The organism is Sphingomonas bisphenolicum (assembly GCF_024349785.1).
Classification (GTDB): domain Bacteria; phylum Pseudomonadota; class Alphaproteobacteria; order Sphingomonadales; family Sphingomonadaceae; genus Sphingobium; species Sphingobium bisphenolicum.
Genome location: NZ_AP018817.1, coordinates 1,764,161 through 1,994,846 on the forward strand (window position 1 = coordinate 1,764,161; position 230,686 = coordinate 1,994,846).

At 62.6% G+C, this 230,686-nt stretch carries 207 protein-coding genes and 3 pseudogenes (2 of these 210 cut by a window edge); 117 read left to right on the forward strand and 93 right to left on the reverse strand.

Annotated elements, in window-relative coordinates; translation table 11 throughout:
• From tpiA to SBA_RS08825, 3 genes are all read left to right on the forward strand, one after another.
• Positions 1-298, forward strand: the 3' end of a protein-coding gene (tpiA, locus tag SBA_RS08815; protein ID WP_261936581.1) for a triose-phosphate isomerase. Its footprint begins 464 nt before the window's first position; the window shows 298 of its 762 coding nt (coding positions 465-762); its start codon lies off the left edge, out of view; the stop codon is at positions 296-298.
• Positions 299-544: 246 nt separating this feature from the next.
• A complete protein-coding gene (secG, locus tag SBA_RS08820; RefSeq protein WP_261936582.1) occupies positions 545-934 on the forward strand; it encodes a preprotein translocase subunit SecG in 390 nt (129 codons plus the stop codon).
• 89 nt (positions 935-1,023) lie between these two features.
• Entirely contained in the window at positions 1,024-2,655 is a 1,632-nt protein-coding gene (locus SBA_RS08825; protein ID WP_224547502.1) for a CTP synthase, read from the forward strand.
• A gap of 50 nt (positions 2,656-2,705) precedes the next feature.
• Here the strand turns inward: SBA_RS08825 and SBA_RS08830 are convergent, their stop codons facing one another.
• From SBA_RS08830 to SBA_RS08840, 3 genes are read right to left on the reverse strand one after another with little or no spacing between them, the layout of a single operon-like run.
• A complete protein-coding gene (locus SBA_RS08830; protein WP_261936583.1) occupies positions 2,706-3,089 on the reverse strand; it encodes a type II toxin-antitoxin system VapC family toxin in 384 nt (127 codons plus the stop codon).
• Positions 3,086-3,343, reverse strand: a complete 258-nt coding sequence (locus SBA_RS08835; protein WP_261936584.1) for a type II toxin-antitoxin system Phd/YefM family antitoxin — start codon at positions 3,341-3,343, stop codon at positions 3,086-3,088. Before SBA_RS08835 ends, SBA_RS08830 begins: the two co-directional genes overlap by 4 nt.
• 53 nt (positions 3,344-3,396) lie before the next feature.
• Positions 3,397-4,536, reverse strand: coding sequence for a PQQ-dependent sugar dehydrogenase (locus SBA_RS08840; RefSeq protein ID WP_261936585.1), 1,140 nt, complete (start codon positions 4,534-4,536; stop codon positions 3,397-3,399).
• Between the two features lie 266 nt (positions 4,537-4,802).
• Here SBA_RS08840 and rimP point away from each other — a divergent pair, with 266 nt between their 5' ends.
• The 9 genes from rimP (at position 4,803) to SBA_RS08880 (ending at position 13,275) form a co-directional block, all read left to right on the forward strand.
• Positions 4,803-5,327: a ribosome maturation protein RimP gene (rimP, locus tag SBA_RS08845; RefSeq protein WP_224547494.1), complete on the forward strand. Its 525-nt coding sequence runs from the start codon at positions 4,803-4,805 to the stop codon at positions 5,325-5,327.
• Positions 5,328-5,341: 14 nt separating this feature from the next.
• Complete coding sequence (gene nusA / locus SBA_RS08850) at positions 5,342-6,916, forward strand: transcription termination factor NusA (RefSeq protein WP_224547492.1); 1,575 nt, start codon at positions 5,342-5,344, stop codon at positions 6,914-6,916.
• Positions 6,917-7,132: 216 nt separating this feature from the next.
• A complete protein-coding gene (locus SBA_RS08855) occupies positions 7,133-7,795 on the forward strand; it encodes a DUF448 domain-containing protein (RefSeq protein ID WP_224547489.1) in 663 nt (220 codons plus the stop codon).
• 81 nt (positions 7,796-7,876) lie between these two features.
• Complete coding sequence (infB, locus tag SBA_RS08860; RefSeq protein WP_261936586.1) at positions 7,877-10,459, forward strand: translation initiation factor IF-2; 2,583 nt, start codon at positions 7,877-7,879, stop codon at positions 10,457-10,459.
• Positions 10,460-10,585: 126 nt separating this feature from the next.
• Positions 10,586-10,984 (forward strand): 30S ribosome-binding factor RbfA, encoded by a 399-nt coding sequence (gene rbfA / locus SBA_RS08865; RefSeq protein ID WP_261936587.1) that lies wholly within the window; start codon positions 10,586-10,588, stop codon positions 10,982-10,984.
• Positions 10,985-11,019: 35 nt separating this feature from the next.
• Entirely contained in the window at positions 11,020-11,199 is a 180-nt protein-coding gene (locus SBA_RS25275; protein WP_390902412.1) for an AbrB/MazE/SpoVT family DNA-binding domain-containing protein, read from the forward strand.
• 25 nt (positions 11,200-11,224) lie between these two features.
• Positions 11,225-12,139: an alpha/beta hydrolase gene (locus SBA_RS08870; RefSeq protein ID WP_390902413.1), complete on the forward strand. Its 915-nt coding sequence runs from the start codon at positions 11,225-11,227 to the stop codon at positions 12,137-12,139.
• Between the two features lie 9 nt (positions 12,140-12,148).
• A complete protein-coding gene (locus SBA_RS08875; protein WP_224547484.1) occupies positions 12,149-12,727 on the forward strand; it encodes a thymidine kinase in 579 nt (192 codons plus the stop codon).
• Complete coding sequence (locus SBA_RS08880) at positions 12,724-13,275, forward strand: GNAT family N-acetyltransferase (RefSeq protein ID WP_261936589.1); 552 nt, start codon at positions 12,724-12,726, stop codon at positions 13,273-13,275. Before SBA_RS08875 ends, SBA_RS08880 begins: the two co-directional genes overlap by 4 nt.
• Here SBA_RS08880 and SBA_RS08885 read toward each other — a convergent pair.
• Positions 13,268-13,963 (reverse strand): annotated as a pseudogene (locus SBA_RS08885) (HAD family hydrolase). The gene SBA_RS08880 and the pseudogene SBA_RS08885 overlap by 8 nt on opposite strands.
• 99 nt (positions 13,964-14,062) lie before the next feature.
• On the opposite strand from SBA_RS08885, the gene truB reads away from it, so the two are divergent.
• From truB to ligA, 8 genes are all read left to right on the forward strand, one after another.
• Positions 14,063-15,109: a tRNA pseudouridine(55) synthase TruB gene (truB, locus tag SBA_RS08890; RefSeq protein ID WP_261936590.1), complete on the forward strand. Its 1,047-nt coding sequence runs from the start codon at positions 14,063-14,065 to the stop codon at positions 15,107-15,109.
• Entirely contained in the window at positions 15,110-15,379 is a 270-nt protein-coding gene (rpsO, locus tag SBA_RS08895; RefSeq protein ID WP_119745455.1) for a 30S ribosomal protein S15, read from the forward strand. It abuts the gene before it with no gap.
• Between the two features lie 297 nt (positions 15,380-15,676).
• Positions 15,677-18,013 (forward strand): polyribonucleotide nucleotidyltransferase, encoded by a 2,337-nt coding sequence (gene pnp, locus SBA_RS08900; RefSeq protein WP_224547479.1) that lies wholly within the window; start codon positions 15,677-15,679, stop codon positions 18,011-18,013.
• A gap of 157 nt (positions 18,014-18,170) precedes the next feature.
• A complete protein-coding gene (locus tag SBA_RS08905; RefSeq protein ID WP_261936591.1) occupies positions 18,171-19,190 on the forward strand; it encodes a sensor histidine kinase in 1,020 nt (339 codons plus the stop codon).
• 54 nt (positions 19,191-19,244) lie between these two features.
• Complete coding sequence (locus SBA_RS08910) at positions 19,245-20,033, forward strand: outer membrane protein assembly factor BamD (protein ID WP_224547476.1); 789 nt, start codon at positions 19,245-19,247, stop codon at positions 20,031-20,033.
• A 50-nt stretch (positions 20,034-20,083) separates the two neighbouring features.
• A complete protein-coding gene (gene recN, locus SBA_RS08915) occupies positions 20,084-21,748 on the forward strand; it encodes a DNA repair protein RecN (protein ID WP_261936592.1) in 1,665 nt (554 codons plus the stop codon).
• A gap of 78 nt (positions 21,749-21,826) precedes the next feature.
• Positions 21,827-22,201 carry a putative quinol monooxygenase gene (locus SBA_RS08920; RefSeq protein WP_261936593.1) on the forward strand — a complete coding sequence of 125 codons (375 nt, stop codon included), beginning with the start codon at positions 21,827-21,829 and terminating at the stop codon, positions 22,199-22,201.
• A gap of 246 nt (positions 22,202-22,447) precedes the next feature.
• Positions 22,448-24,565 carry an NAD-dependent DNA ligase LigA gene (gene ligA, locus SBA_RS08925; protein ID WP_261936594.1) on the forward strand — a complete coding sequence of 706 codons (2,118 nt, stop codon included), beginning with the start codon at positions 22,448-22,450 and terminating at the stop codon, positions 24,563-24,565.
• Positions 24,566-24,623: 58 nt separating this feature from the next.
• Here ligA and SBA_RS08930 read toward each other — a convergent pair whose 3' ends face one another.
• Positions 24,624-25,019 (reverse strand): winged helix-turn-helix transcriptional regulator, encoded by a 396-nt coding sequence (locus SBA_RS08930; RefSeq protein ID WP_261936595.1) that lies wholly within the window; start codon positions 25,017-25,019, stop codon positions 24,624-24,626.
• A 109-nt stretch (positions 25,020-25,128) separates the two neighbouring features.
• Between SBA_RS08930 and SBA_RS08935 the strand changes: the two genes are divergently transcribed.
• Complete coding sequence (locus SBA_RS08935) at positions 25,129-25,740, forward strand: NAD(P)-dependent oxidoreductase (protein WP_261936596.1); 612 nt, start codon at positions 25,129-25,131, stop codon at positions 25,738-25,740.
• Positions 25,741-25,819: 79 nt separating this feature from the next.
• Here the strand turns inward: SBA_RS08935 and yghU are convergent, their stop codons facing one another.
• Positions 25,820-26,689, reverse strand: a complete 870-nt coding sequence (gene yghU / locus SBA_RS08940; RefSeq protein ID WP_261936597.1) for a glutathione-dependent disulfide-bond oxidoreductase — start codon at positions 26,687-26,689, stop codon at positions 25,820-25,822.
• 89 nt (positions 26,690-26,778) lie between these two features.
• Positions 26,779-27,213 (reverse strand): universal stress protein, encoded by a 435-nt coding sequence (locus SBA_RS08945; RefSeq protein WP_261936598.1) that lies wholly within the window; start codon positions 27,211-27,213, stop codon positions 26,779-26,781.
• A 384-nt stretch (positions 27,214-27,597) separates the two neighbouring features.
• Here SBA_RS08945 and groES point away from each other — a divergent pair, with 384 nt between their 5' ends.
• The 3 genes from groES (at position 27,598) to SBA_RS08960 (ending at position 30,194) form a co-directional block, all read left to right on the forward strand.
• Positions 27,598-27,885 carry a co-chaperone GroES gene (groES, locus tag SBA_RS08950; RefSeq protein ID WP_007704439.1) on the forward strand — a complete coding sequence of 96 codons (288 nt, stop codon included), beginning with the start codon at positions 27,598-27,600 and terminating at the stop codon, positions 27,883-27,885.
• 101 nt (positions 27,886-27,986) lie between these two features.
• The gene (gene groL, locus SBA_RS08955; RefSeq protein WP_261936599.1) at positions 27,987-29,633 is read left to right on the forward strand and encodes a chaperonin GroEL; all 1,647 of its coding nucleotides are present in this window, start codon (positions 27,987-27,989) and stop codon (positions 29,631-29,633) included.
• A gap of 168 nt (positions 29,634-29,801) precedes the next feature.
• Positions 29,802-30,194: an excalibur calcium-binding domain-containing protein gene (locus SBA_RS08960; protein ID WP_224547466.1), complete on the forward strand. Its 393-nt coding sequence runs from the start codon at positions 29,802-29,804 to the stop codon at positions 30,192-30,194.
• 3 nt (positions 30,195-30,197) lie between these two features.
• Here SBA_RS08960 and SBA_RS08965 read toward each other — a convergent pair whose 3' ends face one another.
• Positions 30,198-30,890 (reverse strand): GNAT family N-acetyltransferase, encoded by a 693-nt coding sequence (locus SBA_RS08965; RefSeq protein ID WP_261936600.1) that lies wholly within the window; start codon positions 30,888-30,890, stop codon positions 30,198-30,200.
• 58 nt (positions 30,891-30,948) lie between these two features.
• Between SBA_RS08965 and SBA_RS08970 the strand changes: the two genes are divergently transcribed.
• Entirely contained in the window at positions 30,949-31,905 is a 957-nt protein-coding gene (locus tag SBA_RS08970; RefSeq protein ID WP_261936601.1) for a bifunctional helix-turn-helix transcriptional regulator/GNAT family N-acetyltransferase, read from the forward strand.
• A gap of 55 nt (positions 31,906-31,960) precedes the next feature.
• Entirely contained in the window at positions 31,961-33,940 is a 1,980-nt protein-coding gene (locus tag SBA_RS08975) for a putative bifunctional diguanylate cyclase/phosphodiesterase (protein WP_390902419.1), read from the forward strand.
• A gap of 23 nt (positions 33,941-33,963) precedes the next feature.
• Here the strand turns inward: SBA_RS08975 and SBA_RS08980 are convergent, their stop codons facing one another.
• On the reverse strand, positions 33,964-34,932 hold the full coding sequence (locus SBA_RS08980) for a crotonase/enoyl-CoA hydratase family protein (RefSeq protein ID WP_261936603.1): 969 nt from the start codon (positions 34,930-34,932) through the stop codon (positions 33,964-33,966).
• Between the two features lie 238 nt (positions 34,933-35,170).
• Between SBA_RS08980 and SBA_RS08985 the strand changes: the two genes are divergently transcribed.
• Together SBA_RS08985 and tgt are read left to right on the forward strand one after the other, a co-directional pair.
• A complete protein-coding gene (locus tag SBA_RS08985) occupies positions 35,171-35,350 on the forward strand; it encodes a hypothetical protein (protein ID WP_261936604.1) in 180 nt (59 codons plus the stop codon).
• A 78-nt stretch (positions 35,351-35,428) separates the two neighbouring features.
• Complete coding sequence (gene tgt / locus SBA_RS08990; protein ID WP_261936605.1) at positions 35,429-36,559, forward strand: tRNA guanosine(34) transglycosylase Tgt; 1,131 nt, start codon at positions 35,429-35,431, stop codon at positions 36,557-36,559.
• Positions 36,560-36,593: 34 nt separating this feature from the next.
• Here tgt and SBA_RS08995 read toward each other — a convergent pair whose 3' ends face one another.
• Together SBA_RS08995 and SBA_RS09000 are read right to left on the reverse strand one after the other, a co-directional pair.
• Positions 36,594-38,096, reverse strand: coding sequence for a sensor histidine kinase (locus SBA_RS08995; protein WP_261936706.1), 1,503 nt, complete (start codon positions 38,094-38,096; stop codon positions 36,594-36,596).
• Between the two features lie 88 nt (positions 38,097-38,184).
• The gene (locus SBA_RS09000; protein WP_261936606.1) at positions 38,185-38,439 is read right to left on the reverse strand and encodes a NepR family anti-sigma factor; all 255 of its coding nucleotides are present in this window, start codon (positions 38,437-38,439) and stop codon (positions 38,185-38,187) included.
• A gap of 276 nt (positions 38,440-38,715) precedes the next feature.
• Between SBA_RS09000 and SBA_RS09005 the strand changes: the two genes are divergently transcribed.
• The 8 genes from SBA_RS09005 (at position 38,716) to SBA_RS09040 (ending at position 47,931) form a co-directional block, all read left to right on the forward strand.
• Entirely contained in the window at positions 38,716-39,507 is a 792-nt protein-coding gene (locus SBA_RS09005; protein ID WP_224547764.1) for a response regulator, read from the forward strand.
• Between the two features lie 84 nt (positions 39,508-39,591).
• Positions 39,592-39,723 (forward strand): hypothetical protein, encoded by a 132-nt coding sequence (locus tag SBA_RS09010; protein ID WP_261936607.1) that lies wholly within the window; start codon positions 39,592-39,594, stop codon positions 39,721-39,723.
• A gap of 116 nt (positions 39,724-39,839) precedes the next feature.
• Positions 39,840-40,484, forward strand: coding sequence for a sigma-70 family RNA polymerase sigma factor (locus SBA_RS09015; protein WP_261936608.1), 645 nt, complete (start codon positions 39,840-39,842; stop codon positions 40,482-40,484).
• Positions 40,485-40,535: 51 nt separating this feature from the next.
• The gene (locus tag SBA_RS09020; RefSeq protein ID WP_224547451.1) at positions 40,536-40,799 is read left to right on the forward strand and encodes a hypothetical protein; all 264 of its coding nucleotides are present in this window, start codon (positions 40,536-40,538) and stop codon (positions 40,797-40,799) included.
• Positions 40,800-41,049: 250 nt separating this feature from the next.
• Positions 41,050-42,438, forward strand: a complete 1,389-nt coding sequence (locus SBA_RS09025; protein ID WP_261936609.1) for a TIGR03013 family XrtA/PEP-CTERM system glycosyltransferase — start codon at positions 41,050-41,052, stop codon at positions 42,436-42,438.
• A 13-nt stretch (positions 42,439-42,451) separates the two neighbouring features.
• Entirely contained in the window at positions 42,452-44,524 is a 2,073-nt protein-coding gene (gene prsK / locus SBA_RS09030; protein ID WP_261936610.1) for an XrtA/PEP-CTERM system histidine kinase PrsK, read from the forward strand.
• Complete coding sequence (gene prsR / locus SBA_RS09035; protein WP_261936611.1) at positions 44,524-45,888, forward strand: PEP-CTERM-box response regulator transcription factor; 1,365 nt, start codon at positions 44,524-44,526, stop codon at positions 45,886-45,888. Before prsK ends, prsR begins: the two co-directional genes overlap by 1 nt.
• 3 nt (positions 45,889-45,891) lie before the next feature.
• Positions 45,892-47,931, forward strand: coding sequence for a tetratricopeptide repeat protein (locus SBA_RS09040; RefSeq protein WP_261936612.1), 2,040 nt, complete (start codon positions 45,892-45,894; stop codon positions 47,929-47,931).
• A gap of 34 nt (positions 47,932-47,965) precedes the next feature.
• On the opposite strand, the gene SBA_RS09045 is transcribed toward SBA_RS09040, so the two are convergent.
• Together SBA_RS09045 and SBA_RS09050 are read right to left on the reverse strand one after the other, a co-directional pair.
• Positions 47,966-48,310, reverse strand: a complete 345-nt coding sequence (locus SBA_RS09045) for a GntR family transcriptional regulator (protein WP_261936613.1) — start codon at positions 48,308-48,310, stop codon at positions 47,966-47,968.
• 71 nt (positions 48,311-48,381) lie between these two features.
• Entirely contained in the window at positions 48,382-48,960 is a 579-nt protein-coding gene (locus SBA_RS09050) for a nitroreductase family protein (protein WP_261936614.1), read from the reverse strand.
• 141 nt (positions 48,961-49,101) lie between these two features.
• Here SBA_RS09050 and SBA_RS09055 point away from each other — a divergent pair, with 141 nt between their 5' ends.
• The 3 genes from SBA_RS09055 (at position 49,102) to SBA_RS09065 (ending at position 53,413) form a co-directional block, all read left to right on the forward strand.
• Entirely contained in the window at positions 49,102-50,625 is a 1,524-nt protein-coding gene (locus SBA_RS09055) for a peptide MFS transporter (protein ID WP_261936615.1), read from the forward strand.
• A complete protein-coding gene (locus SBA_RS09060) occupies positions 50,622-52,022 on the forward strand; it encodes an amidohydrolase (RefSeq protein WP_261936616.1) in 1,401 nt (466 codons plus the stop codon). The genes SBA_RS09055 and SBA_RS09060 overlap by 4 nt, the downstream gene beginning before the upstream one ends.
• 119 nt (positions 52,023-52,141) lie before the next feature.
• Positions 52,142-53,413, forward strand: a complete 1,272-nt coding sequence (locus tag SBA_RS09065; RefSeq protein ID WP_261936617.1) for an amidohydrolase family protein — start codon at positions 52,142-52,144, stop codon at positions 53,411-53,413.
• Between the two features lie 1,108 nt (positions 53,414-54,521).
• Here the strand turns inward: SBA_RS09065 and SBA_RS09070 are convergent.
• Positions 54,522-54,992, reverse strand: coding sequence for an SH3 domain-containing protein (locus tag SBA_RS09070; RefSeq protein WP_390902421.1), 471 nt, complete (start codon positions 54,990-54,992; stop codon positions 54,522-54,524).
• Between the two features lie 140 nt (positions 54,993-55,132).
• Between SBA_RS09070 and SBA_RS09075 the strand changes: the two genes are divergently transcribed.
• Positions 55,133-56,131 (forward strand): 2-hydroxyacid dehydrogenase, encoded by a 999-nt coding sequence (locus tag SBA_RS09075; protein ID WP_261936619.1) that lies wholly within the window; start codon positions 55,133-55,135, stop codon positions 56,129-56,131.
• 3 nt (positions 56,132-56,134) lie between these two features.
• Here the strand turns inward: SBA_RS09075 and SBA_RS09080 are convergent, their stop codons facing one another.
• The gene (locus SBA_RS09080) at positions 56,135-56,584 is read right to left on the reverse strand and encodes a ferritin-like domain-containing protein (RefSeq protein WP_261936620.1); all 450 of its coding nucleotides are present in this window, start codon (positions 56,582-56,584) and stop codon (positions 56,135-56,137) included.
• Positions 56,585-56,759: 175 nt separating this feature from the next.
• Between SBA_RS09080 and SBA_RS09085 the strand changes: the two genes are divergently transcribed.
• The 4 genes from SBA_RS09085 to SBA_RS09100 all read left to right on the forward strand — a co-directional run bounded on the left by SBA_RS09085 (position 56,760) and on the right by SBA_RS09100 (position 61,948).
• Positions 56,760-56,945 carry a DUF1328 domain-containing protein gene (locus SBA_RS09085; RefSeq protein ID WP_261936621.1) on the forward strand — a complete coding sequence of 62 codons (186 nt, stop codon included), beginning with the start codon at positions 56,760-56,762 and terminating at the stop codon, positions 56,943-56,945.
• A gap of 5 nt (positions 56,946-56,950) precedes the next feature.
• Entirely contained in the window at positions 56,951-57,154 is a 204-nt protein-coding gene (locus SBA_RS09090; RefSeq protein WP_224551271.1) for a DUF5818 domain-containing protein, read from the forward strand.
• A 53-nt stretch (positions 57,155-57,207) separates the two neighbouring features.
• Complete coding sequence (locus tag SBA_RS09095; protein ID WP_261936622.1) at positions 57,208-58,965, forward strand: DUF885 domain-containing protein; 1,758 nt, start codon at positions 57,208-57,210, stop codon at positions 58,963-58,965.
• A gap of 217 nt (positions 58,966-59,182) precedes the next feature.
• Positions 59,183-61,948 carry a bifunctional aconitate hydratase 2/2-methylisocitrate dehydratase gene (locus SBA_RS09100; protein ID WP_224551273.1) on the forward strand — a complete coding sequence of 922 codons (2,766 nt, stop codon included), beginning with the start codon at positions 59,183-59,185 and terminating at the stop codon, positions 61,946-61,948.
• Positions 61,949-62,138: 190 nt separating this feature from the next.
• On the opposite strand, the gene SBA_RS09105 is transcribed toward SBA_RS09100, so the two are convergent.
• Positions 62,139-62,339: a YgzB family protein gene (locus SBA_RS09105; RefSeq protein WP_261936623.1), complete on the reverse strand. Its 201-nt coding sequence runs from the start codon at positions 62,337-62,339 to the stop codon at positions 62,139-62,141.
• Between the two features lie 257 nt (positions 62,340-62,596).
• Between SBA_RS09105 and acnA the strand changes: the two genes are divergently transcribed.
• The 3 genes from acnA (at position 62,597) to SBA_RS09120 (ending at position 66,252) form a co-directional block, all read left to right on the forward strand.
• Entirely contained in the window at positions 62,597-65,266 is a 2,670-nt protein-coding gene (gene acnA / locus SBA_RS09110; protein ID WP_261936624.1) for an aconitate hydratase AcnA, read from the forward strand.
• Positions 65,267-65,338: 72 nt separating this feature from the next.
• A complete protein-coding gene (locus SBA_RS09115) occupies positions 65,339-65,593 on the forward strand; it encodes a CBU_0592 family membrane protein (protein ID WP_224551275.1) in 255 nt (84 codons plus the stop codon).
• Entirely contained in the window at positions 65,590-66,252 is a 663-nt protein-coding gene (locus tag SBA_RS09120; RefSeq protein ID WP_261936625.1) for a cyclase family protein, read from the forward strand. Before SBA_RS09115 ends, SBA_RS09120 begins: the two co-directional genes overlap by 4 nt.
• A 328-nt stretch (positions 66,253-66,580) precedes the next feature.
• Here SBA_RS09120 and SBA_RS09130 read toward each other — a convergent pair whose 3' ends face one another.
• On the reverse strand, positions 66,581-68,908 hold the full coding sequence (locus tag SBA_RS09130; RefSeq protein ID WP_261936626.1) for a GH92 family glycosyl hydrolase: 2,328 nt from the start codon (positions 68,906-68,908) through the stop codon (positions 66,581-66,583).
• 112 nt (positions 68,909-69,020) lie between these two features.
• On the opposite strand from SBA_RS09130, the gene SBA_RS09135 reads away from it, so the two are divergent.
• Positions 69,021-69,722 carry a glutamine amidotransferase gene (locus SBA_RS09135; protein WP_224551279.1) on the forward strand — a complete coding sequence of 234 codons (702 nt, stop codon included), beginning with the start codon at positions 69,021-69,023 and terminating at the stop codon, positions 69,720-69,722.
• 43 nt (positions 69,723-69,765) lie between these two features.
• Positions 69,766-71,124 (forward strand): glycoside hydrolase family 27 protein, encoded by a 1,359-nt coding sequence (locus tag SBA_RS09140; protein WP_261936627.1) that lies wholly within the window; start codon positions 69,766-69,768, stop codon positions 71,122-71,124.
• 44 nt (positions 71,125-71,168) lie between these two features.
• On the opposite strand, the gene SBA_RS09145 is transcribed toward SBA_RS09140, so the two are convergent.
• Both SBA_RS09145 and SBA_RS09150 read right to left on the reverse strand, forming a co-directional pair.
• Complete coding sequence (locus tag SBA_RS09145) at positions 71,169-72,821, reverse strand: M28 family metallopeptidase (RefSeq protein WP_261936628.1); 1,653 nt, start codon at positions 72,819-72,821, stop codon at positions 71,169-71,171.
• A gap of 41 nt (positions 72,822-72,862) precedes the next feature.
• A complete protein-coding gene (locus SBA_RS09150) occupies positions 72,863-73,519 on the reverse strand; it encodes a glutathione S-transferase (protein WP_261936629.1) in 657 nt (218 codons plus the stop codon).
• A 127-nt stretch (positions 73,520-73,646) separates the two neighbouring features.
• Here SBA_RS09150 and SBA_RS09155 point away from each other — a divergent pair, with 127 nt between their 5' ends.
• Positions 73,647-74,870: a polyhydroxyalkanoate depolymerase gene (locus SBA_RS09155; protein ID WP_224551283.1), complete on the forward strand. Its 1,224-nt coding sequence runs from the start codon at positions 73,647-73,649 to the stop codon at positions 74,868-74,870.
• A 302-nt stretch (positions 74,871-75,172) separates the two neighbouring features.
• On the opposite strand, the gene SBA_RS09160 is transcribed toward SBA_RS09155, so the two are convergent.
• The 7 genes from SBA_RS09160 to SBA_RS09190 all read right to left on the reverse strand — a co-directional run bounded on the left by SBA_RS09160 (position 75,173) and on the right by SBA_RS09190 (position 80,147).
• Positions 75,173-75,481: a YdeI/OmpD-associated family protein gene (locus tag SBA_RS09160; RefSeq protein WP_224551284.1), complete on the reverse strand. Its 309-nt coding sequence runs from the start codon at positions 75,479-75,481 to the stop codon at positions 75,173-75,175.
• Positions 75,482-75,551: 70 nt separating this feature from the next.
• Positions 75,552-75,905, reverse strand: coding sequence for a YbaN family protein (locus tag SBA_RS09165; protein ID WP_224551285.1), 354 nt, complete (start codon positions 75,903-75,905; stop codon positions 75,552-75,554).
• A 168-nt stretch (positions 75,906-76,073) separates the two neighbouring features.
• Positions 76,074-76,553: a hypothetical protein gene (locus tag SBA_RS09170; RefSeq protein WP_261936630.1), complete on the reverse strand. Its 480-nt coding sequence runs from the start codon at positions 76,551-76,553 to the stop codon at positions 76,074-76,076.
• Positions 76,554-76,683: 130 nt separating this feature from the next.
• A complete protein-coding gene (locus SBA_RS09175; protein WP_224550757.1) occupies positions 76,684-77,991 on the reverse strand; it encodes a sensor histidine kinase in 1,308 nt (435 codons plus the stop codon).
• 206 nt (positions 77,992-78,197) lie between these two features.
• Positions 78,198-78,863, reverse strand: a complete 666-nt coding sequence (locus tag SBA_RS09180; protein ID WP_224550746.1) for a response regulator transcription factor — start codon at positions 78,861-78,863, stop codon at positions 78,198-78,200.
• A gap of 48 nt (positions 78,864-78,911) precedes the next feature.
• Positions 78,912-79,262: a hypothetical protein gene (locus SBA_RS09185; RefSeq protein WP_224550745.1), complete on the reverse strand. Its 351-nt coding sequence runs from the start codon at positions 79,260-79,262 to the stop codon at positions 78,912-78,914.
• Positions 79,263-79,415: 153 nt separating this feature from the next.
• Entirely contained in the window at positions 79,416-80,147 is a 732-nt protein-coding gene (locus tag SBA_RS09190) for an SIMPL domain-containing protein (protein ID WP_261936631.1), read from the reverse strand.
• 138 nt (positions 80,148-80,285) lie between these two features.
• Here SBA_RS09190 and SBA_RS09195 point away from each other — a divergent pair, with 138 nt between their 5' ends.
• The 5 genes from SBA_RS09195 (at position 80,286) to SBA_RS09215 (ending at position 85,554) form a co-directional block, all read left to right on the forward strand.
• Positions 80,286-82,067, forward strand: a complete 1,782-nt coding sequence (locus SBA_RS09195; RefSeq protein WP_261936632.1) for an ABC-F family ATP-binding cassette domain-containing protein — start codon at positions 80,286-80,288, stop codon at positions 82,065-82,067.
• Between the two features lie 58 nt (positions 82,068-82,125).
• On the forward strand, positions 82,126-82,860 hold the full coding sequence (locus SBA_RS09200) for a VIT1/CCC1 transporter family protein (RefSeq protein WP_261936633.1): 735 nt from the start codon (positions 82,126-82,128) through the stop codon (positions 82,858-82,860).
• Between the two features lie 38 nt (positions 82,861-82,898).
• Entirely contained in the window at positions 82,899-83,444 is a 546-nt protein-coding gene (locus SBA_RS09205) for a glutathione peroxidase (protein ID WP_261936634.1), read from the forward strand.
• Positions 83,445-83,458: 14 nt separating this feature from the next.
• Positions 83,459-84,751: a M20/M25/M40 family metallo-hydrolase gene (locus tag SBA_RS09210; RefSeq protein ID WP_261936707.1), complete on the forward strand. Its 1,293-nt coding sequence runs from the start codon at positions 83,459-83,461 to the stop codon at positions 84,749-84,751.
• Positions 84,752-84,909: 158 nt separating this feature from the next.
• On the forward strand, positions 84,910-85,554 hold the full coding sequence (locus SBA_RS09215; RefSeq protein ID WP_224550740.1) for a trimeric intracellular cation channel family protein: 645 nt from the start codon (positions 84,910-84,912) through the stop codon (positions 85,552-85,554).
• A 25-nt stretch (positions 85,555-85,579) separates the two neighbouring features.
• Here the strand turns inward: SBA_RS09215 and SBA_RS09220 are convergent, their stop codons facing one another.
• Both SBA_RS09220 and sppA read right to left on the reverse strand, forming a co-directional pair.
• A complete protein-coding gene (locus SBA_RS09220; protein ID WP_261936635.1) occupies positions 85,580-86,044 on the reverse strand; it encodes a hypothetical protein in 465 nt (154 codons plus the stop codon).
• 46 nt (positions 86,045-86,090) lie between these two features.
• Positions 86,091-87,974, reverse strand: a complete 1,884-nt coding sequence (gene sppA, locus SBA_RS09225; RefSeq protein ID WP_261936636.1) for a signal peptide peptidase SppA — start codon at positions 87,972-87,974, stop codon at positions 86,091-86,093.
• A gap of 152 nt (positions 87,975-88,126) precedes the next feature.
• Here sppA and gpmA point away from each other — a divergent pair, with 152 nt between their 5' ends.
• The 9 genes and pseudogenes from gpmA to SBA_RS09270 all read left to right on the forward strand — a co-directional run bounded on the left by gpmA (position 88,127) and on the right by SBA_RS09270 (position 96,941).
• Positions 88,127-88,813 carry a 2,3-diphosphoglycerate-dependent phosphoglycerate mutase gene (gene gpmA, locus SBA_RS09230; protein WP_224550737.1) on the forward strand — a complete coding sequence of 229 codons (687 nt, stop codon included), beginning with the start codon at positions 88,127-88,129 and terminating at the stop codon, positions 88,811-88,813.
• A gap of 127 nt (positions 88,814-88,940) precedes the next feature.
• Positions 88,941-89,429: a 5-(carboxyamino)imidazole ribonucleotide mutase gene (purE, locus tag SBA_RS09235; protein ID WP_224550736.1), complete on the forward strand. Its 489-nt coding sequence runs from the start codon at positions 88,941-88,943 to the stop codon at positions 89,427-89,429.
• A gap of 10 nt (positions 89,430-89,439) precedes the next feature.
• Positions 89,440-90,510, forward strand: coding sequence for a 5-(carboxyamino)imidazole ribonucleotide synthase (locus tag SBA_RS09240; protein ID WP_261936637.1), 1,071 nt, complete (start codon positions 89,440-89,442; stop codon positions 90,508-90,510).
• A gap of 100 nt (positions 90,511-90,610) precedes the next feature.
• Positions 90,611-91,102 carry a dihydrofolate reductase gene (locus SBA_RS09245; protein WP_261936638.1) on the forward strand — a complete coding sequence of 164 codons (492 nt, stop codon included), beginning with the start codon at positions 90,611-90,613 and terminating at the stop codon, positions 91,100-91,102.
• Positions 91,103-91,210: 108 nt separating this feature from the next.
• Positions 91,211-92,152: a bifunctional riboflavin kinase/FAD synthetase gene (locus SBA_RS09250; protein WP_224550732.1), complete on the forward strand. Its 942-nt coding sequence runs from the start codon at positions 91,211-91,213 to the stop codon at positions 92,150-92,152.
• Between the two features lie 64 nt (positions 92,153-92,216).
• Positions 92,217-95,150: an isoleucine--tRNA ligase gene (ileS, locus tag SBA_RS09255; protein WP_261936639.1), complete on the forward strand. Its 2,934-nt coding sequence runs from the start codon at positions 92,217-92,219 to the stop codon at positions 95,148-95,150.
• Positions 95,147-95,656 carry a signal peptidase II gene (gene lspA, locus SBA_RS09260; RefSeq protein ID WP_261936640.1) on the forward strand — a complete coding sequence of 170 codons (510 nt, stop codon included), beginning with the start codon at positions 95,147-95,149 and terminating at the stop codon, positions 95,654-95,656. Before ileS ends, lspA begins: the two co-directional genes overlap by 4 nt.
• Positions 95,656-96,069: a DUF3035 domain-containing protein gene (locus SBA_RS09265; protein WP_261936641.1), complete on the forward strand. Its 414-nt coding sequence runs from the start codon at positions 95,656-95,658 to the stop codon at positions 96,067-96,069. The genes lspA and SBA_RS09265 overlap by 1 nt, the downstream gene beginning before the upstream one ends.
• A 159-nt stretch (positions 96,070-96,228) precedes the next feature.
• Positions 96,229-96,941 (forward strand): annotated as a pseudogene (locus SBA_RS09270) (IS5 family transposase).
• 116 nt (positions 96,942-97,057) lie between these two features.
• Here the strand turns inward: SBA_RS09270 and SBA_RS09275 are convergent.
• The 7 genes from SBA_RS09275 to SBA_RS09305 form a co-directional block, all read right to left on the reverse strand.
• The gene (locus SBA_RS09275; protein ID WP_261936642.1) at positions 97,058-97,378 is read right to left on the reverse strand and encodes an ArsR/SmtB family transcription factor; all 321 of its coding nucleotides are present in this window, start codon (positions 97,376-97,378) and stop codon (positions 97,058-97,060) included.
• Positions 97,365-97,814 carry an SRPBCC family protein gene (locus SBA_RS09280; RefSeq protein WP_261936643.1) on the reverse strand — a complete coding sequence of 150 codons (450 nt, stop codon included), beginning with the start codon at positions 97,812-97,814 and terminating at the stop codon, positions 97,365-97,367. Before SBA_RS09280 ends, SBA_RS09275 begins: the two co-directional genes overlap by 14 nt.
• 65 nt (positions 97,815-97,879) lie before the next feature.
• On the reverse strand, positions 97,880-99,799 hold the full coding sequence (gene dxs, locus SBA_RS09285) for a 1-deoxy-D-xylulose-5-phosphate synthase (RefSeq protein ID WP_390902422.1): 1,920 nt from the start codon (positions 99,797-99,799) through the stop codon (positions 97,880-97,882).
• An 87-nt stretch (positions 99,800-99,886) separates the two neighbouring features.
• Positions 99,887-100,351, reverse strand: coding sequence for a Fur family transcriptional regulator (locus SBA_RS09290; RefSeq protein ID WP_224550721.1), 465 nt, complete (start codon positions 100,349-100,351; stop codon positions 99,887-99,889).
• Positions 100,352-100,402: 51 nt separating this feature from the next.
• On the reverse strand, positions 100,403-100,729 hold the full coding sequence (locus tag SBA_RS09295; protein WP_224550719.1) for a DUF423 domain-containing protein: 327 nt from the start codon (positions 100,727-100,729) through the stop codon (positions 100,403-100,405).
• A complete protein-coding gene (locus SBA_RS09300) occupies positions 100,726-102,522 on the reverse strand; it encodes a cation:proton antiporter domain-containing protein (RefSeq protein WP_261936644.1) in 1,797 nt (598 codons plus the stop codon). The genes SBA_RS09295 and SBA_RS09300 overlap by 4 nt, the downstream gene beginning before the upstream one ends.
• A complete protein-coding gene (locus SBA_RS09305) occupies positions 102,522-102,956 on the reverse strand; it encodes an iron-sulfur cluster assembly scaffold protein (RefSeq protein WP_261934193.1) in 435 nt (144 codons plus the stop codon). The genes SBA_RS09300 and SBA_RS09305 overlap by 1 nt, the downstream gene beginning before the upstream one ends.
• Before the next feature lie 179 nt (positions 102,957-103,135).
• On the opposite strand from SBA_RS09305, the gene SBA_RS09310 reads away from it, so the two are divergent.
• Both SBA_RS09310 and SBA_RS09315 read left to right on the forward strand, forming a co-directional pair.
• Positions 103,136-103,585 carry a YaiI/YqxD family protein gene (locus SBA_RS09310; protein ID WP_261934194.1) on the forward strand — a complete coding sequence of 150 codons (450 nt, stop codon included), beginning with the start codon at positions 103,136-103,138 and terminating at the stop codon, positions 103,583-103,585.
• Positions 103,585-104,772 (forward strand): BaiN/RdsA family NAD(P)/FAD-dependent oxidoreductase, encoded by a 1,188-nt coding sequence (locus SBA_RS09315; RefSeq protein WP_261934195.1) that lies wholly within the window; start codon positions 103,585-103,587, stop codon positions 104,770-104,772. Before SBA_RS09310 ends, SBA_RS09315 begins: the two co-directional genes overlap by 1 nt.
• Positions 104,773-104,891: 119 nt before the next feature.
• Here the strand turns inward: SBA_RS09315 and SBA_RS09320 are convergent, their stop codons facing one another.
• Positions 104,892-105,638, reverse strand: coding sequence for a LytR/AlgR family response regulator transcription factor (locus tag SBA_RS09320; protein WP_224550712.1), 747 nt, complete (start codon positions 105,636-105,638; stop codon positions 104,892-104,894).
• A gap of 5 nt (positions 105,639-105,643) precedes the next feature.
• Positions 105,644-106,756: a sensor histidine kinase gene (locus SBA_RS09325; protein WP_261934196.1), complete on the reverse strand. Its 1,113-nt coding sequence runs from the start codon at positions 106,754-106,756 to the stop codon at positions 105,644-105,646.
• Between the two features lie 154 nt (positions 106,757-106,910).
• Between SBA_RS09325 and SBA_RS09330 the strand changes: the two genes are divergently transcribed.
• From SBA_RS09330 to SBA_RS09380, 11 genes are all read left to right on the forward strand, one after another.
• Positions 106,911-107,132, forward strand: a complete 222-nt coding sequence (locus tag SBA_RS09330; RefSeq protein WP_224550709.1) for a hypothetical protein — start codon at positions 106,911-106,913, stop codon at positions 107,130-107,132.
• Positions 107,133-107,209: 77 nt separating this feature from the next.
• Positions 107,210-107,464: a hypothetical protein gene (locus SBA_RS09335; RefSeq protein ID WP_224550708.1), complete on the forward strand. Its 255-nt coding sequence runs from the start codon at positions 107,210-107,212 to the stop codon at positions 107,462-107,464.
• A 75-nt stretch (positions 107,465-107,539) separates the two neighbouring features.
• Positions 107,540-107,890 carry a winged helix-turn-helix domain-containing protein gene (locus SBA_RS09340; protein WP_261934197.1) on the forward strand — a complete coding sequence of 117 codons (351 nt, stop codon included), beginning with the start codon at positions 107,540-107,542 and terminating at the stop codon, positions 107,888-107,890.
• Positions 107,891-107,937: 47 nt separating this feature from the next.
• Positions 107,938-108,312 carry an STAS/SEC14 domain-containing protein gene (locus SBA_RS09345; protein ID WP_261934198.1) on the forward strand — a complete coding sequence of 125 codons (375 nt, stop codon included), beginning with the start codon at positions 107,938-107,940 and terminating at the stop codon, positions 108,310-108,312.
• Between the two features lie 119 nt (positions 108,313-108,431).
• Positions 108,432-110,807 carry a TonB-dependent receptor gene (locus SBA_RS09350; RefSeq protein WP_315975762.1) on the forward strand — a complete coding sequence of 792 codons (2,376 nt, stop codon included), beginning with the start codon at positions 108,432-108,434 and terminating at the stop codon, positions 110,805-110,807.
• 207 nt (positions 110,808-111,014) lie between these two features.
• Positions 111,015-111,563, forward strand: a complete 549-nt coding sequence (locus tag SBA_RS09355; RefSeq protein ID WP_224550704.1) for a hypothetical protein — start codon at positions 111,015-111,017, stop codon at positions 111,561-111,563.
• 129 nt (positions 111,564-111,692) lie between these two features.
• Positions 111,693-112,103: a hypothetical protein gene (locus SBA_RS09360; RefSeq protein ID WP_261934199.1), complete on the forward strand. Its 411-nt coding sequence runs from the start codon at positions 111,693-111,695 to the stop codon at positions 112,101-112,103.
• A gap of 687 nt (positions 112,104-112,790) precedes the next feature.
• Positions 112,791-115,766: a TonB-dependent receptor domain-containing protein gene (locus SBA_RS09365; RefSeq protein ID WP_261934200.1), complete on the forward strand. Its 2,976-nt coding sequence runs from the start codon at positions 112,791-112,793 to the stop codon at positions 115,764-115,766.
• Positions 115,767-115,883: 117 nt separating this feature from the next.
• Positions 115,884-117,470 (forward strand): carboxylesterase/lipase family protein, encoded by a 1,587-nt coding sequence (locus SBA_RS09370; protein WP_261934201.1) that lies wholly within the window; start codon positions 115,884-115,886, stop codon positions 117,468-117,470.
• A 197-nt stretch (positions 117,471-117,667) separates the two neighbouring features.
• A complete protein-coding gene (locus tag SBA_RS09375) occupies positions 117,668-120,364 on the forward strand; it encodes a glycoside hydrolase family 2 TIM barrel-domain containing protein (protein ID WP_261934202.1) in 2,697 nt (898 codons plus the stop codon).
• A complete protein-coding gene (locus tag SBA_RS09380) occupies positions 120,361-121,641 on the forward strand; it encodes an MFS transporter (RefSeq protein ID WP_261934203.1) in 1,281 nt (426 codons plus the stop codon). The genes SBA_RS09375 and SBA_RS09380 overlap by 4 nt, the downstream gene beginning before the upstream one ends.
• A gap of 48 nt (positions 121,642-121,689) precedes the next feature.
• Here SBA_RS09380 and SBA_RS09385 read toward each other — a convergent pair whose 3' ends face one another.
• Both SBA_RS09385 and uxaC read right to left on the reverse strand, forming a co-directional pair.
• A complete protein-coding gene (locus SBA_RS09385; protein ID WP_261934204.1) occupies positions 121,690-123,084 on the reverse strand; it encodes a mannitol dehydrogenase family protein in 1,395 nt (464 codons plus the stop codon).
• Positions 123,081-124,499 (reverse strand): glucuronate isomerase, encoded by a 1,419-nt coding sequence (gene uxaC / locus SBA_RS09390; protein WP_261934205.1) that lies wholly within the window; start codon positions 124,497-124,499, stop codon positions 123,081-123,083. Before uxaC ends, SBA_RS09385 begins: the two co-directional genes overlap by 4 nt.
• Before the next feature lie 151 nt (positions 124,500-124,650).
• On the opposite strand from uxaC, the gene manD reads away from it, so the two are divergent.
• A complete protein-coding gene (manD, locus tag SBA_RS09395; protein WP_261934206.1) occupies positions 124,651-125,859 on the forward strand; it encodes a D-mannonate dehydratase ManD in 1,209 nt (402 codons plus the stop codon).
• A 64-nt stretch (positions 125,860-125,923) separates the two neighbouring features.
• On the forward strand, positions 125,924-126,676 hold the full coding sequence (locus SBA_RS09400) for a FadR/GntR family transcriptional regulator (protein WP_224550694.1): 753 nt from the start codon (positions 125,924-125,926) through the stop codon (positions 126,674-126,676).
• A gap of 428 nt (positions 126,677-127,104) precedes the next feature.
• Here the strand turns inward: SBA_RS09400 and SBA_RS09405 are convergent, their stop codons facing one another.
• Positions 127,105-129,420, reverse strand: coding sequence for a TonB-dependent receptor (locus tag SBA_RS09405; RefSeq protein WP_390902323.1), 2,316 nt, complete (start codon positions 129,418-129,420; stop codon positions 127,105-127,107).
• 563 nt (positions 129,421-129,983) lie between these two features.
• On the opposite strand from SBA_RS09405, the gene SBA_RS09410 reads away from it, so the two are divergent.
• Positions 129,984-130,172, forward strand: coding sequence for a hypothetical protein (locus SBA_RS09410; RefSeq protein WP_261934208.1), 189 nt, complete (start codon positions 129,984-129,986; stop codon positions 130,170-130,172).
• A 261-nt stretch (positions 130,173-130,433) separates the two neighbouring features.
• Positions 130,434-130,661: a hypothetical protein gene (locus SBA_RS25280; RefSeq protein ID WP_390902438.1), complete on the forward strand. Its 228-nt coding sequence runs from the start codon at positions 130,434-130,436 to the stop codon at positions 130,659-130,661.
• Here SBA_RS25280 and SBA_RS09415 read toward each other — a convergent pair.
• Both SBA_RS09415 and SBA_RS09420 read right to left on the reverse strand, forming a co-directional pair.
• Entirely contained in the window at positions 130,609-130,926 is a 318-nt protein-coding gene (locus SBA_RS09415; protein ID WP_261934209.1) for a hypothetical protein, read from the reverse strand. The two genes, SBA_RS25280 and SBA_RS09415, sit on opposite strands and share 53 nt — an antisense overlap.
• Before the next feature lie 62 nt (positions 130,927-130,988).
• Positions 130,989-131,639, reverse strand: coding sequence for a TetR/AcrR family transcriptional regulator (locus SBA_RS09420; RefSeq protein WP_224550687.1), 651 nt, complete (start codon positions 131,637-131,639; stop codon positions 130,989-130,991).
• Positions 131,640-131,820: 181 nt separating this feature from the next.
• On the opposite strand from SBA_RS09420, the gene SBA_RS09425 reads away from it, so the two are divergent.
• The 4 genes from SBA_RS09425 to SBA_RS09440 all read left to right on the forward strand — a co-directional run bounded on the left by SBA_RS09425 (position 131,821) and on the right by SBA_RS09440 (position 140,516).
• Positions 131,821-134,028, forward strand: coding sequence for a beta-glucosidase family protein (locus tag SBA_RS09425; protein ID WP_261934210.1), 2,208 nt, complete (start codon positions 131,821-131,823; stop codon positions 134,026-134,028).
• A 340-nt stretch (positions 134,029-134,368) separates the two neighbouring features.
• Positions 134,369-137,080, forward strand: coding sequence for a glycosyl hydrolase (locus SBA_RS09430; RefSeq protein WP_390902324.1), 2,712 nt, complete (start codon positions 134,369-134,371; stop codon positions 137,078-137,080).
• A complete protein-coding gene (locus tag SBA_RS09435) occupies positions 137,077-138,078 on the forward strand; it encodes an alpha/beta hydrolase (RefSeq protein WP_261934211.1) in 1,002 nt (333 codons plus the stop codon). Before SBA_RS09430 ends, SBA_RS09435 begins: the two co-directional genes overlap by 4 nt.
• The gene (locus SBA_RS09440) at positions 138,075-140,516 is read left to right on the forward strand and encodes an alpha-L-rhamnosidase-related protein (protein ID WP_261934212.1); all 2,442 of its coding nucleotides are present in this window, start codon (positions 138,075-138,077) and stop codon (positions 140,514-140,516) included. Before SBA_RS09435 ends, SBA_RS09440 begins: the two co-directional genes overlap by 4 nt.
• A gap of 64 nt (positions 140,517-140,580) precedes the next feature.
• Here the strand turns inward: SBA_RS09440 and SBA_RS09445 are convergent, their stop codons facing one another.
• A complete protein-coding gene (locus SBA_RS09445; RefSeq protein ID WP_261934213.1) occupies positions 140,581-142,002 on the reverse strand; it encodes an NAD-dependent epimerase/dehydratase family protein in 1,422 nt (473 codons plus the stop codon).
• A 218-nt stretch (positions 142,003-142,220) separates the two neighbouring features.
• Between SBA_RS09445 and SBA_RS09450 the strand changes: the two genes are divergently transcribed.
• Together SBA_RS09450 and SBA_RS09455 are read left to right on the forward strand one after the other, a co-directional pair.
• Positions 142,221-144,635 (forward strand): TonB-dependent receptor, encoded by a 2,415-nt coding sequence (locus tag SBA_RS09450; protein WP_261934214.1) that lies wholly within the window; start codon positions 142,221-142,223, stop codon positions 144,633-144,635.
• A 120-nt stretch (positions 144,636-144,755) separates the two neighbouring features.
• Complete coding sequence (locus SBA_RS09455) at positions 144,756-145,436, forward strand: hypothetical protein (protein WP_261934215.1); 681 nt, start codon at positions 144,756-144,758, stop codon at positions 145,434-145,436.
• Between the two features lie 2 nt (positions 145,437-145,438).
• Here the strand turns inward: SBA_RS09455 and SBA_RS09460 are convergent, their stop codons facing one another.
• Positions 145,439-146,110: a TetR/AcrR family transcriptional regulator gene (locus tag SBA_RS09460; protein WP_261934216.1), complete on the reverse strand. Its 672-nt coding sequence runs from the start codon at positions 146,108-146,110 to the stop codon at positions 145,439-145,441.
• Positions 146,111-146,315: 205 nt separating this feature from the next.
• On the opposite strand from SBA_RS09460, the gene SBA_RS09465 reads away from it, so the two are divergent.
• Positions 146,316-146,717 (forward strand): VOC family protein, encoded by a 402-nt coding sequence (locus tag SBA_RS09465; protein WP_261934217.1) that lies wholly within the window; start codon positions 146,316-146,318, stop codon positions 146,715-146,717.
• A gap of 47 nt (positions 146,718-146,764) precedes the next feature.
• On the opposite strand, the gene SBA_RS09470 is transcribed toward SBA_RS09465, so the two are convergent.
• Both SBA_RS09470 and SBA_RS09475 read right to left on the reverse strand, forming a co-directional pair.
• A complete protein-coding gene (locus SBA_RS09470; protein WP_261934218.1) occupies positions 146,765-147,619 on the reverse strand; it encodes an SDR family NAD(P)-dependent oxidoreductase in 855 nt (284 codons plus the stop codon).
• A gap of 250 nt (positions 147,620-147,869) precedes the next feature.
• Entirely contained in the window at positions 147,870-149,471 is a 1,602-nt protein-coding gene (locus tag SBA_RS09475) for a GMC family oxidoreductase (protein WP_261934219.1), read from the reverse strand.
• Positions 149,472-149,850: 379 nt separating this feature from the next.
• Between SBA_RS09475 and SBA_RS09480 the strand changes: the two genes are divergently transcribed.
• The 3 genes from SBA_RS09480 (at position 149,851) to SBA_RS09490 (ending at position 153,444) form a co-directional block, all read left to right on the forward strand.
• Positions 149,851-150,057 (forward strand): ferredoxin, encoded by a 207-nt coding sequence (locus SBA_RS09480; RefSeq protein WP_261934220.1) that lies wholly within the window; start codon positions 149,851-149,853, stop codon positions 150,055-150,057.
• A 44-nt stretch (positions 150,058-150,101) separates the two neighbouring features.
• Positions 150,102-151,151 (forward strand): cytochrome P450, encoded by a 1,050-nt coding sequence (locus SBA_RS09485; protein ID WP_261934221.1) that lies wholly within the window; start codon positions 150,102-150,104, stop codon positions 151,149-151,151.
• Between the two features lie 337 nt (positions 151,152-151,488).
• Positions 151,489-153,444 (forward strand): flavin-containing monooxygenase, encoded by a 1,956-nt coding sequence (locus SBA_RS09490; RefSeq protein WP_261934222.1) that lies wholly within the window; start codon positions 151,489-151,491, stop codon positions 153,442-153,444.
• Positions 153,445-153,741: 297 nt separating this feature from the next.
• On the opposite strand, the gene SBA_RS09495 is transcribed toward SBA_RS09490, so the two are convergent.
• From SBA_RS09495 to SBA_RS09530, 8 genes are all read right to left on the reverse strand, one after another.
• Positions 153,742-154,059, reverse strand: coding sequence for a hypothetical protein (locus tag SBA_RS09495; protein ID WP_261934223.1), 318 nt, complete (start codon positions 154,057-154,059; stop codon positions 153,742-153,744).
• 182 nt (positions 154,060-154,241) lie between these two features.
• Complete coding sequence (locus SBA_RS09500) at positions 154,242-155,189, reverse strand: alpha/beta hydrolase (RefSeq protein ID WP_261934224.1); 948 nt, start codon at positions 155,187-155,189, stop codon at positions 154,242-154,244.
• A 40-nt stretch (positions 155,190-155,229) separates the two neighbouring features.
• Positions 155,230-156,198: an aldo/keto reductase gene (locus SBA_RS09505; protein ID WP_261934225.1), complete on the reverse strand. Its 969-nt coding sequence runs from the start codon at positions 156,196-156,198 to the stop codon at positions 155,230-155,232.
• Between the two features lie 150 nt (positions 156,199-156,348).
• A complete protein-coding gene (locus SBA_RS09510) occupies positions 156,349-157,287 on the reverse strand; it encodes an AEC family transporter (RefSeq protein WP_315975764.1) in 939 nt (312 codons plus the stop codon).
• A 74-nt stretch (positions 157,288-157,361) separates the two neighbouring features.
• Positions 157,362-158,123, reverse strand: a complete 762-nt coding sequence (locus SBA_RS09515; protein ID WP_261934226.1) for an SDR family NAD(P)-dependent oxidoreductase — start codon at positions 158,121-158,123, stop codon at positions 157,362-157,364.
• Positions 158,124-158,134: 11 nt separating this feature from the next.
• On the reverse strand, positions 158,135-159,034 hold the full coding sequence (locus SBA_RS09520) for an NAD(P)-dependent oxidoreductase (protein ID WP_261934227.1): 900 nt from the start codon (positions 159,032-159,034) through the stop codon (positions 158,135-158,137).
• A 27-nt stretch (positions 159,035-159,061) separates the two neighbouring features.
• Positions 159,062-160,261, reverse strand: coding sequence for a CaiB/BaiF CoA transferase family protein (locus SBA_RS09525; RefSeq protein WP_390902325.1), 1,200 nt, complete (start codon positions 160,259-160,261; stop codon positions 159,062-159,064).
• Positions 160,262-160,305: 44 nt separating this feature from the next.
• On the reverse strand, positions 160,306-161,106 hold the full coding sequence (locus SBA_RS09530; protein ID WP_261934229.1) for a crotonase/enoyl-CoA hydratase family protein: 801 nt from the start codon (positions 161,104-161,106) through the stop codon (positions 160,306-160,308).
• Between the two features lie 107 nt (positions 161,107-161,213).
• Between SBA_RS09530 and SBA_RS09535 the strand changes: the two genes are divergently transcribed.
• The 5 genes from SBA_RS09535 to SBA_RS09555 all read left to right on the forward strand — a co-directional run bounded on the left by SBA_RS09535 (position 161,214) and on the right by SBA_RS09555 (position 166,873).
• On the forward strand, positions 161,214-162,098 hold the full coding sequence (locus SBA_RS09535; protein ID WP_261934230.1) for a LysR family transcriptional regulator: 885 nt from the start codon (positions 161,214-161,216) through the stop codon (positions 162,096-162,098).
• Positions 162,099-162,169: 71 nt separating this feature from the next.
• Entirely contained in the window at positions 162,170-163,324 is a 1,155-nt protein-coding gene (locus tag SBA_RS09540) for an acyl-CoA dehydrogenase family protein (RefSeq protein WP_261934231.1), read from the forward strand.
• Positions 163,325-163,340: 16 nt separating this feature from the next.
• Positions 163,341-164,225, forward strand: coding sequence for an acyl-CoA dehydrogenase family protein (locus SBA_RS09545; protein WP_261934232.1), 885 nt, complete (start codon positions 163,341-163,343; stop codon positions 164,223-164,225).
• 19 nt (positions 164,226-164,244) lie between these two features.
• On the forward strand, positions 164,245-165,675 hold the full coding sequence (locus tag SBA_RS09550; protein WP_261934233.1) for an NAD-dependent succinate-semialdehyde dehydrogenase: 1,431 nt from the start codon (positions 164,245-164,247) through the stop codon (positions 165,673-165,675).
• A gap of 118 nt (positions 165,676-165,793) precedes the next feature.
• On the forward strand, positions 165,794-166,873 hold the full coding sequence (locus SBA_RS09555) for a hypothetical protein (protein WP_261934234.1): 1,080 nt from the start codon (positions 165,794-165,796) through the stop codon (positions 166,871-166,873).
• A gap of 73 nt (positions 166,874-166,946) precedes the next feature.
• Here SBA_RS09555 and SBA_RS09560 read toward each other — a convergent pair whose 3' ends face one another.
• The 9 genes from SBA_RS09560 to SBA_RS09600 all read right to left on the reverse strand — a co-directional run bounded on the left by SBA_RS09560 (position 166,947) and on the right by SBA_RS09600 (position 177,192).
• Positions 166,947-167,666: an HAD family hydrolase gene (locus SBA_RS09560; protein WP_261934235.1), complete on the reverse strand. Its 720-nt coding sequence runs from the start codon at positions 167,664-167,666 to the stop codon at positions 166,947-166,949.
• Positions 167,667-167,763: 97 nt separating this feature from the next.
• Positions 167,764-169,086, reverse strand: a complete 1,323-nt coding sequence (locus SBA_RS09565; protein WP_261934236.1) for an NAD(P)/FAD-dependent oxidoreductase — start codon at positions 169,084-169,086, stop codon at positions 167,764-167,766.
• Between the two features lie 49 nt (positions 169,087-169,135).
• Complete coding sequence (locus tag SBA_RS09570) at positions 169,136-170,707, reverse strand: ABC transporter substrate-binding protein (RefSeq protein WP_261934237.1); 1,572 nt, start codon at positions 170,705-170,707, stop codon at positions 169,136-169,138.
• A complete protein-coding gene (locus SBA_RS09575; RefSeq protein WP_261936711.1) occupies positions 170,704-172,068 on the reverse strand; it encodes an aldehyde dehydrogenase family protein in 1,365 nt (454 codons plus the stop codon). The genes SBA_RS09570 and SBA_RS09575 overlap by 4 nt, the downstream gene beginning before the upstream one ends.
• A gap of 121 nt (positions 172,069-172,189) precedes the next feature.
• Positions 172,190-173,467 (reverse strand): NAD(P)/FAD-dependent oxidoreductase, encoded by a 1,278-nt coding sequence (locus tag SBA_RS09580; protein WP_261934238.1) that lies wholly within the window; start codon positions 173,465-173,467, stop codon positions 172,190-172,192.
• 10 nt (positions 173,468-173,477) lie between these two features.
• A complete protein-coding gene (locus tag SBA_RS09585; RefSeq protein ID WP_261934239.1) occupies positions 173,478-174,299 on the reverse strand; it encodes a GNAT family N-acetyltransferase in 822 nt (273 codons plus the stop codon).
• Between the two features lie 65 nt (positions 174,300-174,364).
• The gene (locus SBA_RS09590) at positions 174,365-175,453 is read right to left on the reverse strand and encodes a DUF1624 domain-containing protein (RefSeq protein WP_390902326.1); all 1,089 of its coding nucleotides are present in this window, start codon (positions 175,451-175,453) and stop codon (positions 174,365-174,367) included.
• Positions 175,454-175,606: 153 nt separating this feature from the next.
• Complete coding sequence (locus SBA_RS09595; protein WP_261934240.1) at positions 175,607-176,023, reverse strand: RidA family protein; 417 nt, start codon at positions 176,021-176,023, stop codon at positions 175,607-175,609.
• Complete coding sequence (locus tag SBA_RS09600; protein ID WP_261934241.1) at positions 176,017-177,192, reverse strand: DSD1 family PLP-dependent enzyme; 1,176 nt, start codon at positions 177,190-177,192, stop codon at positions 176,017-176,019. Before SBA_RS09600 ends, SBA_RS09595 begins: the two co-directional genes overlap by 7 nt.
• 107 nt (positions 177,193-177,299) lie before the next feature.
• Here SBA_RS09600 and SBA_RS09605 point away from each other — a divergent pair, with 107 nt between their 5' ends.
• A complete protein-coding gene (locus SBA_RS09605; RefSeq protein ID WP_261934242.1) occupies positions 177,300-178,217 on the forward strand; it encodes a LysR family transcriptional regulator in 918 nt (305 codons plus the stop codon).
• 128 nt (positions 178,218-178,345) lie between these two features.
• On the opposite strand, the gene SBA_RS09610 is transcribed toward SBA_RS09605, so the two are convergent.
• The 9 genes from SBA_RS09610 to SBA_RS09650 form a co-directional block, all read right to left on the reverse strand.
• Entirely contained in the window at positions 178,346-179,545 is a 1,200-nt protein-coding gene (locus SBA_RS09610; RefSeq protein ID WP_261934243.1) for an MFS transporter, read from the reverse strand.
• A gap of 12 nt (positions 179,546-179,557) precedes the next feature.
• Positions 179,558-180,088 (reverse strand): DUF3237 domain-containing protein, encoded by a 531-nt coding sequence (locus SBA_RS09615; RefSeq protein ID WP_261934244.1) that lies wholly within the window; start codon positions 180,086-180,088, stop codon positions 179,558-179,560.
• A gap of 66 nt (positions 180,089-180,154) precedes the next feature.
• On the reverse strand, positions 180,155-182,515 hold the full coding sequence (locus SBA_RS09620; RefSeq protein ID WP_261934245.1) for a TonB-dependent receptor: 2,361 nt from the start codon (positions 182,513-182,515) through the stop codon (positions 180,155-180,157).
• A 69-nt stretch (positions 182,516-182,584) separates the two neighbouring features.
• Positions 182,585-183,835, reverse strand: a complete 1,251-nt coding sequence (locus SBA_RS09625) for an SGNH/GDSL hydrolase family protein (protein ID WP_261934246.1) — start codon at positions 183,833-183,835, stop codon at positions 182,585-182,587.
• A complete protein-coding gene (locus SBA_RS09630; RefSeq protein ID WP_261934247.1) occupies positions 183,823-185,583 on the reverse strand; it encodes a tannase/feruloyl esterase family alpha/beta hydrolase in 1,761 nt (586 codons plus the stop codon). The genes SBA_RS09625 and SBA_RS09630 overlap by 13 nt, the downstream gene beginning before the upstream one ends.
• Positions 185,580-186,494 carry an ROK family protein gene (locus SBA_RS09635; protein ID WP_261934248.1) on the reverse strand — a complete coding sequence of 305 codons (915 nt, stop codon included), beginning with the start codon at positions 186,492-186,494 and terminating at the stop codon, positions 185,580-185,582. Before SBA_RS09635 ends, SBA_RS09630 begins: the two co-directional genes overlap by 4 nt.
• Complete coding sequence (locus tag SBA_RS09640) at positions 186,482-187,606, reverse strand: glycoside hydrolase family 68 protein (protein WP_261934249.1); 1,125 nt, start codon at positions 187,604-187,606, stop codon at positions 186,482-186,484. The genes SBA_RS09635 and SBA_RS09640 overlap by 13 nt, the downstream gene beginning before the upstream one ends.
• A 349-nt stretch (positions 187,607-187,955) precedes the next feature.
• Complete coding sequence (locus SBA_RS09645) at positions 187,956-188,960, reverse strand: LacI family DNA-binding transcriptional regulator (RefSeq protein WP_261934250.1); 1,005 nt, start codon at positions 188,958-188,960, stop codon at positions 187,956-187,958.
• Positions 188,961-189,476: 516 nt separating this feature from the next.
• Positions 189,477-190,100, reverse strand: coding sequence for a TetR/AcrR family transcriptional regulator (locus SBA_RS09650; protein WP_261934251.1), 624 nt, complete (start codon positions 190,098-190,100; stop codon positions 189,477-189,479).
• Between the two features lie 131 nt (positions 190,101-190,231).
• Here SBA_RS09650 and SBA_RS09655 point away from each other — a divergent pair, with 131 nt between their 5' ends.
• Genes SBA_RS09655 through SBA_RS09690 form a run of 8 tightly spaced genes read left to right on the forward strand, consistent with a single transcriptional unit; the run spans position 190,232 to position 197,866 of the window.
• A complete protein-coding gene (locus SBA_RS09655; RefSeq protein WP_261934252.1) occupies positions 190,232-192,226 on the forward strand; it encodes a flavin-containing monooxygenase in 1,995 nt (664 codons plus the stop codon).
• Positions 192,227-192,281: 55 nt separating this feature from the next.
• A complete protein-coding gene (locus SBA_RS09660) occupies positions 192,282-192,704 on the forward strand; it encodes a VOC family protein (protein ID WP_261934253.1) in 423 nt (140 codons plus the stop codon).
• A 26-nt stretch (positions 192,705-192,730) separates the two neighbouring features.
• Entirely contained in the window at positions 192,731-193,789 is a 1,059-nt protein-coding gene (locus SBA_RS09665; RefSeq protein ID WP_261934254.1) for a hypothetical protein, read from the forward strand.
• A gap of 43 nt (positions 193,790-193,832) precedes the next feature.
• Positions 193,833-194,813 (forward strand): thiamine pyrophosphate-dependent dehydrogenase E1 component subunit alpha, encoded by a 981-nt coding sequence (locus SBA_RS09670; RefSeq protein ID WP_261934255.1) that lies wholly within the window; start codon positions 193,833-193,835, stop codon positions 194,811-194,813.
• An 11-nt stretch (positions 194,814-194,824) separates the two neighbouring features.
• On the forward strand, positions 194,825-195,796 hold the full coding sequence (locus tag SBA_RS09675) for an alpha-ketoacid dehydrogenase subunit beta (protein ID WP_261934256.1): 972 nt from the start codon (positions 194,825-194,827) through the stop codon (positions 195,794-195,796).
• A gap of 18 nt (positions 195,797-195,814) precedes the next feature.
• Positions 195,815-196,054 carry a lipoyl domain-containing protein gene (locus tag SBA_RS09680; protein ID WP_261934257.1) on the forward strand — a complete coding sequence of 80 codons (240 nt, stop codon included), beginning with the start codon at positions 195,815-195,817 and terminating at the stop codon, positions 196,052-196,054.
• A gap of 35 nt (positions 196,055-196,089) precedes the next feature.
• A complete protein-coding gene (locus SBA_RS09685; RefSeq protein ID WP_261934258.1) occupies positions 196,090-196,989 on the forward strand; it encodes an SDR family NAD(P)-dependent oxidoreductase in 900 nt (299 codons plus the stop codon).
• Between the two features lie 22 nt (positions 196,990-197,011).
• Entirely contained in the window at positions 197,012-197,866 is an 855-nt protein-coding gene (locus SBA_RS09690; protein WP_224550684.1) for an SDR family NAD(P)-dependent oxidoreductase, read from the forward strand.
• A gap of 384 nt (positions 197,867-198,250) precedes the next feature.
• On the opposite strand, the gene SBA_RS09695 is transcribed toward SBA_RS09690, so the two are convergent.
• The 12 genes and pseudogenes from SBA_RS09695 to SBA_RS09750 all read right to left on the reverse strand — a co-directional run bounded on the left by SBA_RS09695 (position 198,251) and on the right by SBA_RS09750 (position 209,109).
• Positions 198,251-198,484: a hypothetical protein gene (locus tag SBA_RS09695; RefSeq protein ID WP_261934259.1), complete on the reverse strand. Its 234-nt coding sequence runs from the start codon at positions 198,482-198,484 to the stop codon at positions 198,251-198,253.
• A 217-nt stretch (positions 198,485-198,701) separates the two neighbouring features.
• Positions 198,702-199,430 carry an IS21-like element helper ATPase IstB gene (gene istB / locus SBA_RS09700; RefSeq protein ID WP_261934260.1) on the reverse strand — a complete coding sequence of 243 codons (729 nt, stop codon included), beginning with the start codon at positions 199,428-199,430 and terminating at the stop codon, positions 198,702-198,704.
• Positions 199,417-200,220, reverse strand: a pseudogene (locus tag SBA_RS09705) (Mu transposase domain-containing protein); the annotation flags it as partial. The gene istB and the pseudogene SBA_RS09705, both read right to left, overlap by 14 nt.
• A complete protein-coding gene (locus tag SBA_RS09710; protein WP_261934261.1) occupies positions 200,123-200,374 on the reverse strand; it encodes an SDR family NAD(P)-dependent oxidoreductase in 252 nt (83 codons plus the stop codon). The pseudogene SBA_RS09705 and the gene SBA_RS09710, both read right to left, overlap by 98 nt.
• A 69-nt stretch (positions 200,375-200,443) precedes the next feature.
• Complete coding sequence (locus SBA_RS09715; protein ID WP_261934262.1) at positions 200,444-200,941, reverse strand: VOC family protein; 498 nt, start codon at positions 200,939-200,941, stop codon at positions 200,444-200,446.
• Between the two features lie 36 nt (positions 200,942-200,977).
• Positions 200,978-202,099: an aldo/keto reductase gene (locus SBA_RS09720; RefSeq protein WP_261934263.1), complete on the reverse strand. Its 1,122-nt coding sequence runs from the start codon at positions 202,097-202,099 to the stop codon at positions 200,978-200,980.
• 7 nt (positions 202,100-202,106) lie between these two features.
• A complete protein-coding gene (locus SBA_RS09725; RefSeq protein ID WP_261934264.1) occupies positions 202,107-202,658 on the reverse strand; it encodes a nuclear transport factor 2 family protein in 552 nt (183 codons plus the stop codon).
• Positions 202,655-203,674: an NADPH:quinone oxidoreductase family protein gene (locus tag SBA_RS09730; RefSeq protein ID WP_261934265.1), complete on the reverse strand. Its 1,020-nt coding sequence runs from the start codon at positions 203,672-203,674 to the stop codon at positions 202,655-202,657. Before SBA_RS09730 ends, SBA_RS09725 begins: the two co-directional genes overlap by 4 nt.
• The gene (locus SBA_RS09735; protein WP_261934266.1) at positions 203,671-204,912 is read right to left on the reverse strand and encodes a cytochrome P450; all 1,242 of its coding nucleotides are present in this window, start codon (positions 204,910-204,912) and stop codon (positions 203,671-203,673) included. Before SBA_RS09735 ends, SBA_RS09730 begins: the two co-directional genes overlap by 4 nt.
• Before the next feature lie 67 nt (positions 204,913-204,979).
• Positions 204,980-206,065: an LLM class flavin-dependent oxidoreductase gene (locus SBA_RS09740; protein WP_261934267.1), complete on the reverse strand. Its 1,086-nt coding sequence runs from the start codon at positions 206,063-206,065 to the stop codon at positions 204,980-204,982.
• Positions 206,066-206,111: 46 nt separating this feature from the next.
• Positions 206,112-206,936, reverse strand: a complete 825-nt coding sequence (locus tag SBA_RS09745; RefSeq protein ID WP_148648348.1) for an SDR family NAD(P)-dependent oxidoreductase — start codon at positions 206,934-206,936, stop codon at positions 206,112-206,114.
• A 28-nt stretch (positions 206,937-206,964) separates the two neighbouring features.
• A complete protein-coding gene (locus SBA_RS09750; protein WP_261934268.1) occupies positions 206,965-209,109 on the reverse strand; it encodes a TonB-dependent receptor in 2,145 nt (714 codons plus the stop codon).
• Between the two features lie 664 nt (positions 209,110-209,773).
• Here SBA_RS09750 and SBA_RS09755 point away from each other — a divergent pair.
• The gene (locus SBA_RS09755; RefSeq protein WP_261934269.1) at positions 209,774-210,406 is read left to right on the forward strand and encodes a hypothetical protein; all 633 of its coding nucleotides are present in this window, start codon (positions 209,774-209,776) and stop codon (positions 210,404-210,406) included.
• 118 nt (positions 210,407-210,524) lie between these two features.
• Here SBA_RS09755 and SBA_RS09760 read toward each other — a convergent pair whose 3' ends face one another.
• From SBA_RS09760 to SBA_RS09775, 4 genes are all read right to left on the reverse strand, one after another.
• On the reverse strand, positions 210,525-211,301 hold the full coding sequence (locus SBA_RS09760; protein ID WP_261934270.1) for an SDR family NAD(P)-dependent oxidoreductase: 777 nt from the start codon (positions 211,299-211,301) through the stop codon (positions 210,525-210,527).
• A gap of 244 nt (positions 211,302-211,545) precedes the next feature.
• Positions 211,546-212,643 (reverse strand): LLM class flavin-dependent oxidoreductase, encoded by a 1,098-nt coding sequence (locus SBA_RS09765; protein ID WP_261936713.1) that lies wholly within the window; start codon positions 212,641-212,643, stop codon positions 211,546-211,548.
• Between the two features lie 147 nt (positions 212,644-212,790).
• On the reverse strand, positions 212,791-213,369 hold the full coding sequence (locus SBA_RS09770; protein WP_009821818.1) for a TetR/AcrR family transcriptional regulator: 579 nt from the start codon (positions 213,367-213,369) through the stop codon (positions 212,791-212,793).
• Between the two features lie 136 nt (positions 213,370-213,505).
• On the reverse strand, positions 213,506-214,210 hold the full coding sequence (locus SBA_RS09775; protein ID WP_261934271.1) for a MerR family transcriptional regulator: 705 nt from the start codon (positions 214,208-214,210) through the stop codon (positions 213,506-213,508).
• A 156-nt stretch (positions 214,211-214,366) separates the two neighbouring features.
• Between SBA_RS09775 and SBA_RS09780 the strand changes: the two genes are divergently transcribed.
• Together SBA_RS09780 and SBA_RS09785 are read left to right on the forward strand one after the other, a co-directional pair.
• A complete protein-coding gene (locus tag SBA_RS09780) occupies positions 214,367-215,620 on the forward strand; it encodes a cytochrome P450 (protein ID WP_066602705.1) in 1,254 nt (417 codons plus the stop codon).
• Between the two features lie 4 nt (positions 215,621-215,624).
• A complete protein-coding gene (locus SBA_RS09785) occupies positions 215,625-215,942 on the forward strand; it encodes a 2Fe-2S iron-sulfur cluster-binding protein (protein ID WP_009821815.1) in 318 nt (105 codons plus the stop codon).
• A gap of 159 nt (positions 215,943-216,101) precedes the next feature.
• Here the strand turns inward: SBA_RS09785 and ribB are convergent, their stop codons facing one another.
• Entirely contained in the window at positions 216,102-217,235 is a 1,134-nt protein-coding gene (gene ribB, locus SBA_RS09790) for a 3,4-dihydroxy-2-butanone-4-phosphate synthase (RefSeq protein ID WP_261934272.1), read from the reverse strand.
• The gene (locus tag SBA_RS09795) at positions 217,232-218,029 is read right to left on the reverse strand and encodes a DUF2889 domain-containing protein (RefSeq protein WP_261934273.1); all 798 of its coding nucleotides are present in this window, start codon (positions 218,027-218,029) and stop codon (positions 217,232-217,234) included. The genes ribB and SBA_RS09795 overlap by 4 nt, the downstream gene beginning before the upstream one ends.
• A gap of 110 nt (positions 218,030-218,139) precedes the next feature.
• On the opposite strand from SBA_RS09795, the gene SBA_RS09800 reads away from it, so the two are divergent.
• Entirely contained in the window at positions 218,140-218,847 is a 708-nt protein-coding gene (locus tag SBA_RS09800; RefSeq protein WP_261934274.1) for a TetR/AcrR family transcriptional regulator, read from the forward strand.
• On the opposite strand, the gene SBA_RS09805 is transcribed toward SBA_RS09800, so the two are convergent.
• Both SBA_RS09805 and SBA_RS09810 read right to left on the reverse strand, forming a co-directional pair.
• Entirely contained in the window at positions 218,837-219,142 is a 306-nt protein-coding gene (locus SBA_RS09805; protein ID WP_261934275.1) for a nuclear transport factor 2 family protein, read from the reverse strand. The two genes, SBA_RS09800 and SBA_RS09805, sit on opposite strands and share 11 nt — an antisense overlap.
• Before the next feature lie 119 nt (positions 219,143-219,261).
• Positions 219,262-220,911, reverse strand: a complete 1,650-nt coding sequence (locus tag SBA_RS09810; protein WP_315975765.1) for a class I adenylate-forming enzyme family protein — start codon at positions 220,909-220,911, stop codon at positions 219,262-219,264.
• A gap of 148 nt (positions 220,912-221,059) precedes the next feature.
• On the opposite strand from SBA_RS09810, the gene SBA_RS09815 reads away from it, so the two are divergent.
• From SBA_RS09815 to SBA_RS09830, 4 genes are all read left to right on the forward strand, one after another.
• A complete protein-coding gene (locus SBA_RS09815) occupies positions 221,060-222,214 on the forward strand; it encodes an LLM class flavin-dependent oxidoreductase (protein ID WP_261934276.1) in 1,155 nt (384 codons plus the stop codon).
• 38 nt (positions 222,215-222,252) lie between these two features.
• Entirely contained in the window at positions 222,253-223,359 is a 1,107-nt protein-coding gene (locus SBA_RS09820) for an LLM class flavin-dependent oxidoreductase (protein ID WP_261934277.1), read from the forward strand.
• Between the two features lie 158 nt (positions 223,360-223,517).
• On the forward strand, positions 223,518-224,609 hold the full coding sequence (locus tag SBA_RS09825) for a zinc-binding dehydrogenase (protein WP_261934278.1): 1,092 nt from the start codon (positions 223,518-223,520) through the stop codon (positions 224,607-224,609).
• A 10-nt stretch (positions 224,610-224,619) separates the two neighbouring features.
• On the forward strand, positions 224,620-225,420 hold the full coding sequence (locus SBA_RS09830) for an SDR family NAD(P)-dependent oxidoreductase (protein WP_261934279.1): 801 nt from the start codon (positions 224,620-224,622) through the stop codon (positions 225,418-225,420).
• Between the two features lie 55 nt (positions 225,421-225,475).
• On the opposite strand, the gene SBA_RS09835 is transcribed toward SBA_RS09830, so the two are convergent.
• Complete coding sequence (locus SBA_RS09835) at positions 225,476-226,135, reverse strand: carboxymuconolactone decarboxylase family protein (RefSeq protein ID WP_261934280.1); 660 nt, start codon at positions 226,133-226,135, stop codon at positions 225,476-225,478.
• A 138-nt stretch (positions 226,136-226,273) separates the two neighbouring features.
• Here SBA_RS09835 and SBA_RS09840 point away from each other — a divergent pair, with 138 nt between their 5' ends.
• From SBA_RS09840 to SBA_RS09855, 4 genes are all read left to right on the forward strand, one after another.
• Positions 226,274-228,664 carry a TonB-dependent receptor gene (locus SBA_RS09840; protein ID WP_261934281.1) on the forward strand — a complete coding sequence of 797 codons (2,391 nt, stop codon included), beginning with the start codon at positions 226,274-226,276 and terminating at the stop codon, positions 228,662-228,664.
• Between the two features lie 70 nt (positions 228,665-228,734).
• Positions 228,735-229,193, forward strand: a complete 459-nt coding sequence (locus tag SBA_RS09845; protein WP_261934282.1) for a nuclear transport factor 2 family protein — start codon at positions 228,735-228,737, stop codon at positions 229,191-229,193.
• Positions 229,194-229,200: 7 nt separating this feature from the next.
• Positions 229,201-230,037, forward strand: coding sequence for an enoyl-CoA hydratase-related protein (locus SBA_RS09850; RefSeq protein WP_261934283.1), 837 nt, complete (start codon positions 229,201-229,203; stop codon positions 230,035-230,037).
• A protein-coding gene (locus SBA_RS09855) for an enoyl-CoA hydratase-related protein (protein WP_009821808.1) crosses the window boundary here: on the forward strand, positions 230,038-230,686 show its 5' portion. The gene runs 122 nt beyond the window's last position; 649 of the gene's 771 nt are visible here — the first part of the coding sequence; the start codon lies at positions 230,038-230,040; the stop codon falls past the right edge of the window.

Consider the following 230,686-nt stretch of genomic DNA (forward strand, 5'->3'; position numbering starts at 1 on the left):
GGACTGGCTGGCGGTCGCCTATGAACCCATCTGGGCGATCGGCACCGGCCGTATCCCGACGATGGAGGCTGTGGAAACCATGCACGCCGCGCTGCGCGCCGCGCTCGCCACTCGTATCGGCGCGGAGGCGGACAAGATGCGCATTCTCTATGGCGGGTCGATGAATGGCGCGAATGCGGCCGAATTGCTGGCGATCGCCGATGTCGACGGCGGCCTGATCGGCGGCGCGAGCCTGACGGCCGAGAAATTCGCGCCGATCATCGAGGCGGCCGATGCCAGGGTGACGGCGTCGGTTTGATCCGCTGCAATCTTCGATAAACATCCGTTCGTCCTGAGTAGCCACTGAGCTTGTCGAAGTGGCATATCGAAGGAGCGGGCGTGGTTTGGATGCTTCGATATGAGGCTTCGACTTCGCTCAGCCTCTACTCAGCACGAACGGGATGTTGGAAGCCAATAGAGTCGGGCGTATCCCTCACAGGTTGCCCCCAACGCCCATCGTCGCTATGTGCGCGCCAACGCATTCTAAAGTACCGGACCCCGTCGCATGTTCACCTTCCTTCTCGTCGTGCAGGCCATCATCGCTGCTCTGCTGGTCGCCGTCATCCTGATGCAGAAGTCGGAAGGCGGCGGTCTGGGCGTGGGCGGCAGCCCGGCGGGCCTGATGTCGGCGCGCGGCGCGGCGGATTTCCTGACCCGGTCGACCACGGTGCTGGCGACGATTTTCGTTACCCTGTCGATCGTCATGGCGGTGATCGCATCGGTGCGTCATGCGCCCAGCGACATCGACACCTCGCTGGTGAAGCAGGCTCCGGCCACGCAGAACGCTCCAGCCCCGGCCGGTAATGCCGATCCGCTGGCGGGTGCGGCCAGCAATGCGGCGTCCGCGACGCCCTCGGCTCCGGCGGCCAATGGCGCGGTTCCGTTCGCCAACTAAACCTTTCACCGATCTTTCGATCTTTTTTTAGCGTGCGTGGATTCGCGCGCTTGCCCTTTGTTGTTCCGAAAGGCTAAGCCTCTCCTCCCATGACGCGGTATATTTTCATCACCGGCGGCGTGGTCTCCTCGCTTGGCAAAGGCCTGATGGCCGCTTCGCTTGCAGCGCTGCTGCAGGCGCGAGGTTTCCGTGTGCGAATCCGGAAATTCGACCCCTATCTCAACGTCGATCCGGGCACGATGAGCCCGTATCAGCATGGCGAAGTCTATGTGACCGACGACGGGGCGGAAACCGACCTCGACCTGGGCCATTATGAGCGCTTTACCGGCGTATCGGCGCGCCAGAGCGACAATGTGACGCAGGGCCGCGTCTATCAGACGATCATCCAGCGCGAACGGCGCGGCGACTATCTGGGCGCGACGGTGCAGGTGATCCCGCACGTCACCGACGAGATCAAGGCGTTCGCGCTGGCCGACACCGACGATATCGATTTCGTCCTCTGCGAAATCGGCGGCACGGTGGGCGACATCGAATCGCTGCCCTTCATGGAAGCGATTCGCCAACTACATAACGACCTGGATCGCGGCCAGTCGATCTTCGTCCATGTGACGCTGGTGCCCTATATCGCGGCGGCGGGCGAGCTGAAGACCAAGCCGACCCAGCGCAGCGTGCGCGACCTGACCTCGCTGGGCATCCAGCCCGACATCCTCCTGTGCCGTTGCGAGCATCCGCTGCCCGACAGCGAGCGTCAGAAGATTGCACTGTTCTGCAACGTGCGTCCCGAAGCGGTCATCCCCGCGCTTGACGCCAGCAGCATCTACGCCGTGCCGCATCAATATCACGCCGAAGGGCTGGACGAGGAAGTGTTGCGCGCCTTCGGCATCAAGGATGCGCCCGTGCCCCAGCTTGCCCGCTGGGACGACATCATGGATCGCCAGCAGAACCCCGAAGGCGAAGTGACGATCGGCGTGGTAGGCAAATATGTCGGCCTGCTCGACGCCTACAAGTCGCTGTACGAAGCGCTGAACCATGGCGGCCTGGCCAACCGGGTGAAGGTCAAGGTCAAGTGGATCGACGCCGAATTGTTCGAGAAGGGCGACGACATTGTCGCCAGCCTGGAGCCGATGCACGGCATCCTGGTGCCGGGCGGCTTCGGCGTGCGCGGGTCGGAAGGCAAGATCGCCAGCGTCAAATTCGCGCGCGAACGCAATGTGCCCTTCTTCGGCATTTGCCTGGGGATGCAGATGGCCTGCATCGAGGGCGCGCGGAACACCGCGGGTATCGCCGATGCCTCCACCACCGAATTTGGCGATACGTCCGAGCCGGTCGTCGGCCTCATCACCGAATGGATGAGCGCGGAAGGGTTGCAACAACGCACCGCCGACACCGATCTGGGCGGCACGATGCGGCTGGGCGCCTATCCGGCGAAACTCACCGGCAACAGCGTTGTCGCGGGTATTTACGGCACCGACGACATCAGCGAACGGCATCGCCATCGCTATGAAGTCAATGCTGGCTATCGCGAGCCGCTGGAAAAGGGCGGCCTGATCTTCTCGGGCATGTCGCCGGATGGCACGCTGCCCGAAATTGTCGAGCGGCCGGACCATCCCTGGTTCGTGGGCGTGCAGTTCCACCCGGAATTGAAGTCCAAGCCGTTCGACCCGCATCCGCTGTTCGCCAGCTTCATCGAAGCGGCGGTCAAGCAGAGCCGGTTGGTGTAAAAGGAAACGGGGCCGGATGGCCCCGTTTTTCGTTCAGGCGATGGTGCGGTTCAAAGGGCGGATATGACATCCGTCTGCGCAAAATCATTGCCCACAAAGAGCAACGGGCAGTTGCGCGTGGTCGCCAGTTCATAGGCGAAGCAATCGCCGTAATTGAGACTGGCGGGATGCATGCTTTTTCCCCATCTGGCGTAGGCGTCCGCCGCGCGCCGGGCGGAATCCGGTGTCAGCGCCACTATGTCGATGTCGAGTTCCCCGATCAGACGCTCGGCCTGCCGACTGTAATTGCGCCGAAGGGCAACGATCAGAGTCTCCGTTAAGGTGCCCGATGACATGATCAGCGCGTCATCGCTTCCCAACACTGCTGCGCAAACATCCGCTTCCGCTTCATTCAACAGGAGAGCCATAATCGCGGACGTATCGATCGCGATCAATCTGGCAGACCTTCATCATCATAGAGAAAGTCCTGGCTTCGCGCCGCACAGGGGCCAGGGGAAGCGATCCTTGCCGCTTCCGCCCGAATGGCCTCGATCAATGCGCGTCGCGACTTCGCATCTACCTGCGCCTTGATGGGAACGAGGCGAACGGCCGCGTGGCCATGACGGGTGAGGATGACTTCGTCACCCGCTTCGGCGCGCCTGACCAGGTCGGTCAGTTGCGCCTTGGCGTCGGACACGGAAATTTTCATCTCGTTCGCCCTATGCAATTAAGGCATGATTATGGACTATCTAATGGTCCAAATCAAGATGCTGCCGGCGTCAGTTTCAGCATCCGCCCCTGCGATCCTTCCTTGCCGTCCTCCAACAGCCACAGCGCGCCGTCTGGCCCTTGCTCCACTTCGCGGATGCGGGCGCCCATGTCCCACTGGTCGGCCTTTTCCGCTTTCTCGCCGTCCAGCTTCACCCGGACGAGGCTCTGGCTGGACAGGCCGCCGATGAACAGCGAGTTCTTCCACTGTGGGAACATGTCGCCCGCATAATAGAGCAGGCCGCCGGGCGAGATGACCGGATTCCACCAGACTTTGGGTGCCTCGAACCCGTCGCCCGCCTTATGATCGGGAATGTCACGGCCGTCATAATGGCTGCCGTTGGACGCCTTGGGCCAGCCATAGTTGAGGCTGGGTTTGATGAGGTTCACCTCATCGCCGCCCTTTGGTCCCATTTCCTGTTCCCACAAGCGGCCATCCTTGTCGAAGGCGATGCCCAGCAGATTGCGATGACCATAGGACCAGATGGCGGGATGGAAGCCCTTGGCGGCGAGCGGATTGTTCGCCGCGGGCGTGCCGTCCAGGTTCAGGCGCAGCACCTTGCCCAGCGTCGCCTTGGGGTCTTGCGCCGGGTCGAACTTCTGCCGCTCGCCATTGGTGAAGAAAAGATATTGGCCATCGGGCGAGAAAGCGATGCGGCCCGAATAATGACCGTTGCCGTCGACATAGGGGCTGGCGCGAAAGAGGACGGTCACGCCATCCAGCTTCGTCGTGCCGTCGCTGGCCTGATTGAACGCGCCCTTGGCCAGCGCCACGCCTTTCACCCCGTCACGTTCCTCCGAAAAGCTGAAATAGACGGCCTTGTCCCTGGCGAAGGTCGGCGACAGCACCACGTCCATCAGGGCGCCCTGGCCCGCGCTGTCGACCGCCGGGATGCCTGCGATCGGGATCTTGGTGCCGTTCCTGGGATCGAACAGGATCATCTCGCCTGCCTTCTCCGTCACCAAGGCGCGTCCGTCGGGCAGGAAGGTCATGGCCCAGGGCGAATCGAAATCGGCGATGACGGAGGTCTTGAAGGGCTTGTCTGCCGCAGCGGCGCTGTTCTGGCCGGTGGCGTTCTCGGCCGAACAGGCGATGAGGATGAGGGGCAGGGCGGTCATAATAGCTCGGGTCATAATTTTCTCCGTTCGCCCTGAGCGAAGTCGAAGGGCTATGCTGAGCATGGCGAAGCACCTCTCTTCGTTCGGTGGAGGGCTTCGACTTCGCTCAGCCCGAACGGTTAGAATACAACAAGACGAATAATGTTGCAGATTGCGTGGCTCACGCCTATATCGCCCTTGCTTCCTTACATCGTCAAACATGTCAGGGTCGCAAGCGGAACGCTTGCGGCGCTTGTTAGGTGTACGGCAGGGGAAGCGCGCATAGAGTTTCTGGAGATTGCATGGCGGACATCGCCCTATTGACCGCGCTGATCGAACCCGAGGTAAAGGCCCTGGGCTTCGACCTCGTGCGGATCAGGCTGTTCGGGTCGGGCGACGAGCATACGTTGCAGATCATGGCCGAAGACCCGAAGACCAAGCAACTGGTCATCGAGGATTGCGCTGCCATCTCGCGGCGTATTTCGGACGTGATGGATGAGGTCGATCCGATCGAGGAGGCCTATCGTCTGGAGGTCAGTTCGCCCGGCATCGACCGGCCGCTGACCCGGCTGCACGACTTCATCGAATGGGCCGGCCATGAGGCCAAGATTTCCGCGACCGAGATCGTCGAGGGACGCAAGAGCTTCCGCGGCGTCCTGAACGGGGTCGAAGGCGACGACATATTGTTTACCGACGCGAAGAGTGGCGACGTCGTCATTCCCTTCGCTTTGGTCAGCGACGCGAAGCTGCTGCTGACCGACGCGCTCCTTTCTGCTACAATGCCGCTTTCCTCCGATGGGGCGGATGATTTTGAAACCGAAGAATAAGGGTTCATAAAGCCATGGCCAACGCCATTTCCGCCAATCGGGCCGAACTGATCGCGATCGCCAACAGCGTCGCCAGCGAAAAGATGATCGACAAGGCGATCGTCATCGAAGCGATGGAAGACGCGATCCAGCGCGCCGCCCGCGCGCGCTACGGCGCTGAAAACGATATCCGAGCCAAGCTGGACCCGGAAACCGGCGACCTGCGTCTGTGGCGCGTCGTCGAAGTGGTCGAGCTGGTCGAGGATTATTTCAAGCAGGTCGACCTCAAGCAGGCGCAGAAGCTGAAGAAGGACGCCGTGATCGGCGACTTCATCGTCGACCCGCTGCCCGCGATCGACTTGGGCCGCATCGACGCCCAGTCGGCCAAGCAGGTGATCTTCCAGAAGGTCCGCGATGCCGAGCGCGAGCGCCAGCATGAGGAATTCAAGGACCGCGTGGGTGAGATCATCACCGGCGTCGTCAAGTCGGTCGAGTTCGGCCATGTCGTCGTCAATCTGGGCCGGGCCGAAGGCGTCATCCGCCGCGACCAGCAGATTCCGCGCGAAGTCGTTCGCGTCGGTGACCGCATTCGCTCGGTCGTGCTGAACGTCCGCCGCGAAAATCGCGGGCCGCAGATTTTCCTGAGCCGCGCGCATCCCGAGTTCATGAAGAAGCTGTTCGCCCAGGAAGTCCCCGAAATCTACGACGGCGTCATCACCATCATGGCCGCCGCCCGCGATCCGGGCAGCCGCGCCAAGATCGGCGTCATCAGCCGCGACAGCAGCATCGACCCGGTCGGCGCCTGCGTCGGCATGAAGGGCAGCCGCGTGCAGGCCGTCGTGCAGGAAATGCAGGGCGAAAAGATCGACATCATCCCTTGGTCGGAAGATACCGCGACCTTCGTCGTCAACGCGTTGCAGCCCGCACAGGTCAGCCGCGTCGTCATCGACGAGGAAGAAGAGCGGATCGAAGTCGTCGTTCCCGACGATCAGCTGTCGCTCGCCATCGGCCGCCGCGGCCAGAATGTCCGCCTCGCCAGCCAGCTGACCGGCAAGGCGATCGACATCATGACCGAGGCCGACGCCAGCGAGAAGCGCCAGAAGGAATTCGTGTCGCGCTCCGAGCTGTTCCAGAACGAACTGGACGTGGACGAGACGCTGTCGCAGTTGCTGGTCGCCGAAGGCTTCGGCGAACTGGAAGAGGTCGCCTATGTCGAGATCGACGAACTGGCGGCGATCGAAGGCTTTGACGACGAACTGGCCGGCGAGTTGCAGAACCGCGCGCTCGAAGCGCTGGAGCGCCGCGAGCAGGCTGCGCGCGAAGAACGCACCAATCTGGGCGTCGAGGACGCGCTGGCCGAGATGCCGCATCTGACCGAAGCGATGCTGGTCACGCTGGGCAAGGCGGGCATCAAGACGCTCGACGACCTGGCCGATCTCGCCACCGACGAACTGGTGCAGAAGAAGCGCGTCGACCAGCGTCGTCGCAAGTCGGACGGCGGCAGCGAGGACAAGGGCGGCATATTGGCCGCCTATGGTCTCTCCGACGAGCAGGGCAATGAGATCATCATGGCCGCCCGCGCCCATTGGTTCGAAGACGAGGAAGCCTGAGCCTCCATGTCTTTTATCGCCCTCCGCCCGACTGGCCACGCGATCATCGCCGACGCCATCCGGTCGCTCACCGAGCGGCCGGAAGGGCTGGCGGCTGTCCTGTCCGGCTCTCCAACAAGGGAGGACGCCTATGTTGCGGACACTCCCCGATGAGAGAATAGCGCCTCTCGACAGCGTCGGACTTGCCCTTTCATCCGTTTTGGCGGAGGGGCGCGCATGACCGAACGCAAATGCATATTGACCGGCGACCGAGCCGACCCCGACACGCTGGTTCGCCTGGCGGTGGGGCCGGAGGGTCAGGTGCTGCCCGATATTCGCGCCAAGGCGCCGGGGCGGGGCGCCTGGATCGGCGTATCGCGCGCCGAGTTGGAAACCGCGCTGGCCAAGGGCAAGCTCAAGGGCGCGCTCGCCCGTGCGTTCAAGGATAGCGCCCTCCAGATATCCGACGACCTGCCGGCGATGATCGAGTCCGGGCTGCGCAAGACGCTGCTGGACCGGCTGGGGCTGGAATCGCGTGCGTCGATGCTGCTGACGGGGTCCGAAAAGATCGACGTCGCGTGCCGCAAGGGGCAGGTGCGGTTGCTGCTCCATGCCGCTGATGCGGCGGCTGACGGCAACCGGAAACTGGACCAGGCGCTGCGCGTCGGGCAGGAGGCCGAAGGTACGGATTTGGCGGGTATCGTCTTGCCTGTGGACCGGGAGGCCCTATCTATGGCAATGGGGCGCGACAATGTCGTCCATATCGCAGTAACCGACTCGCGTGCGGCGTCGCGTCTGCGTGCGGCCATCGGCCGCTTGGAAAGCTATCTGGGTTGCGCTAACGGGGCGCCTGTACAGGGGGAGCCTGACTCCACCGATGTGCCGGGCGTGGTCGTTTAGGTTAAGTTCGGATGTGAATTTGTTAAGGGCGCCGACGGGCCTTTCCGGTCGGAGCGGAAGTGAAGGGTTAAGTTCAGTCGTATGAGTGACAGCAAGGAAGACAAGCCGGTTCTGGGCCGCAAGCCACTGGGCATCAAGCGGACCGTGGAATCCGGTCAGGTGCAGCAGCAGTTCAGCCATGGCCGCAAGAATACGGTCGTGGTTGAAGTGAAGCGGCGCCGCGTCCTGGGCAAGCCGGGTGAGACGACCGGTGCTGCCCCTGCGGCTGCGCCCCAGGCCGATCCCACTCCGGTCGCGCCGCGCCCGGCCGCGCCTGCGCCGCAGCAGACCCGCGCGCCGCAGCCTGCGCCGGTGCGCCAGTCGCCGCCGCAGAGCCTGATGTCGCGTCAGGAATTGCAGGCCAAGCTGCTGCGCGAGGCTGAGGAAGCCCGCATGACCGCGCTGGAAGATGCGCGCCGTCGTGAGGATGCCGCGCGTCTCGCCGCCAGCGAGGAAGAAAAGCGCCGCGCCGAGGAAAATCGCCAGGCGGCCGAAGCGCCGCCGACGCCCGAGCCGGTCGAACGGGCTGCGCCCGAACCGGTCGCCGAGGCCGTCGCGCCTGCGCAACCGGCTACGGAAGAGGCCGCAGCGCCTGCCGCGCCCGCCGAACAGGAGCGGCCCGCCACGCCCGCGGCCGCCGCGCCGCCGCCGCGCCGCTTCACCCCGGTCACGCCGGTCAAGCGCCCCGAGCCGACCAAGCCCGAACGCGCCAAGAAGGGCGAAGATAATCGCCGCCAGGCCGGCAAGCTGACCGTCACCAAGGCGCTGGCCGATGACGACAGCGCCCGCGCCCGCAGCCTTGCAGCGCTCAAGCGCGCCCGTGAAAAGGAGCGTCGCGCCCATTATGCCGGCGGTGCGCAGCAGCGCGACAAGCAGGTCCGCGATGTCGTGGTGCCTGAAATCATCACCGTGCAGGAACTGGCCAACCGTATGGCCGAAAAGGGCGCGGACCTGGTCAAGTCGCTGTTCAAGATGGGGCAGGCGGTTACGCTCAACCAGCCGATCGATCAGGATACGGCGGAGTTGCTGGTCGAGGAATTCGGTCACCGCATTCAGCGCGTGTCCGACGCCGACGTGGAAATCGGCATCACCGGCGATGTCGATGCGCCTGAAACGCTCAAGCCTCGCGCGCCGGTCGTCACCATCATGGGCCATGTCGATCACGGCAAGACTTCGTTGCTAGACGCCTTGCGCGGGACCGACGTGGTCGCGGGCGAAAGCGGCGGCATCACCCAGCATATCGGCGCCTATCAGGTGACGACCAAGGGTGGCGATGTCATCACCTTCCTCGATACGCCGGGCCATGAAGCCTTTTCGGAAATGCGCGCCCGCGGCGCCAACGTCACCGACATCGTCATCCTGGTGGTGGCGGCCGACGACGGGCTGATGCCGCAGACGATCGAGGCGATCAACCATACCAAGGCGGCCGGCGTGCCGATGATCGTGGCGATCAACAAGTGCGACAAGCCCGAAGCGAACCCGCAAAAGGTGCGCGAGCGCCTGTTGAGCGAGGAGATCGTGGTCGAGGATATGGGCGGCGACGTTCAGGACGTGGAGGTTTCCGCGCTCAAGAAGACCGGCCTTGACGAACTGATCGAGAAGATACTGCTCCAGGCCGAAGTCATGGAGCTGTCCGCCAATCCCGATCGCGCCGCCGAAGGCAATGTGATCGAGGCGCAGCTCGACAAGGGCCGCGGTGCGGTCGCTACCGTGCTGGTGCGCAAGGGTACGCTCAAAGTCGGCGACACCTTCGTCATCGGCGCGGAAAGCGGCAAGGTCCGTGCGCTGGTCAACGACAAGGGTCAGCAGGTGAAGTCCGCCGGTCCCTCGACCCCGGTCGAGGTGCTGGGCCTGTCCGGCGTTCCCAAGGCGGGCGACCAGCTCACCGTCGTCGAGAATGAAGCGCGCGCCCGCGAAGTCGCCGCCTATCGTCAGGAGCAGATCACGCTCAAGCGGACGGCGTCTGTGCCGACCAACTTCGAGAGCATGTTCTCGGCGCTCAACACGACCATGATCGAATATCCGGTCGTGATCCGTGGCGACGTGCAGGGGTCCGTCGAAGCGATCGTCACTGCGCTGAACCGCATTTCGACCGACGAGATCAAGGTGCGTATCCTCAGCTCCGGCGTCGGTGCGATCACCGAAAGCGACGTTACGCTGGCCGCTGCCAGCCGCGCGCCGCTGATCGGCTTCAACGTCCGTCCCAATGCCAAGGCGCGTCCGATGGCCGTGCGCGAGAAGATTTCGCTGCGCTATTATGACGTGATCTACGACCTGCTGGAAGAAGTCCGCAACGAAATGGCGGGCCAGCTGGCGCCAGAGCGCATCGAAACGATCGTGGGTCGCGCCGAAGTGCTGCAGGTCTTCCCGGCGGGCAAGAAGGACAAGGCGGCCGGTCTGCTCGTCCTCGACGGCATCATCCGCAAGGGGCTCAATGCGCGCCTCACCCGGTCCGACGTCATCGTGTCCAAGACGGTCATCCACTCGCTGCGCCGGTTCAAGGACGATGTGTCCGAAGTCCGCGCGGGCATGGAGTGCGGCGCGGTCCTGCAGGATACGAACGACATCAAGCCCGGCGACACGCTGGAACTGTTCGAGGTCGAAGAGCGTCAGCGCACGCTGTAAGCCATATCCCCCTTCCGCTTGCGGGAGGGGGATTGGGGGTGGGCTCGCCCTCTCCTGAATTGCTATGGCCGGTGGGATGAGCCCGCCCCCGGCCCCTCCCGAGTAGGGAGGGGGGAGATTTAGGCTATGGCCCAACAACCCGAAGGCCCGTCCGTCCGCCTGCTCCGCGTGGGCGAACAGGTGCGCCATGTCCTGTCCGACATCCTCCAGCGCGGCGACGTGCATGACGACGTGCTGGCCAGACATGTCGTGAGCGTCACCGAAGTGCGCATGTCCCCCGACCTGCGCCACGCCACCATCTTCATCAAGTCGCTGCTGGGGCAGGATGAGGAAGCGGTGCTGAAGGCCCTGCGCACCAATACCGCCTATCTGCAGCGCGCGGTCGCCAGTCGCATCGCGCTCAAATATGCCGCCAAGCTGAAATTCCTGGCGGACGACAGCTTCGACGAGGGCAGTCATATCGACAAGCTGCTGCGTCAGCCCAAAGTGGCGCAGGATCTGGTGAAGGACGAGGGCGAAGAATAATTGCGGTGCCTGTGCTTCTACCGCATAGTCGCCGCATGAAGCTGATCGTCAATCGCGATAACCGGGTCACTTTGCCAGCCGCGCTTCGCAGGCTGTTGGGTCTGCGGCCGGGGGATGCGGTCCAACTGTCAGTTCATGATGGCGGCCTTCTTATGCGCCCGGCGATCGGGATGCCCATGCCGGGGCGGCAAATCGGGACGGTTCCGGTTGCATAGCAGCGTCATTCGGCGAGTCTCGATCATGTGGGGGTTATCGGTGCGGACATTATCGGGGTTTGCAGTTGCGGCCATACTCGCCGCGTCGTCGCCCGCCTTCGCCAAGGAGCCGGCGATCCATCCTGCCGTCATCGCCGATCCCAGACCTGACGCCGCCTATCCTGCCAGCATGAGTGCCTTCGTCATCCCCGCGCAGGACGGGGCGATGAACGCGGTCATGTACACAGCCGCGGGCGCAGGCATCCACCCGACGCTGCTGCTGCTCCACGGCTTTCCCGGCAACGAACAGAATCTCGATCTGGCCCAGGCCGTCCGTCGCGCCGGGTGGAATGTGCTGACGCTCCATTATCGCGGCAGTTGGGGCAGCCCCGGCATATTCTCCTTCGCCAACGCATCGGACGACGCCTTCACTGCGCTGCAATATCTCCAGCAACCCTCCATCGTCGCCAGATATCGCATCGACACCAGCGCGATCGTGGTCGCCGGGCACAGCATGGGCGGCTTCATGGCCGCCGATGCCGCCGCGGCCGATCCGCGCGTCGCCGGGCTGTTCCTGATCGATCCCTGGGACCCGGCGCAGACCGTGGCGGCGCTGGCCACGCCGGAAGGCGAGGCGGGGTGGAAGGCGGAAGTGGCGAGCGACCTGCCGCCGCTCCATGGCGCGACCTATGAGGGGCTGACCGGCGAGATCAAGGCCGACGGGCAGAAGTTCGACCTGGGTCGCCGCCTGGCCGGCTATGGTCGCCGTCCGCTGACGCTGTTGGGCGCGGAAAAGGGGATAGGCGCCATGGCGCGCAAGGCGGCTGCCGATGCGCAGGGCGCCAATCCGGACGCGCGGCTGATGGTCTGGCCGACCGATCACAGCTTCTCTGACAAGCGGATCGCGCTGGCCGACGCATTGGTGCGTTTCCTGGCTGGCGTCGCACCGACGATCCGCTAATCGGCGCCGATGGCGAAACTCTATTTCTACTATAGCTCGATGAATGCGGGGAAATCGACCACCCTGCTGCAATCCGACTTCAACTATCGCGAGCGCGGCATGGACACGATGCTGTGGACTGCCGCGCTCGACGATCGCTTTGGCCGTGGGCGGATCGTGTCGCGCATCGGGCTGGAGGCGCTTGCCGCTCTGTTTGATCCGCAGGTCGATATCTTCGCCGCCATTGCTGCCCGGCACGGCGCGACGCCGCTGTCCTGCGTGCTGGTGGACGAGGCGCAATTCCTGACCGAGGCGCAGGTGTGGCAGTTGGGCGGAGTGTGCGACCGGCTCGGCATTCCGGTCCTCTGCTACGGCATCCGTACCGATTTCCAGGGGCAGCTTTTCGCCGGCAGCGCCGCGCTGTTGGGATTGGCCGACACGCTGACAGAGATCAAGACGGTGTGCGATTGCGGCCGCAAGGCGACGATGAACCTGCGCGTCGATGCGGGCGGACGGCCGATCCAGCAAGGCGCGCAGACCGAAATCGGCGGCAATGATCGCTATGTCGCACTATGCCGCCGCCACTTCGTGGAGCAGATGCGGCGATGACCCGCATCGAACGCCTGCTTGCGCCGATCGAAGCGCCCGGCCTGCATCTGGAACAGTTGCGCGAAGCGCATCGCGAGACGCTGCGCCCGCTCTGCCCGGCGGACGATCCGGTGTGGGAGATTTTTCCCAGTAACTGGGCAGGCGCGCATTTCGATGCGATATTCGATGCGACCCTCGCCAATCCCGATCGCTGTCCTTTCCTGATCGTCGCCGACGGCGCCGCTGTCGGCATGTCGGGCTATCTGCACATCCACGCGGCCGACAATTGGCTGGAACTGGGCGGCACCTATATGACGCCATCCGCGCGCGGCACCGGGCTGAACGGCCGGATCAAGCCGCTGCTGATCGGGCGCGCATTGGAATGCGGCTTCACCCGTATCGAATTTCGCATCGACCAGCGCAACGTCCGCTCGCAAAAGGCGGTCGAAAAGCTGGGCGCGGTGCGCGAGGGAGTCCTGCGCAAGCAGCGGGTGACCTGGACCGGCCATGTCCGCGATACGGCGATCTATTCGATCCTGGCCGATGAATGGCGGGCGCGCATTAGCTGATCGTCGCGATCCAGTCGGGCAGGTCGGCCAGCCGCTCCAACTGGATGAAGCGTTCATGGCTGGATGGCGCCGTGGCGCTTTCGTGCGACCAGCCGCCTTCCTGCGGGATGAAGGCAGCCCATGCGCCGGCCTCCAGCGCTGGCAATATGTCCGATCGCATCGAATCGCCCGCCATAACCGCCTCGTCCGGCGCGATGCCCAGGCGGGCGAACAGGGTGCGGAACGTGTCCGCTTTCTTGTCGCTGACGATCTCTATGCCCGAAAACAGGTCGCCCAGGCCCGACGCCGCCAGCTTGCTTTCCTGATGCAGCAGGTCGCCCTTGGTCACCAGCACCAGCGGGCCGACTTTGGCCAGTCGCGCCAGCGTGTCCGCCACGCCGTCGAACAGCTCTACCGGATGGGCGAGCAGCGCACGGCCCGCCGCCAATATCCCCTCGATCATCGACCTGGACAGCTTGTCGCCAGCCAGGTCCACCGCCGTCTAGATCATCGACAGGGTGAAGCCCTTCGCCCCATAGCCATAGAGCGGCAGGTTGCGCGTCTCGCAGGCGATCAGCCGCTCGCGCGTCATGTCGGCTTCCGCAAAGGGGTGCAGCATGTCGAGCAGCGCGTCTTCGGTCGCGTTGAAATGGCGCATATTGTGCCAGAGCGTATCGTCGGCATCGAGGCAGATGAGCTTGATGGTCATGGGCGCTCCTTATCGCAGGGCGGGGCGCGGGGAAATGCCGATTGGGGGGGACGCATTAAAGGCTGACAGGGCGGGGCAGGCCGGATAAGGCCCGCCGCCATGCATGGCTGGATCATTCTCGACAAACCGCATGGCCTCGGCTCCACCCAGGCGGTCAGCGCGGTCAAGCGCGCGCTGCGCGTGCAGCGGGAGCTGCTGGGCGGGACGGAAAAGTGGAAGGTCGGCCATGGCGGCACCCTCGATCCGCTGGCGACCGGGGTGTTGCCGATCGCGATCGGGGAGGCGACGAAGCTGGCCGGGCGGATGCTCGACAGCGACAAAATCTATGATTTTACCGTCGCGTTCGGTGTCCAGACCGACACGCTCGACCTGGAGGGGACGGCGATTGCGGAGAGCGACGTCCGTCCGACGCTGGCGCAGGTGGAGGCGATCCTGCCCCGCTTCACCGGCCCGATCGAACAGGCGCCGCCCGCCTATAGCGCCATCCTGATCGACGGCCAGCGCGCTTATGACCTCGCCCGCAAGGGGGAAGCGGTGGAGATGAAGCTGCGGTCGGTGACGATCCACGCGCTGCACATATCCTCGCCCCAGGGGGGAGAGGATAGCGCAGCTTGCCCGCAAGGCGGGGTAGCGCAGCTAGGAGAGGGGGAAGCAAACCCCTCTCCAACTTCGGCTAGGCAGCAAGCTGCCAAGCCTCCCTATCCTCTCCCCCACGGGGAGAGGATTTCCCAGATCACCCTGGCCGCCCATGTCTCCAAAGGCACCTATATCCGCTCGCTTGCCCGCGACATCGCGCTGGCGCTCGGCACGGTCGGCCATGTCACCATGCTGCGCCGCGTGAAGGCCGGGCCGTTCACGCTGGAAACCGCGATATCGCTGGACAAATTGGACGAAGCTGCTAAGGGCGGCGGCATCGGTGGGCTCATGCTGCCGTTGACGGCGGGGCTGGACGACATCCCGGCTCTCCCCGTCTCTCCCGATCAGGCCATCGCTCTCCGCCAGGGGAAGATACTGACCGGGATCGCCGCTGCCACTGGCCTTCATCTGGCAACCGACGGGATTATCCCTGTTGCGCTGGTCGAAATGCAGGATGGTGACATCCGTGTGGTGCGCGGTTTCAACCTGATGTCGAGGGAAGACGATTAGATGACGATTACTGCCGAGCGCAAGGAAGCGCTGATCAAGGAATATGCCCGCGCCGAGGGTGACACGGGTTCGCCCGAGGTTCAGGTGTCTATCCTGACCGAGCGGATCACCAACCTGACCGAGCATTTCAAGGGTCACCACAAGGATAATCATAGCCGCCGTGGTCTGCTGATGATGGTCAACAAGCGTCGTTCGCTGCTGGACTATCTCAAGAAGAAGGATCAGGCGCGTTACACCGACCTGATCGCCAAGCTGGGCCTGCGCAAGTAAGCCTGCTAAAAAGGGACGGCCCCATTCGGGGCCGTTTCTGATTCTGACATCCATCGTCTGGCAATTCGGCAAGGCGGCGGAATAATCGGGGGAGCGTCCCCCACACCGTTCGGGCTGAGCGAAGTCGAAGCCCTCCACTGAGCAAAGCGAAGTGTGCTTCGTCTCCGCTCAGCAAAGCCCTTCGACAGGCTCAGGGCGAACGGAGGAGAGTGTAACGCTCTCCATTCATGGAGCCGCACCGGCTCCACCAAAGGCCCCGCCCGGCAATAGGGCCGACGCGGGCGAAGGAAACAATCTATGTTCGACGTCAAGAAAGTATCCATCGAGCTGGCCGGCAAGACGCTGACCCTCGAAACCGGTCGTATCGCGCGCCAGGCTGACGCCGCCGTGCTGGCCACCTATGGCGAAACCGTGGTGCTGTGCGCCGTGACCGCCGCCAAGAGCGTGAAGGAAGGCCAGGACTTTTTCCCGCTGACCGTTCACTATCAGGAAAAATATTCCGCCGCCGGCCGCATTCCCGGCGGCTTTTTCAAGCGTGAGCGCGGCGCGACGGAAAAGGAAACGCTGGTTTCCCGCCTGATCGACCGCCCGATCCGCCCGCTGTTCCCCGAAGGTTTCTATAACGAAATCAACGTGATCGCGCAGGTTCTGTCGTTCGACGGCGAAAGCGAACCCGATATCGTGGCGATGATCGCCGCGTCGGCTGCGCTGACCCTGTCAGGCGTGCCCTTCATGGGTCCGATCGGCGCCGCGCGCGTCGGTTACAAGGACGGCGAATATCAGCTCAACCCGAGCCTTGAAGAAGTGAAGACCGGCGAACTCGACCTGGTCGTCGCCGCCACCGGCAACGCCGTGATGATGGTCGAATCCGAAGCCAAGGAACTGTCGGAAGAGGTCATGCTCGGCGCTGTCCTGTTCGCCCATGAAGCCAGCAAGAAGATCGCCAACGCGATCATCGACCTGGCCGAGAAGGCTGCCAAGGATCCCTGGGACATCGCCAAGGGCGACAATCTCGATGACCTGAAGAAGAAGCTGAAGAAGCTGATCGGCAAGGACATCACCGCCGCCTACAAGCTGACCGACAAGTCGGCCCGCTCCAACGCGCTGAACGAAGCCCGCGCCAAGGCAAAGGCCAGCTTCACCGCCGAAGGTCTGGACGCCCAGACCGTGATGGCCGGCATCAAGCTGACCAAGAAGCTGGAAGCGGAAATCGTGCGCGGCGCCATCCTGAAGGACGGCAAGCGCATCGACGGTCGCACCACCACGCAGATCCGTCCGATCGAAGCGATGGTCGGCTTCCTGCCCCGCACTCATGGTTCGGCGCTGTTCACGCGCGGTGAAACGCAGTCGATCTGCACCACCACGCTGGGCACCAAGGACGCCGAGCAGATGATCGACGGCCTGACCGGCCTGCATTATGAAAACTTCATGCTGCACTATAACTTCCCGCCCTATTCGGTCGGTGAAGTCGGCCGCTTCGGCGCGCCGGGTCGTCGTGAAGTGGGTCATGGCAAGCTCGCATGGCGTGCGCTGCATCCCGTGCTGCCGAGCAAGGACGAGTTCCCCTACACGATCCGCGTTCTCTCGGACATCACCGAGTCGAACGGGTCTTCCTCGATGGCGACCGTCTGCGGCGGTTCGCTTTCGATGATGGACGCCGGTGTGCCCCTGAAGCGCCCCGTGTCCGGCATCGCCATGGGCCTGATCCTGGAAGGCAAGGACTTCGCCGTCCTGTCCGATATCCTGGGTGACGAAGATCACCTCGGCGACATGGACTTCAAGGTCGCCGGCACCGAAGTCGGCATCACCACGATGCAGATGGACATCAAGATTGCGGGCATCACGCGCGAAATCTTCGAAGCCGCGCTGACGCAGGCGAAGGAAGGCCGCGCGCATATCCTTGGCGAAATGAGCAAGGCGCTGTCCTCGACCCGCACCGAGCTGTCGGCGCACGCCCCGCGCATCGAGACGCTGCAGATCGACAAGTCGAAGATCCGCGAAGTCATCGGCACCGGCGGCAAGGTGATCCGCGAGATCGTCGCCGAAACCGGCGCGAAGGTGGACATCGACGACGAAGGCCTGATCAAGATCAGCTCGTCCGATCCGGCGCAGATCGAAGCGGCCCGCAAGTGGATCCTCGGCATCACGCAGGAAGCGGAAGTCGGCAAGATCTATGACGGCAAGGTCGTCAACATCGTCGACTTCGGCGCCTTCGTGAACTTCATGGGTGGCAAGGACGGTCTCGTCCACGTCTCCGAAATGAAGAATGAGCGCGTCGAAAAGCCGACCGACGTCGTGTCGGAAGGTCAAGAGGTGAAGGTCAAGGTTCTCGAAATCGACCCGCGCGGCAAGGTTCGCCTGTCGATGCGCGTCGTCGATCAGGAAACCGGCGCCGAACTGGAAGACACCCGTCCTGCCCGCGAACCGCGCGAGCCGCGCAGCGATCGCGGTCCGCGTCGTGATGGCGGTGGCGATCGTGGCCCGCGTCGCGAAGGCGGCGAAGGCCGTGGCGATCGCGGTCGTGGCCCGCGCCGCGATGGCGGTGACCGTGGTCCCCGTCGTGAACGCAGCGAAGGTGGCAATGATGACGGCCCGGCGCCGGGCGGTCTGCCCGACTTCCTGACCCAGGACTAAGGGGCGCGCCGATCGTCGGATCGGCCTTCCCACAGACAAGACGGGGTGTCCGGTCCGCCGGGCGCCCCGTTTTTGCGTCCGACGGCCGCAGACTGATTTCGATCAAGGCAGGGCGCGGAAGTTCTGCTACTGTAACGATGGATAGTGGGGGTTCATCATGCAGCGGAGCAATGAGCGGTTCGTCGAACGCCTGCCGCTCGTTCTCGACCGGCCGGTCTATGCCTATATCCTGACGAGCTGTTTCTGCGCCGCTGCCCTGCTGTTGCGGATCGCGGCGGAGCCGTTGCTGCCGGTCGGCTATCCCTTCGTCACCTTCTTCCCAGCGGTCATCCTGTCGTCCTTCCTGTTCGGCGTGCGGCCCGGCCTCTTCGCGGGTATCATATGCGGCGCCATCTCCTGGTATGTCTTCATCCCGCCCTATGGCGCGTTGACGCTCAATCCGGCGGTCGCGGTCGCGATGCTCTTCTACACCGGGGTGGTCGCGGTCGACATCGCCCTGATCCACTTCATGCAGCGGGCCAATTTCAATCTGGCGGTGGAGCGGGAGCGCAGCCGCGCCCTCGCGGAAAATCGCGAATTGCTGTTTCACGAACTCCAGCATCGCGTCTCCAACAATCTGCAGGTGGTCGCGGCGATGCTCTCGCTCCAGCGCCGGCATGTCGATCATGAAGTCGCGCGGCAGGCGCTGGACGACGCCTCCGCCCGGCTGTCGCTGGTCGGTCGCATCAGCCGCGCGCTCTACGATCCGTCTGGTGCGGGTCAGGATATGCGCATTTTTCTGACCACCCTGACCACCGACATAGTGGAGGCCAGCGGACGGACCGACATTGGCGTGGTGGTGACCGCGCCGGACGGACTGCGGCTCGACCCCAACATCACCGTGCCTTTGGCGCTGGTGGTGGCGGAATCGGTCAGCAATGCGATGGAGCATGGCCTGCCCGATCGCGGCGGCGCGATCGGCGTGACGCTCGAGATGGTGGACGGCGCCCTGACCCTGCAGATCGCCGACGACGGGCAGGGCGTTGCGCCCGACTTCCAGTTGGAGCGCGGCGAATCCCTGGGTCTGCGTATTGCCCACGCGTTGGCGGCCCAGTTGGGCGGGCATTTCGCGCTGACATCGGCGCCGCAGGGCGGGGCCGTCGCCAGGCTCGACCTGCCCGTCAGGGCGGCCTGTTGACCGACGCGCATTCTGCCGCTTGGCGGCGGCGTGTCCCTCGGCTATGACCCGCCCATGCTGACGAAAACCATGACGCGCATTGGCGCGGCCACCGCCCTGGTCCTGATCGCCTCGCCTGTCCTTACCGGCTGCTCCACGTCGAAGAACAAGGCCGACACCCAATATGTCGCGCGTGACGTGTCGACCCTGTATAATAGCGGCAAGGACCGGCTGGACCGCGGCCAGTACAAGCTCGCCGCCGCCCTGTTCGATGAGGTGGAACGCCAGCATCCCTATTCGCCCTGGGCGCGCCGCGCGCAGCTCATGTCCGCCTTCAGCTATTATATGAACACCGACTATGCCGAATCCATCTCGGCCGCACAGCGTTTCCTGTCGATCCATACCGGCAACAAGGACGCGCCCTACGCCTATTATCTGATCGCGCTCTGCTATTATGAGCAGATTGCCGACGTCACCCGCGACCAGAAGATCACGCAGCAGGCGCTGGATTCACTGGGCGAACTTATCCGCCGCTATCCCGACACTCGCTACGCCGCCGACGCGCGTCTGAAGGTCGATCTGGTCAACGATCATCTGGCCGGCAAGGAAATGGAGGTCGGCCGTTTCTACCAGCGGCGCGGCCAGTGGCTCGCCGCCACGCTGCGCTTCCGATCGGTGGTCGACAAATATCAGACCACGACGCACACGCCCGAAGCGCTGGAGCGGCTGGTCGAATCCTATCTCTCGCTTGGCATCCCCGCCGAAGCGCAGAAGGCCGCCGCCGTGCTGGGCCGCAACTATCCCGGCACCAAATGGTATGAGCGCAGCTACAAGCTGATGCAGGAACATGGCGTCAAGGCCTGACGGCCTTTTTGCCTGTTCCCCTTTTGTGCGGTGATGGGTAGAAGCGCGCCATGCTGATCTCGCTCGCCATCCGCAATGTCGTGCTGATCGAGGCGCTGGACCTGGAGTTCGGCGCGGGCCTTTCCGTGCTGACCGGGGAGACGGGGGCGGGCAAGTCGATCCTGCTGGATTCGCTCGGCTTGGCGCTGGGCGCGCGCGCCGACAGCGGTCTGGTGCGCAATGGCGAGGCGCAGGCGAGTGTCGTCGCCACCTTCGAACCGCCGGCCGCCGCTACCCGCGTTGCACTGCTGCTCGCGGACAATGGCATCGAGATTGAACCGGGCGAGCCGCTGCTGATCCGCCGCTTGGTGAAGGCCGATGGCGGCAGTCGCGCCTTCGTCAACGATCAGCCCTGTTCGGCCGCGCTGCTGCGCGACCTGAGCGGATCGCTGGTCGAGATCCACGGCCAGCATGACGATCGCGGCCTGCTTAATCCGCGGGGCCATCGCGCGCTGCTCGACAGCTATGGCCGCTGCGAGGCCGGAGCGGTGGCGTCTGCCCATGCCGGCTGGCGCACCGCGGCCAAGGCGCTGGCGGAGGCGCATGCCGCTGTGGACAATGCCGCGCGCGACCGTGATTACCTGACCCATGCGGTCGAGGAATTGCGCAAGTTCGCGCCCGAACCGGGTGAGGAGGCGACGCTGGCGGAAGAACGCGCGACCATGCAGAAGGGCGCGCGCCTGACCGACGACCTGTCCGCCGTCGGCGATTGCCTGACCGGATCGGATGGCGGGCTGGCCCAATTGCGACAGGCGGCGCGTCGGCTGGATCGGATTGCGTCGGAAGAGCCGCTGCTGGCCGCCGTGCTCGAAGCGCTGGACCGCGCTGTGGTGGAGGCGGGCGAGGCGGAGGATCGACTGGCCGAAGCGGTCGAGGCGCTGAGCTTTGATCCCGCGCGCCTCGACATGATCGAAACCCGTCTGTTCGACCTGCGCGGTCTGGCGCGCAAGCATCAGGTGCAGCCCGACGATCTGGCCGCGCTGCGCGACGAGATGGACGCGAAGCTGGCCGCGATCGAGGGCGGCGAGGCGCATATCGCGGCGCTGGAAAAGGATGTCGCGGGGAAGGCCGCCGCCTATCGCGCCGCAGCGCAGGCGCTGTCGGGTGAACGGCAGATGGCTGCCGGGCGTCTGGATGCTGCGGTCGCTGCCGAACTTGCGCCGCTGAAACTGGATGCCGCCCGCTTCCGCACCGTGGTTGCGCAACTGGACGAGGGTCAGTGGAGTCCGCAGGGGATGGACCGGGTCGAGTTCGAAATCTCGACGAACCCCGGCGCGCCCTTCGCGCCGCTGGCCAAGATCGCATCGGGCGGCGAATTGTCGCGCTTCATCCTGGCGCTGAAGGTCGCGCTGGCCGAGCGGGGCGGTGCGGATACGCTGATCTTCGACGAGATCGACCGGGGCGTGGGTGGGGCCGTGGCCGACGCGATCGGTGAGCGGCTGTCGCGGCTGGCGCAGAGCAACCAGATCCTCGTCGTCACCCACAGCCCGCAGGTCGCGGCGCGGGGCGCGGGCCATCTGCTGATCGCCAAGTCCAGTGACGGCACCGTCACGCGCACCGGCGTTCATGCGCTGGACGATGCGGAACGCCGCGAGGAAATCGCGCGGATGCTGTCGGGCGCGGAAATCACGGCGGAGGCACGCGCGCAGGCGGAACGGTTGCTGGAGCGGGTTTGACCCTTGTGTTCCCGCCTAGGGGCTACGGTTTGTGGAGGCTTGACACCACCCTCGAACCGAATGGAGACGGTAAATAGCATGACCCATAACCGCAGAGACATGTTGGGCCTCGGCGCAGCCGCCATCGCCGCCAGCGCCATCCCCGCCGCCGCGCAGGAGGCCAAGCCCCGATACGGCCTGATCGGCCAGATGCTGAGCCAGCCGGGCAAGCGCGACGAACTGGTCGGCTATCTGCGGGACGCGACCGGCGCGATGCCCGGTTGCCTGTCCTATATCATCGCGCTGGACAGCGAGAATCCGGACGCCATCTGGATCACCGAAGTCTGGGACAGCCGGGAAAACCACGCCGCCTCGCTCAAGCTGCCCGCGGTCCAGGCCGCCATCGCCAAGGCGCGGCCAATCATCGCGGGTTTCGGCCAGCGGTTCGAGACGGTGCCAGTGGCGGGCGTTTGAGCGCGATACACATCCAGCAAGTCCAGTGGCTTATGGCGACCTTTCAACTGGTTGCCCTCTTTTGTTTGATCCGCAGCATCGATGACTTTCGGAAGAAACGATATGTCTGGGCGGGGCTTGGCCTGTTAGCGACCGCTTTCCTTCTTCTCACGCCGATGCAGACGCACACCGTGAAAATCGACCTTGCGCGGTCGAGCGATCAATAGCGGCCTTTCTGGTCGGGGAGCGGTTCGCTAAGACGGCCCCATGACCGACCCCACAACCCTCACCGAAGCCGAAGCCGCCAACCGCCTGATGCGCCTGGCACGCGAAGTGGCGAAGCATAACCGGCTCTATCATGACCAGGATGCGCCGGAGATTAGCGACGCGGACTATGACGCGCTGATCCGTGAGAACAACGCGCTGGAGGCCGCCTTTCCGCAGCTGATCCGCGCCGATTCGCCCAATGCGCAAGTCGGGGCCACGGCGACGTCGGCGCTCAAGAAGGTGCCGCACGCCGTCCGTATGATGAGCCTCGACAATGGCTTTTCAGACGAGGATATCGGCGAGTTCCTGGCCCGCGTCCGTCGCTTCCTGGCGCTGCCGGACGACGCGCCGCTGGCGCTGACCGCGGAGCCGAAGATCGACGGCCTGTCCTGCTCGCTACGTTATGAACAGGGCGAACTCAAGCTGGCCGCGACCCGTGGCGACGGCACGACCGGGGAGGACGTGACCGCCAACGTCCGCACGATCGCCGACATCCCGCAAACGCTGACCGGCCCGAACATACCCGACCTGTTCGAGGTGCGCGGCGAAGTCTATATGGCCAAGGACGATTTCGTGGCCCTCAACCAGCGCCTGCTGGCCGAAGCCGACGACCCCGAAAAGGCGCGGCAATTCGCCAATCCGCGCAATGCCGCCGCCGGATCTTTGCGCCAGAAGGATGCGGCCGTCACCGCCAGCCGCCCGCTGCGTTTCCTCGCCCATGGCTGGGGCGCGCACAGCGCCGTCCCCGCCGACACGCAACTGGGCGTGATGCAGGCGATCGCGGGATGGGGCCTGCCGGTGTCGGACATGCTGGCCTGCGTCGACAGCCTGGACGCGCTGATCGCCCATTATCGCGGGATCGAAGCGGCGCGCGCGGAACTGCCCTTCGATATCGACGGCGTGGTGTACAAGGTCGACCGGCTCGACTGGCAACAGCGGCTGGGCTTCGTGGCGAAGGCGCCGCGTTGGGCCATCGCCCATAAATTCCCCGCCGAACGCGCGCAGACCACGCTCGAAGCGATCGACATCCAGGTCGGGCGCACCGGCAAGCTGACCCCGGTCGGCCGCCTGACCCCCGTCACCGTGGGCGGCGTGGTCGTGTCCAACGTGACGCTCCACAATGCAGATGAGATCGCCCGCCTCGGCGTCCGCCCCGGTGACCGCATCGTGGTGCAGCGCGCGGGCGACGTCATCCCGCAGGTGGTCGAGAATCTGTCGCGTGAAGAGGCGCGCGATCCCTTTCCCTTCCCGAACCATTGCCCCGTCTGCGGGTCCGAAGCCGTGCGGGAGGAGGAAGAGGTCGATTATCGCTGCACCGGCGGCCTCATTTGCCCCGCCCAGCGCTTCGAACGGCTGCGTCATTTCGTCAGCCGTGGAGCGCTGGACATTGAGGGGCTGGGAGAGAAGTCCATCCAGGAGTTTCTCGACCTCGGCTGGATCGCCGAACCGGCGGACATCTTCCGGCTCAAAAAGCATCGGCCCGACCTGCTCGGCCGGGAAGGGTGGAAGGAAAAGTCGGTCGACAATCTGCTCGCCGCGATCGAGGCGAAGCGCCAGCCCGACGCCGCGCGCCTGCTCTTTGGCCTGGGCATCCGCCATGTCGGTGCGGTGACGGCGCGCGACCTGCTCAAGCGTTACACCACGCTGCCGGGCGTCCGGGCGCTGGCGGAAGAGATCATCGCGCTGCGCGATGCGGCCGACCCGACCGAAACCCAGGCCAAGCGAGACAAGGCGATCGCCGAACATATCGGCGTGGAGAATGTCGGCGCGGCGGTGGGCCATGCGATCGCCGATTTCTTCCACGAACCGCATAATGTGGAGGCTTGGGACGATCTGCTGCGCGCAGTATCGCCGCCCGACTATGTCGTGGAAACCACCGCCAGCGCGGTGACCGGCAAGACGGTCGTCTTCACCGGCAAGCTGGAAACCATGAGCCGCGACGAGGCCAAGGCGCAGGCCGAGCGGCTGGGCGCGAAAGCCGCCGGATCGGTCAGCGCGAAGACCGATCTGGTCGTGGCGGGGCCGGGGGCGGGATCGAAGCTCAAGCAGGCGGCCGCGCTGGGAGTCGCGGTGATTAGCGAGGCCGAGTGGGCGGAGATCGTGCAGGCGGCCGGTTAAGCGATTTCCAATCAAACGAACTCGTTTGATGGTTAAGAAATCGCGTCAATCCAAAAAACTAGGCCGCCATCGCATCGGTCAGCGCCCCGTCATGGGCGCGCCGCGACGCCATGATGGCGCCGACATGGTCTTCGGCCCATTGGGTGACCTGATCCAATATGCCGATCAGCCCGCCCGCCAGCGGGGTCAGCCGATATTCCACCGTTACCGGCACGGTGGGGAAGGCGGCGCGGCTGACCAGCCCGTCGCGCTCCAGGCTCTTCAACGTCTGCGAGAGCATCTTTTGTGAGATGGCGCCGATCCGCCGGCGCAGGTCGTTGAAGCGCACCGGCCCATCCTTCAATGTCAGCAGCACCAGCACCGCCCATTTGTCGCCGATCCGGTCGAGAATGTGGCGGGTCGGACAATCGGGATTATAGGCGTCGCCGGTGCGCAGCGGCTGGGGAGGGGACATGCGGGCGGTATCCTTGGCGTAACCAGGTGAAGGCGAGGTGCCTTCTTGCGGGGATGATATCGCAATCGCTATCTGGTTTCCATCGGTAACCACCCATGGAGACGAGAATATGAAGGTAGCGATCATCGGCGGCACGGGCCGAGCGGGCACGGAAATCAGCGCCGAACTGGCGCGACGCGGGCATCGGGTGACGGCGATATCGCGGCATCCTGAAAAGGCCATCGAGGACGCGCAGGTGACGGCGGTGCAGGGCGACGTCAACGATCCTGCGGCTCTGGTCGAGGCTATCCGCGGCCATGACGTGGTCGTAAGCGCGGTGATGTTTTCCGATACCGATCCTGAATCGCTGGTCGGCGTGGTGCGCGATTCCGGCGTGCCGCGTTACCTGGTGGTCGGCGGCGCGGGCAGCCTGGAGGTCGCGCCGGGGGTGCCGCTGATCGCCACGCCGGACTTCCCCGAAGTCGCCAAGGTCGAAGCGGGCAAGGGCGCGGTGTTTCTCGACTATCTGCGCGGGGTCGATGACATCGACTGGACCTTCCTGTCGCCGTCGGCCTATTTCTTCGTGGGCGATCGCAAGAGCGGCTTCCGCGTCGGCAAGGACCAACTGCTGGTCGATGGCGAAGGCAATAGCAGCATATCCTACGCCGACTATGCCATCGCGCTGGTGGATGAAATCGAAACGCCGCAGCATAGCCGCGGGCGATTTACCGTGGGCTATTAAGTAAAACGCCGTTCGTTTCGAGCGAAGTCGAGAAACGCTTCTCGACACGCTCGAAGCGAACGGATTATTGTAGCGGCGCTTAAGCCGCCCCTTCCAGCTTGTCCTGGGTCTTCGTGTCGAAATCGCCCGCATCATGGCGTTCGTGGAGCTGTTCCTCCAGCGGCCCGTTCGCCTTGTTGACCATGCGGCCGCGCTTCACCGCCGGGCGGGCGTCGATCTGCCGCGCCCAGCGCACGACATTCTTGTAGCTGGCCGCGTCCAGAAACTCCGCCGCGTCATAGGCGCGGCCAAGCACCAGCCCGCCATACCAGGGCCAGATGGCGATGTCGGCGATGCTATAGTCGGCGCCGGCGATATAGTCATTGTCCGCCAGTTGCCGGTCGAGCACATCGAGCTGCCGCTTCACCTCCATCGTGTAGCGGTTGATCGCATATTCGAACTTTTCCGGCGCATAGGCGAAGAAATGGCCGAAGCCCCCGCCCAGCAGCGGGCCAGCGCCCATCTGCCAGAACAGCCAGTTGAGCGCCTCGGTGCGCCCGGCCGGATCGGCCGGCAGGAACTTGCCGAATTTCTCGGCCAGATAGAGAAGGATCGACCCGGATTCGAACACCCGCTGCGGCGGCGACACGCTATGGTCGAGCAACGCCGGGATCTTGCTATTGGGGTTGATGGCGGCGAAGTCGCTGCCGAACTGGTCGCCATCACCGATGCGGATCAACCAGGCGTCATATTCCGCTTCGGTGACGCCCGCTTCCAGCAGTTCTTCCAGCAGGATCGTCACTTTCTGCCCATTGGGGGTGGCGAGCGAATAGAGCTGGAGCGGATGCTGGCCGACCGGCAAGACCTTGTCGTGCGTCGCGCCCGCGATCGGGCGATTGATGGACGCGAAGGGGCCGCCATTTTCCTTGTCCCAGGTCCAGACTTTGGGCGGGGTATATGTGTCGGTCATAGGGTGCGGCTCCGATGCTGCCAGAATATGACCGGCAGGTAGGAAGCGCTCCCATGGCCCGCAACCGATGCCCGCTCATCGATCGATGATTATTTCGCATCGGTCCTGACCACCAGCACGCTGACCGGCGACTGGTGGACGATGGCTGATGCGTTGGAGCCGAGCAGGCGGGAGGAGAGGGACGGCTGGTGCGACGCCAGCACGATCAGGTCCGCCTTGCGCCGTTCCGCTTCGATGATGACCTCGTCCCGCACCCGGCCGCGGCGGGTGAATATTTGGGTGCGGGTGGAGTCCAGTCCGGCCTCCGCCGCCCATGCCTGCATGTCGGACAGCGCGTCCGCCTCCTCCCGCTCGTCGAAATCGCTCGCCAGCAATTCGGAATAGCGGGTCGGCAGATAATAGCGGACGTACAGGATGTGGACGGCGCCGTCCGTGCCCGCAACCTCCGCCGCTCCGGCGATGGCGGCGCGGGCCAGGTCCGGCTCGTTGACATCGACAGCAGCGATGATCGTGGCGTAGGGCATCCTCGTCTCCTTTGGCTTATGCTGGCTTCAACCGGCGACGCGCGCGGACGATGCGCCTGTCATCAAAGATTCCCGAAACGACATGAAGAAGGAACAGCCGCAATATCCGCGCAATCCGTCGCGTCGGGGATGACGGTCGATCGGGCGCGGCCTATCTGCGGCAACGCGCCGTTGGCTCGGCCGGGCGTCGGAAAATTTTCGCGCCGCCACCCTTGACCAGCGGAACGACTTTTCCATATGCATGCCGCTAGCACTCTTGTTCAACGAGTGCTAACAACGACAAGTTCATCGGGAGACGGACAAGCGGACAGGGCTTTTGCGGGGGAGATCGTCCTCCGATCCTGTGCGCCGCCCCCTCCCCAAAGCTAGGGAAAGGCAATCAACATGGCATTTCGTCCGTTGCACGACCGTGTTCTCGTCCGCCGCATCGAAGCGGAAGCGAAGACCGCCGGCGGCATCATCATCCCCGACACCGCCAAGGAAAAGCCGCAGGAAGGCGAAATCGTCTCCGTCGGCACCGGCAGCAAGGCCGAAGACGGCAAGGTGACCCCGCTGGACGTAAAGGCCGGCGATCGCGTGCTGTTCGGCAAATGGTCGGGCACCGAAGTCAAGGTCGACGGTGAAGACCTGCTGATCATGAAGGAATCGGACATTCTGGGCGTCGTCGCGTAAAGCGGCGAACCGGACAGTCATTCCATTTTTCGGCGGAAATTCATGCCCTGTAACGGTGTGAACTTCGCAAATTTTGCAATTCTCAAAGAAGGTGAAAGATCATGGCAGCGAAGGACGTAAAGTTTTCGCGTGACGCTCGTGAGCGCATCCTGCGCGGCGTCGACATCCTGGCCGACGCGGTCAAGGTGACCCTGGGGCCGAAGGGCCGCAACGTCGTCATCGACAAGAGCTTCGGTGCGCCCCGCATCACCAAGGACGGCGTCAGCGTCGCCAAGGAAATCGAACTGAAGGACAAGTTCGAGAATATGGGCGCCCAGATGGTCCGCGAAGTCGCTTCGAAGACCAACGACATCGCCGGTGACGGCACCACCACCGCGACCGTCCTGGCCCAGGCCATCGTGCGCGAAGGCATGAAGTCGGTTGCCGCCGGCATGAATCCGATGGACCTGAAGCGCGGCATCGACCTCGCCGTCATCAAGGTCGTCGAGGACATCAAGGCGCGTTCGAAGCCGGTTTCGGGTTCGGCCGAAGTCGCCCAGGTCGGCATCATCTCCGCCAATGGTGACCGTGAAGTCGGCGAAAAGATCGCCGAAGCCATGGAAAAGGTCGGCAAGGAAGGCGTCATCACCGTGGAAGAGGCCAAGGGTCTCGACTTCGAACTGGACGTCGTGGAAGGCATGCAGTTCGACCGCGGCTACCTGTCGCCCTACTTCATCACCAACCCGGAAAAGATGGCTGTCGAGCTGGCTGATCCGTACATCCTGATCCACGAGAAGAAGCTGTCGAACCTGCAGTCGATCCTTCCGATCCTGGAAGCCGTCGTGCAGTCGGGCCGTCCGCTGCTGATCATCGCGGAAGACATTGAAGGCGAAGCGCTGGCGACCCTGGTCGTCAACAAGCTGCGTGGCGGCCTGAAGGTTGCTGCTGTCAAGGCGCCTGGCTTCGGCGATCGTCGCAAGGCGATGCTGGAAGACATCGCCGTCCTGACCAAGGGCGAAGTGATCTCGGAAGACCTGGGCATCAAGCTCGAGTCGGTCACGCTGGGCATGCTCGGCACCGCCAAGCGCGTCACCATCGACAAGGACAACACCGTCATCGTCGATGGCGCTGGCGACCATGACTCGATCAAGGGCCGCACCGAGCAGATCCGTCAGCAGATCGAGCACACCAGCTCGGACTATGACCGTGAAAAGCTGCAGGAACGTCTGGCCAAGCTGGCTGGCGGCGTGGCCGTCATCAAGGTCGGCGGCGCGACGGAAGTCGAAGTCAAGGAGCGCAAGGATCGCGTCGACGACGCTCTCCATGCAACCCGCGCGGCGGTCGAAGAAGGCATCGTCCCCGGTGGCGGTACGGCCCTGCTGTACGCGACCAAGGCTCTCAATGGCCTGACCGGCGTCAATGATGACCAGACCCGCGGCATCGACATCGTTCGCAAGTCGCTGACCGCTCTGGTTCGCCAGATCGCCCAGAATGCGGGCCATGATGGCGCTGTCGTGTCGGGCAAGCTGCTCGACCAGGACGACACCTCGTTCGGCTTCAACGCGTCGACCGACGTGTATGAAAACCTGGTTGCTGCCGGCGTGATCGACCCGACCAAGGTCGTCCGCACCGCGCTGCAGAACGCTGCCTCGGTGGCTGGCCTGCTCATCACGACGGAAGCCGCCGTGTCCGAGCTGCCCGCCGACGACAAGGCCCCGATGGGCATGCCCGGCGGCGGCATGGGCGGCATGGGCGGCATGGACTTCTAAAGCGATCGTCGCGGGCGGGGCTTGCCTCGCCTGCGGTTTAATCGCGGGAATGAAGTTTCCGGCCTTCCTGACGCAAAGAAGGGGCTGGTGGAGCGATCCACCGGCCCTTTTCTTTTGGGGCGCCGAAACCGGCCATTTACAGATTCCTGCTAATCGCAAGCCATGAATATGGTGCAATATGCAGGCGGCGTGATGGCCCTGTGCCTAGCCGGGGGCACGATCGGCTATCTGACGCGGCCGGCCGATGCGCCGAGGGCCGAGCAAAGCGAGGCGACCGCGACCATGGTCACGACGACCGTCCCGGTCCAGCGCGAGCAGCCGATGAGCGCGGCGGAACTGGATGCCCAGCAGCCATCCGGCGGTGCCGTCGCTAAACCTGCGCCAACAGTCCAGCGCTTCGAGGGGCGGAAGGTGGCGTCATCCGCCCCGACATGGTCCTATCGGGGCTGCAACGAAGCACGGGCCGCGGGCGCGGCTCCGCTCTATCGCGGACAACCGGGCTATGGCGCGCATATGGACGGCGACAATGACGGCATCGCTTGCGAGCCGATCCGCCACTAGCCTTTATCGCGTCACCGCCATCATCGGCAGTTCCGCCCGCACTCCGAACCCCAGTGTGCGGTAGAGCGCGATCGTGCGGTCGTGGGCGGCATAGGCGTGGAGGAAGGGGGTTTCGCCCCGGTCCAGTATCGCCTGCGCGACGATCCGCATCAGCGCGCTGGCCAGCCCGCGGCCGCACCAGTCGGGATGGGTGCAGACCCCGCTGACTTCGGTGAAGCCCGGCAGCGCCATCCGCTCGCCCGCCATCGCGATCAACTGGCCATGCTCCCGCACGCCGATGAAGCGGCCCAGCCGGTGGGTGCGGGGCGCGAACGGCCCCGGCCGGGTGAGCAGCGCAAGGGCGCGCATCTCTTCCGCGTCGCTTTCGTCCAGCGTCGCCCATGCAGGCGTAGCGGAGGCGGCGGGCGTGATCGACGGCGCGACCATCTGCGCCAGCATCGCTGTGCGCATGACAGTGACGCCGGGCAGCGGAATCATCGCATCCGGACCGACGAGCCAGAGTTGGCCGGTCTCAGGCACCAGCGCCGCGAGCGCCGCCCGACTGGCCGCGCTGTCATCCGCCGCCGCGCCGAACGGCCCGTAAAGCGGATCGATCCGGCGCGCATGGGCGTCGCCCTGCGCCAACGCGGACCAGCCGCCCGACAAGCTGTGCCAGACGGGGCGATCAAGCGGATGAGACAGGGAGCCAGACACCAATAGAGACTTCCGATTATTAGTTGACGACGGCAACTATCATGGCTTAGCCTGACCTGCAATGACCGATGAACATCCGCCCGCCGATACGTCCTTGCCCGCGCCGGAAACCGTGGCGGCGGTGCGCGCCTTCAACCGCTTCCACACCCGGTTCGCGGGCGTGTTGCAGCCCAGCTACATGGACAGCGGCATGGGCGTCACGGCGGCGCGGCTGCTTTATGAGATTGCGCAGGCGGAAGCCGGCGTACTGGCCAGCAGCCTGCGTGAGCATATGGGGCTGGATGCGGGCCATGCCAGTCGCATTATTGCCGGCTTCGAAAAGCGCGGATGGATAGCGCGCGGCCGCGGCAGCGATGCGCGGCAGCGGCCGATCGCCCTGACCCCGGAGGGGCGCGCCGCCTTTGCGGCGATCGACGCGCGCACCCGCGCCGACACCGCCGCGCGGGTCGCCGGGTTGGACCAGGGGCAGCAGGATGATCTGGTCGCGGCATTGGGCCAGGTCCGCGCGCTGCTGGGCGATCCGATACACAGCGAAAGGGATTGGTCGATCCGTCCCTTTCGCATCGGCGACCTGGCGCTGGTCGCGTCGCGCCAGGCCCGGTTATACGAAACGGAATATGGCTGGGGCCGGGCGATGGAGGTGATGCAGGGGGAGATCACCACCGCCTTCCTGCGCGATTTCAAGCCGGGTCGGGAGCAGGCCTGGATCGCCGAGCGCGACGGCGCGATGCTGGGCGCGGTACTGCTGGCCGACGCGGGCGACGATGTCGGGCAGTTGCGGTTGCTGCATGTCGAGCGGGCCGCACGCGGGCTGGGGATCGGTCGGGCGCTGGTCGATCAGTGTATCGGCTTCGCCCGCAATGCCGGCTATCGAGCAATGATGTTGTGGACACAGAATGTCCTTACCCATGCCCGCCACCTGTATGAATCGGTCGGCTTCACTCTCTCCGCGCAGGAAACGCACAGTCTTTTCGGTAACGAAATGATGGGCGAACGCTGGATATTGTCGCTGCATTAACCGAAAAATAAAGGAAGAAATGCGATCAGGGGGCCGGGAACCGGAGACCCGCCATTTGCGCGTGCTGAAAACATTTCTGGAAAGGCGCGCGGCGCGGGGACCGGGGCAGGATGCCGACGTGCGGCGGAGCCTGGTCGAATCACTTTATGCATCGCCCACGTCACTCACCATCGGGGCGGTCACAGGCGTTGCCGTCGGCATCGTCATCAGCAGCATGTCGGCGCCGGGGCCGATCCAGTTTGTCGTCGCGGTTCTGTGCCTGGTGGCCACGCTGCGCGTCGTATCCGCCATCTTCTTCCATCGCCAACTGGTGCGCGGCACGGCGGTCGCCTCGCGCAACTGGGAACTGGCCTATGAGCTGGGCGCCTGGGGCTATGCCGGGCTGCTGGGCCTGATGGGCTTCGTCACCCTGATCGGATCGCCCGACCCGGTCACGCATATGCTGAGCGTGTCAATGGCGACCGGCTATGCCGGCGGCATTTCCGGCCGCAATGCGGGGCGGGTCCAGATCGCGATCGGTCAGGTCTGCCTGACGCTGCTGCCGACCGCGACCGGGCTTTGGCTGGAAGGATCGACCGGCTATCGCGTGCTGTCGGTGGCGATGGTGATGATGGTGCTCGGGCTCGCTGAAATCAGCTCCACCATCCACCGCATCGTCGTCCAGGCGCTGGTCGGCAAGCGGGACAAGTCTTTGCTGGCCGACAAGTTCGAGCGACTGGCGCGGTTCGACAGTCTGACGGGTCTGGAAAATCGCATGGCGATGCAGATGCGTCTGCGCGAGATATTCGACACCAATCAGAAGCGGAACGACGCCGTCACCATCCTATGGATGGACATCGACCGGTTCAAGGAAATCAACGACTCGCTGGGGCATATGGTCGGCGACCAGTTGCTGCGCTGCGTTGCGGAGCGGCTGAACGATGTGATTCAGGATCGCGGCCGCATCGCCCGGTTCGGCGGCGACGAGTTCGTCATCATCTGTTCGGACATGGACCGGGTGACCGCAGCGGCGCTGGCACAGGAAATCATCGCCTATTTTGCCCATGGTTTCGACCTCAGCGACAATCATCTCTCCGTCACCGCGTCCATCGGCTATGCCGTCGCGCCACAGGACGGGCGCGACATGGACGAACTGATGCAGCATGCCGATCTGGCGCTGTATGAAGCCAAGCGGGAAGGGCGCAACCGCGCCGCCAGTTTCAACTGGTCGCTGAAGGAGCGGTTCAACCGCGTCCACGAGATCGAGACGGGCCTGCGCCGCGCGCTGGACGGCGGCGAATTGAAGCTGCTGTTCCAGCCGATCGTCAATCTGGATGGCGGGCATATCGACGCCTGCGAAGCGCTGCTGCGCTGGGATCATCCGGTGCTTGGGCCGATCCCGCCGTCCGAATTCATCCCGATCGCCGAGGGTATGGGGATGATCGAGGCGATGACAGGATGGGTGCTGCGCGAAGCCTGCGCCGCTGCCGTGTCATGGCCCGGTGACGTCCGCATAGCCATCAACATCTCGCCGGCCTCGCTCAAATCGTCCGAGCTGCCGGCCAATGTCATCGCCGCGCTGCTGGAGTCCGGCCTGCCGGCGCGGCGGCTGGAACTGGAAGTCACCGAATCGATCTTCCTCGACAATAGCGGGCAGACCAATGCGATCCTGCGCGAATTGCAACGGATCGGGCTGCGGCTGGCGCTCGACGATTTCGGCACTGGCTATAGTTCGCTTTCCTATCTGCGCTCCTACCGGTTCGACACGCTGAAGATCGATCAGAGCTTCATGGCGGGGGTCAGCGCCAATGTAGAGGATCGCGCGATCGTGCGCGCGATCGGCAATCTGGCGCGTGACCTCAACATGGATACGGTGGCGGAAGGAATCGAGACGACCGACCAGTTGGCCCATGCGCGCGAGGCGGGCTTCACCAATGTCCAGGGCTATCTGTTCAGCCGCCCGGTGCCGCGTGAGCGGATCGCCGAACTGATCGCCGCCGGCCCGCTGGACGGCAGCGAACGGCCCGATCCCATGCCGCGCCGCCGCCGCGCCTGAACGGGGCGGCGTGCGTCATCCAATCAGCGCAGGCGCGTTTGTGCTGCGGCCAGCCGGCGCATCATCCGCAAATCCCGATCCGACAGCGCCAGCGCGGTGTCGGTCCAGGTTTCGACGATATCGACCAATTCCTCCAGCGTCATCGGGTTGACCCGGCGGCCGGCCCGGTTGATGCCGACATAGCCGGCATGATGGGCGCTATGGTCCTTGATCCACTGGGCCGTCGCCGCTTCGCCTTCGCCGGTATCGACCACCTGCGTCACGATGCCCATCTCGCACATTTCGTCGGCGGTATAGATATGGCCCTCGGTCAGCATCTGCCGCGCCAGCACCGGGCCAACCCGGCGTGAGAGAATCGAATAGGCGCCCATGCCCGGAAACAGGCCGAACAACACTTCGGGCAGGCCGAAGCGCGCCTGCCGTTCGGCGATGATGACGTCGAAGCACATCAGCGCTTCCAGCCCGCCGCCCAGCGCATCGCCCTGGGCTAGGCCGATATTGATGACGTTCATGTCGTTGCAATGCCAGATGCGGTCGACGATCTCGCAACAGGCGACGCCATATTTCAGCAATGTGTCGCGATCGCGCCGCTGGATGCATTCGGCGAACATTTCCAGGTCGCCGCCCAGGTTGAAGACGCCGGGAAAGCGCGATCCGAGCACCATGAATTTGAGCGGGCCGTCCCGGCCGCTGCCGTCCGCGCCGCCAAATACCCGGCGGCTTTCGCGCTGCCAGGCCATGGTGTCGCGAATCAGGCCCATATTGCTGTTGGGGCGTTCGAGTGGCGTCATGAACGCCCAGAGCGTCGCGAGATCCGTATCCCAGCGCACGTCGATCTGCCCCAGATCGAACAGCGTGGACTGGCGGAATGCGGCGTCGAGCGGACTTTCCGTAGAGGCGAGCGGCGGATGGTCGCCGCTGTCTGAAACATAGTCCTCAGAGGCGTGTTCAGCCTCGTCTCTGGTTGGATTAAACCGTCCTGAATCAATCATCTGCGACCCCGTTTTTCTATATTGAATGAAAAGATCAGGCTGGACCGCAACATGCATTCAACCGCCTTATGATTGACAGGGCATTAACCATTTTTATCCGCAACTGTTGCAAGGAGGTCGCCCCAAATCCCCCCGAACTGGATCGGATGTGGCGCAATTGCCACAGAAGGCCCTCTTGAACATATGTAAGATTTCACGGTCAGGGCTTTGTTAACCTTTATTAATTACCCCGGCAGCCATGAACCAGCCGCCCCCCCAGACCCCATGCGTTACCCTGGCACTGCATGATCGGGACGGTACGCCATGGCCTTTGCGCCTGTCGGCGGACTGCCTGCGTTTCATCGGCCCCTATCGCCGTGTAGAAGGCTTCAACATCGACGCGATGGCGCTGTTCGACGGGGTTCGCAAGGCGGGCTGAGCCGGCTCGACCGTCGATCCCGGCGCCAATCCCAGTGCCAATCTTGTGCGCGCGCCTGTTCGCTCGTAGAGCGCGGCCATGACCAAGCCTCGTTTTTCCTTCTCCGTCAGCGCCACCGACGGCAAGGCGCGCACCGGCGCGATCCAGATGCGCCGCGGCGAGATTCGCACGCCCGCCTTCATGCCCGTGGGCACCGCCGCGACCGTCAAGGCGATGCGTCCGGCCGAAGTGCGCGCGACCGGCGCCGACATCATCCTGGGCAACACCTACCATCTCATGCTGCGTCCCGGCGCAGAGCGCATGGCGCGGCTGGGCGGACTGCACGGCTTCATGGGCTGGGACCGGCCGATCCTGACCGACAGCGGCGGCTATCAGGTGATGAGCCTGTCTGCGCTCACCAAGATGAGCGAGGAGGGTGTCGCCTTTTCCAGCCATATCGACGGGTCGAAGCACATGCTGACGCCGGAGCGATCGATGGAGATCCAGCGATTGCTGGACAGCGACATCGTCATGGCCTTCGACGAATGCACCAAGAACGGCTGCACCCATGACGAGGCGGGGCGTTCGATGGAACGCTCGATGCGCTGGGCGAAGCGTTCGCGCGAGGGTTTCGACGCGGGCGGCGACCATGCGGAGCGGGCGGCGCTGTTCGGCATCCAGCAGGGATCGCTTGACGAAGGCTTGCGCCGGATTTCAGCCGAAAAGCTGATCGAGATCGGTTTCGACGGCTATGCCGTGGGCGGGCTGGCGGTGGGCGAGGGGCAGGAGGCGATGTTCGCCACGCTCGACTTCGCCCCCGCCATGCTGCCGCTGGACAAGCCGCGCTACCTGATGGGCGTGGGCAAGCCTGACGATATCGTCGGCGCGGTGGAGCGCGGCATCGACATGTTCGATTGCGTGCTGCCGACCCGATCGGGCCGCAATGGCCAGGCCTTCACCTGGGCCGGGCCGCTCAACATCCGCAACGCCAAGTTCAACGAGGATACAGGCCCGCTCGATCCGCGTTGCGGCTGCCCGGTCTGCGCGACCTGGAGTCGCGCCTATCTCCACCATCTGGTGAAGGCGGGCGAGATGCTGGGCGCGATGCTGATGACCCAGCATAACATCCATTTCTACCAGGAACTGATGCAGGGGCTGCGCGATGCTATTGCCGCCGGCACGCTGGCCGGTTTCGCCACCGATTTCCGCCGCGACTATCAGCGGGTCTGAGGTCAGTCAGGATATAGGGGGCAGGATATAGGGGTCAGGGGATGACGGTGATGGTGATGGCGTAGCTGCCCGCGTCGCCGTCATAATCCAGCGGCGCGCGCAACTGGCGCGACAGGCCGGTCAGGACGCGGCCATAGCGTTCGTTCAGATGGCCGGTCATCGCATCGGACGCCTTCAGGCCCGGCGATCCCACCATCAGCCGGGCGCGATCGTCGCGGTCCGGCTCTACCTGCACCGCGATCTGCATCGTGGCCTGGGGCGCGAGCATCATCGCCAGTTCGACCAGTTCGGTCAGCAGGAAAGCGATCGGCACCGCCACATCCTGGCTGATGTGGAGATTGTCGCTGTCGATCTGGATCGCGAAGCGGCGCGCGGCGGCAGGGGCGGTGCCGCGCAGGCTGGCCGACAATTCGCTGATGAGCGGGCGGACGCCAACGCCGCGATTTTCCTCCAGCTCTGCAAAATGATTGCGGTGGACGACCGACAGCGCGTCGACCCGGCGCTGGATCGAGGCATAGGCCTCGACCGCTTCGGGATCATGGGCGGAGCGGGCGTGCAGGTTGATGAGGCTGGCGATGATCTGGAGGTTGTTCTTGACCCGGTGATGCACCTCGCGGGTCAGCTTGCGCTGGGTTTCCAGGCTTTCCGAAATCTCCGCTTCATGGGTGGCCACGTCCATGCTGATTTCATGGAAGGTCTCGCCCAGTGCGACGATCTCCAGCGCAGGGGTGCGCAAGCGCTGTAACGGTTGCAGCACTTCGCCGGGCTGATAATCGGCCACGACCCGCCGCAACAGCACCAGCGGCCGGATGAGGAGGCGGTTGACCACGAACCAGCCGATCGCGGCCGCGGCGAACCACATGACCAGCGGCAGGAACAGCGACAGCATCCGCGCCAGGGTCGCGGGCGGTTCGCGCACGGTCATGGTCAGCAATATGTCGGGCGGGTCGAGACGGGCGGACAGGCTGTTGCTATGGCCGCTGATGCTCGCGCCGGGACGGCTGACGATCAGTTGCCTGTCGCCCTGACGCAGGCTGAGCTGGCGATTTTGCAGTGCGGTGGCGGGGTCGGCGATGCTTTCGAGATGCCCACGCGAATAATAGGACAATGCGACCAGCCGCCCGTTGCCGCTGCGCACCCGGCTGAGCAGATGGGCCGGCAGCAACTGCGCCATCGGCCGGGCGAAACGATCCGCGGGCGCGACGCCCGCCGGTTCGGGTTCGGGCGAACTGCACAGGCGATTGCCCGCGCGGTCGTAAATGTAGAAATGCCCCCCTTCGGCGTCGTGCGACGTCAGGAAGAAGGCGAGCCGCCGGCACATGCCCTTGTCGGCGGCGTTGTTGGCCAGCGCATTGACGACCAGTTCGAGCGCCGTGCGGTCCGACTGCAGGTCCGCTGTCAGCTTGCGCGCGCTTTGCGTGACCGCCACGCGCAGCAGCGCTTCCTTTTCAAGGTCGGCGGTTCGGATCGCCTGGAGCGACGCGACGAGCGCGATCAGCCCCAGCGGCAACAAAGCCAGGGTCAGGATGAGGAACATCTTGACCCCGGTCGAGCGGAAAAAATGCAGCAATGGCTCGACCATGGAGCGGGCTGCCGGAGGAAGGCTGCCCCCGATCATCTGTGTATCAGTCCAGTTTGCTCAACAGGTCCAGCATTTCGGACGGGATATCCTCATCGACGGCGCGCTGATACACGGTGCGCAAAACCTGCGACACGTGTGCGTCCTCCTTGCCGGTGGCGGCGGGACGCTTGCGCTGGGCGGCGGAGCCCTTCACCTGAGCTTTCCGGGTTGCGACGTCGGCATTCTTGTCGTCATCGGCCACGCCCCGCTCCGTCGTTGAAGAAACCAAAATCAGCCCCTCTAAAGCAATTCCCGCCATGCCGGCGCGCCCGTTTCGCGGGTTTGCGTCATGACGTCAATTCGCACAACTGTGCAATCCATAGGAAATTCACGATATCGTCGAAAAAACCATATGGGTGCGAAACAAATCCGGTTGTTGATGGTTCCGCCCCTCGAAGCATTTTTTACGCTGCGCAACTTTGCGCAGCTGTGGGGCGGCGGGGGGTTGTCATCATGACATGGACATTCCATCCTTCGCAGACGGTCCCATGCTTCGGGACAATGTGGCCCTGACGGGCAGGGAGAAGACTTGACGATGTCGCTTGGACAGCAACTGCACCCCCACCTTCCGTTCCTGCGGCGCTATGCGCGGGCGCTGACCGGCAGCCAGAATCATGGCGACGCCTATGTCCGCGCAGCGTTGGAAGCGATCGTCGCCGCGCCGGAAGAATTTCCCAGCGACGTGGACCCGCGGCTTGGCCTCTACAAGACGTTTCAGGCGATCTGGTCGTCGGCGCATCTCGAAGACCTGCCGGTTTCGGCCGGTGGCGGTCGCGAAGCGGTTGCGCAGGCGCGCCTTGCGCGGCTGACGCCATTGCCGCGCCAGGCGCTGCTGCTGACCGCGCTGGAAGGCTTTACGGTCGATGACGTATCCTATCTGATCGACATGGACAGCAGCGACGTGGAGGCGCTGGTCGAAGAAGCGCTGGGCGAGATCGAGGCGCAAACCCGCGCCAAGGTGCTGATCATCGAGGATGAGCCGATCATCGCGATGGATATCGAGACCATCGTGCGCGACCTGGGCCATGACGTCACCGCCATCGCCGTCACGGCCGAAGATGCGGTGCGCGAAGCGTTGGCCGACCGGCCCGGCCTGGTGCTGGCCGACATCCAACTGGCCGACGACAGCAGCGGCATCGACGCGGTGAAGGACATTCTGGCCGAATTTTCGGTGCCGGTGATCTTCATCACCGCTTTCCCGGAACGGCTGTTGACCGGCGAGCGGCCCGAACCCACCTTCCTCATCACCAAGCCGTTCCAGCGTTCGACGGTCAAGGCGGCGATATCGCAGGCCCTGTTCTTCGACGAAGCCACCGCCCCGGCCTGAGCGTCGTCGGCATAAGAGCCAGAAAGTCACGGAACCCCGATCGGAGCGCTGCGTTAATGATGCGTAACGATCGGGAGATTCGTCATGGTCGAGCAGGAACAGCACATCGCCACCGATGATGCGCGCGCAGGGGCCACGCCCCATGTGGTGCGGTACGTGCTCGGCATATCGCTGGCTCTGGCCGTCATCGCCATGTTGCTGGTGATCTGGCGCTAGGGCGAGATGCGGGAAGTTGGTCGTTGCAGTGATCGGTTTTGGGTACGGATGTTCATATGGCTTTGACGACGTCGGTTCATGCGGCGAGTGCAGATTCTGGCACGGGGGTTGTTCCCATGGATGAGGACGTTGGCGAAATCGGCGGGATCGAGGAGCGCGCTGCGCTGTCCGACACGGATTTCAAGCGCGAACTTGCTGCCGTCATTCCGCATCTTCGCGCCTTTGGCCGGTCGCTTTCGGGCAATCGCGATCTTGCCGATGACTTGGTGCAGGAAACCCTGCTGAAGGCTTGGGCGGCGCGCAATCGCTTCCAGGCCGGCACCAACATGCGCGCCTGGACATTTATCATCCTGCGCAACCATTATCTCTCGCAGATGCGCCGCTCGCGCTTCCGTGGCGACTGGGACGACCTGACCGCGGATCGCATTCTGGCGGCACCGGCCGGGCAGGACAAGCATGTCGAACTGTCCGACATGCAGCGTGCCCTGCTGCAACTGCCCCAGCCCCAGCGCGAGGCGCTGATCCTGGTGGGGGCGGGCGGCTTCGCCTATGAGGAGGCCGCCGAAATTTGCGGCGTGGCGGTCGGCACGATCAAGAGTCGGGTGGCGCGCGGCCGCGCGGCGCTGGAACAGATATTGGAAAGCGGCGACCTGCCGTCGCGCCGTACCCAGGAAACGACCGAAACCGCGGTGCTGGACGAGATCATGGAAGATGTCGATCGCCTCAGCCGGGGCCGTCCCACCCATGACGAGCATAAATAACAGGAACGTTTGCGTCACTATGTCCGTTGTTGGGATATAAGGAGACGCATCATGGGCGATATGCCCCCTGGGCGGGACGAGGACCGGCCGCATCATGTCTCGGTGGTCGAACGGTCGCGCGGCAGCGGCGTCGTGTTTGCGCTGGTCGCGCTGGCGCTGATCCTCGCAATCGGCTTTTTCTACATGACGAACGAGCGGCGTGGAGACCGACAGGCCGATAAGGTGACGGAGGCCGCCGGTTCGGTGGACGACGCTGCGCGGGTCGTTGGCGACGCCGCCAAGAATGCAGCCGACACTTTGCGAAACGGTAATTGAGCGTCGCCACGTGGCCGGACCGCCAGCGCGAAATGAGCTGTGGATCGATGCGTCGCGTATAATCGCTATGCCTGACAAGAGCTTGCCTCTGCGCCACGCGCGCTGATAGGCGAGGTCCGCGCGCGATTCAGCATTTATTTGCCATTTTCGGGCAGGGTGCGCGCACTGTCGGATTATCTTACAGCCATTGTAAGAAAATTCGATCCCGAAAAGGTGCGCCATCACGGCGTCCAGCAGGATATGCGCGACGATGATCAGGCTGTTCAAACATTATGTGCCGCATGCGGTGCTGTTGCTGGGCCTGCTCGATTTCGCGATGCTATTGTGCGCGGCCGAAGGGGGCTGGATATTGCGGGCACGCCAGATCGGCATGGATGTCGATCATGTCATGACGCGGATCGGGCCGTTGCTCAGCTTCGCGTTCGCGATCCAGACCGGCATGATCGCCGTGGGCGTTTATGGCGTCGAAGCGCTGCAATCCATCCGTTTCGCCTTTGCGCGCCTGCTGGTGGCGGTATCGCTGGGCGTCATCTTCCTGTCGGTCCTCTACTTTCTGATGCCCGGCATGACGTTGTGGCGGTCCAATTCGCTCTACGCCATGGGGCTGGCCATGGGCCTGCTGGTGATGGTGCGGCTGCTGCTCGGCTCCATGCTGGGCGGCGAGGCGTTCAAGCGGCGGCTGGTCGTGCTGGGCGCGGGCAATCGCGCCAACCGGATCAAGGAACTGGAGCAGAAGCGCGGCGCCGGCTTTCTGGTCGTGGGCTTCATCGCCATGAACGACGGGCCGCAGGTGATCCCCGAAGCGATCAACCGCGACGCCGTGTTCAACCTTTCCGATTTCGTCGTGCGGCTGAACGCCAGCGAAGTGGTGCTGGCGCTGGAGGAACGGCGCAACGCCATCCCCATGTCCGACCTGTTGCGCATCAAGACAACCGGCGTCCATGTCAACGATCTGTCGAGTTTCCTGGAGCGCGAGACGGGCCGCGTCGACCTGGCCAGCGTCAACCCGAGCTGGCTGATTTTTTCCGACGGCTTCTCCGCCGGCCGCCGCCTGTCCAGCATCGCCAAACGACTGTTCGACGTCATCGCCAGCCTGATCCTGCTGACGCTGACCGGCCCGATCATCCTGCTCGCCGCGATCCTGGTGAAGATGGACAGCAAGGGACCGGCTTTCTACCGCCAGCAGCGCGTGGGCCTGTTCGGTCAGGAGTTCTGGATCGTGAAACTGCGCACCATGCGGCTGGATGCGGAGGTCAACGGCCAGGCGGTTTGGGCGGAAAAGGACGATCCGCGCATCACGCGGCTCGGCTATTGGCTGCGCAAGCTGCGGATCGACGAACTGCCGCAGACCTGGACGGTGCTGAAGGGCGAGATGAGCTTCGTCGGCCCGCGTCCCGAACGGCGCCAGTTCGTCGAGGATCTGGAGCAGCATCTGCGCTATTATGCCGAACGGCATATGGTGAAGCCCGGCATCACCGGCTGGGCGCAGATCAACTATCCCTATGGCGCATCGATCGAGGACAGCCGGCACAAGCTGGAATATGATCTCTATTACGCCAAGAACTACACGCCCTTCCTGGACCTGCTGATCCTGATCCAGACCTTGCGGGTCGTGCTCTGGCCCGACGGCGCGCGCTGAGGCGATAGCGGGCATGGGCGCGCTCCTCCAATTTGTCGGCGACTGGGGCCATGCGCTCGCGGCGGTGCTGTTCGCCGCGCTGGGCATCTTCCTGCTGCGCCGCCGGGACGAGGCGCCGGAACCGCGCCTGCTCGCCGCCGCGCTGCTGCTGACGTCCTGCTGGGCGCTCTATGTCTCGTTCGGCGGCGTGTCGAAGCCGCTGTCGGGGATCGGCGAAAGCATCCGCAACGCCGCTTGGCTGCTGGCGATGTTCGTCATGCTGCGGCGCGGCCCGGTGGGGCGCACAGGGCCGACCGTTGCCATCAGCGCCCTCTACGCCGCGGTGGCCGGACTGATCCTGCTCCAGACCTTCACTGACCTGACCTGGCGTCAGCTGTCGCCGGCCAGCGACCTGCATCGCGCGCTCGTCACCTGTTCGCTGATCCTGCGGATGATGACGGCAATCGGCAGCCTGTTGCTGGTCCATCACCTCTACACCGCTTGGCCGTCGCGCGAGCGGGGCGGAATCGCGTTGCTGCTGGGTGCGCTGGCGGCGATGTGGACCTATGATCTCAACCTCTACGCCATCTGCTATGTCGCGCCGCACCGGGTGAACGAACTCTATGCGCTGCGCGGCCTGCTCATGGCGCTGGCGGCGCCGGTGATCGCGGTGGGGATGCGCAAGGGGATGGCGGGGCGGTTGCAACTGTCGCGCGCCATCACCTTCCAGTCGCTCTCGATCGTGGCGATCGGCCTCTATGTCGCGGTGCTGACCGCCGCGGCGGTGCTGATTGAACTGATCGCCGGCCCCTATGCGCGGGTGGTGGAGATCGGTGCGGTCTTCTTCACCGCCGTCACCGCGCTGGTGCTGCTGCCATCGCCCCAGGTGCGGGCGCTGTGGAAGGTGCAGGTCGCCAAGCATTTCTTCCAGCATCGCTATGATTATCGCACCGAATGGATGCGCTTTGGCGACACGATCGGCCGGCCGGGCGAGGACGCTGCGCCGCTGGGCGAGCGCGTGGCCAAAGCGGTGGCCGACATCACCGATTCCCCCGCGGCCATGCTGCTTCTGCGCGACGAGCGCGACGCCCTGTCGTTCGAGACGCATTGGAACTGGACCGGCGATCTGGCGCATGTCGATGCGGTCGCGCCGGCCACGGTGCTGCATATCGAAAAGAGCGGCTGGATCGTCGATCTGGCGCGGCTGAAGACCGGCGACAGCACGCTGGACCTGCCCATATGGATGACGCAGGATCGCCGCGCCTGGGCGCTGGTGCCGCTGATCCATTATGGCCGATTGATCGGTGCGCTGCTGCTGGCGCGCCCGCCGATCGACCGTCGGCTCGACTGGGAGGATTTCGACATGCTGCGCGCCGCCGGGCGGCAGGCCGCGACCCATATCAGCGAAGCGCAGGGCCAGCAGGCGCTGGACGACGCGCAGCGGTTCGAGGAATTCAACCGCCGCTTCGCCTTCATCATCCACGACGTCAAGAATCTGGTGAGCCAGTTGTCGCTCCTGTCGCGCAATGCGGAGCGCCATGCCGACAATCCTGATTTCCGCGCCGACATGGTGCTGACGCTCAAGGAATCGGTGGGCAAGATGAACGACATGCTCGCCCGCCTGTCGCAGCATAACAAGGGCCGGGCGGAAGAGCCGCGTCCCATGGATATGATCGACCTGTTGCAACAGATCGCCCGCGCCCGCGAGCGCCAGCATCCTATCCATGTCAGCGGTGGCGCACCGCTGGCGCTGGCCGACCCGACGCGGGTGGAGCAGATCGTCACCCATCTGCTGCAAAATGCGATCGATGCCAGTGCGCCCGACAGCCCGGTCGACCTGTGCCTGACCGCCGACGGCGGCGAAGCGGTGGTCGAGGTTATCGACCGGGGCAAGGGCATGAGCGCCGAATATATCCGCCGCGACCTGTTCAAGCCCTTTTCTTCCAGCAAGGCGGCGGGTTTCGGCCTCGGCGCGTTCGAAGCCCGCAGCCTGGCGCAGGCCATGGGCGGGCGGATCGAGGTGGAGAGCAAGCCTGGCGCGGGCAGCCGCTTCACGCTGCGCCTGCCGCTGGCGCCCCGGACAGACAGACAAGAGAAGGCCGCCTGATGAGCGACACCCGTCCCAAATTGCTGATCGTCGAGGATGATCCGGGCCTGCAGCGGCAATTGCGCTGGGCCTATGAGGATTATCAGCTCTTCATCGCCGGCGACCGGCAGGAAGCGATCGAGATGTTGCGGGCCGAAACCCCCGATGTCGTGACGCTTGACCTGGGCCTGCCGCCGGACCCTGACGGCACCAGCGAAGGTTTTGCGACGCTGGCCGAGATGCTGAAGATCAAGCCGGACACGAAGATCATCGTCGCGTCCGGCCATGGAGCGCGCGAAAGCGCGCTGGATGCGATTGCCGGCGGTGCCTATGATTTCTACCAGAAGCCGGTCGACATCGACGAACTGGGCCTGATCGTCCGCCGCGCTTTCCACGTCCATGCCCTGGAGCGGGAAAATGCGCGCCTGGCCGAGACCGCGCCGGAGGACGGCCGGGTGCTGGGCCGCCTCATTTCAGGCGCGCCGGAAATGATGAAGGTCGCCCGCACGATCGAGCGCGTCGCCGCGGCGCAGGTGTCCGTCCTGCTGCTGGGCGCAAGCGGAACCGGCAAGGAGTTGCTGGCGCAGGGGCTGCACGACGCCAGCCCGCGGCGCGGCGGCGCGTTCGTCGCGATCAATTGCGCGGCAATTCCGGAGACGCTGCTCGAATCCGAATTGTTCGGCCATGAAAAGGGCGCCTTCACCGGTGCGATCAAGACCACGCCCGGCAAGATCGAGCAGGCGCAGGGCGGCACGCTCTTCCTGGACGAGGTAGGCGACATTCCGCTGCCCTTGCAGGTCAAGCTGCTGCGCTTTTTGCAGGAGCGGGTGATCGAGCGGATCGGCGGGCGCCAGCCGATTGCGGTCGATACGCGCATCGTGTGCGCGACACACCAGAATCTGGAGCAGATGATCGCGGCTGGCAGCTTCCGCGAAGATCTTTATTATCGCCTGGCCGAGATCGTCGTGCGCATCCCCGCGCTCAAGGACCGGGCGGGCGATCCGGCGTTGCTGGCGCGCCATTTCCTCACCCGCTTCGCGCGGGACATGAACCCGCAGGTCAAGGGGCTGGCCCCTGACGCGCTGGCCGCGCTCGACGCCTGGGGCTGGCCCGGCAATGTCCGCGAACTGGAAAACCGCATGAAGCGCGCGGTCATCATGGCCGATGGCAAGCTGATCACCGCCGCGGACCTCGACCTGGACGACGAGCGCGCCGAGGGCGGCGACGTCGTCAACCTGAAGGCCGCGCGCGAAATGGCCGATCGCCGCGCCATCCGCCGCGCCATCGCCCGCACCGACGGCAATATTTCCGGCGCGGCCAAGATGCTGGGGATCAGCCGCCCGACGCTCTACGACCTGCTCAAACAATATCAGATGCAGGGATAATCGATGCGCCGGTCCCGTCTCATCATCCTCGCTCTTTTGGTCCTGCTGCTGCTCGCCGGGGCGGGCCTGTGGCAATGGCGCGCCCATGAGCGCGACGGCAGTTCGGCCCTGACGCGCGGTCTGGCTGCGCTCGACAAGGGCGACGCGCGCACCGCGCGGATCGAGTTGATGAACGCGATTAAGGGCAATCCGCGTTCCGCCGCGGCCCACGAGGCGCAGGCACGGGCGCTCGCCGAACTGGGCGACGGCGTGGGCGCGCAGGCGGCGGTGCAACGCGCCCGCGCACTGGGGGCGCCGCCGGCGCAGACCCGCGCGGTGATGGCTCAGGCGCTATTGTTGCAAGGCGACCTGGAGGGCGCGCTGCGGGAAGCGCGGGCGCCCGACCTGCCGTCCGACTTCGCCGTCCCGGCCGCGAGGGTCGTGGCGCGCGCCGCGCTGGCGCAGGGGAACATCGCGGATGCGCGCACGGCGCTGGAACGGGCGCTGACGGTCGCGCCGAACGATCCGGCCAATTGGGTCGAACTGGGGCGCCTGCGCCTCCTGTCCGGGGATCAGGCCGGTGCGATCACCGCGGCCGACCGGGCGGTGGCGCTGGCCCCGACCGATGCGAAGGCGCTGACCCTGCGCGGCGAACTGGTGCGCGGCCAATATGGGCTGACCGCGTCGCTGCCCTGGTTCGAACGGGCGCTGGCGGCCAATCCCGATTCGGTGCCGACACTGGAGCAATATGCCGCGACGCTGGCGGATGCGGGGCAGGCTAGCGCGATGCTGACCCTTACTCGACGGCTGATTGCGATCGATCCGTCCAACCCGCGCGCCTGGATGATGCAGGCGGTGATGGCGGCGCGCGCCGGGCAGGGCGATCTGGCGCGCAAGTTGCTCGACCGCACCCAGGGGCGGCTGGACGCCGAACCGGCGACCCGGCTGCTTCGCGGCGTGCTGCAATTGCAGGACGGCAATGCGGTTCTGGCCGCCGATGCGCTTGGCCCGCTCGTGGCGGCGCAGCCGGACAATCGCACCGCGCGCTCGCTGCTGGCGCGGGCACATTATATCAATGGCGACTTTGCGTCCGCCGCCGCCTTCCTCGCGCCGATGGTGGCCCAGCGCGATGCCGATCCCTATGTGCTGACGCTCGCCGCCCGCGCGCAGGAAGCTTTGGGCAACCGGGCGATGGCGGACGACATGCTGGCGCGCGCCGCCTGGCCGATACGGGCAGCGGCGGATCCCTTCGCCGGCGCATCGGACGGCACGCTGGCGACTGGTCCGGCGCCCGCCAGCGCTGCAACCGCGCGTGACAACGTCCCCTATATTCGCGCTTTACTCAGTACCGGGCGTAACGCCGATGCGGTGGCACGCGCACGCATGTTGAGCCGCGCCAATCCCGGCGCGCCCGACGCCTGGCTGATCCTGGGCGATGCGTTGGCCGCGGATGGCGCGTCGCAGGAGTCGGTGCGCGCCTATGAGGCGGCGGCCAATATTCGCTTCGATCGTGACGTTGCGCTTCGGCTGGCGGCGGCGTGGGGCCGGGTCGGCAATCCGGCACGTGCGGCACAGGTCGTACAATTGTTCCTGACCCAGAATCCCAATGATGTACAGGTGCAACGGCTGGCCGCAAGCATCGCGATGCAGGCGCAGGACTGGCGTGGCGCGCTGCGGATGCTCCACGCGGTGCAGGCGCAGGTGGGCGAAAACGACGCGGTGCTGATGGCGGACCTGGCCCGCGCGGCGCTGGAAAGCGGCGATCGCGCGAGTGCGCGCGCCTATGCCGCGCATGGCTATCGGCTGATGCCGGCCAATCCGCTGACCGCCGACATGTTCGGCTGGGTGCTGATGAAGACCGGCGAGAAGGGGCCGGTGGCGATCGACCTGCTGGAAAAGGCGGTGGCGATGGCGCCGCAAGCCCCTGCGTTGCAGATGCATCTCGGGCAGGCCTATGCCGCCGCGGGGCGGAAGGGGGAGGCAAAGCTGGCGCTGGGTAGAGCGGCGGCGGTACGCGGCTTTACGGGCCGACAGGATGCGCTGGACGCGCTGGCGGCGCTGTAGTTAGCTGATCAACCCGACCAGTCGCTAAACAGGCCTACGCCTTCGCCAGATCCAGATCGTCCAGCCGAATGCCCAGCCGCTTGATCTGCGCCGCGACCGGGGGCCAGACCCTGTCGAGGAAGCGTTCGCGTTCGGCTTCGCGCAGGCGGCGGGTCGCGCCGTCGGCGACGAACATGCCGACGCCGCGTTTCACCACCACCAGCCCGTCATCCTGGAAGCTCTGATAGGCCTTGGCCACGGTCAGCGGGTTCGCGCCCTGCGTAGCGGCGAAGGCGCGCACCGATGGCAGCAGGTCGCCATCGGAAAATTCCCCATCCAGAATGGAAGCGGCGATGATCTCCCGCAGGCGGAGATAGACGGGTTTGGATTCGTCGGCCATGGTGCATCAGTGCCATAATACAGCCATGCGGGTCAATCCACATGACTGTTCGGCAAGCTTTGCCTGCGGAATTATCTGTCCCAGGTCGAAACGATCATGTCATAGTCCGGCCGTGGCCGTTCTTCCTGCGGCTTGCCCGGCGTGCCGATAAAGACGAATCCGGCGATCTTTTCGCCTGGCCCGCCAAAGGCGTCGCGTACGTCGCCATTGAAGCTCGGCCATCCGGTCAGCCAGCCGCCGGCAAAGCCCAGCGCATGGGTGGCGTGCAGCAGGTTCATGATCGCCGCGCCCGCGGACAGTTCCTGTTCCCAGACCGGGATCTTGCTGCCCGCCACCGGCGCGGACAGGGCCACCACCAGGGTCGGCGCCTGATGCGCGAACTGGTGCATCGCATCGATCTCCAATCGCCCGGCATCGGGCTTTTCGGCGCGATAGGCGGCTTCCAGCAGATCGGCCAGCCCGGACCGCTGGTCCTGCCGCACGATCACGAAGCGCCATGGCGCCAGCTTGCCATGATCGGGGGTGCGCAGCGCCACTTCCAATATCTGGCGCAGTTGCGCCTCGTCCGGGCCGGGCGCGATCAGGTCGCGCGGTTTGCCGGAACGGCGGGTCTGGAGCAGGGCGAGCGGGGAGGAGCGGTCGTTGAACATCGCGGCGACAGATGGCGCGTCCCTCGCTTCGACGCAAGGGCAGGCTGGTCTTTTGACAGGACGAACCCATCGGCTCTAGGCTGCATCCAATAAGCGGCCGCCGCACGGCAAGGCCGGACACAAATATGCAAAGGGTGCCGAATGGCGATTTCGGACATGAACGCGGTCGAGGCAGGCAAGACCTGGCTCGGCCATCCGCGCGGGCTGTACCTGCTCTTCTTCGCGGAAATGTGGGAGCGTTTCTCCTATTACGGGATGCGCGCCATCCTCATCTTCTACCTGACCAAACATTTCCTCTTCGGCGAGGACAAGGCCTATCTCCTCTACGGCGCCTATACCTCGCTTGTTTACATCACGCCGGTCATCGGCGGCTATCTGTCCGACCGCTATCTGGGGCCGCGCAAGGCGGTGCTGGTCGGCGGCGTGTTCATCGCCATCGGCCATTTCCTGATCGCCATCACCGAAGGGCCGGGGGGCCAGGATCCGCTGTTCCTCAACGGCTTCTACTTCGCGCTCGCCTCCATCATCGTGGGCACTGGATTCCTGAAAGCCAATATCTCCGTGCTGGTGGGCGAACTCTACGCCCTCGACGATCATCGCCGCGATCCCGCCTTCTCCATCTTCTACATGGGCATCAACATGGGCGGGATGCTCGGCCCGATCGTCTGCGGCCTGCTCGGCGAACTCTGGGGCTGGAGCTGGGGCTTCGGCGCGGCGGGCGTCGGGATGCTCGCGGGGCTCGTCATGTTCGTGTGGCTGAAACCCTGGCTGCTCGGAAAGGGCGAGCCGCCCGCACCGCAGCAACTGCGGGCGCGCACCGCGACCGGCCTCAGCCAGGAATGGACCATCTACCTCGCCGCGGCGCTGGGCGTGACCGCGATCTGGCTGGTGATCCGCTATGCCGAACTGCTGGGCTATGCTTTGCTCGGCTTCTCCGCGCTGACCGTCGTCTATATCCTTTGGCGCACGGTAGGCACGCTGGGGAAGGTCGACCGCGACCGGATGTTCGCCGCGCTCTTCCTGATCGCCTTGAACCCGCTCTTCTGGGGCCTGTTCGAACAGACCGGATCGTCGCTCAACATCTTCACCGACCGCAATGTCGATCGGAACATGCTGGGCTGGGAGGTGCCCGCGTCTTTGTTCCAGTCGGTCAATTCGGTCTTCATCATCCTGCTCGCGCCGCTCTTCGCGGTGCTCTGGACCTTCCTCGACAAGCGCCGTCTGGAGCCTTCTTCGCCTGCCAAGTTCGGCATCGGCCTGGTGCTGTGCGGCGCCGGCTTCCTCGTGCTGGTCGCGGGCGCGGCGATGGCGGGGGCGAGCCTGACACCGGTGATCTTCGTCTTCCTCATCTACCTGCTCCACACCATGGCCGAACTCTGCTTCTCGCCGGTCGGCCTGTCCGCGATGACGCGGCTGTCGGTGTCGAATATGGTGGGCCTCGTCATGGGCACCTGGTTTCTCGCCATGGCGGCGGGCAATTTCATCGCCGGCCTGATCGCCCGCGCCACCGGCAGCGGCGAGGCGGGCAATGTGACGCAGGTGCTGGACGTCTATACCCGGATCGGCTGGTTCGCGATCGTGGTGGGCGGGCTGGTGCTGCTCGTTTCCCCTTATATCAAGCGGTTGATGCATCTCGACCTGATCGGCACGGAGGACAAGGCATGAGGCAACAGGGACGCGCGCTGCTGATCGCGGCGCTGCTGGCGGGGCTGGCCGGCCCTGCCGTCGCGCGCAGGGACAAGGAAGATGCACCAGCCGCGCAGCAGGGGTCATCCGCGGAACCGGAAAACCCTTATCCCTCCACCTACAAACCCTATCCCGGCCGCCCCACGGCGATCCGGGGCGCCACCATCTTCGACGGGGAGGGCGGCCGCATCGACAATGGCGTGGTCTTCCTGTCCGAAGGCAAGGTGACGGCGATCGGCGGCCCGGACACGCCGATCCCCGCCGACATCGCCGTGTTCGACGGCACCGGCAAATATGTGACGCCGGGCGTGATCGACATCCACAGTCATCTGGGCGATTATCCCTCGCCCGGCGTGGAGGCCAATAGCGACGGCAACGAAGCCACCTCAGCCGTCACGCCCCATGTCTGGGCCGAACATAGTATCTGGCCGCAGGACGCAGGCTTTTCCCGCGCGCTTGCCAATGGCGGCGTCACCAGCCTGCAAATCCTTCCCGGTTCCGCCAACCTGTTCGGCGGCCGCAGCGTCACGCTCAAGAACGTGCCTGCCCGCACCATGCAGGGGATGAAATTCCCCGGCGCGCCCTACGGCCTGAAAATGGCGTGCGGCGAGAACCCCAAGCGCGTCTATGGCAGCAAGGGCCGCGAACCCTCCACCCGCATGGGCAATATGGCGGTCAATCGCCAGACCTGGATCAAGGCGCGCGAATATGAAAAGAAACGCGCCGCCGGGAAGGACCAGACCCGCGACCTGGGCATGGAAACGCTGGCCGATGTGCTGGAAGGCAAGATCCTCGTCCACAATCATTGCTACCGCGCGGACGAGATGGCCAACGTCATCGATATGAGCAAGGAGTTCGGCTACAAGGTCGCGGCCTTCCACCACGCGGTCGAGGCGTACAAGATCGCAGACCTGCTGCGCGACAACGGCATCTGCGCGGCTTTGTGGGGCGACTGGTATGGCTTCAAGATGGAGGCCTATGACGGCATCAAGGAGAATATCCCGCTTGTCCACCGCGCGGGCGCCTGCGCCATCGTCCATAGCGACGACCAGGACGGCATCCAGCGGCTGAACCAGGAAGCGGCCAAGGCATTGGGCGCGGGCCGCCGCATGGGCATCAACATTTCGGATGAGGTCGCCTGGACCTGGCTCGCCATCAACCCCGCGCGCGCCATGGGCATCGCGGACCAGACCGGCAGCCTCAAGGTCGGCAAGATGGCCGATGTCGTGCTGTGGAACGGCAACCCGTTCAGCACCTATAGCCGGCCGGAAAAAGTATGGATCGACGGCGCGCTCCTCTACGACAGCGCCAATCCCAAATTGCGGCCGGTGGTCGATTTCGAACTGGGCCAGATCGGCGCGGGAGACGTGAAATGAACTATCCCACCAATAGAACGCCGTTCGCCCTGAGCCTGTCGAAGGGCTTTCCTACTCAAGCGTTGAAAAGAAACAAGCGGGCTTCGACAAGCTCAGCCCGAACGGTTGTAGCGGCGCTATTGTTCGCCACCGCAACCCCAGCCCTGGCCCAATCCCTCGTCATCACCGGCGCGACCCTGGCCATCGGCGACGGATCGGAGCCGATCAGGAACGGCACCGTGGTCATCAGCGCGGGCAAGGTCGTCGCGGCCGGCGCAGGCGTCGCCGTCCCCGCCGGCGCGAAGACCATCGACGCCGGCGGCAAATGGGTGACGCCCGGCATCATGTCGGGCTTTTCCCGCGTCGGCCTGGCCGAAGTGCCGGCGGTCAAGGAAACCAACGACACCAGCGCCCGCTCGCCCTTCTCCGCCGCAATCGACGTCGCGCCGGTCATCAACCCGCTCGCCAACCCGATCGCGATCAGCCGCACCGCGGGCGTCACCCGCGCCGTCGTCGCACCCGCGACCGGCACGAACATCTTCGCCGGGCAGGGCGCGGTGATCGATCTGGGCGCGGACATGAGCCCGATCACCCGGCCACGCGCCTTCCAATATGTCGAAATGGGCGAAGCGGGCGTCGAGGAGGCGGGCGGCAGCCGCGCGGCGATGATCCTGACCTTCAAGATGATGCTTACGCAAGCGCAGGATTATGCGAAGGCGCCCGCCAGCTATGACGGCCGATCGAAGGACGCGCTGCTCAACCGCGTCGATGCGCAGGCGTTGGTGCCGGTCGTCAGCGGGGCGATGCCGCTAATGGTCCACGCCGAAAGCGCACGCGACATATTGGCGGTGCTGGCCCTGCGGCAGGATTTCCCGGCACTGAAGCTGATCCTGGCCGGGGCGACCGAAGGCTGGATGGTCGCGCCGCAGATTGCGGCGGCCAGGGTGCCCGTCATCACGGCGGGCCTCGAAGACCTGCCGTCGAGCTTCGAAAAGCTGGCCGCGACCCAGAGCAATGTCGGCCGACTGGTCAAGGCAGGCGTCAGCGTCTCGATGGGGATGCTGACCGGCGACGATGCGCTGCAATTGCGGGCGGCGACGCAGCAGGCGGGCAATATGGTGGCGCTGCTGAAAGTGCCGGGCGCCACTGGCCTGAGCTGGGGCCAGGCGCTGCGCACCATCACCTCGGCTCCTGCCGAAGCGATGGGGCTGGGCGACCGGATCGGATCGCTCACCCCCGGCAAGGCGGGCGACGTGGTGATCTGGGACGGCGACCCGCTGGAAATGACGTCGGCCCCGGTCGCGGTCTGGATCGACGGCGTGCAGCAGCCGCTGGAAAACCGCCAGACCAGGCTGCGCGACCGCTACGCGACGCCGACGGAAGGGGCGTTGCCCAAGGCGTATGAATGGTGAGGCGAAGGGGGCTTCGGCCGCCTTCGCCTTCGGGCCCGATGTTGCGGTTGTCGGCGCGAGCCGCTCTATAGCTTCACCGCGGACCCTTCGACAGGTTCAGGACAGGCTTGATCGGGGGGGGCGCTTTTTTCGCGCATCGAAGGGCGCGGGATGCCCGATTGAGCTCCAGCATGACGAGAGCGATATCTGCTCACGACCATTTGTGGCCGCTCCAGGAATAATATGAGATTTCTGCTAGCAGACGTTCAGTAGGATCTGCCGCCGTGCCGATTGGCTAGAAACCGGTAGCAAAGTCCTGTCATGGCACCGAGCGCTGACCACAAGGCGAACACGAACAATGCGGTCGCCGCAGGCGCAGGATGCCTCGCCGTCGCCCAAACCAGATATAGAGCGGCTGGGATGCTAGTCATAAGCAATCCGCCAATTGCAAATCCCTTTAAAGATCGGCGGTTTGTCCGCAGTAAATAGGCACAGATTGCTAGTCCGAAAATGATTTGGGCTCCATACAGCAGCAGCAAATAGAAGATTGGTAGAGACACTGGGCGAGGAAAGCCGCCGCTTCCCCACGACACTACAGCACCAACTATCGCCGCCGGCACTGGAGCCAGAAAAAATGCAACGAGCTTCATTATGTCGGCCCCCACTTCTGAAGCCGGTGTGGCAGGATCAATCCCAAAATTCCATCTTAAACTGGCCTGTTGGGTGCCGACCAAGGGCGGACCTCTTATGCATCGTCACCCTGAACTTGTTTCAGGGTCCATTCCTCCGGATAGAGCAATGGTTTGTTCGGCTCGATGGATGCTGAAACAAGTTCAGCATGACGCCGTGGGGAATGTCGCCTTCCCACCCTTTGCTGCCAATCCCCTGTCCTACACAGCGCCGCCATGCCACATTTGCCCCTCGGCTCCTTGTCATCGTCCGCACATCCCCTTTCCACGCAGTCGCGCAGCTGCGTCGATCCGGCGCCAAGCGCGACTCTCATGCGCGATATGCGAGAGGTTAGAGAAGTTCCGCGACTAACCCGTTGAAATCGCAAAGATCGAAGCGAACATTTCCCATCCGAAAGCCCGGAAAATCACACCGCAAAGCGCATGTCCATGGCTGGACCCTAGCTACCGGTAGCGCCCCACACATCGCTGGCCTTCACATAGCCGCGCTGGCCCTTGGCGTCGAAATTGCACCAGCCGCCCGAACAATCGCCCAGCCGCCCGACCACGCCGCGTTCCGCCCGGAACAGCGCCCGCGCGCCATCGCGCGGCGATTCGCGCAGCGGCGCGACTTCGGACCGGACGATCGCGGTCGGCGTATCGCTCAGCAGGCGGACATGCATCCAGCCCTGCGCGCCGTCGGGGTCTTCCACTTTGCGCCACAGGCCCAGCACCTGCACCACCTTCACCGGCAGGTCGCGGCGGCGGTAGATCCAGTTGGACGGGTAATCCAGGCTCGGCCCGACGCGCATCCGCGCTTCGTCCTGCGACAGCGACGCCCAATAGGGGACCGGCTTGCTCGGCCCGGCCAGCGCCGCGCCCGTTACCGTCAAGGCCGCGACCAAAGCGGCGCCCAGCAAAAGACGCTTCATTCCAGACCTGAACCCCATGTCGCCCATCGCCTTCCCATACGCCCTGCCGGCCCGCCCCGACAAGCGTTGATGTCGCCGGTTGCGTCGCCAGTCGCCATATCCGCTTGACCGGCGACGCGGGCAGGCATAGCGGCTTTGCCATGGCCAAGAAGCAGCGTCCCGCAAAGCCGCGCGTCATCGTCACGCGCCGCCTGCCGCCCAATGTGGAGGCGCGCATGGCCGAATTGTTCGACGCCAGCTTCAATGTCGGCGATGTCGCGATGAACCGCACCGATCTCGCCCGCGCCATGGCCCAGTGCGACGTGCTGGTGCCCTGCATCAGCGACCAGATCGACGCCGCGCTGCTGGCTGCCGCGCCGGAACGGCTGCAACTGATCGCCAGCTTCGGCAGCGGGGTCGATCATATCGACCTGCCGGCCGCGCGGGCGAAGGGGATCATCGTCACCAATACGCCCGGCGTCCTGACCGAGGACACGGCCGACATGACGATGGCGCTGATCCTGTCGGTGCCGCGCCGCCTGGCCGAAGGCGAGAAGCTGGTCCGATCGGGTGAATGGCGCGGCTGGAGCCCGTCGGGAATGCTGGGCCACCGCATCGGCGGCAAGAAGCTGGGCATCATCGGCATGGGCCGGATCGGTCGCGCCGTCGCCCGCCGCGCCCGCGCCTTCGGCCTGTCGATCGCCTATCACAACCGCCATCGCCTGCCCTTCGAAGTGGAGCAGGAGCTGGAGGCGGAATGGCATGGCGATCTGGATGGGCTGCTGAGGGCGAGCGACATAATATCGATCCATTGCCCGCTCAACGCCGACAGCCGCGGCGTGATCGACGCGCGGCGGATCGCGCTGATGCCGCCGCACGCCTATTTCATCAACACCTCGCGCGCGGAAATCACCGACGAACAGGCGCTGATCGCGGCGCTGGACGAAGGGCGGATCGCCGGCGCGGGCTTCGACGTCTACACCCATGAGCCGGCGGTCGATCCGCGGCTGCTGGCGCTGGCCAACGTCGTGCTGCTGCCGCATATGGGCTCCGCGACCTTCGAGGGCCGCGATGCGACAGGCGCGCGGGTGATTGCCAACATCCGCACCTGGGTCGATGGCCATCGACCGCCCAACCAGGTGCTGGAAGGCTGGGTCTGACGCTTAAGCCGTGGCGAGCTGGTCCTTGAGCCCGTTCACCACCAGATGGCCATGCACCACCGAGTCATGAGCGCGGCGCACGACATCCTGCGTCTCCGCGTCGATCGCCTCGTCCTTGAGCACGCGCTCAAACTCTTCGCGCAGATAATCCTCGCCACGGTCGATCGCCTGGATCACCGCCTTGTCGCCGCCGCCCAGCGCAACGAAGATGTCCTCCATCCGCCGATGCACGGTGCCGGCGACGGAGCCGAAGCCATTGGGCTTGCCCCCCAGCGCCCGGCTGCGCGCCTGTAGCAGGTCGACCGCCTTGGCGCGCTCGGCTGCCAGATCGCGGAACAGGGTCTGGAACGCGTCCGATTTCACCTTGCCGGCACTATGTTCATAGCCTTTCACGCTATCGATCAGGGTGGTGATCAGGTCGTCCAGCTTGCTGATGGCATGATTGTTCGACATCGCCTTCTCCTTTGATACGGCGGGGGAAGAACGGTCAAACGGACGCGATGGTTCATACAACTGTCTGAGAATGAACCTTAATCCTGCATTATCCATAGTTACGACCGGGCGGAACAAGCGCCCTCGCCGTCGGTTGATGCTGGCATAGACCGGATACGAAACGAAAGGACGTCCCATGCTCAAGCTGGCCATCATCTCCCTCGTCATTGCGGCCGTACTGGCCTTGCTCGGCTTCGGCGGCGCCGCTGGCGCCTTCGTCGGCATCGCCAAGATCCTGTTCTTCATCGCCCTCGCCGTATTCGTGCTGTTCCTCGTGCTCGGACTATTGGCTGGCAAGGGCATTAAGGACGCGATAGACTAAAGACCATGACACAGATTGGCGCTGGCGTGAATGAAACCGGCAGATTGCTGCGCGACGACGCCGGTTTTCTGCTTCAGCGTGATCTGGGCGGCAGCTATCGCCTCGTCCTGTTGCGCGTACCTATCGATCATGTGGAAAAGCGGGTGCGCGTACAGGGCTATTATGCCGGGGACGGCATCGTCGAGGCGGAGGGCGTGGCTGCGGCCTGATTACCGCGTCGCCCCCTTGCCAAAACCATTCGGACGCGCGAATAATTGCGTCCATGCGCAAGTTTCTATCTCTGATGCTCACCCTCGCCGCGCCCGCTCTGGCGCAGGCGCAAACGCCCCATGACGACCTTGCAAAGGTCATGGACGACCATTGGCGCTGGTATCTGTCCACCCATCCGGTCGAGGCAACCGCGCGCGGCGTGCGCGATTATGACGATCGCATCTATGATATCTCGCTCGCGGCGCGGGATGGGCAGATCAGGGCGGAACGCGGCTTCGTCGCCCGATTGGAAGGTGTACCCGCCGAGCAACTGGATGCAGCCGATAAAGTCAATCGAGACGTACTGCTATGGATGTTGCGCGATGATATCGAAGGCGACACGCATCCCGCAGAGCGGCTGATGCTCTTCACCACCTATTATGGCTGGCATCAGGGCTTTTCCGGCATGGCGGACGCCCTGCCTTTCTACAATCGCGCCGATTATGACAGCTATCTCAAGCGTTTGGCGCTCTATCCCAAGCAGAATGGCGACGCCTTGGCCATTACGCGGCAGGCGATCAAGGGCGGCTATGTTCAGCCCTGTTCGGTGCTGCAAAATTATGCGGACACGATCAGCGGCATCGTCGCGGGCAAGCCGGAGGAGACGCGCTTTTTCGAGCCGTTCAAGCGCGCCAGGCCGCGCGACCTGAGCGAGGCCGACTGGAGCGCGATGCAGGCGAGGGCGGTGACGGTCATCCGCGACGTCATCACGCCCGAATACCGCAAATGGCATGATCTGGTCGTGCAGGAATATTTGCCCCATTGCCGCAAGAGCGACAGCGCGTCGGCGCTGCCGGGTGGGCCGGCCTGGTATGCGGCCCGTGTGAAGGCGCATACGACGACCGATCTGACGCCGGATCAGATTCACGAGATCGGGCTGGAAGAAGTAGCGCGGATCGGCAAACGAATGGACGAGATCGCGGTCAAGGCCGGCTATCCCAGCCGCGCCGCCTATATCCGGCACCTGCGGACCGATCCCAGCTATTATGCCAAGACGCCGGAAGAGTTGCTGCGCGTCGCGGCGCGGCAGGCCAAGACGATCGACGGCCTGCTGCCGCGCTATTTCGGCACGCTGCCACGTCTGCCCTATGGGCTTAAAGCCATCCCTGCGGCGGAGGCGGAAGGCACGACCACCGCTTATTACGGCCCCGGCGCGCCGGAGAGCGGCATTTCCGGCACCTATTGGGTCAATACGTCGAAGCTGGACCAGCGGCCTTTCTGGGAACTGCCTGCCCTGACCGCGCATGAGGCGGTGCCGGGCCATCACAACCAGATCGCGTTGCAGCAGGAATTACCGCTGCCGCCTTTCCGCAAATATCTCGCCGGTTTCACAGCCTATGTGGAGGGCTGGGCGCTCTACACCGAATATCTGGGCGAGGAGATGGGCCTGTACGACACGCCCGAGAAGATGATGGGACGCCTGTCCTACGAGATGTGGCGTGCGTGCCGGCTTGTGGTGGATACCGGCATCCACGCCAAGGGTTGGGACAAGGCCAGGGCGGTCGCGTTCATGAAGACCAACAGCGCCTTGTCCGACGCGAATATCGATGCAGAGGTCAATCGCTATATCAGCTGGCCGGGGCAGGCGCTGGGCTACAAGCTGGGCGAGATCAGGATTCGCGAATTGCGGGCTAAGGCGGAGGCGGCGCTGGGGCCGAAATTCGACCTGCGCCGCTTCCATGACGCGGTGCTGGCGCAGGGCGCGGTGCCGCTGACCGTGCTGGAAAGCCAGATTGACGGATGGATCGCGACGGAAAAGGCCAAAGCATAGCCATACTACTTAAGTCCATGCTTTACTCGGAGTAATTTGAAAGGCCGCAGTTTTAGGCCGATTGGCGTAGCTGGCGCCAATATTTTGCCGCGCCGCGGCGGCTTGCCAACTTGCGTCTCTTGACGTACCGGGGCCGCGTCAGCTCCCAGACCGGGCATAAAAGTCGGCAAGTGGCGCTGCGCGTCGACTCCGTGCACTTTATGACGTTGGGAACGAGATGAGCATTTACCTGGATTATCTGGCCGAAATCGACAGCCGAAAGACTCAGGGACTTGCGCCCAAGCCGATCGACGACGGCGCGCTCGTCAAAGAGATTATCGGCCTGATCCAGGATATAGGCAGCGAATATCGCGCCGACGCGCTGAAATTCTTCATCTACAACACGCTGCCCGGCACCACGAGCGCGGCGGCCGTCAAGGCGGCGTTCCTCAAGCAGATCGTCCAGGGACAGGCGATCGTCCCGGAAATCACGGTGGCGTTCGCCTTTGAACTGCTCAGCCACATGAAGGGTGGCCCCTCGATCGCCGTGCTGCTCGACATCGCGCTGGGGGATGACGCCAAGCTCGCCGTTCAGGCCGGCGAGGTGCTCAAGACCCAATTCTTCCTGTATGACGCCGACATGTTCCGCTTGCGCGACGCCTATGCGGCGGGCAACGCCGTAGCGAAGGACGTGCTGGAAAGCTACGCCAAGGCCGAATTCTTCACCAAACTCCCCGATGTCGAGGACGAGATCAAGGTCGTGACCTTCATCGCGGGCGAAGGGGATATCTCGACCGATCTTCTGTCGCCGGGCAACCAGGCGCATTCGCGGTCCGACCGTGAGTTGCACGGCCTGTGCATGATGACGCCGGAGGCGCAGCAGCAGATCGTGGCGTTGAAGGCCCAGCATCCCGACAAGCGCGTGATGCTGATCGCCGAAAAGGGCACGATGGGCGTGGGGTCGTCGCGCATGTCGGGCGTCAACAATGTGGCGCTGTGGGCCGGCAAGCAGCAGAGCCCCTATGTGCCCTTCGTCAACTATGCGCCGGTCGTCGCGGGCACCAACGGCATTTCGCCGATCTTCGCGACCACGGTGGACGTGACCGGGGGCATTGGCCTCAATCTGAAGAACTGGGTCAAGATGACCGGCCCGGACGGCAAGGCGATCCTGAACAATGATGGCAATCCGGTGCTGGAAGAGGCCTTCTCGGTCGCGACCGGTACGGTGCTGAAGATCGACGTCAAGAACAAGAAGCTGACCGATGAGGCCGGCAAGGAACTGGCCGACGTCGCCGCCGCGTTCACGCCGCAGAAGATGGAATTCATGAAGGCGGGCAGCAGCTACGCCATCGTCTTCGGCAAGAAGCTCCAGACCTTTGCCGCCGAGACGCTGGGCGTCGAAGCGCCGGCGGTCTTCGCGCCGAACAAGGAAATCTCGGTCGAGGGCCAGGGCCTGACCGCGGTGGAGAAAATCTTCAACCGCAATGCCGTCGGCGTCGCACCGGGCAAGCTGCTGCACGCCGGTTCGGACGTGCGCGTCACCGTGAACATCGTCGGTTCGCAGGACACCACAGGTCTGATGACCGCGCAGGAACTGGAAGCGATGGCGGCCACCGTCATCTCGCCGCTGGTCGACGGCGCATATCAGTCGGGCTGCCACACGGCATCGGTCTGGGACAAGAAGGCGCAGGCCAACATTCCCAAGCTGATGAGCTTCATGAACAATTTCGGCCTCATCACCGCGCGCGACCCCAAGGGCGTCTATCATGCGATGACCGACGTCATCCACAAGGTGCTGAACGACATCACCGTGGACGACTGGGCGATCATCATCGGCGGCGACAGCCATACCCGTATGTCGAAGGGCGTGGCGTTCGGCGCGGACTCCGGCACGGTGGCGCTCGCGCTGGCCACCGGCGAAGCGACCATGCCGATACCGCAGTCGGTCAAGGTCACGTTCAAGGGCAAGATGCAGCCCTATATGGATTTCCGCGACGTCGTCCACGCGACGCAGGCGCAGATGCTGCACCAGTTCGGCGGCGAGAATGTGTTCCAGGGCCGCATCATCGAAGTCCATATCGGCACACTGCTGGCCGACCAGGCCTTCACCTTCACCGACTGGACGGCCGAAATGAAGGCCAAGGCGTCGATCTGCATTTCCGAAGACGCGACTCTGATCGAGTCGCTGGAAATCGCCAAGTCGCGCATCCAGATCATGATCGACAAGGGCATGGAAAATGCGGCCTGCACCCTGAAGGGCCTGATCGCCTTGGCTGACAAGCGCATCGCCGAAATCCGCTCGGGCGAGAAGCCCGCGTTGACGCCGGACGCCAATGCGAAATATTTCGCCGAAGTCGTGGTCGATCTGGATCTGATCGACGAACCGATGATCGCCGACCCGGACGTCAACAATGCCGATGTGTCGAAGCGGTATACCCACGACACGATCCGCCCCGTCTCCTATTATGGCGGCACGAAGAAGGTCGACCTGGGCTTCATCGGGTCGTGCATGGTGCATAAAGGCGACATGAAGATCCTGGCGCAGATGTTGAAGAATATCGAAGCGACGCAGGGCAAGGTCGAGTTCAAGGCGCCGCTGGTCGTCGCCCCGCCGACCTATAATATCGTCGACGAGCTCAAGGCCGAAGGCGATTGGGACGTGCTCAAGAAATATGCCGGATTCGAATTCGACGACGTGGCGCCCAAGACCGCCGCGCGCACCGAATATGAGAATATGCTGTATCTGGAGCGTCCGGGCTGCAACCTGTGCATGGGCAATCAGGAAAAGGCCGCGAAGGGCGATACCGTCCTCGCCACTTCGACCCGCCTGTTCCAGGGCCGCGTCGTGGAAGACACCGCCAACAAGAAGGGGGAATCGCTGCTCGCCTCGACCCCGGTCGTGGTACTGTCGACCATCCTGGGCCGCACGCCGAACATGGACGAGTATAAGAGCGCTGTTACGGGCATCGACCTGACCAAGTTCGCGCCGTCCGCCGCGCACTGATCGAAGGGGGCTAAGGCCCTCCCGTGACAAGGCCGCCGCCGCATTTTCCCTTTAAGGGAAAGTGCGGCGGCGGCCTTGTCGTTTGTGGCTCATCGGAGTGGCGCAAGCTTTGATACGAGGCTTCGACTTCGCTCAGCCTCTACTCAGCATGAACGGGAAGGAGGTAGGCAAGTGATCTGCGCAAGCGACGTCAGGAAAAGCCGCCGAGCCATGTGCGATGCTGCGATGCAGCAAGGGGCAGGGGCGTGTCGCAATAAGCGCATTCCGCGACGACGCGACCGACGATCCACTGCATGCCGCCACAGTCGGGGCAGGGCGTTTTTCGGCCCTGATAATATTGCGGATTGATAGCAATAAGTGCCGATCCGGCTGGCAAAAGACATGTGTCCATGACTGTCTCCCCTTTTCTGCCGACGCAACGTTTAAAGGGGCGAAACATATCCCTACATAGGGGGCTCAGGCTGCGTCGCCATTTGACTTGACCCCTGCAAATGATATGGCGCTGCAGCATCGGGACATACCTGCTTCGACCATGGGTTGGGGCGCATCCCTGCCACCTTGCCGTGCGGTTTTGTCGTCGCCGATCGGCGAGCCTCTGGTGGAAACGCGCCATCCTCTGGCCGGGCCATGCGAGGAGACGCACATCTTATGACCGCCATCGGACAGGATACTCTGGGCACCCGCGACACGCTGAGCGTCGACGGCAAGGACATTGCCTATTATTCGCTCAAGAAAGCGGCGGCCAAGCTTGGAGATGTGTCGCGCCTCCCTTTTTCGATGAAGGTGCTGCTGGAGAATCTGCTCCGTTTCGAGGATGGGGTCACCGTCACCACCGCCGACATTCAGGCGATCGTCGACTGGCAGAATGACAAGGGCAAGGCCGAGCGTGAGATCCAATATCGTCCGGCGCGGGTGCTGCTGCAGGACTTCACGGGCGTTCCCTGTGTGGTTGACCTCGCCGCGATGCGCGACGCCATGAACGCGCTGGGCGCGGATGCGAGCAAGATCAACCCGCAGGTGCCCGTCCATCTGGTCATCGACCATAGCGTCATGGTCGACGAGTTCGGCACGCCCAAGGCGTTCGAGCAGAATGTGGAAATCGAATATCAGCGCAATATGGAGCGCTACGACTTTCTGAAGTGGGGCAGCAAGAGCCTGGCCAACTTCTATGCCGTGCCGCCCGGCACCGGCATCTGCCATCAGGTCAATCTGGAGAATATCGCGCAGGCCGTATGGTCCTCGGTCGATGTCGACGGTACCACCGTCGCCTATCCCGACACCTGCGTCGGCACCGACAGCCACACCACGATGATCAACGGCCTGGGCGTGCTGGGCTGGGGCGTGGGCGGCATCGAGGCGGAAGCGGCGATGCTGGGCCAGCCCGTTTCCATGCTGATCCCCGAAGTCGTCGGCTTCAAATTCACCGGCAATCTGAGGGAAGGCGTGACCGCCACCGATCTTGTCCTGACCTGCACCCAGATGCTGCGTGCGCGCGGCGTCGTCGGTCGCTTCGTGGAATATTTCGGTCCCGGCCTTGCCACCCTGTCGCTCGCCGATCGTGCGACGCTGGCCAATATGGCGCCGGAATATGGCGCGACTTGCGGCTTCTTCGGTATCGACGACAAAACGCTGGATTATATGCGCCTGACCGGCCGCACCGACGAAAATATCGCGCTGGTCGAAGCCTATGCCAAGGAGCAGGGCTTCTGGATCGATCCGGCCATCGAACCGGTCTTCACCGACACGCTGGAATTGGACCTCTCCACGGTCGTCCCCAGCCTTGCCGGCCCCAAGCGCCCGCAGGACCGCGTCGCTCTGCCGGACGTGGATGACGTGTTCAACGCCGATCTGGTCAACACCTACAAGAAGACGCAGCAGCGCGTACCGGTCGATGGCAAGGATTTCGACATTGGCGATGGCGACGTCACCATTGCAGCTATCACCAGCTGCACCAACACGTCGAACCCCAGCGTCATGATCGCTGCCGGCCTGGTCGCCAAGAAGGCGAACGAACTGGGCCTCAAGCCCAAGCCCTGGGTCAAGACGTCGCTCGCCCCCGGTTCGCAGGTCGTCACGGACTATTTCAACAAGGCTGGCCTTCAGGAGCATCTGGACGCGATCGGCTTCAACCTCGTCGGTTATGGCTGCACCACCTGCATCGGCAATAGCGGCCCGCTGGCTGAACCGATCAGCAGGGCGATCAATGAAAACGGCCTGGTGGCCGCCGCCGTCATCTCCGGCAACCGCAACTTCGAAGGCCGCGTGTCGCCCGACGTGCGCGCCAACTTCCTCGCCAGCCCGCCGCTGGTGGTTGCCTACGCTCTCAAGGGGACGGTGATCGAGGATTTCCTGACTACGCCGATCGGTCAGGGCGCCAGCGGTCGGGATGTGTATCTCAGGGATATCTGGCCGACCAATGATGAGGTCGCATCGACCATCGCAGGCTGTATGGATCGTCCGATGTTCCAGGCGCGCTATGCCAATGTCTACAAGGGCGACGAACATTGGCAGGCGATCGACGTTACCGGCAGCGATACCTACAAATGGCGCGCCGGTTCGACCTATGTCGCCAACCCGCCCTATTTCGAAGGGCTGACCATGACTCCGGCGCCGGTCACCGACATCATCGAAGCAAAGCCGCTGGCGATCTTCGGCGATTCCATCACGACCGACCACATCTCGCCGGCCGGATCAATCAAGGCGACCTCGCCCGCGGGCAAGTGGCTGAGCGAGCATCAGGTCGCGCAGGCCGACTATAACAGCTATGGTTCGCGGCGCGGCCATCATGAGGTCATGATGCGCGGCACCTTCGCCAATATCCGCATCAAGAATCTGATGCTGGACGGCGTCGAGGGCGGCATGACCCGCTATGACGGCGACGTCATGCCGATCTACGACGCGGCGATGAAGCACAAGGCCGACGGCACCCCGCTCGTGGTCATCGGCGGCAAGGAATATGGCACCGGATCGTCGCGTGACTGGGCGGCCAAGGGCACGAACCTGCTGGGCGTCCGCTCGGTGATCGTCGAAAGCTTTGAGCGTATCCACCGTTCGAACCTGGTCGGCATGGGCGTGCTGCCGCTGCAGTTCAAGAATGGCGAGAACAAGGACCTATTCGGTTTCACCGGCGATGAAACCTTCACCATCCAGAATGTCGCGGGTTTGAAGCCCCGCCAGGACGTGGACGTGATCGTGAAGCGCGCCGACGGCTCGACCTTCACCTTCACCGCGTTGTGCCGGATCGATACCGTCAACGAACTGGAATATTTCCTGAACGGCGGCATCCTCCAATATGTGCTGCGCAAGCTGGCCGCTTGATCGGCTGATCCGCTGGAGTAAGGCAGGAGGGCTTCTCCCAGACGGGAGGAGCCCTTTTCTCTGGGGGCGGATGTGGCGCTGTTCGTGGAAATCATCGGCTGGACCGGCGCGCTGCTGGTGCTGGCCGCCTATGTCGGCGTGTCGACCGGGCGACTGTCGGGCGGATCGGCGACCTTCCAGTGGCTGAATGCGGTCGGCGCCACCCTGTTCGTCCTCAACACCTGGTGGCATGGCGCCTTTCCATCGATGGTGCTCAACATCATCTGGAGCGTCGTCGGCTTCGTCACCCTATGGCGCATCGGACGCCGGAGAATGTCCCGCTCATGACCCGCTTCATCGACCTCAGCCATGCTATCGAACATGGGATGCAGACCTATAAGGGCGTCGCCGCGCCGCATATCTGCGATTATTGGACCCGCGAACAGTCGCGCGCCACCTATGCCGATGGTAGCGCCTTCCAGATGGGGCGGATCGATATGGTGTCTAACACGGGAACCTATCTGGATGCGCCCTTCCATCGGTTTGAGGAGGGCGACGACTTGTCGATGCTGGCGCTGGAGCGGCTGGCGAGCCTGCCCGCGATCACCGTGCGAAGGCCGTTCGAAAAGGTGGGGCTGGCGACCGACGCGGCCGATCTGGACGGGATCGATGTGGCGGGACGGGCGGTGCTGGTCCACACTGGCTGGGACCGGCACTGGCGCATGCCGACCTATTTCGAGGAGCATCCCTTCCTGACCGAGGCGGCGGCGCGGCTGTTGGCGGAGCGCGGCGCGAAGCTGGTGGGTATCGACAGCCATAATATCGACGATACCCGCCCCGGCACCGGCCGCCCGGTGCATCGCGAACTGCTGGGCGCAGGCGTGCCGATCTGTGAGCATATGACCAATCTCGGCGCGCTGCCGGAGGATGGCTTCGCCTTTACCGCCGTGCCGCCCAAGGTGATGGGCATGGGGACGTTTCCGGTGCGGGCCTTTGCTTCCTTATAGTGGCAGAAAGCGGCCATTCTTGCTTGTAGCAGGGCGATCAATTGCGGGTCCATAAACTCATAGTCGTCGGGGATGTCGAGGCAGACTATCCGCGTGCCGTTCAATGCGGAACGAAAACGTTTCTGGATTTTGTTGCGGTGGGTCTTCTCCATGACGAAGATAGTGTCGGCCCACCGGAGCATTTCGTCGTCCAGCGGGGTTTCCGCATCATGGTTCGTTCCCGCAGACCGGGTTTCGATGCCGGGATGATCGGTGAAAATCTGCTCGGCGGTGGGACTACGAAGCCGGTTCTGGCTACAGATGAAGAGATAATGCCTTTCTCTCTGCATCATCGTCCATAACCAGTCATCGAATAAGGCCGCGCTTTCACGCCGGTCGCCCATATCTTGTTGGGCGTAGCCTGCATGGTGAAGCGCAGTTCGCCGCCGGCCCGAATCTCCGCGTCTGTAATATAGCTGCGCTCCAGCGGCTGGCCGTTCAGCGTCACCTTGCCGATATAGCGGTTGGTGTCGGACAGGCCATCGGTCAGCACCGTGAACCGCTTGTCGCCGACCTGCATCTCCGCCCGCTCCACGAAGGGCCGTCCGATCACATATTCGTTGCTGCCCGGCGCGACCGGATAGAAGCCCAAGGCGGTGAAGACGAGCCAGGCGGACATCTGGCCGAGGTCGTCATTGCCCGCGAGGCCGTCGGGCGTTGGCTTATACTGGCTCTCGACGATCTGCCTCAGCCGCTCCTGCGTGCGCCAGGGTTGCCCTGCATAGCTGTAGAGATAGGCGACATGGTGGCTGGGTTCGTTGCCATGGATATATTGGCCGATCAGGCCGGCAATATCCTCGGCATGGCTATAGTCGATCCTGCTATTGTCATAATCGAACATGGCGTCCAGCTTCGCGACGGATTTTGCGTCGCCGCCCAGCAAACGGAACAGGCCGCCCTGATCCTGCGGCATGAACCAGCTATATTGCCAGGCATTGCCCTCCGTATAGTCCGACCCATAGTTGATCGCGGTCGGATCGAAAGGCGTGCGGAAGCTGCCGTCGGCCTTGCGCGCGCGCAGGAAGCCGGTCTTCGCGTCGAAGCTATTGCGCCAGTTCCGGGCCCGCTTTTCGAACCGGGCAGCCGTCGCGCCGTCGCCCAACTGGCGGGCGAGGCGGGCGATGGTCCAGTCGTCATAGGCATATTCGACCGTCTTGGACGCCGCTTCGGGTTCGCGGTCGATCGGCACATAGCCCAGCTTCATATAGTCGCCAAGGCCGCCATAGGGGGCATAGTCGGCGCTGGCGACCATGGCTTTGAGCGCGGTGGCGCAGTCGATCCCTGTGATCCCTTTCAGACACGCATCGGCGATCACCGGCACGGCGTGATAGCCGATCATCGTCCAGGTTTCCTTGCCGGCGAATTGCCAGACGGGGAGGATGCCGAAGGGGCTGGTCTGCTGGCTGGCGATCAGCGAGTTGACGAAATCGGCATTTTTCGCCTCGGGCTGGATCAGCGTCAGCAGCGGATGCTCGGCGCGGAACGTATCCCATAGCGAGAAGGTGGAATGCATGGTGAAGCCGGACGCGGCGTGAACCTGATCGTCCGGCCCGCGCCAACGGCCGTCGGCATCACCCCAGACGCTGGGCGCCATCAGGCTGTGATAGAGGGCGGTATAGACATTGCGGCGCATCGGTGCGGGGGCATCGATCTTCACCACGCCCAGTGCATCGGCCCAGACGGCGCGCGTACTGGCCCGGATCGCGTCGAAATCGCCTGGCTCGCTGGCGAGGTTGGCGATCGCGCCATCCTCGTCCACGCCCGATAGCGCGACCTTCACTTCCAGCGGCTTGGCCAGCGCGCCGAAGTCGAGTTGCGCCACCAAGGCGCGGCCGGAGAGGGAATCGAGCGTTTCCGGGCCGCGGCCCGGCCCCTTGAAGCCCTTATAGAGGATATCCTTTTCTGTGGTGACGAACTGATGGCCGGTCAGCGGCGCGGAGAAGCGGATGGCGAAGAAGATACGGCGTGGCGTCGCCCAGCCGCGCACCTCGCGCGATCCGGTGATCGTGCCGTCGGGGCGGATACGGATGGAGGACCAGAGAATCTTGCCGGGATAATCATAGATGATGGAGCGCAGATCGAGCACCAGATGCGCGGCCTTGCCCGACGGGAAGGCGTAGCGGTGGATGCCGACGCGGGTGCCGGCCGTCATTTCCGCGCGGACGCCCGGATCGCTCAGGGTGACGGCATAATAGCCGGGAGAGGCGACTTCGTCCGCCTTTCGCGAACGATAGCCGGGCCTGTCGGGCGTTCCTGCCTCCAGCGGCACCGTTTCGCCCGCGACCGGCATCACCAGGACATCGCCCAGGTCGCTATGCCCCGCGCCGGAGAAATGGGTGTGGGAGAAGCCGAGGATCGTCGGGTCTTCATGGCGGTAGCCCGCCGCCCAATTATAGGTTTGCCGCGCCGGCCCGACATGGGTGTCGGGCGAGAGCTGGACCATGCCGAAAGGGGCGACCGCACCGGGGAAGCTATGGCCTTCGCCCGACGTGCCGATGAAGGGATCGACCGCGTCAACGGGCGAAGGCGCGGGCGGCTGCGCAGTCTGGGCCGGAAGGGCGGACCCGGCGAACAGGCTGGCGAGAAGGAGCGGGCGGGCGAGGCGGGGCAGGGTCATATTGGGGTTAGATCACGGCTGCTCCGTGCGGCCAAGCCGATAGCCGCAATTTTCGCTGCCCAAGAAAGGCTGGGCTGGCGTCGCGCCCTGGGGGTGGTTAGCACAGGGAATAATGAAGAGAGCATTGATCGTCCGTCATGTGCCGCGCGAAGGCGCCGCAGGCTACCTGCAACCGATCGAGGCGGCCGGCTATCATATCGACCGGATAGATGTCGCCAGCCCCGACTTCGCGGATGTCGACCTGTGCGATCCCGAACTGCTGATAATGATGGGTGGGCCGATGGGCGTCTATGAAACGGACGTCCATCCCTGGATATCGATGCAGATCGAAAAGCTGGCGGCGCGGCTGGCGGCCGACCGTCCGACTTTGGGCGTGTGCCTGGGCAGCCAGATGATCGCCGCCGCCCTGGGTGCGCCTGTCTATCCGGGCGGGCATATGGAACTGGGCTTCGCGCCGGTCAGCGTGAACCGTGCGGGCGCAGAGTCGCCGTTGCGCCATATCGTGGATGTGCCAGTGCTGCATTGGCATAGCGACACGTTCGACCTGCCTGATAATGTCGAGTTGCTGGCATCGACCGGCAAATATGCGCATCAGGCGTTCCGGCGCGGGTCCAATGTGCTGGCGCTGCAATTTCATGCGGAGATGGGCGAAGACCCGCGTTTCGAGGATTGGCTGACCCATTTCTGGGCCGACCTCGACGTGGCCCAGCAATGCGGCATCGCGCTGCGCGAAGATCATGACCTGCACGGCCCGATCGCTGTGGCCGCGGGCAGGGCGATGATCGGCGAATGGCTGGCGGGGATAGACGCCTAGTTGCGGCTTGATCTTGTCGCGGTCTTGCTATTAACTCCGACAAATGAAGAGGAAAAATTGGGAACCGAGCCGTCGCGATCTGTTCGTGGCCGGCGCGGCGGGAATGGCCGCGGCAAGTGTGGTGCGGACAGCGGGTGCGGCCGAGACGGGCCAGCGCGTGTTGGCGCCCCGGCCGCCCATGGGGTGGAATAGCTGGAACAGCTTCGCTACCACCATCACCGAAGCGCAGGCGCGCGAGACCGCCGCGATCATGGCGGAAAAGCTCCTGTCGTTCGGCTATGATATCTTCACCGTCGACATTCAATGGTATGAGCCTGAAGCGTCGAGCTACACCTATAACGCCAGGCCGAGGCCGGCGATGGACGCCTATGGCCGGATGATCCCGGCGCCCAACCGTTTCCCTTCCAGCGCCGGTGGCAAGGGCTTCGCCATGCTGGCCAAGGCGGTCCATGATCTGGGCCTGCAATTCGGCATCCATGTCATGCGTGGCATTCCGCGTGCGGCGGTGGAGGCGAACCTGCCCATCCTTGGCACGCGCTATCGCGCGAAGGACGTCGCCGACATATCGAGTGTCTGCTCCTGGAACCCGGATATGTACGGCGTCGACATGACGCGGCCGGGTGCACAGGCCTATTATGACAGCATCTTCCACCTCTATGCCGAGTGGGGCGTCGATTTCGTCAAGATGGACGATATGAGCCGCCCCTATGACGCTCATGCGCCGGAGATCGAGGCAGCGCATAAGGCGATCATGGCGACGGGGCGGCCGATCATCCTGAGCCTTTCGCCGGGGGAAACCCCCGTGATCCGGGGCGACCATGTGCGAAAATATGCGCAGATGTGGCGGATTTCCGATGATTTCTGGGACGAATGGCCGATGCTGGAGGCGCAGTTTACCCGGCTGGAGAATTGGACGCCCTATCGCGGGCCGGGTAGCTGGCCGGATGCGGACATGCTGCCGCTCGGCCGGCTGGCGCTGGGGGAACGTAATACGCGCTTTACGCCCGACGAGCAGAAGACGCTGATGACGCTATGGGCGATTGCGCGCTCGCCGCTTATCATGGGTGGCGACTTGCGGCATCTGGACGCGGCGACGCTGGCGCTGCTGACCAATAGCGAGGTGCTGGCCGTCAATCAGGCGAGCCAGGGCAATTGCCCGCATTTCGTGGAGGATGGAGTGCGCGCCTGGTCCGCCATGCCGGAGGATGGGAAGGGGCGTTATCTGGCCCTGTTCAACACCGGCGACAAGCCGCGTGAGGTCGGGATCAGATTGCGCGACTTGGGGATTGATGGTCCGGTTGCGGTGCGCGACCTGTGGGCGGGCAAGGCGTTGGGGCAGCAGGCGGAGCGGGTGTCCGCGATGCTGCCGCCGCATGGGGCAGGCCTGTATCGGTTGAGCTAAACCCCGGAAACGCCCCTCCCCGCAAGGGAGGGGAGCAGGTTGGGTTACTTCCGCACCGCCGTGCTCTTGTCGCGGATCGCCTTGAATTCGGAGCCGGGCTTCCATTCGGGCCAGCGGGCCGAGAAGGCGAGGTCGCGGCCGATGTCGTACATCAGGTCGATATCCTGCGCGGCGCCCTCCAGCTTCCATGTGTCGTCCACCGCGTCGCAGGCCTGATGATAGCATTGGCCGGTATAGGCATCGATCCAGGCCTGACCAGCTGCGCGGCCGCCCTCCACCATGTCGGATGCGCCGGCGAGGCCCATCATCAGCAGCACGGGGACGCCGCGCTTGGCCATGGAGAAATGGTCGGCGCGGTAGAAGAGGCCGCGTTCGGGCAGGCTTTCCTGCGTGATGACGCGGCCCTGCCTGGCGGCGAATTTGGCGAGATCATCCTCCAGCGTGTCCTGCCCCTTGCCGATCAGGATCACGTCCTTTGCCTTGCCCGCGGTCTGGAGCACGTCGATGGTCAGGTTCGCGACCGTCCTGTCGATCGGATAGAGTGGGTTCTGGGCATAATGTTCGGACCCCAGCAGCCCGCGTTCTTCCGCGGTCCAGGCGGCGAACACGATAGAGCGGTCGGGGGCGGGCGCCGCCTTGAAGGCGCGGGCGATCTCGAACAGGCCGGCCATGCCCAGCGCATCGTCATTGGCGCCGGCGCGGTAGATGCGGCCCTTCGCGTCCGGCGCGCCCTTGCCATAGGCGTCCCAATGCGCGCCATACATCACGGTTTCGCCGGGGCGTTTTGCGCCGGGGATGCGGGCGAGGACGTTGGCACTCTTCACGACTTCCTGGGTCACCGGGAAGGCGACGGAGAAGGTCGCGCCCTTCAATTCCACGGGCTTGAACCTGGCCGAGCGGGCCTGCTTGCGCAGGGCGGCCAGATCCTGACCGGTGCCAGCGAAGAGGGCCTTGGCAGCATCGCCTTCGACCCAGCCCTGGACTTGCAGGCTGGTCAGCTTGTCGGCGGGGCGGACGAGGTCGTAATTTTCGCCGCCGGGGCTGACCACTACGTTCCAGCCATAGCCCGCGCCTGGCGTGTCGTGGACGATCAGCGCGCCGATCGCGCCGTGGCGGGCGGCTTCCTCGAACTTGTAGGTCCAGCGGCCATAATAGGTCATGGTCTTGCCGCCGAATTTGCCGAACGGGTCTTCGCCCTTGGCCGCCTCGAAATCCGGGTCGTTGATCAGGAAGACGGCGACCTTGCCCTTCAGATCCACGCCCTTGAAATCGTCCCAGCCGCGTTCGGGCGCGGACACGCCATAGCCCACGAACACCAGCGGCGCGTTGGCGACGGCGACCTTGTCCTTGGGCTGAAGCGTCGAGAGATAGACTTGCTTGCCGAAGCTCCAGGGCGTGGTGGCGCCATTTTGCGCGATCGACAGGCGTTCCGGCTGGCCGAGACGGGTATGGAGCAGGGGCACGGTCTGCACCCACTGGCCGTCAGGACCACCGGGTTCCAGCCCGAGTTGTTCGAAGCGGGCGACGATATAGCCGATCGTCCGTTCCTCACCCACGGTGCCGGGCGCGCGGCCTTCGAACAGATCGGAGGCGAGGGTGCGGACTGATTGTTCCAGCCGCCTGGGGTCGGTCTGGGCATGGGCGGGGAAGGACAGGGTGGCGAGGCCAAGGGCCAGGGCGAGGGTGCGTGTGATCATCGCGCCGATCTAACCCGCTGCGGCGATGGGCGAAAGGGCGTTTAGAATTCGATTTCGAGTTCGACCATTTCGTCCGGCTCGTTGCGTGCATCCTCGATCCATTCGCGCATCAGCGGCCAGCCGTTGATCGTCTGGCAATAGGCGGCGGACGCGTGCGAAAGCGGCACGGCATAGGTCAGGAAGCGCTGGGCCACCGGCGCGAACATGGCGTCGGCGACTGTCGGTTCCTTACCGAACAGCCAAGGGCCGCCATAGCCGTCCAGACATTCGGCCCAGATCGCCTCGATCCGCTCGATGTCGGGCTTGGCGCCGGAGAAGATGGGGAAGCGGGCGTGGCGGACCTTGAGGTTCATCGGCAGGGCGGAGCGGAGATTGGCGAAGCCCGAATGGATTTCGCCCGATACCGACCGGCAATGGGCACGGGCGATGCGGTCGGCCGGATACATGCCGACATTGGGATAGAGTTCGTGCAGATATTCCGCGATCGCCAGCGTGTCCCACACGCTTGCCCCTTCATGCGTCAGGCGCGGCACCAGCACGGACGGGGACAGGAGCAGCAGTTCGGCGCGGTTTTCCGGGTCATCGAGCGCAATGGTCTTTTCCATCACCCGCAAGCCGGCGAGTCGGCATAAAAGCCAGCCGCGCAGCGACCAGGAGGAGTAGTTCTTGCTGGAAAGAGTGAGTTCCGCGACCGCCATGGCATACCCTCCTGCTTTGGATCAGCCTCACATTTATGATGATGCGGCGCAACATAAAAAGCATGTATAGCGTTTCATGATAATACCGATTCGGTTCGCGGACACAGGACAAGGCTCAACCCTCATCATGCGCATGCTTTACAGTGGTTATCAGGCCTGGAACGACATGCTGGCGCCAGCACGTTTCGGGGCGCAGATCGCACTTGGCATGCGCGACAAGATGGGGCCGGTGGCCGATTGGGCGATGCCGCGGCGTATGTTTGCCATGATGGACGTGTTCCAGGGTGCGAAGCTCACCCATAAACGCCCGGCCTATGCGATCGACACGGTCACCAGCGGCAATGCGGAGGTATCGGTGCGGGAGGAAATCGCGCTCGACCTGCCGTTCGGCGATCTGCTGCACTTCGTCAAGGACGAGGTGGAGGCGGCGCAGCCGAGGGTGCTGGTGGTGGCGCCGATGTCGGGTCATTTTTCGACCTTGTTGCGCAGCACGGTTGCAACATTGCTCCGCGACCATGACGTCTACATCACCGACTGGAAGAATGCGCGCGACGTGCCGCTGGAGGCCGGGCGCTTCGGTTTCGACGACTATGTCGACTATGTGATCCGCTTTCTCCAGGAACTGGGCGAGGGCGCGCATCTGGTGTCGGTATGCCAGCCCTGCGTGCCGGCGCTCGCCGCCGTGGCGCTGATGTCGGAGGACAAGGACAAGGCGACGCCGCGGTCGATGACGCTGATGGGCGGGCCGATCGACCCCAATGCCGCGCCGACCGTGGTCAACGACCTGGCTAATGAAAAGCCGATCGAATGGTTCGAGGAGAATCTGATCTCCGTCGTGCCGTTCCGCTATGCCGGGCGCGGTCGGGAAGTCTATCCGGGCTTCCTGCAACTGTCGGCCTTCGTGTCGATGAACATGGAACGGCACAGCGCGACGCATCGCGAACTCTACCAGTTGCTGGCCGACGGCAAGGATGTCGAGGCGGATCGCATCAAGACCTTCTATGAGGAATATTTCGCGGTCCTGGACATGACCAAGGAATTCTACCTCGAAACCGTCGATATGGTGTTTCAGCGGACATTGCTGTCCAAGGGCGAACTGACCGTGCGCGGGCGCAAGGTCGATCCGGGCGCGATCCGTAACACCGCACTGCTGACGGTCGAGGGCGAAAAGGACGATGTCTGCGCCGTAGGCCAGACGTCGGCCGCCCATGGCCTCTGCACCGGTCTGCGCCCGCATCTCAAGCGCCACCATTTGCAGCCCGGCGTGGGCCATTATGGCGTGTTTTCGGGCAGCAAATGGGAAAAACAGGTCTATCCGCAGGTGCGGAACATGATTTTGGCGATGAACTGACGGCTGGCTGAGGCCGCTGTCGCGTCGGGGGTCTGTCGCGTTGCCGGCGCTTATTATCTCATGATTTTATAGACTTGGGTCGGCGTTGCGCGCCGATGTTCGTCCTGTCCGGTCGATATGGATCGTCCGGAACTTCGCTAAGGTCGCGCGTGTCGTGCATGGGGAATTTGCATGAACCCTGCGCCGCTGCGGTGCGGACGGGGAGAAGAGCCGACGATGGGAAAGAGCCGGCCGGCTTTTACCATGATGGCGACATGTAGGACAGGCCGGGTAGATGGCGACCCTGACAATCCGCCGTCCGATCAGCCCTTCTTCTGCTTGTCGATGAGGACCGCCTGTTGCCATGTGCCGGGCGCCTTGTCGGTGCGGTGGATGCAGCCGGCCCAGCAGCAGGGGCGCTTCTTGCCCTCCAGCAGTTCCTCGCGGGTGCGTTCGATGCGGCGCTGGCGGGTCCTGGCCTGTTTCGCATCGTCCACCCAGCAGATGAACTCGTTGCGGCCGAGCGGGGTCAGCCCTTCCCAGAGGTGCAGGATATGTGGGTCCGATCGCAGGGCGGCTTGCAGGTCTTCGGCCGCTTCGTGGACCGTGCCATGGGCGAACGCGTGTGCCAACAATGCCTCCTCATGATGCCTGCGCATTCTGATGGTCGAAGGCATGAATGTCCATGCCGGAGCGGCAGTATCAGCCCTCCGGTCGGGTCCAGATCCAGGTGCCCCCGATCAATGCGGCGGCGACGGGGACGAGACACCAGGGGAAGGGGGAGAAGATCAGCGCGAGGGCGACGCTGAAGGCAAAGGCGGCGAGCGCGGCCTTCTTGCCCTTGCGACTGATCGCGCCGCGTTCCCGCCACCGCCGGATATGCGGGCCGAAATGCTTGTGGTCGAGCAGTTTCGCTTCGAGCCGCGGGCTGGAGCGGGCGAAGCAGAAGGCGGCGAGGATCATGAAAGGGACGGTGGGGAGCAGTGGCAGGAAGGCGCCGATCGTGCCGAGGCCGATCGAGAGGAAGCCTGCGATGAGATAGAGATGCCGCCGCATGATGCTCCTGTCGGGGCGAAGCGAGATAGTCGGTCTTCGCTGCTATTGCTTCGCAGCTGCGGGGTAAGATGGCAAGTGGATGTGGGGTGAGAATCAGGGGAGGGCGGGTATGGGTGGGAAGCGGACTGTCGGGCTTTGAGCGACGGCGAGGGCATAGCCGACATTCGTTCAATCTCCGGTCGAAACCTCGCCGAACCATGTGAAGGCTCGTTTGGTCATCTCTTGACCAAACATCTGTCGGGTGTAGCGCAGGCTCTCCTCCAAATTCTCTGTGTGGCATGAACCGGACGAGTGCTTTTTGCCGTTACCATCGAAGGTTTCAGTAAATGCAATCTCGCCCCGCATAACGGCAGCAGCCTTGGAGACGCCCTCGTCTACAATTCGTCGCGAAATCTCTTCTTGGGTAAGATTCTCCTGTCGGAAATCGACACTAGCGACATGGGTGTGAGAGATATTGGTCGAGAGCGTTATCTCATGCTCTTTCACTGACACCCATAAATCACCCAGCGCGGCAGAGGGCGACGACCAGCGATAATAAAGGATGCCCCAATCGTTGCGTCCAATTTCCAGATCGATTGTCGGGAGTGCGACCATCGCTCTGGAAATGAAAAGCTCTTCGGTAGAGCCGTGCGGAGGGAGAATTTGCATGGGTCGAGCGTAACTTACGAGTGTTAGAAAAGTGTGAGATAGTATCCGCAACTGGTCGCTCCAAGACAATCCCCTTCATGTAACGGAGGAGTTATAAAGCTCGCCTTTAGACGTCGTTACGCACGCTCAATCACGCCGCCGGCAGCCTTAACCGCACCAGCAGTCCGCCCAGATCCTCGCTTTCCTCCAGCGCGACAGTGCCGCCGTATATTTCCGCGACGTCGCGGACGATGGCGAGGCCGAGGCCGGTGCCGGGCTTGCCGGAATCGAGGCGGACGCCGCGGTCGAAGATGCGGACGCGTTCGGTTTCGGGGATGCCCATGCCGTCATCCTCGACCAATATCTCCACCATGCCGCCGGCGCGCGCGACCACGGTGGCGAAGACGCTGCCGCCGCCATATTTGGCGGCGTTTTCGATGAGGTTGCCGAGCATTTCGTCGAGATCCTGGCGCTCGACCCGGACCGCGGCGTCCTTGTCGCCGTCCATGTCGACGCGGGCGTCGGGATAGAGGCGCTGCACCGCGCGCTCGACGGCGGTGAGGCTGGGCCAGACGTCCGCGCGGCTCTGGGCGGCGCCGCGTCGGCCGACGGCGCGGGCGCGGGCGAGATGATGGTCGACCTGCCGCCGCATCGTCGTCGCCTCGCGGATGACGGCGTCGCCCAGATCCGGGGCCCTGGCCGTCGCGGCGTTCATGATGACGGTGAGCGGCGTCTTGAGCGCATGGGCGAGATTGCCGGCATGGGTGCGCGCTTCTTCCGCCTGTCGCTCATTATGGGCGAGCAGGGCGTTCAGTTCCTCGACCATGGGCAGCACTTCGGCGGGCATGGGTTCGGTGACGCGGCTCTTGTGGCCGTCGCGCATCCGGATGATCTCCAGCCGCACCTTGCGCAGCGGACGCAGGCCATAGATGGTCTGGAGCGTCGCCAGCATGAACAGGCCGAGCGCCAGCAGCGCGAAGCTGTTGAACAGGGTCGTGCGCAGCGTCCTGATCTGCGCGTCCAGCCCTTCGCGCGCCTGGCCGACCATGAAGAGCCAGCGCGTATCGGAGCCGGGCAGGACCACGGTGCGTTCCATGACGCGCAGATCCTCGCCGGGAAATTGCTTGCTGTCATAGGTGTGGAGGTGGCGGTCATGATGTTCCGCCGGCACTTTGAGCGCGCGGTCCCAGAGCGAGCGCGAGCGCCAGTCCTCATGCCCCTTGGCGCTGATCTGGTAATAGAGGCCGCTATTGGGTTCGAGGAAGCGCTGGTCGGCCAGTTCGCGGTTGAACAGCACTTCGCCGTCCGGGCCGATTTCCGACGCGGCGATCATCGCGGTCAGGACATAATTCATGCCGTCATCGAAATTGCGCGTGATCGCGTCGCTGAGCACCCGGTCCAGCGCCACGCCCCCGCCGATCAGCAGCACGCTGATCCACAGCGCGGCGATGCCGATCATCCGCCGGCTGATGGAGCCGGTGGAGCGGACGGGGGGAGGGGATGCGGGATCGGTCATGAGGATTTTAGCTCACCCATATCCGTTCGGGCTGAGCGAAGTCGAAGCCCATACCCATGCCCATGCCAGAGCGGAGCGAAGGCGCCTCACTGCGTTCGGCGTGACCCTTCGACTTCGCTCAGGGCGAATGGGTGGCACTATCAATTCGATCAGCGCCCCGGCTCGTCCAAGCTGTAGCCGAGGCCACGGATGGTGGTGATGACGTCGGCGCCCAGCTTCTTGCGGATGCGCGTCACGAACACTTCGATCGTGTTGGAATCGCGGTCGAAATCCTGATCGTAGATATGCTCGATCAATTCGGTGCGGCTGACCACCTTGCCCTTGTGATGCAGCAGGTAGCTGAGCAGCTTATATTCCTGCGCGGTGAGCTTCACCGGGTCGCCGCCCAGCGTCACCTTGCCCGACCGGGTGTCGAGGCGAACGTCGCCGGCGGTCAGTTCGCTCGACGCATTGCCCGATGCGCGGCGGATGAGCGCGCGCAGCCGGGCGATCAGTTCCTCGCTCTGGAAGGGCTTGGCGAGATAATCGTCCGCGCCCGCGTCCAGCCCTGCGACCTTGTCCGACCAGCTATCCCGCGCGGTCAGCACCAGCACCGGGAAGGCGCGGCCTTCCTTGCGCCAGCGGTCCAGCACGGTGAGGCCGTCGATGGTCGGGAGGCCGAGGTCGAGCACGACCGCGTCATAGCTTTCGGTTGCGCCCAGGAAATGGCCATCCTCGCCATCGGTGGCGAGGTCGACGGCATAGCCCGCGCCTTCCAGCGTATTTCTGAGCTGCTGGCCCAGATTCGGTTCATCCTCGACGATCAGCAGGCGCATGGGGCTAGTCCGTTTCTGTTATTGAGTGACGTTGACGCGGCGCGGCGGTCAGCGCGCCATGCCGATGATATCGCCCGTCCGGCCATCCGCATCAACCCACATGACCTTACCGTCCTTCACATATTTCAGGCGGTAACGGTTGGAGGCGGGGTTGAATTCGCTGCCGACATAGGAAGCGCCGCCCATGGTGGCGTCGACCCGGCGCTTGATCATGGCGAAGGGCATGACCTGCCCGTCAAGCATGGCCCGGCGTGCTGCGTCCTGTTCGTCGCGGCGATTGCCCGCATCGGCGGCCGGAATGGCGACGCCGAGGGCAAGCGCGGCGGCGACCACAGCGGTCAGAGAGCGGGGCAGGCTGTTCCACTTCATATTCATGGGCATGGCATAGGCGACAGGCATTGAACAGGTGGTGAATGGCGGGAAATAACGGCTCCTTCCTTTTCGTCATCCCCGCGAAGGCGGGGATCCATCTCCAGCAATGGCCTTCTGTACGAAGTCAGGGGATGGATTCCCGCCTTCGCGGGAATGACATTTAAGGGGCAGTGCCGTTAATTACTTGTCCAGCGCGTACTGGACCGTGAGCGTGACAGAGGCGCTGACCTGGCCCGGTTCGACCGGGGTGGTCGGGGCCGCGTCCGCCTTGAACCGGGCGCTCTGCATCATCGGCATGGGCGGCTGGCCGCCGCTGTTGCTTTCGCTGATCGAGATGAGGCGTGCGGTGCGGAAGCCAGCGGCCTGCGCGTAGAAATCGGCCTGCGTCTTGGCGCTCTTGAGCGCAGCGCCGCGGGCCTGCTGGATCAGCGGCGAAGGATCGTCGATCGCGAAGCTGGGGCCGCTGATGTTCGTCGCCCCGGCCGCGACCATGGCGTCCAACGACGCGCCGACCTTCTTGATGTCGCGCAGCTTCACCGTCAGCTGGTTCGACGCCTCATAGCCGATGAAACGCGGGCCTTCGGGCTGGCCTTCGCGGTTACTATAGTCATATTGGGCAGACAGATTGATGCCGCTGGTCTGGATGTCCTTCTTGGCGATGCCGGCCTTGGCCAGCGCGGCGATCAGCTTTTCGGTCCTGATGGCGTTGTCCTGCATGGCGGTTTGCGCGGTCTGGGCGCGGGTCTGGACGCCGGTGCCGACGGTCGCGACATCGGGCGCGGCCTCGACGCTTTCGGTGACGTTCAACGTCACGACCGGCGCCGTCTCGGCGATGGTGACGCTGGTCTGGGCAACGGCCGCGATCGGAAGGGCGGCGACGCCGAGCGCCATCAGGGCGAGAGCGGATTTCATGGACTATTCTCCTCTGCGATTATGCGCCCCTATTTGGCCGGGGTGCGATGAATGGACGCTGTCGCACGTTGAAAGCCGTCCGACAGCTTTCCGGTTCCGCACTTGCCCCCGACGATATGAACCCCTAGCTGCGTGCAAATGGCAGCTCCTATTCTCTCGTTCGAAAATCTTGGCCTTTCGCAAGGCTCCCACTGGCTGTTCCGCGGCCTCAATATCGCTGTGGGCGCGAAGGACCGATTGGCCCTGATCGGCCGCAATGGCGTGGGCAAGACGACCTTGCTCAAATTGCTGGGCGGGCAGATTGAGGCGGACGAGGGCGTGCGGTCGGTGCAGCCGGGGGCGCGGGTCATCACGCTGGAGCAGGACCCGGACGTCACGCCGTTCAAGACGCTGCATGATTTCGCGCTGGCGGGCGAATTTGCGCCGCCCGCGCATGAGGTGGAGGCGATCGCCGACCAGTTGGGCATCGACCTCAGCCGGGAAGCGAAGACCGCGAGCGGGGGCGAGCGCCGCCGCGCCGCCATCGCTCGCGCGCTGGCGAGCGAGCCGGACCTGCTGCTGCTGGACGAGCCGACCAACCATCTGGACATCGCCGCGATCGACTGGATCGAGAATTGGATGGCGCGCTATAATGGCGCGTTCATCGTCATCAGCCATGACCGCGCCTTCCTGACACGGCTGACGCGCCAGACCTTGTGGCTGGACCGGGGCCAGATGCGCCGCAACGAGATCGGCTTTGGCGGGTTCGAACAGTGGATGGAAGCGGTCTATGCCGAAGAGGCGCGGGCGGCGGAGAAGCTGGACGCGAAGCTGAAGATCGAGGCGCACTGGCTGGAACGCGGCGTCACGGCGCGGCGCAAGCGCAACCAGGGGCGGCTGGCCAAGCTGTGGGAAATGCGGGCGACGCGGGCGGCGATGAACGGGCCGCAGGGGACCGCCAAGATCGCGGTGGCGAGCGACGACAGCAAGACCAAGAGCGTCATCAAGGTCGAGCATGTCACCAAGCGGTTCGGGGAACGCACGATCATCGACGATCTGTCGATCCGGGTGCAGCGGGGCGACCGGATCGGCATCGTCGGCGGCAATGGCGCGGGCAAGTCGACGCTGCTGAAGCTGCTGACCGGCGAACTGGCGCCCGACAGCGGCAGCGTGACGCTGGCCAAGACGCTGGACATGATCTTCATCGACCAGCAGCGCAGCCTGATGCAGGGCGACAAGACGGTGCGCGACGTGCTGGCCGAAGGCGGCGACTGGATCGACGTGCGGGGAGTGCGCAAGCATATCCATGGCTATCTGAAGGACTTTCTGTTCGATCCCTCGCTGGCGGAGGCGAAGGTCGCGACATTATCGGGCGGCGAGCGGTCGCGCCTGCTGTTCGCGCGGGAATTTGCCCGCGAATCGAACCTGCTCGTGCTGGACGAGCCGACCAACGACCTCGACCTCGAAACGCTCGACCTGTTGCAGGAAGTGATCGCCGATTATGACGGCACGGTGCTGATCGTCAGCCATGATCGCGATTTCCTGGATCGCACGGTGACGGTGACTTTGGGGCTGGACGGCACCGGGGTCGTGGATGTGATCGTCGGCGGCTATGCCGACTGGATCGCCAAGCGCGACCCGCGCAAGGCGGCCAGGGTCGAGAAGAAGGCGGTGGCCGCGCCGCCGCCGCCCAAGCCGGTATCGGCCAAGCTGACCTACAAGGACCAGCGCGATCTGGAATTGCTGCCCAAGACGATCGAACAGTTGGAAGCAGCGATCGCCGGGCATGAGGAGGCGCTGGCCGATCCGGCGCTCTACGCGCGGGATCGCAAGCGATTCGACACATTGACGGCCGCGATCGAGACGGCGCGGGCAGAAAAGGATGCTGCCGAGATGCGCTGGCTGGAACTGGCGGAAAAGGCGGAAGGGCTGGCGGGATAGGGTTTCCCGCCTTCCTTTCGACAGGCTCAGAGGGCATGAATGCCGGCATAGGGGCTGCATGAAGGGCCGATCGATGGATGCGCAGACCGACACCAGAAACGACCAGCCGCACCATGCCGTTCATTATGTGAATCGCGTCGGCTGGCTGCGCGCGACGGTGCTGGGAGCCAATGACGGGATCGTGTCCACCGCCAGCCTGATGACCGGCATCGCCGCGTCGGGAGCGGACGGGCAGGCGATATTGCTGACGGGGATCGCGGCGCTGGTGGCAGGCGCGATGTCGATGGCGGCAGGCGAATATGTGTCCGTCAGCGCGCAATCTGATACCGAGCGCGCCGATCTGGCCAAGGAAAAGAAAGCCCTGGCCACCCAGCCGCACGCAGAATGGGTGGAGTTGCGCGATATCTACGTCGATCGCGGCCTGACGCCTGATCTGGCGGGGCAGGTGGCGCAGCAGTTGATGGCGGCCGATGCGCTGGGCGCCCATGCGCGAGACGAACTGGGTATTTCCGATCTGGCGACCGCCCGGCCGGTTCAGGCGGCGCTGGCATCAGCGATGAGCTTTGCCGCAGGGGCGGCGCCACCGGTAATCGTAGCGGCGATGGTGCCGACAGGAAGCGCGATCATCGCGATCGTCAGCCTGTGCATGCTGTGTCTTGCACTACTGGGCTATATCGGTGCGCGGCTCGGCGGCGCGCAGGTGGGCCGCTCGATGGGGCGCACGCTCTTCTGGGGCGCGCTGGCGATGGCGGTGACGGCGGGCGCGGGGCATCTGTTCGGCGCGGCGATATAGTGGCAGGTTAGCGGCAATTTTATACAAGGAGACGATATATGACCGACATTCAGGAGATTGCGCTCAAGACCATCAAGGGCGCCGATACGAGCCTGGCCGATTATGCGGGGAAGGTGGTGCTGGCGGTCAATGTCGCGTCCAAATGCGGCCTGACCCCGCAATATGAGGGGCTGGAGAAGCTTTACGCCGATTACAAGGACAAGGGACTGGTCGTCGCAGGCTTTCCCGCCAATGATTTCGGCGCGCAGGAACCGGCCAGCAATGACGAGATCGCGACCTTCTGCACCACCAATTTCGGCGTCGATTTCCCGATGTTCGAGAAGATCGTCGTCACCGGACCGGACAAACATCCACTCTACGCCGCGCTGACCAGCGCGCAGCCCGAAGCGCAGGGCGAAGGCGACGCCTTCCGCGAAAAGCTGAAAGGCTATGGCATGACCCCCAATCCGGTGCCGGAAGTGCTATGGAATTTCGAGAAGTTCCTGATCGCCAAGGATGGCAGCGTCGCGGCGCGTTTCGACCCCACGACGGCGCCCAACGACCCGGCGCTGGTGGCCGCGATCGAGGCGGAACTGGCCAAGTGATCCGGGGCCTGGTCATGGGCGCGCTGTTATTGGGCGGCGCGCCCGTCGCCCATGCGGCGCTCAGCCCGGCGGAGCGGACGATCGGCGTCACGGTCGATACGGGCTATGAGCCGGCCATCGGCCTGCTGGAAAAGCTGGTCAACCAGAATAGCGGGTCGATGAATTTCGCCGGCGTGAAGGCCGTGGCCGACATGCTGCGCCCCGAATATGAGGCGCTGGGCTTTACCGTGACGTGGAAGCCGATGGATGCGGCCAAGCGGGCGGGGCATCTGATCGCGGTGCACAAGGGCAAGGCAGGCGGCACGAAGATGCTGCTGATCGGGCATCTGGATACCGTGTTCGAGCCGGATTCGTCCTTCCAGACCTTCAAGCGGGACGGCGATTGGGCGGCGGGGCCGGGCGTTGCCGACGACAAGGGCGGGGTCGTGACGATGCTGCTGGCGCTCAAGGCGATGCAGGCGGCCGGCACGTTGAAAAACGCCAATATAGAGGTGGTGCTGACCGGCGACGAGGAGGATGCGGGCGATCCCGTGTCCATCGCGCGGGCGGACCTGATCGCGGCGGGCAAGCGCGCCGATGTCGCGCTCGATTTCGAGGGGCTGAGCCAGCAGGATGGCAAGGATATGGGCTCGATCGCCCGCCGGTCCTCCAATAGCTGGACGCTGACCGCGACAGGCAAGTCGGGCCATAGTTCGGGCATCTTCTCGCCCAGCGCGGGCGACGGGGCGATTTACGAACTGGCGCGGATCATCGTCGCGTTTCGCAAGGAACTGCCCGAACCCAACCTGACCTTCAATGTCGGGCTGGTCGGCGGCGGGCAGAGCGCGGAGGTCGACAAGGACGGCGTGCGCATCGCCGTGACCGGCAAGACCAACATCATCCCGCCGGTCGCGGTGGCGAAGGGGGACTTCCGTACGCTGAGCGAAGAACAGACGAAACGGGTGCAGGCGAAGATGCAGGCGATCGTCGATGCGGGGCATCTGACCGGCACATCGGCCAGCATCGCCTTCGACCTGGGCTATCCGTCGATGGCGCCGACCGCGGGCAACAGGGCGTTGCTGGGCAAGCTGAACGGCATCAATCGCGACCTTGGCCTGCCGGAAATGGCGGCGCTCGATCCGTTGAAGCGCGGGGCGGGAGACATCAGCTTCGTCGCGGCCGATACGGACGGGCTGGTGGGACTGGGCCTGGCGTCGAGCGGCGACCATAGTCCGGCGGAAAAGGCCGACCTGTCGACGATGAAGCGGCAGGCGAAGCGCGCGGCGATATTGATGAGCCGGCTCGCCGGGGAGAAGGGGCGGAAATAGGGGAGCGAGTTGGCGCAATCCTCCGCCCTTCTTTCTGAGTAGCCGTTTCGACCGTCGGCCAACGCAGGCGCTCAGGGCAGGCATTGCGCGAAGTCGATACGGGTCTTCGACGTCGCTCAGTCCCTACTCAGCGCGAACGGTTATGGTTAGATAGATTCATGCTCCCACCGACCCCTTCGCTCGCTACCTCCATTGGCCCGGTGCTCGAAACATTGAGTATCGTCGGCACTTTCGTCTTTGCCGCGTCCGGCGCGCTGGCGGCGGCGCGGCTCAGGCAGACGTTGGTGACCTTCGCCTTCTTCGCGCTGGTGACGGGGGTGGGTGGCGGCACGGTGCGCGACCTGCTGATCGGCGCGCCGGTCTTCTGGGTGGTCGATGCGGTGCCGGCGATCGCCTGCATGGGCGCGGCGTTGCTGGTGTGGTTCACCCCGCGCAAATTCTGGAGCGAGCGGGCGCTGGACTGGCTCGATGCGATCGGGCTGGCGGCCTTTGCCGTGTTCGGTGCGGCCAAGGCGATGAGCTTCGGCGTGCCGCCCATCGTTGCGGGGATGATGGGAGTGGTGACGGGCTGCGTCGGCGGCATCATGCGCGATCTGCTGGCGGGGGAGCCGTCCATCCTGTTGCGGCCGGAATTGTATGTGACGGCGGCGGCGTTCGCGTCGGGTCTGTTCGTGGCGCTGCGCTGGGTCGGTCTGGACGTGCCGGTCGCGGGGGTGGTGGCGGCGCTGCTGGGGTTCGGGCTGCGGGCCGTGGCGATCTGGCGTGGGCTGGGGCTGCCGGTATATCGGGGGGATGAGGCGTAGGGCGGTTCGGGTAGATTTCTCTCCATCAAGGCAGGGCGTCTGACTTAGGGACGGGCAGAGAGGCTAGAATAGCGCGTAACTCTCCATTTCTGGTCGCATATCTCACGCGTTCGCAGCCATAGTCTACAGCGTAGAACTGGTTCATGGACCGTCCTGACCAATGGAAGGAAATGCCGCCGTTATCGGTGACATAATCACCATCGCAACGCTGGCCTGCGGCAATGAACGCAGATATTCTTTCGCTTGAAATGGCGTCGCGGGAGAGGCGGAAGGGCTCGGTCCTTTTTCGAAGTTCTGCAAATTGTGCCGCTGAGAGCGTGAAGCGGCCCTCGGTGCCTTTGGAATATTGTTTGAACCGCCCATTGCCGTGGCCATCGATGGCGACTTCCAGGCCGGGTGCCCAGATTTCCAGCTGCTCGATTGGTGGTGCTTCGGTTGCGCTGCACGCTGTCAAGCAGACGGCCAGGGAGGATGCAAAGTAAAATCGCATAGTCAATTTGGCACTCGCAGGCGGCAGAAGCGCATCTGTTTTCAGCTTAGCGCCACAGGCCCGCGAGCATCGCCAGGACGCCACGGTCTTCCGCGGCATTGCGCTGCCTGGGCGCACCATAGCCACGGCATTCCAGACAGTCGGCGCGCACGCCTGCGCCGATCACCAGCGCCTTGACGTCCGATACCGCCTGCATCGCCCAGCCGCGTTGCAGCCAGGCCTGTCGCGCAAGCATGTCGCGGGGCGCGCTGGCGTCACCTTTTTCGCGGTCGGCGATCGACTGGACGAAGGCGGCGAAGCTGTCGGGCTGCTTCTCGATATAATAGGGTTTCGCCTTGGCGGGATCGACCTTCGCGCGGCGCGCGGCTTCGGCGATGGCGTCTTCGAGGCCGCCGAAGCGATCCACCAGGCCGATCTGGCGCGCGGTGCCGCCGTCCCAGACGCGGCCCTGCGCGATGGCGTCGATCGCCTGCGGGCTTTTGCGGCGCGATTGCGCGACGAGGCCGACGAAGCGGCGATAAATGTCCTCGACGCCCAACTGCATGATCTGATCGAATTGCGGCGTGGTGCCGCCGGTGACGTCGGGCTGGCCGGAGAGCGGCGTGGTGCGCACGCCGTCGGTGGTGATGCCCATCTTCGCCAGCGTGCCTTCGAAGCTGGGGATGATGCCGAACACGCCGATGGAGCCGGTGATCGTGTCCGGCTCGGCGAAGATGACATCGGCCGGAGTCGATACCCAGTAACCGCCGCTGGCCGCGACATTGGCCATGGAGACGACCACCGGCAGTCCGGCGGACTTGGCTTTCAGGATCGCGCCGCGGATTTTCTCCGACGCCATGACCGATCCGCCAGGGGAATCGACGCGGACGACCAGCGCCTTCAAATCCTTTTCATCGAGCGCGGTCAGCAGCAGGTCGGAGACGGTGTCGCCCGCCGCGGTGCCGGGGCCGGCTTCGCCATCGACAATGTCGCCCGCGATCGTCAGCACGCCGATCTGGCCGTCATTGGCGGGCTTGCGGGCCTTCACATAGGATGCAAGGTCGATGGTGGCGAAGCTGCCGGCCTTGTCGCTGGCGGCGTCGCCGGCGATCTGGGCGACACGGTCGCCGAAGGCGGCTTCGTCGCCAAGCTTGTCGACCAGCCCGTTGGCAAGCGCCGCCTTGCCCATGTCGCCCCCGACCGCCTGCGCCGCGGCGAGCGGGTTGGCGGCGTAGGCAGCGATCTTCGCGCGGGGCCGCGCCCTGGTCACGTCGTCCTGCCAGCTTTGCCACAGGGCGCCGGCGAGCGCCTGGTTGGCCTGTTTGGCTTCGGGCGACTGTTCGGTGCGGGTGAAGGGTTCGACGAAGCTCTTATAGGTGCCGACGCGATAGACGTGGGTGTTGACGCCCAGCTTGTCGATCAACCCCTTATAGTAGAGGTTCGAGCCGCCCCGGCCCATGATCGCGACGCCGCCCAGCGGGTCGCTCCACACTTCGCTGGCATGGGCGGCGATCTGATAGCCGTCGTCGCTATAGAGGGTGGCATAGGCCAGGACCGGCTTTTTCGCGGCGCGCACGGCGTCGAGCGCCTTGCCCACGCGGGCCATCGCGACCTGGCCGCCGCCCATGAAGCCGTCGAGGTTCAGGACCACGGCCTTGACCTTGGCATCGGTCTTCGCGGCGTCGAGCGCGGCGACGATGTCGGACAGCCGATATTCTTCGCTGTCGGGCCCGGAGCCGGACAACAGCGCCATCGCGCCCACTTGCGCCGGCTGTTCCACGATGCTGCCGTCCAGATCGAGCAGCAGTGCGCCCGACGACACGGTCTTGCCCGGCTTTGGCGAGTAGGAGAGGGCGGCGTAGAGCGCGCCGAAGAAGAGCAGCAGGAAGAGCAGGACGAGGCCGTCCTTGATCGCGACCAATATGCGCCAGGCGCCCTTCACAAATGCCAAGTTGCTGCTTCCTTCCGTTGACCCTGTCTGGCTATCCGATGGACGCGCCGACTGCAATGTGGGGGGCGTGGATCGGGCGACAAGCTTGCGCGCGCGATTTAGCGCGTTATGGGGAGCCATCATTCGCCGTTATCGTGCAGGAGACGCGCCCAATGCCCACTCTCGTCCTCATCCGCCATGGCCAGTCGTCATGGAACCTGGAAAACCGCTTCACCGGCTGGTGGGACGTGGACGTGACCGAGAAGGGCGCCGAAGAAGCGCGCGCCGCCGGTCGCCTGATGGCGGAAAAGGGGCTGGACTTCGACCAATGCTATACCAGTTTCCAGACCCGCGCGATCAAGACGCTCAATCTGGCGCTGGAGGAAATGGGGCGGCTGTGGTTGCCGGTCGAAAAGGACTGGCGGCTGAACGAGCGCCATTATGGCGGGCTGACCGGCCTGAACAAGGCGGAAACGGCCGCCAAGCATGGCGACGATCAGGTCAAGATCTGGCGTCGCAGCTTCGACATTCCGCCGCCGGTGCTGGAAGCGGGCAGCGCATTCGACCTGTCGGCCGACCGCCGCTATGACGGTATCGCCATCCCGTCGACCGAGAGCCTGAAGGACACGATCGCGCGCGTCCTGCCCTATTGGGAGGCGACGATCGCGCCCGACCTGAAGGCCGGCAAGCGCGTGCTGATTTCGGCGCATGGCAATTCGCTGCGCGCGCTGGTGAAGCATCTGTCGAACATTCCCGACGACGAGATCACCCATCTGGAAATCCCGACCGGTCAGCCGATCGTCTATGAACTGGCGGACGATCTGCGCGCGATCGAGCGTTATTATCTGTCGGAGCGGTAAGAGTGCCGCCGTCCTGACCGCGAACGGAAATTAACTGACAGTTATATTGCCCCTTGGCGGCCCGACCGCTAAGGGGCTTTGCTTTCCGGGCGACCTGTCGCGTCGCTCGTCCCAGGGGAAGCAGCATATGAGCGGGGCAGTCACGGTCGGCATCATCATGGGGTCGCGGTCCGATTGGGACACGATGCGCCATGCCGCCGAAACGCTCGAAGCGCTGGGCGTGCCGCACGAATGCAAGGTGGTGTCGGCCCACCGCACCCCGCAGCGCCTCTATGACTATGCCACCGGCGCGGTGGGCCGCGGCCTGAAGGTCATCATCGCCGGGGCTGGCGGGGCGGCGCATCTGCCCGGCATGACCGCGTCGATGACCCGCCTGCCGGTGCTGGGCGTGCCGGTCGAATCCAAGGCGCTGAAGGGCATGGATTCGCTGCTGTCCATCGTCCAGATGCCCGGCGGCATCCCCGTCGCCACGCTGGCGATCGGCAAGCCCGGCGCAATCAATGCGGGACTGCTCGCGGCATCTATCCTGGCAACGACCGACGATGTGCTGGCCGACCGGCTGGACGCCTGGCGTGCGCGCCAGACCGAGGCCGTGGCCGAAACCGTCGAGGATTGAAGGCAGGATCATGACGACCATCGCGCCCGGCGCCACCATCGGCATTCTCGGCGGCGGCCAGCTCGGCCGGATGATCGCCACCGCAGCGGCGCAACTGGGCTATCGCACCCATATCTACGCGCCCGAAGACAGCGGCCCGGCCGCGGACGTGTCGCCCAACTGGACGCGCGGCGCCTATGAGGACCCGCAAGCACTGGGCGATTTTGCCGACAGCGTCGATGTCGTCACCTATGAGTTCGAGAATATCGATCCCGCCGCGGTCGAAGTGCTGTCCACCCATGGGCTGGTCCGCCCCGACGCGCAGGCGCTGCGTGTGGCGCAGGACCGGCTGGCTGAGAAGCGCTTCGTTTGCGACCTGGGCGGGCTGACCGCGCCCTTCGCACCGGTCGAGAGCCTGGACGATCTGGAAAGCGCGATAGAGCAGGTCGGCAGCCGCGCGATCCTGAAGACCAACCGGATGGGCTATGATGGCAAGGGGCAGGCGCGCCTGTCCGAGCCGGGGGATGCGGTGGGCGCGTGGAACGCGATCGGACGGCAGAGCGCGATATTGGAAGGGTTCGTGACCTTCGACCAGGAATTTTCGGTGATCCTGGTGCGCGGCCATGACGGCGCGGTGCGATTCTGGGATTCGGCGGCCAATGTCCATGTCGATGGCATATTGGCGACCTCGACCGTGCCCGCGGGCGCGTTGATCGCGGGGCAGATGGCGCAGGCGCGCGGCATGGCGCAGAAGATCGCCGACGCGCTGGGCTATGTCGGCGTGCTGACCTGCGAATTTTTCGCCAGCGCCGATGGGCCGGTGTTCAACGAAATGGCGCCGCGCGTGCATAATAGCGGCCACTGGACGATCGAGGGCGCGGTGACGAGCCAGTTCGAGAACCATGTCCGCGCCATTTGCGGCCTGCCGCTGGGCGACACGGCGCTGGCCGCGCGGGGCGTGGCTATGCGCAACCTGATCGGCGACGATGTCGACGACTGGCAGGCCATCCTGTCCGACCCGGCGAACCACCTGCACCTCTATGGCAAGCATGAGGCGCGGCCGGGTCGGAAGATGGGGCATGTGACGCGGTTGACGCTGTAAATGGGCGTGTTCCCGCGAAGGCGGGAACCCAGTCGAGACGGCTGGACTGTGTTCCCGCCTTCGCGGGAACATGATGCGCTTTAATGGGGAGGGTCGTTATATGAGCCGCGCAGATATCGTCCTCGTCCTCGCCCGCGCCGACAATGGCGTGATCGGCAAGGATGGCAACCTGCCCTGGCGCCTGCCCGCCGACCTCAGGCATTTCAAGGCGGTGACGCTCGGCCATCCGATGGTGATGGGACGCAAGACGTTCGACAGCCTGCCCGGCCTGCTGCCCGGTCGTCGTCATATCGTGCTGACGCGCGATCGCAACTGGCGCGGGGAGGGGGCGGAAGCCGCCCATGACGTCGAAAGCGCGATCGCCCTGGCCGATGCGCCGGTGGTGATGGTGATCGGCGGGGCGGAAATCTATCGGTTGTTCCTGGGCCAAGCCGACCGGATCGAACTGACCGAGGTGCATCTGGAGGCGGCGGGTGACGCGAGCATCGCCTATCCCGATCCGGCGGACTGGCGCGAAACGGCGCGGGCGGACCATGAGGCGCTGGATGGGCGGCCGGCCTATAGTTTCGTGACGTTGGTGCGGACGCGTTGATCGTCGCGATCCGTTTGCGCAGCGCCCTTCGACGTCGCTCGGAGCGAACGGATGACAGGGCAAGCATCCTGATTGCCACGTTCGTCACGCCCCCCTATAGGCCGCGGCATGGAGCGGCTTAGCAGCAGCGCCCCGATCCCTGCGCATCTGCGCGGGAGCATCATGGCGCTCGGCAATTTCGACGGGTTTCACGCGGGCCATCAGGCGGTGGTCGCGCGGGCGATCGCGCGTGCGCGCGCCGAAGGGCGACCGGCGATCGTCGCCACCTTCGATCCGCATCCGGTGCGGCTGTTCCGGCCCGAAACGCCGTGGTTCCGCCTGACGACGCTGGACCAGCGGCAGGCACTGTTCGCCGCGGCGGGGGCCGACGCGATGCTGGTGTTCGCCTTCAACCCCGCCATGGCGGCGATGCGGGCGGATGAGTTTGCGGCCTTCCTGGTGCAGGAAATGGGTGCGGCCGGTGTGGTGACGGGGGAGGATTTCACCTTCGGCAAGGCGAAAGGCGGCACCGTCGCCACGCTGGCCGAACTGGGCGCGGCGCTGGGCATGGCGGCGGAAGCGGTGCCGGCCGTGACCGATAGCGGCGGCGAGATCATTTCCTCCAGCCGTATCCGCGATGCGCTCAAGGCCGGCGATTGCACCACCGCGACGCGGCTGCTGACGCGGCCCTTCACCATTCAGGGGGTGGTGCAGCATGGCGACAAGCTGGGCCGGACCATCGGTTTTCCGACCGCCAATATCGACATGGGCCATTATCTGCGGCCGGCCTATGGCATTTATGCGGTGCGCGGGCTGTTGGCTGACGGGCGGGTGCTGGATGGCGCGGCGAACCTGGGTATCCGTCCCAGCTTCGATCCGCCCAAGGAATTGCTGGAGCCGCATTTCTTCGATTTCGCCGAAAGCCTCTACGACCAGATCATTGAGGTGCAGTTGATCCACTATCTGCATCCCGAGTTGAAATATGACGGGCTGGACGCGCTGATGGCGGGGATCGCGAAGGACTGCGTGGACGCGCGGCAAATCCTTGCGGGAACGCCCCGGCTCGCTTAATGCCGCGCAGTTATTCCTAAACCCGTTCGCGGCGCGAGCGGATGTTTGTAGATACCGGACACCCATGACCGACGCACCTGATTATAAGTCCACCGTCTTCCTGCCCGTCACCGACTTCCCGATGAAGGCCGGCCTGGCCCAGAAGGAGCCGGCGATCGCCGCCAAGTGGGAGGCGATGGACCTCTATGGCAAGCTGCGCGAGAAGCGCGCCGGCCGCGAACGCTTCATCCTGCATGATGGCCCGCCCTACGCCAATGGCGACATCCATATGGGCCATGCGATGAACAAGGTGCTCAAGGACATCATCGTCCGGTCGCAGTCGCTGCTGGGCAAGGATGCGCCCTATGTTCCGGGCTGGGATTGCCACGGCCTGCCGATCGAATGGAAGATCGAGGAAGAATATCGCAAGAAGAAGCTGAACAAGGACGAGGTGCCCGCCGCCGAATTCCGCGCCCAGTGCCGCGCCTATGCCGACAAATGGGTGGGCGTGCAGAAGGATCAGTTCAAGCGTCTGGGCGTGATGGGCGACTGGGCCGATCCGTATCTGACGATGAAGTTCGACGCCGAAGCGACGATCGTGGGCGAACTGCTGAAATTCGCGGAAAGCGGCCAGCTCTATCGCGGCGCCAAGCCCGTCATGTGGTCGCCGGTCGAAAAGACCGCGCTGGCCGAGGCGGAAGTGGAATATGAAGACGTCACCTCGACCCAGATCGACGTGGCGTTCGAGATCGTCGAAGCGCCGAACGCGCCGGAGCTGGTCGGTGCGCATGCGGTGATCTGGACGACCACGCCCTGGACGATCCCTGTCAATCAGGCGATCGCGTTTGGGGAGGACATTGAGTATGTGTTGGTTCCATCCAAAACCGACGGTCGCCAGTATCTGGTAGCTAAGGATTCGGCTTTGATTTTGAGCTTCGTTTCCAGACTGACCGGAAAGAATTTCGCGCGTTGGGCGGACGCTATGGCGCTGGCTGGAGAAGATGAGCGCGTGGGCGATTGGTTGGCTTGCTTTGCCGACAACTCGTTCGCGAAAGAGCAACGTGTCTTCAAAGGCACCGACCTCGCAGGCGCGATCGCCCGTCACCCGATGCACGCGCTGGGCGGATTCTTCGCCAAGCCGCGCCCGCTGCTGCCCGCCGACCATGTCACCACCGACGCGGGTACGGGCCTCGTCCATATGGCGCCCGACCATGGCGAGGAGGATTTCATCGCCTGCAAGAAGCTGGGCATCGACCCGGTCTTTGCGGTCAACGACGCGGGCTTCTACCGCGACGACTGGGACTGGCTGCCGGGGCAGGGCAGCGTCATCAACACCAAGTTCAACGGCGCCGAAGGCCCGATCTGCACCGACCTGCGCGCGGTCGGCGCGTTGCTGTCGGCCAGCGACTTCCGTCACAGCTATCCGCATAGCTGGCGGTCGAAGGCGCGGATCATCTATCGCTGCACCCCGCAATGGTTCATTCCGATGGATAAACCCCAGGAAGACGGGGTCGCGGACGTCGATGGCGGCGTGATGCCGACCCCTGTGGTCAGCGGCAATGGCCCCACGCTGCGCGAAATCGCGGTCGATGCGATCGAACATACCCGCTGGGTGCCGGAGCGCTCGACCAACCGTATTCGTTCGATGGTGGAAGGGCGTCCCGACTGGGTCATCAGCCGCCAGCGCGCGTGGGGCGTGCCGATCGCCCTCTATGTCCATCGCAAGAGCGGGCAATATCTGGTCGATCCGGCGGTCAATGCCCGCATCATCGACGCGTTCAAGGGCGCCGGTGCGGACGCCTGGTTCGGTGCCGATCATCAGGCGCTGCTCGGCCCGGACTATGACTTCAACGACTATGAGGTCGTGAACGACATTCTCGACGTCTGGTTCGACAGCGGTTCGACCCACAGCTTCGTGGTCGAGGGCCGCTATGGCGAAGGGACGCGCGCCGACCTCTATATCGAAGGGTCGGACCAGCATCGCGGCTGGTTCCAATCCTCGCTGCTCGAAAGCTGCGGTACCCGCGGTCAGGCGCCCTACAAGGCGGTGCTGACCCATGGCTTCGCGCTGGACGGCACGGGCAAGAAAATGTCCAAGTCGCTCGGCAACGTGGTCGATCCGCTCAAGATCATGAGCGAGAGCGGCGCCGACATCCTGCGCGTCTGGGTCGCCAGCACCGACTATTTCGATGACGTCCGCATCGGCAAGGAAGTGCTGGCCGGCTCGTCCGACGCCTACCGCAAATTGCGCAATACATTCCGTTACATGCTGGGCGCTCTTTCAGACTATGATGAAGAGACGGAAGCCGTGTCCTACGCGGAAATGCCGGAGCTGGAGCGTTATATGCTCCACCGTCTGGCGCAGCTCGACGCGGAACTGCGCGCCGTGGTGGACAAGGCTGCGAAGAGCGAGAACTGGCTGGAATTCAGCCGCTACACCCGCGCCATCTTCGATTTCGCGAACAGCGACCTCAGCGCCTTCTTCTTCGATATCCGCAAGGATTGCCTCTATTGCGATGCGAAGTCGGACCCCAAGCGGCGCGCCTATCGCACCCTGCTCGACACGCTGTTCCATGCGCTGGTGCGCTATGTGGCGCCGATCATCCCCTTCACGGCGGAAGAAGTGTGGCAGAGCCGCTTCCCCAATGAGGAAGAGAGCGTCCATTTCCTGGAATGGCCCGAAGTCGACCGTCACTGGATCAACAGCCATCTCAATGACAAATGGGGCGAACTGCGCAGCCAGCGCGAACAGGTGAATGAGGCGATCGAGCCCTTCCGCCGCGAGAAAATCATACGGTCCAGCCTGGAGGCTGACGTCACCATGGGGGAATTGCTGCCCAGCGACGGTGTCGACTTCGCCGAAGTGGCGATCGTCGCGCGCGTGACCATGGGCGTGGGCGACGGCATCGTGGTGAAGCCCAGCGACTGGCATAAATGCGGCCGCTGCTGGCGCAAGCTGCCGGAAGTGACCGAGGAGGGCACGCTATGTGACCGCTGTGACGAGGTGCTGAAGGCATGAGCGCGGTCAATCACCGCCCGCTGGGCCTGACCGTCGCGATCGTGACGCTCGCGCTCGACCAGCTCATCAAATATAGCGTCACCTATCCGCTGGCGCTCAAGAGCAGGCTGGACGGGATCGATATCCTGCCGATCTTCCGCTTGCGCTGGCTGGAAAATCGCGGCGTTTCCATGGGCTTCTTCCATGCCGACACGAATGTCGCGCGCTGGGCGCTGGTGGGCATGACGATGCTGATCGCCGGTTTCGTCGGCGTGTGGATGTGGCGTGAAAAGGCGCGGCAGGATGTCGCGGCGCTGGGCCTGGTGCTGGGCGGGGCGATCGGCAATATCGTCGATCGGATGCGGCTGGGCTATGTCGTCGATTATGCCGACCTGCATTTCGGCGAGTGGCGGCCTTTCCTGATTTTCAACCTGGCGGACGCCGCCATCACGATCGGCGTGTTGATCCTGCTTGCGCGGGCGTTGCTGCTGCGCGACAAGAGCGCAAAGACGGAGACTTTGAAGTAATGCGTAAACTGATCCTCGCTGCCGGCCTTGTGTCCACCCTGTCCGCCTGCGGCGGCGGCGGTGGCCTGTTCAACCGCCAGCGCCCCGATGAATTCGCCGTCTCGCGCCAGGCACCCCTGATCATTCCGCCCGACTTCGCGCTGGTGCCGCCTGCGCCGGGCACGCCGGCCGCCGCGTCGGTCGATTCGAGCAAGGCCGCGATGGACGCGATGTTCGGCGGTCCCGCCGCGCGTAGCGCCGGCGAAGGCGCCACGCTCAACGCCGCGGGGCGCGCCAACGCCGCATCGGGCATCCGTTCGTCGGTGGGCGATCCCGGCACCGAAGTCGTGGACAAGGGGGCCACCACCCGCGACATCATCGCCGCGCCCGAAGGCGACGGCCAGCAAGCGCGCGCCGCGACGCCGCAGCCTTAAGGACGACCTTTGGACAAGTTTGGGTCGGCAGGCGACAGGGGTGATTCCTGTCGCCTGCCGCGCTAAGGGCTGTGGGGATTTAGGATTCCCCTTTTGCTGGAGTTGTGATTCACACTCTGGATGGATCGCTTTGTACTGACGGACGCCCAATGGGCGCAGATGGAACCGCACTGTCTGGGCAAGATCACCGACCCCGGACGCAGCGGCAGAAACAACCGGCTGTTCGTGGAGGCAGTGCTGTGGATTGTCCGCACTGGAAGTCCATGGCGCGACCTACCGGCGATGTTCGGCAATTGGAGCACGGCATTCCGCCGATTTCGCGATTGGCGGGAAGCCGATGTTTTCAAGCGGATTTTCGATGCTCTGTCGGATGAACCCGACATGGAATACGCCATGATCGATGCCACCATCGTCAAGGTTCACCGGCACGGCCAGGGCGCAAAAGGGGGACTCAGAGCCAGGCCATTGGTCGTTCCAAAGGAGGCATGACGACCAAGATCCTGGCTTTGACCGATGCGCTGGGCAACCTTGTCCGCTTCCGCTTGATGCCCGGCCACCGCTTCGACACGGTTGGCGTTGCTCCACTCATCGACGGCATCAAGTTCGGCGCACTGCTCGCTGACAAGGCTTTCGACAGCAACGATATCGTCGCCGATCTCAACGAGCGGGGTGCAAAAATCGTCATCTCGCAGCACCCGCGACGCGCCAGACCCATCCCGCTCGACGCCGAAATGTACAAGTGGCGCCACCTCATCGAAAACTTCTTCTGCAAACTCAAGGAATTCAAGCGTATCGCCATGCGCGCCTGCAAAACCGATCGCAGCTTCGAGGCCATGATCCACCTCGCTGCAGCCGTCATCAATTCCCGGTGAATCCCCACAAGCCTTAGAGCGCGCGGCGTTTAATCGGACGCAAGTCGCACGCTCTAAGTTTTTGTTGTCGCATCGTTTCAAGCAGAAAAGCGGTTCCCACTTTTCCGCACGATGCTTTAGCTGGCCTCGACAAAAGCCTTGAGCCGGGCGAGGGGGCCGTCCCATTGGGCATTGACCTCGTCCAGCCACGACCGGGCGGCTTCGATCGCCTCCCGATGCAGCGCATAATGGACTTCGCGTCCGCTCTTGCGACGATGCACCAGCCCCGCGCCGTGCAGCACGTCCAGATGCTTGGCGACCGCCTGCCGGCTGATCGCCAGCCCTTCGCCCATTTGCACGATCGATCGTTCGCCGCCGTCGCTGAGGCGGCCGACCATGCCCAGCCGGGTCGCGTCGCCCAGCGCGGCGAACAATTGCGCCGGTTCAGCCTTCGACATAGCGTCTGATATTCTGCACCTGCTCCGCCCAGCCGCCGTCGTTGGAGCGCAGGACGCTGGCGCGGCGCGGTTCGGGGACATGATCGAACCCGCTTTCGGTGACGGTCAGCCTTGTGCCGCCGGCGGTCGGCTCCAGCCGAAACTCGACCAGCGTCCATTCGGGCACGCCGTTCCGGATCGCATCCTCGTCGCCGCCGGTGGCGGGCCATTCGAAGGCGAAGCGGGTCATCGGCTCGATCGCGACGGTGCGCGATTGCCAGGGGAAATGTTCGTAGCCGGGATAGGTCATGTGGCCGGTCGAGCCTTGCCCGACGGCGAAGGGCTGGTCGAGCGCGACCAGGAACCAGGCACCGAATTTTTCATGATCGATAAGCGCGTCCCACACCTTGGCGATGGGCGCGGCGATGTCGATGGTCTTGATGATATGGTCGGGCATATAGGCAACCTCCTGATTGTCTATATGATCCGATTTTCCGTTACAGGCAACCCTATGGTTGCTGGTCAGGCCCGCGCTTCCGTGCCCACGCTGTTGTGGCGCAGCGCAGTGAGGACTGTGTCCACGATCGCGTCGGCATCCAGCCGGGCGTCTGCATATTGTTTTTCGGGCTTGTCCTGATCCTGGAAAATGTCGGGCAGGCGCATGGTGCGCAGCTTGAGGCCATTGTCGATCAGGCCGAGATCGCTGGCCAGCGTCAGGACATGCGCGCCCAGACCGCCGATCGCGCCTTCCTCGATGGTCACGGCGACTTCGTGGCTGGTCAGCAGCTTGCGGATCAGCGCTTCGTCCAGCGGCTTGGCGAAGCGCAGGTCGGCGACAGTGGTGGACAGGCCCTTGGCCTCCAGCGCTTCGGCGGCCTTGAGTGCTTCTTCGAGGCGGGTGCCGAGCGAGAGGATGGCGACCTGCCGCCCTTCGCGGACCAGACGGCCCTTGCCGATTTCAAGCCGTTCGGGAATTTCCGGCATGGCGACGCCAGTGCCGTTGCCGCGCGGATAGCGCAGCGCGATCGGGCCGCTATCATGCATGGCGCAGGTATGGACCATATGAACCAGTTCGGCTTCGTCCGCCGCGGCCATCACCACCATGTTGGGCAGGGTCGCAAGATAGGTGACGTCGAAACTGCCCGCATGGGTCGAGCCGTCGGCGCCGACCAGGCCGGCGCGGTCGATGGCGAAGCGGACGGGCAGGTTCTGGATCGCGACGTCATGCACGACCTGGTCGTAGGCACGTTGCAGGAAAGTCGAATAGATGGCGCAGAAGGGGCGCATCCCTTCGGCCGCGAGGCCCGCAGCGAAGGTGACGGCATGTTGTTCGGCGATGCCGACGTCGAAGCTGCGGTCGGGGAAGGCCAGTTCGAACTTGTCGAGGCCGGTGCCCGACGGCATCGCCGCGGTGATGGCGCAGACCTTGGGATCGCGCTGCGCTTCGGCGATGAGCGCCTGGGCGAAGACATTGGTGTAGCTGGGCGGTCCGGGCGGGGCCTTCGCTTGCGTGCCGGTGACGATGTCGAACTTCTGGACACCATGATATTTGTCGGCCGCTGCTTCGGCCGGGCCATAGCCCTTGCCTTTCTGCGTGACGACATGGACGAGGCACGGCCCTTCGGCCGCGTCGCGGACGTTTTCCAGCACTGGAATCAACTGGTCGAGATTATGGCCGTCGACCGGACCGACATAATAGAAGCCCAGTTCCTCGAACAAAGTGCCGCCCATCGCCATGCCGCGGGCGAACTCGTCCGTTTTGCGCGCGGCATTGTGGAGCGGGCGGGGCAGTTTGCGGGCGAGGCGCTTGGCGATGTCGCGCAGGCCGAGAAATTCGCGGCTGGAGACGAGGCGGGCGAGATAGGCGGACAGGCCGCCGACCGGCGGGGCGATCGACATATCATTGTCGTTGAGGATGACGATCAGGCGATTGCCGGCCGCGCGGGCGTTGTTCATCGCCTCATAGGCCATGCCCGCCGACATGGCGCCGTCGCCGATGACGGCGATGCCCTTGCCGGGGCGATCCTGCATCTTGTTGGCGACCGCGAAGCCCAGCGCCGCGCTGATCGAGGTGGAGCTGTGCGCCGCGCCGAAGGGGTCATAATCGGATTCGGCGCGCTTGGTGAAGCCGGACAGGCCGCCGCCCATGCGCAGGGTGCGGATGCGGTCGCGCCGGCCGGTCAGGATCTTGTGCGGATAGCATTGGTGGCCGACGTCCCACACCAGCTTGTCCTGGGGGGTGTCGAACACATAATGGATCGCGGTGGTCAGTTCCACCACGCCGAGGCCCGAGCCGAGATGGCCGCCGGTCACGCCGACGGCGGAGATGACCTCCTGCCGCAGTTCGTCTGCCAACTGGCGAAGCTGGTCGGGCTTGAGGGCGCGCAGGTCCGACGGCCAGACGACCTGGTCGAGGAGCGGGGTTTCCGGGCGATCATTCATCAAAGACATAGGCTCCCGAGGCCCAAAGGCCGTTCCGGATCAAAGCAAGGCCCGCTAGGCCGTTCCGGGCGGCAGCGCAACGCTCCATCAGGCCGCACATTTCGCACAGGTGCCCAATATCTCGATCACCGGCCGTTCGGCTTGGAAGCCTTCCTGCGCCGCGACCGCGCGCACGTCGCCGGTCACCTTGTCGTCATCGACATGGGTCGCCTGCTTGCAGGTGCGGCAGACCAGAAAGATGCAGTCATGGTGGCAGCCGGGATGGGCGTTGGCGATATAGGCGTTGGCGCTTTCGACGCGCATCGCGATGTTATTGGTCACGAACAGGTCGAGGATGCGATAGACGCTGTTGGGCGCGACCCGCTTGCCGCGCGCCTTCGACACCGTATCCGCTATGTCATAGGCCGAGGCCGGACGCTCTTCCGCCGCGAGCGCATCGAAAATGGCGGCGCGCATCGGCGTCCATTGTTCGTCCTGCGCCTCCAGCGTCAGGCGCGCGGCGTCGGCGAGCTTGGTGCCGGTCGGTTCGTGATGGTGATGATGGTCGGCCATGGCGTTCAATCTAGGCTTGCGGAGGATCGGGGGCAAGGGCGCGCGATGGTGTCAGCGCTGCCCGAAGGACCATGCGGCCCAGAGCCAGCCCGCGATCATCAACGTGCCGCCGACCGGCGTGACCGCGCCCAGCCATTTGGGGCCGCCCAGCGCCATGGCATAGAGGGTGAGCGCGAAGATCGCCGCGCCCGCCAGCATCAGCGCCGCCGCGCCGCGGGCAACCCCGGTGACGGCGATCGCGGCGACCGCGTGGATCAGCTGGTAGAGGCCGCCGGTGCGCAGCCATTCCGCTGCCTTGGGATCAGTGACGCCGTGGGCGCCAAAGGCGCCAGCCCCTATCGCCAGTGCCGCCGACAGGCAGGCCAGTATCGCGATCATGCCTTTTCTCCATCCCCTCTGCTGAGCAGCCGCATGGACTTGCCGGGGCGATACATCAAGTCCTTGGCCGCGAGCAGATTGCCATGTTCGATCTGGAGCGCCATGCGATCGGCGTCATTCTGGCGATATTGGCGCTCGACTTCTTCGACCTCCTCGTCCGGCACGCCCAGGGACTGCATCGCCTGCACGCCCATGCAGATAGCCGATTCATAGACTTCGCGGACGATGCCGGCGAGGTCCATGTCCTGCAATTCCAGCAATTGCCGCCGGTCGAAGGCGCGAACCATCAGCGCCGCCTGGGGGAAGGCCTGGGCGATCGGCTGGAGCGCGCGCGAATCGAGCGAGGGGTCGTCGATGCAGAAGGCGATGAGGCGCGCTTCGTCCGCGCCGGCGCGGTGGAGCAGATCCATGCGGGTGCCGTCGCCATAATAGACCTTCATGTCGAAGCGGCTCGATACCTCGATCTGGGCCGGCTTCTTGTCGATCAGGGTGACGGCGAAACCATGGCCCATCAGCATTTGCGCTACGGTCTGGCCGAAGCGGCCATAGCCCACGATGATGGCCGAGCCGCGCGGCGCATCGTCCGGCCCCGGCAGGTCGTGGTCCCTGGGTTTCGCAAACTCGAAGCGCCGGGCGAAGAGCATCAGGAAAGGTGTCGTCGCCATGGAGAAGGTGACGATGGCGGCGAACAGGCTGGCAGCTTCCGGTGCGATCAGCAGCGCATTCTGCGCCTGGGTGAAGAGGACGAAACCGAATTCGCCGCCCTGGCTGAGCAGCAGGCCCGCGCCCAGCGCCGGACGCCATTCCATGCCGAACAGACGGGCGAGGCCGGTGATGATCGCCGCCTTGGTCGCGACCAGGACGACGGCCATGGACAGGACGAACAGCGGGTTGGCGGCCACGGCACGCAGGTCCAGCACCATGCCGACGGCAAGGAAGAAGAGGCCGAGCAGGATCGAGCGGAATGGCTCGACGTCGGATTCGATTTCATGCCGGTAGGGCGAATCGGCGAGCATGACGCCCGCGACGAAAGCGCCCAGCGCGGTCGAGAGGTGCAGGCTGTGCATCAGGGCGGCGGCGGCGAGCACGGTGAAGAGGCCGACGACGACGAACATCTCGCGCTCGCCCATGCGACCGACCAGGCCCAGCAGAGGGCGCAGGATGAAGCGGCCGGCCAGCACGAGGCCGGCGATGGCGGCGACGGTATAGCCCGCCATCATCCAGCCCGGCGGCCCCCCGGCATCGGCAGGATTGCGGGACAGGGCGGCGACGATGGTGATGAGCGGGACGATCGAGAGATCCTGGAACAGCAGGATCGAGAAGACCTTCTCGCCGAAGGGGGAGTTGATGCGGCCGCTGGATTTCAGGCCCGGCAGCACCTGCGCGGTCGAGGAGAGGGCGAGCGGCAGGCCGAGCGCGATCGCCGCCCCCCAACTAAAGCCCGTCGAGTAGAAGATGATCGCGGTGAGGATGCAGCCGCACAGCACGACCTGCGCGAGACCGAGCGCGAAGATGTCGCGTTTGAGGCGCCAGAGCCGGGCGGGATGGAGTTCGAGGCCGACGAGGAACAGCAGCAGGACTATGCCGATTTCTGCGATGGCGAGTTTCGATTCGCCGCCGCCGACAAGGCCCAGACCCTGCGGTCCGACCAAAGCGCCCGCGACTAAATAGCCCAGCACCGCGCCGAGGCCGAAGCGGCGGAACAGCATCACGAACAGCACGGCGGCGCCGAGCAGGATGACGCCTTCGGACAGGAGAATGTCGGTGGCGCTGACGGCCTGCTGCGCTTCCATCAGGCGTCGGCCTGTCTGGCGGCTTCGGCGATCGCTTCGAAGCCGAGGCGGATCGAGGCATGGCGGGCGGGATAGCCGCGCGCCGGGGCCAGCACGGAAAGGCCGGGCCAGAAGTCGAGATCGTCGCTGTCGCCCGACAGATAGGCGGCGAGCCTGTCGCGGGCGTCGGCCAGTTCCTGCGCCGTCAAGCCGATGGCGTGGCCGGCCATCAGCGCGGCGGACGCCTGGCCGAGCGCGCAGGCTTTCACATCGAGGCCCATGTCGGCGAGGCGGCCGTCGGCCATCCGCACGTCGGCCGTCACGCGCGACCCGCAGGTGGGGGATCGCTTCTCGACGCTGGCCTGTGCGTCCGGCAGCCGCTGGTGGTGCGGGATGTCGGCGGCGAGCCGCAATATGTCCTTGTTATACAGGGGAGCGTTGGGAGGGGCGTTCATGCCGACCCATGTAGGACAGGAGCGGCGCGGGGTGAAGGCGGGGAATGGCGGGAAGCGAAATAACCGGCTTTTCTATTCAAATGACCGCCCCGTTCCCGCCCGCGCCGGAACAGGGCGGGTTCCACTCTTTAGCGTCCACCCATTGTCTCGACCGGTCCCACCGCCTATCGCCCCGATCCATGAAGATATTGGTCGATGCCGATGCCTGCCCCGTGAAGGAGGAGATCTACAAGGTCGCCTGGCGGCATGAAATCCCCGTGACGATCGTGAGCAACAGCCCGATCCGCATTCCCGCCCATCCGCTGCTCGACCGGGTGGTGGTGAGCGACGGGTTCGATGCGGCGGACGACTGGATCGCCGAGCGAGCCGATGCGGCATCGATATGCATTACCGCCGACATATTGCTGGCCGATCGCTGCCTGAAGGCGGGTGCGGTGGTGATCGCGCCCAATGGCAAGCCCTTCACCCATAGTTCGATCGGCGCGGCGATCGCGACGCGGGCGATCATGGCGGATTGGCGGGCCGGCGGCGATCAGGTCGGCGGGCCGCCGCCCTTCGGCAAGAATGACCGCTCGCGCTTCCTGCAGGCGCTGGACGAGGCCATCGTCCGCCTGAAGCGGGGGCGGTGATGCTCGACGCTGATACAGGCATTTGGGATGCGATCGTGCTGGGCGCGGGCGCGGCGGGGATGATGTGCGCCGCGACCGCCGGGCAGCGCGGCAAGCGGGTGCTGCTGGTCGACCATGCCGACGCCGTGGGCAAGAAGATCCTGATATCGGGCGGTGGGCGGTGCAACTTCACCAATATCCATACCGCCGCGGATCGCTATCTGTCGGCCAATCCGCACTTCGCCAAGTCGGCGCTGGGGCGTTACACGGCGCAGGATTTCATTGCGCTGGTCGATCGCTACGGCATCGCCTGGCATGAAAAGACGCTGGGGCAATTATTCTGCGACGGGTCGGCGAAGCAGATCGTCGCGATGCTGGAGGAGGAGTGCGCCAAGGGCGGCGTGACGCCGGCGCTGGGGCAGCCGATCGCGGATGTCGACCATGGCGAGGGCCTCTATCGGGTGACGATCGGCGCGACGGTGCATCGCGCGCCCGCGCTGGTGCTGGCGACCGGCGGGCCGTCGATCCCGAAGATGGGCGCGACCGGCTTCGCCTATGATGTGGCGCGCCATTTCGGGTTGGGCATCGTGCAGCCGCGTCCGGCGCTGGTGCCCTTCACCCTGGGGCCGGAGGAAGCGCTGTTCCAGTCGCTGGCGGGGGTGTCGGCCGATGTCGAAGTGCGCTGGAACAAGACGCGCTTTCGCGAGGCCGCGCTATTCACGCATCGGGGGCTGTCCGGACCGGCCATGTTGCAGATATCCTCCTACTGGCAGCATCGCACGCCGATCCAGGTGAATTTCCTGCCGGACAAGGCGGCGGACTGGTTGCTGGCGGAGAAGCGGGAGCGGCCGCGGGTGATGCTGCGTCGGGTGGTGGCGCAGGCGCTGACCGAGCGGCTGGCCGATACGCTGCTGGAGCGGATCGGGGTGCAGGGCGAGATGGGCAACCTGTCGGACAAGGCGCTGCGGCAAGTGGCCGCGCGACTGGGCGACTGGGCGTTCGCGCCGTCGGGTACGGAGGGCTATGCCAAGGCGGAGGTCACGGTCGGCGGCATCGCCACCGCGGGGCTGTCGTCGCGGACGATGGAGGCGGCCAAGGCGCCGGGGCTGTATGCGATCGGCGAGGCGGTGGATGTCACCGGATGGCTGGGGGGCTATAATTTCCAATGGGCCTGGGCCAGTGGCGTGGCGGCCGGACAGGCCATTTAGCCGGCTTTAAATTCCGCCCATGCGGGCCTGCAAAGCACGCTTTTCTGCGCTCCGGTGCTCAAAAGTCACGCTTCCGGCTCCACCTGAACTGAATTTAGAGCCGACTAACTTTCCGTTGATTACCGCCCCGTCATCGCCCGTGCGTTCGCCAGGAAGGTGCGACCGATGCGGATTTCGCCGCCGTCGGCGAGCGCGGCGAACCACACGCCGCTGCCGTCGTGGCGCAGCCGGGCGATATGGTCGCGGCGGACGATATGGCTGCGGTGCAGGCGGACGAACTGTTGGGGGTCGAGCCGCTCCTCCAGGCTGCTGATCGTCTGGTGCAGCAAATAGCTGTGGCCGCCGACATGGAGGCGCATATAGTCGCGTTCCGCTTCGATCCGGTCGATCTGGTCGGTGGCGATGCGGATCAGTTCGGAGCGATGCGGCACCCAGAATTCTTCGGCCCATTCGGGCTGTGGTTCGCTGGAGATAGTGGGCGCTGTATCGGACGTCAGGTTGCGCAGCGCCACTTCGACCCGATCGATCGCGCGGGTCAGGCGATCATGGGCGACGGGCTTGAGCATATAATCGACCGCGGCGAGATCGAACGCCTCGACCGCGAACCCCTCGAACGCGGTCACGAAGATCACCGCGGGGCGGATGCCCATGCGCCCCACCGCGCGGGCGACGCCGATGCCGTCCAGCAAGGGCATGGCGATGTCGAGCATGACAAGGTCGGGCTTCAGCCCTTCGATCAGGCGCAGCGCGGCTTCGCCGTCGGTGGCGGTGCCGACCAGGGCGATGCGCGGTTCGCGCGCGCAGAGCATCTGGAGGCGTTCGACGGCGAGCGGTTCGTCATCGACGATCATGGTGCGGATAGACATGGACGTCAGCAACCCCGGCGGATGATAGGCAAGGTGAGGAGGACGGAGAAGCCGTCCCCTTCGCGCGGACCATAAGCGATGCGGCCGGACTCGCCAAAGCGGGCGGTCAGGCGGTCGCGGACATTGGCAAGCCCGATGCCGCTGCCGCTGTCCGACAGGCTGGGCGGATTGTCGCCATCGTCGGTGACGGCGATGTGCATCAGGCCGCCATCCTCGCGCGCGGTGATGCGGATCTCGACCGGGCTGGAGGTGCGCGAGACGCCATATTTGATCGCATTCTCGACCAGCGGCTGGAGGATGAGACCGGGGACGCAGGCGCTCATCAGCGCGGGCGGGATGTCGATCACCGTGTGGAGCCGGTCGGGGAAGCGCACCGCTTCGATATCGAGATAGAGTTTCTGGAGATGCACCTCCTCCTCCAGCGGAACGTCGTCGAGCGGGTCGCCGGTCAGGCTAGTGCGGTAGAAGTTGGAGAGCGACATGATCATCTGTTCCGCTTCGTCCGGGCGGTTGCGCATGACCAAGGTGGATAGCGAGTTGAGCGTATTGAACAGGAAATGCGGATTGACCTGATAGCGTAGCGAGCGCAGTTCGGCCTGCTGGGCAGCCTTTTCCAGCCGTGCGGCGCGGCGTTCGGTGCGATGGGCTTCGCTGGCATAGGACAGGGCCAGATAGAGGCCCGCCCAGGCGGCGAGGAAGAAATAGCGGCTGAGCGCGTCCTCCACGATCGAGACGAGGAGATAGCCCTGCTCCTTGGTCATCTTAATCATCTCGCCTTCGGAGATGAAATTGCCCGGATCATAGACGTTGAAGATATAGTAGTTGGCTGCCGCCATGGCGAGTGCGAAGGGAGCTGCGAGCGAGAAGGCGGCGACGATTCTGATACTCAGCGGCTTCGCGTCGAAGCGCCGCAGCGCCAGATAGAGTATCCAGGTCACGATGATGCCGATCACGGTGACGATGATGCGGCGGACCGCCATCTCCCCTTGTGATTCGAAGCCTACGATCGCGGCCCGGAGCGACACCAACAAGGCGTAGAAAAACCAGAAGCCCAGGATGGAATAGAGTGCGATCGGCGGCGCCACGCCGCGATCGCCGTCTTCGGGAAGATCAGTCATAGCCTCTGTCTACCCCCCGCCGCGGCGAAAGTCTGTAGGCCACCCGGTTACTGGTCGAACTGGCGGCGGCGTTTGTCGAAGGGGGCCGGGGCGAGGATGTGCGGAACCGCGTCGCCGCGCCGTCCGTTGATCCCGTCAGATGCAGGAGAGAGACATGACGGACGATAATAAGACAGACATGCGTCCCAACAGTCGCGAGGAAGCCGGCGACGCGCGTGAGAGCGATGCGCAGGACCATGTGCTGGATCATGACGAAAAGCGAGACGAAAGCCTGAAGGATTCGATGGATGCATCCGATCCGCCATCGACCACCAAGCCTGGCGACAAGGGCGATCCGGTGCCGTCGTCCGGCTACAAGGAAGGCGAGGATCAATAGCTACGGCGAAACGAACATGCTATTCAGAGGGTGGTAGAGCGAAACCGCCGCCACCGCGAGAGAGGAGCTTCACATCCATGCCGACATCCACCACCCCCGCCATCGAGCGTATCGCCCGCGTCCTGGCCGGTCGCCAGTTGAGCCTGAACGGCGGCGGCAGCGATCCCCATGCGGCCGGCGCAGTGGATGCGGCCTGGCCGGCACATGTCGATGACGCCTATGCCATCCTCCATACGCTGCGCGAGCCCGATGCGCAGATGGCGCAGGCGGGCGATGTCGGGGTGTGGCGCGCGATGATCGGCGCGGTGCTGGAGCGACGCGCGGGCGCCTGAACCGGCACCCGACATTAACGGCTTTCCGACAACTGGCGTTGGCCGCCGTCGCGCGTTATGACGGGCGGTGAGCCGATGCTGAAGATCAAGATCCAGATTTATTGCGGTGACCAAATCGCCATGGGGCCGGGCAAGGCCGACCTGCTCGACGCGATCGCGGCCGAGGGGTCGATTTCCGCTGCCGGGCGCAAGCTGGGCATGAGTTACCGCCGCTGCTGGCTGCTGGTGGACGTAATGAACCGATGCTGGGCGCAGCCGCTGGTGGCGACGTCGAGCGAGGGAGCCCGACTGACAGAGATGGGCGTGACGGTACTGCGCGACTATCGGGCCTTGCAGCAGGCTGCATCGGATGCGGGCGACGAAGGCTGGCCGACGCTGGAACGGCGGTTGCGGGCCGAACCACTGGCCGCCCAGGCAGCGGAATAAGATTTCGGTAAGGCGGATGGGGCATGAGGGCCGTGGAGGCTTTCATCATGTACGACATCAATTTTCGCCACGATATCAACCTGCTCGACATAAGTTGGCATGGCCTGTTCAGCGGCGAAGCCGTGGCCGCCTATGCGCGGGAGGTGAGGGCGCGGTTCGTGACCGAGGGGTTTTCGCCCGGCTATCGATTGCGCATGGACATGCGCCGCAGCGCGGTGCAGCCGCAGGACGCGGTGGCGGCGTTTCGCGAACATCTGGGCGAAGGGCTGTTTCCCCGGGCGTCGCGCATCGCGATCGTCACGCCAAGCGCCATCGCGAAATTGCAGGTGCGGCGGGAAATGACCCAGTCCTATCTGCGCATCTTCGCTGACGCGGACGAGGCGTTCGTCTGGCTAATGGAAGTCCAGACGGCAGCGGCCTGAAGACCGAAAGCGACGGCGAGTAAGACGGTTGTTTCATCTTTTTGGGGCTATATCCGAATATATATAGCACGTCCCTTGCAGCCGGTTTATCGATCCCGCGAATCATGGGGGATGACAGGGTGGCGACGGGGATGAAGATGGCGGCGGCGGTCCTGATGGGATCGGCCGCCTTGACCGGCGGCATGGCGCAGGCTGCGGAAGGCGATGCGGGCGACGGCGCGATCGTCGTCGTGACGGCGCGGTTGCGCGAGGAAGACCCGCAGCAGGTGCCCGCCGCGCTCAGCATCGTCAGTGGCGAGGAACTGACCCGCACCTATACGGTCAATGTCAGCCAGTTGAGCCAGTTGGTGCCGGCGCTCAATTATTCGTCCGCCAATCCCCGCAACACCGCCTTCACCATTCGCGGGCTGGGGTCGAGCGTGGTGGCGGTGAGCCAGGCCAATGACGGGCTGGAGCCGGGCGTGGGTTTCTATGTCGATGGCGTCTATCATGCCCGGCCGGCGACGGCGGCGTTCGACTTCACCGATATCGAGCGGGTCGAGGTGCTGCGCGGGCCGCAGGGGACGTTGTTCGGCAAGAACACGACAGCGGGCGCGATCAACATCCTGTCGAAAAAGCCCGGTTTCGACTGGGGCGGGGAAGCGGAACTATCCTATGGCAGCCGCAATTTCCGGCAGGCCAGGGCGGCGGTGACGGGACCGGTCGCCGGGGACGTGCTGGCGTTCCGCCTGTCGGGATCGGTGACGCGGCAGGACGGTTCCATCCGCAATATCGTGCGGGACGAGGATCAGAATGAAATCCATAATGACGCGATCCGCGGGCAATTGCTGTTCGCGCCATCGGACGATTTTTCGCTGCGGCTGATCGGCGACTGGTCGAATTTCAAGAATAACTGCTGCGCGCAGGTGCATGTGCGCGTTGCGCCGACGCTCAAGCCCGCCGCCCAGCAATATGCCGCGCTGGCCGCCAACGCGCCGGGTGGCGCCTATGCTCCGCCGAGCACCAATCCCTATGACCGGGTGACCGACAATGACGCGCCGCTGGGCGTGGACACCAATGAGGGCGGGGTGTCGGGCATCGCCGAGTGGAGGCTGGGCGGCGCGACGCTGACGTCGATCAGCGCCTGGCGCTTCTGGAACTGGGACGCGGGGAACGACCGCGACTATACCGGGCTGCATATCCAGACGACCCAGCATATCCCATCGCGGCAGGACCAGTTTTCCCAGGAATTCCGCATCGGTTCCAACACGCCCGGCAACGTCGACTATGTCGCGGGCCTCTATTATTTCCACCAGAAGATCGTGGGCCATCCTATCAGCATCTATGGGCCGCTGGCGACCTATTGGCTGCTGCCGGGGCGGCCTGCGAACCTGCTGGACGGTTACCAGACCGCCGGGCGTACCGATTTCCGGTCGGAAAGCTTCGGCATTTTCGGCGAGGTGACATGGCGGCCGCTGGCGCGTCTGGCCGTCACTGGCGGCATCCGCTATACCTATGAGGAGAAAGACGGCGTCTATGACGTGACCGCCTTTGGCGGGCTTACCAGCGGACTGACGCCGGCGCTGGTGAGCGACAAGAATTCGATCCTGCGCAGCCAGTCCTATAGCGCCCATCTGGGCGATGGCAGCGCATCGGGCCGGGTGAACATCGCCTATGACCTGACCGACAGGGTGATGGCCTATGCCAGTTTCGCGCGCGGGCAGAAGTCGGGCGGGATCAACATGTCGGGCCTGCCGGTCTATCCCGCCGGTGTGCCGGGCCATGCGTCGGGCGACCCGATCCTGAGCACGGTGACGGTGCGGCCGGAGAAGAACAGCACATGGGAGGGCGGGGTCAAGACCCGGCTGCTGGACGACGCGCTGACCTTCAACATCGACGCCTATTATACCCGCGTCACCGATTTCCAGGCCAATGTGGTGGACAGTGCGGCGGTGATCGCGCTGCGCAGCTATCTGGCCAATATTCCCAAGGTGACGGTCAAGGGGATCGAGTTCGACGCCGCAGCGCGAGTGGGGACACGGCTGACGCTGCGGGCGGCGGGGGCCTATTCGGATGGCGTCTATTCCAGCTATCCCAAGGGACCATGCCCGATCGAGAAGACAGGCAGCGGCACGGCGCAATGCGACCTGTCGGGGCAGGCTATGCCGGGCCTGCCCAAATGGACCGGATCGGCGGGCGGCGAATATCGCCTGCCGGTGTCGATGGCGGGCCGCGAGGGCGAGGTCGTGCTGCGCGCCGACGCGGTGACGCGGACGAAGATTTTCGGTGATGCGACCGGGTCGGCCTATACCGTCATCAAGGGCTATACGCTGGTCAATGGCAGCATCGGCTATCGCACGCCGCGTTGGGAGGTGGCGGTGTTCGCGCGGAACATCTTCGACAAAAATTATATGCAGAACCTGACCGTGCAGGCCGGCAATAGCGGGCTGATCGTCGGCACACCGAGCGATCCGCGCACCATCGGCGTGACGTTGCGCACCGCGCTGGGCGGCTGAGGCGCGCCCCGTGCCTGGTCGCGGGCGCGGGGCTTGGGCGTTGAGATGCCTGCCGAAAATTCCGTTCGCCGCAGTCATGAGATTTTCATGTTGCGCTGCAAAAAGAAATCTGGTCCCTTGTGAACAGCGGTGGAACAGGCCCTTAAGCCTTCAGTAACCATAGAGGGCGCATGTTCCATCCTACGACTTCAAGTCGGAGGGCATGACATGGGTACGAGTGCAAGACCGGCGGATGGGGCTGTAACCCTGGCGGAACTGCGAGAGTTCGCAAGCTTCTCATCCTCCACGCAACGCTATATTCGCCGATCGCTGGATATCGGGCTGCATCGCCGCGACGCGATGAAGCTGTGGTCCCGCGACATGGTCGAGGAAGCCTCCATCCGGGCGCAGGCGCGCATCTATGGACGGCTGGACGAGATCAAGGCGCATGTCCCCGATGACAGCGGTCTGGAGCAGGTGGAGCCGTTCATGGCGCCGCTGGTGACCATCTCCGCCTTCGACCTGGGCCAGGACCGGCTGGGCAGCTTTTCCTCCTACCGCTTCCTCTACGAGCGACTGCTGGGCGCGGGGGCGCGGCCCTGGTTGCCGGGCGCCTTCTGCGCCGCGGCCAGCCTGCCGCACCTCCACCCCGAAAAGCGGCGCGCGCTGCTCCAGTCGATCAGCGAGGCGGCGGCGACGGCGGTGGGCTGGTCCAATCGCGAACCGACCTTCTACCCCGAATGGGTGGAGAAGGTGGATCTTTCCAAGGCGAACTGAGCTGGACCTTTGCGGTCCGGGCTCGTTCGTCTTAACGAAGAGGCCGCGTGGGGAGAGGGCCCTGCGCGGCCTTTTTCATGTCCATGGCGGCGGCGCTGGGCCAACGGCCGGCTTTGACGGGAGGGGTGGATGATCGCGACGATGATGGTGATGGCCGCGCTGGCCCGGGCAAGCGACATCGGCGTCGCCGATCCGCAGCGGCGGGTACTGCTCGACGCGCTGCGGCCGGCGATCGAACGCGACCTGGGGCAGAAAGTGCAATTTGTGGTGCGGACGCTGCGGCGGCAGGACAGATGGGCCTTCGCCCATGTCGTGCCGCAGACGCGGGCCGGCGGGGCGATCGATTTCCGCAAGACGCGCCACGCCGAACGGGTGCGCGAGGGGATATTCGACGGGCCGGACGTCTATGCGCTGCTGGAGCAGAAGGACGGGCGGTGGATGGTGCGGGAGTTCGTGGTCGGGCCGACCGACGTGGCCTATGCGGCCTGGCCCGACGAGTTCGGCGCGCCGGCGGGCTTGTTGCAGTTGCGTACGCCTTAAAGAGTTCAGCGTGCCCGGCAGGGAAGGTGCAAGACTTCAGGGAAAAGGCTCGTCATGGCGCCACCATCGGGTCAGTGGACGGTCCAGCGCCGAAGCCGGCTATGTTGCGACAGGGTTGATCGGCCAATGCTTGAGCGGATGCATAAATTCACGTCGGGCATAGGGAGGGCATTTATGCGCGCGTCGATGTGACGAGTGGGACTGTATCGTCGCGCCTGGACGTTCTTGGGAAGGACTGCATCCGCGCGAACGTCGTTCGATTTATGCCATGTCTTCGTCGGGTGGTCAGGCAACTTCGTGCGGTGAAGGACGCTGACCGACCATTTTTACCGCGCGGTCAGTGGGTGATGGACGCGCCGACGGAACGCCCGCTATGCGCGAGATGCTCTGGACTGGTGTCGTGCCGAAACCAGATCTGTCGTGCCATCTCACATGAGATGGGTTGAGGCCGCGATCCGATCCTCATCCGACAGCTGTTGGTCAGGCAGGATCGTCAGGGCCTTTCGACATCGCGCCGATTTAAGCCGGTCGACGGCTATCGGTGCGAACATCCGCCAGTGGATCAATCACAAATTATATTGATCGTTCGGCAGTGATAAAAATCACTATATTGATTAGCCTGACCGCTTTAGAAAATTGGACAAGCCAAATCCGTCTGCAGAAGCGGTCGTCAAGAGGGGATACCAAATGCGCTATCATGAAGATGTCGCCAAATCGCATAGTCATTTTTTAGGTAGTCGCGCCGCATTGCTGCGCGCCGCGCTGCTGGGTGGAGCGTCGCTCCTTTTCATGGCCGGCACGGCGTCGGCCCAACAGGCGGCCGAAAGCGGTACGGCGGCGCCTGCGCCGCAAAGCGGCGTGGAAGGCAGCGCCGATACCGCGGGGCAAGACATCGTCGTCACGGCGTCGCGCCTGTCGCGCAGCGGATATACGGCGCCCACGCCTACGACCGTCATCGGCCAGGAATTTCTGGAATCGCGCGCCATTACCAATGTCGGCGATGCGATCAACCGGGTTCCCGCCTTCCGCGCGGCGGTGTCGCCCAATGCCGGCGGCCTCGGGAATACCGGCGCTTTCCTGGCGGATCTGCGCGGATTGGGACCGACGCGCACGCTTGTGCTGCTGGATCGGGGCCGTTTGCCGCAGACGATAGTGCCGGGCGTCACCACCACGGCGGGATCGACCGACCTGAACGTCATTCCGACGGTATTGATCCGCAATTCCGACGTCGTCACCGGGGGCGCGTCGGCGGCTTACGGGTCCGATGCGGTGGCAGGTGTCATCAATTTCCAGATCGACGACAAGTTCGAAGGTATCAAGGGGTCCGTCCAATATAGCCAGACCCGTTATAAGGACGCGAAGAGCAAGTTCGCCACCCTGGCCGGCGGCACCAGCTTCGCCGACGGACGCGGCCATATCGTCGCGGGTTTCGAATATAATGATGATGGCGGGACTGGCTACTACAACACGGCGCGCGGATGGGGGCGGCAGGCGTGGAACAGCGCGGTCATCGCCAACCGGCCTGCCGGCACGCCCAGCACGGTCCTGGGTCCGAACGGCAACTATTATGGCGCGGCGAGCAGCGGCGGCGTGATCCAGACCGCCGGCGCGCTTCGCGGTCTGGCGTTCGTGCCGACGGCGAATGGCGGGGTGACGACGACGACGTTCAGCCGGGGCCTCAGCAACATGACGGCGAGCCTCGACTTCTTTACGCCCGAGGCGCTCGCAGCGAATGCCGCCGCGGGAATCAACAACCTCAATACGCAGCAACTCAGGCCCGAACAGACGCGCTACAGCGCGATGGGCCGCGTGTCGTTCGACCTCAATGACAGCCTGACCGTCTATGTCGAACCGCTTTATTCCAACGTCACCACCACGGGTATCATCCTGGTGCGTCGCGACGGCGCGGGCGCCGGCCCTGCGCTCAACATCGCGCGGGACAATCCTTATCTCGCCCAGGCGCTGACCGCGGAGCAACTGGCGCAGGTGCCGACGACAGGTCTGGCTATCGGCTATTCGGGACAGGCTTTCGGACCCAATGTCCGCCGCATCGAGAATGAGGTGATCCGGGTTCAGAGCGGCGTGAAGGGCGACCTGGGCGGATCTTGGAAATGGGACGCGTCCTATCTGTTCGGACAGAATACATCGGACGTCCGGATCAGCAACAATTTCAACAACGTCAATTTCCGCAACGCGCTCGATGCGGTTTCGGTGGACGGCCAGATCGTTTGCCGCAACGCCGCTGCCCGCGCCGCAGGGTGCGTGCCCATCAACATTCTTGGTACCCCCCATGTCTCGGACGCCGCCAAGTCCTACATTCTGGGCACCGCGACGGGCAGGGGCCGGACGAGGCTGCATGATTTCGCCGCGAACATCCAGGGTGAGCCTTTCTCTACCTGGGCCGGGCCGGTGTCGGTCGGCGTCGGCGCGGAATATCGGCGGGAATCGGTCGAACTGACGACCGACGCGCTGTCGCGATCGAATAGCTGGCTCTCGGGCACCGGGCTGACCCTTCCGCAAGTCAGCCAGAACGTCAAAGAAGTCTATGCTGAAGCCATCGTGCCGCTGGCGCAGGATATGGCCTTCGCGCGCAAGATAGAGTTCAACGGCGCCGCCCGCCTGACCGATTACAGCACGTCGGGCAGCGTCACCACCTGGAAGGCGGGTTTGACCTGGGAAGTGATCGATGGCCTGATGTTCCGCACCACGCGGTCGCGCGACATCCGCGCGCCTAACCTGATCGATCTGTTCACGCCCCAGACCCAGTCTCTGCCCTTGCCCGCCGATCCGCGTCCCGGAATCGCGGCTCCGACCAACAGCGCCGGATTCATCGTGGGCGGCAATGCCGACCTCAAGCCGGAAAAGTCGATCACCCAGACGGTCGGCGTGACCTGGCAGCCGTCCTTCCTGCGCGCGCTGCGCCTGTCGGTCGACTATTATAATATCGGGATCAAGGACGCGATCACGTCCACCGGTACGCAGGGTGTCGTCAACAACTGCTTCGTCGGCGGGATTTATACGGGCAATAGCTGGTGCTCGCTGATCAGTTTCGCCAATAATGATCCTGTTGCGGGCCAGTTGACCGGCGTGCGCGGCATCACCGCCAACGTCGCGCAATTCAAGACCCGCGGCCTGGATTTCCAGGCGACCTACAGCCAGAATCTGGACGATGTCGGCTTGGCGGGCACGCTGACGACCAACCTGCTAGCGACGCACGTCATGTCGTTCAAATCGTCCATCGACGTGTCGACCCTGTTCCCCAACGGCATCGACCGTGCCGGTCAGACCGGCGCGCAGTTCGGTGGCCCGGCCGGCCTCCCCAAATGGTTGTTCAACCTGACGCTGGATTATGAACTGGACCGTCTCGGCCTGAACGCCAATGTCCGCTATGTGTCGCCTTCGAGCCAGAATAACGGATTGTTCGGGCCTGACGAGCCGGAATATAATCCGGCGCTGACCACCAGCATCAGCAACAATAATATCCCGGCGGTCGCCTATCTCGACCTGGGCGCGCGATACAGCTTTGGCGCGGACAAGCAGTTCACGGTCTATTTCAACGTCGACAATGTGTTCGACAAAGACCCGCCATTGCCCGCTAACGGCAGCGCCTATTATGATCTGATGGGCCGGACCTACAAGGGCGGCGTGCGGTTCAAATTCTAACACGATTACGCCCGGCACCGGAGCTTTTCGGCTCTGGCGCCGGGCGTGGCATCCATCGGGTCCGGCGTTCTGCAAGGTCGATGTCGACAGGAGGAAATCATCCGCAGTCTCACCTCTTTGATAGCCATCGGCATCGGTTTGGCTGCATCGGCCAGCGCCGCGCCGGTCGCCAAGCAGAACCCGCACGTCACCCTCGATCAGGGGGCGATCGAAGGGATCGGAATGTCTTCGGGCGGGCAGGCTTATCTGGGCATTCCCTATGCTGCGCCGCCGGTGCGCGACCTGCGCTGGCGCGACCCGCAGCCGCCCAAGCGCTGGAACGGCACCTATCATGCGGACCATTATGCCCCGCAATGTACGCAGCCGCAGCGCGGGGTGATGACCAACCAATATTCGGGCGCGGAAATCGCCAGCGAGGATTGCCTCTACCTCAACGTCTGGACGACCGCCGCGCTGAAGAAGGCGCCGGTCATCGTCTATATTCATGGCGGTGGCTTCTATGTCGGATCGTCCAGCATGGCGCTCTACGGGGGCGAAGCGGTCAGCCGCGAAGGCGCGGTCTTCGTCAATTTCAACTATCGCCTGGGCGCGCTGGGTTTCCTCGCGCACCCGGAACTCTCCGCGGAATCGTCGCACAAATCATCGGGCAACTATGCCTTTCTCGACCAGATCGCGGCGCTGCAATGGGTCCGGCGCAATATCGCGCGGTTCGGCGGCGATCCCGACAATGTGACGATCGCGGGCCAGTCCGCCGGCTCGATGTCCGTCGGCGCGCTGCAGGCCTCCCCGCTCGCGCGCGGCCTGTTCCATCGCGCCGTCGGCATGAGCGGCGCGGTCCTTGATGGCCCCAGCGCCATGGCGCCCTTGCCGGATGCAGAGAAGGAGGGCGTCAAGCTTCAGGCCTATTTGCGGGCCAAGTCGATCACGGAACTGCGCGCTCTGCCGGCCGACCGGATCGTTGTGCCACGCATCGCGGCTGGTCCCAAAATCGGTCCGGTGCAGGACGGCTATCTCTTTCCGCAACCTGTCGAACAGATTTTCGCACAATCCGCCCAGAATGACGTGCCGCTGTTGCTTGGCTTCACCCATGACGAATCCTTTGGCGGGCTTGGCCCGATACAAGGGCTGGAAGACTATCGGGCGAAAGCGAAGGCGAAATTCGGCGAGCAGGTTTCGACGTTCCTGAGCCTCTATCCGGCGTCGAATGACGAGCAGGCGCGCATGCAGGCGCGGGCGGCGGATCGTGACGGGACCATGGCGGTCGGCATGGATAGCTGGGCGCGAGCACAGGCGGCGCATGGGCGGTCCAGGATTTTCAGCTATGAATTCTCGCGCGCGCACAGCTTCGCGCCGGGTGTCGTGCTGACCGATCTCGATCCTGCTACGGCGGGGGCTTATCATACGTCCGAAGTGCCGTTCTGGCTCGGTACGCTGGACAGTTTCAACCAGTTCCGAACCACGCGCGCCTGGACGAGCGAGGACCGCCTATTCAGTCGGGCAATGACGCGTTCGCTGGTCGCTTTCGCCCGTACCGGCGATCCCAACAGTGCCGATTTGCACTGGCCCCGATATGACCCGTCCAGCCGGACATTGCTGGAACTGGGCAAGGCTGCTGGTGCTGGCAATTGGCCTGACGCGCGCAAGCTCGACTTCTTCCGCTCCGTCGCGGTTCGTTCCGTCACCGGCGGGGCCGTGCGGGACTAAATGATTTTATTATAGATGCAGGGCTGCACCCCTGCATCGGCTGGTCCGGCAGTCGGTTTTCTGTCGGCCACCGGATCAGCATTTTTGTGGTGCTATGCAGTGGACGGCCAAGTGGGGCCAATTGGATTGACAACCAAGGCGCTCCAATGCAGCGTGGTCATACCAGTTTGAAAAACTATCCTGTTCAGGAGAGAGCCTTGATCCCCCATCGCTTATCCACGCTGTCGGCAGCACTGCTCTGTTCGGTCGCGACGTCGACCGTCGTTCTGGCGCAATCTGCGGCTGTGTCGCCCGCACCGGAAATTCGACAAAGCGTAACCCTGACGTCAGGCTGGGGCTTCCAAATGGGTGACGCAGCCGAGCCGCCCGCCAGCGATACGACATGGCAACCGGTGGAAGTGCCTCATAGTTGGAACCGGATCGGCTCCTACCTGCCGGGCAGTCCCGCAGCCGCGACCCTCAAACGCCCGATCGACCAGACTCAGGGCGTCGGCTGGTACAAGCTGACCCTGCCCGCCGCGCGCCTGTCCGGGGCGCAGCGCCTGTGGCTGGAGTTCGAAGCGGCGAGCCGGACGGCGGAAGTCTGGCTGAACGGGCAAAGGCTGGGCAGCCATGCGGGCGGCTTTTCCGCCTTCCGCTTCGATGCGACGTCAGCCTATCGGCAGGGCGGCAGCAACGTCCTGCTGGTGAAGGTCGACAATCGTGCGCCCGAAACGCTCGGTGTGCAGCCGACATTACCGCTGGCAGGCGATTTCTTCGTCCATGGCGGCCTGTATCGCCCGGTGAAGATGATCGTGACGCAGGCGGCGCATTTCGCGATGCTCGATCATGGCGGCAGCGGCGTCTATGCGCAGACACGTAGCATCGACAATGGCAAGGCGGCGATCTCCATCCTGTCGCGCGTGCGCAACGACGCCGGCCGTGCACTCCGTGGTCAGGTGGTCGTGCGGTTCGTGGATCGGGACGGCAAGGAGGTCGCCCGGCAGGCCAGCCCCGTGCAGTTGAGCGCGCGGACCGACGGCGAAGCGCGCATCGACCTGACGATCGACCAGGCGCGCCTGTGGCAGGGCACGGCCGACCCCTATCTCTACACGATGGTCGCGGAGTTTCGCGACAATAAGGGCGCGTTGCTCGACAGCGTCAGCCAGCCTTTCGGTATTCGCACCATGGCGCTCGATCCCGATCGCGGCTTCCTGCTGAACGGCAAGGTCGTGGCCCTGCACGGCGTGGGCCTGCATCAGGATAGCGGCCAGGACGGCTGGGCGTTGAGCGACAGCGACATCGAGAAGATGGTGTCCACCATCCGCGAAATGGGCGCGAATACGATCCGCCTGACCCATTATCAGCATGGGCCGGTCGTTCATGCGCTGGCGGACAAGCTCGGCCTGATCCTTTGGGACGAGATTCCGCTGGTGACTGCCTGGACATTGTCGCCGGACGAAAAGGAAGCGCCCAAGGCGGTGGCCGATAACGCCCGCCAGCAACTGGTCGAGATGATCCGGCAGAATTACAATCATCCGTCGGTGGCGGTATGGGGCATCGCCAATGAGGTGGATTTCGGCCCGAACCGCCCCGACTTCATCGGCAAGGCGGTGAGCGAGGTGCCCGATCCGCGCGGCCTGCTGACCGATCTCAATGCACTGGCCAAGGCGGAAGACCCGATCCGGCGCACGGTACTCGCCAATTGCTGCGAGAATAACGGAATGCCGGGCGTGCCCGACGTGTCGGGCATTACCGACGGGTTGGGCGTCAACCGCTATATGGGCTGGTATTATGGCAAGGCGGATGACTTTTCGTCCGTGCTGGATGGTCTGCATCAGAAACATGCCGGACAGCCGCTGGCGCTGACCGAATATGGCGCGGGCGGCGCGACGTCGCAGCATAGCGACGATCCGCAGGGCGGGCCGATCAATGCGTCGGGCCGCGACCAGCCCGAAGAATATCAGGCCTGGCTGCACGAGCGCGTCTGGCCGCAGGTTAAGGCAAAACCCTATTTGTGGGGTAGCTGGCTGTGGAACAGCTTCGACTTTGCGACCAAGGTGCGCAAGGAAGGCGATTCCATCGACATCAATACCAAGGGGCTGGTCACCTATGACGGCGCGATCCGCAAGGACGCCTGGTGGTATTATCGCGTCAACTGGTCGGCGCAGCCTGCGGTGCAGATTGCAGGCAAGCGCTATGTCGATCGCGCCTATGGCGTGACCGACGTCAAGATTTACAGCAATGCGCCCGAAACCGAATTGCTGGTCAACGGCACGTCCATCGGCACGATGCGCGGCTGCGCCTTTGCCACCTGCGTCTGGCCCGGCGTTCGCCTGACCGAAGGGCAGAACCGGATCGAAGCGCGCGCGCGTTTCGCCAATGGCGTACAGACCGACGGCGTGGACTGGACGGTAGGGCGCGACGCAGCGGCCGCGTTCCGCATCGACAGCGGCGCGATACTCGCGGCGGCCGACCCGGCGCATCGCTTCGGCTCCGACGCTTTTTTCGACGGCGGCGCACCCGGCACCGCCGACACACGCAAGAACCGCTACGCGCCGTTTCAGGCCGCCGCGATCACCGGCACCGCCAACCGGGATCAGGCCGCCACTTATCGGTCGGGCGACTTCACCTATCATATTCCGGCCAAGCCGGGCCGCTACACCGTGATCCTGCACTTCGTCGAACCGTCGGCGGAACGCGGCAAGCGCGTCTTCGACGTGGCGATCAACGGTAAGGTAGCGCTTCCTGGCTTCGACGTGGCGGCAGCAGCCGGCGGCACGCTCAAGGCGATCACGCGCAGCCTGCCTGCGACCGCGGTCAAGGACGGCCTCACGATCAACTTCAAGCCCACGGTCGGGGATGCCATCGTCTCCGCACTGGAGGTCGTGCCGATCGACACGCCCCGCCCATGACCTCTTCCGGCAAGAAACCGATCCGGCACCTGCGCTGGTGGATCATCAGCTTGGTGACGATCGGGACGATCCTCAACTATCTGGCCCGCTCGACGCTGTCGGTCGCCGCCCCCACGCTCAAGCAGGAGATGGGGATGACGACGGAAAGCTACAGCTATGTCGTCCTGTCGTTCCAGCTCGCCTATACGATCATGCAGACGGTTGCGGGCACCGTGCTTGACCTGCTGGGCACCCGGCTCGGCTTCTTCCTGTTCGCGGTCGGCTGGGCGCTTGCCAATATGGCGCATGGGTTCGCCACCAGTTGGCAGGGCCTCGCCATTTTCCGGGGGATGCTCGGCGCGACCGAAGCGGCGGCGATTCCCGCTGGCGCCAAATCCGTGTCGGAATGGTTCCCCGCGCGCGAACGCCCGCTGGCGACCAGCGCCTTTCAGATGGGCACCAGTGTCGGGGCTATAGCGGCCCCGCCGATCGTGGTGTTCTGCATCCTCAGCTGGGGCTGGGAGTCGGCCTTCATCGTCACCGGCGTGCTCAGCCTGGTCTGGGCGCTCCTATGGTGGGTCGGCTATGAAACGCCCGATCGCCATCGCCGCCTGAGCAAGGAAGAGCGCGCGCTGATCAAGGCCGGGCAGGGCGACACGAGCGATACGACCCGCCCGTCCACCCGATCCGAAGTGATCCGGTCGCGTGGCTTCTGGGCCATCGCCATCCCGCGTTTCTTCGCCGAGCCGGCATGGCAGACCTTCAACTTCTTCATTCCGCTCTATCTGGTCGCGGTCTGGAATCTGGACCTGAAAAGCATTGCACTGTGGGCGTGGATGCCGTTCGTGGCGGCGGATCTGGGGTCGCTGGCCGCCGGATTGTTGCCGCCCTGGCTCATGCGGCGGGGCGCGAGCGTGCTGGCGTCGCGCAAGATCACCATGTCGATCGGCGCGGTGTGCATGATCGGTCCGGCCTGCATCGGCCTTGCCGGTTCGCCGGGGCTTGCGATCGCGCTCTTCTGCGTCGGCGGGTTCGCGCATCAGATGCTGAACGGCGCGCTCATTACGCTGTGTTCGGACGTGTTCGACAGCCGCATGGTCGGCACGGCCAGCGGCATGGCGGGCACGATCGCCTGGATCGGCGGGATGCTCTTCACCCTGTTGATCGGGCAGAGCGCCGACATATTCGGCTATTCGCCGCTGTTCGTGATGCTGGGCGCGCTCGACATCATCGGTATGGCGGTGCTGTGGATCTTGTTGCGCAATCGTCCCAAGTCCGCGGACCATCTCACCGCTTGATAGCTTTCCCTGCCCCGGCGCAGGCCGGGGCACATGCCATCATAGCCTCTATCTGCCGAGGGCCTCGATCAACGCGCGCATGGCGGCATCGTTCGCCGTCCAACTCGCTGCGAACAGGCCGCTCTTGCCGAACAGCGCATGGGCGAAGCTGGCGGCCTCCCCCTTCGCCAGCGGGGCCAGCTGCTCCCGCATCGGATCTTCGACAACGCCCCACATGACCGCATTGTCACCGCGCAGGTGGCGACGCCAGGCGGCCAGCGCCTCCAGGATCGCCGGGCAGGTTTTGCCGTCCCGCTGGTTGTTGGCCAGGATTTCCAGCCAGCGTTGGGGAATTTTCTGGCTGCCATCCATGGCGATCTGGATCAGCCGATGGTTGAGCGCCGGGTTGGCGAAACGGGCGAGCAGCGCGGTCGCATAGGCGTCCAGATCCTGGTTCGGCGCGGCGGCGATGGTAGGGGCCGCTTCCTGCCGCATCAGCGCTTCGATCAGCGGCCGGATCGTCGGATCATCGACTGCTTCGTGGACGAAGCTGTGGCCGTTTTGCAGACCCAGATAGGCGAGCGCCGAATGCGCGCCGTTCAGCATCCGCAGCTTGGCCATTTCATAGGGGGCGACATCGGCCACCAGTTCCGCGCCGACTACGTCCCAGCGCGGACGGGGACCGGCAAAGCGATCCTCGATCACCCACTGGCTGAACGGCTCGGTCACGACCGCACCCTGATCCTCCAGCCCGATCGCCGCCTGCACGGCGTCGCGATCGCCGTCTGTGGTGGCGGGAACGATGCGGTCGACCATGGAACTGGGGAAGCGGCATTCCCGATCAATCCACGCGGTCAGCGCCGGATTGCGCGCATCGACATAGGCGTGCAGCAGCCGCTCCAACTGGCGGCCGTTATGCGCCAGATTGTCGCAGGACAGCAGGGTCAGGCCGGGCAGGCCGCGCTCGGCGCGCACCTGCAATCCGCGTTCGATGAAGGAATAGATGCTGCCGTCATTGGCGAGCGCCAGATCGAGCGATCCGTCCGCCGCGCGGCAATAGCCTTTTTCGGTGACGGTGAAGGTGACGATATGCGTCTGCGGCGCGGCGAGCGCGGCGATCACCGCGCCCGGATCCTCGCTGGCGACCAGCACTTGGCGCACGGACCGTATCAACTGTGTCGTCCGGCCGTCCGCGCTGCAACTGGTGAGCGTATAGAGGCCGTCCTGGGGATTGAGCTGCCGCGCCACGCCGGCCGATCGCAGCGATACGCCGGTGATGCCCCAATCGCTGTCGCCCTGCGCCATCGCCCGGTCGGTGTACCAGGCCTGATGCGCGCGGTGGAACGCGCCGATGCCGAAATGGACGATCCCGCACGCCTGGGCATCGCGATCATAATCGGCCTGCGCCAGCGCGGCGGGCAGGCGGTCCAGCGTTTGGTTGGACAGAAGGTTGCTATCGCTCACAGTTTATAGGCCTTTTTCGCCAGATTATAGGTCAGGTCTTGCGCCAGTTCGGCCGCTTCCCACTCCGCGATGCGATGCTCGACCACCAGTTGCGCCAGGAAGCCGCAATCGATCCGCCGGGCCACGTCGTGTCGCGCGGGAATCGACAGCAGCGCGCGGGTATCGTCGTTGAATCCCACCGTATTGTAGAAGCCTGCCGTCTCGGTCGTCATATGGCGGAAGCGGCGCATTCCTTCCGGACTGTCGTGGAACCACCAGGCCGGTCCCAGCTTCAGGCAGGGATAATGGCCCGCCAGCGGCGCGAGTTCGCGGGCGTAGACGCTTTCGTCCAGCGTGAAGAGGATGATCGACAGCCTGGGGTCGTTGCCGAACCGATCGAGCAGGGGCTTGAGATTGGCCACGAACTCGGTCCGCATCGGGATGTCGGCGCCTTTGTCGCGGCCGAAACGTTCGAACAGGCGCGCATTATGGTTGCGGAACGATCCGGGATGGATTTGCATGACCAGCCCGTCGTCCACGCTCATCGCGGCCATTTCCGTCAGCATCTGGGCGCGGAACAGTTCGGCGTCCTGCGTCGAGAAGCGACCGGAACAGATCGTCTCAAACAGGGCGCGCGCGTCCGCTTCGCTCAGGTCAGCGGTGCGCGGCGTGGGATGGCCGTGGTCGGTTGATGTCGCGCCCATGCCCGCGAAAAAGGCGCGCCGCTGGCGATGCGCGGCGAGATAGCCCGACCAGGTGAAACAATCCTCGCCGGTCAGGTCGGAAAACAGACCCAGATTGGTGGCGAAGCCCTCAAATTCCGGGTCGATTACCGGGTCGGGGCGATAGGCGGTGATAACGCGCCCCTGCCAGCCGCCTTCACGCGCATTTTCGGCCCGGATGGCGGCGTGATGCTCCAGCGTATCGAGCGGGCTTTCGGTCGTCGCGATCAGTTCGATGCCATGGCGGTCGAACAGCGACCGGGGCCGCAACGCGTCGGTCGCCAGCCTATCGGTAATCGTATCGTAATAGAGGTCGCTCGTCCCTTGGCTCAAGGAGACTTCCATGCCGAAGACATGCACGAACACCCAGTCGAGCCACATGCGCGACGGCGTGCCCCGGAACAGGTGATAATGTTGCGCCAGCAGCCGCCAGGCCTCACGCGGGTCCGCTTGCGGGTTGCGCACACCCAGCGCGTCGAGCGGCACGCCCTGCGAATAGAGCATTCGGAACAGATAATGGTCGGGCGTCAGCAGCAGGTCGGTGGCATTGGCGAAGGGCGCATTGCCCGCAAACCAGAACGGATCGGTATGGCCATGGGGACTGACGATCGGCAGGCCCTTGACGCTGTCATAGAGCGCTCTGGCGATCGCCCGCGTGGCAGGGTCAGCGGGCAGTAGCCGGTCGGGATGCAATTCCAGAACATGCGTGGTCATAGATGGTGTCCAGATCCCAGGAGATGTCTCGCCCTCATACGCGATCGGTATAAAGCTTCAAGTTATCTGATCTATTGTCATTAAGAGGTAAGTCCAATATGAAGGCGGCAACATTGGGCGCCATGCTCGCATTCATTTGGGGAGATCGTCAGTGAAGATCATATCGGCCAAGGTCATCGTCACCTGTCCGGGACGCAATTTCGTCACGCTCAAGATCATGACCGACCAGGGCGTCTATGGCATTGGCGATGCGACCATGAACGGCCGGGAAAAGGCGGTGGTCGCCTATCTGGAGGATCATGTCGTCCCCTGCCTGATCGGCATGGACCCGCGCCGGATCGAGGATATCTGGCAATATCTCTACCGTGGTGCCTATTGGCGTCGCGGCCCGGTGACGATGCGCGCGATCGCCGCGGTCGACGTGGCGCTGTGGGACATCAAGGCGAAGATGGCCAATATGCCGCTCTACCAGTTGCTGGGCGGCCGCAGCCGCGACGGCATCATGGTCTATGGCCATGCCAATGGCAGCGACATCGCCGAAACCGTGGACGCGGTGGGGCAATATATCGATCTTGGCTACAAGGCCATTCGTGCGCAGACGGGCGTGCCCGGCATCAAGGACGCCTATGGCGTGGGCCGGGGCAAGCTGTTCTATGAACCCGCCGACGCGGCGCTGCCGTCCGTCACCGGCTGGGATACCCGCAAGGCGCTCAACTACGTGCCGAAGCTATTCGAAACGCTGCGCGACATCTATGGCTTTGGCCCGCATCTGCTGCATGATGGCCATCATCGCTATACCCCGCAGGAGGCCGCCAATCTGGCCAAGATGCTGGAGCCCTATCAGCTCTTCTGGCTGGAAGACGTGACCCCGGCGGAAAATCAGGAAGCCTTCAAGCTGATCCGCCAGCACAGCGTCACGCCGCTGGCGGTGGGAGAGATTTTCAACACTATCTGGGACGCGAAGGATCTGATCCAGAACCAGCTGATCGATTATATCCGCTGCACCATCGTCAGCGCGGGCGGGGTCACGCATCTGCGCCGCATCGCCGACCTGGCGGCCCTCTATCAGGTGCGCACCGGCAGCCATGGCGCGACCGACCTGTCGCCCGTCACCATGGGCACCGCGCTGCATTTCGACACATGGGTGCCCAATTTCGGCATCCAGGAATATATGCGGCATACGGAGGAAACCGATGCCGTCTTCCCGCACGACTATCATTTCGACAAGGGCGAACTCTTCTGCGGCGAAACGCCCGGCCATGGCGTGGACATCGATGAGGATCTGGCCGCCAAATATCCCTACAAGCCCGCCTATCTGCCGGTAGCGCGGCTGGAAGACGGCACCATGTGGAACTGGTAAATGGCGCATCGGAAGATTGGTAAGATGACTTGCGAACCGCCATGCCTTGTGACATGTCCGTGGCATGGCAGAACGTTTGAAATTATATCAGCGCGTGGCGCTTGAAATCGAGCGCGGTATCCAGGACGGTGTGCATCAGCCGGGATCCCGGCTGCCGCCTGAACGCGATCTTGCCGAACAGTTCAACGTCAGCCGCCCGACGATCCGGGAAGCGATCATTGCGCTGGAAATCCGCCAACTGGTTGAAGTTCGGCACGGTTCAGGTGTCTATGTCGTTATCTCCCCGCCGAACATTCGGGCTACAGCGGAACTGAACGTCGGCGCTTTTGAACTCATCGAAGCGCGACTGATGTTCGAAGGGGAGGCGACGGCGTTGGCCGCGGCCGTCATGACCGATGACGAATTGGTCGAACTTAAAGCAATATTGGGCCGCATGGAAGCGGCGGACCCGGCATCGGCCATTGAGCTGGCATTGGATCGAACCTTCCATCTGATGATCGCTCAGGGGACGAAGAATAGCCTGATCGAACAGGCGGTCGAGCATCTGTGGGATTTACGGGAATCATCGCCTCTCTGCCGGCATATGTTCGAGCAGGCCCGGCAAGGCGGAATCAATCCCAGGCCCGATGAACATCGACGCATTTACGATGCGCTAGTGGCGCGCGACAGTGATTTGGCGCGATCGGCAATGCGGGACCATCTTACCCGGGTATCGGAAGATCTTTTGGCTGTCACTGAGCTGGAGATGATCGAGAATGCCAGGAAGGAAATTGGCAGTAAACGACAGAGATTATCAAACGGAAGATTGGCTCGGTAAGTTTCTGCCAGATTCCGATCAAATATATGGTCGGAATACAGTCTTTGATATTATTGCATCAATTAAACAGGCTGATAATATTCATATATTTGATTGCAGCGGTAAATGATAACATGTCGCTCCTGGTAGGATGCTGCCATCTGTCCGGCCTTCGCCGGGCAACGCCGTGGCCACGGGCCAGTATCTAGAATTCGCAGGCGAGGTTCATTGCAGTTGAGCCCGTTTGGCCAGCGCTCGGACATTGCCCGGTTCCTCCAGCCTCGATATCCCGCTTCGACCACCTGCGTTCCTCGAGTATTCTGGTAGCCGTCCCCGCTACGCAGCGACCGCTACCAGAGTTTTGTAATCCTCTTTCTTCGTCAATAATGCCCATGCGTGCCAGCTTGCTGGCGGGCGTGACCGAGCGCTTCCAGTTCTCTAATTCGACGTCACCATTTGAAATTGAGTGTTGCGCCAAATTCGCGCGGATTCATCACATTGACCAGGCGGTAACCGGAATCATAGGGGATCGCGCCCGTTGGGCCTAAAGGCTGGGAAGTCGGTGAAATGCCGTTGCCTAGCGAGATATTTGTGATCCGCTTCTGGTTGAGCAGATTGCGCGCGAATGCGGTCAGTTCCCATCTACTGTCCGGTCCCCGAACGCCGAGGAAGAGGTTGAGCAGTTCGCGGCTTCGATAGTCATAATTCACCTGATCCGAATGGAAGCCCGGACGATAGGTGAAGAGGGCGCGGATGAAAGGCGTATAGTCCCCGGTCGGGATTCGCAGTTCCGTATTCGCGGTCAGGCTGAAATCGGGAACCTCCGCCATCCGGCCGCTAGTGCGGCAGTAGCTGACATTGCCGGTTCCTGTGATTTTCGGCGTACCGTTCTGATTGGGCGAGCCCGATCCGTCAAAGTCGTTGCAAGGCACCAGCGCATTGCTGAAGCGGGCACGTGTATATGCGGCGGAAACATTCATGTCCCATGTATCGATAAAGCGCGCATCGATAGATGCCTCTATGCCTTTGACTTTGGCATTTGCATTATAGTTGAAGTCGAAACCACCATTGGTGCTGTCGATGGCGTTGTTGATCGCTGGACCCGTCGCGTCACACTGACCGTTGATTTCGGGGCAATTATATTGGATGGCCGTGAAACGGCTGAGAAACCCGTTGAACTTCTGGTAAAAGGCCGCGATGGAGTAATTTATCTTGCGGTCCATGACGGAGCCCTTGAGGCCGACTTCGAACGAGTCTGTCTTTTCTGCCCGCGTGCTGATCAGATCGTCGCTGATCGCGGCGGGCACCGATACGCCGGTGCTGCCCGCGCGGAAGGAATGGCCATAGGCGAAATAGGCGTTCATCGTGTCGGCAAGCGCATAGTTCACCGTTACGCCGCCCGTAATGGGTTTGTTCACGCGCTTCTGGAGATTGGCGGGGATGATTTCCGTCGGTCCCACGGTCAGCACATAATCGGCCGGAGCGCCCGGAAATGGAAAATCGGGAAACGGTCCCAGATCCAGCGTCTGCTGTGTCGTCTGAATGGCCTTGAGGATCGAATAGCGAACGCCACCTTCGATCGTCAGCGGGCCGGTCTTGTAGCGCAGGTTGGCGTTGAACGACCAGGTCCGGGTATAGACCGGCACCACGACATGAACGCCTACCGGAAAGCGGTTGGGAATGGTCGTGCCAGGGATTAAACCATTGGGATCGAGCGGAAAGGAGAAACTGTCGTTGCGTTGGTCAACAATAGTGGTTCCGGTCTGCTTGGTGTAGAAGATGCCGAGGCCGCCTCCCAATCCTTCCTGATTGTTGGTGCTCCAGCGCAATTCGGCCGTGTCCACCTTATAGGGGGTAATGACCTTGGAAGCCTGGATATAGTTGGGCACGGCATTGCTTGGGTCCAGGTCGCGCTGAATCTTCAACTTGCTGAACTGATGCGCGCCCACGAAGGATAGCGTCGATCCTCCCAGATCATAGTCGAAGGCCAGATTGACCAGATGGGTCTCGTTCTGGTTGCGAAAAATGCCCTCGCTGACTGCGCCATAATCCGATGGACTAAGATTGGGGCCGGAGACGAAGCTTGGGTCCTTGAGAGGAAATCCGACGAAGATGGCCGGGCTGTAGACTGGCTCGTTTCCACTGCCGACCACTTGTTGGAACTGGCGATTGTCAGCGGTCAGATATTGATAGGTGAGATAGGCGCTCAAAGCGTCGCTTGGGCGCCAGCCCAATGTGATGCGCGCGCTTTCGGTCCTGCTGCGCGAACGCTCGCCGAGGTTGACGTTTGTGACATTGTTCAGGCGATTGCCGTCGACCAAGCCGGCCACGCGGATCGCCAGCGTGTCGGAAAAGGGGAGGGAGACGCCGCCCTGGACGTTGTAGCCCGCACGATCGGTGGCGGTCGATTGCATGAAACCTTCGATCGTGTCGAAATTCGGGCGGCGGGTGCCAATGGTGATTGAACCAGCGGGCGCCGACAATCCACGCAACAGGCCCTGCGGACCGCGCAATATCTCGATCTGGGAAATGTCGTATAGCGCGGTATAGGCGGTCTGCGCGTCGGTTGGCACCTCATTATAATAGACTTGGACGGCAGGAGCAGTGCCCTGATCCGGATCGAAGGTGACGCCGCGCAGGGTTGTAGTGTTGTTGCGACCGGTCGTATTCGTCAACTCCAAACCGGGCGCGAGTTGCTGCACGTCTTTGGCATCGAAAATATTGAATTTCTGTATTTGCTCTCCCGTCGCGACATTGACGGACATCGATACTTCCTGAAGCTTTTCCTCGCGGCGGGTGGCCGTAACAATTATCTCTGTATCCGTGACTTGAGCGCTGACGATTTCAGGCAATGTAAGGGCCAAAAGGCTGCAGCACAGCAATAGGCTGCGCGAAACACGCTTGGTTCGCATGGATATCCTCCCCATTATGCTCGATCCGCCTTTTTTGCTGGATCGAACAGAGGCATTTTCTCAATGCCTCTGTGCGTAACTTATATACATGATGGCGACGCGTGTAAAAGGGTATTTGCACGGCTCCGACCGATATTGTGATCGGGCGTTTTTCGATGTCAGCTCGGACAGGAAGCGATGATTTAGACTGTCTTTATCTATCTAAAAACTTAGAAAAGTAACAATTCGTCTCGGCAATGTTTAGTTTATGGCGCTGGCTCTCCGGATGCCCATCTGTCGGACTTCGCAGGCATCTGACAAAAATGATATTAGAAATGGCGCCGTCATGGAATTTGAATATGCGTAGAAAATCAGAAAATATGATACGATTATATCGAAATTGTGCCACCAGTATTCTATGCGCGCCGCGGCCCATCGTGATGACGATCGTGGCGCTGGCGATAATAGGTGGCCTCATCACGTCGACGGCGCTCTCTCTCATCTTCGTGCCGGTCGTTTATGAAATCGTCGAAAGCATCGAGCACTGGATTGCGCGCAAAGCGACACGCCTGGTGACGCCGCGTAAGCCCGGCGACGACGACCCGATCCCGATGGCGCCAACGTGACGGATAGAAAAAGATGAATCCGAAAACAGGCTTGCTTAATCGAACTATATCGTTCAATTATAAGATGCCTTCTAGGCATTTCTCCTAACTCATCTTGGGCCGGTCGTCAGACTGGCCCATTTTTTATCAGATGTCGTTGGAATGATGGCCCGACTGACGGGGGCATTTGGGGAGCAAATTGCAGTGTGAGTCAGGAGAACGCGGCCCCCGGCACTGCGGCGGCTGGACAGGCTGGACGCCGCAATCATCGCTATTCTGCGCATCAACGGTCGTGCAACCACTCGGGAAATCGCCTGGCATCTGTCGGTGGCCGAAATGACGGTTCCCGTGCGATTGAAGAAAATGGAGGATGCCCGCGTGAGCGCTGGCGGAATGCGTATCGGACAAAAAAGGCGCCCGCTGGGGCGCCCTTTTCGTCTCATGTTTGTCGCTCTTTTCAGTGCAGCTTCGCAAGTTCAGCGTCGATCGCCGCGAGACGGGCGTCCGTGACCTCGTCCGGCGAATATTGCTGAATGGCCTTCAGGGTCATTCCGCGAGCCATGTCGACCTGATCGTTGGTGGTCAGGCCGGGGATGTGCTTTTCGACGATAGCCTTGGCGACAGGATCGTCGAGCAATGTGCCGAGATCGGTATCCGTAGACGTATATTTCGGCTTAGCCGGGGCCGAAGATGCAGGAGCAGATGTCGTCTGGGCCAGCACGGGCGTGCTCGCTAGTGTCAGAGTCACGGCAGCGGCAATCAGGAAACGGCGCATGTTTCGGTATCCTCCTTATCGATAGAGGGTCATATCGCACGATACCGTTCTAAATTCAAGTCCTACCAAAGGGCTCTGGCCGCCATGAATAGATCGGTGGTTCCGTCTGCTGCTCCGATGATTTCTTCCAGCGTGATGGGGTGTTCGCCGCTTTCCTGTAGATGCCATCCGGTAATGGCGGACACGAACATGCGTGCGATGGTTTCGGGCTGGCGGGCAGGAATGCCGTCCCTTTCGGCGGCTTCTGCGATATCCCGGGCGATCAGGCGCACGATGTAGAGATAGCCCGCCTCGTACATCGCCTTCGACAATTGCGGGAAGCGCTCGCGCGTGGCGAAGAGCAGGCGCTGAAATGCGAGGACTTCGGGCTGGGTTACAGAATGCGCGATGGTATGGCCGTGATGTCGTAAACGCTCCCCGATATCTTTGCTGAGCAGGTGATCCTGTTGCGCTGCTTCGGCGGACCACTGGTTCACCCTGTTCTCGACGATCGCTGTGAACAGTGCTTCCTTGGAGGGATAACGGGCGTACAGCGTCCCTTTGGAGACTCCTGCGACAGCAGCGATATTCTCCATTGCGACAGCATCGTAGCTGCCTCCAAGAAACATATCGCGGGCGGTCGTCAGGATTGTCTGCTCAATCGCAGCCAACTGATCGGCGGTAGGACGGCCCCTTTTGGGCACGAAGGCTTTGGCGGTGCTTTTCTTTGGCATGTCGCCCCTTTTTTGGCCGATGCCGGGATTGGAAGCAATGATGGAGATAGGAAATCGACCGTCATGCCATTAATCGAACGATAGCGATCGAATATTGACCGGGCAACAGAAGCGCGTTATCCCAGCCCCATAATCAATGGGTGGCCGCCGGCCTGCCCTGTCGAGGGGATAGCAGACCATCATGACCAAGCTACCTGCCGCGCTTTGCCTGGCTCTTATTGGCAGTATTTCGGCGCAAGCCAGGGAAGAAACTGTTCCCGCAGACCGGCGCGCAGAAAATGCGCTGGCGGAAATGACCTTTGCGGAGAAGCTGCGTCTTCTCCATGGCCCTATCGCCGCCATGGTCGCTCCGGCGAAGCGTCCCCAGGGGATGACGGTCGGCGCGGGCTATGTCGAGGGGGTGGAACGGTTAGGTGTTCCGATGCTGGTTGAAACGGATGCCAGCCTGGGCGTTTCGAACCTGATGGATATGCGCAAAGGCGACGTGGCGACGGCGCTTCCATCCGGCATGTCGCTGGCTGCCAGTTGGGACCCGCAGTTGGCGCGCGCGGGCGGGGCGATGATCGGGGCGGAAGCGCGTGCCAAGGGGTTCAACGTCATGCTGGTTGGCGGCGTCAATCTGGTGCGAGATCCGCGAGCGGGACGGAATTTCGAATATCTGGGCGAAGATCCGCTCTTGGCGGGTATTCTGGTTGGCGGGCAAATTGCCGGGGTCCAATCCAACAATATTATCGCCACTATCAAGCATTATGCCCTCAATAATCAGGAGACTGGCCGCAATGTCGCTTCGGTCGAAATGGACGAGGCGTCGATGCGGGAAAGCGATCTGCTGGCCTTTCAAATCGGCATCGAAAGGGGCGATCCGGGTTCCGTGATGTGCAGCTATAATCGGGTGGGTGGCATCTATACCTGCGAACATCCATTTTTGCTGACGGACGTGCTGCGCCGGGATTGGGGTTATAAGGGCTTCGTCATGTCGGACTGGGGCGCCGTTCATTCGACCGAGGCGATCCTTGCGGGTCTCGACCAGCAGTCGGGCGAGCAACTGGATGGAAAGCGCTATTTCTCCGACCTGCTCGTCAAGGCGGTTGAGGAGGGCAGCGTTCCTAGAACTGCCATCGATACCGCTGCACGGCGTGTCCTGCGCGCCATGTACGCGCATGGCGTCGCGGACCATCCGCTGCAACCTGGACAATCGATCGACTATGACGCGCATGCCGCCATCGCGCAGCGCGCCGCCGAACAGGGCATCGTGCTGTTGCGCAACGAGCAGAACATGCTTCCGCTTGCGGCGTCGGTCAGGCGGATCGTCGTCATCGGGGGCAATGCCGATATCGGCGTGCCGGGCGGTGGCGGGTCGAGCCAGGTTGCGCCGGTCGGGGGCTTGAAGCGTGTGACCAAGGGCGCGTCGAGCGGTCCCGCCGCCGGCTTCGCCAAGCGCGGCTATGGCGGTACGGCGCCACTCGACGCGCTGCGCGCCGAATTGCCGGATGCGGACATCCGCTATCTGGATGGCAAGGATGTCGCGGCAGCGGCCGGGGCGGCCGGGGCGGCGGATATGGCGATCATCTTCGCCGAAAAATATGCAGCGGAGGCCATCGATCAGCCCGACCTGTCGTTGGGGGAAGGGCAGGACGAATTGATCGATGCGGTCGCGAGCGCCAACGGCAAAACCGTGGTGGTGCTTGAGACCGGCAATCCGGTTATCATGCCATGGCAAACGAAGGTGTCTGCGATCCTGTCCGCCTGGTATGGCGGGCAGCGTGGGGGGGCGGCGATCGCCCGCGTGCTGACAGGTAAGGTCAATCCTTCGGGGCATTTGCCGGTGACGTTCCCTGCGTCGGTGGAGCAACTGCCCAATCCGGTACTTCCCGGCTCCAACGCGCCAGCGGCGGACAAGGAAACCCGCGCTGTATATGGGCTCCAGGCCGGGACCAAGCCGTTCGACATTCATTATCCCGAAGCGTCAGACGTCGGTTATCGGTGGTTCGACCGGAAGGGCACGAAGCCGCTTTACCCCTTCGGCTATGGCCTCAGCTATACCAGCTTTCGCTATGAGGGACTGAAGGTCACGGGCGGCAAGACCCTGACGGTCCGTTTCACAGTGACCAACAGCGGCAGCCGCGAGGGTGCCGATGTGCCGCAAATCTATGTCACCCGGCCCGGCAAGGCGAAACGGCTGATCGGCTGGGCGAAGCCGGACCTGAAGCCCGGCGAAAGCCGAGAAGTAACGGTTATAGCCGATCCCCGCGTGCTGGCCGATTTCAATGCCCGGACGCAACGCTGGGAAATGTCGGCAGGGAAACTTAGGGTTGAGGTTTCGACGTCCGCCTCCGATCCGGTGTTGACCGGCGTGGTCCGGCTCGACCGTATCGATCGGAAGCCCTGAGCCATGATTCCGGCGCCGACCGCCGAACCATCATCGGCGAGCCGACGGGTGACGCTATCTCGGTCGGCGCGCTCCATCACATGTTATTATGATGCGCCCGCATTTTCTGAGGCCGCGGGTTTGCGGAGGGCGGCAGCTAGGAAGCGCTGTGTCCCGTCACCTTTTAAAGAGAAGGGCCTGTGAAGACATGACGATGACATGCAGATTGTTGGCCAGCCTATTGACGGCATCGGCCATGCTGGCATCGCTCCCGGCCATGGCAGGCTCCCTGGAGGAGGGTTTTGCTCACCCGCCCGCGGAAGCCAAGCCACGTTTACGCTGGTGGTGGCCGGGTGCCGCGGTGAGCGAAGAAGAATTGCGCCGCGAAGTGAAGCTGATGGCGGACAATGGCTTTGCGGGCGGTGAAATTCAGGCGATGTCGCCCAATTTCGTGACGCTGACGCCGGAGGAGAAGGCGGTCGTCAACGATTATGCCGAGCCGTCCTTCTTCGTGCATGTCCGCGCGGCTGGGGAAGCGGCCAAGGCATTGGGCCTCAGCCTCGATTACACGCTTGGTTCGTCCTGGCCGTCGGGCGGTGGCGTCGCGATTCCGCCGGAAAAGGCCTTTACTGAACTCGCCATGGCGCGGACCGAGGTACAGGGCGGCACGGCAGGCCCAATCCCGGTCGAGATACCCAAGCGCACCCGCCGGCTGGGCGCGCTCAACTTTCTGGATGCCCGTGTGAAGGCGCCGGAATTTGCCGATTGGGGCAAGCGGCTGGACGCCCGCGCCCGCATCGTTGCGGTCGTTGCCATGAAGGGCGCCGCACCCACGCTCAATGGCGCCGCGGCAGGGCCGATGGGCTTCACCATTTCGCCATGGAAAGATGTTGAGACGCCGGGTGCGCTCGATGCGTCAAGCCGCATCGTATTGACCGACAGGCTGCGCGAAGACGGGACGCTGGACTGGACCCCGCCACCGGGCGTGTGGCAGGTCTTCCTGTTCAAACAATATGCGTCCGATGTCGGCGTTCTGGGAGCGGCTGGTCGTGGGCCGCAGCTTATCCTCGATCATATGGACCCCACCGCCTTTGCCGCCCATGCCGCGCGCGTCGGCGATCCATTGGGCGAGAATCCAGTCGGCATCCGCTCGACCTTCGTCGACAGCCTCGAATTGATGCAGGACATCCAATGGGGCCCGCAATTTCTGGGCGAGTTCCGCAAGCGGCGAGGCTATGATCTGACGCCCTATCTGCCCTTCGTCGTGCAGCCCGGCTGGATGCAGGCGTGGGACGAACATTGGTCTCCGCCCTATTTCAACAGTGCCGGCGATGAACTGGCCGAGCGGGTGCGCTCCGATTATCGGCTGACCGTGTCCGATATGATGATCGCCGGGTTCATCGAGCCATTCGTCGCATGGAATCATGCACATGGGATCAAGGCCAAGTTTCAGGCGCATGGCGGGGCATTCGACATCATCAAAGGCTATGGCCTAGCGGACATTCCCGAAACCGAGGATCTGGTGCATGACGGCGATCCGTTGTTCATGCGCTTCGCGCGGTCGGCCGCGCATCTCTACGGCCGGCCGCTGGTGTCGGCGGAAAGCCTGGTCTGGAAGGACCGCGCCTATGAGGTGACGCCGGACGAAATGCGTCGCCGCGTGGACCTGCTGATTGCGGGCGGAGTGAATTCCATGATCCTGCACGGCATGAACTATCGCTTCCATGCCAGCGATTGGCCCGGCTGGCATGCGTTCCAGCCGAGTCCCTTTGCAGGCGGTTTTTCCACCATGTTCGACGAAACCAATCCCATTTGGCCGGCCGTCAAGCCGCTCGCTACCTATATTGCGCGCCTGCAATCGGTGATGCAGGCCGGAGAGGCGATGGTCCCCGTCGCCTATTTCTATGGGCGCACCGGCTATTATGTCGGCATCGAGGATGAGGGCGCGGGCGCGCAAGCAGCCGAAAAGACGTTCCTGGCTGGCGGCTATGATTATGACCGGATCAATCCGGATTCCATCGCCCACGCCCGAATCGAGGACCGCCAGCTGGTATCCAAGGGTGGGCAACGGTATCCCGTTCTGGTCCTTCCGCCACTGGAGGCCATTCGCGCGGATACCGCCGAAAAAATCGCCGCCTTCACCAAAGCGGGCCTGCCCGTCCTGTTCACCGACCGCACGCCGGGTCGGGATGAGGGGCTGGCCGACATGAAGCGCCGCGATGCACGGGTGAAGAGAGCGGTTGCCGTTGCGCTCAAGGCCGGGGCGAAGATCGTGCCAGCCGACGCGATCGCGTTCGCGCTGCGGACGGCAGCCATTCCCGCCAATCTGACCTTTACGGGCGATGCGACCGACCTGGTCTATGTCCAGCGCAGGGTCGAGGGACGGATCGTCACCTTCCTGCATAATCGCGGCGACGCGGCACGCAGTGTCACGCTGGCCTTGCCACAGGCGGGTGAGGTCAGCCGCTGGAACGCGATGGATGGCAGCGTCGATCCGCTCTCCTCGACGCGAGGCGACGGCACGACATCTATGGACCTGATTGTAGCGCCTGGCGAAAGCGCGCTGCTCATACTCGACCCCAACGGACCGCCGCTGGACCTTGGCGTGCGGCAACAGGTGGGGCGGATCGTCGTTCCTGCCGAAGGCTGGTCGCTCAAGGTCGAGGGCCATGTCGCGCGCAAATCCTATGCGCATGATTTCGGACAGGTGACGCTGAAGGATTGGCGTGAGGTGCCCGATCTTGCGGGTTTCGCCGGAAGCGCTACCTATCGTCGCACGGTCAGCGTCGATGCAGGCTGGCTTGCCGCCGGCACCAGGGTCACGCTCGATCTGGGGCAATTGCATGATATGGCGACCGTGACCGTCAACGGCCAGATCCTACCGCCGGCGATCAGCGCGCCCTATCGGGTCGACCTGTCCGGCGTGTTAAAGGGCGGCACGAATGACCTGGTCGTCACCATCGCCAATGTGCCACAGAATGCGATGATCAATCCCAAAGACCCGACCTATAAGAAGCTGAAACCCGTCGCGGCGGGATGGACCGGACCTGTCGTAATGGAGGCGCAAAGATGATGCGAATCGCCGTCCTGGCGGGCGCCTTGCTATTGACGGCTGCGACAGCGCCGGTCCCAGACCCGCGCCTCGCGCCGGTCAACCCCGAGTTGCGTCCAATGGCGAGCATCATCCTGCAAGCGCAGCAAAATGGCGCCCAATTCACGCCACCCAAGCCCGGCGCTCTGCCGGACGGCATAGTAGAGCGACGCCTTCCAGCCCGTAACGGCCAGCCCCCCGTCACTGCCTATGTCATCAATGCCGGCGCCGACGCGGCCAAGTCTCCGCGCGGGGCGATCCTCTTCATCCATGGCGGCGGTTTTATCTCGGGCGATGCGCGGGACAATCTGACGGCGCTGAGGTCACTTGCCGCCCGGCTCGATTGCGTGATCGTCAGTGCGCAATATCGGCTCGCTACCGCAGCGCCCTTTCCCGCGCCGATGGAGGATAATTATACGGCCCTCAAATGGTTGTATGACGAGGCTGCCCTGTTGGGCGTCGATCGCCGCCGCATCGCCTTGTTGGGCGGAAGCGCGGGCGGCGGGATCGCGGCGATGGTCAGTCTCGCCGCGCGGGACCGGAAGCAAGTGCCGATCGCTTTTCAGGCGCTGCTCTATCCCATGCTGGACGATCGCACCGGCACCAGCCGCCCGGTCCCGCCGACCATCGGCCAGATCATCTGGACTGCCCGTCAGAATCGTGAGGGCTGGAAAGCTATGCTGGGACGTGCGCCCGGTGGAGCGGCTTTCCCGGCGGGCGCCGTCCCCGCTCGCGTCGCGGATTTGAAGGGCCTGCCGCCCACCTTTATCGGCGTCGGTTCCATCGACCTGTTCGCAGACGAGGATATCGACTTCGCGCGTCGTCTCGTGAATGCCGCGGTCCCGACCGAATTGCTGGTGGTGCCGGGCGCGTACCACGGGTTTGAACTGATTGCCCCTAGGAGCCAGGTTTCACAGCAGTTCACGACCGCGCTGGAAGCGGCTTTGGCCCGCGCCCTTGCCCCGGAGACCAGGAAGTGAGGAATTATTCCTGGCTTGCCGCTGCGCTCCTCGCGGGTAGCGCTCCTGCGGCTGTGGCGCAGACGGGCGCGCAAGGGTGGATCAGTCACGCGGAGGCCGGGCTACAGGCACGGCCGATCGTCCTGCATTTTCGCAGAACCGTCGATCTCAAGGCGAAACCCAAAAGCTATACTGTCCGCGTCACTGCCGATAATCGTTTCATCCTCTATGTGAACGGCCAGCGCGTCGCCTCCGGTCCCTCGACCGGCGACATCGCCCACTGGCGGGAAGAGGGCATCGACCTTGCGCCATGGTTGAAACGCGGTGCGAACGTCGTCGCAGCGACGGTCTGGAACGGCGTTCAGCCATTGAAGCTGCCGCCCAACCCCACGGCGGAACAGATGTCGGCCGCGCAAGGCGCAGCATTGTTCACCAGTACGGCGCCGCTTTTGCAGCAGAGCGTCGCGACCGGTTTTCGCCTGATGGGCGATGGCGATGCCGCCGCAATCGCCACGGACAAGCGGGGCTGGCGCGTCAAGCGCGACACGGGCCACGGCTTTGCCAACGGGTGGAAGCAGGTGAAATTCTGGTACTATGTCGCCGGCAATCCTGAAACGATCGACGCCGCCAAGGCCGATTTCGACGCGGTAGGGCCGAAGGAAACCGGCCATGGGTGGCAGGACGCAGTCCCCGCGCCCGATGCCGCTGCCCGCACGCTGGTAGCCGACCGTTTGCCGCAGCAACGCTATATGCCCATAGCTGCCGGGCAGGTGGTGCGCACCGATCTGCCGGGCGGAATGGCCTTCCCGTCCCGGGCCGTCACCATTCCCGCCAACAGCAAAGTGAAACTGCTGCTCCAGCGCGACGCAATGGTGTCGGCCTATCCGGAACTCAGCGTCTCGGGCGGGCAGGGGGCGACGATCAAGCTGACATGGGCCGAAGCGCTCTACGACGCGAAGAATCGCAAGGGCGATCGGAACCTGATCGCGGATCGCAAGCCGATCGGCATCTGGGACACATTTGTCGCCGATGGGCAGCCCCGCCGCTTGGCACCGCTCTGGTGGCGAACCTGGCGCTATGCCGAGATCGCGGTCGAGACGAAAGACCAGCCCTTGCGGCTGGAGGGTTTGCGCGCCTTCGAAACGGGCTATCCCTTCCAGCAGGTCGGACGCTTTGCGAGTGACGATCCGTCGCTGCAGCGGATTTTCGATGTCGGCTGGCGTACGGCCCGGATCGACGCGCATGAAACCTACATGGACACGGCCTTTTGGGAGCAGTTGCAATATGCGGGCGACACCCGGTTGCAGATGCTGATTTCCTATGCGGTGTCGGGCGATCCTCGTCTCGCGGAGCAGGCGATCGATGCCTATGCGGCGTCCAATGTCGAAGGCGGTCTCATCGAAAGCGCCTGGCCGACGCGTGGCCATAATGTCATTGCGCCCTTTGCATTGCTCTGGGTCGGGATGCTGGACGATTGGCGGATGCGTCAGCCCGATCCGGCGCCCATCATCCGCAACATCGCCCGGATGCGCGATATTCTCGACTGGTTCGAGGCATATAGGGGTAAGAGCGGACTCCTGACCAAGAATCCGCAATGGAATTTCGTCGACTGGGTCGGTCAGTCCGCGGTCGATCGAACGGAATTTCCGTCCTACGGACAGGAAGCGCAGGAAAGCTGCCTGACGAGCGCCCACTGGCTGGGCGCGTTGCAACAGGGCGCAGCGATCGAAGCGGCGTTCGGCGACGCGGCGACGGGGCGGCGCTATGCAGCCCGGGCCGAAACGGTAAAGGCGGCGATCCGTTCCCGCTGCTGGGTGCCGGCGCGCGGGCTGTTCGCCGACAATCCCGACGGGAACCGCTTCAGCCAGCATATGAATGCTCTCGCCATTCTCTACGACGTCGGATCGAAGGATGAAGCCCGCGCTGTCGTCGATCACATCATAGTGCCGGGCAAGGGTATCGCTGCGCCCGAGGGCGTAACTCCCGTCAGCTATTATTTCGCCTGGTATCTGGCGCAGGCGCTGGTGCATGTCGGACAGGGAGCGCGCTATATTGGCTTACTGGATACCTGGCGCGATCTGCTGAAGCTCAACTATACGACCTGGCCGGAAGAACGGGACGGTGCAGGGCAAGCGGGAACAAACGCTTCCACCCGATCCGACAGTCACGCCTGGAGTGCCCATCCTACCGCCGATTTGTTAGGCATCGTCGCGGGGATCGGTCCGGATGCGCCGGGCTATGCGCGGCTCAAGGTCGAACCTGCGCTGGGGACGTTGCGCAATGTGAGCGCGACGGCGGCGACGCCTTATGGTCGGGTGCGTGTACGCTATCGCGTGCATGGCAACAGGCTGAGCGCCGAGATTAGCCGGCCCAAGGATCTGCCGGGCGATTTCTTCTGGAACGGCCAGCGCCACCCGCTGACCCATGTCACCACCCGGCTGACATTGCCTTTGCGGTAAAGGGGAGATTATCCCTCTGGGAAGAGAATCCTATAGATGCTCTTCCCATCATGGTCGGCTTGCCTCAGCCGGCTGCGTCGCTCCAGACTTGTGCGAAGAAGGGATTGCGAGCCGCTTCTGCATCATAGCGCGTCGGATCGACCATCGTGCTCGGACACCAATGGCCGCCTCTCAGATAGAGGCGCGGGGTCATCATAAAGCGCCAGCCTGCCGACGACTGCCATTCGACGGGCGTGTCGGGACCATCGCAGCTCTGCGCCAGGCATCGCCCACCGCGATACTCGGCGCCTTGCCGCAGATCGTCGATGCGCCAATTCTCCGGCGAACGGCTTTCGTCATATCCATGGTCGAGGAAAGTCGGTTCGCGCGAAGGCTGGGCCAGGACGAACGCATCCCAGTCGCGCGGGATGGCTTCCCACGCAGCGCGAGAGCCGAAATAGGCGTTGATCTTGTCCACGTCATTATGGGCGAACCAGTGGAGCGGCCCTTCGGGCGCCATTGCCAGCTTTTCGACCCGTTTGCCGACCGCGCCGGGCATCAGTCGGGGGATGAGGCGTGCAATCCATGGCATGTGTTTCGGCGCCTGTTCGAAATAGTCGGCCAGCGACTGTTCCCGGAATGGCACCAATGTTTCGAGCCGATCGGAATCGGCATACCATTGGCCGTGGAAGTTACGCGTTGCGAACCAGTGCGGTTTCAGGATCTTCCGGTAGGTCGGCATGGTTTTTTCCATGAACTCATGGTTCACCACCCGGGATGTCGCGCCGCCACCGATATTGTAGAAGCCGCGCCACAACTCTTCCGGCAGATCGTCCTCGCACAAGGCTGCCATCAGTCGCCCGCTGTCATGGGCGGACGACCATTCGAACACGCCATTGACCGGGTTGTGAAACATGATGGGGTCGAAGATTTTCCACATGTCATAATGCGCCATGCCGCTTTGACGCAGCGAGACCCAATGGGCGATTCCGCTTTGCGCCACGATCGCTTCGGCTTGGGTCTTGGTGGCGGCATAATGATCATAGATGCTGATCTTGACCGGGTCGCCGCAGCGGCCCCAATGAACGGGCGCGTTGCGGCTGCCGGTCTCCGCCACGGTGCCGATGTAAACCAGTTTGGTCGTCTTGGGATCGGCGACGGCATGGATGGCGTCGACGATGTTGCGGGTGCCATCGACATTGACCTTGGTGACCACGGCGGGTGGCAACCGATCCGCCAATGGAGAGACAAGGGCTCCGACGTGCAGCACTGCATTCGCGTCTGTTACCCCTTCACGGATCGACATGGGATCGGTGAGGTCGCCCCAGACGATTTCCGCAAGACCCCTGCGGCGGATATCGCCGACCACGGGATGATCCTTTTCCTCTGGGCGGATCAGAACGCGCAGGCGGTGCGTGTCACACTTCGCCGCGATCTGCCTGACTGCCTCGCGCCCCATATTGCCGGTCGCACCTGTAAGGAAAATTGTCTTTCGGCTATTGATCATGATGCGATGCCTGCTCCCCGTTTGGAATCTTTACCGAAACGCAAAATTGCACTGAATATTTTTTATGCGATGAATATGCGAAGAGGCGTGCATGATATGCGTATCATAAAAACATGTTTTAAACGCAAATAGGCCATTGCCCGCAAACCGCCATTGCCATTATGGTACGGCTTCGTTCGAAAAAGACAAGCGGTGATTCCGCATGGGGAAAGGAAGTCATGGGCAAGATTTTCGGCTTTGCGGCCTTGATGGCAGGAACGGCGCTGGCCATGCCTACGCATTCATGGGCGCAGGACGCAGTGACGGGGGATGAGAATGCGTCCAACGAGATCATCGTAACGGCGACCCGCGACGCACGCTCGCTTCAAAATGTGCCGATGAGCGTCAATGTCGCGACTGGAGAGCAGCTCCAGAAGTTGAGCATTTTCGACGCCAAGGACGTGCAGCAGCTCGCGCCCGGCCTGGATATGACCAACACCACCGGCCGTAACAACACGACCACGCTGCGAGGCATTTCGTTCGATCCCGACCAGGGCACCAGCCCGGCCGTACAGGTTTATTACAACGAAATCCCGACCGATGCGCAGACCGCTTACACCGCCGTCTACGACATCCAGCAGATCGAGGTGTTGCGCGGGCCGCAGGGTCTGCTGCGTGGCTTGTCGGCGCCGGCGGGATCGATCACGATCGCAACCCGTCGTCCCAGCTTCGAGGCGATAGAGGGCTATATGCAGGGCACGGCGACCGATCGTGCCGGCTATAATGTCCAGGGCGCAGTGTCGCTGCCCTTTTCCGACAAGGTCGCCCTGCGCGTGGCGGGACTGGTGGACGGCAATCGTGTCAACAACGTGCGGAACGTCAATCGCGGCAATGACCGTTCCTATGGCCGTACCGAAAGTGTCCGTGCGACTTTGGGCTTCAGGCCCGGCGAAGACTTTACGGCCTATCTGACCTATCAATATCTTCACGCCGACAACACCCAGTACCAGCAGGTCGTTGGTTCCGGTAACACGCCCTATTATCAACTGCTGCCGCTCCTTGGCGGTTTCGCTTTACCCAATGGCGATTATTCGTCCGGTCCTGCGCTTGGCGCCTCGGACTATCGCGCAGCGGGGGAGGGCGTGTTCCGCAATCAGAACGAGACGCATCTGGTCAATCTGGCTGCGGACTGGGACTTGGGGGCTGCTACCCTGTCCTTCGTGGGCGCGCATCAATATAGCCTGCTCAAGATCAATCGCGATCTCGATCCGGGCAATGCCGTGCCGGACTATGTCGCGGCGTCTGCGGTCCGTATCCCCTATAAGGTCGACACGGCCGAACTGCGCCTCTCGTCGAACAACAAGGACGGTCTTGGCTGGGGTGTGGGTGCCTTCTATACCCGCCAGACCGGCACGACACGGGTGCAGCAACCGGGCGACGCCTTTTTCTTTCCCGTCGCACCTGCCGAGAGCCAAGCCATATTGGGTGCGCTGCCCTATCTGCCGATCGATACGATCGTGACCGTGCCGGTCGATACGACGACCTGGTCCTTCAACGGCAATCTGCGCTTCCGCAGCGGCCCGCTGTCGATCGAGGGGGGGCTGCGCTACACGATCATCAAGGCGAACCAGACCAGCCAGCTGACGCTTTCGTCGCCCGGCAATGTCCTGGCCTGCCCGAATTTCGGCTGTTCGGCCTTTGCGGTAGGCCCGACCGAAATTATTCCGGCAGCCCTCCAGCGTCGCACCTACAAGCCGGTGACCGGCGGCGCGAACATCAGCTACCAGATCATGCCTACGCTCAATGTCTTTGCGGCCTATGGCCATAGCTATCGCGCTGGCAGCACAGGCGTTGGCGTGCCTGGCGGCGTGACCGAAGACCTTATCCAGACCAGGCCGGAAAAGACGGACTCTTTCGAATTGGGAGTGAAGGGCAGCTTTGCCGATCGTCGTTTCAATTATGCCCTCTCGGCCTATTATCAGAAGCTGGACAATTATCTCAGCCGTTTCGCCGGCATTTATTACGAATCCTTTGTATCGGCACCACCGACGGGTTTCTATGACTTCAACTACAATGGTGATGCGACGATAAAGGGCATTGAAGCGTCGCTCGATGGCCGGATCACCCGTAACTGGGATTTCGGCATCAGTGCAGCCTATACGAAGGCGCGTTACAAGAATGCGCTGGTTCCGTGTAACGACTTTGACGGCAGCGGCGCGCCTAATCAAAATGGTCAACCGGCCGTCTCCGGGACGGGCAATGTCAGCTATTGCGTCTCCAACGATCGATTGGCCGATGTCCCCGACTTCAGCCTGACGGCGAACACAGAAATCCGTATTCCCATGGGGGCGGTGACGCCGTTCGTCCGCGCCTTGTTCACCTATCGTCCGGGCTTTTATTCGCAGCGGGTGGATTATCGCTATCAGGATCGAGAACTGCTCAATCTGTTTGCCGGTTTCCGCACGCAGGACCAACGGTTCGAATTGACGGTTTTTGTCAAGAATATGCTGAATCAGAAGCGGATCACCAATATTGCGTTGGGCAATGCAACCTATGCGACTGCGACGGCGCAATTGTCGCTGGATTCGGGCTATCGTCTGGCAAGTGTCACCAACCCGCGCGAATTCGGGCTGTCCGGCACATTCCGCTTCTGAGAGGGCATGGCGACCGAGCGGAACTGAGGCATACGGCCAGCCGATGGCACCGCTGGCCGTTGTCGCTCTCGACGTGGGCGGGCGGGTTGCAGGTACAGCTATGCGAATGGGAGATGAGAAATGGCGGCGGAATCGACAATCGAGCAAGGTGTCCGTTCCATGGGGCACATGGCGCTGCACTATAAGACGCCGGACGAAGGGCCGGTGGCGGCCCGGTTGCTGACTATGCTCGGCTATGTGTTGACCCAGGATCTGGTGCTGCCTTCAGGAGCGCATTTTTACCGCTTCGTTGTCGATGCCAGTCATCGGTCGCGCGGTGACGGTATCATCTATCTTTCTGTGCTGCCTGATGCGCAACGCGACCTGATGCAGGCGATCCACGATGCGTTGCATGTCGGTACCGGGCATGAGCATCCCGCGGTCGCAGCCTTGCGCGCGAAGATCGACGAAGATCCCGAATTCACGTTCCACTACGGCACGCTGCTGGAGAGCCTGGAGGATCTGGAGCAAATATTCCTCGCCCTGGAGGATGCGAACGCCAATGACCCGGAACTCAAGGGGCGGCTCAAACTGGTGTATAACCGTCCGTTACCCGGCGATGCCGAGGTGGATGCCTGGCTTGATGCTTCACCGATCTATCGAAGTGTGAACCGTTATGCCTATGGGAAGAATGGCGTTCAGGCCTTCGTCGAGACCGACTTGTTGTCGAGCGGCATGTTGGGCGAGACGCTGATGCTGGAATTCGATTATATATTCCCCGATCGCGCCAATCATCTCTTGTCTGTGGTGGAATGGCAATAGGATCACACGGGGCAGGGGGGCAGCGCATCCAGGAATTTTTGAATGCGTGCCTCCGTTATGCCAAGTCCCCGACCGCAGAACAGGATCGCATCCTGCCGGACGATCCTCTCATTCCTGTCATAGGGGACGGCGGTCCTGCTATGGTAGCGGGCCATAAGCATCATCGTGCCCACATGTTCGAGAAACGCCACGGCATTGGTAGGGGACAACAATATGCCGGTGATGGCTCCGTCCGATTGGGCTGCCACAAGGGCGCGCTCCAACGCGGGCAATGAGAGCCGCAAAGCCCGTCGGTATATGAGGCGCGCATAGCCGCCGTCACCCGCCAGACTGCCGACCACCATCCTCATGCCCTCGACATTATCGGCCGCAGCGCCTTTCATCGCATGTTCGACCAGCTTGCGAATGATGTCCAGCAAGCCGTCCGTGCTGGGTTCTGCAGTGCCCATGGCGCTGAAAGTCGCATTCTGATCGATAATGACTTCTCGCAGAACAGCCCGATAAATATGGGTTTTGCTAGCGAAATGACGGAAAAGCAGCGCTTCCGAAACGCCGGCCGCCTGGGCGATCTGCTGTGTGCGTGCGCCCTCCAGTCCATAGCGCGCGAACACCGCCTTTGCAGCGGTAATGATGGCATGGCGACGGTCGGCGCTCGAAAGACGGGAGACGGGCATCGGCGCTTTCCTAAACTCCCTGGCGGTGCAAGATCGGGCGAAGCCGTCGGCGAGGCCGCATTAGGCATCGTCTGCGCGACTGGCAAGCAAGCAGGACAAGCGCAGCCAATACGCCATCGGAAAAATAGAACGATTGCGTTGTATAATGGGCGGGCCGTGTGCATTCTTTGCGGCGCACATCATTCCCCATACCAAGGATCAAGACATGTCTGAGAAAGCTCATTTCGGCTTCACTAAATTGGTCGTGCAGGACTTGGAGGCGATGGCGGCCTTCTATACAGACGTTGCGGGCCTGACGGAAATGGTGCGGGTGCAGGATGCGGTGGGGGACCGCAAGATCGATGAAATCATATTCCAGCCCACGGCGGCGGGCGGCTCCACCTTCGTCCTCTTCAAATTTGTGGACCGTTCAACGCCGGCCAATGAGGAAGTGATCCTGGGTTTTCAAACGCCCGATGTCGTCGGCTTCGTGGAACGCGCACGGGCGAACGGCGCGACAGTTGTGATGGATGTCGAGGTCAAGGCCGAGCATGGGGTAAAGGTGGCCTTCGTCAGCGATCCCGAAGGGCATTTGATCGAAGTCGTGGAACTGCTGGCGGTGCCCTGATAGCGACGATGACGGTAGCGGTTATGATCCGCCACCGTCCCGCGCATTCAGAGGCCAAGCAACGCGCGGGTCTGATCGCTCAAAGCGGGCGTCGCCTGCTTCTCGAAGAAGGCGATCCGGCCCGCCAGCATCTGCTCGGTCATCTCAGGTTGGCTGGAAATCCAGAATTTGCGGGCCGCCATGCCCTGGACGAAGAGGCGGCAGCCCTCGTCCAGGTCCATGCCGTAATTGGCCATCATATGCGCCATGGTCGCACGATGAGCGACGGCGCTTTGAGGTTCGCCCTTGCCGGCTTGGGCATCGAAGATACTCGTCTTGAGCATACCCGGAATGATCGAGCAGACATTTATGGGCACCTTGGCGACCTGCATCTCCAGATAAAGGCATTCGCTAAACGACTGGATGGCATGTTTGCTCATCATATAAGCGGTTTGGGTCGGCATCTGGCCAAATGAACCAACCGAGGCGAGGTTGGCGACCCATGCTTCCTGCCCCACGCGCAGCATATGCGGAACGAAGGCGCGCACGCCGTGGACAACGCCGTGAATGTTGACGTTGAGCGTCGTTTCCCAACGCGCTGTCGGAATTTCCCATACATTACCGATAGTTTCGATGCCCGCATTGTTGACCAGCAAGCGGACAGCACCATGGCGGTCGAACACGTCCTGGGCCAGGGCGTCGAGTGCTTCGGGCTTGGAGACATCCACCTTGATGGCTTCCGCCCTGCCACCCGTCGAGATGATGTCCGCCGCGACCTTGTCTGCATTCGCTTTGTCGATGTCGGTCACAATGACGGTCATTCCGATATGGCCGCAGCGGCGGGCGATGCCCATGCCGATTCCCGCGCCCGCGCCGGTGATGACGGCGACGCCGCCGGAAAATATCTTTTCTTCTTCGGTCATGTGATTCTTCCTATTTGATCAGGTGGATGTCTGCATCTGCGGCGGTCGGGACTGGTCCGTCTGAGCCCGTTCTACTCTGTGATTGGACGAGTCTGTACTTGAACGAGCGCGCTGAATGCATGCCGGAGAAGCGGGCCGCCAGAAACCCGGATTGCGCGTGGCGCAAGCGGCGTGGCATAGCCCCTGCCGGGGCCGGCACCAGCTTTGGCGACGAGGGCCACCTTGCTGTCGAAACGCAGTTGAAGCATGGCTACTCCCTAGTTTTGTCGAGAATCATGTCGGCCGCCTTCTCCGCGACCATGATCGTGGGCACATTGGTATTGCCGCCCGGTACCCTTGGCATGACAGACGCATCGACAACCCGTAGCCCGGAAATCCCCCGGACCCGCAATTGCGGATCGACGACCGCCATCTCGTCACGCCCCATTCGACAGGTGCCGACGGCATGAATGTCCGACGTTGCGGTGGCACGTAGATAGGTGTCGAGTTCATCGTCCGATCGGATATTTGCGCCCGGCGCCAGTTCCTCGCCGCGGAAGGGATCGAAGGGACTTTGCGCGAAGATGGTACGCACAGCGCGGATGGCGGCGCGCCCCATCGCCATGTCTTTCGGCGTGGACAGGATATTGGGATCAATCGAGAGCGGGTCGGAAGCGCGGGGGCCGGTGAGCCTGATTTCGCCGAAACTGTCCGGGTTCAGCAGGTCGATATGAGCAAAATAGCCATGCTCCATGATGAGCTTGCGTCCCATGGCTTCATAAAGGGCCATTGCGAAATGCACTTTGACATCGGGATGCGCCGCGCCCGGCATGGTTCGCAGATATGCGCCGATTTCCGCCGGCGGCTGGGCGAGCGGTCCTTTGCGGAACAACAGGAAATTGGCGAGCGCCTTGGTGGCTATCAGCGGATGGAAGACGTTGAACAGCGACACCGGCTTGGTGCAATGTTGCTTGACCGCGATCGCCACATGGTCGCGATAATTCTGGCCCACACCGGGCAGGTTATGAATGACAGATACCCCGACCTGGCGCAGATGATGGCCATCGCCGATGCCCGATTGCATCAATATGCCGGGAGAATGGATGGCGCCTGCCGACAAGATCACCTCGCGCTCGGCGCTGGCTTGCTCGACCTGTCCATTCCGGCGCCAGGCGACTCCCGAGGCTCGTCCGTCCTCAAGGAGGATTTGTTCGACATGGGCATGGACGACGATGCGCAGATTTGGCCGCCTGCATGCAGGCTTCAGATAGGCGCGAGCGGCGCTCCAACGTCGGCCGGCGGAGGCAGTGACGTCTGCGGGCGCGACACCCTCGCGCCTGGATCCACTGGGATCATCATTATAGGGGACGCCGGCGGCGATTGCAGCCTCGCGAAAGGCCTTGGCCAGCGGGTTTTTGATTCCCGGCCGCGTCACCAGCAACGGGCCGCCGCGTCCATGAAAGCCATCTTCGCCGCCCGGCTGAAAATCTTCGAGCTTGCGGAAATAGGGGAGGACGTCGTCATAGCTCCATCCTTCATTACCCAACTGCCGCCAGCCGTCATAATCGGCTGCCGTGCCGCGATCATAAACCATGCCGTTGATGGATGATGATCCACCCAGCACCTTGCCACGCGGCGTGTACATTTGCCGCCCCCCGGCATGGGCTTGCGGCGTACTGACATGCATCCATTGGAACATGCCGCGATACATGATCGGCAACAGTCCACCGGGGGCATGGATGAAGACGCTATTGTCTTTGCCGCCTGCCTCAATCAGCAATACGCGATTGCGCGGATTTTCCGACAGGCGACCTGCCAAGACACATCCCGCCGATCCCCCTCCGACGATGATGAAGTCGTATATGTCCGCCATGTCCTCTGCCGACGTCCTCTCTTCGCTGGCCTATATTTATAACGGGGCCGATCTTCCGCCGACATTGCGCTTAAGGCAGAGTCTATATGCGTATCATTTCCTATATATGGCTACGCAGGTCAACATGATCTTGCGAGAAGCTTTGGATGAGTCGGACTGTGTTGGGGTTTTGCTGCGAGGGTTTGCAATGGTGTGCGCCGATGACATTGCGCGGCGGATGTGGCTACGCCGTCGGGTTGACTGCCCGGGCAGAGGCCGTCCCCGCCAAAGATTATGTCGCTTATGGTTCCTTATGGCTGCTTCGGCGCCGATGCCTGCGTAGGCGGAGCACCCAAGCGCTGGTAAAAGCATAAGCAATGACTAATTGGGATAGTTGTCGATGTACGTTGTTGCAAACATGAATATTTGCCAGGGTCACGCGCGATGTGAAGATATCTGTCCTGAGATATTTTCAACCGATGATAACGAAGGAAAGGTTGTCATAGCACAGTCTGAATTCCCCGATGATTTGTTGGAAAAGGTGCGTTTGGCTGTCCGTAACTGTCCAGAGGGCGCGCTGCGTATCGTGAAAGGCGGAAAAGCTTGATGCTACAATGGCAACCATCAGCCCCTGATCATGTGCCTGCAGATATGATCGTCGATTTCGACTTCTTCGATATTCCCCGAGGCATGAGCGACCCGGCGGAGATTTGGCACGGTCTCGTGCGCAAGGGCGTTCCACCGATCTTCTATACACCGCGCAATGGCGGCCACTGGGTCTTCCTGAAATATATCGACATCGTCGAGGGGTATCGCGACCATCAGCTATTCTCGAACCATCAGACGCCGATCCCGCCGATCGAACCCTTTCCGGTGATGCAGCCGCAGGGGGTCGATCCGCCGGATCACAATGTCTTCCGCAAGCTGCTGGCGCCGATGTTCACGCCGCTGGCCGTGCGTCGGATGACGGAAGGGTTGCAGCATCGCGCCAATACCCTCATCGCCGGTTTTGCCGACGCGGGAGGGTGCGATTTCATCGAGGATTATGCGGCGAAATTTCCGACCGCAACATTTCTGGACCTGTTTGGCCTGCCTGAAGAACGGCTGCCGGAATTTATCGCCTTGGCCAATATCTTCTTCCGGAGCACTGATTCCCAGGTGCGGGCGATGAATGTTACGGACATTTACGAGGTTCTGGACGAGATGTTCCGCGCCAAGCTACGCGAACCTGGACATGATATCGCATCCGCCATCGTTGCGGCGCGGGACGAAGCAGGAGGGCGTTATCCATGGCAGGACATATTGAATTGCGGCTTCCTGCTGTTCGTTGCGGGACTGGATACGGTGACAAACACGATGGCCTATGTCTGGCGGTATCTGGCGACCACGCCGGAGGCCCGCGCTCATTTTCGGGGCAGGCTGGATGATCCGGCGGCCTTTCAAATTGCCATCGAGGAACTGATGCGGATCAGCGCGGTGTCAAATATCTATCGTCGCGTGATGCGGGACTGTGTTTACAAAGGCATTCAATTTCGCAGAAATGATCGTGTTGTTCTGCCCAATATGGTGGCCAACCGGGATCCCGCGATCTTTGACAATCCGCAGGCGATTAACCTCGACCGCAAGGTCAACAACCATCTCACCTTCGGCGTGGGTCCGCATCGTTGTATGGGATCCCATCTCGCCAGCGGGAGATCATGATCTCGTTGCAACAATGGCTACGTCGGATACCTGACTTCGAACTGGCCGACGCGGGAGCAGGGGGGGTAGCTTTTGGCGGTGCTGTCATGGGCTTTACCTCGCTCAAGCTCCGCTGGTAGTCCCTCCGAAGCGGGGTTTGTGAAGCGGCTCTCCGTTGCATCTTGGGAATAATATCGTTCTATTTCAATAGATTGGTGCGCTCTCTCGTGAGCGACAAAAAATGAATCGTTGACAGTCATGGGATAAGTAAGTGAATGCTTACTTATGAGCCAGAGCCAGGTGAGAGTATTCTGGTCGCCAAATTTCAACCAGAATGAGAAAAGCCAGGAGTCTGGAAATGGCAATCGACTATGCACAGGCCACGACCGAGCGCGCGTCGGCCAATTTGAAGACCCGCAGCTTACCCATGGACGACACGCCGGGATTGCGCGCGGCGCTCAAACAGGGCGAGCCGCATACGCTGCTGATGACCTATGTGCATCTGAGCAGCGATGAAGCGATGCTCGACAGGTTCGCACCGCATTTCAAATCGCCCTACGCCTATCCGCCCGAAGCGCTGCCAGCTGATCTGCTGGGCGAACTGCGCGAAAAGCTGCACCATCTCCTGATCACACCCGGCGCAGCACGGGATGGCAGCCCTTCCGATGCGCTGATGCGTCGCATGATGGCCGCCGGTCTGGCCGAAGATGTCGAACCGGAATTTTTGCCCCTGCTTTTCGATCAGATCGGTTTTCGTCATGAAACGCCGCGCCGCGATAACCCCCGCCGCAGACCTGCCAATCCCGACTTCAAGGTGTTGGTGATCGGCGCCGGCATGACGGGTATGGCGGCTGGCATCAAGCTGGAAGAAGCAGGCTATGAATGGGTCATTATAGAGAAGAATGCGGAGGTCGGTGGCACCTGGTGGGAAAATCGCTATCCTGGCGTCGGCGTCGATACGCCCAGCCACTTCTATTCCTTCTCGTTCGCGCTGAACCCGGAGTGGCATAATTATCATCCACAAGGCAACGACATGTTCGCTTACCTCAAAATGGTGGCCGACGATCATGATCTGCGCCGGCGGATCTGCTTCAACACCATGGTCGAAAAGCTGGTCTGGGACGAAGAGGATGCTGTCTGGCACGTCACCGTGCGCACAGCCGACGGGAGCGAGGAGATCATCCGCGCCAATGCCGTCATCAATGGCCATGGCCCGGTCAACCGCCTGAAATGGCCGAACATACCCGGTCTCGATAGTTTTCAGGGCATCCGCCAGCACACCGCGACCTGGGACAGTTCAACCGATCTTAAGGGCAAGCGTGTCGGGATCATAGGCACTGGTGCCAGCGCTGCACAGTTTATTCCTGCTGTCGCTGATGACGTGGGTGAACTCCATGTGTTCCAGCGCAGCCGCCATTGGGTCATGCCTACGCCAGCGGGCGAAGATGTGGTCAGCGACGGCGTCAAATTCGCCATGCGGCATATTCCCCATTATCTCGAATGGTATCGCTTCCGCATTTACTGGTATGCGGCCGACGGCCTCTACCCCAATGTGTTGCTCGATCCCGAATGGCCCAAGGATTCCCCGTCGGTTTCCGCCGTCAACGAAGCGATGCGCCAGTTCGCTATCGGCCATATCGAACGCAGCTTCCCCGATCGGCCCGATCTTCGAGAGAAGCTGACGCCCGACTTCCCGGTTTTTTCAAAGCGCATCATTCTGGATCGCGGCAATTATTTCCCGACCTATATGAAGCCTCATGTGCATCTGGAGCAGGAAGGGATCGCCCGCATTACGCCGAAGGGCATCGTGCTGAAGGACGGTCGCGAGATCGAGTTGGACGTGCTGGTGTGCGCCACCGGATTTGACGTCGCCAACATGATGGGCAAGTTGGAGATCGTCGGGGTCGACGGCAAGCGCCTTCGCGACGAATGGGGTATGGAGGATCCGCGCGCCTATTTCGGCATGTTGATCCCCGGCTTCCCTAATTATTTCCATACCGTAGGCCCCAACAGTGCGCCTAATCACGCCGCGGGGCAGAACCTGATTTCCGAATGTCAGGTCCATTACGCCATCGAGTGCCTCGACTGGCTCAATGCGCGAGACAAGAAGGCGTTGCAACCGACCGTTGCTGCCTTTGATGCGTGGCAGGACAAGGTGCAGACCAAGATGGTCAACATGATCTGGAGCCATCCACGCGCGTTCAGCTATTATAACAACAGCCAAAAGCGCAATTTCCTGTCCTGGCCATGGCGTCTCGTCGATTTTTGGAACGAGTGCCGCGGACCGCGTCATGCCGATTTCGAACTACTGTGAAGCTCCCCGGTCATCGGTACAGGCGAGGATAGAGGGCAGTCGAGGCTTACCCTTCCTATCTCCGGGATTTCCTCTATGCGCTTATGACAGGCGACAGACGATCAAAGCCATGCCGACCCGCCCGGTACGCTGCATGAACAATTGGTTCATTTCAGCCACCTCATGCAGACGCGCCTGAATGAAGACCGGCCCACGCGACTGGCGCGCGTGATATTTCGCGAATCCGTCAGCTTTCCGCAACTCAGAGGCACAGCGCGTGCGCAATTCCGATGTCGTCGCTATGGTCGAGCATATGCTTCAGATCGGCAACTGCTGGATCGCCTTGTCTTTCGTGGTGATCTGCCAGCCGGCGGGATCGGCCTGCATCGTCGAGTGGATGGCGAGGCCCTCGGGACGGAGCAGGGCGGAGGGGCCGCACGCTTCAGCCGTGTGGTACATCATCTCGTTTTCGACCACGACCGCGCGATTCCACATCGGCGCTTTGATCTGTCTGGGCCCAGCCTTCAATCGATAAGGCCAATAGGCGAAGCCTCCTCCGACCTTGCCCTTATAGTACCAGGCGATGACCTGTGCCTTTCTGGCTCGCCAATGTTCGATCAGGCCCGACTTCACCATGACATTCATCAGTCTACGGGCGAGGTCTGAAAGCTGACACTGCGGAAGCGTGTCGCGTCGACATGGGGTGATCCGCCGCCGGCACACGGCCCTTGAATGTTGAACAGCATGTTTTCGGCGCCTTGCACGGCGCGCCGTTCCAACAGAACAGGCGTGAAATCGATTCCCATCGTCGTATCGGGTCAAGCATTCCGACGGGACGCGGCAAACTGCATCTTCGCAAATGCGCAGGCATCGGCCATCGCGGCCTGCGCGCCGGGCAGGAAGCCCACCCATGACACGAAGCCGTGGACCATGCCGGGATAGCGCTGCATCTCGACTTTGACCCCCGCCTGCTCCAGCACTGGTCCATAGGCTTCGACGGCATCACGGATGGGATCGCATTCGGCGCTGGCGATGAAGGTTGGCGGCAGACCTTCATGGCTGGACGCCTTCATCGGGCTGGCGCGAAAATCCTGATAATCGGCGTCGTCCGTGATGAACATGTCCCAGAAGAAATGAGCATCATCGAGGCGCAGCACCGGGCCATCGGCAAATTCGATCGCCGATCCTTCCGCCGGGATCGGGTGGATCCCCGGCCCGTACCAGTTGAGAATAGCCGATAGTTTCGGTGCGCCCGCTTTCTTCGCGAGCAGGCCGCAGGCGCTGGCGATTACGCCGCCCGCGCTGTCACCTGCTACCGCCATCAACGCGGCATCGCCTGCAAGCTTGGTGGCGTTGGCCGCTGTCCACTGCACCGCAGCCCAACTATCCTCGAAGGCGGCTGGGAATTTATGCTCTGGTGCGAGGCGATACCCGACCGAGACGACGACGCTTTCGGCGCCAGCCGACAGGCCACGTGCAATCATGTCCTGAGTGTCGAGATCGCCGACGACAAAACCGCCGCCGTGAAAATAGACGATCAAAGGGAAGGGGCCAGCGCCCTCCGGCGTATATATGCGCACCGGAATTTCGCCGGCCGGGCCAGGGATCGTGCGATCGTCGACCGACGCGAGAGTCACGGCCGGCGGTGGCAGTTGCACTGAACTGGATCGGACCGCGTCGCGGAGCGCGTCGATCGGAAAATTGCGTACGGGCGGCCATTCGGGCTGTCCGGCGAACATGGCTTCCAACTGGTGGTCGAGCGGCATCCGCTTCTCCTGTCGTTTTAGCGTGTCAGGCTTTTGCCTCTCACCCTGCCTGCAGTTCGGCCAGGTCGGTGGCATCCAGGCTGATGGCGGCGGCCCTTACACTGTCCTTGATCCGCGCTGGGGTGGACGCGCCGAAGATCGGTATCACCTGCTGGGGCTGGTTCATCAGATAGGCGAGTGCGATTTCCGAAACGGTGACGCCATGACGTTCGGCGATCATTTTGGCCGCGTCAAAGCGGTTCGCGTTGGCCGGATTGTCGTAAAAAGCCTTAAGGGAGTCGGGGACCGCGTCTTCGCTCTGTTCCAACATGCCGAAATAGCCGCGACTCTGCGAGCAATAGGGAATGATGGCCAGACCGGCATCCTTGAGCGCACCGCCATGATCTTCGAAATATAGCTGATAGCCTTGCTGCAGGGCATTGGCCTCATGCGGTTTGGCCAGGCCCCAGAACGGCTCGACGGCAATGAAGCTGGCCTTGTCATTGGCCTTGGCATAGCTGTTGGCCTCCAGCACGCGGGTGTCGGTCCAATTGGATGCACCGAACCAGCGGATCTTGCCGGTCGCCTTGGCCTCGTCCAGGAAATCCACCAGTTCACTGACGGGCGTTTCGACATTGTCCATGTGCAGCCAGTAGAGATCGATCGTGTCGACACCCAGATGATCCAGGCTTTCGTCGAGATCGTTGGCCAGGTCCGTGGGATTGACCCGATTGCGATAATCGCCCGCCCGCATGTCGAAGAATCCGCCCTTGGTTGCGATGACGAAATCCTCGCGTTTCTTGCCTTTTAGCCAGGCGCCTATGGCTCTTTCGCTGGCGCCTTTGGGTGCATCGTGCATCCAGTCGCCATAGGCGCGCGCGCTGTCGATGAAATTGCCGCCCAGATCGGCGAACTCGTCCAGGATAGCGTTGGAGCGATCCTGATCTATCTGCCAGCCCAGCATGTTGGTGCCGTAGCAAAGGCGACTGACCGACAGGTCGGTGTGGTTGATCGTCACTTTCGAAAGCATGGCTATCTCCTGATCGGTGTGTCGATCTGGCGATCGCATCACAACGCATTATGATTTGCTGATTTTCTACGCATGGAATTGTAAAAATGGAATATCAATGTTGTAAATTGTCGATGCAATCATAAATTCTCTACGAAAATTGATGGTGGTTCAGATGCGCAGGCCCCAGATGATGCCGATCAGCGACAGGGACGCAAATATGGTCGTCAGCGTTACCGCCCAGGCGCTCAATTCCATTGCCCAGCCTCCTGCCTTGCCGGCCAGCACGAAGCTGGACGCGCCGCTCGGCATCGCCGCCATCAGGATCGCAATCTTGGCCCAAAGTGGCGGCATCGGCGGCAGAATCAGGACGAAGCCCGCCGTAATCAGCGGATGAACCGCCAGCTTCAGCATCACGGAGCGTCCGATCGGCCCGGGCGAAGCCTTTTCCCGGGGGAGGGCGATGAAGATGCCGATGGCCGTCAGCGCACAGGGCGCGGTCGCCTGCGCAAGCGTCTGCAGCAAAATGTCGAGCGGCCCACCGATGGGCAGTCCCAATAAACACCAGCCTACCCCCAAGGTAGAAAGCAGGATCAACGGATTGCGCAGCACCGACCGGCCCGCCAGCTTCAGTCGCGCGGAAACGCCAGGGCCAGTATGCGTGGTCACCTCGCTCACGACCACGCCCACAGTGAAGATAACGGCGGAATAGAGCAGCATCGATACAGTGACGGGAGCCATCGTCGCCTGGCCGAACGTCAGCACCGCAATTGGCAGGCCTACAAAGCCGGTATTGCTGAAGCTGGCGCATAGACCGGCAATATTGGCTTCGCTTCCATTGTGCCCGAGCGCTTTTTCGATGCCGAACCCGATCGCATAGGTGGTGAGCGCCCCGCCTATGACTGCTGCCATCATCGAAGGCTCCGCAAGATCCGCAGGCGCCATGTGCGCGATGGAACGGAAGGTCAGTGCCGGCAGCGTCACCGAAATGACGAAGCGGTTCAGCACCTCGAACGCATGATCGCCCAGCAGATGGGTGCGGCCACAGCCATAACCTAACAGGACCAGCCCGAAGACGGGCACCAGCGCTCCCAATATGATCATCGCCATGGCAGATGCGTTACCCGAACAAAAGAAGATGCGGCTGATAAAAGGTCCGCCGAATCCGCGGCGATGCTGGCCTGCTAGGAGAACATCGCCCCGCCATTGACGTTGATCACCTGCCCGTTGATCCAGCGCCCGTCATCCGACAGCAGCATCGCCGCGACCGCGGCTTGGTCTTCCGACCGACCCAGTCGGAAGCTTCGGCCGCTATCGAGGAAATGGTCGATCACCGCTTGAGGCACTTGGCCGCCCGCCTGCATCTCCTGCGTCATGGTAAAGCCGGGGGCGACGACGTTGGCCGTGATCCCCTCCCGGCCCCAGCGCGAGGCGACGTGGCGCATCAGCGCCTCCAGTCCTCCTTTGGACATGGCGTAGCACGGCCGCTCCGGCTCCCCCCCGCGTGCGGAGCCGGAACTGGTATAGACGATCGCGCCAGCCTGACTGGCAAGCAGGTGCGGCAGCACCGCGCGCGTGCAGAGAAGGTGCCCGCGCAGGTTTACCGCGATGGTGCGATCGAACACGGCCAGATCGACATCGAGCGCATTGCTGTCCTGAAAGATGACTCGCAGGTCTGCGGCATTGATATGGACGCCGTCCAATCCGCCTAGTTCCTCGACGGCTCTCGCCACCGCGATGCCGACCGATGCCTCATCGGCAATATCGACCGGCACCGCGAAGCTGTCGCCGCCGACTTGCCCCGCGAGGCGCTCGGCGCCTTCCAGATTGATATCGGCGGCGCACACATGTGCGCCTTCCTCGACCAGTCGCTGGACCGTAGCGGCGCCGATGCCAGTGGCCGAGCCAATGACGATGACACGTTTGCCTTTCAGACGTTTCGTCATATCGCCCTCCTTCAATCCATTCTGGGCGTTTCGACGCCCGCATTGTCGCAGGCATAGTTCAGCAACGCCGAATAATCCTGCGACGCATAATGTTTGGCCCGCGCCCCTCCGAACACGGCATGTGCCGCCGCACCCATGGGCAGGCCCACCCGGTTCTGCGCCGCAGCGTTCATCGCCAATGTCAGATCCTTGAAGGCGAGATCGATGGTAAAGCCCGGTTCGACATCTCCCTTCAGCGCTTTGTTCACCATCAATATATGGAACTGGCCATTGCGTGCTGTGGTGCCACCGGTCACGTCGTGCATGGTCTGTATGTCGAGTCCGAGCTTCGTGCCCAGCGCGATCGATTCCGCCACGATCTGCGCTGTCGACAGGAGCATGAAATTGTTGATCAGTTTCATGCGGCTGCCCATGCCCGGCGCGCCACAGCGATAGATATCGGTGCCCATTGCCTTGAGTGCTGGTTCGACCCTCGCAAAATCCGCGTCGCTTGCGCCCACCATGAACAACGATTCGCCGCGCTGGGCGTGAAGCGCAAGTCGTCCGATCGGCGCGTCCACAAAACCGACCCCCCTCGCTGCGCAGGCTGCCGCCACCCTGTCCGTACCATTGGCGTCGATTGTGGACATGTCCATCAGCAGCGCGCCATCGTCGATATGCGCCAGCACGCCGTCATCACCGAGCACCACCGCCTCGACATGGGGCGTCGCGGGCAGCACTGTGATGACGATGTCTTGCCCTTTGGTCGCTTCGGCGATGTTGACCGCTCTTGCTGCACCCAGAAGCGCGACTTCGTCCATCTTCGCCGGATCAAGGTCGAAGACGGTAACAGCAAAGCCCTTGCGTTGCAGGTTGGAAGACATGGGCAGACCCATGGCGCCCAAGCCGATGAAGCCGATCCTGGTGGTCATGATGCATCCTCTCTAACGCTTGAAATTTCAACGCAGCCGTTCGGCGATGACGTCCGCCTCCATGAGCGCTGTAAGCTCCGCTCCGTCGATATTTAATAGCGTCATCAGAACCTCTCGCGTGTCTTCCCCGGAACGCGGCGGCGCATGGCGATAGTCTGCGGGCGTCTTCGACAATTTGCCGGGATAGCCCAGAATCTTGACCGGCGTGCCGTCGGACCGTGTCATGTCCCGGACAAGGCCGCGAGCCGCGATCTGTGGATCGGCCAGTATATGCGGAATGTCATTGACGCGCCCGCCTGGCAGCTTGGCCGCTTCCATCGCCGCGATCAGATCATCGGACTTCCATCGGGCGATGGCGGGCTGCATCTCATCCTGCAAAGCCTGGCGATGGGGCGAACGCCCGCCATTGACCGCAAAGCGCGGATCGTCCGGGAGATCGGGACGTCCGATCAGCTTGCAAAAGTCGCGGAATTGCCGATCATTGCCCAGCGCCACCAATATGTCCCCGTCTGCGCAGGCGAAGTCCTGATAGGGTACGGTATTGGGGTGCTCGTTGCCCAATCGCCGCGGCAGCATCCCGCCATTGAGGTAATTGCTGGCCTGGTTGGCAAGAAGGGCCACCTGCGTATCGAGCAGCGCCATGTCGATCCGCTGCCCTTCGCCAGTCCGATCGCGATGCGCCAGCGCCGCCAATATGGAAGTGGCCGCATATAGCCCGGTCACCAGGTCGCTGATCGGAATCCCGACCTTCAGCGGTCCGCCACCCGGTTGGTCGTCCGGGCGACCGGTAACCGACATGAGGCCGCTCATGCCCTGGATCAAAAAGTCGTAGCCACCTCGGTCCTTGTAAGGACCGTCCTGGCCGAAGCCGGTGATCGAACAATAGATGAGCCTTGGATTGATTTGCGAAAGGGAAGCGTGGTCGAGACCATATTTGACGAGGCCGCCGACCCTGAAATTCTCTACCACGATGTCGCAGTCGATGGCGATCTTGCGGATCATTTCCGCCCCGCGCGGATCGGCCAGGTTGATGGCCACGGATTTCTTGTTCCGGTTCGCGCACAGATAATAGGCGGCGTCACGAGACCCATCTTCCACAAAGGGCGGTCCCCAGCGACGAGTATCGTCGCCTTGCCCAGGCTGTTCGATCTTGATCACTTCGGCGCCCAGATCGCCCAGTATCTGCGTACACCATGGCCCGGCCAGAACACGCGAAAGATCCAACACGCGAAGGCCCGCCAGCGGACCAGACGGGGTTTTTGCGGCGTCGCTCACTTGTCCCTGAACTCCGCCCTGCGCTTGCCGAGGAAAGCAGCAACGGCTTCATGATGATCCTCGCTATGATGGGCGAGCGCCTGATAGGCCGCCGCCATTTCCAGCAGCGTGGAGAGCTTCATGTCCGCGCCTTCGCGCATCAGACGCTTCGCCATGCGAGTGGCGTGACCGGGATTGGCTGCGATCTTGCCGGCCAATGCGCGTGCGCGCGTTGCCAGGGCGTCGTCCGGCACCACCTCTGCCACCAGCCCATAGTTCAGCGCGGTCCCGGCATCGATGGCATCGCCGGTCAGCGTCATCAGGCTGGCGCGCTGCGGACCGATCAGCCGGGGGAGCAGCCAGCCACCGCCGCCGCCCGGAATGATGCCCAGCTTCACATAGCTTTCCGCGACGACTGCGCTTTCGGCCATGATGCGAATATCGCACATGCAGGCGATATCGAGACCAAGGCCAATCGCCGGACCGTTAATCGCTGCGATGACCGGCACTTCCAGTTCACTGACGGCAGGACCTATCATCTGCACGCTCGTGCGGTAGCTGTTGCGGATATCGTAAGGGCTGCCGCCGAACATCCCCACCTGGTCGGCCATATGTTTCACGTTGCCGCCTGCGCAAAATGCCTCGCCGGCACCCGTCAGCACGATAGCGCGGACGGATGTGTCACGCGTCATTTGGCGACAGAAATCAACGATCTCCTCGCTATGCTCGATATGCGAAATGGCATTGCGTTCTTCGGGGCGGTTCAAGGTCGCGGTAACGACAGCGCCGTCACGTTCTACCACAAGGAAGGGGGGCATGCTCTTCTCCACGGCTCTAATCAATCGTAACCGTGCCAAAAGGTTAGGCGTTCCGGTTTCACCAAGCTAATATTGATTTCCATTTTTTCGATACTCGGGAGCTATCGATGGAGTTGCGCCAGCTGCGCTATTTCGTGACCCTGGCCGACACGCGCAATTTTCATCGCGCGGCCGACAGACTCAATATGTCACAGCCGCCATTGACCGTTGCGATCCGCAAGCTGGAGGAAGAGTTGGGGACGACGCTCTTCGATCGCGGATCGCGAGGGGTGACGTTGACGGCGGCGGGGCGCGCTGCGCTGGACATTGCACGCCTGACGCTTGCGCAGGCCGACCGCTTTCGCGAGGTGGTTCGAGAGGGGGCTATGGGCGAGCGGGGCCAATTGCGCGTCGGCTTTGTCGGTTCCGCGACGTTCGAACTGTTACCCCACATCATTCCCGAATATCGCCGTCTCTACCCGCTGGTGGAACTGGTGCTGGAGGAAGCGGCCAGCACCGACATTGCACGCAGACTGTCGGCGGGCGAACTGGATGTGGGACTGGTCCGACTGCCTCTGATGGAAATCGCCCAAGTCGATGCTCAGTCCGTCGACAAGGATGAAATGCATGCTGCCCTTCCGCAAAGTCATATGCTCGCCAATACCGGCAGCGTTGCGCTAAGTCGGTTGGCGGACGAACCCTTCATTCTGCAAAGTCGGATCAGCGTGCTCCATTCCATCACGATCAAGGCTTGCCATGAAGCAGGGTTTGTCCCTCGCGTCGCACAGGAGGCGGCGCAATTGAGCGCGGTGCTGGCATTGGTGCGATCGGGACTCGGGGTCGCCCTGGTGCCCTCACGCGCCGCCAGCGCAGTACCAAAAGATGTGCGGCTGGTGCGGCTGGCTCGTTGCGTGCCGATCGAGACCGGCGTCGCCCTGCCGCGAAACCGTGCGAGCCCACTAGCCCACAATTTCGCCGCGATCGCGGCCGATAGCTATTGGATATCAAAATAGGACAATATGATATTGGACAGTGCGAATGCGACAATGCGAATTATCGGTTCCCTTTCGCATTCGAGGCCAAGTTGTTCGACGCCCTGTCCCTGTCCGCATTGCCGCCTGAAGACGAGGCGCTCCGTCCCGCGCTACGCACGCTGATCGCAGGGGCAATCGCCGACCTCCCTCTGCATCGCCGCGCCCGATCCTGGCAGGGATTTGACGCGGCATTTAGCCGCAAATTGGGGCAAGCGGGTTATCTTGGCCTGTCCTTGCCGAAAGAATATGGCGGTATCGGGCGCGGTCCCTTCACGCGTTTTGTCGTGGTGGAGGAACTGTTGTCGGCTGGCGCCCCGGTAGCGGGACATTGGATAGCCGACCGCCAAAGCGGCCCGCTGATCCTGCACTATGGCACGGAAGAGCAGCGTCGCTTCTACCTGCCGCGTATTTCCAGAGGCGAGGCGCTGTTCTGCATCGGCATGAGCGAGCCGGGTTCCGGTTCGGATCTTGCCAGCGTTCGCAGCCGCGCTGATCTGCAGAAGGATGGAAGCTGGCTGCTCAACGGGCAGAAGATATGGACCACCAATGCGATGCACAGCGACTATATGATCGCGCTGGTTCGCACCTCTGGTACGAATGAAGACCGGCAGTCGGGTCTGTCGCAAGTGATCGTCGACTTGACGCTTCCGGGCATTACGATCCGCCCTATCGTCGATTTAACTGGCGACGCCCATTTTGCGGAGGTGTTTTTCGATGACGTTCGCCTCACCCCCGACGCGCTGATCGGAGAAGAGGGGCAGGGGTGGCGGCAAGTCACCGCCGAACTCGCCTTCGAACGGAGTGGCCCGGAACGCATCTATTCGTCGGTCGTCCTGATCGACGCCTGGGTGCGGCATCTCGACGCCGCAGGCCGGAAGGACAGCGCGACGCTACGCCTCGTCGGAACCTTGACCGCTCAACTCGCGGTGCTGCGGGAGATGTCGCTCGCCGTCACGGCCCGATTGGTCGAAGGCGAGAGTCCGGTAGTCGAAGCCTCGCTCATGAAGGATATTGGCACCGGCTTCGAGCAGGCGGTGCCGCAACTCATCGGCGACGATCTTGCTTCTAATCCCGACGAGCCGGTCGACGCTGAGCTTTACCGCACCCTTCTCTATGTCACACATATCGCACCCAGCTTCTCGTTGCGCGGCGGCACGCGCGAAATCCTGCGCGGTATCATCGCGCGCGGCCTTGGCCTTCGCTGAGGGAAAGAAGACCATCATGGACATGCAAGAACTGATCGCCCCCTTTGCCCGTATCATCGAGGATATCTGCACGCCATCGGCCATTCGCGCGGTCGAGGCCGGGGGCGATGCAGCGCCGATGTGGCAGGCTTTCGACGATTCTGGTTTCCTAGACGCGCTGGTGTCGGAGGATTTGGGCGGCGCGGGAGTGTCGCTGGCCGACGCCGCTCCGCTGATCGTACTGCTCGGCCATCACGCGGTGCCGCTGCCGGTGGGGGACACCTTGATCGCGCGCGCCCTGTTGACCGCTTCCGGGGCTCGCGCGCCTGCCGGCCCAATCGCGATCGCGACAGGCGCTGGCGCTACACCTTTCGCCGATGTCGCAGCGCATACCCTCTTGGGATCGCCGCAAGCGCCGATACTCGCCAGTGGGGATGATCCTGTCAACGGTGGCCAGGCGCTGCGACCGATCGGCGCGGTATTACGGGCGCTGCTGATATCAGGCGCGAGCGCACGGGTCATGGACATGACTGTGGCCTATGCCAATGCGCGCAATCAGTTCGGCAAGCCTATAGGCAAGCAGCAGGCGGTCCAGCAGCAACTCGCCATCCTCGCCGAGCAGGCGGTCGCAGCCCGCATTGCCGCCGCCATCGGCGTGCGCTCCGGGCTCCCGCCTCATCTGGCCGATGCGGCTATCGCCAAACATGGCGCCAGCGTCGCCGCGGCGCAGGTCGCCGCCATCGCTCATGCTGTCCATGGCGCCATCGGCATCAGCGAGGAATATGACCTGCACCTGCTGACCCGTCGTCTTCATGAATGGCGTCTGGCGGATGGTTCCGAAGGCTATTGGGCAGGATTGCTGGGGGAACGGCGCATGGCTGCAGCGGCTGTCTCGACCGCCGACTATATTCGCGCCGGCTGAGACAAGGAGAAGAAAAGCCATGGCGATTCCACGCCCGATATTCGATGGTCAGGAACGGATGGAAGGCTCCCTGGGCACGATGGAGCTGATGAACCCTGCGACGCGTGAAGTGATTGCGATCATTCCGAGATGCGGTGAGGCTGAAGCGCTGGAAGCGGCGCGCCTGTCGGTCGACGGTTTTAGAATCTGGTCGACCATGTCTGCTTTCGACCGATCGAAGATTATGCGTCGTGCCGCGGACCTGATGCGCGCCGATGCGGATGATGCCGCTGTGGACATAACCCGCGAACAGGGCAAGCCGTTGGCGCAGGCGCGCGGCGAATGGCTGGCCTCCGCCGACCTGCTCGACTGGTATGCCGAAGAGGGGCGCCGCGCCTATGGCCGTCTGATTCCGACCCGCGCATCCGATATGCGCTGGACCGTGTTTCGCCGGCCGGTCGGCCCGGTGGCGGCCTTCACGCCATGGAATTTTCCGGTCTGGACGCCGATGCAGAAGATCGCCCCGGCGCTGGCCGCTGGCTGTTCGGTGGTGCTCAAGCCTGCCGAAGAGACGCCTAGCGCCGGATGTCGCGTTGTACAGACTCTGCTCGCTGCTGGCTTGCCGCCCAGGGTGCTGACCATCCTCTGGGGTGATGCGCCCGCTATTTCCGCCGCGCTTTGCGCAGCGCCGGAAATTCAAAAAGTGACGCTCACCGGCTCGACCAGGGTCGGCCGGTTGCTGGCGAGCGCGGCGGGGCAGCATCTCAAAAAGGTGACGATGGAACTGGGCGGGCATAACCCGGTGATCATTGCGAGCGACGCAGACCTCGATACGGTCGTCGCGCTGTCAACTGAGTTTAAATTCCGCAATGCCGGACAGGTTTGCGTATCGCCAACGCGCTTTTTAATCGAACAACCCCTCTATGCCGATTTCGTCGCGGGGGTCAAAGAAGCGGCGGCGAAGTTGCGCGTCGGCAACGGGATGGACGCGGACACGCAGATGGGACCACTCGCCACTGCGGGCCAGCTTTCCAAGATCGAGGCTCTTGCAGCCGATGCGTTGCAGCGCGGCGCTAAGCTGGAGACCGGCGGCGCACGCATCGGCAATAGCGGCTATTTTTTCGAACCCACCATCCTCTCGGGCATGACACCCGACATGGAGGCCATGAACGAGGAGCCATTCGGACCGCTGATGCTGGTCATGCCGGTCGAAAGCATCGATGCCGCCCTGATCGAGGCCAACCGCCTGCCTTATGGTCTGGCTTCCTATGCGTTCACAAACAATCTGAGCACCGAGCAGAGAATCGTCGCCGGGATCGAGGCGGGCATGTTGGGGCTGAACCATTTCGCCATGGCGATGGCTGAAACACCCTTTGGCGGCGTGGGCGACAGCGGGATGGGGTCAGAAGGGGGCATGGAGGGGATGGAAGCTTATCTGCGCCCCTTCTTTGTGACGAGCAAAGCTGGCTGATGGCTCGCCACATATGCTGGGACCCCAACCACTCAGATTGCAAGAAAACTCGGGAAATTAATTGAACGATATCGTTCGATCAACTACGGGTACACGTCAATTCAGCAGGAGAGGTTTCATGCTCAGCGAGTCGCAAAGGCGGCATCTGTCCGATATTCTTCAGCCCGTGTCTCCGCCGCGCCAGCTCGACAATATCTTCACCGATGATCAGCGTCGTCGGATGCTCGATGTCGTGCATAGCGGTGAATGGAAGCTGATCATCGCGCAACATTTCGCCAATGCCGAAGAACTGATCGCCACGTTCGCCGGCGGCTTCCCGGACGGGTTCGAGCCGACCTTGGATATGTTCCTGACGCCGACCTTTCGTGGTTTCTTCGCCAACTATTCGGCAACACTCTATCCTGAGTTGCACGACGTTTTTTACAATGAAGCCTTTCTCGGTCACGCCAAATCCTATTGGAACGCCCAATATGCCAAGCCGCAGATGATGCTATTCAACATCAACGGGCCGTGTGGCAATAATGATCCCGGGCATATCGACTCCCCCAGTTTTCGAGGCATTCGTTACGAAAACTCGCCGACCTGGCTCTGTTCGATCATGGGTCGTTCAGGTCTTTTCCAGGATTATCTTATCAAGATGGCGCAGGTGATCACCTGGTTCAGCCATGACCCTGCGAGCGGTTTTACCTACTGGCCCAAGGGGCCTCTCAACAAGCCGGCTCGTTTGGCTTCACCCATCTATAATCGCGGCTTGGTCGTCCAGAACGAGATGATGGTCCATCGTGGCGAGGCCAATGGCTCGTTGGAGCGGCAGCGTCCCGCAGGCCTGGGCTTCGATAGCATCTTCACCGGAGAAATCGGCAATCGTGATGGCTGGCAGGTCAAGACGGGCGATCGGGTGATCGACGAATATCACACGGACGAACTGCGCTTTCTCGTGCATTGGTCGGCCGAGGTTTTCGATGATTTTGATGAGCTTAAGAAGAATATGGATGGATCAGACAATCTGACCTTCGACCGCGTGTTTGACACTTTGATCAAGGATGTTCGTGCGCGCGGGATCGACATTGCCACGCCGACCGACCCTCTGCATGATCCTTTGTTCATCAAGACGCTGAACGACGCTTATGATTATGGCGGCCCAGCTGAATATCCTCTGGAAGCGCCGCGGGGGGGCGTCTACGTAGCGGCGGCCTGATCCGTCTTTGATGATCGACGGCGCGCAAAAGAGCCGATCAAATATGATCGCGTCGGGATCATATTCGAGCGTCTCATGCGCCGGCGGTGCGTCGCAACCCGCTGGGCCGTTGCCGGACCTTCTTCTCCGCCATGGCTCTGGCTGCCACCGTGATCTTCTGGTTATCGCCTACAAGCCTTGGCCTTAAGATAGGAGTTACAGGCCAAGTAAGGCTGGGAGTGCGCCAATGTGTGGAATCTCCACATCGCGATAGAAATTGTTTGAAAGTTCGTGGCCGCGACCAACGAAAACTCGGCAGCGAAACTTCAGGAATGTCGCCGAAATGAAGGTCGTAGCGGAAGCTTGACGACACATGCATCATGTCTTCGGGTCCGCAACCCAGTTGGTCGAAGATATAGTCAAAGCCTATCATGCGCGGCTTTTGCGCCTGCGCCATCTGGGCAGTGTAGATGGCGTGAAAAGGCGCGCCAAGCAGACCGACATTGCGATCGATATGCTCGTCCATCGCGTTGGGCGGTATGACGAGCGGAATGTCGCCGGCGATCTTCGAAAGGCCCGCTGGTACGTCGTCATGGGGCCCCCATGTTGGAATGACCTCATAGGCGCTATCCGCATCCGCTTCGCGATATTCCCCGCCCCAGACCTTGAAGGTGGGCCGCAAGGATTCACGCAGCAGGTCGGAATAAGGCGTCCATGCACCCAAGACTTGGTCGAAACGACTATAGGACCAATCGATGCAAAACGCAGGAAGGTCCGAATGCGCCATGCGATCCGCCATGAATTTCGTAGCCATTTCAGACATGCGAAAGCGGGTCGGCGTGCCCTAGCAATCGAAACTGATAGATTTCGGTCGAAACATCGTCTTGGACACCTGTTCTTTGGTGGGCGGTTCACAGTGCACCGACTTCGATCTTGGAGCCGTCCGACCACCGGGACAGCCGATAAGGGTAGGGGTCGACACTGGGTTTGTCATTGACGATCAGTTCCGCCGCCAAAAATCCGATGCCCGGACCAACACCAAAACCATGCCCCGAGCAGCCGGCGGCGAGATAGTAGCCGCCAATGCCATCGACTGGAGAAATGACCGGCACTGCATCGGGCGTGGAATCGACATAGGCGCCCCAAGCCTCGTCGACTTCGATGTCCGCCAACGCCGGGAAGCTCGCACGGACATTGGCGAGGATCGCCGCGATGAATTTCGGATCGGGATCGGGGTCGAGCACCCGGATATCAGAAAAGCGGTTGTTTTTGCTCGACCACCAACTGGAAACGGATTCCGGCCCGACGAAGAAAGATTTGCCGACGCCAACCTGCACGGCACGCAGGCGCTTGATAAACATGGGCATGAATGGCTTTGCGTAGCGCAGGCTCTGGGGCGTAACTTCCAACGTCGCCTTGCCGCTGATCGTCATGGTATAGCTGCCGTCCAGCCTGCGGGTGAGCGCGCAGTCGGGAGTGTAGAGGACCTCGCCAACATTGGGCGCGGGCCGGGACCGAAGCGCGGTCTGGCGGACGCTGGCCTGCGGGAAACGCACGCCCATTGTGTGGCAAAATACCGACGCCCATGCGCCGGCGGCGCACAGCACGGCATTGGCGGCGATGAAGCCCTTTTCCGTATGAACGCCGCTCACCATTCCATTGGTGACGTCCAGGCCATGAGCAGCGCATTGTTGATGAATCGTCGCCCCCAGCGCACGCGCAGCTTCGGCCAAGACCGGGGCGGCCAGGGCGGGCTCGGCCTTGCCGTCGCGCGCGGCATGGATACCCCCACGCCATTTGCGCTTGGTTTCGGGGAATGTCTGCGCCGCTTCGCGCGCCGATAGCATGCGCGTTTCGACATCGAACAGCCGCGCGGTTTCCTGCCACTTTTCCCAGTCTGCCAGCTGCTTGTCATCGTCGCTGGCATAGAGAAGCCCGGTCCGGCGAAAGCCCAGATCCTGGCCGATCTCATCGGCAAGTCCATCCCAAAGCTTCATCGACAGAACCGACAGCGGCATTTCGCGCGCGTCCCGGTTCTGCTGCCTGCACCATCCCCAGTTGCGGCTGGATTGCTCGCACCCGACATAGCCCTTTTCCAGCAGGGCTACGGACAGGCCGCGTTTGGCAAGATAGTAAGCGGTTGCCGCGCCGACGATACCGCCGCCGATAATCACCACGTCCGCGGATCGGGGCAGGATTTCGTCGCTGGGAATTTTCTTGGCTCTGGGTGACATGATGACGTTTCAGCCTGTATTCTAAAATGAGGTTGTGGGGGGCGTAGCCTCAGCCTTGCCACCACACATGTTCTGCGAAGGTGTATCCCATGAATCCACCGAGCGGGTTTGGCGACAGCCCTTTCAGACGCCGGTCATATCCATCAAGAAGGCTGATGAAGGCGGGAATGACGACGCCGCAATGATGTTTCACCAGAGCCTGCATCTCGCTGTACATGGCTTTGCGTTTGCCTTCGTCCCGTTCGCCTCTCGCTTCGAGCAACAGGCTGTCGAACCGGGGGTTCTTCCAGCGCGATTCATTCCATTGCGCGTCGGACTTGAAGAAAAGGCTGAAGATCATGTCGGCCGTGGGCCGGGGATTGCAATTGCCAAAGCCCAGGGGATGTTTCATCCAATGCGTGGACCAGTAGCCATCGGCGGGCATGCGATTGACCGCCAGTTTAAGTCCAACGCGCGAGCCATATTCCTGAAGGATGGACGCCATATCGACCGATCCTTCAGCCGCCGCCGACGCATAGATCGGCAGCCGGACGCCGGTCAGCCCGCCCTTGTTGATATGCCATTTCGCCTTGTCCAGATCGAGCGCGATCTGCGGCAGATCCTTGTTATAATAGGGGTGGAACGGGGGAATGGGGTGATCGTTGGCGATCATCCCATAATTGCGGAACAGCGCGCGATTGATGAGCGGGCGATCCATCAGATATTTGAGCGCCGCCACGAAATGCGGATTGGATGTCGGAAGACGATCCTGCGCCGCGATGAGATTGGTGTACAGCCCGGACTTCGACTCCAGGATAGCATGTCCGGACGACGCATTGATCCGGCGAACCGATCGCGGATTGACCGCGCAGATCATGTGGACATCGCCCGATAGCAGGGCGTTCACGCGGCTCACCTCGTCGGGAATGCCGATCAGTTCGACTTCTTCGAGATAGGGGCGGCCATTCTTCCAGTAATGGGGGTTGCGGCGCACGAGCGTACGAATGCCAGGACGAAATTGCGCCAGACGATAAGGGCCGGTTCCGTTGGCCGTCTGGAAATCCTTCGTTCCCGTAGCCAGTATCCCGAAATGGGATTGGGCCAGTATCTCCGGCAGATCGGCATTGCGGCCTGTGAGCGTGATCCGCAGATCCAGCGGCCCGGTCGCCTTCACTTCGGCAAACTGGCCGGCGATCCCTGCCAGTTTCGATCCGACCGATGGATTTTTGTGTCGAAGCAGCGTGTAGACGACATCGTCCGCGTCCAGCGTCTTGCCGTCATGGAAGGTCACGCCTTTGCGCAATCGCAGATGCCAGGCTTTCTGGTCATTGCTGACTACACGCACCGCCAGAGCCGGCTGCGCGCGCAGATCGCCGTCCAGTTCGGTCAGCTTGCTGTAGAGCATCTCGTGGCGCAGATAATCGCCATTATTCGCGCCTTTCGCCGGATCGAGCGTGTCGGCGGTCGAGGATGTCGTGCCCGCGACGCGGATGCGTCCACCCACGCGCGGTCTTTGCGCTGCCAGCGCGGCTTCCGGCAGCAGCAGGCCAGAAGCGGAGGCAAGGAAACCGGCGCCCGCCTGGCCAAGGATGTTCCGACGGGAATAGCCCTCCGACCGTGCGTTGTCCTCACTGCCGGTCATGACGGATCATATCCCAATATGGCTTTGGTTTCGAGGCATTCCTCCAAGCCGAAAACGCCATATTCGCGGCCATTGCCCGACTGTTTGTAACCGCCGAAAGCCGCATGCGCATCCCATGCGGGGTGATTGATATGCACCTGGCCGGACCGGATGCGACGAGCGACCCGGCGCGCACTTTCCACATCCGCCGACTGGACATGGCCGCCCAGGCCATAGACGGTGTCGTTGGCGATCGCGATCGCCTCTTCCTCCGTCGCATAGGGTATGATGCACAGAACCGGCCCGAAAATCTCCTCCTGCGCGATGCGCATGTCGGTGGTGACGCCGGAAAATATCGTGGGCTGGGTGAAATAGCCCTCGTTCAATCCTTCCGGACGGCCCGGACCGCCGCAGATCAGCTTCGCCCCTTCGTCGATGCCGACGGCGATCATATATTGTACGCGGTCGAACTGCGCCTTGTTGGCGACCGGACCCAGGACGCTGTGCTGCGCCATGGGATCGCCCACGATCATGGTTTCCGCATGACGCCGCGCCAGCGCTTCTACCTCCGCCAGCCGATCGGCGGGCACGATCATTCGCGTCGGCGCGCTGCACGACTGTCCCACATTGCGCAATGCCGACGCGACGCCCAGCGGCACCACACGCTCGAAATCGGCGTCGGGCATCAGGATGTTGGGCGATTTGCCACCCAGTTCCTGCACCACGCGCTTGACCGTCACGGCGGCGGCCTGCGCCACCAGCACGCCCGCGCGCACCGATCCGGTGATCGATACCATGTCGATGTCGGGGTGGGAGGCTATGGCCGCGCCGACCTCCCCGCCCGTACCGTTGATCAGATTGAAGACGCCGGGCGGCGCGCCCGCATCATGCATGATCTGCGCGAACAGCAGAGCGCTCAGCGGCGAGAGTTCGCTCGGTTTGAGGACCACGGTACAGCCTGCGGCGATGGCGGGCGCGACCTTGGCGGTGATCTGGTAGAGCGGCCAGTTCCAGGGCGTGATCAGGCCGCAGACGCCGATCGGCTCCCGCACGATCGCCGTTGATCCCTGAAGAGTGACGAAGGCATAGTCGGTCAGCGCCTCCATCGCCGCGCGCACATGCGCTATGCCGAACGGCACCTGCGCGCTGCGCGCGAAGCTGATGGCGGTGCCCATTTCCGTCGTCATCGCGAACGCCAGTTCTTCGGCCCGTGCTTCCATCAGGGCGAGCACCCGTTCCAGCAGCGCGCGCCGTTCCTCGACAGATGTAAGCGAAAAAGTCGCAAAGGCCCGTCGCGCCGCCGCGACGGCATGATCGACATCGGCGGCGGTGCCCATGGCAAGCGAGCCGATGGCCTTTTCGGTGACCGGGCAGATGATCATGCTGCTGTTGTCCGAAGAGGATGTGCGCCACTGACCATCGATGTAGAATTGGCGATACTCCGGGAGGCTCACTGATCTGTCCTTGTAATGCTGTTGACGATAAGCCCGATATTCGCGACTTTCAGTGCAATATGTCCTGCAATTTATAATAGGCGCCGACGAACGGCAGGAACCATGTCGGACCGAAATGCCCTGGAATGGCGGGCCAGTCGAAATCTCTCCACGGGTTGGCCGCTGTGTTGCCGTCCATCACCTCAGCCATGATCTGGCCCATATAGGTCGACATCTGCGTGCCGTGCCCGCTATAACCCATGGAGTAGAACAGGCCGTCATGTTCACCCGCGCGCGGCAGGCGGTCGGCCGTCATGTCGACCATGCCACCCCAGCAATAATCGATCCGGACATCGGACAGGCTGGGGAATATCTCGATCATCGATCGCTGGAGGATGGCACCGCTCTTCATGTCCGACCGGGGGTTGGATTTGGCGAAGCGCGCCCGACCGCCGAACAGCAGGCGATTGTCGGGCGTGACGCGGAAATAGCTGACGAAATTGCGCGTGTCGGTCGCGTTGCGGCGATGCGGCAACAGGCTGTCCAGCCGTGCCTGCGACAAAGGTTCGGTGACGATCAGGAAGGCGCCGACCGGCACGATGCGACGGCGGAAATAGGATAGCGGCCCGACGGCCGAGGTGCCCGTCGCCAGCAGCACCTGCTTTGCGGTGACCTGGCCCGATGGTGTGGACAGGCTATGGGCATGACCGTTCAGGCGCTTCATGCCGGTGACCGGACTATTCTCATGCAACCGAACGCCATAGCGCGCCGCTGCGGTCGCCAGGCCATGGGCGAATTTGCCCATATGCATTGCCGCGCTTTTGGGAAAGATGAGGCCGCCGAAATAGCGGTCGGTGCCGACTTCAGACGGCATGTCCTGACGGGACACCATATAGGCGTCCGGATCGGCGCCTTGCGCCATCAGTTCCTGCGACCGCGCCAGCTTGTCATAATGGGCGGGTTTGGCCGCCATCTTGAGCTTCCCGACGCGCCTGAAGTCGCAGTCGATCGCTTCTTCGCGGACGATGCGTTCGACCGTATCGACCGCTGTGTTGAAGCTCTGGTAAAGGCGTTTGGTGGCATCGGCGCCAAGACGGCCGACCATGCCGGCATAATCCTGCGCAAAGCCGTTATTGCACATGCCCCCATTGCGCCCGGACGCGCATCCGCCCAGCCGCCCGGCTTCCAGCAGGATGACGCGCGCGCCTTTTTTCGCCAGCGCAATCGACGCGGAAAGGCCGGTAAAACCGCCGCCCACCACCGCCACATCATAGTCGCCTTCGAGCGGACCCTTTTCCGTGCCCAGGAAGGTGGGAGCGGTGTCGTGCCAATAGGGGGTGAGTTTCATGCGATGTGCCTCAACCGAAAGACTGGCTTGCAAGAGCATAGATACGGCCGGGCCCTACAATGGGTGGGCGCTGCCCCCGGATCATGGTGGTGACGTTGCCGACTTCCGGCAGGCCCTGCGTCGTCAACCAGTCGCCAAGGCCGCTGTCGCCGGTGATATCGACGCGCAGAAACTGGCCTGCTTTCTCTGCGATGAAATGACCGATCAGCAACCGGGCATCAGCTGCCGTTGCCGCGACGACCGGCCCGACCGCATGACCAAAGCCGAAGGGCCGACACAGGGCGAAGCCGTCGATCACGCCATTGCGTTCGATGACCGCCGCGGTGCCGATGCGGGCGAACGTCTCGATCAAACGGGTCCGCTCCGCGCCGAAGAAAGCATGCGCATCCATTTTAGCGATAGCGGGCAGGTCGCTGGCCTGCGCCCGTCGGACGGGTCCGGTCGGGAACGGGGCGCGCGCAGCAGGCATCTGCGCCTGATGCTGGTGAACGGTGCCAATATCGCTGAATCCGAAGCTTTTGTAGAGGCGATGCCCCTCTGCGGTCGAGTTCAGCAGAAGTGTCCGATCGCTGGTCGCTTCGAGCATGGTGTCCATCAGTGCCCGTCCCAGTCCACGGCCCTGCATCGCAGGTGACACGATGATGATGCCGCAGGTGGCGAAGGCGTCGCCATAAGACCACCAGAATGTGGAGGCGACGATCTCGCCGTCCGCCTCCGCCAGCAGGCCTTGGCCGAGGTCCAGGGCGACGCGCCAGTCGTCCCGACGATAGGGCCAGCGTACCGCCTGCGACAGCGCCAGCGCGCCATCGAGATCGCGATCCGTATCGCTCATGGGCCGCAGCGTGAAAGAAGAGAGGGTGGAAATCGCTCTATCCTTGATCTGATCCGTGGGGCTGTTCACAAATAGCGCAGCCAGTGTTGATCGCGATGATCCCGCTTGTACTGGGCGAACCATTTCGACGGATAATAGAGCGGCAGGATCAGCGCGATCGACCAGATCCAGACCCAAACTATCGATTCGACACCGAATGATGGACCGTGATTGGGACCCCAGATCAGCAGCGCGCTGTTATACAGGGTGCGCAGCACGTAGATGTGCAGGATATAGTAGAACATCGGTGCGCTTCCCAGCGCAGCGAGCCACGCCGTCGCCTTGCCGTCGTTGCGCCGTTCGAAAAAGGCCAGCAGCACCGCGCCCAGACCCAAAGTGGGCAGCAGGAACAACAAGGAGGGGGGGTATTTGGTGAGCGCGAGGAAGCTCATCACCGTCCTGATGGTTTCGCCGGTGTAGAACCATGGCTTGTCGCCATAGGCGTTGACGAAGCGCAACGCGACGAAACCCAGGATGAAGGTCAGCCCAAGGCGCATCAGGCGCCGCCGCCGTTCGGCCGGCTGGACGTCCGACGCGAACCAGGGACCAATGGCGTGACCCAGCAGGATCACGCCGATCCATGGCAGAACGGGATAGGTCGTCCTTGCAACGAAGCCAGCGCCCAGATCGATCGTGGCGCGCTGGTGCAGCATCGCCCATGGCACATAGAAGCTGTCGCCCGGCTGGAGAATGATGCCGTCGAGCAGATTATGGCCGAAGAGGATCACAAGGCCGATGGCGATCCGCGCGCGGGACGGCAGATGGATCAGCCCGGCCAGTAAGATCATACAGATGCCGATGGTCCAGATGACCTGCAACCAGAATATTTTGGGCGGGAAGGTTGTGGACCAGGCGAACGTGATGAGGGTGACGTCCACCACCATCAGGAACAGGCCGCGCTTGATCAGGAATAGCGATGTTTCCGCCTTGCTGTGCGACTGGCCGAAGAGCCAGGCGGACAAGCCCGTCAACGCCACGAAAACCGGCGCGCAAATCTGACTGGTCAGACGCGTGAAGAACAGCGCAGGATCGACCGTCAGGGCGTTCATCGGGTCCGTGACCTGATGATGGAGGAACCAGGTTTCCCGCACATGATCCACCAGCATGATGATCATGACCAAACCGCGTAGGGCGTCAATCGCGAGCAGGCGGGTTTTTGCTCTGGCTTGATCACCCAATTGCGAAGGCGCCTTGGCGGGCGCTCGTCCACTAAATGTCGCGGTTGCCATCGGCGGTTCCTTTACATCGAGTCAAATCAGGCCGGGGAGTCAGCCCGCACAGGCGGCGATGGCGTCGATCTCGACGAGATAGCCATAATGGAGATGCGGTACGGGTACGACCGACCGGGCCGGACGAATATCGCCCAGCAACTCGGCATAGACAGCATTGAAGCGGGGCCAGTTTTCGATGCCCACGATATAGACCGTCACCTTGAGAAGCTGTTCGACCGAACTGCCGGCTGCCTGCGCGACGGCGAGCAGGTTGCGGATGGCAAGGCGCGCCTGATCGTCAAAATCCGCCTCCGGACGGTGCGTGCCGTCAGGCGCGATCGGCAACTGGCCGGAAATATAGGCCAGGCCGCCATATTTGATGGCCTGCGCATAATGCCCGCCCGCCGCGGGCGCATCGGCCGTGGTGACGGGAAGCGGGGTGGAGCCGATCATATCGATGTCCTTCATCACCATCCTCCAAAGCGAGGCCAGACGGCCTCGATGCTGTCGCTTTGGCCCCGGACGACATGATAGCTGTCATGCTGCGCGCCCGTTGCGCAGGCGTGGTTGGGTAAAATGCGCAGACGTGTGCCGATCGGTAAGTCGGGGAGCGATGCCGTCGAACCGGGCCGGACCGTGATGATGCCATGTTCCTGGTTCGCTTCGGACAGGATAAGGTCGCCCAGGGGCCGGCCGTCGATATCGCAGACCAGACCATAGCCCTGATCGACCGCCTGCTTGGCGGTGCCGCGATCACGGGACATCGCCATCCATCCGGCATCGACCAATATCCAGCCCTTTTCCGGCTGGTGGCCGATCACCGTTCCCAGCACCGAAACAGCGATGTCGTCGATCGCGCAGACGCCGATTCCGGCCATGACCAGATCGAAAAAAACGAATACGCCTGCGCGCATTTCGGTGACGCCGTCCAGCGCTTGCGCGAAATGCGCAGTCGGCGTCGACCCGACGCTGACGACCGGACAAACGAAGCCCGCTTCGCGCAACAGGGTCGCGGCCCGAACCGCGGCGGCGCGCTCGCCCTCGGCGGCAGCGCGTAACGCCTCATCATCGATCGCGCCGTAGCTGGCGCCCGCATGGGTCAGTACCCCGCGCAGGCTAGCGCCATTTTCCAGCGCCCTGGCGATGTCGACAAGAAGCGCCTGGTCTTCGGGCAGGACGCCCGACCGATGGCCGTCGCAATCGATCTCGATCAGAGCCGGTATGATGTCGCCCGTCCGGCGCGAAGCTTCCGCGACGGCACGAGCCTGCTCGACGGTATCCAGCGTGACCGAAAGATCGACCCCGGATGCTCGAAGGGCCAGGACCCGATCGATCTTGTCGGGTGAAATGCCCACCGCGTAGGTAAGGTCGGTCACCCCGGCCAGAGCGAACTGCTCGGCTTCCTTGAGCGTCGAAACCGTCGCTGGACCGGCGGGAGAGGTCATGACCCGCCGTGCCGCATCAACCGACTTCGCCGTTTTCAGATGCGGCCGCAATTGCACGCCTAACCGGTCCAGTCGTCCGCGCAACCGCGCAACGTTGCGATCCATGCGATCCCGGTCGAGGATGAGGCACGGGGTGCCGACGCTCTTGAGCGTTTGGCTGCCGACATCGGTGGCATAGCGGTTCATTTCATCCAGCAAGGCTGATTCCGTTTCACTCTTCAGGGACGTGACAGAAGAGCTAGTTTATGGAAAATTTGCGTGTACTCAATTAATCGATTTGTCATTTGAGATTAAGGTGAATGTTAATGATATCGAGCGACGATTTCCTTTTCTTCGGGGTCATTGCCGGCTCAAGCTCGTTGGCGGATGCGTCCCGTCGGCTCAATGTTTCGGCGCCGGCCGTAACGCAGCGGCTGAAGGCGCTCGAACAGCGCGTCGGGGTGCGGTTGATCGATCGCTCGTCGCGCGGGCTCAATCTGACGGATGAAGGCGAACTCGTGGCGGCCGAGGGCGCAGCGATCGTGGATGCGATCGAGCGACTTGACGAGCGACTGGGGCGAAGATCGACCACCGTCAGAGGAAAATTGAGGATTGCGGCGCCCTATGGCTTCGGCCGGGAATTTGTCGCGCCTGTGGTGCGTGAATTTGTTCAACTCCATCCGGAAGTCACGGTAGCGCTTGAACTGTCTGATAATCCAGCATCGCTGTCATCGGATAGCTGGGATTTGGCCATTCACATCGGGGCGCTGAGTTCAACCAATAGGTTGGTCACCACGTTGGCGCCCAACCGACGCATCGTCTGCGCGTCGCCTATCTATCTTCAGGACCATCCGCTTATCAAGAAACCTGAAGATTTGCGGCAATGCCGCTGTCTGGCCCTGAGAGAAAATGATGAAGACGTCACGCTTTGGCGTTTTTTCCGGCCTAAGTGCAACCCCGAGACGATCCGGATAAAGCCGGTCATGTCAACGAATGACGGCGCTATCATGCGAAGTTGGGCTCTTGCTGGACTGGGTGTGATTATGCGATCGGAATGGGACATTGCGCATGATCTGGCGAATGGCAGCCTTGTGCAGATTTTGTCCGACTGGCAGACGCCCGATGCGGACGTCGTGGCACTTCTGAGTGCGCGAAATGGGCGAAGCCATCGTATCACAGCCTTCCTCGAAATGATGCGAGCTTATCTTCATCCTATACCTTGGCGGGCAGTTTCGAGAGCATGAGGGGGCGCGCGTCCTTGCCTGTCTAGATCTTTCAATCCTGCAATGGCTGCTCTCAGGCATGGCCGCTGGCGATGCGGGCCGGCGGTTGTAGCATAACGCAAATTACCGTCAGCGCGCCAAGAGAACGACTATGACTGGTAATCGACTTGGCCACGCCATTGGAGTTCCACGCTTGCCGGATCGAAGAGCATGTTAAGGATAAGGCCAGTAGCCAGGGCTGCTGCGAACGCCGTAGCAAGATAAAAGCCATATATCGCATCACCCAGATATTCGCCGATCAATCCCATCGTCAGAGGGGCGGCGACGGCACTGACGCAGGTGAAGAAGAGGATGACGCCGGAAATCGCGCCATGCTGTGCCTTGGGAAAGCAACTGATCCCCTTCGAGTTCAGGGTCGGATAGATGACTGACATGAACAGGCCCGACAGTGGTAGAGCGATGACGGCGAAGGGGCGTCCGCCGAATATCGCGCAGGCGAAGCAGAGCAGAATGGCGACGCCGCACAAAGCCATCACGCTGGTCCAGTCATAGCGTTCCAGCAGCCAGAAGCCGCCGAACCGGCCGATCACGCGCAGGATGAAGAAGATCGACAGCGCATAGACGGCCCATTGCCAGCCGGGGCCGCTATAGCCCGCGAGCAAAGTGGGCATCCAGACATAGATGGCGGTTTCGACCCCGACATAGAGCATGATGCCGGAACTGAATGCCAGGGCATAGCGATTGCGTAGCATCGCCAGCATGTCGGCAAACGGCGCGCCATCCGGGACGGCGGCACGCATCGGTGGATAGGGAACACGCCAGGCGACGATCATAAGCAGACCGCAGAATATCGCGGCGATCAGGTAAAGCCATTTCCACGACGCGTCATGCGACAGGAGATAGGCGACGATGGCCGGGCCGATGATCGCGCCGATGCCGAAAAAGCCCTCCACCACGTTCATCGTCGCGGTATGGGCGCGGGTCGATGTGGATATGTCGCCGATCAGCGCGAGCGCGGCGGTCTTGAAGATGCCAACGGCAATGCCGCCGACGAACAGCAGGACGAGGAAGAGGCCGAAACTGCTGATCCAGGCGAAGAGCGAGGCGCTGAGGCCGAACAGGCCAAGGCCGATGAGGATCGTCGCCTTGCGCCCCAAGCGATCGGCCAGCGAGCCGAGCAACACGCCGCCCAAGGCTATGCCGCTCATCGTCGCATAATGGAACGATCCGCCTGCGGTCATGCCGAGATTAAATTCGCGGGTGACCGAGGGGATGATGACGCCGACCGATTCCGAAGTCATCGCGAACATCAGAAACATGAGGTAGGTGAGCCAGCGAATGCGTGCCATCGTCGTGCGATCCTAAACCAGCCTATATATGCGAATGCGGACGGCGGGCGTCCTGAGTTCGGGAACCGGGCCTAAGGTGCCTGCGAACATCGCTTCGTTCAGCCAGCCGTGCGGTCCGGTGGGTGCTTCGAAGGTGGTGGTGGTTTTGGCATAGCCTTTTCCGGCCAGCCCTTTGTTCTGAATACGGATGACGGTGCCGTCGGCTTCGCGCATCAGATAGGCGGCTTCCAGTTCGGTGAAGCCGTCCGGGCGGATCAGTTGCCAGTCCATGCCTTCGGGAAAGATCGTACCGCTGATCCTTGGCCCCTTGAACGTGCCGCCGGTGATGGGGATGCGGACGCGCTTGCCGTGCGGGGTCGTGCCGATGTCTTCGGGCGGTCCCAGCGTGACGATCGCTTCATAGACGAATTCCGCACGCGGCGTGTCGTCGGCCTTGGCTTGGGCGGCGATGCCCGGCGTGTCGATCAGGCCGGTCGCCACGGCGCCCGCGGCCAGCAGCACACCCCTGCGCGATGGCAGGTTATCATGTTGTTCGTCCGCCATGCCTATGTCCTCTCCCGACGATGGAGCGCGCCCTTTGTGGAAGGCGCGCTCCATGGGTGTTTGTTATCAGAATTGCATGCCCAGACGCACGCCATAGGTGCGGGGCGGATCATAGTTCGCGGTGGTGCTGCTCCACACCGTCACCAGATTATTGGGCACCCGCTTGTCTTCCAGATTGTTGACAAAGGCGGTGAGCGACAGTTGCCCGTTGTCGGTTTCGTAGCGCAGGTTGAGGTCGGTCTTGGTATAGGATGCGCGGCGGCTCTGCGCATAATTTTGGATGTCGCTGAAGGTCCGCGACTGGACGTAGAAATCGACGCTGGGCGTCAGGCTGCCTGCGCCGCCCAAGTCGAAGATATGTGCATAGCTGGCGCGGGCGCTCCATTTGGGGGCGTTGGCCAGTTCGTTGCCGGATACGTCGCGAATGACGGTGCCGGGCAGCGGCTGGTTGCCGAAAGCGGCCGTAATCGCATTATAATTGCCGCTGGCCGAATTGAGATTGTCCGATGCGTTCGGGAAGGAACGGATCTTCGCGTCGAGATAGGAAACATAGCCGCTGATCCGGTCGGCGCGGGTCGGCCGGAATACGGTTTCCAGTTCGATGCCGCGCAGGCGGGCCGTCGCGGCATTGGTCGTCACCGCCGACACCTGATTGGTGAGCGGGTTAAGGACAATGCTGGAAACCTGAAGATCCTTATAGTCCATGTTGAAGGCGGTGGCCGACAGATAGAGTTTGCCGCCCATCAGCGAGCTGCGGACGCCGACTTCGTAATTGGTTACGGTTTCCGGCTGATATTGGCGATATTGCGGAGCGTTGCCGCTGGCTTCCAGACCGCCGCCGCGGAAGCCCGTGCCGACGCTGGCATAGACGAGCGTTTCGGGGGTTACTTCATAATTCACGCCGGCCTTCCAGCTGACGTTGGAGAATTTGGCTTCCGGCCGGTTGGTGTCGTCGGACAGGGCATAGACAAAGGGGATGCCGGGGCAGGTCGTGGGCGTGATGTTCGCTAGCGTGATCGTGTCGCCGGGGCAGACCAGTTCGATGTTGCGCTGGTTGACCTGTTCCCATGTGGAACGCACGCCGCCCAGTATCTTGAGGCCCGGCGCGATTTCGAACGTGCCCTGACCGAAGACGGCCTGCGACTTGGTACCCTGACCCCGGTAGGAGGTTACGACATCGACGCCGCTGATGGTCGAAATATTGTTGCCGGTGCCGACGACCTTGGAGATTCCGGCCGCGTTGAAGATGCTGTTGAAAGGGGCAGGTGCGGTGTCGCCCGCATGGAGCAGGCGGGTGCCGGAGGGTTGCTTGTCCTGATAGAGATAGCCGCCCAGCACGAGATTGAACGGGCCGGAATCGAAGTTGGCATTGAGTTCGTGCGACCGGGTTTCGGTGCGCCGGTCGATATTTTGCTGCGTGAAGACGCCTGTCGCGGAATCCACGCCGATATTCTTCAGCACCGAATAACCGGCCAGGTAAGTGAAGGACAGCGTATCGCTCGCCTGCCAGGTCAGACGCGATCGGGCGGCGTAATATTTTATGTCCATCTGGTTGTCAGTGACGAGATCCTGCCCGGCGTTGACGGTTTCGTCGTAGATCGTCTGGATCGGGCCAAAGGTGCCCGCTGGGATATTGGCGTTGGGATAGACGTTGCGGCTGCGCATATAGGTGAGCGGGATCGTGCCCTTATTTTCCCCATAGTTGAGCGACACGCGCCAGGTCAGGCTGTCGCCCAGACGCAGGATGGAGTTGACGCGCAGGCCGGCCTGATCGGTCTTGTTGTAATTCTGGCGCGCGCCATATTTGCCTTCATACCCGTCATCCACCTGCCGGTAGGCGGAGACGCGCAGGGCGAAGGCGTCGCTGATCGGCAGGTCCACGGCGGCGCGGGCGCGGACTTCGTTGAAGCGGCCATATTGGATGTCGGCGTTGAAGCCGAGCGTCTTGCCCGGATCGGCAGTGTTGATGTTGACCACGCCTGCGGTGGCGTTGCGGCCATAGACGGTGCCCTGCGGCCCGCGCAGAACCTCCACCGATCCAAGGTCGAACAGGCCAAGCGTCAGGACGGCGGCGGACGGATCGTAGATGCCGTCGATCTGCGTGGCGACGGTCGAATAGCCGCTGAAGCTGTTGTTGGAGCCGATGCCGCGAATGGCGAAGCCGTTTTGGCTGGATTGCAGGCCGGGCACGGTGCTGGTCAGCGCGGCGGCGGAATCCACGCCTTGCCGGTTGAGGGTGTCCTGCGTCACGACGCTGACGGCGACGGGCGCCTTGGACAGCTTCTCGGAGGTTTTCTGCGCGGTGACGACGATGTCGCCCGCATAGTTTTCGGGCGCGGTCGTGTCCTGCGCCAGGGCGGGGGAGGACAGGGCCGTGATGCTGGCACCGATGCTGGCGCTGGCGAAAAGGAATGACAGTCTGTTCATGATACTCTCCCTTTGATTGCCCGGAACGGCTTGATCCCCTTGATCCGGGCGATTGTTTTTGTGGCGATGTCAGAAGCGGAAATGGTCCCGCGCGGCCTTGGCCATGGCGGCATAGCCGGCGTCGGACGGATGGAGTTTGTCGCCGCAATCATAGGCGGCGAGGATATGGTCGGGGGCGGATGGGTCGCGCACGACCGCGTCGAAATCGATCACGCCGTCAAATTCGCCGCTGGTGCGGATCCACTGGTTGATGGCCTGACGGATTTTTTCCTTTTCGGGCGTGGCGTAGCCAGGGAAGGTGGAGCCCAGGAACGGCGTCAGCGTCGCGCCATGCACCTTGATCCCACGGGCATGGGCACGCTGGATCAGCTGACGATAGCCTGCGATCAGGTCATCGGCGCTGATCGTGGGATGATTGCCTGGCGCGCGGGGGTTTTTGAGGCCGCTGAGGCCAAGGTCGTTGATCCCTTCCAGCAGGACGATGTCGGTGACGCCCGGCACGGCCAGCGCGTCGCGGTCGAAGCGAGCAAGGCCGCTCTGGCCGACTTCGTCGCGCAGGACGCGGTTGCCGCCGATGCCTGCATTGGCGATGCCGATATTGGCGATGCCCTTGTCGGTCAGCAGGCGTGCCAACTGGCCCGGCCAGCCGCGCAGCAGCGGATCCTTCGCACCGAAGCCATCGGTGATGGAGTCGCCGAAGGTGACGATCGCGCGGGCCGTCCGGTCCGATTGGACGAGGACCGAGGAGACGATTTCGCGGGCGGAGACGGAGGTCATGTTGGTCAGCGTGACCGATGCGGTCTGGTCGGCGCCGGTGGCCCATTGTGCGATATGATTGGGGTCGGACTGGGGCAGCGTGACCTTCACGGGCAGATAGACACTGACGATGGCGACTGCGCCGGGCTTTACGGAAAGCGCGAGCGGATCGGACAGCAGAGGCGCGCCCATGGGCAGGCGCACCGAGCGTGCGCCGGAAAAGGTCAGCGGGCGAAGGGTGGTGGCGTCGATCCGACCCTGCGCATCGGCAAGGGCGATGGTCGCGCTGCCGATCGTCACGTCCTGTAGCTGGGTTTCGCCGGACAAGCGGACCTGTAATTTCGTGCCGCCTGCGCTCAGGCGCAGATGGTAGCGGATGGTGCCCTGCACTTCCGGCGCGGGCTGCCAGAAATCATAGGGGAGTTTTTCGGTCGGCACGGACGGGCTGGACGCCCAACTCGCCACCCAGCGGCCATTGTCGGCGGCGAAAGCCTGCATCGGCAGCAGTACGGCATGGAGCGCGACGGCTGCTAGAGCGCATAGGCCCGACCTCATCTTACGCATTCGAAACTATCCTCTCTCTCGATGTCGCCCTTGCCCTTGTACCGGGCATATTCGGGATATTTGCAGATCGGGCGGGTGCGGCCGGGCCAGGGGCTGGCGGCCGATGCGACGCCATGGAGGCGATCGGGTGCGCGGCCTTGTTCGACCCAGGCGACCATCGCGGCGAAGGCGTCATAGCGGTCGGTGGCGGGACCGCCTTCACAATGATTCATGCCGGGGACGGGGAAGATGCGCGCGGTGTCGGAGGCCGCGCCATGATAGCGGGCATCCATTTCGCGATACCATTGCAGCGTGTCGTTCAGCGTGAAGACCGGATCGGCTGCGCCATGGGGGACGATCAGCTTGCCACCGGCGGCGCGGAAGGCGTCGATGTCGGGCGAACGCGCGGACATCATGTCCCAGCCGGATTCGCTGAAGGGGGCGGCGGTGCGATAGATGGCGTCGGCATCTCGATCGAAATCATAGGCCATCTGCCATTGCAAAAGCTTTTGTGGGTCGGGCGAGGCGAGCGTCGGTGGCGTCTGGAAGATGGTCGGCAGGGCGGACCCGCCGATCAATATGTTGAGCGCGGGCACGCCTTCCTTGGCGAGGCCCAGTTTCCATACGGCCCAGCCGGGCGCGCCGATGCCGCCGTCCCAGGGAAAGCTGGCATAGAGGGCCGTGCCGTCGCGCTTGCGCGGGCCGGACAAGGACTTGGACAATATGTCGATCTGCGCGCGGGACAGACACTGGCCGCTCTGGTCGCCCTTGCAGGTGAAGCTGTGCAGGACCGGCAGCACATCGGCGTTGGTGCATTGATCGATGCGCATGACGAGGCCGTCGACCAGCCCGTCCTTCCCATCGCAGGCTTTCAGGACAGCGCTGCGCACGATGCCGAGCTGGGCGGGGGAGTAGAGGCTGGCAAACTGGCTGAACGGGCGCACGCCCTTGGCGTCGGGCTTGAGCAGCCGCCCGAAATGCTGCGCGTCCCACGTCTGGGCCAGACCGGCGCGGGGTAGGGACATGCCCGGCGCGGCGGCGACGATGCCGTTGAAGGAATTGGGGTAGCGATGGGCGAGCGCGAGGCCTTCCTGCCCGCCCTTGGAGCAGCCTGCAAAGTATGAATAGCGCGGCGCTTTGCCGTAGAAGGTGGTGACGGCGGCCTTGGCGGCCTGGGTCACCGCGTCGAGCGAGGCATAGGCATAGTTGCGGCGCGCTTCCGGATCGAAGCCGAAGGCGACCGCGCCGCCCTTGGTCGGATCGCTGTTGACGGCATTGTCGTGGCCGGAATCCTGGCTGACCACGGCATAGCCCTGGGCGAGGGCCGGGGTGACGAGGCCTACGCCTGCCGTTGCGCCGAGCGCATTGCCGATTTCGCCATTGGTGCCGCCGCCGCCCTGAAACAGGAAGCGACCATTCCAGTCGAGCGGCAAGCGCAGATGGAATTTGATGGCGTAACTTTGGCCGTCCACGCCCTTGCGTTCGGCCATGACTGCGCGAATGTCGCAATGGCTCTTGAGCGGCGTGGCGTCATATTGGAAGTCGCGTGGGTCCGGTTTCGGCGCTGGTCCTTGCGGCACGAAGTCGGCGCTGGTGACCCGGGTGGAAGCGTCGGGCCAATGACCGCGCAATGTGTTGGCGAATGCAGCGCATCGACCGCCATCGGATGCGTTGGGCGCAACGGGGCTTGCCGCAGATACCGGCGCGCACGCGACGATGAGCGTGGCGAGGGCGGAGGTCGTGAACCAATGGCTGGCGTGGCGGATCATGCTGGCGTCTCCCGCAGGGCATTCTGGCCGATGATGATCGCGCCCAGCGGTCCAGCCTCACGCCCCAGTCCCGGTGGCACGATCAGATCGTGCAGGGCATCAAGGTCCAGACCCGCCAGATAGCTGCCCAGATTGTCGGCGACCGCGACGCGGATGTTGTCGAGCAGGGCGGGGCGGTGGTCGAGAACGCCGCCGCCGATCACCAGACGGTGGGGCGAAAGGCACAAGATGAGCATCGCGGCCCATTCGCCCAGTTCCGCCGCGACCCGTTGCCATATAATATCGTCGTCCGGCACCTCGGCCAGGGGGCGGTTCGCGCGCGCGGCCAGCGCGGGGCCACCGATCAGCCCCTCCAGGCAATCGCCATGAGCGGGACATGCACCTGCAAATGTGTCGCCCGGCGTGCGGCGGATGCGCATATGGCCCGCTTCGGGATGAAGACGGCCATGAACGGCCTTGCCATCGACGACGATGCCCAGCCCAACGCCGGTGCCGATGGTCGCATAGACGTGGACAGGGCAATCGGTCGAAGCGCCCCAGGCGCCTTCCGCCAGCGCTGCGCCCGCCACGTCGGTATCTATCCCCACCGGTATGGCGAAACGACGGGCGAAATGGCCATGGACATCCACGCCCGCCCAGCCGGGCTTGGGCGTATTTTCCATATGCCCGAAATGCGGGTCGGCGGGGTCAAGGCAGAGCGGGCCGAAGCTGGCGATGCCGATCGCTGCAAAGGGCGCTCCCCTGCGCCAGCCGTCCAGCGCGGCGGCGATATCGTCAAGCGTTTCCGGCCCTCGCGTCGGCCAGCGGCTTTGGTGCAGGATCGTGCGGCCCCGCGCCAATGTCGCGATGCATTTGGTGCCGCCCAGCTCCACACCGGCGATCAGGGTGTCCTTATCGATCACGCCAGCCACGCGCGTTCTCCGTCCAGCATGATCTGTAGTTCGGGCGCGGGGGTGCCGCCGAAATGCGCGCGGGCTTGCGCGACATCGCGGGGCGGCTCCGTCAGCCCGACCAGATCGACGAAACTCTGCACGCGCAGGTCCGGCAAGACCAGCCAGCTATAGGCCTGATAAGGCGCGGCGGGCGGATTTCCGAAGACAAGGCCTGACCCGTTCAACGGGCGCCACGGGCCAGATAGCCTTTCGGCGACCATGCCATAAAGGCCCGTCGGACCAGCGGGGCCGGACGGCGCGAATACCTTGGTCTGGGTGGACCAGAAGAGATAATAAAGGCCGTTGCGGACGATGACATGCGGCCGCTCCAATTCGTTGTTGAGGCCGTCGGCATCGACCAACGGCGGCAGGATCTGCCAACCGTTCTCCGCGATGCGCCGGGCGATGCCGACGGCTCCGTTCCAGGCGGATGTGGATCGAGCAAGCGATCCGGCAAAGAGGAGATATTCCGCACCGTCGGCAGGATCGCGGAAGAAAGCGGGGTCGCGAAACGCCTTGATCGATCCGATCGCGCCGCCGCCGGTCATGTCGCTGCTATAATGGACGTCGTCGGGCGTGACGCATTCCTTTGGCGTCGCCCAGGGCGACAAAATGACGCTGTCCTTCTCCACCGACAGGCGCGCGCTCGTCTGGAACAGCCTCTGGACGAAGCTGATTTCCGCCTCGTCCCGAATGCCCGCGACGGTGTAATAAAGGGTGATCGTCACGCCATCGGGCGACAGCATCGCCGAACCGGACCATTCGCGGCTGCCGGGAGACAGGCCATCGGGCAGCACCGGACCCAGATCATGCCAGTTCGCGCCTACATTATGCAGTAGGCGCATGCGAGCCATGGCATGGCGGGCATCCGGGTCGGGCAGGATCGGCGCGGACAAGGAGATGAACAGTGTCCCGCCGGCAATTTGCGCCGGATGGCCGTCGGCGTGCTGAACCGGCCAATAGTCCCACAGGTCCAGACTATCGATCACGCGAGGCTGGGCCGTGATGAGGGGCGCGTAGGATTCAGGCGCCGCCTTGATGCGCATTACGTCTTGGGCTGTCCAGCGCGTTGGAATGATGGTGCCGCTCATGCCGCGATACGCCCGAAGGTCACGACCTTCGCCAAGGCGTGCAGTCCCTGGCGAAGGTCCGACTTCCGCCGCGCGGGCCATGCCGCCGGCGTAGTGCTCGTCATGGTGCAGGTGGGAACGCGAAACATGCTTTGGCCGATCCGTGCGACGTCGCCGCTGCGCTCATCGCGCTGATGCTTCATCCATGAAGCAACCCGTGTCAAAAGCAGCGCCCGCACCATCGTCCCCCAATTCGTCGTCTTATGTGTTGCAGCATTGCTATATCGAACAACAAACGTTTGCAAGAGGAAATGCAAACGTTAGCAATGGCATTTTGCTGCTATGGGCGATGTGTGGGGAACGCCGCCGATCAGGCGGAGGCGCGCAGCACCAGCGTGGGAGGCAGGGAGATGGATGCCGTCTTTTTCCCGGCGATGCGCTGGAACAACAGGTCGATCATCATGCGTGCGCCCAGCGCGACATCCTGTCGAATTGTGGTGAGCGACGGAGTGGTCTGACTGGCGATGAAGACATCGTCATAGCCGATGACGGCAATGTCTTCAGGCACCCGCAGGCCATGATCGGCAATCGCGCGCAGGGCGCTCAAGGCGATAACGTCGGACGCTGCGAAAATGCCGTCGGGGGTCGGATGATTGCGCATATAGTCGCGGATCGCGGCATAAGAAGCTTCAGGGGTTACATGGGTGGGCAAGACGAAACCCGGCGGCACGTTCTCCTGCGCAATGGCATGGTTGAACCCGGCGAATCGCGCTTCGAATTCCGGCACGTCCGGATTGCCCAAAAAGGTCAGCCTTTTGCGGCCAGTGGACAGAAGGCGCCGGGCTGCCAGACGCCCCCCTTCGAAATTATCCGAACCTACAGTCATCTGGTTGTAGCCAGCGACCGAAGCGCCCCAAACGACGAGAGGATCATAGGTGGCGGACACTTGCTCGATTGCGTCGATCTGGTTCGATTGGCCGACGATGATGACGCCGTCGACCTTGCCGGAATCGACGAAAGCCTGAAGCCACCGATCGTTCGAGGGAATGACGCGCGACAGCAGTAGATCATGGCTGCGATCGGCCAGGGCGTCGGCGAGAGAGGCTATCAGGCTCATGAAGAACGGGTCGGTCAGATGCTGTTCGGTTTCGTGACCCAGCGGCAGCACCACGCCGATCGCACCCGTTCGCCTGAGTCGAAAATTGCGCGCTGCGACGTTGATCTGAAAATCATGGTCGCGGGCAAGCTGTTTGATCCTGTCTCTGGTCGCCTTTGCAACCAAAGGATTATCCGCCAGGGATCGGGAAACAGTGGATATGGATACCCCGGCAAGTATGGAAAGATCGGCGAGACTGGCGGCTTTCTGGCGTTTCATTTGCATATTCCAAGGCGGGTTTCATGCCATTCGAAGGACTTTGCGATTTCCCGATAATTTCGGTGCTAGGGATAGGCCTTGTCATACGCAAGACGCTAGCGATGCAAGGAAGCCCCAGCATCCGAGTTCAACTGCTGCTTCGGCACGCTGAAAACCCAAAGCCGCCCGCCGGCCTTTGGGAAATCGCATCGGCCTCTAGATAGCTGTGAAAGACTCTATAGCGATGAAGGACCCGACCTTGCGGCGATAGCGGCACCCCAGCGCGCGAGCCTTGTCATTAGGCGGCGGGGGGCTGACCATCGGCGACCGGAGGGTCACGCAGGAGGTGCGGCTTCACAGCTACGGCTTAGTCCGACAACCAGAACGACGAGCGGGACATCGCAGGGGCTTCCATCCAGATAGGAAACCATTGAATCAAGCCGTCCAAGCTTACTAAACAGGGTGATTGAGTTTTGACCAAAGAGGGCAATAGCGATCACGCTTCAATCCAGAACGAATAGTATCAAGAAGCAGCCTTTATAGAGTAGAGTGGATCCCATTCAGAAATATCGTGGTGACCAAATCGGCATGCGCTCTCATTTCGGCATCCGTCATTGGCTCACCGCCCAGAAGCAACCTGCGTTGCCACTCTCCAAGAGCCATGACAACAAATTGCGTGGCTATAGGGTGGCTTGCTGCTTCCGCCATGCCTTCGCCTTCGAGGATGCTGACTACGGGCATGACTTGATAACGCTCGAACTGTATCCGAGAAATCTGGCGTAGCTCGTCAAAGTCGCCGCCTTCGCGATAGATCAACCTGGCGATCTGCAGGCTGAGGGGCGGAAATAGCTGCCGTTGCATTTCCGTTGCGTAAGTGACCAGGCGGCTGTGGAGATCACCTTCCAAATGGGGCAGGTCGGGTTGGATCTGGCGACCGGAATAATCGAGGCAAGCCTCGAAAAGTGCAAGTTTGTCAGGATAATAATTATAGAGCGTTCGGCTCGAAACTTCAGCCTTTTCTGCAATGTCCCGCAGCGATGCCGCGCGAAACCCCATGTGGGCGAATTCCTCCAAAGCCATGGCGATCAGGCGCTGTCGTTTTTGCTCAGCCTCGTCCGCCTTGGGGCGTCCAGCTCGTCTTTTTGCCTGTATTTCGCTCATTTCGATCCTCTTTCGATCAGCATTGCGTCGAAGGCAAGGCCATTCCTCACGCAGATTGACTAATTACACATGGAACTGTAATTAATATATATCGAGTCGGCGACATGTCGACCATTTGGCGGAGGCAAAGGATGCAGGGGCGAGATTCTAGTGACGACAGGATGATGCAATCCGGGACTGAGGCGGCGATTCAGGCTCTGGATCCCGTCATGGCGCTCATGTCCCTGATCCAGATCACTGGCGATAGAACCCTGCTGCATCACTATTGGGACGCGCTCGATGGCCGACAGGAAACGGTCGTCGAAGCCTTCCGGGACATTAATGCACATGATCTGCGGAAGCGGGTTGATCCGGTCATCGCCGCGGAAATTCGTGATGCGCTGCGGGTGGCGGTGAAGGCGGGCAAGCCCGCGGTCATGCCCCATATCGACATGCCGATGTTCCGCCAAATGTCGCGGCTGCTGTTGGGCAAGGATTTGCCGGAAATGTCGATGGCCGTCGCTTTCCAGCATGGCGGTTTCACGACCGACACCCGCGTCCGGGCCGCAAAGGACATCCCGCCAGCGGACTTCAAGGTCATCGTGGTGGGAGCGGGAATGATGGGGATCAATGCCGCTGTGAAACTGCAGCAGGCAGGGTTCGACTACACTATCCTGGAAGCGATGGACAAGGTGGGCGGCAACTGGCTGACCAACACCTATCCGGGGGCTGCGGTCGATACGCCCAGCCGGGTCTATTCCTTTTCGTTCGCGCCCAATGCGTCATGGACCCAATTCTATCCGCGCGGTCCCGAATTCCTGTCCTATCTGGAACGCGTCACCGACAAATTCGCTTTGCGTGAGCGCATCCGCTTCGGCACATGGGTAGAGGGCGCCGAATGGGACGAGGCGCGCAAGATCTGGACGGTCAGGGCCGTACGCGACGGCAAATCCGAGACGCATGAATGCAACGTGCTCATCATGGCGGTCGGCCCGAACAATAATCCCAATTACCCCAATGTGAAGAATATCGACGTCTTCAAGGGACCGGTCATCCATTCGGCAGCCTGGGATCATAGCGTCGATCTGGAAGGCAAAAAGGTGGTGCTGGTGGGCACCGGCTGCTCGGGTGTGCAGGTGGCGACCGCCATTGCCGACACGGTAGACGAACTGGTCGTCGTCCAGCGCCAGCCCGAGCATATCATCCCCAATCCGCAAGCCCACGCATCCGTCGACGAAATCGAACGGATCGCCATGGAGCAGATTCCGTTCGTCGTGAACTGGAAGCGGCTGCAGAGCCTGGAAAGCCAGATGGGGGACATGCACGGCATGGTCATCAAGGATGACGATTATGCCGCGAAGACCGGCGGCTTCGGTCCGATCAACGATGGCATGCGGATGTACGCCGAGGGCTATCTACGGAGCCATTTCCCCGACGATCCGGAAATGGTCGAATCGCTGACGCCCAATTTCCCGGTCTTCGCGAAGCGTCCGATTCTGGATTGCGGCTTCTATGACACGATCAAGAAGCCGAATGTCTCGATCGTTCGCGGCGAACTGGCCGAGGCCGACGACAATGCCGTCATCCTCTCCGATGGCACCCGCATCGAATGCGACGCGTTGCTGCTCGCGACCGGCTACAACCTCCATTTCGGCCGTCAATTCGACATTCGCGGCACCGACGGCAGGACGCTCAAGGATGCTTTCGATCCTCACCCCTTCTCCTATGAAGGCATGTTGATCACCGGCTTCCCCAACTTCGTCTTCATGGGCGCGCCGTACAGCTATCTGGTCGCCAACCATGCGGTCGTGAGCGAACAGCAGGTCCATTACATCGTCGAACTGCTGCAATGGATGGTCGATGACCATCTCGCCTCCTTCGACGTGACGCCTGCCGCCACCAGGGCGTTCGTCGATGATGTCGACGCCAATCTCGCGCGATCGGCCTGGGTCCAATGCGGCAGCGCCCATGGCTATTATCGCGACAAGGGGAACGACGGAAAGAAGAAGGTCATCCTCGCCATCCCGCGCCATAATTCCCGTATCTGGCATGATCTGCGAAGCCCGCGCGAGGAGGATTTCGGCGTGACGAGACGCGAAGGCGGGCAGCCAGCGGGCGATCGCAAGATGGACATGTTGACGATCTGACCGCGCGGAATGGCGCCAGCCCATTTTCAGACCCATTTCCAGACGAGGATAATTTATGACCGATCCACGCCCCGCCGGCAGCAATGATGGCATGACCTTCGCCTTTTCCAAGACCTTCGTGAGAGATCTGGACGCGATGGCGAAATTCTATGAGGACGTCCTTGGGCTCATTCCGTTCAACCGCCACCAGGATGCGATGTTCGGTCGCGCGATCGATGAAATCACATATCAGGCCAGTTATGCCGGTGGTCCCGCGCTGACCCTGATCGCTTATGTCGAGGGCGAAGCACCCGCTGCAGGGGAGGCCGTGCAGGGTTTTGTAACGCAGGATCTCGATGCCGTCTGCGCCCGCGCGACGGCGGCCGGAGGAGCGGTTCCCGATCCGATCCGCGAGGTGCCTGAATTCGGGCTTCGCGTGGCGTTCGTCATCGATCCGGAAGGCCATATCAACGAAGTCATCCAGATGTTGAACCACTAACCAAGCCGCAAGTCAGGAGATTGACCATGCTTCGTGATTTGGCCGAAACCTTCCGTCCCGTCGCACCGCCGCAACTGATCGACAATGCTTACAGCAACGACCAGCACAGTCGCCTGCTTAACGTCGTCCGCGACAATGGCCCCTGGCCGTTGATTCTGGCGGAGAATTTCAAGACGCCGGAAGAGGTTATCGCCACGACCTCCGGCGCCATACCCGAAGGGGTGACGCTGACATGGGACATGATCGGCCTCAATCCGGTTTTCAGGGGCTATCTGGCGCGTGGTGGCACCTGCTTCTATCCCGAGATCGAGGACTGCTATTATAACAGTCGCTTCCTCGAACTGGTCCGCAATTATTGGGGGTGCCAATATGCGGAGCCGGAAACATTCCTGTTCAACATCCAGGGACCGACCCCGATCGGCGGTCCGCCGCATCTCGACGGCACCGTATTCCGTGGCATGACCATGGAGAACACACCGCTCTGGCTGCTGTTGACCATGGCCAAGTCTCGCCTGTTTGACCGGTGGCGTTCGAAAAAGGGACAGGTCATCGCATGGTATTATAATGGTCGGATCGGGGGTGGCTTCAATTGCTGGCCCGATGGCCCGAGCGGTCAAGCGATGCAGATCAATGCGCCGATGTGGGGCAAGGCCGTGGTCGTGGAAAATGAGATGATGTTCCATCATGGCCAGGCCACCGGCCCCGTCGCGCAGCGCAAGCCGCAGGGCATGGATATCAGCACGACCTTCGGCGCCGATCCGGAGAATCCGACCGGCTGGCAACTCGCCACGTCCGGCAAGATCAACCAGAAGGTGGCAGAGCAGGACATGCGTTTCCTCGTCCACTGGGGGGCGCGGCTGTTCAAGGACATGGCGGATTTCAGGCAGACCTACGATCATAGTGACGACATCGGCGCCGATCAGGCGATCAACATGCTGATCGCCGACATGAAGACGCGGGGCGTACAATTTGTGGAGCCGACCGATCCGCTTCATGACAACAGCTTCGTCGCTCTGTTGAGCCAAGTTTACGACATTGGCGGCCCCTCCAATATTCCGGCCGACGCGATGGACGAGGCGGCCTGAAAGGCAGCCGTCGATCTGACAAGGCGTCATTGGAGACACTGCAATGCAAAACGACGTTCAATCCGAAGCCTATCTTCGGATGCTGAAGATCCGCGGCTTCGAACAGGCCGTCACCCGTCTGGTGACAGAGGGTGAAGTGCCGGGCGCGGTCCATACCAGCATCGGCCAGGAAGCCGCTATCGTGGGCGCCTGCATGGCGCTCAAACTGGACGACTATATTTCAGGGACGCACCGTTCGCATGGCCATCCCATCGGCAAGGGCGCGGATCTGAAACCACTGATGGCCGAAATCCTGGGCAAGGCGACGGGCATATGCAAGGGCCGGGGTGGCTCCATGCATTTCACCGACAAGTCCGTGGGCAGCATCGGTGAATCCGCCATCGTGGGGGGTGGCATTCCGATCGCCACAGGCGCCGCGCTGACCGCGCAGGTCAGGAATAGCGGCCAGGTCGCGTTGACCTTCTTCGGTGACGGCGCGTCCAACGAAGGCGTCCTTGCGGAATGCCTGAACATGGCGGCGGTCTGGAAACTGCCCATCATCTTCTTCTGCGAGAATAACGGCTATGCGGCGGTCACCTCTGCCGCCGCCAGTCATGGGCAGCCGGATATCGCCAAGCGTGGCGAAGGGTATGGCGTCCCCGGCGTCATCGTCGACGGGCAGGATTTCGCTGCGGTCCATGCCGTGACGGAAGCGGCCGTCGCCCGCGCTCGTCGCGGCGACGGGCCGACACTGATCGAGGCAAAAACCTATCGCTTCGATGAACATTGCGTCGGCCTGTTCATCAAGGGCGGCTACCGACCCGCCGAAGAAATCGATCATTTCAGGAATGAGCGTGATCCGGTGACCCTGCTCCGCAACAGCCTGCTGGCCGATGGCATGAGCGAACGCGCCGTCGTGGAGATCGAAGCACAGGCTGCAGGCCTGATTGAGGAAGCAGTGGCCTTCGCCAAGGAAAGCCCCTTCCCCGATCCCCAGGAAGCGTTCGAGCTGGTTCACGCCAATCCCATTCCGATCCGCCGTTGAGGACGCCCATCATGACCGAAAAGAGCAAGCGGATGACCTATCTCGACGCGCTGGGGCTGGCGCAGCGCGAGGAACTGGAAGGTCGCGACGACACCATCATCATCGGCGAAGATATCGCCCTCTATGCCGCAGGCGGCGCCTATGGGGACATACATCCCAGTCGCATCCGCAGCGCGCCGATTTCCGAATGCGGCTTTGCCGGCATGGCCGTCGGCGCAGCCATTACCGGGCTGCGGCCGATCGTCGACCTGACCATCGCCAATTTCATCTATCTCGCCGCCGATCCCATCATCAATCAGGCAGCGCGTTTGCGCTATATGACCGGCGGTCAGTTCAAGGTGCCGGTGACGTATCGCGCGTCCATGTGGCACGGCCAGGCCAATGCCGCCCAGCATTCCGATCGCCCCTATCCGATGTTCATGAACATCCCCGGCCTGAAGATTGTCTGTCCCGCCACGCCCGAAGACGCCAAGGGCCTGTTGAAGGCGGCGATCCGGGATGACGACCCGGTCATCGTGTTCGAGGACAACGACCTGTGGGGCAAAAAGGGCGATGTGCCTCTGGACACGGAATTCGTCGTGCCGATCGGCAAGGCAAAGACACATCGCGCAGGGTCCGACGTCTCGATCATCTCGATTTCGGGTTGTTTGCGCCATGCACTCAAGGCTGCGGACGCTCTGGCGACGGAGGGTATCCATGCCGACGTGATTGACCTGCGCACGCTGCTTCCACTCGATAACGACGCGATTCTGGGCACGCTCGCCAGGACCGGCCGTGTGGTCATCGTCGACCCGGCGCACCGCACCATGGGGGCCGCGGCCGAAATCGCGGCGATCATCGTCGAGGATGGGTTCGACATGTTGAGGAAGCCGGTGAAGCGCGTCGTCACGCCGGACGTGCCGATTCCGTTCAGCCCGCCGATGGAGGCGCCGCTCTATCCCAATCCTGAGAAGATCGCCGCCGCCGTGCGCGAACTGATGTGAGCCATCCGGAGAGAGACTATGCGCGTCAAGGTTGTAATGCCCAAATGGGGCACGGGCATGAACGAAGGCACGATCGTTAAATGGCTGAAATCCGTCGGTGATCGTGTCGAATCGGGTGAGATGCTCGTCGAGATCGAGACGTCGAAATCGACCCAGGAAATGGAGGCGCCCGCGTCGGGCACCCTGACCGAGATATTGCTGCCCGAAGGCGAGGAAGCGGAAGTCCGCACGCATATCGCGACCATCGTAACGGACTGACTGGGCTTGGCCCGTATCCCCAACAGGAGCCGGTAATGATGCAGAGACCCGATATTGCAGGGAAGGTGGCGCTGGTCACGGGCAGCAGCAGGGGGATCGGCCGTGCGATCGCGCAGCGGCTGGCGGCTGCGGGCGCGACGGTCGTCGTCACCGGCCGATCGCTGGCGGAACCTGCAGCCGGCCATCGCGCCGGGGCGAGCGTGACGCTATCCGGCACATTGGAGGAAACTGTCGCGCTCGTGGAAAAAGCTGGGGGCAAGGCCATTGCTATTGCGGCAGATCTGGAGGTCGAGGCGGAGTGTCGATCGCTGATCGATCGCGCGGCGGCGGCGGCTGGCGGTCGGCTCGACATATTGGTCAACAATGCCGGGTTCGTGGACTTTGAACCCATGGCCGACATGCCGCTGGCAGTCTTCGATCGCACAGTGACGCATTATCTGCGCGCCCCATTCATCCTGAGCCAGGCCGCCATTCCCTTCATGCGCAAGGTCGGCGCGGGCTGGATCGTCAACATCAGTTCGCAGGATGCGTTGCCGCCGATCAGGCCCTATCCCGATTTCGAACGATATCGCGGCTATGTGATCTACGCGGCAGCCAAGGCCGCACTCAACCGTATGACCCAGGGTCTTGCCGCGGAATTGCAGCCGGAGAATATCGCGGTGAATGCGGTGGCCCCGTCGACGGCGATCCGCACGCCTGGCGCCGACGCCATGATACCGGAAGACTTCCCGACGGAAGACGTCGCATATCTTGCGGAAACCGTGTTGGCCATGAGCTATCTGCCGGCAGCGGAACGCAGTGGCCTGATCGGTTTCAGCATGCATTTCCCCTGGCATCAGAACATTCCGGTGCGCAGCCTGGATGGCATGGACACATTGCCCCGCCGGGAGCCTCCGCACTGGTCGCATCCGGCGATCGACAAAACCGACAAATGATCGGCGCGAAAGGGAGGGGGCCATGAACAAGGCAGAGATTTTCAAGGGCAGGACGGCTGTCATCACCGGTGCAGGCAGCGGAATTGGCGAAGGGTTGGCGCGTGTCGCTGCGGCGATCGGCATGAATGTCGTGCTTGCCGACGTGGTCGAGGATCGGATCGCGCGGCTGGCTGTGGGAATCGAAGCCGCCGGCGGATCGGCGTTGCCGGTCGCGACCGACGTTGGCGATGTCGCCGCGCTCGAACGCCTCGCCGACGCCGCCTATGGCCGATATGGCGAAGTCGGACTGCTGGTGAACAATGCCGGAATCGAAACCATCGGGTTCAGCTGGGAGATTTCAGGCGATACCTGGGATAGGCTGCTGTCGATCAACGTGCGGGGCGTTGTCCATGGCTGCCGCATTTTTGCGCGGCATATGCTGGAAAGCGGCAAGCCCGGCTATATTGCGAACGTTGCGTCCATAGGCGCCCTGGGCATGATGCCCACCCAGGCGCCCTATATGATGAGCAAACATGCCGTGTTGAGCTTCACCGAATGCCTCTATCTCGAAATGCAACTCAAGAAAGCGCCGATCCATGTTTCGGCGGTGTTGCCTGCCCAGGTGGCGACGCGCATTTTCGAGGATGCGCCGACGGATCGCCAGTCCGGCTTCATCGAGCGTCAGCGCGAGATGATGCACGCCATGATCTCCCAGAGCGGGTTGACGCCGATGGAAGCGGGCGAGGCCATTCTGGACGGTATCGCGTCCGGCGCATTCTGGGTATCCACCCATCCCGAAACAACAGCGCAGATGGCGCGCGCACGTTCCGATTATCTGGCGAATCTCGCCAATCCAGCCTTGGCGGATCAGGCGGAGGCTCTGTTGCTTGCCGAATAATCGCGGTAGCGGAAATCATCGCTGAAGGACGGCGGGCGTGGATCGGCCAGGCCGCAGGAGAGCTGTCTCCTCGACGCTGTCGTGCGATCTACCTGCGCCGATAGCGGAAGTACCAGACCATAAGTGTAAAAATCACTTAAAGTATTGATAAATATATAAAATATATTAAGTTTTGTGCGGATATTTCAGCAGGAATAATCACCGGGTAATCACTGAATTTCTGACCGAATCGCGATGTTAGAGATGATGCCGCATTTTTTATTGGCAGGCGCTCAATAAGGCTTGGCAACGCGCCGGCAGTTTGCTGACGGCCAGACCGAAAGTCGTGGCGGGGTACTGCGAACCTGAACCCAGTCAGGATTTTCCTTGTAGTCTGCTCCTCTTTCAGCTTCGCCCGGGCAGTTTCATCCCCTGGGAAAAGATTGACCAGAAGGCTTCCGCAACTTCACGGCCACTCAAATTGCCGTCAGGCGTAAACCAGCGATGTGTCCAATTGAGCATGCCGAACAAAGCAGTCGCTGCGAGGCGATGCGGTATGTCGCTCCGTAGTTCGCCTGACGCCATCGCTTCCCGAACGAAGCGCATAAGCATTTGATCGAAGAGGCGTGTCTTGAGCATAAGCTGATGCGTGGCCGGCGCCCGCTCAGCGATAGGGTGCTGTCAATCGGCGTGCAAACGGGACCCCCTATCGGCGCGCAAAAGGGACCCCATTTCAAGATGGCGCAAGGTTGATCTGACGCGCTCTCCTGCGCTGCGCGCGGCGTAGGGAGGGCGTAGCCCGACCGAAGGCGCGCGCAGCGCAAAGCATCTTTTAATTGAGGGCCGATGGGGAGGATCAGCTCCGGTTTTTGAAGCGCCAGCTGTCATTGCCGGTCTCGACTATGTCGCAATGATGGGTGACGCGATCCAGGAGCGCGGTGGTCATCTTGGGATCACCGAACACGGTGGGCCACTCCCCGAAGGCGAGGTTGGTGGTGATGATGACACTGGTTTGCTCGTAGAGCTTGCTGATCAGATGGAACAGCAACTGGCCGCCCGATCGGGCGAACGGCAGATACCCCAGTTCATCGAGCACGATGAGATCGAGGCGGGATAGCTGGGCGGCGAGTGTGCCGCTTTTGCCGATCCTGGCCTCCTCTTCGAGACGGGTCACAAGATCAACGGTGTTGAAGTAGCGGCCCCGCGCACCCGAGCGCACGACATTAGCGGTGATGGCGATGGCCAGATGGGTCTTTCCGGTGCCTGTACCGCCGACCAGGACGATATTGCGCCGCGCGGGCAGGAACGCGCCGCTGTGCAATGAACGCACCAGTCCTTCGTTGATCGGGGTGCCCTCGAACCGGAAGGCGTCGATGTCCTTCACGATCGGCAGCCTCGCGGCCGCCATCCGGTATCGGATCGACGCGGCGTGGCGATGCGTCGCTTCCGCCCTCAGAAGATCGGTCAATATCTCCATCGTGGTGCGCTGGCGCTGAAGGCCGGTGGTGACCGCATCGTCGAACGCGCCTGCCATGCCTTTGAGCCCGAGCCCGCGCATGGCCTCGATCATGTCATGCCGCTGCATCGAAGGTCCTCAGCTGGTCGTAACGGGCACAGTCGGCGATCGGAGGATGGCGCAGCGCGCTGTCCTCGGAGGTGATGATCGTGAGTGGACGCGGCGGTTCCCGGCGTCGCGCCAGGATGTTCAGGATCAGGTCGTCGCTTGCCGTGCCCGTCGCCAGTGCCTCGCGCACCGCCGCTTCGACAGGCTCCAGGCCATCGGTCAACACAGCCGACAGCACACGGACGAACCGGCGATCAGCATCGTCGCCATTACCCAGCTTGCGGCGCAGGCGGGCAAGCGCCGGTGGCAGATCCCAGCCCTGGAAGGGGGCGCCGTTCCGCAGCGCGCCGGGCTTGCGGGCCAGCACCGGCAGATAATGCCAGGGATCATAGATCGTGCGGTTGCGCCCGAAGTAGCGAGGATGTTCGGCGACAACCTCCTCGCCGCAGCGAACGACGATACGATCGGCATAGGCGCGGACCTGCACAGTGCGCCGTGCCACCGTCGAGAGCACCGAGTAACGGTTGCGGTCGAAGCTGATCAGGCAGGTGCCCGTCACGGCATGCTCGCTCTCATTGAAGCCGTCGAACGGCCCCAGCATCGGCTGCAGCGCGGATCGTTCGATCTCCAGCACCTGCGCCACGGTCAGCTCTCCCTGTTCGGGATGGGCCTGCCGTTCCGCCCAGCGCCGACACTCGGCCTCCAGCCAGCCATTAAGCTCTTCGAGGCTGGCGAACCGCAGCCGGGGCTGGAAGAAGCGGCCACGGATCGTCTGCACCTGGTTCTCGACCTGGCCCTTCTCCCATCCCGCCCGAGCCCAGACGGGCAGCGACTTCCTCCTGCCTTCCGCTCACATCAACCGCGAAGACTTGCGCGCCTTCGCGGTGAAACGTTTCGACGATCGCGGCGCCGATGCCTGACCCCGCACCGGTCACGATCGCGACTTTCCCTTTCAGCAATGCCATGGCAGCCTCTCCTTGTGTTGATTGATATTGTTTCGACGCCGAACGCCGATCGTTTCCTGGCGAATGGCGTCAGCGCGACTTGGCCGCCACTTTCCATTCCGGCTGCGTGGTCGCGAAAGCGAACGGACCGTCATCGATCACCTGCAGCAGTTCGACGACATTGCCGTCCGGGTCGCGGCCGTAGGTGGCAAGCAGCGGGCGATCCGCCGCCACCGTCGGGGGACAATGGAATTCCATGCCGGCCTCGCTCAATCGCCGATACTCGGCCTCGATGTCGTCGACGGCAAAGCAGATGTGCGTGAAGCCTGGTTTGGATACTGGGCGAGCAGGCGTGTGTTCGCCCGGATCGGGAGAGCTGAACTGGAATAGTTCGATACAATGATTGCCACCGCTGAGCAGCATGAACCGGGCGGCCGAATTGGGAAGGCCCACGATCTTGTCGAGTTCCGGCGCGCCCGACCAGCCATCGTCGCACAATCTAGCGAGTCCGAACATGTCGGCGTACCAAGTGGCCAGGCTTTCTATGTCCCGAGTGGCGATGGCGGTATGGTGTATGCCCAAAATCATCCTGTCATTCCTTGAAACCTGTATCGCCAACCCGCTCTATGCCTGCGCAGGGCTGTCGATCATCACGTCGGTGTAGCTGAAGTTCGCGTTTTGCTTGGCGTCGGCGCTGGTGCCGATTCCGTCGTCGCGATGCCGATCGATGCGGTCGAAAAGGCCGGCATAGACGAAGCCTTTTGCCGACTCGAAAAAGTCGTGCGGGAACCCGAGCTCGACCGCACTCGCGCTGTCCAGCTGGCCAAGTTGATCATCCGACAGTTCGACGTCCAGGGACGCAAGGTTGGTCTCAAGCTGGTCCGCGCTCGAAGCGCCAATTACGGGAATGATGCGCTTCTTCAGCATCCATTTGAGCGCTGCTTGAGATGGGGTGCAGCCGGCCTCCTGTGCGACGGCGTCAAGCGCGCGCGCGATTGTCAAATTGCGTTCGGACAGGGCCTTGTAGGGTACATTGTCCATTCTACGGGAGCCGCCCGCATTCTTATTAGCGGTATATTTTCCGGTGAGGATGCCACCGCCGAGCGGCGACCAGGCAACCATGCCGATGTCCAGCGCGCGCGACATCGGGACGATCTCTCGATCGGGAGTGCGCTCCACGAGGCTATATTCGAACTGATTGACCACGAAAGGCGACCAGCCCATCCGATCTGCCAGTTCGTTGCATCGGGAAATGACCCAGGCCGGCGCGTCGCTGATGCCGGCATAGAGTATCTTGCCCTGTCGAATGAGATCATCGAGCCCGCGCAGGACCTCTTCCGGACGTGTCGTGAAATCCCAGGTGTGAACGTAGAAGATATCGACATAGTCGGTCTTGAGACGTTTGAGACTGCCTTCAAGGCTCTGCACCATATTCTTGCGCTGATTGCCGGCGCTGTTGGCGTGCGCCGTCTCGCCGGGTAGGTTGTCGGTATATTTTGTCCCCAGCACGGTGCTGTTGCGCTGAGCAGGGGTGAGTATGTTGCCAAGTATCTCTTCGGCCTGGCCCGACCCGTAGACGTTGGACGTGTCGATGAAATTACCCCCCTGTCCTAAGAACAGGTTGAGTTGGGACCGACAGCCAGCTTCGTCACATCCCCAGCCCCAGGCAGTGCCGAATGTCATGGTGCCAAGGCAGAATTCCGACACCCGAAGGCCCGAGCGACCCAGTAGCTTGTACTTCATCATGGCGATCCTATCCCTCGTCCTGCAACGTCATTTTTTCGTGCATGATGTACACGGCGTCGGTGCGTTCACGCTTCCCGGTGGTGAAGAGTTCGAGGGGGATTTGTGCTTCCTGCCCGGCCCAGTTCTCGACCTTGTGCCAATCGAGCACGACGGTGCGTTCATCGATTTTCCAGACGCCGTTTCGTTTAGAGAAGCGATCGACGTAGCGAGCGCCCATCACATCGACGATTACCGGTCCTCCGTTTCGCCGCTTGAGATGCACCATGACCTGGGATTCACTTATTGCTACGTCACCTCTCACCTCGATCAGGGCGTTCGTGATCGAATGGGTGGTCCAGGCATTTTCCTGGCGCAAGCGATCGACGACAAAAGGAGCGAAATCATGACCGCGCCCCGACCAATAGCCATGATCGTCAAAGGCATCGTCATGATAGATGTCGCGGACCAAATCCTCATCCAGGCGGTCGACGCCACGGCAATAGCGATGAAGGACTTCCGTGATCGCCTGCTTGGCGAGCAATTCTTCCAGTTCCGGCAAAATATCGCTCCCGTCGGTCATTGGCTGAAAGGCGTGAGCACCAGCTTGCCGGCTGTCTTGCGCGACAAAAGGTCGTTCAAGGCAGCCGCGGCGCTCTCCATGGGGTAGGTCTTGTGAATGTGCGGCGTGATCCGGCCTTCGGCCATCAGCCGCCAAAGCGCTTCGAAATTGGCCACGTGGCCGTCAGGATCGATCTCGCTAAATCGGCCCCAATAGACGCCAACTGCTGAGTACCCCTTGAGCAGCAGCAGATTGACGGGGAGCACGGGAATTTCCCCGCTCGTGAACCCAATGACGAGAAGACGCCCTTCCCAGGCCATCGCACGGGACATTTCTGCAAACGCCTTGCCACCAGTGACGTCGATGCAGATGTCGGCGCCGTGTCCGGCCGTCTCCGACTTGATCTGCTTTCCGAGCTCACCCTCAACATAAACGATGGCGGATTTTGCGCCTGCTGCCAGCGCCAGTTCCAGCTTCGTTGCGGAACTGCCAATGGCAATCACCTCGGCACCGAGCGCCGATGCGATGTCTACAGCGGCTAGTCCGACGCCGCCTGTGGCGCCCAGCACGACGACCTGCTGGCCCGGCTTCACTCCACCACGCTGCACCAGCGCATGATAGGCCGTACCATAGGCCGCGTAGATGCCAGCCGCCGTGACATCATCGACATCCGCGGGCACACCCACCGCGAGCTCGCCGCGGACATCGACATATTCAGCGAAGCCACCATACCCCGACGCGGTCAACCCAACAACGCGCGTTCCAACGGACCAGCCGCCCGCCGCGTCACCGACTTCGATGATTTCGCCGGCGACTTCGAATCCGGGCGCGAAAGGAAGTTCGGGGCGCAGCTGATATTTGCCGAGCATGATCAGGGTATCGGGAAAGTTGATACCAGACGCCATGACCCTGATCCGGACGTTGGCTGGATCAAGCGGGGGCAGTGCGACCGAAGACACGCGTAATGTGTCGGGCGGACCATATTCGAAACATAGGACTGCCTTGGTGACGTCCAAGGTGGTGCTATCAGTCGTCACGCCGCCTCCCATTCCAGATGCACATTGTCGACCGACGCAACGACGCCAGACTCGAAGCGCGGCTCGCAGCCCTCGACCACATGGAAGGCCGGAATGCGCCGGAGCCATTCCTCCAGCAGGATCGTGGTTTCCAGCCGGGCCAGATGCAGACCTGCGCAGCGATGCGGGCCTTCCCCGAATGTCGAATGGGAAATGCGGCTGCGATGGAAATCGAGCGCCCAGGGATCGGGGTTCTGCTGCTCGTCGAGGCCCGCCAGAGGCGTCGGCAGCAATACCATCTCCCCGGCCTTCAGTTCGACCCCGTCGAGTTCGATGTCCTTGGCAATCATGCGAGCCGCAGCGACGAGCGGGAAACGACGGAACATTTCTTCCACCGCGCGCCGTAGCTCTTCAGGGTTGTCCCGCAGGATGGCGACCGTCTCGGGGTGCCGACCAAGATGGTCCATCATCATGTTCATGAAGTTCGTGACCGAATCGAGGCCGGCCAGCAGCAGCAGCGAAATCATGCCGAGCAGCTTCTGCCGCTCCATCATCGCGCCGTTGATATCCGTGTTCACGCACAGGGAGATGATGTCCGTGCCGGGCTTGCCGCGCCGCGCGTCGATGATCGGCCCAACGTAATCGAAAAAGCCCTTGTTGGCGCGGTCCAGATTGGCGGCCATCTCTTCAGGGGAGTTGCCACCCGGCCGCGTCATGCCACTGGCGAGAGCGCGCAGCTTGGGCGAATCCTCCATCGGCAGGTCGGCCATGGTCATGAATACCTGGATGGGAAACTCGGCGGAAAATTCCTCGACGAAATCGCACGTGCCGCGATCCGCGAACTGGTCAATCAGGCTGGCTGCCAGAGCACGCACCTGCGGCTCGCGCTCGCGTATGGCGCGCAGGTTGAGCCCCTTGTCGACGACCGCGCGATAGGGACGGTGTTCGGGCGGGTCCATTTTCGAGGGGACCATCGCATATTTTTCCCCAGCCGCTTTCGGGATGAAAAGTACCTGGCTCGAAAAGCGATCGGGATCGGTGTAAATCTCTCGGATCAGCGCGCCGGTCGTGGCAACCCAGTGGCCACCATTGAAGGGGCTCCATACCAGGCCGGGAAGCTTCTCATCCTGAAGGCGCTTCCAGGCTTTGAGATAGCCGTCGGTTTCGATCCCGTCCGGCTTGTACATGTCTATATCGTACAGACGGTCCGCTGGCACATGGGGCGGCGGGGACGTCCTTGCCCGATCATCTGTTTCCATAACGTCCATCTCCATTTTCAAGCCGGTGTCCTAGTCCCGGAGCGCAGCTCCGGGACTAGGTTTGCGGTCAGATTTCGATCTTGGCGGTGACTTCCTGTGCGAACCGCTGCAGCGATTCCTTCGCCGGGGCCGGGTCGTCGATATAGTCGTGCGAATTGACGCAAAGCTGCCCGAACGAGCCGACCTGATCGATCAGCGTCTCGATCTTCTCGGCGACCGTCTCGGGCGATCCACACAACCAGACATGTTCGGCCAGGAAGTCCATGTCCAGTTGATCAGGCGTCAGATCCTTGCCGGAATCAGCGATGATGCCAGCGAACAGATCGAATTTTTTGTAGATCGGAAACAGATATTTTTCCCAGCTTTCCGCAAGGCCGCTGGATAACGCCCGGCGCTTGGCTTCGGCATCCGTGTCGGCAATGAAGACTTCGCGGCATATGGTGAACCGCTTGCGATCGGGTGTGTGGCCGCTCGCTTCCATGGCGGCTGACCAGGTATCCCAATGCGCCTTCATCTGGGCGGTGCCGCCAAAGAAGGAGATCGGGCTGTAGTTGCGCTCGCCGGCGAACTTCATCGACGGGGATTTTGTAGAGAGGCCGGTCACTGCGATCTCCATGCCCGGATGGGGGCTGTTATCGGCGATCTCGACGTTGTAGCCGGGCATATCGTCGGGGCCGGGGAAGCCGGCCTGGTAGAAATTCCCCTTGAACTTGAAGGGTTCCCGCTTCCACACCTGCTGCATCACGTCGAGCGCTTCCAGTTGGCGCTCCGGAAGTCCGCCGATCCCGTCGAACCCGTTCAGAATGGCGTCGGTGTGATGGCCACCTGGCGCCACGCCCAGATAGTAGCGGTCGCCCAGCACGCGGCTCAGCCAGCCGATTCGCACTGCGAGCGTCGCGGGATTATGATAGGGCAGCAAATGCGCCATCGGTGCGAACCGGAGGGTCTTCGTCATTGGCGCGGCGGCGGCGATCACGGCTTCGGGTACGGGAATATTCTCGCGCGCCAGCGTATAATGTTCGCCGACCAGAAAATCCTTATATCCCGCCTCGTCGCATGTGCGGGCGAGATCGAGCGACCATTCGAACATCTCCAGCGGCGTGCGATGGGGCTTGTTGTAGGGTGTGTGAAAGATGCCGGCACGCAATGCCATGATGTAAAATCCTCTTCAAAATGCGGAATTGGGCAGGGCTAGGACTTCACTGGTCCCCAAGGTCAGGAGTCACGCCGCCCATGACGGAGAGTCCGCCGTCGATCACATGCTGCGCGCCGGTCGTGAAATAGGACTCGTCGGAGGCGAGATAGAGGGCGAGGTAAGCTACATCGATGGGCCGCCCCAGTCGGCGAAGCGGCTGGACGGATGCAGCAGCATCCATGGCGTTCTGGGTGGGAAAAGCTTCTTCCACCATCGAGGTGAGAATGACGCCCGGCGCGATGGAATTGACGCGAATATTGAACCCGGCCAGTTCGATCGCAGCGGCGCGCGTGAGAGCGTCTACCGCGCCCTTGCTTGCCGTGTAGGCGGTGAAGCGCCCGCAGGCGTTGACGACTGCCAGCGAGGAGACGTTCACGATGGAGCCGCCGCCGGCTGCCTTCATGATCGGGATGAGGGTTTGCATGCCTACCATCTGGCCCCAGGCGTTGACGTCCATCGTCCGGGTCCAATGCTCATGGGTCAGCACGTCGTAGGTCGCCGGCGCGAGGATGCCGGCGTTGTTGACCAGAATGGTGATCGGACCAAAGCTCTCCGCCGCCGCCTTCACCGCGTCCTTCCAGTCGGCCTCCTTCGAAACGTCGAGCGAGACCGCGAGCGCGCTATCCTGATGCTTTGCGTTGATCTCTGCCGCGACCTTCTGCGCGGCACCGAAATTGACGTCGGCGACGATCACCTTGGCGCCTTCATCTGCAAACAGGCGGGCTTCGGCCTCACCCTGGCCGGTGCCGGAGCCCGTCACGATCGCGACCTTGCCATTCAGTCTTGCCATCTCATCTGTCCTTTTTGTGGTGAGCTGGCGGGGCGCCAAAATTCGACCCGTCAGCCCAAAGTTGAAGCTAGAATTCGAAGCGGACCTCGGCGCCGTACGTCCGCGGGACCCCGGGTAGGACACTCTGCACGCCCAGCACTGCTCCCAGGGCGAAGCCGCCGACGATGTATTTCTCGTTCGTCAGGTTCTTCACGTAGGTCGCGACGGAGACGTTGCTGCCCTGGATTTTCTTCCATTCCAGCCGGGCATTGGCGAGCGTGTAGCCCTTGACCTCCGTTCCCGGCAGGATCGAGGCGTTGAGGTTGGAGTAATAATATTTGCTCTGGGAATAGAGGTCGCCGCGCAGCGCGATTTCGCCGCCATCGCCGGCGAGCGGGAAGGACGCGCTGAAGAAGGCTGAACCCGAATATTTGGGCGTGTCGGCATAAGGGCCGAAACCGAATTGCCCGCTTCCGACATTCGCGATCGGATTCGTGTAGCGGGCATCGGTGTAGGAGAAGACGCCCCCGACCTGCAGCCAGTCGGCCAACTGAATCGAGCCTTCGACTTCGGCGCCGCTGACGCGTGCCTTCTTCACATTGCCCGAGACCGCGCTGACATCGATGTAGACCGCCCGGATCACATTCTTGATATACTGGTCGAACAGCGCAACATTCAGGCTCGCCCGTCGACCTCCGACATAGCCCTGAAACTTCGCGCCCAGCTCGAAATCGTAGGTGGTTTCTGGCTCATACTGATTTGCGAGCGAGACGCCGTTTACCACGGTGAAGGCAGTGCCGTTGAACCCGCCAGTGCGCCAACTGCCACGCTGGGACGCATAGACCATCAGCGACGGCGTCACCTTGTAGTCGATGCTCAGGTTCCAGCTTGGTTTCGATACTTTGAGCTCGGCCGGACCAACGCCCAGAATCGCGTTGATGTCGCCAGCCAAAGGCTTGTATTTCGCCAGCTCCCAGGTGTAGCGCGCGCCTGCCGTGAAGTTCAGGTCAGGCGCCAGCTCATAGGAAGCCTGCCCGAACAACGCCTTCGAATAGTTATCAAACTGGAATGTGCGCAGGATATAAACGGCATCGGGCGTGTCGGAGAAAATCCCCAAAGGCTGGTTTTGGCGGTTCATGCCGTGGAAAAAATAGGCGCCAAGGATATAATCCAGCTTACCGTCGAGCGCCTTGCCCTGAAGCTGCAATTCGTTCGATATCTGATCGTCGGTATAGGTGTATCCGAGCGAATTATCGGGATAGAAGCCCACGATCAGCGGGGTGAACGGCAGGCCGTCGACATCCGTTTTGTCGTTGGACTTCACATAATTATAGCCTGCGATGTTCTTGATCGTCAGATCATCGGACAGGTCATAGGTCGTGGTGTTGACGACCATATACTGGTTCGCTCGGTGCCCGGCGTCCGTATTGGTATAGGTATCGTAAAAGCCGGAATTCTTGGTTTTCTCGATATAGTCGTCCAGCGAGCTGAAGGCGTTGGCGACCAGCGGGTAGGTGATCTGAACGCCCGGCTGATACACAGCCGCAGTCGGTAGTGCAGGCGAGAGCAGGAAGCCGTTATTGACCTCGCCGACCTTGAAGATCCGATCTGCCTTTAGCGACGTGCTGCGCCCGCGGTAACGGCCATATTGGAAAAGAGTCGTGTTGGTCAGTTTATCAGACAGTTCCAGCCGCAAGGAAGGCCGGATCGTGAGATTGTCGAGCGAACCATGCTTGATGTTCAGCAGAAGGTTTCTCTGGAAGCCATCCCGCTTGTTATACTGGGCTGCCAGGCGGAAGGCTCCAAAATCGCCGAGAGGGACATTTACAGCGCCTTCGATCCGACGATCGTTGTAGTTACCGTAGGCAACTTCGCCATAGCCCTCGAACGCGCCCATCTTGGGTGCTGCGGACTGATACAGCACCGCGCCGCCCGTGGCGTTTCTGCCGAACAAAGTCCCTTGCGGTCCCTTGATGACCTGGATGCTCTCCAGGTCGAAGAAGGAGGATGCAGACGACCCCTGGGTATTGAACTCGTTGAAATAGATAAGGACGGCAGGCGAGGCGAAAGAGAAAGCGTCGATCGACTGACCGCGAAGGGAAAAGTTGGTCTGGTTGGAAGATCCCGTCTGACGCACCGTCAGGCCGGCCGTAGCCGACTGGAGGTCCGCTTCGGTGAGGATGCCTCGATCGTTGATCGCCTGATTGCCGAACGCTTCGACCGCGACAGGCACGTCCGAGAGCTTTTCCTCGCGTCGTCGCGCAGTGACCACAATATCTTGAGCTGCCGACGGGGAGACAGCGCGTTCAGCGGCGCCTGTGGATCGGCAGGATTAGCGTCCTGTGCGTGAGCAACGACGCTGGGCAGCCATGCGGCTGAAGCGCACAGCATAAATCGATAAGCACAATGCTTCATGACATCCATCCCCTAAGATGATTGCTTATTTATTCTTTTATAAAATCTGCGTATTTTTTGCGCAGTTATCGAACGGAGATTTTTATAAATCGCCGACTTATTAGTTTTTCTAATTTAACTTCCACAGGCAGAGATTCGACTATCTTCTGGGCTTGCCTGATGCTTTGGATATGCCTAGCCTGAATTACTGTCAAGTGACTTAAATTTGTAGGGGGAGCGCCTCAAAGGGTTCGGTTGAAGCGCCGGTACGATTAGCCACAAAGGGCGGAATTCCGCGCGGGTGAACGCTTGCGATAGGCGCGGAGGATCGTTTAAACCTCTGCCAAACCGACATCATCGTCGGTCATTGATATGGGAGGAGGCGGCATCCACGGTTCAGCGGAGCTGATGCGGGCGTGAGTCGTACGCCGCGATCAGCAATGGGCGGTGCGAACTGGTCGCCTCGTTCCATGGTTCGAAGCTTTAAGGGAAGCTGGTCTTGAATGGCGTATAAGACGAGTGAGATCACGAGGGAGCGGTTGATACGCTCAGGTGAATGGCTTTTGGCGCGGCGCGGTGTCGGGAGTGTGTCCGCACGCGAAGTCGCAAAACATGCGGAAATGAAAAACAACTTCTCCGTCTCCTATCACTTCGGCTCAATGGATGGGCTGATCCGCAATATCTTGCGCGATCGCGTCATCGGGCTGGAAGGCAGTCGACAAGAGCTGATCGACGCGGGCATCGCGAATGGAGAATTTTCTCTTAGATTTTGGCTGGAATGCCTTCTGCATCCGCAACTTCAGGCACGCGACAATGACGGCTATCACGCCTACGCCTCAATATTATGCCAGTATCTGCCTCACTATTATCCCAAAGGCTTTCCGTGGCAGGAGGACGGGAATGGCGATTTGACCCCTGCGTTCAATCGCATAGTCAAAGGGTTGCGCAGTTGTGTCCCGGATTTGCCCTCCGATATCTTCGACCGCCGCCTGACCAATGCCTCCTTGCTGTATCTGAACGTGCTGGTAGGTCTCTCGGGTGAACCATCGCTGGATGCGACAGGGAGTGAGCATTATCTCATTAAGGATGCGATCAGGCAAAGCATCGCAGTGCTGACGGCTGAGTGGATCGATTGACTGGCATTGAGCGGCTGAAGGGCCGGCTCCCATAAATGGAACCAGCCCTGCCAATACAAGGACATCATTCGATCGACCCCAAGCAGCTGAGGGCATGCCCTTGATCGGGCCGCCTTCGCTAGCGAACCGAAACCAGCCCGCCATCGACCGCAAGCATCTGGCCGGTAATGAAACGCGAAGCGTCGCTCGCGAGAAACACCAGTACAGGCGCCAGATCCTTGTCAGGGTCTCCGAACTTTCCCCCAAGCGGAATGGCAGTTTGGACCTCATGGTCATGTCGTGCGAGCGCTTCCTGCGACAAAGCGTCCCGGAATTTCTGATACATGGGCGTGACGACATAGGGGAGTATCGCGTTGACCCGGATCCCGTCCGGTCCCCACTGTCGGGCAACCGATCGTGTCCACGTGTGGACGGCGCCCTTGGTCGCGCCATAGACAGCATTGTCCGGCTCGCCCGTCAGACCTGACTCCGAACCGAAGTTTATGATCGCCCCATTACCGCTAGGCTTCATCGCGAGATAGGCGGCGCCATTCGTATTCATGGTGCCCAGAACATTTATGTCGAACAGGCGGCGGTATGCGGCTTCGTCGACCTGGATGACGTCAACGAACGATTGCACGCCTGCGACATTTACCATCACGTCCAGACCGCCCAACCGCGCAGTAGCTTCTTCAAAAGCCTTGTCTACCGCGCTGCGGTTCGTGACATCGAGCAGTTGAAAGGTCGCTTGACCTGGCCCGTGCTCACTCGCCTCAGCCGCCGTTCGATGTCCGAGTTCCTCCTGCAGGTCCATTGCGACGGTCGTTGCGCCGGCGGCGACGTAGGCCCGCACGATCGCTGCACCGATCCCCTGTGCGCCGCCAGTGACGATTATCTTCTTGCCAGCGAGGTCCATTCCAAAACTCCTGATTAAGTCCGCGATGGGCGGGAGAGGGTAGTCAAAGCTCTGTCCCGCGCCGACGAGAGACGGTCGGCGCGAGATAGGTTTTTCGTCTGCCTCGAAGCCCGTCAGTCCGACCCGCTGGTTCCGCGTCGCGCGTTGGGTTTACCAGCGGAACGGTTCTGCAAATCTGGACGAAGAGGTTCGAAAGCTGCATCAAGAGCGGTGGACGCCGTCTTCTTGATGGAGATGTCATGCGTCAGGCAGGAACAGACGCTCCCACTTTTGGCATGACCTCTTGCGCAAAGCGCTGGAGCGACTCATTTGCGGGGGCCATGTCGTCAATATTGTCATGCGAATTGATGCACAGCATGCCCCATGGCCCGACCTTGTCGACAAGAGCCTCGATCTTCTGTGTCACGGTTTCGCTCGAACCGCAGAGCCACACGTGCTCGGCAAGGAAATCCATGTCGACTTCATCTGCGCTGATATCGACCCCAGAATCCTTGATGATCCCGTCGAGCAGCTTGAACTTCTTGTAGATCGGCAGGAGATAATGCTCCCAGCTGTAGCCAAGGCCGCCTGAGATCGCTCGGCGCTTCGCTTCCGCATCAGTATCCGCGACGAACACCTCGCGACAGACGCGAAGCCGCTCCCGTTCCGGCGTAAAGCCCGCTTCTCGCATGGCGGTCGACCAGGTTTCCCAGTGCGAAATCATTTGATCGACACCACCAAAAAACGAGATCGGGCTGTAATTGCGCTCACCGGCGAACTTCATCGAGTTCGAATTGGCCGAGAGCGCGGTGACGGCGATTTCGAACGGCGACTCTTTCCATAATCCGTTCTTGGCGATGGTCACGTCATAGCCGGGCATATCGCCAGGACCAGGAAATCCTGCTCTGTAGAAATCACCTGCGAAGCGGAACGGCTCTTCCTGCCAGACCTTCTCCATGATCGTGAGCGCCTCAATCTGCCGTGCGGGCAATTGCGACAGATTCTCGAAGCCGTGCAGGATCGCGTCGGTATGGTGACCGCCTGGGCCGACGCCGAGATAGTAACGTCCTTCGAGCACCTGACTGAGCCAACCGATGCGGATCGCGAGCGTTGCAGGGTCGTGGTAAGGGAGAAGGTGCGCCATCGGCGCGAACCGAAGCTTTTCCGTTACCATCGCGGCAGATGCGATGATCGCCTCGGGCATGGGAATGTTTTCCAGGGCGAGAGTGTAATGCTCGCCCACCAGAAAGTCAGAAAATCCCGCCTTGTCGCATATCTGCGCCAGCTCGATGGACCAATCGAAGATCTGCTTCGGGGTCCGCTGAGGCTGGTTGTAGGGGGTGTGAAACAATCCGCACTTCATCACGCATCTCTCCTGTGCCGGGGGCCTGACGCGCATGGAAAGCAGACGTCAGGGCAGGGTTATGGGCAGCCTTTCACAGCAGCTCTCGTCGTTACCGGACATAAATGACCGCTTATTAAGCGATTCGTCAACGCCAATGTTGATGATTTATTTTTTCCGCGCGGCCGTGGGTGGCTGCAGCCCTTCCATGACGAGGCGCAGGGCGCGATCGAATTCGCGATCGCGGTCGTCCTGATCCCATTCCGTCGCGCCGGCCGCCAGCATCATGGTGAGGCGGTGAACTTCGGTGATAGCGAAGTCGGATCGAATAAGACCGGCACGCTGGGCGCGTGCGATCGGAACGGAGCAGACCCCCTCCATGCGAGCGCGCAGCACGGCGATTGCCTGGCGACCTTCGGCGCCATGCTGGATGGCTACTGCGTTGGCCAGCGCTGCGTAATCGGTGCGGCTCTCGCACATCTTCCTGACCATCAGGAGAAAGGTGTCGGGCCGGTCGTGATGTTCGTCCGCTATTGCCGCGACATCCTCGATGCGACGTTCCATAACCGCAAGAGCGAGCGCGTATCGATCGGCAAAATTCCGGTAGAGCGTAGTACGGCCGACGGAAGCCTCCGCAGCGATCGCATCAAGCGCCACGGCATATCCGTGCCTCGCGAATATCGTCGCCGCCGCTGCGATAATCCGCTCACGCCGATCTTTGGCATCTCTGCGCACACCCAATTCCATTCGTCTTATCCGGACAATATTGTCCGTAACCGTTCCAGTTGCTTCTAACCAGCCTAATCGAAAGGGGTTTGGCGGTCGAAAATCCCTTCTTGCGTTTGCTGGCACGATGTCTGGATCGGAAGAGAGCCGCGACGGCCTAGCGGTCGCCCGTCTCGAGGGACCGATGTATGTTGGTCATAAAAGCCTTGATCCGAAGAAGGCCGAAGAAATCGAGCATTAGTGGCAGAGCTATCTGGAGCATCCTGGCGGCATCTTCTTCACTGATCGCGCCATCCGACCCGCTGAAGAATATCGATGCCTCATGCCGGGCGACCAGTTCCGCGGCTTCGCGATAGAAGCTGATATTTTCCGGAGGGAAGCCCTGCTCCTCGACAAATCCCGCTTCCCGTATCTTTCCCCATATTTCCACAAGTCGCGCATCGGTCAGGCTGAGGCTGCAACCGCTCTCGGTCGGCAAAAGCGTCAGCATACCCATGGCCTCGAACGCACGGGCATCGCGTTCGGCGCGGGGATAGCGCTCGCAAAGGCTTTGCAAAGAGACCGATGTCGGATGCTCCAGTCCGAAAGAGCGTGACAGCAAAGCCTCCAGGTGACTGTAAGCCGATGCGGGACCTGGGCGTTCGAGCGCTTCCCCCGACAGGGCGGATCTGATCTCCTTGAGCGTCATGCGCGAAGTCTGTTGCAAATGCCTGATCGTGGCGATGCCGCTGACGTGACCCTCGTCATATTCCGCAGCATTGCGCGCTGGGCGCTGTGGCTCGGGCAGCAGGCCTTCACGGATCATGATCCGTATGACCTCGCGATCAACACCGGTCCGCTCTTCTAGTTCGCGCATCTTCATGTCGACTACCTAAGCGCGTGACCGCGTTCGGCGCAAATGTTTCGGATCAACGCCAGCGTTGAAACTTCTTGCGCGGCATTTTTCGTGCGTGTAAAGAACACGCATGGCCCGGGAACGGCTGGGCATGTTGAGATAAGGAGAGCGATCTTGGCTACGATGCCTGAACATGTCCCTGAAACGATGTCGCGCGCCCGCGCTCCCCGCCCGGAGCATATTCCCGAGCAATATGTGCATGAAATCGACATGTATGCGCTCGAAGGCATCGAGCAGGGCTATCATGAGGCGTGGAAGAATATCCCCAAGCCCGACATGCCAGATCTCATCTGGACCCCCTTTACCGGCGGTCACTGGATCGCGACCAATGGGGATACCGTCCGCGAGGTCTACAGTGATCCTACCCGCTTCTCGAGCGAGGTCATTTTCCTGCCGAAGGAAGCTGGCGAAAAATATGAGATGGTCCCGACCCGCATGGACCCGCCCGAGCATACGCCTTACCGCAAGGCGCTCGACAAGGGCTTGAGCCTCGCCCAGATTCGCAAGGTTGAATCGAAAGTGCGCGAGGTCGCGGTCGATCTCATCGACAGTTTCGTCAGCCGGGGCGAATGCGACTTCTCGGCCGAATATGCCAATGTCTTCCCTGTAAGGGTCTTCATGGCGCTTGCAGACCTCCCCGAAAGCGACGTGCCTACGCTCAGCCGCTTCGCCAAGATGATGACGCGCCCGGAGGGCAACACGCCCGAGGAAATGGCCAAGCATCTTGAGGAAGGCAATAAGGGCTTCTTCGCCTATGTCGAGCCGATCATCCAGGCCCGTCGAGGCAAGGAGGGCGAAGATCTGATCACCGTCATGGTGAATGCCGAGATCAACGGCGAGCGGATCACGCACGACAAGGCGCTCGGTCTCATTTCCCTGCTTCTGCTGGGTGGTCTCGATACGGTCGTGAACTTCCTCAGCTTCATGATGATTCACCTTGCGAAGAACCCGCAGGTCGTCGAGGAATTGCGCGCTGATCCGCTGAAGCTGATGCGCAGCGCGGAAGAGATGTTTCGGCGTTTTCCGGTGGTTTCCGAGGCACGCATGGTCGCGAAGGACCAGGATTTCCGTGGTATCGAACTCAAGCGGGGCGACATGATCTTGCTGCCGACCGCATTGCATGGCCTGGACGACCAGTTGAACGACGATCCCTGGCGCATCAATCTCGAACGTCGCGGCATCTCGCACAGCACCTTCGGCGGTGGTCCTCATCGCTGCGCCGGCCTCCACCTTGCGCGCATGGAAGTGATCGTCACCATCGAGGAATGGCTCAAGCGCATTCCCACCTTCGCCATGAAGCCAGGAGCGCAGCCTATCTATCATTCCGGCATTGTTGCAGCTGTCGACAATGTCCCTCTTATCTGGTCGGAGCGCTGAACTTATGCCGAGTATCAATGTCATGACGCGAACGGGCGAGTCGCGCATAATCGAAGTGGTTGAAGGCATCAGCGTAATGGAAGCGGTGAGGGACGCCGGGATCGACGAGCTGCTGGCGCTATGTGGCGGATGCTGTTCCTGCGCGACCTGCCATGTCTATGTGGCTGAGGAGTTTGAAGACCGGCTGCCCGCGCTCTCCGATGATGAAAACGACCTGTTGGACAGTTCCGATCACCGGAACGAGCGCTCGCGTCTGGCCTGTCAGCTCGTGGTCAATGCGGGCATGAACGGGATGGCGTTGACGATCGCGCCTGAAGACTGACCTTACCCGATAGGACGACTAAACTGCGGAGCGCGCCCTACCGGTCGCGCTCCGTACGTCGTTCGAGCAGTGTATGTTGGCTTATCGCGTCAGGTCACCGGGCGCTGCATGCGCTTCAGGGGAATGCCGGCGAGCCGGCATTCCCGATGGCGATACAAGTCAAGCCTGCGACTGCACCAGGCGCATGGCCGGCTCAACAAGCGGTCGCTTGGCCACCACCTTCAGACCAAAGCCTTCCAGCGCAGTCATTTTCGTCGGGCTTGAGGTGAGAAGGATCATTTCTCCTACCCCCAGATCAAGCAACATCTGCGCTCCGATACCGTAGTCGCGATAGCCGTGCGTGTCGGAATAGGCTTTGCGGTTGCCCTTGATCCGCTCCGAAATCGATGACGGATTGGGATCGGATACGAACACCGCCACGGCTGGCCCGTCATACTCCGAAAGTGCAGCCAGTGCTGTCGGGACATAGTTGCGATGTGCTTCCCGCCAGCCCAGAATATCCGCCGTCAGATCCAGCTGATGCACGCGCACCAGCGTCGGTTTATCCTTCGTAGGCGAGCCCCGGACGAGCGCGACATGCTCGGCGCCGTCTATCTTGTTGCGATAGACGATCACCTGGAAGTCACCATGCCAACTCTCGAACGGCGCCTCAGCCACGCGCTCTACCAACGTCTCAAGACGTCGACGGTAGGCGATAAGGTCGGATATCGTCCCGACCTTCATCTTGTGTTCGCGAGCGAAGCGCAGAAGATCAGGCAAGCGACTCATCGTGCCGTCGTCATTCATGACCTCGCAAATGACGCCAGCAGGCGTGAGGCCAGCCAGACGCGAGATATCGACGGCTGCCTCGGTATGGCCAGCGCGAACCAGCACGCCGCCGTCGCGGGCGGTAAGCGGGAACACATGTCCGGGCGAGACGATATCATGCGCCTGCTTGGAGGGGGCCACCGCTACGGCAATGGTATGAGCCCGGTCATGCGCCGAGATCCCGGTTGAAACCCCTTCGCGGGCTTCGATCGAGACGGTGAACGCCGTACCATGACCGCTTTCGTTGCGGGTTGCCATCGGCCGCAGATCGAGTTGCTTGGCGCGTTCGTTTGTGATCGCCAGGCAGATCAGGCCACGGGCATGGGTCGCCATGAAGGTGATGATCCGCGGTGTCGCGAACTGCGCGGGAATGATGATGTCGCCTTCGTTTTCGCGATCCGGCGCATCCACGAGAATATAGGGAAGCCCGTTGCGCGCATCCTCGATGATCTCTTCGATCGGCGCAATTTCACCATAGTCAGTCATTGGAAAAAGCCTTTGAAATATGCGGTAACATGCGGTGGAAGTGAGGCGACGGCGACGCCGTCGGTAAAGTCCCGGACGTAGCCGACGATGCTGGTCGCGGTGTCGAAATGGTCCTGGGAATAGCTGTGGCAGGCGTCGCGCATCGCTGGCGCAGCGTTGAGTGGCACGGCCGGCGAAAGATCAACCAGATGCCGCCGGCCTCGGGCGACGAAAACACCTCGCTGCAGCATGATCGCCAGATCGAGGTCGTCCCCGCTGAACTGCTCGCGTGCCCACGACGCAAAGCCTTTCATCATCGGTTTGCCAGCAAGTTTCGGTGGCTCGACTATATGGTGATCCTGAACGTACCAGTTGTGGACGATCGCCCCGTCTCGCTCGACCTTGATCCATACCGGCGCACCAGCTTCGTCGGGTATCTCGATGAGAACCTCGCGCTTGAGCGGCGTCTGGCTGGTGGCGTTCCTGAACGCCCAATATGCCAAATCCATCAGATGCGTGCAGTTGAGAACAGGTGGCAAACGCTCGCGGAACGCCAGCATGTCACCATCGACAGGCAGGCCTTTCAACTTGCCGAGCGGACGGTCGGCCGAACCACAGCTGGTCGCCGGTCCACGCGCCACTCGCGCCTCGATATCAGTTACATGCCCATTGGCATGATGCATGACCAGCCACATCGAATGATGGGTATCGTCGAGCGTAACGAGGATTTTTCCGGACACGCGGAATGTTCGAACCAGCCGCCGAAAGCAGCCGGTCCCATATTCCGGGTTCACAGGGAAATGGCTTAGACTCACTTATTCCTCTCCAGATTTCATCTTATATGAAAGCCGGATTTCGTCAACGCCGACGTTGACGTTGATGAGGCCGCTTGCCTCCCACGTGTGTTGAGTGCAAGTTCGGGGACATGAATGATAAAAGCAGCAACATTTCTAAACGCCGGCGGACGGCTCGTGCAAAAGACAGCGCCGATTATGTCGCCAAGCGGGCGGAGGTGCTGGGCGCGGCCGCCACTTTGTTCAAGCAGCAGGGCTTCCATTCCACGCGGCTCGTGGATGTCGCCCGAGAAGCTGGTCTCGATCGGGCCACCATCTATTATTACGCCGGCAGTAAGGAGGAATTGCTGCAGGATATCGTTGGGGGTGTCCTAGACACGGCCATCGCTGCCGCGGAGGAATTGCGTGCGAATGACGCACTCACCGGCATGCAGCGGCTGCATCAGATCTTCGTGATCCTGATGACGAGCTATGAAGAAAATTATCCGGCGACTTTCGTCTATATCCAGGAGCAGATGCATCAGGTCGGCGTGCAGGAAACCGAATGGGCGCAGTTGATCATGAAGCGTACGCGTTTGTTCGACCGGATGCTGATCGATTTCATTAAGGAGGGTATCGAGGATGGCGATCTGCGATCGGACATACCGCCCCGTCTCCATGAGAATGCTCTGTTCGGAATGCTGAACTGGACGCATCGCTGGTTCGTACCGGGCGGCAGCCTGACAGGACGACAGGTCGCCGAAACATTCTGGTCGATCTATACGGGCGGAGCGCTCACGGACGCAGGCCGTGCGAAGATGCTTCCATCGCCGCCGGTCCTCAGCGCCGTCAGCGGCTGAGGTCGCCCAGCACGCCAACCTCGGATTGCTGTCCGAATATCTCCAGCATATGCTGTGTGTCGGAATATTCCCGCACGCTGCGGATCCGGTCCCCGTCGAGATCGAACCTGAAATGATAGGCATTGGCATAGACGCGACCGTCGCACAGCCTTGCATATGAGGTCGCTTCCACTGACACTTGTCGATCTTCGCTGATCATGCTCGACGGCGTGATCGTCAACGCCCCATCGAGATAGAGCGGTTTTACGTTCCGCAGCAAACTGCCCAGCGTGGCCTTGTCGATCGTCCCGGACATGCCGTCCAGATTCCCCAAGATCCACCATGTCGCGTCTTCGGTCAGATATTCGAGGATCGCCTCTACATCGCCCTACGAAAAACTATCCAGAAACGCGGCAACGATAGCCTTGGGCTCGCTCATGAAGCCGGCTCTTTAAGCCGATCCCGCAGCGCTCGCTTGTCGATCTTCGTGGCGGACATCGGCCAGTCGGACGCAGCAAGAAATATGATCGCGCGCGGGACCTTGTAGCTTGCGATCCGGCCCCGGCAGTGCGCGATGAGGCCCTCTTCGTCGATGTCATGTCCCGGATGAATTTCGACGAACGCAACCGGAACTTCATCGAGGCGGATGTCGAAACGGCCGACTACCTCAACAGTCTTGACTGCCGGATGCGTAGCGAGAAAGGCCTCGATCTCGACAGCGGCGACATTTTCGCCACCGACCTTCAGCATGTCCTTGTAGCGACCGCCAAAGACCAGGCTTCCACCGGGAAGGCGCGTATACAAATCGCCGGTCTTGAGCCAACCGTCAGGCGTGAGGGCTTCCGCCGTTTTCTCCGGCGCTGCCCAATACCCCTCCATCACATTATAGCCACGCACCCAGATTTCGCCGAGCGTGCCGTCGGGAAGGTCGATGCCGGTTTCCGGATCCACAATGCGAATCTCGATGCCAGGGCTCGCCTTTCCATTCGTGGTTGATCGCGACACCCGATCTTCGTCCGGATCGCTCAATGCGAAAACGCCGGCTGTTTCGGTCATGCCGCAGCCCTGTATCACTTCGCAGCTTGGAAGCAGGGTCTGGACCAAATCGACCTGCGCAGGCGGCGCGATGATGCACAGATGCCGCATGCTGGTGAGTTTTGCCGGATCGAAACTCTGATGCCCAATAAGTCCCTGCATGATCGCCGGGAACCACGGCCATGTCAGGGTGACCTTTTCGTCATACATGAGCTGAAGCGCCCGGCCGGCATCGAAATAGCCGTCGGTCAGGAACGTGCCTGCGACTCCGAGGCATCCCACGAACGGGGCGAATGTGCCGATGTGGAAGAGTGGGCCAGCACCCCAAACGACATCATGGCCCGGCGATTTCAGTCTGTATCTTGCCCGTTCCACCGGTCCGCGCGTGACCGCCTCATGGCTCAGGACGCAGCCCTTCGGGTTGGCCGTCGTGCCAGAGGTGTAGATGATGAGCGCAGCATCGCGCACCCGGACTTGCCGCCGCCTGGTTTCGATAGCCGACGGCTCGATATGGTCGGCCAGCGCATGGAAAGTTGCGACGTCCATCACGCCCGCGCCGCCGCTGCCGCGTACGAGCACGATATGCTCAAGATGAGGTGCCGGTTCTCCTTCCAGCCCGCTTGCCAGAACCGCCGGGAAATCCACCGGATCGTCGGGATGTCGGCTCGTCAGGATCGCCACCAGATCGGCATTGCGGATGATATATCCCAATTCCGTCGCCTTGTGGCGCGCGTTCAGCGGTACGGCAACGCAGCCGAGCAGCGCAACGCCAAGAATGGCTTCGGCGAATTCCACGCAATTGGGGATCAGCAGGCCGACATGTTCGCCACGGCGGACGCCCAGAGCCGTCAGCGATCGTGCGACTCGAACAGCCCCATCGCGCATAGCCGAATAGGTGGCGCGCTGGCCGGGCAGCACCAGAGCATCACGCTCCGGAGCGATTGCCGCTGCCCGGAAAAGCAGGTCCCCCAAGGTTGAAACTTCGGTCGTGATCGGACGATCCATCATGTTCCTCTCCGCTCCAGGCCGTGCAGCTTCGCACAGCATCATCGAGCCGAATGCACTTATGCGAAAAAAAATTAGGGGTCGTCAACACGAGAGTTGACAAGTCTTCCGAAAGGGGATTGGATTAGGGGGTCGACACAGGATCAACCCTAATAGCGGGGGAGCATGAAAGCTCCTTTGGGGATGGAGAGGTATGAAGTTTCATCTTATGCAGACCGGTGTTGTCGGTCGCCGTCATGAAATCGAGCAGGGCATGGCCGGTCAGCGGCCGGAACTGTATCAGCGCTTCCTCGATGAGGTTAAGGGCTATGTACAACTCGCCGACGAGCTTGGTTTCTACGGCTATTGCCAACCCGAACATCACCTTCAGATCGAGGGTTTCGAGGCCAACAATCACCCTGGCATGTTCAGCCTGTTCGTCGGGCAGCACAGCAAGAGGATGAAGGCCGGCATCATGGGCTACACCATGACCACCCACAATCCGGTTCGCGTCGCGGAGGAAATCGCGACGCTCGATCATATGCTGCAAGGCCGCCTCTACTGTGGCTTCACGCGCGGCTATCATGCACGCTGGGTGGACGCCTACGGTATCAAGGAAGGTGTCAGTGCCACGACCCCCGACAATGTGAAGGCGCGCGACGAGCAGGATGCGCGCAACCGCTCGCTGTTCGAAGAAGGCGTGCGCGTCGTTAAGAAGGCCTGGACCAACGATGTGTTCAGCCACAAGGGCGACAACTGGCAGTTTCCGCCAGAGGGCGGCTCCACCGGCCATCCCGCTTATGCCAAATATGGCAAGGGCCAGGACGAGAATGGTCGCGTCCAGCAGATCGGCATCGCGCCGCTGCCCTATCAGCGCCCCCATCCGCCGATCTATGGCGGCTTCGCGGCGTCCGGCCGCACGATCGACTTCTGGGCCGAGGAAGGCGGGAAGCTGATCGTTCTTTCCGACAATATCGACTTTTGCGAGCAACTGAACAATCGCTACATCGCGACCGCCGCCAAGAATGGCCGCGAGGTTACGAGGACGGATGCATCGGCCTGGGGAGGCTTCCTCATGCTGACCGACGACAAGGATCATGCGGCCAAGCTCATGGAAGAGCATATGTGGTTCTGGGACGAATGGTTCATTCCGCTCGGCCAGCGCCCGCCAAACGTCCTGATCGGCTCGGCCGACGAGATCGCCGACAAGATTGGCCGGGCGCATGATCGCCTCGGCTTCGACGAACTCTTCCTCATGTTCGGACAGGGGCATCTGGAGCCTGAAGCCAATCAGGAAGAACTGGAGAAGTTCATCAGCAAGGTCGCGCCGCGCTTCTCGACGAAGGATGCCGAAGGCACCTTCGTCTGAACCAGCCCCACGCGCGCAGAAAAGATTAGGAGAGTAAAATGGCAATGCAGTGCGGCATCTTCATGACCCCCTACAATCCGCCGAGCCGGACGGCGCGGCAGGTTTTCGACTGGGCGCTCGACATAGCGCGGATCGCCGATGAGGCAGGCTATGCCGATTTCATGATCGGCGAACATTACACCCTTGGCTGGGAAAATATTCCCATGCCCGAGGCCATCATTGCTGCTTGCGCCCAGACGACTAAGCAGATTCGCTTCGCACCGATGGCGCATCTGCTGCCCTATCACGACCCTGCCACGCTCGCGATCCGCATCGGCTGGCTAAGCCAGGTGATGGAAGGACGTTACTTCCTAGGCGTGGCGCCGGGCGGCCACCATACCGATGCCATTCTTCATGGCTTCGAGAGCATCTCCGAACTGCCGCCAATGCAGTTGGAGGCGTTGCATCTGATGGAGCGCGTGTGGGAAGGAAAACCGTTCCTCGAGAAGGGGAAGTTCTTCAAGGCGGGCTTCCCCGGCGACGCGACGATGCCGGAATATAATGTCGTCATCGCCGACAACAGTCCTTATGGCGGCCGCGACAAGCTCGAAATCGCCGTCACCGGCTTGTCGCAAAATTCGTCGTCGATGCGTTTCGCCGGCGAGCGCGATTACTCGCCTATTTCCTTCTTCGGCGGTACCCCGCAGATGAAGGCGCACTGGGATACCTGGGCGACGGCGATGGAATCGAAGGGGCGTACACCCGATCGCAAACGCTATCGTGTTTGCCGCGATGTCTTCATCGCGGACACCGATGCGGAGGCCAAACGGCGCTTCCTTGCCAGCGGCCTCGCCCAGACGTGGAAGCATTATCTCAAGGAAATCTACGTCAAGTTCGGCCTGTTCAACGGCATCATCCAGGACTCAGGCAAGGATCTGACGCCCGACGATATCGACGAGGATTTCCTCGCCGAGCATGTGGTGCTGTGCGGCTCGCCCGAAACTGCGATCGAGAAGCTCGAAGCCCTTGCCGACAAGGTCGGCGGCTGGGGCCAGTTGGTCTATAACCAGCATGACAGCATCGACGATCCCAAGCCCTGGGAAGAGTCGTTGCGCCGGTTCGCGTCGGAAGTCGCACCGAAGGTGCGGATGCCCGGCATCGACTGAACCCGCAAACAGCGCATCCTTGGAGGCGCGCTACCTGTTCCCGTCCTTGCTGACTGCACGAGGCAAGGGCGGGAGTGTAGCGGGCAGGGGGCCCGTCTGCGTTTTGCGTCACTAAGATTCCGACAGGGCCAACGAGGCCGATCGTAAGGAGAGAGAAAATGGCAACCGGCCGCGCCACCGTCCTGGTGGAACCCAACAAACTGGAAACGTGGGACGTGCCGGTGGTCGAACCCGAGCATGGCGGGGCGCTGGTGCGCATCGTGCTGGGCGGCGTGTGCGGCAGCGACGTCCACATTACCACGGGACAGGCCGGTGTCATGCCGTTCCCCATCATCCTGGGCCATGAAGGTATCGGACGGATCGAGAAGCTCGGTGGCTTTGATACCGATTATGCCGGCGTGCCAGTCAAGCCGGGCGACCTTGTCTACTGGTCGCCGATTTCCGCCTGTCATCGCTGCCACAGCTGCAACGTCCTCGACGAAACTCCTTGCGAGAATTCGCGGTTTTTCGAAGACGCCAGCAAGCCCAATTGGGGCAGCTATGCCGACTTCGCCTGGCTGCCCAATGGCCTTGCCTTTTTCAAGCTTCCGGACGGCGCAGATCCGCTTGCCGTCGCGGCGTTGGGTTGCGCGCTGCCAACCGTGCTGCGCGGCTTTGACCGCTGCGGACCGGTTCGTCTCGGCGAAACAGTCGTTGTACAGGGCGCCGGACCGGTGGGCCTGTCGGCCGTCCTCGTCGCCAAACAGGCCGGCGCCAGGGACGTGATCGTCATCGACGGTGTCGAGAGCAAGCTGGAGGTGGCGCGGAGTCTGGGCGCGACAGCAACAGTCTCGCTGTCGGATTCGCCTGAAGAACGGCGCCGGCAGATATATGACATCGCCGGTCCTTCCGGCCCGTCGCTGGTCGTAGAGGCTGCGGGTTTCCTGCCAGCTTTCCCTGAAGGTGTCGACCTCACCGGCATTCATGGCCGCTACGTCATTCTGGGCCTGTGGGGAGCGATCGGTACGCAACCCATCTCCCCTCGCGACATGACGACCAAGAATATCACGATCGCCGGGGCGACCTTCCCAAAGCCCAAACATTATTATGGCGCGATGCACCTGGCCGCGCAGTTGCAGGACAAGGTGCCCCTCGCATCGCTGGTGACGCATCGCTACGCGATTGAAGATGCCGACAAGGCCCTGGACGCAGTCCATCACGGCAAAGTGATCAAGGCGGTCATCGATCCCGAACTCTCGCCGGCAAGCTGAGGAACGGGAAATGGGCAATAGCGTCACAGGCAAGAGCATTATCGTCACGGGCGCCGGAAGCGGCATGGGTCGGGCCTGCGCCATCGAAATGGCGCGTCAGGGCGGCAAGGTCTTCGCCGTCGACATCAACCTCCAGGCAGTCGAGGAAACTGTCGCTCAGATAATCGGGGAAGGGTTCGTCGGCGTAGCGCATCAATGCGACCTGCGCGACCCCGAGCAGATCAAGGCGATGATGACGAAAGCGGCGGAATTGTTCGACGGCATCGACGTGCTGCACAACAACGCTGCCGTGCATGAGACCGACCTTACCGCGCAGACCTCGATCGAGGACCTGCCTGACGACGTGTGGGACAAGGTCTATGAGATCAATCTGCGCGCCGTATGGCTGGCGATCAAATATGCAGCGCCCTATCTCAAGGCGTCGAAGCGCGGTCCTGCCATCGTCAATGTGGCATCGACCGGCGCATTCGTATCCTACCCCCAGGCCGGCGCCTATTGCGCAACGAAGGGTGGCGTCCTGATGCTGACCAAGGCGGCCTCCGTCGATCTCGCCAAATATGGCATAAGGTGCAACTGCTACTGTCCTGGCGCTGTCGATACGCCGATGGTCCAGAAATATTACGAGGCGGCGCCGGACAAGGATCTCATTCTGTCCGTGATGACCGGCTCCCATCTCATCCCGCGCCTTGGGCGACCCGAGGAGATTGCGAAGCTCGCCTGCTTCCTGGCCTCGGACGATTCCAGTTTCATCACCGGCGCTGCCTATGTGATCGATGGTGGCACGCTGGCTTGGCGCGGCGTGAACGCCTGAACTTTAAGGGGCGAAAGCGGCATTCCGATCATTTGGTCGGGATGCCGCTTTTGATTCAATCCACGCCCACATGTGCCGGTGTCTGAGCGGCAAGTTGCAGGCAGTCCTCGAGTGCGCGCCGTCCGGCCCCCAATTTGATGGCATTGGCCAGGTGCAGTCTAAAGCCCGGCATGAACCGGTGCGAAGGCATCGCATCGCTAGCCATTGCAAGCAGTTCTTTGGTGCGGGCCGACACCGTCCGTGTTTTCCACGGCACCGCGCAGAAGTCGAAGAACGCCTCGAACTGCGCTTGCGACAGTTTGAGCATCGAGCGCAGAAATCCCGGCAACTCGTCTTCCATCCGATCCCAGAAAGGATCGTTTCCGACGCGGGCGTCCCAGATCTTCTGCTCGTCTGAGGTGAAGGCAATGGTGCCGTCGCTTTCGGTCAGGCCGGCCCCTGTCGTGATGAGACTGGAGGTCAGCATCAGCGAGTGCACGCCCAGACCCGCTATCAAAGAGACGATCTCCTGTATCTGCTGTGTGGTGGCCCCAAGTGCCAGGGCCTCGGTTATCGCACGTCCGCTGGCGGCCTTGTTCAGGGACGGGAGGGCACAGGCGAGGCCCAGTTTGACAAGCGCCCGATCGATAGCGGGCAGGGCCTCACCATCATCCACGTCCGCAGCCGTTACCAGCGCGCTGAACTCCTCAATCCCAACTCCCGACGACAACGCCATGATTTTTTCTCCGCTTTTTCAACTCTGGTGTTGACGGCTCAATATGCTTGTGTCAACTCCAGCGTTGACGATGGAGGGACATACTGAGTCCCCCACGTGAACTGGCCTTAACACGGCCTATAGGAGAGGGAGGATAGCTTGACCCGAGCATTTACCAAGCAGCTGCGCCATATGAGCCTTCTGGCGTCTACAGCCATTGCTATCACGACACTGCCAGCCGGCATTGCCAGCGCGCAGGTGGCCGATCAGGCTAACGAACCCGCCACGCGCGGCGGTGCGGCCGACATCGTCGTTACGGCGCAAAAGCGCGAACAGCGTCTGAACGACGTGGGTCTTGCGGTCACCGCTATCGGCGGCGAAGCCCTTCAAAATCGCCAGATTGCGAGCCTTACGGATATCGCCTCGGCCGTTCCCGGACTCGTATTTTCCAACAGCGCATCCAACACGCCAGTCTACACCCTGCGCGGCGTAGGCTTCAACGACACGACGCTTGGCTCCTATCCGGACGTCAGCGTCTATCTGGACGAAGCGCCGCTTCCGTTCCCGGTCATGACCAAGCTTGTCGGGTTCGACCTCGACCGCCTTGAAGTGCTCAAGGGGCCGCAGGGCACGCTCTTTGGCAACAATGCCACTGGTGGCGCGATCAACTTTATCGCTGCCAAGCCGACCAAGACTTTCGAGGCCGGCGGCACGGTAAGCTATGGTCGTTTCAACGCCATTGACGGCGAAGCCTATGTCAGCGGACCGATCTCCGACACGCTGGGTGTTCGCATTTCGGGCAAGGCTACCCATTCCGATGACTGGCAGAAAAGCTATACCACCGACGCAAAGACCGGTGGCAGCGAGAATTATGCCGGCCGCATCATCCTTGCCTGGGAACCGACCGATCGGCTCCGGGTCAACCTCAACGTCAATGGATGGCTCGAGAAGGGCAAGCCGCCAGCGCTGCAGCTGATCGGCATCCGCAACGCAGGTCCTGGCAACCCAGTCACAGGATATCCGCTGGCGCCCGAGAATGCCCGCTCGGCTGATTTCTCGACGAACATCGATCCTTATCTCGACAACAGCATGTGGCAGGCGATCGGACGGATCGACTATGATCTGACCGATGATATCTCGGTGACTTCGCTGACATCCTATGTCGATTACAAGCAGAAGATGGCGTTCGACGGCGACGGCACTACGCTCAACAACGCGGATTTCCGCTTCTTCGGCGGCGGCATCAAGAGCTTCTCGCAGGAACTGCGCATCGCCAATGGCGGCAACAACCCCTTCCGCTACATCCTGGGTCTGAACTATTCCGACGATCGTGCGAAGGACAGGTCGGAGCTCGACTATCGCGACTCCACGATCAATACCGGCACCGCGGCATTCGGAGGGATTTTCCGGTCTGGTTTCCGCGCCAACCAGAATATGAAGAATTACGCTGCCTTCGCCAACGCGGAATATGATGTCGGCGACCTGACCTTCAAGGGCGGTATCCGCTATACAAAGTCCAAGCGGGAAGCGAACAGCTGCTTCTTCGGCATCGCCGCCGAAGGCTCGAACCTGCCGTTCGCGCCGCTCTACACCTTCTTCGCCAACCTGCTCCGTTCGCAAAACGGCCTGTCGCCGATCACTGTCACGCCCGAACAGACGCTGGGCTGCCTGACCATCGACAATACCGGACTGCTGGGCGCTGATCCGACTTTCCTGCCCGGCCAGTTCGTCGGCAAGCTGAACGAGGATAACGTCTCATGGCGTGCGGGCATCGATTATAAGCCGCGTCCCGGTATCCTGCTCTATGCCAACGTCGCCAAGGGCTACAAGGCGGGCAGCTTCCCCTCGGTCGCGGCATCGACGACCCAGCAGAGCCAGCCGGTGCGTCAGGAATCGCTGCAATCCTATGAAGCGGGCTTCAAGCTGTCGCTGATCGACCGGACGCTCCAGGCCAATGGCGCGATCTTCTACTACGACTATCGCAACCGCCAGATCCGCTCGAAACTGCTCGATCCCAATTTCGGTCCGCTCGACGTTCTGGTGAACGTGCCCAAGTCCAACGTGAAGGGTCTCGAACTGGAACTGACGGCCAATCCTGCCGACTGGTTCAGCGCCTACGCCAACTTCACCTATCTCGACGCCAAGGTGAAGCGTTACACCGGCCTCAACCCGGAAACGCTGGCGGTCGGACAGAATTTCGACGGTGCGGCACTCCCCTACACGCCGAAATATCAGATCTCGACGGGCTTCAGCGTGGACTTCCCGGTCAGCGACAACCTCAACGGTTTCGGTGGCGCGGATCTCAACTATCGTAGCCAGACCAATGCGTTCATCGGCGCCTCGAACCTGTTCGAGATCAAGGACTACGGCACGCTCGATCTGCGGGCAGGCATCAAGTCTCAGGATGACCGCTGGTCGTTCCAGGTCTGGGGCAAGAACGTGACCAACAGCTACTATTGGGACAACGTCGCCTTCTTCTTCGACACCGTGACGCGCTGGCCGGCCCGCCCGGCTACCTATGGCGCAACCTTGAGCGTCAAGTTCCGCTGACGCTCACTCGCCCGCTCGGCCGAGGGGGCGAGCGGGAGGGACTACCGCTTTCAAAGGAGAATGACGAAAGATGACTGACCAGCAGATATCGCGGCTTTTGGAGCAGCAGGCGATCGAACGGATGATGTTCGAATATTCCTACTATCTCGACATGAACGATCCCGTGAACATGGCGACGCTCTTCGTGGATGACTGCGAGGTCAGCTACGCTCCCAATTTCGGCGCGGTCGGCATCGAAGCCTATAAGAAAACCCTGGACGGTATCGGCACCTTCTTCAAGGGCACCAGCCACCATAATTCCAATACTGTCGTCGACTTTATCAGCGAGACCGAAGCGGACGTCCGCTCGATCGTGCTGGCGGTCCATCGCTACACCAAGGAGCGTCCCGACGGCATCCTGTACGGCCAGTATTTCGATCGCGTCGTAAAAGTCGATGGGCAGTGGAAGTTCAAGCGCCGCGAGCTGCGCACGACGATGACCACCGACTATCACGTCAAGGCTTTCAACCCCATCGGCCGGCTGGAGTAATCGCTCCATGCCTCCCTATGAAGCCATCAGGATAGAGCATGAGGAGGCGTTGAGCTGGATCGTGCTCAATCGTCCCGAGGCCGCCAACGCCTTGTCGCCGCAATTGCTCGACGAGTTCGGCCATGCGCTCGAAACGCTCAAGCATGAAGGCGGTCCGGTCATCGCCATACGGGGCGAGGGCCGGGGCTTCTGTTCTGGCATCGATCTGGGAGGCTATGGCGGGGGCGACAAGGGGCCGGCGGATCCGATGGCCGACCGCGCCCGGCTTGAAGCCAACGTTGCGCGCTGGTTGCAGATGTGGGACCATCCAAAGCCCGTCATCGCGGCGGTCCATGGCTATTGCATGGCCGCCGCCGCACAGATGTGCGTGTTCACCGACATCACGGTGGTTGCCGATAATGTGAAGATCGGCGAACCGACCATTCCCATAGGCGGCGGCTTCATTGCTCCCGCCTGGGTTTCCCTCGTCGGGCACAAGCGGGCGAAGGAATTTGCATTTGTGCCGGGCAACTGGATCGATGGACCCACTGCCGTCGAATGGGGCTGGGCCAATCATTGCGTTCCGGCCGACGACCTCATCGCCTGCGTCCGCTCGCTGGCCGAGCGCATTGGCCTCACGCCGTCTGAAGTGCTCAGGCTCAAGAAGCTTTCTATCAACCGTGCGGCCGAAGCCCAGGGCTTCCGTCAGTCGCTCTCGGGCATCGCCGAGATCGACGCGCTGCTGCACCTCGCACCCGCCGTCCTCGAGATCCGTGCCCGTATGAAGGACAAGGGCCTCAAGGCGGTTATCCAGGAATATAAAGTCGCGCCGACGAGCCCGCTGGTCGCGCCAAAGGAGCCATGAATGTCTGACATCGAATTCACGAAAGACGGCCATACCGCGCATGTGAAGCTCAACCGTCCGCAAGGTCTCAATGCGATCACGCAGGAGATGGATGATCTGCTGCTCGCGGCATGGACCGACATCAACGACGACCCGGATATCTGGACCGTCATTCTTTCGGCTGAAGGCGAGAAAAGCTTCTGCATCGGTGCGGACGTCTCCGGCGGCGCCGAGCGCAAGACGCGCATGGCGCTGGCTGGTGGCCTGACCGGCATCGGCGGCCCGCTCGTAAAACTGAAAAAGCCCCTTATCGTTGCGGTCCAGGGCTTCTGCGTTGGTGGCGGTTTCGAACTCGCCATGTGCGCCGACATCATCGTTGCGGCCGACACAGCCCAGTTCGGCCTGCCCGAAACAAAGGTCGGCATCATCGGCGAATGCGGCGTCGTGCATCGCGCCGTGCGCCAGCTTCCCCACCATATCGCAATGGCCATGATCCTGACCGGCGATCGCATCAAGGCGGAAGCCGCGGAGCGCTATGGTCTGGTCAATGAGGTCGTTCCCTATGCCGACCTCGCTGCCACGGCGCAGAAATGGGCCGACAAGATCAATGGTGCATCGCCGCTGGCTAACCAGGCCGCGAAGGTCGCTGCTCTCGACCGGCTCGGCTACC

Bases quoted from the DNA above. Each gene is read 5' to 3' on its own strand.
- secG (WP_261936582.1), top strand. From the start codon at position 545: ATGTTCACCTTCCTTCTCGTCGTGCAGGCCATCATCGCTGCTCTGCTG.
- SBA_RS08825 (WP_224547502.1), top strand. From the start codon at position 1,024: ATGACGCGGTATATTTTCATCACCGGCGGCGTGGTCTCCTCGCTTGGC.
- SBA_RS08835 (WP_261936584.1), bottom strand. From the start codon at position 3,343: ATGAAAATTTCCGTGTCCGACGCCAAGGCGCAACTGACCGACCTGGTC.
- SBA_RS08840 (WP_261936585.1), bottom strand. From the start codon at position 4,536: ATGACCCGAGCTATTATGACCGCCCTGCCCCTCATCCTCATCGCCTGT.
- rimP (WP_224547494.1), top strand. From the start codon at position 4,803: ATGGCGGACATCGCCCTATTGACCGCGCTGATCGAACCCGAGGTAAAG.
- nusA (WP_224547492.1), top strand. From the start codon at position 5,342: ATGGCCAACGCCATTTCCGCCAATCGGGCCGAACTGATCGCGATCGCC.
- SBA_RS08855 (WP_224547489.1), top strand. From the start codon at position 7,133: ATGACCGAACGCAAATGCATATTGACCGGCGACCGAGCCGACCCCGAC.
- infB (WP_261936586.1), top strand. From the start codon at position 7,877: ATGAGTGACAGCAAGGAAGACAAGCCGGTTCTGGGCCGCAAGCCACTG.
- rbfA (WP_261936587.1), top strand. From the start codon at position 10,586: ATGGCCCAACAACCCGAAGGCCCGTCCGTCCGCCTGCTCCGCGTGGGC.
- SBA_RS25275 (WP_390902412.1), top strand. From the start codon at position 11,020: ATGAAGCTGATCGTCAATCGCGATAACCGGGTCACTTTGCCAGCCGCG.
- SBA_RS08870 (WP_390902413.1), top strand. From the start codon at position 11,225: ATGTGGGGGTTATCGGTGCGGACATTATCGGGGTTTGCAGTTGCGGCC.
- SBA_RS08875 (WP_224547484.1), top strand. From the start codon at position 12,149: ATGGCGAAACTCTATTTCTACTATAGCTCGATGAATGCGGGGAAATCG.
- SBA_RS08880 (WP_261936589.1), top strand. From the start codon at position 12,724: ATGACCCGCATCGAACGCCTGCTTGCGCCGATCGAAGCGCCCGGCCTG.
- truB (WP_261936590.1), top strand. From the start codon at position 14,063: ATGCATGGCTGGATCATTCTCGACAAACCGCATGGCCTCGGCTCCACC.
- rpsO (WP_119745455.1), top strand. From the start codon at position 15,110: ATGACGATTACTGCCGAGCGCAAGGAAGCGCTGATCAAGGAATATGCC.
- pnp (WP_224547479.1), top strand. From the start codon at position 15,677: ATGTTCGACGTCAAGAAAGTATCCATCGAGCTGGCCGGCAAGACGCTG.
- SBA_RS08905 (WP_261936591.1), top strand. From the start codon at position 18,171: ATGCAGCGGAGCAATGAGCGGTTCGTCGAACGCCTGCCGCTCGTTCTC.
- SBA_RS08910 (WP_224547476.1), top strand. From the start codon at position 19,245: ATGCTGACGAAAACCATGACGCGCATTGGCGCGGCCACCGCCCTGGTC.
- recN (WP_261936592.1), top strand. From the start codon at position 20,084: ATGCTGATCTCGCTCGCCATCCGCAATGTCGTGCTGATCGAGGCGCTG.
- SBA_RS08920 (WP_261936593.1), top strand. From the start codon at position 21,827: ATGACCCATAACCGCAGAGACATGTTGGGCCTCGGCGCAGCCGCCATC.
- ligA (WP_261936594.1), top strand. From the start codon at position 22,448: ATGACCGACCCCACAACCCTCACCGAAGCCGAAGCCGCCAACCGCCTG.
- SBA_RS08930 (WP_261936595.1), bottom strand. From the start codon at position 25,019: ATGTCCCCTCCCCAGCCGCTGCGCACCGGCGACGCCTATAATCCCGAT.
- SBA_RS08935 (WP_261936596.1), top strand. From the start codon at position 25,129: ATGAAGGTAGCGATCATCGGCGGCACGGGCCGAGCGGGCACGGAAATC.
- yghU (WP_261936597.1), bottom strand. From the start codon at position 26,689: ATGACCGACACATATACCCCGCCCAAAGTCTGGACCTGGGACAAGGAA.
- SBA_RS08945 (WP_261936598.1), bottom strand. From the start codon at position 27,213: ATGCCCTACGCCACGATCATCGCTGCTGTCGATGTCAACGAGCCGGAC.
- groES (WP_007704439.1), top strand. From the start codon at position 27,598: ATGGCATTTCGTCCGTTGCACGACCGTGTTCTCGTCCGCCGCATCGAA.
- groL (WP_261936599.1), top strand. From the start codon at position 27,987: ATGGCAGCGAAGGACGTAAAGTTTTCGCGTGACGCTCGTGAGCGCATC.
- SBA_RS08960 (WP_224547466.1), top strand. From the start codon at position 29,802: ATGGTGCAATATGCAGGCGGCGTGATGGCCCTGTGCCTAGCCGGGGGC.
- SBA_RS08970 (WP_261936601.1), top strand. From the start codon at position 30,949: ATGACCGATGAACATCCGCCCGCCGATACGTCCTTGCCCGCGCCGGAA.
- SBA_RS08980 (WP_261936603.1), bottom strand. From the start codon at position 34,932: ATGATTGATTCAGGACGGTTTAATCCAACCAGAGACGAGGCTGAACAC.
- SBA_RS08985 (WP_261936604.1), top strand. From the start codon at position 35,171: ATGAACCAGCCGCCCCCCCAGACCCCATGCGTTACCCTGGCACTGCAT.
- tgt (WP_261936605.1), top strand. From the start codon at position 35,429: ATGACCAAGCCTCGTTTTTCCTTCTCCGTCAGCGCCACCGACGGCAAG.
- SBA_RS08995 (WP_261936706.1), bottom strand. From the start codon at position 38,096: ATGTTCCTCATCCTGACCCTGGCTTTGTTGCCGCTGGGGCTGATCGCG.
- SBA_RS09000 (WP_261936606.1), bottom strand. From the start codon at position 38,439: ATGGCGGGAATTGCTTTAGAGGGGCTGATTTTGGTTTCTTCAACGACG.
- SBA_RS09005 (WP_224547764.1), top strand. From the start codon at position 38,716: ATGTCGCTTGGACAGCAACTGCACCCCCACCTTCCGTTCCTGCGGCGC.
- SBA_RS09010 (WP_261936607.1), top strand. From the start codon at position 39,592: ATGGTCGAGCAGGAACAGCACATCGCCACCGATGATGCGCGCGCAGGG.
- SBA_RS09015 (WP_261936608.1), top strand. From the start codon at position 39,840: ATGGATGAGGACGTTGGCGAAATCGGCGGGATCGAGGAGCGCGCTGCG.
- SBA_RS09020 (WP_224547451.1), top strand. From the start codon at position 40,536: ATGGGCGATATGCCCCCTGGGCGGGACGAGGACCGGCCGCATCATGTC.
- SBA_RS09025 (WP_261936609.1), top strand. From the start codon at position 41,050: ATGATCAGGCTGTTCAAACATTATGTGCCGCATGCGGTGCTGTTGCTG.
- prsK (WP_261936610.1), top strand. From the start codon at position 42,452: ATGGGCGCGCTCCTCCAATTTGTCGGCGACTGGGGCCATGCGCTCGCG.
- prsR (WP_261936611.1), top strand. From the start codon at position 44,524: ATGAGCGACACCCGTCCCAAATTGCTGATCGTCGAGGATGATCCGGGC.
- SBA_RS09040 (WP_261936612.1), top strand. From the start codon at position 45,892: ATGCGCCGGTCCCGTCTCATCATCCTCGCTCTTTTGGTCCTGCTGCTG.
- SBA_RS09045 (WP_261936613.1), bottom strand. From the start codon at position 48,310: ATGGCCGACGAATCCAAACCCGTCTATCTCCGCCTGCGGGAGATCATC.
- SBA_RS09050 (WP_261936614.1), bottom strand. From the start codon at position 48,960: ATGTTCAACGACCGCTCCTCCCCGCTCGCCCTGCTCCAGACCCGCCGT.
- SBA_RS09055 (WP_261936615.1), top strand. From the start codon at position 49,102: ATGGCGATTTCGGACATGAACGCGGTCGAGGCAGGCAAGACCTGGCTC.
- SBA_RS09060 (WP_261936616.1), top strand. From the start codon at position 50,622: ATGAGGCAACAGGGACGCGCGCTGCTGATCGCGGCGCTGCTGGCGGGG.
- SBA_RS09070 (WP_390902421.1), bottom strand. From the start codon at position 54,992: ATGAAGCGTCTTTTGCTGGGCGCCGCTTTGGTCGCGGCCTTGACGGTA.
- SBA_RS09075 (WP_261936619.1), top strand. From the start codon at position 55,133: ATGGCCAAGAAGCAGCGTCCCGCAAAGCCGCGCGTCATCGTCACGCGC.
- SBA_RS09080 (WP_261936620.1), bottom strand. From the start codon at position 56,584: ATGTCGAACAATCATGCCATCAGCAAGCTGGACGACCTGATCACCACC.
- SBA_RS09085 (WP_261936621.1), top strand. From the start codon at position 56,760: ATGCTCAAGCTGGCCATCATCTCCCTCGTCATTGCGGCCGTACTGGCC.
- SBA_RS09090 (WP_224551271.1), top strand. From the start codon at position 56,951: ATGACACAGATTGGCGCTGGCGTGAATGAAACCGGCAGATTGCTGCGC.
- SBA_RS09095 (WP_261936622.1), top strand. From the start codon at position 57,208: ATGCGCAAGTTTCTATCTCTGATGCTCACCCTCGCCGCGCCCGCTCTG.
- SBA_RS09100 (WP_224551273.1), top strand. From the start codon at position 59,183: ATGAGCATTTACCTGGATTATCTGGCCGAAATCGACAGCCGAAAGACT.
- SBA_RS09105 (WP_261936623.1), bottom strand. From the start codon at position 62,339: ATGGACACATGTCTTTTGCCAGCCGGATCGGCACTTATTGCTATCAAT.
- acnA (WP_261936624.1), top strand. From the start codon at position 62,597: ATGACCGCCATCGGACAGGATACTCTGGGCACCCGCGACACGCTGAGC.
- SBA_RS09120 (WP_261936625.1), top strand. From the start codon at position 65,590: ATGACCCGCTTCATCGACCTCAGCCATGCTATCGAACATGGGATGCAG.
- SBA_RS09130 (WP_261936626.1), bottom strand. From the start codon at position 68,908: ATGACCCTGCCCCGCCTCGCCCGCCCGCTCCTTCTCGCCAGCCTGTTC.
- SBA_RS09135 (WP_224551279.1), top strand. From the start codon at position 69,021: ATGAAGAGAGCATTGATCGTCCGTCATGTGCCGCGCGAAGGCGCCGCA.
- SBA_RS09140 (WP_261936627.1), top strand. From the start codon at position 69,766: ATGAAGAGGAAAAATTGGGAACCGAGCCGTCGCGATCTGTTCGTGGCC.
- SBA_RS09145 (WP_261936628.1), bottom strand. From the start codon at position 72,821: ATGATCACACGCACCCTCGCCCTGGCCCTTGGCCTCGCCACCCTGTCC.
- SBA_RS09150 (WP_261936629.1), bottom strand. From the start codon at position 73,519: ATGGCGGTCGCGGAACTCACTCTTTCCAGCAAGAACTACTCCTCCTGG.
- SBA_RS09155 (WP_224551283.1), top strand. From the start codon at position 73,647: ATGCGCATGCTTTACAGTGGTTATCAGGCCTGGAACGACATGCTGGCG.
- SBA_RS09165 (WP_224551285.1), bottom strand. From the start codon at position 75,905: ATGCGGCGGCATCTCTATCTCATCGCAGGCTTCCTCTCGATCGGCCTC.
- SBA_RS09170 (WP_261936630.1), bottom strand. From the start codon at position 76,553: ATGCAAATTCTCCCTCCGCACGGCTCTACCGAAGAGCTTTTCATTTCC.
- SBA_RS09175 (WP_224550757.1), bottom strand. From the start codon at position 77,991: ATGATCGGCATCGCCGCGCTGTGGATCAGCGTGCTGCTGATCGGCGGG.
- SBA_RS09180 (WP_224550746.1), bottom strand. From the start codon at position 78,863: ATGCGCCTGCTGATCGTCGAGGATGAACCGAATCTGGGCCAGCAGCTC.
- SBA_RS09185 (WP_224550745.1), bottom strand. From the start codon at position 79,262: ATGCCTGTCGCCTATGCCATGCCCATGAATATGAAGTGGAACAGCCTG.
- SBA_RS09190 (WP_261936631.1), bottom strand. From the start codon at position 80,147: ATGAAATCCGCTCTCGCCCTGATGGCGCTCGGCGTCGCCGCCCTTCCG.
- SBA_RS09195 (WP_261936632.1), top strand. From the start codon at position 80,286: ATGGCAGCTCCTATTCTCTCGTTCGAAAATCTTGGCCTTTCGCAAGGC.
- SBA_RS09200 (WP_261936633.1), top strand. From the start codon at position 82,126: ATGAAGGGCCGATCGATGGATGCGCAGACCGACACCAGAAACGACCAG.
- SBA_RS09205 (WP_261936634.1), top strand. From the start codon at position 82,899: ATGACCGACATTCAGGAGATTGCGCTCAAGACCATCAAGGGCGCCGAT.
- SBA_RS09210 (WP_261936707.1), top strand. From the start codon at position 83,459: ATGGGCGCGCTGTTATTGGGCGGCGCGCCCGTCGCCCATGCGGCGCTC.
- SBA_RS09215 (WP_224550740.1), top strand. From the start codon at position 84,910: ATGCTCCCACCGACCCCTTCGCTCGCTACCTCCATTGGCCCGGTGCTC.
- SBA_RS09220 (WP_261936635.1), bottom strand. From the start codon at position 86,044: ATGCGATTTTACTTTGCATCCTCCCTGGCCGTCTGCTTGACAGCGTGC.
- gpmA (WP_224550737.1), top strand. From the start codon at position 88,127: ATGCCCACTCTCGTCCTCATCCGCCATGGCCAGTCGTCATGGAACCTG.
- purE (WP_224550736.1), top strand. From the start codon at position 88,941: ATGAGCGGGGCAGTCACGGTCGGCATCATCATGGGGTCGCGGTCCGAT.
- SBA_RS09240 (WP_261936637.1), top strand. From the start codon at position 89,440: ATGACGACCATCGCGCCCGGCGCCACCATCGGCATTCTCGGCGGCGGC.
- SBA_RS09245 (WP_261936638.1), top strand. From the start codon at position 90,611: ATGAGCCGCGCAGATATCGTCCTCGTCCTCGCCCGCGCCGACAATGGC.
- SBA_RS09250 (WP_224550732.1), top strand. From the start codon at position 91,211: ATGGAGCGGCTTAGCAGCAGCGCCCCGATCCCTGCGCATCTGCGCGGG.
- ileS (WP_261936639.1), top strand. From the start codon at position 92,217: ATGACCGACGCACCTGATTATAAGTCCACCGTCTTCCTGCCCGTCACC.
- lspA (WP_261936640.1), top strand. From the start codon at position 95,147: ATGAGCGCGGTCAATCACCGCCCGCTGGGCCTGACCGTCGCGATCGTG.
- SBA_RS09265 (WP_261936641.1), top strand. From the start codon at position 95,656: ATGCGTAAACTGATCCTCGCTGCCGGCCTTGTGTCCACCCTGTCCGCC.
- SBA_RS09275 (WP_261936642.1), bottom strand. From the start codon at position 97,378: ATGTCGAAGGCTGAACCGGCGCAATTGTTCGCCGCGCTGGGCGACGCG.
- SBA_RS09280 (WP_261936643.1), bottom strand. From the start codon at position 97,814: ATGCCCGACCATATCATCAAGACCATCGACATCGCCGCGCCCATCGCC.
- dxs (WP_390902422.1), bottom strand. From the start codon at position 99,799: ATGAATGATCGCCCGGAAACCCCGCTCCTCGACCAGGTCGTCTGGCCG.
- SBA_RS09290 (WP_224550721.1), bottom strand. From the start codon at position 100,351: ATGGCCGACCATCATCACCATCACGAACCGACCGGCACCAAGCTCGCC.
- SBA_RS09295 (WP_224550719.1), bottom strand. From the start codon at position 100,729: ATGATCGCGATACTGGCCTGCCTGTCGGCGGCACTGGCGATAGGGGCT.
- SBA_RS09300 (WP_261936644.1), bottom strand. From the start codon at position 102,522: ATGGAAGCGCAGCAGGCCGTCAGCGCCACCGACATTCTCCTGTCCGAA.
- SBA_RS09305 (WP_261934193.1), bottom strand. From the start codon at position 102,956: ATGAACGCCCCTCCCAACGCTCCCCTGTATAACAAGGACATATTGCGG.
- SBA_RS09310 (WP_261934194.1), top strand. From the start codon at position 103,136: ATGAAGATATTGGTCGATGCCGATGCCTGCCCCGTGAAGGAGGAGATC.
- SBA_RS09315 (WP_261934195.1), top strand. From the start codon at position 103,585: ATGCTCGACGCTGATACAGGCATTTGGGATGCGATCGTGCTGGGCGCG.
- SBA_RS09320 (WP_224550712.1), bottom strand. From the start codon at position 105,638: ATGTCTATCCGCACCATGATCGTCGATGACGAACCGCTCGCCGTCGAA.
- SBA_RS09325 (WP_261934196.1), bottom strand. From the start codon at position 106,756: ATGACTGATCTTCCCGAAGACGGCGATCGCGGCGTGGCGCCGCCGATC.
- SBA_RS09330 (WP_224550709.1), top strand. From the start codon at position 106,911: ATGACGGACGATAATAAGACAGACATGCGTCCCAACAGTCGCGAGGAA.
- SBA_RS09335 (WP_224550708.1), top strand. From the start codon at position 107,210: ATGCCGACATCCACCACCCCCGCCATCGAGCGTATCGCCCGCGTCCTG.
- SBA_RS09340 (WP_261934197.1), top strand. From the start codon at position 107,540: ATGCTGAAGATCAAGATCCAGATTTATTGCGGTGACCAAATCGCCATG.
- SBA_RS09345 (WP_261934198.1), top strand. From the start codon at position 107,938: ATGTACGACATCAATTTTCGCCACGATATCAACCTGCTCGACATAAGT.
- SBA_RS09355 (WP_224550704.1), top strand. From the start codon at position 111,015: ATGGGTACGAGTGCAAGACCGGCGGATGGGGCTGTAACCCTGGCGGAA.
- SBA_RS09360 (WP_261934199.1), top strand. From the start codon at position 111,693: ATGATCGCGACGATGATGGTGATGGCCGCGCTGGCCCGGGCAAGCGAC.
- SBA_RS09365 (WP_261934200.1), top strand. From the start codon at position 112,791: ATGCGCTATCATGAAGATGTCGCCAAATCGCATAGTCATTTTTTAGGT.
- SBA_RS09380 (WP_261934203.1), top strand. From the start codon at position 120,361: ATGACCTCTTCCGGCAAGAAACCGATCCGGCACCTGCGCTGGTGGATC.
- uxaC (WP_261934205.1), bottom strand. From the start codon at position 124,499: ATGACCACGCATGTTCTGGAATTGCATCCCGACCGGCTACTGCCCGCT.
- SBA_RS09400 (WP_224550694.1), top strand. From the start codon at position 125,924: ATGGCAGAACGTTTGAAATTATATCAGCGCGTGGCGCTTGAAATCGAG.
- SBA_RS09405 (WP_390902323.1), bottom strand. From the start codon at position 129,420: ATGTCCGTCAATGTCGCGACGGGAGAGCAAATACAGAAATTCAATATT.
- SBA_RS09415 (WP_261934209.1), bottom strand. From the start codon at position 130,926: ATGCGCCGTTTCCTGATTGCCGCTGCCGTGACTCTGACACTAGCGAGC.
- SBA_RS09420 (WP_224550687.1), bottom strand. From the start codon at position 131,639: ATGCCAAAGAAAAGCACCGCCAAAGCCTTCGTGCCCAAAAGGGGCCGT.
- SBA_RS09425 (WP_261934210.1), top strand. From the start codon at position 131,821: ATGACCAAGCTACCTGCCGCGCTTTGCCTGGCTCTTATTGGCAGTATT.
- SBA_RS09435 (WP_261934211.1), top strand. From the start codon at position 137,077: ATGATGCGAATCGCCGTCCTGGCGGGCGCCTTGCTATTGACGGCTGCG.
- SBA_RS09445 (WP_261934213.1), bottom strand. From the start codon at position 142,002: ATGATCAATAGCCGAAAGACAATTTTCCTTACAGGTGCGACCGGCAAT.
- SBA_RS09450 (WP_261934214.1), top strand. From the start codon at position 142,221: ATGGGCAAGATTTTCGGCTTTGCGGCCTTGATGGCAGGAACGGCGCTG.
- SBA_RS09455 (WP_261934215.1), top strand. From the start codon at position 144,756: ATGGCGGCGGAATCGACAATCGAGCAAGGTGTCCGTTCCATGGGGCAC.
- SBA_RS09460 (WP_261934216.1), bottom strand. From the start codon at position 146,110: ATGCCCGTCTCCCGTCTTTCGAGCGCCGACCGTCGCCATGCCATCATT.
- SBA_RS09465 (WP_261934217.1), top strand. From the start codon at position 146,316: ATGTCTGAGAAAGCTCATTTCGGCTTCACTAAATTGGTCGTGCAGGAC.
- SBA_RS09470 (WP_261934218.1), bottom strand. From the start codon at position 147,619: ATGACCGAAGAAGAAAAGATATTTTCCGGCGGCGTCGCCGTCATCACC.
- SBA_RS09475 (WP_261934219.1), bottom strand. From the start codon at position 149,471: ATGGCGGACATATACGACTTCATCATCGTCGGAGGGGGATCGGCGGGA.
- SBA_RS09480 (WP_261934220.1), top strand. From the start codon at position 149,851: ATGTACGTTGTTGCAAACATGAATATTTGCCAGGGTCACGCGCGATGT.
- SBA_RS09485 (WP_261934221.1), top strand. From the start codon at position 150,102: ATGATCGTCGATTTCGACTTCTTCGATATTCCCCGAGGCATGAGCGAC.
- SBA_RS09490 (WP_261934222.1), top strand. From the start codon at position 151,489: ATGGCAATCGACTATGCACAGGCCACGACCGAGCGCGCGTCGGCCAAT.
- SBA_RS09495 (WP_261934223.1), bottom strand. From the start codon at position 154,059: ATGGTGAAGTCGGGCCTGATCGAACATTGGCGAGCCAGAAAGGCACAG.
- SBA_RS09500 (WP_261934224.1), bottom strand. From the start codon at position 155,189: ATGCCGCTCGACCACCAGTTGGAAGCCATGTTCGCCGGACAGCCCGAA.
- SBA_RS09505 (WP_261934225.1), bottom strand. From the start codon at position 156,198: ATGCTTTCGAAAGTGACGATCAACCACACCGACCTGTCGGTCAGTCGC.
- SBA_RS09510 (WP_315975764.1), bottom strand. From the start codon at position 157,287: ATGGCGATGATCATATTGGGAGCGCTGGTGCCCGTCTTCGGGCTGGTC.
- SBA_RS09515 (WP_261934226.1), bottom strand. From the start codon at position 158,123: ATGACGAAACGTCTGAAAGGCAAACGTGTCATCGTCATTGGCTCGGCC.
- SBA_RS09520 (WP_261934227.1), bottom strand. From the start codon at position 159,034: ATGACCACCAGGATCGGCTTCATCGGCTTGGGCGCCATGGGTCTGCCC.
- SBA_RS09530 (WP_261934229.1), bottom strand. From the start codon at position 161,106: ATGCCCCCCTTCCTTGTGGTAGAACGTGACGGCGCTGTCGTTACCGCG.
- SBA_RS09535 (WP_261934230.1), top strand. From the start codon at position 161,214: ATGGAGTTGCGCCAGCTGCGCTATTTCGTGACCCTGGCCGACACGCGC.
- SBA_RS09545 (WP_261934232.1), top strand. From the start codon at position 163,341: ATGGACATGCAAGAACTGATCGCCCCCTTTGCCCGTATCATCGAGGAT.
- SBA_RS09550 (WP_261934233.1), top strand. From the start codon at position 164,245: ATGGCGATTCCACGCCCGATATTCGATGGTCAGGAACGGATGGAAGGC.
- SBA_RS09555 (WP_261934234.1), top strand. From the start codon at position 165,794: ATGCTCAGCGAGTCGCAAAGGCGGCATCTGTCCGATATTCTTCAGCCC.
- SBA_RS09560 (WP_261934235.1), bottom strand. From the start codon at position 167,666: ATGGCTACGAAATTCATGGCGGATCGCATGGCGCATTCGGACCTTCCT.
- SBA_RS09565 (WP_261934236.1), bottom strand. From the start codon at position 169,086: ATGTCACCCAGAGCCAAGAAAATTCCCAGCGACGAAATCCTGCCCCGA.
- SBA_RS09570 (WP_261934237.1), bottom strand. From the start codon at position 170,707: ATGACCGGCAGTGAGGACAACGCACGGTCGGAGGGCTATTCCCGTCGG.
- SBA_RS09575 (WP_261936711.1), bottom strand. From the start codon at position 172,068: ATGATCATCTGCCCGGTCACCGAAAAGGCCATCGGCTCGCTTGCCATG.
- SBA_RS09580 (WP_261934238.1), bottom strand. From the start codon at position 173,467: ATGAAACTCACCCCCTATTGGCACGACACCGCTCCCACCTTCCTGGGC.
- SBA_RS09585 (WP_261934239.1), bottom strand. From the start codon at position 174,299: ATGAGCGATACGGATCGCGATCTCGATGGCGCGCTGGCGCTGTCGCAG.
- SBA_RS09590 (WP_390902326.1), bottom strand. From the start codon at position 175,453: ATGATCATCATGCTGGTGGATCATGTGCGGGAAACCTGGTTCCTCCAT.
- SBA_RS09595 (WP_261934240.1), bottom strand. From the start codon at position 176,023: ATGGTGATGAAGGACATCGATATGATCGGCTCCACCCCGCTTCCCGTC.
- SBA_RS09605 (WP_261934242.1), top strand. From the start codon at position 177,300: ATGATATCGAGCGACGATTTCCTTTTCTTCGGGGTCATTGCCGGCTCA.
- SBA_RS09610 (WP_261934243.1), bottom strand. From the start codon at position 179,545: ATGGCACGCATTCGCTGGCTCACCTACCTCATGTTTCTGATGTTCGCG.
- SBA_RS09615 (WP_261934244.1), bottom strand. From the start codon at position 180,088: ATGGCGGACGAACAACATGATAACCTGCCATCGCGCAGGGGTGTGCTG.
- SBA_RS09620 (WP_261934245.1), bottom strand. From the start codon at position 182,515: ATGAACAGACTGTCATTCCTTTTCGCCAGCGCCAGCATCGGTGCCAGC.
- SBA_RS09625 (WP_261934246.1), bottom strand. From the start codon at position 183,835: ATGCGTAAGATGAGGTCGGGCCTATGCGCTCTAGCAGCCGTCGCGCTC.
- SBA_RS09630 (WP_261934247.1), bottom strand. From the start codon at position 185,583: ATGATCCGCCACGCCAGCCATTGGTTCACGACCTCCGCCCTCGCCACG.
- SBA_RS09640 (WP_261934249.1), bottom strand. From the start codon at position 187,606: ATGAGCGGCACCATCATTCCAACGCGCTGGACAGCCCAAGACGTAATG.
- SBA_RS09645 (WP_261934250.1), bottom strand. From the start codon at position 188,960: ATGAAACGCCAGAAAGCCGCCAGTCTCGCCGATCTTTCCATACTTGCC.
- SBA_RS09650 (WP_261934251.1), bottom strand. From the start codon at position 190,100: ATGAGCGAAATACAGGCAAAAAGACGAGCTGGACGCCCCAAGGCGGAC.
- SBA_RS09655 (WP_261934252.1), top strand. From the start codon at position 190,232: ATGCAGGGGCGAGATTCTAGTGACGACAGGATGATGCAATCCGGGACT.
- SBA_RS09660 (WP_261934253.1), top strand. From the start codon at position 192,282: ATGACCGATCCACGCCCCGCCGGCAGCAATGATGGCATGACCTTCGCC.
- SBA_RS09665 (WP_261934254.1), top strand. From the start codon at position 192,731: ATGCTTCGTGATTTGGCCGAAACCTTCCGTCCCGTCGCACCGCCGCAA.
- SBA_RS09670 (WP_261934255.1), top strand. From the start codon at position 193,833: ATGCAAAACGACGTTCAATCCGAAGCCTATCTTCGGATGCTGAAGATC.
- SBA_RS09675 (WP_261934256.1), top strand. From the start codon at position 194,825: ATGACCGAAAAGAGCAAGCGGATGACCTATCTCGACGCGCTGGGGCTG.
- SBA_RS09680 (WP_261934257.1), top strand. From the start codon at position 195,815: ATGCGCGTCAAGGTTGTAATGCCCAAATGGGGCACGGGCATGAACGAA.
- SBA_RS09685 (WP_261934258.1), top strand. From the start codon at position 196,090: ATGATGCAGAGACCCGATATTGCAGGGAAGGTGGCGCTGGTCACGGGC.
- SBA_RS09690 (WP_224550684.1), top strand. From the start codon at position 197,012: ATGAACAAGGCAGAGATTTTCAAGGGCAGGACGGCTGTCATCACCGGT.
- SBA_RS09695 (WP_261934259.1), bottom strand. From the start codon at position 198,484: ATGCTCAAGACACGCCTCTTCGATCAAATGCTTATGCGCTTCGTTCGG.
- istB (WP_261934260.1), bottom strand. From the start codon at position 199,430: ATGCAGCGGCATGACATGATCGAGGCCATGCGCGGGCTCGGGCTCAAA.
- SBA_RS09710 (WP_261934261.1), bottom strand. From the start codon at position 200,374: ATGGCATTGCTGAAAGGGAAAGTCGCGATCGTGACCGGTGCGGGGTCA.
- SBA_RS09715 (WP_261934262.1), bottom strand. From the start codon at position 200,941: ATGATTTTGGGCATACACCATACCGCCATCGCCACTCGGGACATAGAA.
- SBA_RS09720 (WP_261934263.1), bottom strand. From the start codon at position 202,099: ATGATGAAGTACAAGCTACTGGGTCGCTCGGGCCTTCGGGTGTCGGAA.
- SBA_RS09725 (WP_261934264.1), bottom strand. From the start codon at position 202,658: ATGACCGACGGGAGCGATATTTTGCCGGAACTGGAAGAATTGCTCGCC.
- SBA_RS09735 (WP_261934266.1), bottom strand. From the start codon at position 204,912: ATGGAAACAGATGATCGGGCAAGGACGTCCCCGCCGCCCCATGTGCCA.
- SBA_RS09740 (WP_261934267.1), bottom strand. From the start codon at position 206,065: ATGGCATTGCGTGCCGGCATCTTTCACACACCCTACAACAAGCCCCAT.
- SBA_RS09755 (WP_261934269.1), top strand. From the start codon at position 209,774: ATGGCGTATAAGACGAGTGAGATCACGAGGGAGCGGTTGATACGCTCA.
- SBA_RS09760 (WP_261934270.1), bottom strand. From the start codon at position 211,301: ATGGACCTCGCTGGCAAGAAGATAATCGTCACTGGCGGCGCACAGGGG.
- SBA_RS09765 (WP_261936713.1), bottom strand. From the start codon at position 212,643: ATGAAGTGCGGATTGTTTCACACCCCCTACAACCAGCCTCAGCGGACC.
- SBA_RS09770 (WP_009821818.1), bottom strand. From the start codon at position 213,369: ATGGAATTGGGTGTGCGCAGAGATGCCAAAGATCGGCGTGAGCGGATT.
- SBA_RS09775 (WP_261934271.1), bottom strand. From the start codon at position 214,210: ATGAAGATGCGCGAACTAGAAGAGCGGACCGGTGTTGATCGCGAGGTC.
- SBA_RS09780 (WP_066602705.1), top strand. From the start codon at position 214,367: ATGCCTGAACATGTCCCTGAAACGATGTCGCGCGCCCGCGCTCCCCGC.
- SBA_RS09785 (WP_009821815.1), top strand. From the start codon at position 215,625: ATGCCGAGTATCAATGTCATGACGCGAACGGGCGAGTCGCGCATAATC.
- ribB (WP_261934272.1), bottom strand. From the start codon at position 217,235: ATGACTGACTATGGTGAAATTGCGCCGATCGAAGAGATCATCGAGGAT.
- SBA_RS09800 (WP_261934274.1), top strand. From the start codon at position 218,140: ATGAATGATAAAAGCAGCAACATTTCTAAACGCCGGCGGACGGCTCGT.
- SBA_RS09805 (WP_261934275.1), bottom strand. From the start codon at position 219,142: ATGTCCGGGACGATCGACAAGGCCACGCTGGGCAGTTTGCTGCGGAAC.
- SBA_RS09810 (WP_315975765.1), bottom strand. From the start codon at position 220,911: ATGATGCTGTGCGAAGCTGCACGGCCTGGAGCGGAGAGGAACATGATG.
- SBA_RS09815 (WP_261934276.1), top strand. From the start codon at position 221,060: ATGAAGTTTCATCTTATGCAGACCGGTGTTGTCGGTCGCCGTCATGAA.
- SBA_RS09820 (WP_261934277.1), top strand. From the start codon at position 222,253: ATGGCAATGCAGTGCGGCATCTTCATGACCCCCTACAATCCGCCGAGC.
- SBA_RS09825 (WP_261934278.1), top strand. From the start codon at position 223,518: ATGGCAACCGGCCGCGCCACCGTCCTGGTGGAACCCAACAAACTGGAA.
- SBA_RS09830 (WP_261934279.1), top strand. From the start codon at position 224,620: ATGGGCAATAGCGTCACAGGCAAGAGCATTATCGTCACGGGCGCCGGA.
- SBA_RS09835 (WP_261934280.1), bottom strand. From the start codon at position 226,135: ATGGCGTTGTCGTCGGGAGTTGGGATTGAGGAGTTCAGCGCGCTGGTA.
- SBA_RS09845 (WP_261934282.1), top strand. From the start codon at position 228,735: ATGACTGACCAGCAGATATCGCGGCTTTTGGAGCAGCAGGCGATCGAA.
- SBA_RS09850 (WP_261934283.1), top strand. From the start codon at position 229,201: ATGCCTCCCTATGAAGCCATCAGGATAGAGCATGAGGAGGCGTTGAGC.